This window comes from Pseudomonas anguilliseptica, assembly GCF_021375795.1.
Taxonomy (GTDB): Bacteria; Pseudomonadota; Gammaproteobacteria; order Pseudomonadales; family Pseudomonadaceae; genus Aquipseudomonas; species Aquipseudomonas anguilliseptica_A.
Genome location: NZ_JAEIOI010000001.1, coordinates 1,295,067 through 1,522,625 on the forward strand (window position 1 = coordinate 1,295,067; position 227,559 = coordinate 1,522,625).

The following is a 227,559-nucleotide window of genomic DNA, read 5'->3' on the forward strand; positions in this document are numbered from 1 at the left end:
GTGCGCAGGTGGAGCAGGCCGTTGGGCAATCACTCAATGGCGTATTGCTCAACTATTACCGTGATGGGCAGGACTCCATGGGCTGGCACAGTGATGACGAGGCGGAGCTGGGCGCCAACCCGCTGATCGCCTCACTGAATCTGGGCGGCACGCGGCGCTTTGATTTGCGCCGCAAAGGGCAGAGCCGCATTGAGCATTCATTGCCGCTGTCGCATGGTTCGCTGCTGGTCATGCGCGGGCCAACCCAGCATCATTGGCAGCATCAAGTGGCGAAGACGCGCAGCCCCTGTGCGCCACGTCTGAATCTGACCTTTCGTTTGATCAAGTCGAGACCATGAGCAGAGACGACAAGCTGATTGATTTCGCCGCCGAGCGCGACAAGCGCATCCATGACCTGCGCGACAAGAAACTCAATGAAATGCGCGATGCGTTCGAGCAGGCCCTGCCGCTGCCCAAGGGTAAGAAAAAGCCCAAGGGCAAACCGAAGAAGCCTTGAGACCGTTCTGACATAGGCTGATTTGTTGATCTGGATCAGCTAATCAAAGCCTCTTCCTGCCAGCGCCCGCCGCTTGTTGATCTGGATCAATGGCGCCTCTGCAGCCCCTGTTAACTTGAAGCCATACCCACACAGGCTTCACAGCAGGAGGCAACCATGTTTATCGATGTCGTAGTTCTCGCCGGTATCGGCACCGTCGGTCTGATGGTCGCCTTCTTCGCCGGTGTTGGTTATTTCATCTGGCAGGATTCGCACAAGCGCAAGCAGAGCTGATTCTGTCGGGAAGGATCGATTCAAGGCCCACGCAGCAGGCTTTGAATTGGTTCGAAAGGGGCACGCAAGGCAATTTGGGCGACTTAGGTCGCCCTTTTTTATGCCTGCCATCCATGGTGGTCACGCTACGGGCCGTCGTTATTTAGAGCGCTGATTTATCTGCGCGGATGCTCAGGCAGCGTGTGCATCGCCTGGGCTGTGCGGTGACTCGAGGCGCAGGTAGCTGTCCAGCCGCGCCTGCTGCGATGCGTTGGTGAACAGGCCGAGCTTGCTGCGCCGCCAGAGAATGTCATCCGCCTGCATGGCCCATTCTTCCTGGCACAGGTAGTCGACCTCACGCGCATACAGCCCGCCGCCCAGGTGTTCGCCCAGGTCGCTGAGGTTGCTCACGCCTTTGAGCATGACCCAACTGCGGCTGCCGTAGCTGCTGGCCCAGCGCCGCGCCAGTGAGGTGGGCAGCCATCCGAAACGTTCGCATAGGGCTTCGACCAGCGCGCTCTGGCTGTCTAGTTGTTCGGCACCGGGCAACAGGCTGCTGGCCGTCCAGCTTGGGCCCATTTTTGGGAAAAACGGTGCCAGTTGTGCCAGCGCCGATTCGGCGAGCTTGCGGTAGGTGGTGAGCTTGCCGCCGAACACCGAGAGCAGCGGTGCTTCGCCGGGATGGGCAGACAGCGACAAGGTGTAGTCGCGGGTGACTGCCGATGGATCGTCCGATTCGTCGTCGCACAGCGGCCGCACACCGGCATAGGTGTGCAGGATATCGCTGCGCTGAACCTGCTTCTTGAAGTGGGCGTTGACCACATTCAGCAGGTAGTCGGTTTCTTCATCGGTGATCGCTACTTTGGCCGGGTCACCCTGGTACTCGCGGTCCGTGGTACCGATCAGGGTGAAGCGCTCCTGATAGGGGATGGCAAAGACGATGCGGCGGTCTTCGTTTTGCAGGATGTAGGCCTGCTCACCGTCGAACAGGCGCGGCACGACGATATGGCTGCCCTGGATCAGGCGAATGCCATAGGGTGATTCCTGTTTCAGGTCTTCGCGGATAAATTTTGCGACCCAGGGGCCGGCAGCATTCACCAGAGCGCGGGCGCGAATCGAGAACAGGCTGCCGTCGCTGCGTTCCAGATGGATATGCCACAAGCCTTTGCTGCGCCGGGCGCTGACGCAACGGGTGCGAGTATGAATGTGCGCGCCTTGCTCGCGGGCTGCCATGGCATTGAGAACCACCAGACGGGCGTCATCGACCCAGCAATCGGAATATTCGAAACCGCGACTGATCTCGGCCTGCAGCGGGCTACCGGCGCCGAAACGCAGGCTGCGTGAACCGGCAAGCTTCTCGCGCTTGCCCAGGTGGTCATAGAGAAACAGCCCGGCACGGATCATCCAGGCCGGCCGCAGGTGCGGGCGGTGCGGCAGGATAAAGCGCAGTGGCTTGACGATATGCGGGGCCATGTTCAGCAGCACTTCACGCTCGGCTAATGCCTCGCGCACCAGGCGGAACTCGTAGTGCTCCAGGTAGCGCAGGCCGCCATGGATCAGTTTGCTGCTGGCCGACGAGGTGTGTTGCGCCAGGTCGTCCTTTTCACAAAGGAACACGGACAGGCCGCGCCCAGCAGCATCGGCGGCAATCCCGACACCATTGATACCGCCGCCGATCACGGCAAGGTCATAGACTTCAGCGAGTGGGGTAAGGCTGGCAGAACGAGTCGGCATGGCGGCACCAGAAAGTCAGTATTGAACCTTAAATGTTCACTTTCGAAAATATGCTAGTCGAATATGCACGGCTTCGCCACCCCGAAGTGCGTTTTCGCGCCCGGCGGTTGTCAGGTGTCGGTAATGGGGTATTTGGTTAGGCAGGTGCCTGGCCGGTGCTGTCGGGCTTACACCAGGTCGAGGTGCACCTTGTGCTCGCTGAGCAGGCGGTTGATTGCCGCGGACGGCGCCGCGTCGGTAAACACGCGGTCAACCAGGGCGACCGAGCCCAGGCGCACCACGGCGTTGCGGCCGAACTTACTGGAGTCGACGGCGAGAAACACCTGGCGCGCATTGCTGATGATGGCTTGGGAAACCCGTACTTCTTGGTAATCGAAGTCGAGCAGGCTGCCGTCTTCATCGATGCCACTGATGCCGACCAGGGCGAAATCGACCTTGAACTGCTGGATAAAATCCACCGCCGCCTGGCCGACGATCCCGCCGTCGCTGCGCACTGTGCCGCCGGCCAACAGCACTTCGAAATCAGCCTTGGCGCTGAGCTGGGCGGCCACATGCAGGTTGTTGGTGATGATCTTCAGGCCTTTGTGGCCGAGCAACTCACGGGCAATGGCTTCGGTGGTGGTGCCAATGTTGATGAAGAGCGAGGCGTGGTCGGGAATTTGCGCAGCAATCGCGACCGCAATGCGTTGTTTTTCATCGCGCATCTGCCCGGCGCGCATGCTGTAGGCGGTGTTCTGCGTGCTGGAGCTTTCACTGGCTGCGCCACCGTGGGTGCGGCGCAGCAGACCTTGCTCGGCGAGCTGATTGATGTCGCGGCGGATGGTTTGCGGGGTAACGGCAAACGCCTGGGCCAATTCGTCGATGCTGACATAGCCGCGTTCGCGGGCGAGTTCGAGAATGTCGTGCTGGCGGGGCGGCAGGGTCATGAAAACTCCTCGGAAGTGCGCGGCATTATAGGCTGTCGTCGCGGCCAAATTGGGCTAAGGTACGCCAACTTTGTCAGATTGTTTTCACATTCGAACATGACGCCTGCCATCGATCTGCTGAAAAAAGCCAAGGCTGCGCACCAGGTGCACAGTTATCACCACGACCCCAAGGCGGCTTCCTATGGCCTGGAAGCGGCGGAAAAGCTCAACCTTGAGCCTGCTCAGGTGTTCAAGACGCTACTGGCCGCCAGTGAGAAAGGCGAGTTGCTGGTCGCGGTAGTGCCGGTCGCCGGTACGCTTGATCTGAAAGCCCTGGCGCAGGCCGCCGGGGTAAAGAAAGCCGATATGGCTGACCCCAATGCAGCGCAGCGCGCGACCGGTTACCTGCTCGGTGGCATCAGCCCGCTGGGGCAAAAGAAGCGTTTGCGTACTTTTATCGATGAATCGGCACAGCAGTTCCCCAGCATTTATGTCAGCGCCGGGCGGCGTGGACTGGAGGTGCAACTGGACGCTGCTGTGCTGGCACAACTGACCCAGGCCGTGTTCGCACCCATTGGCCGCCTCTGAACACGTCGCTCGACGCCCATAACAATAAGGAAACCTTGTATGTCTCATTACCTGCTTGCCATCGACCAGGGCACCACCAGCAGCCGGGCGATTGTCTTCAGTGCCCAGGGCCTGCCCGTTGCGCGTGCTCAGCAGGAATTCAAGCAGTACTTCCCGCAGGATGGCTGGGTTGAGCATGACGGCGAAGAACTGTGGTTGAGCACCCTCAAGGTCTGCCGCGAAGCGCTTAAACAGAGCGGCCTGAGCGCCAGTGATGTGGCGGCCATCGGCATTACTAACCAGCGTGAAACCACCCTGGTGTGGGATGCGCAGACCGGTACACCGATCCATCCGGCGATTGTCTGGCAGGACCGGCGTACCGCCGACTATTGCGCCGAGCTCAAAGAGGCCGGGCATGAGGCGACTGTGGCGGCCAAAACCGGGCTGTTGATCGATCCGTATTTCTCGGCCACCAAGCTGCGCTGGATTCTGCAGAAGGTCCCCGGTGCCCGCGAGCGTGCTGAACGCGGCGAACTGCGTTTCGGCACCGTGGATTCCTTCCTGCTGTGGCGCCTGACTGGCGGCAAATCGCACAAGACTGACGCCAGCAATGCCTCGCGCACTTTGCTGTTTAACATCCACACCCAGCAGTGGGATGAGGAACTGCTCAAGCTGTTCGAGATTCCCGCCAGCCTTTTGCCCGAAGTGCTCGATTGCGCCGCTGATTTCGGCGTCACCGAAGCCAATCTGCTCGGCGCGGCGATTCCGGTGCTGGGCATGGCCGGTGATCAGCAGGCGGCCTTGATCGGCCAGGCCTGTTTCGAGCCGGGGATGGTCAAGAGCACCTATGGCACCGGCTGTTTCATGATTCAGAACACCGGCAGCACACCGGTTACCTCGAAAAACCGCCTGCTCACCACCGTGGGCTATCGCCTGAATGGCCAGGTCACTTATGCGGTGGAAGGCAGCATCTTCGTCGCTGGCGCTGCGGTGCAATGGCTGCGCGACGGCATCAAGTTGATCAGCCATGCCCGCGATACCGAGGCGATGGCCGAGCAGACCGGTGATGCCTGCGGTGTGTACCTGGTGCCGGCGTTTACCGGCCTGGGTGCGCCGTACTGGGACCCGAAGGCCCGTGGTGCGATATTCGGCCTGACCCGCGACACTGGGATCAAGGAAATCGTCACCGCCGGTCTGCAGTCGGTGTGCTACCAAACCCGTGACCTGCTTGAAGCCATGCGCCAGGACGGCGCGGCCGAACCGAGTGCGCTGCGGGTGGATGGCGGTATGGTGGAGAACAACTGGGTTATGCAGTTTCTCGCCGATATTCTCGGCGTACCGGTAGAGCGTCCGGAAGTAACCGAAACCACGGCGCTGGGCGTGGCCTACCTGGCCGGCTTGCAGGCCGGACTGTATCAGGACCTGGCCAGCATCGCCCGGCATTGGCACCGCCAGCAACGGTTCGAGCCGCGTATGGCCGACAGTCACCGCAGCAAACTCTATGACGGTTGGCTGGATGCGGTGAAAAGAGTGCGCAGCGAAGGCTGAGGGTGGTAAAACTGCCAGCAACCCTATTGCTCGTGGAGCCCTGCATGTCGAGATGGCGCTGGCTGGTTGCGCGTGGATGCATGCTGGTGCTGCTTGCTTGTGCCGGCTTGGCGCGGGCCGAGACGCTGGTGATCGCCGGAGACATCTGGTGCCCCGTGAATTGCCAGCCTGGTTCTGAGCGGCCGGGCATCTTCGTGGAGCTGGCTCGGAAAATCTTTGCCGAGGCGGGTATCGAGGTGCAGTACAAGGCCCTCAACTGGGCGCGTGCCCTGCAGATGGTTCGCCGTGGCGAGTTGAATGCGGCTGTCGGTGCTGGCGTTGAGGATGCCCCGGACTTTCTCTTTGGTGCCACGCCCGTGGCGTCGTCACGTAGTTGCTTTTTTACCTTGCTGGATTCCACCTGGCGCTTCACTGGCGCCGCCTCGCTGGCGCAGCGGCGCCTTGGGGTGATCAATGACTACAGCTATGGCGATGAGCTGAACACCTATATCGCCTTGCACCGCAACGACTCGGAGCGCGTGCAGATTGCTTCCGGGGACAAGGCGCTGGTGTTGAACATCGGCAAGCTGATGCACGGGCGGGTCGATGTGGTGCTGGAAAACGCCTGGGTCATGCAGGCCATGCTGGCCAGTCAGGGGCGTGTTGGCGAGCTGCGCGAGGCCGGTTGTCGGGCGCCGGACGTGCCGATCTACCTGGCGTTCTCACCGGCGCTGGAGTCCAGCCCGCGCTATGTCGCACTCTTCGAGCAAGGCTTGCAGCGTTATCGCGCCAATGGTCGTTTGCAGGCCTTGTTGGCCGCTTATGGTGTCCAGACACCCTGACAGTCCGCACGCTGTGTTGTCTGTGGCTGGGGCATTACGGCGATCTGTATGGTTGTAATTGGCTGCCTCTGTAGTGGGCATGTCGAGTGTGCTTTCGGCATGCTGCAGTCCACGATGACTCCGGAGTGCGACCCATGCAGCTTGAATTTCACCAGGTCGATGCCTTTGCCTCACAACCATTTACCGGCAACCCAGCGATGGTTTATCGCTTGGACAGCTGGCTTGAAGATGGCCTGATGCAGCAGATCGCTGCTGAGCACAACCTGGCGGAAACCGCCTTTGTAGTGAAGAAAGGCGCTGCCTGGCACATCCGCTGGTTTACCCCGAGTGCTGAAGTGCCGCTGTGTGGTCATGCCACTCTGGCCAGCGCGCATGTGCTGTTCGAGGTCTATGGCGAGCCGGGTGAGGTGCTCGATTTCACCTGTTTGTCTGGTGCGTTGCGCGTGACTCGGCAGGGCACGCAGCTGCTGCTGGATTTCCCTGTACGCCGGGCGCAGTCAGGCGCGCTGCGTGCCGAGGTTGAGCAGGCGCTGGGCCAGCCGGTTGAGGAAGTGCTGGCGCTGCATGAGGGGCAGGGGATACAGGAGCTGCTGGCGATTGTGGCGAATGAGGCGGCAGTTCGCGCCTGTCAGCCCGATCTGGCCGCAGTGGCCCGCTTGCCAGGTTTGGGTCTGCTGATCAGTGCGCCGGGTGAGCAGCATGACTTCGTCTCGCGCTATTTCGCGCCGGCCATTGGTATCGATGAAGACCCGGTGACCGGCTCGACCCACTGCATTCTCACGCCCTATTGGGCGCAGCGCTTGGATAAATCTCGGCTGAGCGCCTTCCAGTGTTCGGCTCGCGGTGGTGAGTTGCACTGTGAGCTGGAAGGCGAGCGGGTGAAAATCGCCGGTGAGGCGTTGCTGGTTGCCAGTGGCCGGCTATTGCTGCCCGCCACGTGGGCTGGGGCTTAACTGGCGCTGCTGTAGCGGCGCACGCCCGATTCCCCCAGGTTGACCTGGGCAGCGATGCTGCCGGGAGCGGCAAACACCACCAGATGGTCGGCGGCGACACGAATGCCGACCTGCTGGCCGGGCAGGTGGTCGGCGTGGCTGGGGAAGATCGACTCCAGCTGGCTGCCGGTTGGCAGTTGCAGGCGGTACAGGGTTGCCGCACCGAGGAAGGTCTTGCCGACTATCAGGGCTTTCAGGCTGCTGTCCGGGTCATACACGATATCGTCTGGGCGCAGCAGCACGTCCACCGCACTGCCGGTTGGCCAGGTGTAGGCGCGGTTGCCGCGGATCAGGCCTAGTTCGGTTTGCACGGCATCCGGGCTGAGCAACTGACCGCGAATAAAATAGCCCTGGCCGATAAAGCTGGCGACGAACGGCGTCAGTGGTTCGTGGTAGAGGTTGAAGGGGGTGTCCCACTGCTGCAGCTTGCCCTCATGAAAGACCCCGACATGATCGCTGACGGCGAAGGCTTCTTCTTGGTCATGGGTGACCAGAATCGCGCTGGTGCCGCGTGCCTTGAGGATATCCCGCACCTCGTGGCTGAGACGCCTGCGCAGTTCACCATCCAGGTTGGAAAAGGGCTCGTCGAGCAGCAGCAGTTGCGGCTCTGGCGCCAGGGCGCGAGCCAGGGCCACACGTTGTTGCTGACCACCAGACAGTTCGTGCGGGTAACGCTTGCCCAGGTGGCCGAGCTTGACCAGCTCCAGCAACTCATGGGTGATGCGTTCGCAGTTCGGCTGTTTGCGAATGCCGAAGGCAATGTTCTCTGCCACGCTCAGGTGCGGGAACAGTGCGTAATCCTGAAACACCATGCCGATTCGACGTTTCTCGGGGGCCAGGGTAAAGCCGGCTTTGGAGATGACCTGATCGGCCAGCTGGATTTCGCCTTCCAGCACTGGCTCGAAGCCGGCAATGGCGCGCAGGGTAGTGGTCTTGCCGCAGCCCGAAGGGCCGAGCAGGCAGCCGATATCGCCGGCATTCAGATGCAGATTAAGGTTCTGCACCACCTTGTGTCCGGGGTAACCGCAGCTTAGTTCGCGCAGGTTCAGCAGAGGCTGGCTCATGCGTGGTGGTACGCCGGTTCAACCAGGAATTCGAGCAGTGCCTTCTGTACATGCAGGCGGTTTTCAGCTTGATCCCAGGCTGCTGAGCGCGGGTCGTCGAGCAGGTCTTCGCTGATTTCCTCGCCGCGGTGCGCCGGCAGACAGTGCAGGAACAGCACATCATCGGCGGCCGCATCGAGCAGGGCGCGGTTGACCTGGTAGGGCTGGAACAGCTTGATGCGCTGTGCGGCTTCGTCTTCCTGGCCCATGGAGGCCCATACATCGGTGCTCACCAGGTGGGCGCCGGCCACTGCCGCGCGTGGATCGCGAACGACCTGCACGCGTTCGCCGGCAGCAGCGAGGAATGTGGCGTTCGGCTCATAGCCCTCGGGGCAGGCAACGCGCAGCTGGAAGTCGAACTGCATGGCCGCTTCTATATAAGAGTTGCACATGTTATTGCCGTCGCCGACCCAGGCCACGGTCTTGCCTTTGATGCTGCCGCGATGCTCCTGATAGGTCTGCATGTCGGCCAGCAACTGGCAGGGATGCAGGTCATCGGACAGGCCGTTGATCACCGGCACGCGCGAGTTGGCGGCAAATTCGGTCAGGGTGCTGTGGGCGAAGGTGCGAATCATCACCGCATCAAGCATGCGCGACATGACGATGGCCGCATCGCCAATCGGCTCGCCACGGCCCAGCTGGGTGTCACGCGGGGACAGGAAGATGGCCTGGCCGCCGAGCTGGATCATGCCGGCTTCGAACGACAGGCGGGTACGAGTCGAGGCTTTCTCGAAGATCATGCCCAGTACGCGATTCTTCAGCGGCTCGAACAGTACACCGCGGTTACGCAAGTCCTTCAGCTCCATGCCGCGGCGGATCAGCCCCACCAGTTCATCCGGTGTGCAATCCATCAGCGAGAGAAAGTGTCTTGCGCTCATCATCAACTACCTTTTGACAGCAGGGCGCAGGTTCAATGGCCTGGTGAAATGAAAGAAACGGCAGAACCTGCGGCTGGGGGGCCGCACAATGCGACGAAACGGGGAAGTCGCGATCTTATAAGCAAACGCCGATCAGGCGCAAATTGCCGGCGGTTTATGGGGCTGTGGGGCGTGGGGCTAGACGCATCTATCGGCTGACCTGATGCTGCGCAATTCACGCCGCGAACCCTGCTGGTGCAGGTTCTGATCTGCCGACATAGTTCATGCTTTACGGTGCTTTGTGCGCCGAACCAAAACAAGAGGCCCGGCCATGACCAAGACCCTCCACCACCGTGCATGCCATCTGTGCGAAGCCATTTGCGGCCTGAGCATTGAAACCGAAGTGCAGGACGACGGTTCCACGCAGATCCGTTCGATCAAGGGCGATGCCCAGGACAGTTTCAGTCGCGGCCATATCTGTCCCAAAGCCGTGGCATTGCAGGATATTCAGAATGATCCCGATCGCCTGCGTCAGCCGATGCGCCGGGTGGGCAATGAGTGGCAAGCCATCGACTGGAATGAAGCCTTTGAGCTGGTTGCCGAGCGCCTGAGTGCGATTCAGGCCGCGCATGGGCAGAACGCCGTGGCGGTGTATCAGGGCAACCCGAGCGTGCACAACTACGGCCTGATGACCCACAGCAACTACTTTCTCGGCCAGTTGAAAACCCGCAACCGCTATTCCGCGACCTCGGTCGACCAGTTGCCGCATCACCTGACCAGTCACCTGATGTACGGCCATGGCTTGCTGATCCCGATTCCGGATATTGATCACACCGACTTTATGCTGATTCTCGGTGGCAACCCTCTGGCCTCCAACGGCAGCATCATGACTGTGCCAGATGTGGAGAAGCGCCTGAAGGCCATCCAGAAGCGCGGTGGCAAGCTGGTGGTGGTTGACCCGCGCCGTAGTGAAACCGCCGCAATTGCTGATCAGCATGTGTTTGTCCGTCCGGGGCAGGATGCCGCGCTGCTGTTCGGCCTGCTCAATACTCTGTTCGAAGAAAACCTGGGCCGCGCCAGTCATCTGGCCGTCGATGGGCTGGATGAGGTGCGCCAGGCGATTGCCGGCTTTACTGCCGAAGCTATGAGTGCCCGCTGTGGCGTGCCGGCGCCAACGATTCGCCAGTTGGCACGCGACTTTGCCGCGGCCGAGTCGGCGGTGTGCTACGGCCGCATGGGCGTTTCCACCCAGGCATTTGGCACGCTGTGTCAGTGGCTGGTGCAACTGATCAACCTGGTCACCGGCAATCTGGATCGAGTGGGCGGTGTGCTGTGCACCGAGCCTGCCGTGGATCTGGTGGCCTCGACTTCCGGGGGGCATTTCAATCGTTGGCAGAGCCGGGTATCCAGTTTGCCGGAGTACGGCGGTGAATTGCCGGTGTCGGCTCTGGCCGAGGAGATGCTCACGGCCGGCGAAGGGCAGATACGGGCACTGGTGACGGTGGCGGGCAATCCGGTGCTGTCCACGCCCAATGGCCGTCAGCTTGAGCAGGCGCTGGAGGGGCTGGAATTCATGCTCAGCATCGACTTTTACATCAATGAAACCACCCGTTATGCCGACCTGATCCTGCCGCCGACGGCGCCGCTGGAGCACGATCACTACGACACCACCTTCAATGTGTTTGCTGTACGTAACGTCACCCGCTTTAACGAGGCAGTATTGGCCAAGCCGGCGGGTGCGCTGCATGACTGGGAGATTTTCGTCGGTCTGGCCAAAGCCTTTGCCGCCAAGACCGGCGTGGAACTCAAGCCGACCATGGCCCCGGAGCAGATGATCGACATGGGCCTGCGTTTTGGTGCTTACGGCGACAAGTCGGAACATAAGTTGTCCCTGGCCGCGTTGCGTGAGCACCCCCATGGCCTCGATCTGGGCGCACTCAAACCCAACCTGGCCAGTCGTCTGAAAACCGCCAATAAGCAGGTAGTGGCGGCTCCAGCGGTGATCATGGCTGACCTACCGCGTTTTGCCGAACAGCCGACGGCCAAGGCTGACGAGTTGCTATTGATTGGCCGTCGTCACGTGCGCAGCAATAACTCCTGGATGCACAACTATCACCGCCTGGTAAAAGGCAAACCCCGTCATCAGTTGCTGATGCATCCGGCGGACCTAAGTCAGCGCGGGCTGAGCGATGGCCAGTTGGTGCGGGTGCGCTCGCGGGTGGGGGTGATCGAGGTGGAAGTGGCGGCGAGCGATGAAATGATGGCAGGGGTGGTCAGTCTGCCGCATGGTTGGGGGCATGCGCGGCCGGGCGTGCAGATGGCGATTGCCAGCGAGCAACCAGGTGCCAGTGCCAATGACCTGACCGATGAGCGGCAGCTTGATGCTCTGTCCGGCAATGCGGCATTGAATGGTGTGCCGGTACAGGTTGAGGCTGCTTGAGCAGGTCTTATCTGGCTTGAGGAAAGTGCCTGGGAAGGCCGAGCATTGCGCTCGGCTTTTCGCTACAATGCCGCCACCGTGCCGACCCGTGAGTCGGGAAGTTAAGTCCTGAGGTGCCCAATGGATATCATCGAAACCATCAAAGAGCAGATCGCCAACAACACCGTTCTGCTGTACATGAAAGGCTCGCCGAACGCTCCGCAGTGCGGCTTTTCCTCCAAGGCTGCGCAGGTTGTGATGGCTTGTGGTGAGAAATTCGCCTACGTCGACATTCTGCAAAACCCGGAAATCCGCGCCAATCTGCCCAAATATGCCAACTGGCCAACCTTCCCGCAGCTGTGGGTCGGTGGTGAGCTGGTCGGTGGCAGCGACATCCTGGTGGAAATGTTCGAAAAGGGTGAGCTGCAAACCCTGATCAAGGACGCAGCACAGAAGGCCGGTGCCTGACTCGTCAGCTGTCCTGAAAAACCCCGCGCTGGCGGGGTTTTTTGTGCCTGTTGAACCGAGTGAAATAAAAACGGGAGCCCATGGGCTCCCGTTTTCAGTTGTGCGCGTGGGCGGAGGTTATTCGTCCATCTGCGATTGCAGGTAGTTTTGCAGGCCCACTGCTTCGATCAGGCTGAGCTGGGTTTCCAGCCAGTCGATGTGGTCTTCTTCGGAGCAGAGGATTTCTTCAAGCAGTTCGCGGCTTGCGTAGTCGCCGATGCTTTCGCAGTAGGCAATCGCCGCTTTCAGATCAATATGCGCCTTATGTTCGATCTTCAGGTCGCATTCGAGCATTTCCTTGGTGTTTTCACCGATCAGGATCTTGCCGAGATCTTGCAGGTTCGGCAGGCCTTCGAGAAACAGGATGCGCTTGATCAGCTTGTCCGCGTGCTTCATCTCGTCGATGGATTCGTGATACTCGTGCTCGCCGAGTTTCTTCAGGCCCCAGTCCTCGTACATGCGTGCGTGCAGGAAGTACTGGTTGATCGCGACCAGCTCGTTACCGAGGATCTTGTTCAGATGCTGGATGACTTTCTTGTCGCCTTTCATGTCTGCGCCTGCCTTGCAAGGTGAGTTAGCTCCAAATTCTGGGCCGATGATTTTCGACTGTCAAACCTAAGTGGTTGAATCCAAAGCTAAAATTAATATGAATGCGAATGTTTAAGTTCTGCATCTTGGCGCTAAGGTATTGAATTAAAGGTATAAAAAATACCGGGCGGCATTTCTAACGTTGCCGCAGCGATGACTCGAAGGTTGGCTGCTTGTAGATGTCCGGCCATAAAAAAACCGGACGCGAGGTCCGGTTTCTAAATGCTGATGAAATCAGGCGGCGACGAAACTTGCCGGATAGGCGAGGACGGCCTGGCTGCTCTGCACTTCACTGAGGGTTTCACGTACGACCTGCTTGGCCAGGCAAGCGCATTTGCCGCACTGACTGGCGACGCCAAGGGTGGCCCGTACATCACGGTAGCTGCAGCAGCCTTCGTAGATGGCTTCGCGAATCTGACCGTCAGTTACACCTTCGCAGAGACAGACGTACATGATTGATGCTCGTGGCAGGCAGTTAAGATGCGAAAGATACTAATGTTAATGAGAATGCTTGTCAAAACTGAATGTGATTGTCTGATGAGTGGTGTGTTTGCGCCTGCGATATCTTCTTAAACAGTCAGTGCAGCATGTTGTTCATGGGAGGTGGCAACAACAGCGGGGCCGTTGCCGCTTTGCTTGCCAGTAGCGGAAAGCCTTTGCCGCTTTGCCGCTAAAATTGCTTCGATATTCAAATAAAACATTGAAATATAAATAAAAAATAAAATGGCACACGCCTTGCTTATGGTCTTGCACGGAAAACAGCAACGCCAACTGGCAAAGGTTTCTGACCATGAGCATCAGCTTCAATCGGGCACTCGGTATTCACGAACAGGCACTGGGCTTTCGCGCTCAGCGTGCCGAAGTGTTGGCCAACAACATCGCCAACGCAGACACGCCGCACTACAAGGCGCGTGACCTTGAATTCGCCAGCGTGCTGGCCGAGCAGAGTGCCAAGAGTCAGCGTGGCCAGGTCAGCCTGAACCGCACTAACAGCCAGCATATCCCGGCTGATGGTGTGGCAATGGGCGACGCCAGCCTGGCGTACCGCACGCCGTTGCATCCATCGATTGATCAGAACACCGTCGACCTGCAGATCGAGCAGTCCAACTACGCCGAGAACTCGGTGCAGTTCCAGGCCAGCTTCACCTTTCTCAACAGTAAGTTCAAAGGGCTGGTCAACGCCCTGCGCGGCGAATAACAGGAGCCTGATGCCATGTCACTTGCCAGTGTTTTCAATATCGCCGGAATGGGGATGAGCGCGCAGAGCACTCGCTTGAACACCATCTCCAGCAACATTGCCAACGCCGAGACGGTTTCCTCGAGCATTGATCAGACCTACCGCGCGCGCCATCCGGTGTTTGCCACGGTGTTCCAGTCGGCGCAGGGCGGTGACCGTGGTTCGTTGTTTGCCGATCAGGACAATGCCGGGGTTGGCGTTCAGGTACTTGGCGTGGTCGAGGACCAGAGCACCCTGATGCCGCGCTACGAGCCGAACCACCCATCCGCAGATGAAAACGGCTACGTCTACTACCCCAACGTCAATGTGGTGGAAGAGATGGCAGACATGATCTCTGCCAGCCGGGCCTTTCAGACCAATACCGAAATGATGAACACCGCCAAGCAGATGATGCAGCGCGTGCTGACCCTCGGTCAGTAAGCCAGCGGATAAGGAGCGCAGACCTATGAGCACTGTTGGCGATGTAGCCGGTTCGGTACTGGATAAATACCAGATCAAGAACGAGACCAAGACGAACAAGGACCTCGGCAAGAATGAGTTTCTCAACCTGCTGGTGGCCCAGTTGAATAACCAGAACCCCCTGGAGCCGCAAGGCAATGGCGAGTTTATCGCCCAGCTGGCGCAGTTCAGCCAGGTGGAGGGGATCGAGAAGTTGAACACCAGCATGGGCTCGCTGCTCACCGGTTATCAGTCTTCCCAGGCGTTGCAGGCTTCGTCTCTGGTCGGGCGCAAGGTCATTGTCCCGAGCGACAAGGCGGTGGTTGATACCAGTGAAAGCTTCAAGGCCAGCCTGGTGCTGCCGGTCAGTAGCAGCAACGTGTACGTGAATATCTACGACAAGGCCGGTTCAGTGGTCAGTCGGGTCAATCTGGGTGAGCAGGCTGCCGGCAATGTCAGCTTTATCTGGGATGGCAAAGATGCCAGCGGCAATGTGTTGCCGCCTGGCACCTACAAGTTCGAAGCACAGGCTACCTACGCCGATGGCACCAAGGGCCTCTACACCTTGCTGCCGGCCAACGTCGACAGTGTGACCCTGGGCGGCAAAGAGTTGATGTTGAACCTGGCAGGGCTCGGCAGTGTGCCGATGTCGCAAGTGCAGGTCATTGGTCAGTAACTAACAGGTTTTAACCGCCGGTTGCCCGGCAAAGGAGTCTTCCATGGCGTTCAATATCGGTCTTAGTGGTCTGCGTGCCGCGACCAGTGACCTCAACGTGACCGGCAACAACATCGCCAACGCCGGCACTGCAGGCTTCAAACAGTCGCGTGCCGAGTTTGCCGATGTGTATGCAGCCTCGGTACTGGGTACCGGGAAAAACCCTCAGGGCAGTGGGGTGCTGCTGGGCGATGTGTCGCAGCTGTTCAACCAGGGCAACATCAACTACACGCAGAACGCGCTGGATCTGGCGATCAACGGCAACGGCTTCTTCCAGACCAGCAACAACGGCGATATCAGTTATACCCGTGCGGGCTACTTCGGTACGGACCGTGACGGTTTTATGGTCAACAACTTTGGTTACCGCCTGCAAGGCTATGCCGTTGACGCTGCGGGCAACCTGCAAAATGGTGTGGTCAGTGACCTGCGCATTGAAACGGCCAGCCAGGCGCCGCTGCCAACCAGCAACCTGGACCAGACCTTCAACCTCAACTCGAACAACATCGTCCCGACCACGACGCCGTTCAACCCGGCGGACCCGACGACTTACAACTCGTCGACCTCGACCAACATTTATGACACCCAGGGTAACTCCCACGTATTCACCCAGTACTTCCTCAAGACCGGGCCGAACACCTGGCAGATGAATGTGCTGATTGATGGGCGCAACCCGGATGACCCGACGCTGACCACACCTTCTTCAGTTGATCTGCAGTTCACGGCGGCGGGGCAGCTGGATGTGGCGGCGTTGATTGCGTCGACTCCCACCGGCTTCACCGTTGGAGCCGATGGCACCATCGACCTGACCACCTGGGTGCCGGGTGCGCCGGATAACTCTGTGCCGCCGGTGTGGGGCCCCAACGGTGCTGATGCCAGTGCTACCGGGGTGAATATCGACCTGCGGCAGTCGACCCAGTTCGCCAGCAACTTTGCGGTCAACCGCGTCAGCCAGGACGGTTACACCACCGGCCAACTGGCTGGCCTGGAAATTGATGACACCGGGGTGATCTTCGCGCGCTACACCAACGGTCAGTCAAAGGTCCAGGGGCAGGTGATTCTGGCCAACTTTGCCAACGTGCAAGGTTTGACGCCAGTGGGCAAGACCGCCTGGGTGCAGTCCTTCGAGTCGGGTGAACCGGTACGTGGAACTCCACGCAGTGGCACCCTGGGAGCATTGCAGTCCGGCGCCCTGGAGGATTCCAACGTCGAGCTGTCGGACCAACTGGTCAACCTGATCGTCGCGCAGCGTAACTATCAGGCCAACGCCAAGACCATCGAAACCGAGAGTGCGGTCACCCAGACCATCATCAACCTGCGTTGATGCAGCGTCAGTAGGCAGGCGCAAGACCTGCCGCAGGCGGCAAAAGTACGCCGCCTGGCTGCCTAAAGGGCTCCTTGTGGAGTCCTTTTTATTTTTTAAATCCATATTTATCAGTGTCTTGCTTCAATTTTCCGAATGCTGGCATAGCCATTGCTTTATAGCTTGCATAGAGCAGCGGGCGGCAAGCCCAACTCGGAGAATAACCATGGACAAGATGCTGTACGTTTCCATGACTGGGGCCCACAACAACACCCTGGCCCAGCGTGCCCACGCCAACAACCTGGCGAACATTTCCACCAATGGTTTCCGTCGGGATTTTGAACAGGCCCGCTCGATGCCGATCTTTGGTGACAGTTATCCGGCGCGTGTCTATGCCATGAGTGAACGCCCTGGGACCGACTTCACCCCGGGGTCGCTGCAAGAGACCGGGCGTGACCTGGATGTGGCGGTGGGTGGCAAAGGCTGGCTGGCCGTGCAGGCCCCCGATGGCAGCGAGGCGTACGTGCGCACTGCCAGTCTGAATGTTGATGCGCTGGGTATGTTGCGTACCGGCAATGGCTTGCCGGTGATGGGCAATGCCGGGCCGATTGCGGTCCCCCCGGAGCAGAAAATTGAGATCGGCAAGGACGGCACCATCAGTATCCGCGCCCTCGGCGAGGCGCCCAGCGTGTTGGCTGAGGTGGACCGTCTGAAACTGGTCAATCCAGATCTCAAACAGATGGAAAAAGGCACTGACGGTCTGATCCGCTTCAAGGGCCAGGATCCGGTACAGGCGGATGCGACCATAGAAGTGACCTCGGGCTTCCTCGAGTCGAGCAACGTCAACGCCGTGGAAGAGATGACCGCGATTCTCTCCCTGTCCCGTCAATTCGAGTTGCAAGTGAAGATGATGCGCACCGCCGAAGACAATTCGTCGGCCATGGCGCGCGTCTTGCAGATGACCTAATTACCAGCACGCGGCGTCGTTAAAACGACACCCGAGGAGAATCGATATGCTTCCGGCACTGTGGGTCAGCAAAACCGGTCTGTCCGCTCAGGACATGAACCTGACCACCATTTCCAACAACTTGGCCAACGTCTCGACCACCGGCTTCAAGCGTGATCGTGCCGAGTTTGAAGACCTGCTGTATCAAATCCGTCGCCAGCCCGGCGGTCAGTCCAGCCAGGACAGCCAACTGCCATCCGGTCTGCAATTGGGTACGGGTGTGCGGGTGGTCGGTACGCAGAAGATCTTTACCCAGGGCAGCCTGCAAACCACTGAGCAGCCGCTGGACCTGGCGATCAACGGACGGGGTTTCTTCCAGGTGCTGCTGCCCGATGGCACGGTGTCCTACAGCCGTGACGGTAGCTTCCATCTCAACTCCGATGGACAGGTGGTGACCTCCAATGGTTACGCCCTGGAGCCGGCCATCGTGCTGCCCAACGAAGTGCGCACGTTTAACGTCGGTGAAGACGGCACTGTGTCGGTGACCACCGCCGGTAACCCGCAGCCGCAAATCGTCGGCAACCTGCAGACGGCAGACTTCATCAACCCGGCGGGGCTGGAAGCCATCGGCAACAACCTGTTCCTGGAGACCGCTTCCAGCGGTGCGCCGCAGGTCGGTACGCCGGGGCTCAATGGCCTGGGCGTCATGCTGCAGAACACCCTGGAAAACTCCAACGTCAGTGTGGTCGAGGAGTTGGTGAACATGATCACCACGCAGCGCGCCTATGAGATGAACTCCAAGGTCATCTCCACTGCCGACCAGATGCTCGGCTTTATTTCGCAGAATCTTTGATAGCTAAGGCCGGCTAGTCGCGCAGCGTCTGGCTGGCTTTGAATACGGCAAGGAATGGCTTGAACTGGCACGGGTGGCCGACAGCTGTATAGCCACCCCTGGCAACGCATGAGGTAGTAGAGATGAACCGGCTGATAATCATAAGTGCACTGCTTGGCCCCCTGGCTTTGAGCGGCTGCATGGCACCTGCGCCTAAACCGGATGATCCCTATTACGCGCCCGTGATGCCGCGTACACCACTACCTGCTGCGCAGAACAATGGTTCGATTTATCAGGCCGGCTTTGAGAATGGCTTGTTTGGTGACCGTAAGGCTTATCGGGTGGGTGACATCATCACCATCACCCTGAATGAGCGCACCCAGGCCAGCAAGAACACCAACAGCAAGCTCAGCAAGGACAGCTCGGCCGATCTGGGCGTGCCGAACCTGTTTGGCATGACTGTTTCTCCGCAAAACCCATTGACTGCAATTGGTGGTTTGGGACGTGTTGCGGAGGGTTTGGGGATGACGGCAGATAACCTGAGTTTGGGCTCAAGCTTCGACGCCACCCGCTCGGCCGATGGTTCCGGCCAGGCGGGGCAGAGCAACAGTCTGACTGGCTCGATCACTGTTTCAGTAGCTGAAGTCATGCCCAACGGTATTTTGCTGGTGCGCGGGGAAAAGTGGATGACCCTCAACACCGGTGACGAGTTGGTGCGCATTGCCGGCCTGGTACGGGCGGATGATATTGCCACCGACAACACCGTGTCCTCGACCCGGATTGCCGATGCGCGCATCACCTATTCGGGCACTGGCGCCTTCGCCGATGCTACCCAGCCAGGCTGGATGAGTCGTTTCTTTATTAGCCCAATGTGGCCGTTTTGAGGGTGGCCACTATGAAACTATCCACATACGTGCTGGCTCTCGCTGTCTCGCTGCTGGCTGCGACTGTTCAGGCCGAACGACTTAAGGACCTGGCCAGCATCCAGGGCGTGCGGACTAACCAGTTGATCGGCTACGGCCTGGTCGTAGGCCTCAATGGCAGCGGTGACCAGACTACCCAGACGCCCTTCACCGTGCAGACCTTCAACAACATGATGGCGCAGTTCGGCATCAAGGTGCCGCAGGGCGGCAACGTTCAGTTGAAGAACGTTGCGGCCGTGTCGGTGCATGCCGATCTGCCGGCTTTTGCCAAGCCTGGGCAGACCATCGATATCACCATTTCCTCGATTGGTAACGCCAAGAGCCTGCGGGGCGGCAGCCTGCTGATGACCCCGCTCAAGGGCATCGACGGTAACGTTTACGCGATTGCCCAGGGCAATCTGGTGGTCGGTGGCTTCGATGCCGGTGGCGCCGACGGTTCGCGGATCACCGTCAATGTGCCGTCAGCCGGACGTATACCCGGTGGTGCGACCGTGGAACGGCCGGTGCCGAGCGGTTTCGATCAAGGCAACAGCCTGACCCTCAACCTCAACCGGCCGGACTTCACCACTGCCAAGAACATTGTTGATCACATCAACGAGCTGCTTGGCCCGGGCGTGGCCCAGGCCATCGATGGTGGTTCGATCCGTGTCAGCGCGCCACTTGATCCCAACCAGCGCGTGGATTACCTGTCGATTCTGGAAAACCTCGAGGTCGATGTGGGGCAGGCCGTGGCCAAGGTCATCATCAATTCGCGCACCGGCACCATCGTGATTGGCCAGAACGTCAAGGTGCAGCCGGCGGCGGTGACCCATGGCAGCCTGACCGTGACCATTACCGAAGACCCGATTGTCAGTCAGCCGGATGCTTTGTCCGGTGGCCAGACGGCGGTGGTACCGCGCTCGAAGGTCAATGCCGAGGAAGAAGCCAAGCCGATGTTCAAGTTCGGCCCGGGGACCACGCTGGATGAAATCGTCCGCGCGGTGAATCAGGTAGGCGCATCGCCTTCCGACCTTATGGCCATCCTGGAGGCGCTGAAACAAGCTGGCGCGCTGCAGGCTGACTTGATCGTGATCTAAGGGAGCGTTTGGACGTGACTTCAGTTATTTCACCGATTGCGTTGTTGCCTGAGCGCGTGTCAGGCAAGGCGCAGCCCGCAGGCAATGGCCACTCCCTTGGCAAGGGCTGTAACGCGGCATGGCACGCGCTCAGGCACAACCCGAAGGGCCGGGCCAGCTTTTGCGCAGAGCTGCGTTCTTCGTCGCTCATTTGGAACAACCAAACTTCGCTCCTCACGCCTTGCCCTGCGCAAAAGCTGGCGCCGGCGCAACGGCGAAATAACTGAGGTCACGCCCATATGGACTCTCGTCTTTCAGCCGGTTTGCTCGGTGGCACTTCGACCGTCGACAGCGGCGCCTTCACGGATCTCAATCGCCTTAACCAGTTCAAGGTCGGTGGCGACAGCGACAAAAACATCAAGAAGGTGGCTCAGGAGTTTGAGTCGCTGTTTCTCAACGAAATGCTCAAGGCCATGCGCTCAGCTAACGAGGTGTTCTCAGAAGGCAACTTCTTGAACAGCAACGAGAGCAAGACCTATCAGGATATGCATGACCAGCAGTTGTCGGTGACGCTGGCCAACCACCAGAACGGCATTGGCCTGGCCGACGTGCTAGTGCGGCAGATGTCGAAACTCAAGGGTGGCGCGGACCGTCCGAATCCATTTGCCCAGGTCAACGAGCCGGTGCCGAGTGCGCCGAGCAAACCATTGGCCAAGGTCGACAGTGGCCGTGATGACACCTCTCTGATCAACCAGCGCCGCCTGGCCTTGCCTGGCAAGCTGACTGACCGTTTGCTGGCCGGCATCGTGCCCTCGGCCAGTGTTGCCGACGGTCAGCCGCTGGCGCAGAACGACTGGATCCCGGCCAAATCCTTTGCCGCGCCAGCCGATACGGCCCTGGGCCTCAATGGCACCGACGCCATTACCGGCCGGCGAATTGCCCAGCCACCATTGGCACCGGGCAAGGCCGCTTTTGGCTCCAAGGATGAATTTATTGCCGCCATGCTGCCGATGGCCGAGAAGGCCGCCGACAAGATTGGCGTCGATCCTCGTTATCTGGTGGCCCAGGCCGCACTGGAAACGGGATGGGGCAAGTCGATCATTCGTCAGCAGGATGGCAGCAGCAGCCATAACCTGTTCGGCATCAAGACCCACAACAGCTGGGATGGCGAATCGGCGCGAGTACTGACCACTGAATTCAAGGGTGGCAAGGCAGTCAAGGAAGCGGCGTCTTTCCGCGCCTACGAGTCCTATGCACACAGCTTTGAAGATTACGTAAGTTTCTTGCAGGGCAACGGTCGTTACGAAAAAGCCCTGGCTGTGACAGACAAGCCTGAGCAATTCGCCCGCGAACTGCAGAAAGCCGGTTATGCCACCGACCCCCAATACGCCCGCAAGATCGCTCAGATCGCACGGCAGATGCAGACCTATCAGACAGTAGCGGCAGTCAGTACGCCGTCCACCAACGGATGATGAATCATGGCTGACCTACTCAATATTGGCCTGTCCGGATTGGCCGCGAACAAGACCTCGCTGGCAGTCACCGGGCATAACATCACCAACGTCAATACTCCGGGTTTCACACGCCAGGAGACTATCCAGTCCACGCGTACCCCGCAGTTCAGCGGGGCCGGCTATATCGGCTCGGGCACCACGCTGGTTGATGTGCGGCGCATCTATAACGAGTTTCTCAACACCCAGGTGCGCAGTAGCACGGCGTTGAGCAGTGATGTGCAGTCCTATCTGGGGCAGATCAACCAGCTCGACTCCTTGCTGGCGGGCAGTACCACAGGGATCAACCCTGGCTTGCAAAAGGTCTTTGCGGCCCTGCAAACGGCCGCTGAGGACCCGGCTAATATTCCGGCCCGGCAGCTGGCGCTGTCCGAATCCGAAGGGTTGGCCAAGCGCTTCAACACCGTATACGACCGCCTGTACGAGCAGAACGCCTTTATCAACAAGCAGCTGTCTGCCGTCACTGATCAGGTCAACCAGTTGGCCACCTCTATTGCTGGCTATAACGATGCCATTGCCGTGGCCGCTTCCAATGGCAAGCAGCCCAATGACCTGCTGGATGCCCGTGAAGAGGCAGTGCGTAAACTGTCGACTTTTATCGGCGTCACCGTGGTGGCGCAGGACGACAGCAGCTACAACCTGTTTATCGGGTCCGGACAGCCGCTCGTGGTGGGTAACAAGGCTTCGCGTCTGGAGGTGGTGCCAGGCTTGTCCGACCCGCTGCGCAGCGAAGTGCAGTTTGTCAGCGGCAACTCGCGGCAGGGTATTACCTCGCTGATCACCGGTGGCGAGATGGGCGGTCTGATCCGCTACCGCGAAGACGTACTGGACACCACGCTCAACGCGGTCGGGCGTCTGGCGCTGTCGGTGACCGATCAGGTCAACCGCCAGCTGGGGCAGGGCCTGGACCTAAATGGCCAGTTTGGCAACGGCCTGTTCCGCGATCTGAACGATCCGCTGCTGATCGGTCAGCGCAGCCTGGCGCGGGTGGGTAACAGCGACACCACGGCCAACCTCAATGTGCTGATCGAAGACACCACCCAACTGACCACCAGTGATTATGAAGTGGAGTTCACCAACGCCACGGATTACACCGTGCGGCGGATCAGTGACGGCACCAGCTTCGGGCCGTTCGATATCACAGTCGTGCCGGCCGCCGAATTTGATGGCGTGTCGTTGAATGTGGCCAGCGGCACCTTTGCTGCGGGGGATCGCTTCCGCATCATGCCCACCCGCAATGCCGGTCAAGACATCCGCGCCGATATGAAACGGCCGGAGGAACTGGCATTTGCCGCGCCGCTGAAATCACAGACCAGTCCGGCAAATATTGGTACGGGGGTGATTACTCAGCCGACCCTGAAAACCGAAATCGACATCTACGATCCTGTGGCCCAGGCCGATCTGGAAACCAGCCTGCGTAATGCGCCGCCGCTGCGCATCGTGATGGGCGCCGGCGGTGGTGCGACTCAGGGTTATGATGTGGTCGATATCAACGGCAACGTCATCGACACCGGGGTGATCGTCCCCGGCCAGAACAACAAGCTGACCATCACCGTGCCCGCCACAGCGGGGCCACCTGCAGTGCCGGTGCCGTTCGACTATGAAGTGACCATCAGCGGTCGGCCGCAGGGTGGGGACAACTTCTCGGTGTCTTTCAACACCAACGGCGTCTCGGATAACCGCAACGCGCTGAAACTGATCGACCTGCAAAATCGCGCCACTATTGGCATCAACCCCTTGGCTCCGGCGACCACCGGTTCCAGCTTTACTGATGCTTATGGCGATCTGGTGGAGCGGGTTGGCACCTTGACCAGTCAGGCGCGGGTCGATGGTGAGGCCACTGGCGCTATTCTCAAGCAGGCGACCGATAACCGCGATTCGGTGTCGGCGGTCAACCTCGATGAGGAAGCGGCCAAGCTGATTCAGTTCGAGCAGTACTACCAGGCATCGGCGCAGATCATTCAAGTTGCCCGTAACCTGTTCGATACACTGATTAATACGTTCTGATGCACCCTATGCTGTGCTGAGAGAACCTTGAGGTTAGCTTTATGGTCATGCGCATCTCCTCGATCCAGGCGTTCAATAACGGTGTCAGTGGCCTCGGGCGCAACTATTCCAACTTGATCCGCACCCAGGAGCAGATCAGTAGCGGTAACCGCATCCTCACCCCGGCTGACGATCCGGTGGCCTCGGTACGCCTGCTGCAACTCGAGCAGCAGCAGGCCGTGCTGGGGCAGTACAAGGAAAACCTCACTGCCGCCAAGAACAGCCTGACCCAGGAAGAAACCACCATCACCTCCGTCGTCAATGTCCTGCAGCGTATTCGCGAGCTGGCAGTGCAGGCAGGCGGTGGCGCATTGTCGGCGGATGATCGCAAGTCGATTGCCAAGGAGCTGGCCGAGCGTGAAGACGAGTTGCTTAACCTGATGAACAGCCGCAACGCCCGCGGTGAATACCTGTTCAGCGGTTTTCTTGGCAAGACCGAGCCGTTTCTGCGTAATCCCGATGGCACCTATTCTTATCAGGGCGACGAAGGGCAGCGCAGCCTGCAGGTCGCAGGTTCCAGTAGTGTGGCAATCAACGACAACGGCAAACGTTTGTTTGAGGATGTCAGTAACGCCAACCGCATTCTGAATGCCCTGGGCGTCAATAACCCGGCATTGCCGACCCCGCCGCTGCCGGCGACTACCATTCCTGGTATACCGGCGGCAGATCAGCGGGTGTTTATTTCTCCGGGTTTGGTGCAGGACAACCAGGCCTTCAACAGCGATTTCCGTTCAGGTGAGCCGTATTCGCTGGCCTTTGTCAGCGGCAAAGAGTTTCGCATCTATGACAGCGCTGGTGCCGATGTGACCTCGGAAATTCCGGGTGGCGGCAAGATCGATCCACTGGTCAGCGGCGGCAATACCATCAACTTCCGCGGCATGCGCTTTCAGTTGGATGTGGTGTTACAGCCTGGCGATAACGAACTGGATCTCGACAACCTGCTGGCGGACACTGCCACTGCCGGTGCGCCGGGTATCAATACCCACAGCTTTACCCTGCGCTCGGCACCGACCGACTTTGCCGTCAATCGCTCCTCGACTAACACCTCAGCCGCGATCGTGGCACCAGCCGGTATCAGTAACCAGGCCACATTCGACAGCCAGTTTCCGACATCCGGGGTGGTGCTGCGCTTTACCGATGACACCAACTACGAGGTCTATTCCCAGCCGGTTGGCCCAGGCAGCCCTGTACTGGCCACCGGTACGGTAGCTGGGCCATATCCGGCGACCTTCAGTGTATTTGGTGCCGACTTCACCCTGTCAGCCCCGGCAGCGGTTGCTGGCGGCGACGAGTTCGGCCTGCAGCCACAGTTTCAAGAGCAGCGCAGCATTCTCAACACCATCAGCCGCTTGCGTCAGGCGCTGGAATCATCACCGACATCCCCAGCCGGTAACCTCGGTGTACGTAACGAAGTGGCGATTGCCTTGACCAACCTGGATAACGGTATGGGCAAGGTCTTGGAAGTGCAGACGGAAATTGGCGCGCGCCTGAACCTGATCGAAACCACCGAGATTGATAACGAGGACGTCACCCTGGTCAACAAGTCGGTGCAGGCCGACCTGCGCGAACTGGATTACGCCGAAGCGCTTTCGCGCCTTTCATTTCAGACCATCGTTCTTGAGGCTGCGCAGCAGAGCTATGTGAAGATTGCCGGGTTGAATCTGTTTAATCAGTTGCGCTGATCCCCCTCCGTAAGCGCACTATCCTTGTGCTTACTCTCGTACTGAGTTGGCTAGCATTTTGCAAATACCCTAATCAGTGCGGTCTTTGGCCGAATCATTGACGTTTTTTCTGGCGTCACCTGATAAGTTTTCGGGTGTCTTCGGCGTATGCCGAGTACGGGGCTTTTATGGCGAATGATCTGAAGGTAATCAAAGAGCAAGCCTACGAGGCTTTTGCCGCTGGTGACCTTACTGGCGCGCTGGTGCTTCTTGAACAGGTCCAGCAGTCCATTGGACTTTATGCCGAACTGGCCAATGATCTGGCCGTGATCCATTACAAATTGGGTGATACACCGAGCGCCCTGCAGTTTTTTCGCCAGGCCCTGGCACTGCAAGGTGAAGGCGAACATCTGGTTGCCAACAACCTACTTGGTATTCTCGAGCAGCATGGGCAGCAAACAGAATTACCACCCTTGAAACCTGCACAACGACAACCAGTAGCCGCGGCGGTTTCTCAGAACCGAGCCCCAGCGCCTTATCCCTGCCCTGTATGCAAGCAAGTGAATGTCACGTTTGCTGCGATTCCCGAGTTCTATCGAGAGAATGCCCGACGTCATGGTTTCGTGCATTACGGCCAGGGCGAAATGACAGCCCACGATAGCTATACCTGCACGCGTTGCGGTGCTACTGATCGTGAGCGCTTGTACGTCTATTGGATGGAACTGGAGGTGGCTGCCGGACGTTTGCGTCAAGGCGCCAAGGTCATGCACTTCGCGCCGGAACAGGCGATGTCGCGGTTGATCCGTGGCAGCCGTTTTTTCGACTATGCAACCGCAGATTTAGTCATGAAGGGAGTGGACTATCAGGTTGATCTGATGGACATTCCGTTTGCTGACGATGCGTATGATTTCTTTATTTGCAGCCATGTACTTGAACATGTAGCCGATGATGGCAGGGCTATTCGTGAGCTGCGCCGTATCACCCGTGGTGGTGGCTGCGGCATTCTAATGGCTCCAATCATCGTTGGTATCGAGCACACTATAGAAGACCCAGGCATTACCGATGACGCCGGACGTTGGCGTCTTTATGGGCAGAATGATCACGTGCGGTTATACGCCCACGATGATTACGTGCGCAAAATCGAGGACAACGGTTTCAGCGTCGACCAGTACGGTATCGACTACTTCGGTGCTGAAGCGTACACGGCAATGGGCCTGAAACCGAGCAGCATTCCCTATATTGCACGCGCATAACGGCATGGTGGGATCGCCTGGCGGATGACCTAAGCTTTTGGTGGCGGCTATCCGCAGGTGGTGGTCAATTTAATCGCAGCAGGTAGGGGTGAACTCCCGTGGAATCAGATTTCAAGGAATATCCGAAAACTCTAGCTCCCGATGACTTCTGGGGGCAGATCAAACGGTCGGTCAATGGCCAGCCTGTTTCGGAAGAACAGATTCAACTGATAATTGCGACCATCAAAAATGCGTTGGCCTTCCAGCCAGGCGATCGCCTGCTGGATCTGGCCTGCGGCAATGGCGCTCTATCGCGCTATTTCTTTGATGATTGCGCCGAAGTCTATGGTGTGGACTATTCAGAGGTGCTGATCGAGGTAGCCAAGCGTTATTTCGAACAGCTACCGCTACGACGTTTCGATCTGGCTGACGTCGGCGAGTACATAACTGCCGAGACTGATCCGGCGCGTTTTACCAAGGTGCTGTGCTATGGCAGCTTTCCATATTTCCCCGAGGCTACTGCTCGCCTGGTGTTGAACACGTTGTGCCGCGATTACAGCCAGGTCGAGCGGGTGTTTATCGGCAATCTTCCGGATCTCGCGCGTTATCAGGATTTCTACACCGATGGCCTTGACCATACTGCCGAACTCAAGCACTACGACTCGAAAATCGGCATCTGGCGCAGTGCCGAAGAGTTTTGCCAATTGGCCGCCGATTGTGGCTGGCAGGCGCATATCCAGCGTATGCCCAAGGGCTTCTACACGGCGCACTACCGCTATGATGCTCTGCTTGAGCGCGCGCGCTCATGATGCTCAAGTCCAGTTGTGATGAGCTGGCGCTGCTCGGCGGACAACCGCTGTTTGACTTGCCGCGCTCGACGTCGAGCTTGGTTCAGCCGGATTTTGAACGTTTCCTGGAGTATTCGCGCACCTTCTACGAGGCGCATCAGTTCACCAATAACGGGCCTCTGGTGCAGCAGTTGGAGCGGCGCTTAGCCGAGTTTCACCAAACTAACCACTGTGTGACTTTTTGCAGCGGCTTCTGGGCGCTGGTGTTGGCGATCAAATGCTTGGCGTTGCCGGGGCGTCGGGAAATCGTTATGCCTTCGCTAACCTATCGGCGTATGGCCGATGTGGCCGCCTGGGCCGGTCTGGTGCCGCGCTTCTGTGAAGTCGATCCGCATACCCTGGCTTTGAGTGCCGACACGGTGCGTCCGCACTTGAACGAGCAGACTGCGCTGATTCTCGGCGTGCATCCGATCATGAATTGCTGCGATGCAATTGGGCTGGAGGTGCTGGCCGAGGAAAGCGGCATTCCGCTGTTTATCGATGCCGTTGAGTCGGTCTATGAAACCTATGCCGGGCGCAAAGTGGGCAATTTTGCTCGAGCCGAGTGTTTCTCGCTGCATGCCAGCAAGCTGCTCAATGGTTTTGAGGGCGGATACATCACCACCAACGATGCCGAGTTGGCGGCCAAACTGGTGCGCATGCGTGGTTTCGGTTTTTACACTCCGGATAACGTTCAGGAACTGGGCATGAACGCCAAACTTAACGAAGTGCATGCGGCCATGGCCTTGGCCGGACTGGATGCTTTGGACGTGCAGGTGGCGCGTAATCATGAGCGTTACTTGGCTTACTGTCAGAAGCTGACGGGCTTACCGGGCTTGCGCCTTGTCGAGTTTGACGAAAGTCAGCGGAGTGGATTCAAGAACATCCTGATCGAGTTGCTCGACGATTGGCCACTGTCCAGGGCGCAAACCCTTAGCCTGCTCAACGCAGAGCGTATTCTCGCCCGCGCCTATTATTCCCCCGCGCTTCATCAGAAACCTACCGATTACCCAACCATCGGCGGCTCGCTGCCGGTGACCGAGTGGCTCGCCGAACGCTTTGTACTACTGCCTTGCGGCCATTTTGTCGACGAGCATGACATCAATGCCATCGTTGCCATGCTGGGCTTTCTCCATACCCATGCCGCTGAACTGCGTCAGAGGGTTGTCGTATGAGCGCCGTCGAACTCGCTATCCTCGGCGCCGCGCCTGCGTTCGAGCAGTCGCTGCCGGTCGGTCAGCTGTATTTTCCCGAATGGTCCGCTTATGAAGCAGCCATGCGCGGCATCTTCGAGCGTCAGTACTACACCAATCAGGGACCGTTGACCCAGCAACTGGAACAAGTGTTGCAGGAGCGTCTTGGTGTGCGTCATGCCATTTGCGTCACCAATGCCACCATTGGTCTGCTGATGGCCGCCGATGCTCTGGGCCTGCGCGGTAAGGTTATTACCCCAGCGTTCTCCTTTATAGCCACCTCGCAGTCGCTGACTTGGGCGGGTCTGGAACCGCTGTTCTGCGATGTCGATTCCTTGACCCATCAGCTCGATCCTGCTCGTGTGGAAGAGCTGCTGGAAGACAACGATGTCAGCGCGATATTGGCGGTCAACTTGTGGGGTGATGTCTGTGCCCATGACCGACTGCTTCAGCTCGCTGAGCGTCGCGGCGTGCCGCTCTACTACGATTCAGCTCATGCCTTTGGTTGCGCAGTGCAGGGCAGATCGGTCGGGAACTTTGGTGACCTTGAAGTATTCTCCTTCCACGCCACCAAAGTGTTGAGCGCCGCCGAAGGTGGTTGCGTGTGCACCAATGATGATGAACTGGCTGCGCGTCTGCGCAATATCCGAAGCAGTTACGGCGCCGGGCACCCGGTGCATGTCAGTCGTACCGCCAACGGCCGCATGTCTGAAGCGCAGGCGGCAATCGCTTTGCTCAGCCTGGATAATTTCGCTCAGACCCTCGAGCGCAACCGAGAAATTTTCTCGGCCTATCGCGATGCTTTGGCCGGTTTGCCGGGTTTGCGTCTGATCGAGCCGCAGGCGGTGAGCGTGACCAATTACCAATATGTGGTCTGCGAGATTGATGCCGAATGCTTCGGCCTCAGCCGTGATGAGCTGCAGGCGGTGTTGCGCGCGGAGAACGTGTTAGCGCGGCGTTATTTTTCCCCCGGCATCCACCGCTGTACGCCCTATGACGAGCGTTACCCGCAGGTGGCAGAACGTCTGCCAGTAACCGAGGCGTTGTGTACCAAGGTGCTGCAGTTACCGATCGGCCAACCGATAGACGTGACCGGTGCGCGGCTTATCGGTCAAATTGTCCGCACGGCTCAGGAACAAGCCGCCAGTATTCGCCGCAATATGGGAGGGCTGGGGTGAGATTGGGTATCATGCAGCCGTACTTCTTCCCGTACCTCGGTCACTTCGCGCTGATCGCCCATACCGAACGCTGGGTGGTTTTTGATGTCAGCCAGTACACTCCCAAGTCTTGGATGAGCCGTAACCGCGTGCTGCATCCCCAAGTTGGTTGGAACTACATCAACGTACCTCTGGCCAACTCATCTATTGCCATTGCGACGCATGAAGCTCGCGTGCAGGACTTGCAAAAGACCCGCGTCAGCGTGCTCGGCAAGCTGACCCACTACCGGCGCAAGGCACCGTTTTATGAGCAGGTGGTGCAGCTGGTGAATCATACTTTTGACGCGGTGGCGAGTGAGTCGCTGGTCGAACTTAACGTGCAGGGGCTGGTGGCGGTATGCGCCTATCTCGAGCTCCCGTTCGATTATTCGGTCTGTTCGGAGCTGGGCTTAGAACTGCAACATATCGACAGTCCTGGCGGTTGGGCTCCGGAGATCAGCCAGCAGCTGGGCGCTAGCTTCTATCTGAACCCTCCTGGCGGTCGTGATCTGTTCGATCCGCAGGCTTTCTCCCGTCATGGTATCCAGCTCGGCTTTATGCAATTCGACGAGTTCCGCTATGACACCGGGACTTATGCCTTCGAGTCGGGGCTGTCGGTGCTCGATGTATTGATGTGGAACAGCCCGCAGAAAGTGCGCGAAGTGCTGAGCAGTCACTCCCATATTCTCGATGCTTGAAATGAATCGCCGTGGCGCTTTAGCCACCCGCATTGATTCACTAAGGAAAACGCACGTGAGCAACCAACCCCTCGTTAGTATCGTGATTCCCTCCTTCAAGCCACGTCACTTCGAGGCGGCGCTGCTCAGTGCGTTAGCCCAGAGTTATCAACGACTGGAAATCTTGGTCAGCGACGACTGCCCGGACGAGGGTATCCAGCGCATTCTTGAGCGCCATCTCGGGCACAGTCGCCATCCGATCAGGGTAATTCGCAACCGGCCAGGTCTTGGTGGACTGATGAACTACACCCAGTGTGTGGTTGAGGCTCAAGGCGAGTTCGTCAAATTCCTTAATGATGATGACATTCTGCTGAATGACTGCGTTGCGCGCATGGTCGAGGTGTTTCTCAGCCATTCCGAAGTCAGTTTGGTGACCAGTAAGCGTTTGCTGATCGATGAATGCGGGCTACCCCTAGCGGACATTCCGGCCACTTGCAACCCCTTTGTCGAAGACAGTTTGATCCATGGTGAGGATCTCATCTCCTACCTGTCTGAAGGCCCCATGAATTTTATTGGTGAGCCCAGCACGGTGATGTTCCGCCGTGCGCACCTGGCAGACATCACACCAAACGTCTGTTGCCTTGGTGGTCAGACGGTGCGCGCCATCAACGACCTAGCCATGTATGTCAACGTGCTGCGTCATGGCGGTTTGGCCTATTTGTGTGAGCCGCTCTCCTGCTTCCGCAAACATGCCGAGCAGCGTCAACAGCAGGGCGATATGCTGCCGTTGTGGCGCAAGGGTGTGCAGGTCTTTGCTACGCAAATCCGCTCGATGGGGCTTTATCGTCCTCAGCCCGAAGGTCAGGTTCGTTGCCGTGCGCTCGGAGACCAGGCTGCTGACTGGCATTTATTTGCTTTACGTCAGCGGCTGGCCGATGAGGCGGCGCGTTTACCCCAAACACAGCCAGTGTTGACCCCTCCAGCGGTTGCCTTACCAGCCACCCTCTGCGACGCAGGCGGTGTTCCTCTTATCGTACCGGACAGGCCTGAATTGGTACGTTGGTTGGAAGCACGTCTGCCGACGCCTATACAGAATCAACTAATCAATGACTATCTCTGCCAGCATGCTGGCGGTCCGCGTTTAGGTATTTTGATTCTTGACCTGCTGGGTGATACGCAGCAGCTAATGAAGACGATTCGTAGCTTAGGTCTGGAACAAGGGCTATACGCCACACTGAAAATCATTGCGCTGACGACTGCTGATGCGCCACTGACTCAGCCAGAGGCCAAATTGCACTTCGTTTCCGTCAGGCCGGATGACTACGTAGATGCAATCAACGAGGTGGCGCGGACGGCTGACGTTGATTGGTTGATGTTGGTTGATGCTGGTGAAGAATTCACCCCTAGCGGCCTGATGATAGCGGCTCTGGAGTTGGTAGATTCAGACGGTTGCCGTGCCATTTATGGTGATGAGTTGCAGCGTATGGCAGATGGTGCGCTTGGTGCGGCCTTCCGTCCAGGTTTTAACCTGGACATGCTGCTCAGCTTTCCAACTGTTATGGCGCGGCACTGGTTATTTCGTCGTGAAATCTTCGTCGAGGCGGGTGGCTTTGATGCTCGATTTGCTAGCGCGCTGGAGTTCGAATTACTACTGCGCTTGATTGAGCAGGGGGGGATGGCTGGGTTTGGTCACGTCGATGAGCCGTTATTGATAACCACTGCTCCCACATTGATAGACAGCGCTGACGAACAGGCGGCCTTGCTGGCACACCTGCAACGGCGTGGTTATACCGAGTCACGGTTGTTGCCTAGTCTTCCGGGGCGTTATCGCATCCGCTACGGTCATCGCGAGCAGCCGTTGGTTTCGATCATCGTGCCGACCAAGGACCAGTTGCCAATCTTGCAACGCTGCGTCGAGAGCCTGCTGGAGAAAACCGCTTACGCAAATTACGAGTTGCTGATTGTCGACAATGCCAGCGAAACGGCTGAAGCGCGTGCCTGGCTTGCCGGTGTGGAACAGATGGGTGAAGAAAAGGTGCGGGTATTGCGTTATCCACACCCGTTTAACTACTCGGCTATCAACAATATGGCGGCCCGCGAAGCGCGTGGCGAGTATCTGGTACTGCTGAATAATGACACTGCAATTATCAGCGAGACTTGGCTTGACGAACTGCTCAACCATGCTTTGCGCCCTGAGGTGGGAATAACCGGCGCCAAGCTGCTTTATCCGGACGGTAAGATTCAACACGCCGGAGTTGTGCTAGGGCTGCGCGGGCCAGCCGATCATCCCTTTATTGGCGAGCCGATGAACGCCCCAGGCTATATGCAGCGGCTGGAAGTTGATCAGAATTACAGTGCAGTTACGGCGGCTTGTTTGATGATCCGTAAGTCTATCTATGAAGCGGTTGGTGGGCTCGATGAGCAGCGCTTTAAAGTGTCTTACAACGATGTTGATCTGTGCTTGAAGGTTCGTGAAGCCGGCCACTTGATTGTGTGGACGCCGCACTCGGTCGTTATGCACGAAGGTAGTGTGAGTCAAAAACGGATTGAACCGAAGGCTGCCGAAGCGAAGCGCAAACGCTTCGCTGATGAACAGGATGCAATGTATGAAAAGTGGTTGCCGGCTCTTGCTAGCGATCCTGCCTATAACCGCAATCTTTCGCTCAATGGTCGTGGCTTTGATCTTGAGCCGGATGTACAGCTGACCTGGCGTCCGCTTGTTTGGAAGCCGTTACCTGTTGTACTGGCGCATCCTGCTGATCCCTGGGGCTGCGGTAATTATCGGGTCATCCAACCATTCAAGGTTTTGCGTGAGCAGGGCAAGGTAGATGGAATGCTGTCATACGGTCTTTTGCACGCAGTTGACCTGCAGCGTTATGACCCGGACGTACTGATTCTGCAGCGCCAGATTGGCGATGATCGGTTGGAAGCCATGCGTCGGGCTAAGGCGTTTTCTCGCGCATTCACGGTCTATGAGCTGGACGATTATCTGCCTAATCTGCCAATGAAGAGCGTACATCGCGAACGTATGCCGAAGGATATTTTGCGTTCGTTGCGCCGGGGCTTGAGTTATGTCGACCGCTTTGTGGTTTCTACCGATGCTATGGCGGAGGCATTTTCGGGCCTGCATGACGATATCGTCGTGGCCAGGAATTGCTTGCCTGAAGAGTGGTGGCGGGGGTTGTCGAGCCAGCGTCGACGTGGTCAGAAGCCTCGCGTCGGTTGGGCTGGTGGGATCAGTCATAGCGGTGACTTGAGTTTGATTGCTGATGTGGTCAAAGAGCTGGCCAGTGAGGTTGATTGGGTCTTTCTTGGCATGTGTCCTAAAGAAATTCGTCCCTATGTCAAAGAAAGCTTGGATGGCGTCGATATAGAGCTTTATCCGCAGGCGCTTGCACGTTTGGATCTTGATCTTGCTCTGGCACCGGTCGAGCAAAACCTGTTCAACGAATGTAAAAGTAATTTGCGGCTTCTTGAATATGGTGCGTGTGGTTTCCCCGTTATCTGCAGTGATGTGCGTTGTTATCAGGGAGACCTGCCTGTAACCAGGGTCAAGAATCGCTTTAAGGATTGGGTGGATGCGATTCGCATGCACATCAATGATCTTGATGCAGCCGCTGCACAGGGGGATGCATTACGTGCGCGGGTTCTAAGCGAGTGGATGCTTGACGGACAAAATCTCGAACGCTGGCGTGCAGCTTGGTTGCCAAGTTAACTCGAGCTCGAAAGGGCAGAAATTGTGCGTAAAGGCTAGCGAAATTACGCCGGCAACCCGTCAGCAGGGCTGTCTGCCTCTGCTGTGTGAGCTAAGTGATTGCTGGGGATAGAGAAAAAATTATTGCAGAATTCTCTAAAGCTCCGGCATGGGGTGCCGATAGAAATACCGAATGCGAACATTTTGGGCGCCTGAGTATGCAGGCCCATGCGTCGCACACTCAGGCACACAAGTAAGCAAGGTCCTTCGGAGGAATACACCATGGCCCTGACAGTCAACACAAACGTTGCGTCCCTTAACACTCAACGTAACTTGAATAGCTCGTCCAAAGGTCTGGATACATCCCTCCAGCGCCTGTCTACTGGTTTCCGTATCAATAGCGCCAAAGACGACGCTGCTGGTCTACAGATTTCCAACCGTCTGACCAGCCAGATCAACGGTCTGAACGTTGCTACCCGAAACGCCAACGATGGTATTTCCTTGGCGCAGACTGCCGAAGGTGCGTTGCAGCAGTCGACCGGTATCCTGCAGCGTATGCGCGACCTAGCGCTGCAAGCCGCCAACGGCTCTAACGGCGCGCAAGAGCGTGCAGCCCTGCAAGGTGAAGTGGCGCAGTTGCAGCAAGAGTTGAACCGTATTGCTGATACCACCAGCTTTGGTGGGCGTAAGATTCTTGATGGCACCTTCGGCTCGCAGAGCTTCCAGGTGGGGGCTAATGCCTACGAAACTATCAACGTATCGATTGGTTCTTCGGATGCTAGCCGTATCGGCATCAACCGCTTTGATTCCAGCGGTATCGCGGCAACCAGCTCCAGTGGTGGCTTTGCTGCTCTGAGCTCAGGTACTCAGGGCTACCAGGGCACCAGCGGTACAATCGTCGGTAAACTGGGCACGGCTAACTTCACTTACAACACCGCCAGTGGTGGTGCGATCTCCGCACGTGATATCGCCAGCTCAATCAACAAGGTTTCGGACAGTACAGGTGTAACGGCCAACGCCCGTAACCTGACTCAAATGTCCGGTGTTTCCTCGGGTACCGTATCGTTCACTCTGTACGGCGCTAATGATAAGGCCGGTACTGGTGTAGCCATTTCGGCAAACGTTACTGATGCTTCTGATCTTTCCAGCCTGGCAGATGCAATCAACAAGGAAACGGGCACTACCGGTATTGCTGCCAAGACCAGCAGCGGTGGAACTCTTGAACTCATCAGTGACCGCGGTGAAAGCATTATCATTGAAAACTACACTGACAGTGCCGGCTCTGGCGGTTCTGCAGCCTTGTTCGCCTTTGGCTTTGATTACGATGACGGCGGTGAAATTGCGACTAGCGGCTCCTTGTCTGCCGGTGGCGCGCGTACTGATGGCGGTGTGCAGATTGAGGCGGCGGATGCCTTCTCTGTTACCGGTATCGACGCGACCTTTGGTACTGCAGGCTTCAGCCAACTGAACTCGGTCGCCAGCATCGATATCAGTACAACGGCGGGGGCGCAGAGTGCTCTTGGGATCGTCAATGGTGCGATATCCAATATTGACAGTCAGCGAGCTCAGTTAGGTGCGGTGCAGAATCGCTTCGAGAACACCATCTCGAACCTGCAGAACATCTCTGAGAACGCCTCGGCTGCCCGTAGCCGGATTCGTGACACTGACTTTGCCGCCGAAACATCGGAACTGACCAAGAACCAGATCCTGCAACAGGCTGGTACTGCGATCTTGGCCCAGGCTAACCAGTTGCCACAGGCTGTGCTCAGCCTGCTCGGTTAAGGGTAAAAGCGCTAGACTGCGGGGAGAAGGGCTTAGCTCTTCTCCCCGTTCCCTCATTCTGAGGAGAGAATTATGGACATTGGTTTTATTCAAAGTTCGCCTGCATCCACCGTTGGTGCTTCTAAAGCAGAGCGTGCGCCAAATGCTTCTGCCAAGGTTGTGGCCGATGCTGTTGAGGGTAAGCCTTCTGAGGATGCTGCAACCGGTAGTGCCGTAAAGGTTGAAAGTGGTACTGCGGCCTCTCGCGAAGAAGTCGAGGCAGCAGTTGCGACGATTCAGGACTTTGTCCAATCGGTTCGTCGTAGCCTGAACTTCTCCCTCGAAGAGGGCAGTGGGCGTGTCGTGGTCAAGGTTACTGATGCAGGATCGGGCGATGTGATCCGGCAAATCCCTTCTGAAGAAGCGCTGCAACTGGCAGAGAATCTTTCGGAGGTCCGTAGCTTGTTATTCAAAGCCGAAGCCTGATCTGCGGGTTGGCACGGCTTTTGACTATTAACACCTCTATGGTGTTTTTAGTCATTATTTTGGCGAGGTGAAACATGGTCGGGATTACTGGGATTGGCTCAGGGATCAAAATCGACGAAATCGTCACAGCGTTGGTCAATGCCGAAAGGGCACCCAAGACTAACCAACTGGACCGTCTCGAGAAGACCACTGTTGCACGTATATCGGCAATGGGCTCACTAACCAGTGCGCTGAATACCTTCAAAACTGCCGTCGATTCGTTGAACAAGACATCTTTGTATGAGTCGCGAACGGCAAGTTCTTCCAGCAGCAGTGTCCTTAAGGTTACTGCCGCAACCACTGCTCCTGCGGGTAATTACAACGTTCAGGTCAAACAGTTAGCGACCAGCAGCAAGGTGGCATTGCAATCGGTCACTGGCGGTAATACCGCGACGTTCAATAGTGGATCGTTGACTATTTCTACCGGCAGCTCGAGCTTCGACGTTGACATTACTGCAGCTAATAACACCTTGGCCGGTATGCGCGATGCAATCAATGAGGCCGGAAAAGCATCGGGTGTTAGCGCCACCATCATCACGGATGACTCTGGTTCACGCTTGGTCTTGAACTCCACCAAGAGCGGTGGCGGCAATGATATTAATGTCGTGGCCAGTGAAGATAATGTGACGACTGGGGCTAATGCGCTGACGACTCAGTCGTTTTCACCGACTGTCGATCCCGGCAATGCCGATGCCTTTCTGAAGCCTAATTCCACTACGGGCGCTGGCGGTGTTATCACCAAAGCGCAGTCAGCCAAGATATCCATTGATGGTCTTGAGTTGGTGCGCAACACCAACCGCATTGAAGACGCTCTCGAAGGCGTAACGCTTGATCTCACAGCGGCGCAAAGTGCTACAGATCTGGCGGATGGAAAAACCATCAGCGTCACTGTTGGCGTCGATAAAGGCAGTGTGAAAACCAACCTGCAGAAGTTTGTCGATGCCTACAACGCATTGATTAACACGACATCCCAGCTGACCGCTGTTGTCCCTGTCGATGGCGGTAAGCCGGTAACCGGGCCTTTGCTCGGCGATTCATCCATACGCAATGTCTTGTCCAGCCTGCGTAATGAAATGGTCGATATGACCGGCAAGGGTGGTGTTAAGGCGCTTGCAGACTTAGGTATTACGTCTGACTGGAAAACAGGGCAGCTTAAGCTTGATGACAGCCAATTGACCAAGGCGCTGGAAGGCAACTTTGATCAGGTTGCCGGTTACCTGGCGGGCGATAATGGCCTGATGGGGCGCTTGTCCAAATCTGTTGGCGCTTATGTGGGGACTGGCGGTGTGCTCAAGCAGCGCACAGACGCCTTGCAGGTCACCAAGCTTAGTGTCGATGAGCAGCGCAAGGCATTGGCTGTTCGCGTTGAAAGCTTGCAGACACGACTGTATGCCCAGTACAACGCCATGGACTCCCTGGTCGGGCGTTTGCAAAAAACCAGTGAGAGCCTGGCTAACCAGCTTGCCAGCCTGCCAGGCTTCGTGAAAAAGGATTAGTAATGAGCAAGAAGCCGATTGATACCTACAAGCAGGTCAACACCAGTCACGAGGTTTCCCCATACCGTACCGTGCAGTTGTTGCTGGAAGGTGCCGTGCAGCGGGTGATGCTGGCCAAGCACGCGCAAAATGAAGGCGATGCCGAGGTCCGCGGTCTGGCGGTCGGCAGCACTATTACCATCCTCGGTGTGCTACAGGCGAGTCTCGACAAGAACCTGGGTGGCGAGATTGCCGAGAATCTGGATTCGCTCTACGACTACATGACACGCCGCCTGGCGGGCGTTGCGCTCGACTCAACTCCGCGCACTTTGGATGAAGTTCAGGCCCTGCTTGAACAAATCAAAAGTGCTTGGGATGCCATCGGGCCAGAGGTCGAACCTGCTGCAGTTAGCTGATTTGATTGTTAAAGCTTTGCGCGGTGACGCCGATACCTGAGGTATCCGGTTAGCAAAAAGCGAGAACAACGATGAACGCGATGGCGGCTCTCAGGCAGTATCAAACCGTCAACACCCAGGCGCAGGCGATTGAAGCCAGCCCGCATCGGTTGATTCAAATGTTGATGGAAGGTGGCCTCACTCGTTTGGCGCAGGCGCGCGGTGCGATGGAGCGTGATCAGGTTGCTCTAAAGGGTGAGTTGATCAGCAAGGCCATTGGTATTATTGGCGGCTTGCGTGAAGGTCTGAATCTGGAACAGGGTGGCGAAGTGGCTGCCAATCTGGATAGCCTTTACGAGTACATGGCGAGCCGCCTTGTTGAGGCCAATTTGCAGAATGAAATAGCGCCATTGGATGAAGTGGCTGGGCTGTTGCGTAATGTCAAAGCTGGCTGGGATGCCATTGCTGAGTAAGGCTGTTTCCCGCCTGAGGAAGTGTTTATGAGTTCATCCGTGCAGCGTCTAGAAGAAACAGGCAGTGCCTTGCGCGTGGCGTTGGCCAGTCAGGATTGGGCTGCAATCGGTGAGCTGGATCTGCAGTGCCGTCAGGCGGTTGACGAAGCCATGGTGGAATCTGCCAATGATGAAGAGACCTTGCGTGCCCGCATGCAAGAACTGTTGGATCTTTATCGTGAGCTGGTCAATGTTTGTCAGGCTGAGCAACAGCGACTGGCTCACGAGTTGGTACAGCTGAATCAGTCGCAACAGGGTGCCAAGGTCTACCAACTGTTTGGTTGATTGGTGTTTCCCGGTCGATGCCGTTCGGTATCGACCTTCTGGTCTTTTCCCTCCTTTTTCAAACAGCTGCTTAGTCTGCTTGTCGGGCAAAATAAAAAAGCACGCCATAAAATTGACTGCGAACAAAAAATTGACTTAACTAGTGGCCAATTGCCGTCGCTGGCGCAGGTTATTTTTGTCAGCTGACACGTTCTTCACTCCAGGATCAGCAAATAAAACTATGTGGCGTGAAACCAAAATCCTCCTGATTGACGATAACAGCGAACGCCGTCGTGACTTGACGGTAATCCTGAACTTTCTGGGTGAAGAGCATCTGGCCTGTGACAGCCAGAATTGGCGGCAATGTGTAGCTGAGCTGTCGTCGAACCGTGAAGTGCTCAGCGTTTTGCTGGGTGAGGTGAAGGCCAAGGGTGGCGTGCTGGAAATGCTCAAGCAGTTGGCTGCCTGGGATGAGTTCTTGCCAACTTTGCTGATCAACGAGCAGGTTGCGATCGAATGGCCGGAGGAGCAGCGCCGCAGTGTGCTGGCCAGCCTGGAAATGCCGCTGAGCTACAACAAGCTGCTCGACTCGCTGCACCGCGCCCAGGTTTACCGCGAGATGTACGACCAGGCCCGTGAGCGTGGACGGCAACGCGAAACCAACCTGTTCCGTAGCCTTGTGGGCACCAGTCGGGCCATTCAGCAAGTGCGGCAGATGATGCAGCAGGTGGCCGATACCGAAGCCAGCGTGCTGATCCTCGGCGAGTCCGGCACTGGCAAAGAGGTGGTTGCGCGCAACCTGCATTACCACTCCAAGCGCCGTGAAGCGCCTTTTGTGCCGGTCAACTGCGGCGCGATTCCTGCCGAGTTGCTGGAAAGTGAACTGTTCGGCCATGAGAAGGGCGCGTTTACTGGCGCGATCACCAGCCGTGCCGGACGTTTCGAGCTGGCCAATGGCGGCACGCTGTTTCTTGATGAGATCGGTGACATGCCGCTACCCATGCAGGTCAAGCTGCTGCGCGTATTGCAGGAGCGCACCTTTGAGCGGGTTGGCAGCAACAAGACGCAGAGTGCCGATGTGCGGATCATTGCCGCCACCCACAAGAATCTGGAAAAAATGATCGAGGACGGCAGCTTTCGTGAGGATCTGTATTACCGCCTCAACGTTTTCCCCATCGAAATGGCTCCGCTGCGTGAGCGTATCGAAGACATTCCGTTGCTGATGAACGAGCTGATCTCTCGCATGGAGTTCGAGAAGCGCGGCTCCATCCGTTTCAACTCGGCAGCCATCATGTCGCTGTGTCGGCATGATTGGGCGGGTAACGTGCGTGAGCTGGCCAACCTGGTCGAGCGCATGGCGATCATGCATCCCTATGGGGTCATCGGTGTGGGCGAGTTGCCGAAGAAGTTTCGCCATGTCGATGATGAAGACGAGAGCATGGTGGCGACGCTGCGTGATGAGCTGGATGAGCGCGCGACCATCATGGCGGGTTTGCCGGGTGTCGACTCGATGGCCATGCTGCCGCCGGAAGGCTTGGACCTGAAGGACTATCTGGGCAACCTCGAGCAAGGTCTGATCCAGCAGGCGCTGGACGATGCCAGCGGTGTGGTGGCGCGAGCGGCCGAACGGTTGCGTATCCGCCGCACCACCCTGGTTGAGAAAATGCGCAAGTACGGCATGAGCCGACGTGATGACGAGGGTCTGGACGACTGAGTCGCACACGCTGCACTCGTCAGTGACTTGGCGTTTGCCCACCTAATAAAGCCGAAGGTTTGACGCAGCCTTCGGCTTTGTTTTTTATGGTGTTGATTTATAAGGGTATTTTTTCAGGCACGGGTATTGCTATCTCTCTTGCAACTGACTGTCTTATGACGGCTCGCTGCGCGAGAGAGAACCATGAACGCTAACGCCCAACGCCCTGAAGAATCCGATGTACCTGCTCCTGTGGAGCAGGCCAGCCGTGCCGGGCTCGAACAGGCTTTTGCCTTGTTCAATCAGATGTCGACTCAACTGAGCACCTCCTACAGCATGCTCGAAGCTCGGGTGACTGAGCTCAAGGGCCAGTTGGCGCTGGTCAGCGCCCAGCGCATGCAGGAGCTGGCTGAGAAAGAGCGCCTGGCCCACCGCCTGCAGAGCCTGCTGGATCTGTTGCCTGGCGGGGTGATCGTGATCGACGGTCAAGGCGTGGTGCGTGAAGCCAATCCCGTGGCGCGTAACCTGTTGGGCCAGCCGCTGGTGGGCATGCTCTGGCGCCAGGTGATCGCCCGCAACTTCGCCCCGCGCGAGGATGATGGTCACGAAATCTCCCTGAAGGATGGCCGGCGCCTGTCGATTGCCACCCGTTCTTTGCACGCAGAACCTGGCCAGTTGGTGCTGCTGACCGATCTGACAGAAACCCGGCGCTTGCAGGACCAGTTGTCCCGTCATGAGCGCCTGTCCGCCCTCGGTCGTATGGTGGCGTCGCTCGCGCATCAGATTCGTACGCCCCTGTCCGCTGCCTTGCTGTATGCCAGCCATCTGACTGAACAGGTCTTGCCGGTCGAGCAGCAGCAGCGCTTTGCCGGACGCCTGAAAGAGCGCCTGCATGAGCTGGAGCATCAGGTGCGTGACATGCTGATCTTCGCCCGTGGTGAGCTGCCGTTGCCGGATCGTCTGGCCCCTGCGGCGCTGTTCGATGCGCTGCGCCGCGCCGCCGAACCGCATGTATTAGGGATGCAGGTGCGTTGGCAGTGCGACAGCCGCATGGGTGAGTTGCTGTGCAACCGCGACACCCTGGTGGGGTCGGTGCTTAACCTGATCGAAAACGCGATTCAGGCCGGTGGCCGTGAGGCGCGTTTGAAGATTCATCTCTATGAGCGCGGCGAGACCCTGCGCCTGTGCATCAGCGACAACGGCCCAGGCATCGACAGCGTGACGCTGGCACGGCTTGGCGAACCCTTCTTTACCACCAAAACCACCGGTACCGGGCTTGGCCTGGCGGTGGTCAAGGCCGTTGCGCGCGCTCATCAGGGCGATGTGCAACTGCGTTCGCGGCCAGGGCGTGGCACCTGCGCGATTCTTACCTTGCCGCTGTTGGGTGCTAAGCACCCTTTGATTCGGGAGTAACCACCCTATGGCGAACAAAATTCTGTTGGTCGAAGATGACCGCGCCCTGCGCGAGGCGCTGGCCGATACCTTGGCACTGGGTGGGCATGATTACCGCGCGGTGGATTGCGCAGAAGCGGCGCTGCTGGCGATTGCCGAAGAGTCTTTTGGCCTGGTGGTCAGTGACGTCAACATGCCCGGCATGGATGGTCACCAGTTGCTTGCGCAGATTCGTCAGCGCCAGCCGCAGCTGCCGGTACTGCTGATGACGGCGTTCGGCGCAGTGGAGCGGGCGGTGGATGCCATGCGCCAAGGCGCGGCGGATTACCTAGTCAAACCATTCGAGCCGAAAGCGCTACTCAGTCTGGTAGATCGGCATGCCTTGGGTCGGGTTTCTGCCAGCGAGCAGGACGGCCCTGTCGCCGAGGAGCCGGCCAGCGTACAACTGCTGGCCCTGGCCACGCGGGTGGCACAGAGCGATTCCACGGTGCTGATCACGGGTGAATCAGGTACCGGTAAAGAGGTGCTGGCGCGGTTTATTCACCAGCAGTCACCACGTGGCAGCAAACCCTTTATTGCCATCAACTGTGCGGCGATTCCGGACAACATGCTGGAAGCTACGCTCTTCGGGCATGAAAAGGGCGCATTTACCGGGGCGATTGCCAGTGCGCCGGGCAAGTTTGAGTTGGCCGAGGGTGGCACCATTCTGCTCGATGAAATTTCCGAGATGCCGCTGGGCTTGCAGGCCAAGTTGCTGCGGGTATTGCAGGAGCGTGAAGTAGAGCGAGTCGGCGCGCGTAAGCCGATTACCCTGGATATCCGCGTGCTGGCCACCAGTAACCGTGATCTGGCCAGTGAAGTGGCGGCGGGTCGCTTCCGTGAGGATCTCTATTACCGCCTATCCGTATTCCCGTTGGCCTGGCGGCCATTGCGTGAACGTCCGGCGGATATCGTGCCGCTGGCCGAGCGCTTGCTGGCCAAATACGTGAAGAAAATGAACCACGCGCCGATTCGGCTTTCTCCGCAAGCGCAGATGAGCCTGGTGAGCCACAGCTGGCCGGGTAATGTGCGTGAGTTGGATAACGCCATTCAGCGCGCGCTGATCCTGCAACAGGGCGGTTTGATCCAGCCGCAGGACCTCTGCCTGCAGGCCCCGATTGGCGCGGCAACGCAGCCTTTTGTACCGCCGCAATTGGCAGTGGTGGCGAATAATCTGCCGCCGGTGGCGCTGGATGCGCCAGCCGCCGAGGCCGGGGCACTGGGTGATGACCTGCGTAGGCATGAGTTTCAGATGATCATCGACACCCTGCGCGCCGAGCGCGGTCGGCGCAAGGAAGCCGCAGAACGCCTGGGAATCAGCCCGCGCACCCTGCGCTACAAGCTGGCGCAGATGCGTGATGCCGGGATGGATGTGGAAGGCTATCTATTTGCCAGCTGAAAGCCGCAGGCTGACGTGCCGGAGCACTAAGGTGGCCTCGGGGTAGGCCGTAGAGCGGGCTACCCCGTTTGCGTTGGCGGATCAGCCTTTCCAGGGTTCTGGCGCACCGAGCAGGCGACCCATGGCGCCATAGAGCCCCAGCTCCTTGAGCACCGCCAACTCACCCTCGGTTTCCACCATCTCGGCAATCAGCGGCAGGTCGATGCTGTTGGTGGCGCGGAATACGGCCTCGATAAACATGCGTTTGTCGCTTTCCAGATCGATGGCGCGGATATAGGTGCCGTCGAGTTTCAGGTAGGCCAGGCCCAGGTGGGTCAGGTTACCAATCAGGCTGAAGCGCCCACCGAAGTGTTGTAGGCCCAAGCTGAAGCCGCTGTCGCGGATGCCTTGGCTAAGCGCTTCCAGTTCGGCTGCCGGTGGCAGGTGGCGTTCGTCCACCTCCAGTGTCAGCAGGCTGGCTTGTTGCGGGTGTTGCCGGAGAATTTCGAACATGCGCTTGAGGGTTTCGTTATCGCGCAGGGTAGCGGCCGACAGGCTCAAGGCCAGTGGCGCGGCATGTTCGTTCAAGTGCGCGAGGCTGTGTTCGAGCATGGCCAGGTCGAATCGAGCGGTCCAGCCCAGGCGCTCGATCCAGGGCAGGAAGCGCCCGGCAGCAATCGCCTCGCCCTGCGGGTCAAGCAGACGCGCCAGCACCTTGTGATGCAGCAGTTGGCCGCGATCGGCACATTGGGTGACCGGCTGGAAATACAGTTGCAGCTTGCGTTTGTTCAGTGCGTCGTCGATCCAGGTCCGCCAATCGTGCAGGCCCTGAGCTGGTTGTGCGTGGTAATCGTCCAGGCGTACCCAGTCACGGCTCGGATCGTTCTGTGCCTGCGCCAGAGCCTGGTCGACGCGGCTGATGACCTGGCCGGGGTCTTCACCCGGACGGAAGGCGGCAATGCCCATGTGGGCCACCGGTGTGCAGTCGCTGGCACCGGTCTGGCGCAGGCTTTCCAGGCCGCTGTGCAACTCACCGGCGAGCAGGTCGGCTTCTTCACTGCCAATGCCGGGGGCCAGCAGGCTGAATTCTCCGCCCCGGCTGCGTGAGGCCAGCCAGTCGGCGCGCTGGGTTTGATTGAGCAGGCGCTTGAGCAGTTCGCCGATGGCGGCAATCAGTGCATCGGTCTGCTGGCCGCCGAGGCGCTGGTTGAGGCCGCCCAGATCGTTGACCCGCAGCAGGATCAGGTAGCCTTCGGCGTTCTGCTCACTGACCACCAGTTGATGAGCCAGGCGAATGTCGAACAGGCGGCGGTTGGCCAGGCCGGTGATGCTGTCCTGATAGGCTTCTTCACGCAGTTTCTCGCTGCGCGCGGCTTCTTCGGCGAACAGGGTTTTTAGCTTCTCCACCATCTGGTTCATCGCAGTGACCACGCGCTTGAGTTCCGGCGTGCGCGGCACTTTGGGCAGGGTGAGAAACTCGCGACGGGTGATGGCCTGGGCCTGTTGCACCATGTTGTCCAGTGGCCGCAGCTGGGTGCGCAGCAGCCAGCCACCGAGGATCGCACTGACCAGACCGCATAGCAGCAGCCAGAGCAGGCTGCCGATGGCACTGTCCCAGAGTTTGGCTAGGGCGAACTGCGGATGACTGAGCACCTCGACCCGCGCGGCCTGTTCCCAGCCACGCATGATCAATGCATCGCCGCCCTGGGCTTGCAGGTTCACCAGCTCACTGAACCAGAGCGGTACGCTTTCCGCCGTGGAGTCGTCGCTGCGACGTTCGACGATCACCTCGTCATCCGGAATGCGCACCACGCGGATGCTGGTGAAGTAACCGCTGTCGAAGATCGAGCTGACCATCAGCTCAATCATCGCCGGGTCATCCACGTGAGGGGTCATCGACAGGCCCAGGGCTGTGGCGGCGTCCTGGGCGTGGGAACGCAGCTGGCTGAGCAGCTGTTCGCGTGAGCTTTCCACGCCGGCGATAAAACTGCCGGTAAAGGCCACGATCAGGAACAGGCAAATGGCGAGAAATAGCTGTTTGAGCAGAGACATGGGTTCCTCCTAGCCTTCGCCGATGGCGAAGCCCTCAGCGCGCATCTTTTTCAGCAGGTCCTGCCAGCGCGAAAGCTTTTTGGTGTCGCTCTTCTTACTGTTGGAGCCGGGCAGGTACAGCCCTTCGGCGTTGAATGCATAGACGGGCAGCAGGTCGCGGCGCTGTGACGCGGGCTTGATCTCGTTGATCAGGTTGTCCAGCACCAGGGGCTCGGCGCTGGGGCTGGCATAGTAGGTCAGCACCATGTGGGCCTGGTTGTAGTTGAGGGCCTTGACGTAGGTGATGCGCAGCTTGTCGCTGGGGATACCAAGGCGGCGCAGGGTGAAGTACTTGGCGATGGAGTAGTCCTCGCAATCCCCTTCACCCTTGACCAGCATCTCGATGGGGGTCGCCCAGTAGTCGTTTTGTCTCCACACTTTGATGTCATCGGAGAAGCGGATCTGCCGATTGAAGAAGCGGTTGACCTCGGTGAGCTTGTCTCTTTCGCTGCTGTTTGCGCTGGCCTTGATCTGCGCTTCCCAGGCCAGGATGCGCTGCTTGGCAGGGCCGAGGGTGCCGTAGCGGCTTTCGGCTTTTTGCAGGATTACCCCGAAGTCCCAGTTGGCCAGGGCGCTGGCCAGACCAATCAGCAGGATGCAGCCGCCCAGCAACGCTCGGTTGAGGCGCTTGAACCATCCATGAATGAGCTGACGGGGTTGCATGTACCGCGCCTCGGCCGGGGATTGGGGAAGTCTAGGTGCTGGTGGTGTTTTTTGCCGTGCCGAATATACCGAATGTCGGCGCGCTGTAGGGCAGCTTGGGTTGCTTTACTGATTTTCCGCCAGCTCTCTAGGGCGGCGTTTCAGCGCGTTTGGCGGGAAAGCACTAACAGGTGAAGTGACAAGGCTAGGGTTTGACCAGGGTTTTCTGCTTGAGGATATACAGGCTGACCAGTACGGCGCTGGTCAACATAAACGCGCGGGCCCAGAACAGTGGCACCAGGTAGTACGACAGACCGATGCTCAGCCACATAAGGCTGATGGCGTAGACCTTGCCTTTGAGCGGGATACCCTGGCCTTCGAGGTAGTCGACGATCCAGGGCCCTAGCTGACGGTGATTGACCAGCCACAGGTAGAAGCGCCTTGAGCTGCGCATAAAGCAGGCGGCAGCCAGCAGTAGAAAGGGGGTGGTGGGCAGAACCGGGAGAAAGATACCGATGACGCCCAGCGCCACGCTCAGCCAGCCGATGGCCAGCAGAGCGTAACGGATGGCGGGGTTGCGCTGTTCCTGAACTCGCGGTTCCTGAATGTGGCGCACCATGGCGCGGTCTTAGTGGTGGCGCGGCTTCAAAAGGGCCGGTTTTTCTTCCGGCGCATTGCACAGCAGGAACAGGGCGGTCAGCAGCTCGGGGATCTGATCGACCATGCTGTCGACCAGGTCGCGGTCACGGGCGATTTCGGCGAATTCGGGTTGCTCGTCAAACAGGCCGGAGCCGACCATGATCGGCAGCAGCAATTCACTGACTTCATCTTCGGCATCGTCGAACCACACCGCTTCACGCAGGAACACGCCTTCCATAAAGCCGATGCACCAGCCGCGCAGGTCGGAGTCGTCGGGCTCATCGCCGAGGTCGAGTTCGCACGGCACTTCCGGCTCATCATCGCTGGCCAGTTGGCGGGCGATATGGCTTTGCAGCTGAATCAGGGTGGCTTCGATCTCTTCGCGTTCGGCATCACTGCGGTAATGCGGCGGCTCGGAGAACAGCGCGTCGATCCACTCACGCTCTGGCACCTTTTCCGGGCAGATCGACAGGGCGGTCAGGTAGCCATGGGCGGCGATGTAGTCCAGTGCCTCTTCATGCAGCTCATCGGCATCAAGGAAGGCTTGCAGGCGGGAGAGTTGCTCGGCGAAGGACATCGGGGGCTACCTTGAGGGAGTAAACGAGGCTGAATTCTAGTCTAGAGCGGCCATAGCGGCCATAGCCGCAGGCCATGGCCGGTGAAATTCGGATCAAACTCCAGCATGCCCGCGCTTGCCCAAGCGGCACTTGCGTATAATGCGCGGCTTGTTTCGGAGACCTTTCATGCTCGAACACGCGCAACGCATCCTCAAAGACGTATTCGGTTACGACAGCTTCCGTGGCCGTCAGGGTGCGATTATCGAGCGTGTGGCCAGTGGCGGTGATGCCCTGGTGTTGATGCCCACCGGTGGCGGTAAGTCGCTGTGCTTTCAGGTGCCTGCGCTGCTGCGTGATGGCCTGGCCGTGGTGGTGTCGCCGCTGATTGCGCTGATGGATGATCAGGTCGCCACCCTCGACGAGCTGGGTGTGGCGGCGGTGGCGTTGAACTCAACCTTGAGCGCCGATGAGCAGCGCGAGATTGCTGAGCGTATTCGCCGTGGCGAAATCAAGATGCTCTACCTCGCCCCCGAGCGGCTGGTGCAGCCGCGCATGCTGGCGTTTCTGCAGAACCTGCAGATTGCCCTGTTCGCCATTGACGAGGCGCATTGCGTATCGCAGTGGGGGCATGATTTCCGCCCGGAATACCTGCAGTTGGGCCAACTCGCCGAACTGTTCCCCCAGGTGCCGCGCATTGCCCTGACCGCCACGGCGGACATGCGTACCCGTGAGGAGATTGTCCAGCGCCTGCACCTGCAGAATGCCGAGCGCTTTCTGTCGAGTTTCGATCGGCCGAATATTTTCTATCGCATCGTGCCCAAGGAGCAGCCACGCAAGCAGTTGCTGAGCTTCCTCGCGGCGCGCAAGGGCGATGCCGGCATCGTCTATTGCCTGTCGCGCAAGAAGGTCGAGGAAGTGGCGTCGTTTCTGTCCGAGCAGGGTTTTCCGGCGTTGCCATACCACGCCGGCCTGAGCAACGAGCTGCGCGCCTACCACCAGAAGCGCTTTCTCAACGAGGAAGGGCTGATCATGGTGGCGACCATCGCCTTCGGCATGGGCATCGACAAGCCCAACGTGCGCTTTGTCGCTCACCTTGATCTGCCGAAATCCCTGGAAGCCTATTACCAGGAGACCGGGCGCGCTGGCCGTGATGGCCTGCCGGCGGATGCCTGGATGGCCTACGGCCTGCAGGATGTGATTTTCCTCAAGCAGATGCTCAACAACTCCGAGGGCGACGAGCGCCACAAGCGCGTCGAGCAGCACAAGCTCGACGCCATGCTGGCGCTGTGCGAGGAGACGCGTTGCCGGCGTCAGGCGTTACTTGCCTACTTTGATGAAGACATGCCACAACCCTGCGGGCATTGCGACAACTGCATCGACGGTGTGCAGACCTGGGATGCCACCGAGCCGGCGCGTCAGGCGCTGTCGGCGATCTACCGTACCGGCCAGCGCTATGGCGTGGGCCATCTGGTCGATGTTTTGCTCGGGCGCGATAACGAGAAAATCCGCGCCGTGGGTCATCAGCACCTGGCTGTGTTCGGCATTGGCAAGGCGCTGGTCGAAGGGGAGTGGCGTTCGCTGTTCCGTCAGCTGGTTGCGCGTGGCCTGGCGGATGTCGATCTGGAAGGCTTTGGTGGCCTGCGTCTTTCCGACAGTTGCCGGCCACTGCTCAAGGGCGAGATCAGCCTGCAACTGCGCCGTGATCTGAAGCCACAACAGAGCGCCAAGGCCTCCAGCAGCGCGGCCAGCCAACTGGTGCGCGGCGAAGAACGCGGCCAGTGGGAAGCACTGCGTGCGTTGCGGCGCAAACTGGCGGAAGAGCATGGCGTGCCGCCCTATGTGATCTTCCCGGATGCCACCTTGCTGGAAATGCTGCGCAGCAAGCCCAGCACCCTGGCCGAGATGGCGCGGGTCAGCGGTGTCGGGGCGCGCAAGCTGGAGCGTTATGGCGAGGCCTTTCTCGATGTGCTCGGTGCAGCCGATGAGGCTCCGCGCGCAGTCGTCGATCTGCGTCACGAACTGGTCAGCCTGGCCCGTGCCGGCATGACCCCGGCGCAGATTGCCGGGCAACTCAACTGCAGTGAAAAGAATGTCTACGGCCTGCTGGCCGAAGCCATTGCGCGGCAGCAGCTGTCGCTGGAGCAGGCCCTGGATGTACCCGAAGCGCTGCTGGGCGAAATTCAGGATGCGTTCCTGGATGGCGAGGGCGAATTGCCGGCTGTGGCGGCGATCAGCGAGCAGTTTGCCGGACGCGTTGAGCTGGGCATCCTGCACTGTGTGCGTGCCGCCTTGCAGGCAGAATTCGAAGCCTGAGGGTCTGGTCTGTCCGTACAGTCGATGCTTGTGGCTCTGGATGGGAGCGGCTAAGGTGGTTTCAGCCATCCAGCTGTTGAGGTCCCGGTGCCGCATCCCCATGCCTGGCTCGATGATGTTCGCCCCAGTCCCTATGCCGACCAGCTCGCCTTAGGGTTTCGTCTGTTGCGTTTCTCCCGGCCGCTGGAACGGGAATACCGCAACTATGTGCGTGACGACACCTTCGATCTCAAACGCATTGCCCTTGTCGTGGGCATACTGGTTTGGCTGGCCTTTGCCGCGTTTGATTTCGTCCTGATCAAGGCCCCTGAGGTGTGGTGGATGTTAGCCATCCGCCTCGCCGTTCTAGTGTTGCTCTGCCTGTTCGGCGGGTTGCTGATTCAGCGCAAGCACGCCTACCTGCTACAACCGCTGAGTCTGGTGAGCCTGCTGGCGTTGGGTGCGGCGGCGTCTTTTGTGGTCGGCATTGCCCATCGGGTTGATCCCAGCTACCCCTATGAAGGCTTGTTGCTGGTTTGTATGGCGGCCTACTTTCTCGCTGGATTACGTCTGATCGAAGCCCTGTGCTGCTCCTTGTTGGTATTGCTGGTCTACGTTTGCGTTGAATTGCTGGTGGCTGGTTTACCGCTGCCTCGGTTAATCAATAACACCCTGTTTCTGCTGTTCGGCAATCTGATGGGAGCGGTGGGGTGCTACCTGCTGGAGTTCAAGTCACGCGAGCATTTTCTGATCAGCCGGTTGATGCGTGTGCTGGCGGATCACGACAGCCTCACCGGCTTGAACAACCGCCGTAGCTTCAACCGTCAGTTCGAGCGCCTGTGGCGCCAGGCTCAACGTGAGCAGCGGTGCTTGGCTCTGCTGCTGTGTGACGTCGACCATTTCAAGGCATACAACGACCGCTATGGCCACCAGGCCGGTGACAACGTGCTGCAGCGCATTGGCAGCCTGTTACAGGATGCGGCGCGACGCCCCCTGGATATGGCCGTGCGCCTGGGCGGTGAGGAGTTTGCCGTGCTGTTGTATGACATCAGCGAAGCCGAAGCGCGCAACCACGCCGAGGCGCTGCGCCAGACCTTGCAGACCTTGAACATCGAACACGCCGCTTCCGACACGGCGAGCATGCTGACCATGTCGATTGGTATCGCCTGCATCCAGCCGGGCGAGGGCGGCGCGTTGGCGCAGCTTTACGAACATGCCGATCGCGCGCTGTATGAGGCCAAGGCGTTTGGCCGCAATCAGGTGGTGGCCTGAAGCGCTTAGGAAGTGGCCGATTTTGCCGCTGCGCTTGGCGCGTGTGGTGAATGCCTGCTGATGAACCCCGGTGCTAGCATCCCCGGCAGTTTCCTTGAGTGAATTGCCCCATGGACCGACTGATTCAGGCCAACGGCCAGCCGCATTACGGCATCTTTCCCGCCGCGCCGGGGCTGATCAATTACCGCGATTTTGATTTCCGCTCGCCCATGGGTCGCAAGCTCGGTGCGCTGGCCAAATGGCGGCGCTTTCATCAGTTTCAGTATTTCGGCCTGATCAGTGACGAGCTGATTGGTGGCTGCGCGCTGGCTAACCTCAGCCTGTTGGGCGTGGGCTTTGTCTATTTGTTCCACCCGGCCAGCGGACGCATGATCGAGCGTCAGTTCAAGCTGCCGCTGGGCTTTGGCAGCCAGTTCTCGCAAACCCCGGATCAGGGCGTCTGCGAGCTGCGCTTTGGCCGTAACCTGCTGCGTTTGGAGAACACTGATACGCCGCGGGAAAAGCGCCTGCTGGTGGAGTTGGATGACGGTACGCGCATCGATGCCTGTTTCTCCGAGGCAGAGCCTGCTTTTCAGCCGATGTGCATCAATACGCCGACGGCCGTCAACGGTTGGGTCTATGCGCAGAAAGTCGCGGGAGTGCGTTGCACGGGCCAGGTACGCAGCGTCTTGGGTGATTTCGACTTGGCGCAGATCGGTGCCTTTGCCCATCACGATTGGTCGGCTGGCTATATGCGCCCTGAAACACACTGGAACTGGGCCTGTCTGTCCGGCCAGGCCGGCGAGCAGCGGGTCGGGCTGAACCTGTCCTGCGGAGTCAATGAAACCAGCTTTACCGAGAACTGCTTCTGGCTGGATGGCGAGTTGCTCAAGGTTGATACCGTGCGCTTTGTCTTCGATCGTGATCAGCCGCTGCAGCCCTGGACGATCACTTCCCATGATGGCCAGGTGGAACTGCGCTTCGAGGGGCGTGGCCTGCACAAGGAACGCCTGAACATGGGGCTGCTGGCGAGCAACTTCAAACAGATCTTCGGTCAATTCAACGGCGTGCTGCGCCCCATTGGCCGACCCGAAGTACGCATCGACAACCTCTGGGGCTTTGTTGAAGATCAGTATGTAAAGTGGTGAAACCTTTTGCGGGCTTGCCTCGTTAAAAGGGTTATGGTTAGCTGGCTAATAATTAGTTTTTTATAGTTAAGAGCCGTTGTCCATGTCGCACACCGATCAACACCGTTTCGCCATGCAAGTCGCTCAACTGTCACGCGCCTGGCGCGCCGAACTGGACCGTCGCCTGGTCGGCCTGGGCCTGTCCCAGGCGCGCTGGCTGGTGCTGCTGCACCTGGGGCGCTTTGCCGAACTGCCAACTCAGCGTGAACTGGCGCAGAGCGTTGGCGTTGAAGGGCCGACCCTGGCGCGTTTGCTCGACAGCCTGGAGGCCCAGGGGCTGGTCAGCCGCCAGGCTGTACCGGAAGACCGCCGCGCCAAGAAGATCGCCCTCAGCCCACAGGCGCGGCCGCTGATCGAGAAGATCGAAGCCATCTCCGCACAGCTGCGCAAGGAAGTCTTCGCGGGTATCGACGAGGACGAACTACGGCGCTGCCAGAAGGTCCACGCCCAGGTGTTGAGTAACCTGGAAAAACGCTGATGGGGGATGACCTGCAGACGCTGCAGCAGCGTTTCGGTCCGCGTTATCCGCAGTGGCTGCTGGCGCTGTTGATGGTCGGTAGCATGGCCATGGTCCTGGCCTCTACCAGCATCAATGTCGCCTTGCCGGCGATCATGGCGGACTTTGCCATTGGGCGGCCGCTGGCGCAGTGGTTGTCCACCGGTTTTCTCGCAGCCATGACCGCAGGCCTGCTGTTGGCCGCCTGGGCCCAGGCGCGTTTTGGCGCGCGGCGTACGGCGCAGTTCGGCCTTCTGCTGTTTATCCTCACTTCACTGCTGGCGCTGGTGGCCCAGGCGGCCTGGCAACTGATCACGCTGCGCATCGTTCAGGGCCTGTGTGCCGGGATTGTTCAGCCACTGGCCATGGTGCTGATCTTCCGTGTCTTTGCTGAAGGCGGCCGTGGCATGGCGCTGGGGCTGTATGGCCTGGGTGTGATGCTGGCACCGTCGCTGGGGCCGGCCATCGGCGGCTATCTGGTCGATCACTTCGGCTGGGCCGCAATATTCTGGATGCCTTTGCCGATGTGCCTGCTGGCTTTGCTGGCCGGGCAATGGCTGTTGCCGAGTGCGCGAGCGAGCAGTGCCCCGCGCCTCGATTTGCTGGCGTTTATCTGTTTGTGCGTATCCATCTTTGCGGCCTTGGGCTTTCTGGCCGAAGCCCAGCGCTTTGCCTGGGGGGCACCGCGGGTCTGGCTGCCGGGCGTGGTGGCGTTGGTGGCCGCGCTGCTGTTTGTGCGGCGTAGCCGGCGTGTAGAACAGCCACTGTTGCCCTTGGCGTTGTGGCGGCATGCCGGGTTTCGCAGTGCCAGCTGGGTGGCCCTGACCCTGGGCTTGGGCCTGTATGGCTCGACCTACCTGATTCCGCTGTACCTGCAGACCATAGACGGTTTCAGCGCTGGGCGCGCTGGCATGCTGCTGTTGCCGGCCGGTTTGCTGATGGGCATGGCGTCCTTTCTCGGTGGCTGGCTCAGTGATCGGTTATCGGCGGCTGTGCTGCTCAGCACCGGGCTGCTGATCTTTGCGCTGTCAGCGGCCGGCTTGGCCTGGGTCGAGCAGGGCGCGTCCTTTGTCCTGTTGTGCTTCTGGGCCTGTGTCGGGCGCATCGGTCTGGGCATCCTGTTGCCGGCCTTGAGCACGGGGTCGCTGGATATTCTCAGTGCCGAGGAACTGGCTCAGGGGGCCGGGGCCATTACCTTCGTGCGCCAGTTGGGTGGGGCGTTCGGGGTCAATCTGCTGACCTTCTTTCTGGAGTGGCGGCACAGCGCCGAGGGCGGTGATCAGTGGGCCGAACTGCTGGCGTTCAAGCAGAGTTTCTGGCTGGTGGCCGGAGTATTCGCGATCACGGTTTTGGCGGCCTGGGGCGTTAAGTCGACAAAGCGCTGACAGCCAAACGGTAGTGTGACGGACTTGTCATTTTATTGACTGCGGGCCTATGCTTGATCCTGTGATGGCTTTTTGCCAAACGGCTGTTGGCATTTCTGTATTCAGTTCGCCTTATTCACTGCCATGCACACGCCGGGTTCGACATGGAACGTACTTCCCAAGGCACTATTTGCCGTCTCCTCTGACTTTCTCAAGCGCTGGAAGCGCACGTCCTGGACGTGTAGTGGCGAGGGTCAAGGAGCGGATTCACCGGGAGCGTTTTTTATGGCAAAGGTTCGTCAACTGTTGATCGGCCTGGCATCCAGCTCGGCCCTGTATTCCGGGCTGGTTCCTGCCCTTGGCCTGGGCGAAATCACCCTGCATTCGGCGCTCAGTCAGCCGCTGGATGCCGAAATCGAACTGTTTGATGTGGGCGACCTGACCGCTGAGGACATGCGTGTGCGCCTGGCACCGGCCGATGTTTTTGCACGCTCCGGGGTAGACCGGCTGTATTTCTTTAACGACCTACGCTTCACCCCCTTGTTGCGCGATGGCAAGAGCGTGATTCGCGTGGTGTCGACCCAGCCGGTGCGTGAGCCCTACCTAAACTTTATTGTCGAAGTGGTGCGGCCCAGTGGTCAGCTCTACCGCGAATACACCGTGCTGTTGGACCCGCCCAGTTCGGCGGCCTATCGCAGCCTGGCGGCACCTGCTGCTGCGCCGGTTGTCGCCAGCGCTCCGCGCGCGGCAGCCGTGGAACGCGCCCGTCCTGCGGTGTTGCCGGCCGCACAACAGGGCAACAGCTACACAGTGGTCAGTGGTGACAGCCTATGGAAAATTGCCAATCGGCTGATCGTTGAGAGCAGCGGGCAGTCCTCTGTGGCGGCGCTGATGGACGATCTGTATGCGCTCAATCCGCAGGCCTTTATCAATGGCGACAGCAATCGCCTGCGTGCTGGGGCGCGTCTGTTGTTGCCGGACAGCCTGGCCAGTCCCGCGTTAGCGCCTCCTGCGCAGGCCGTTGCCGAGGTGGCCAGCCCGGCACCCGTGCAAGCGCAGACGCCGCCGGCCGGCAGCGTTGCACAGCCACTCGACCCGGCTGCCGAGCTGCTGACACAGGAGCAGACCCGGGTTGAGCAGGAGTTGGCCAGCCAGATCGCCGAGACCTTGCAACTGCAGCAGAGTCTGGCCGAGTTGGGCGTGCAGGTGCAGCAGTTGCAAAGCCAGATGGAGGCGCGTGATCAACAGATTGCGGGCTTGCAGGCCGAGCTGGCTGCCCGCCGTGCAAGTGCCGCAGCCAGCACCGCCGTTGCGCCACCCGCCGCGCAGCCAGCGCCGCAGGTTGCCCAGTCCGGCAATCATTGGCTGGCGATCATTGCCGGCTTACTGACGCTATTGCTGGCGGGTGTTGCCGGGCTGCTCTGGCGCAGCCGGAAAACTACTCCTGCCGCGCCTGTGCCTGCTGAACCGGTGCGCGCTGCGGTCATGCCAGCTGTGCCAGTGGCAACTGCTGTGGTCGTGCCCGCAGCCGCCGTGGCGCTCAATGTACGTGACGTACCGCGCGCTGGGCCGGTGTGGCCGGCAGCCGGTGAAGATGCGCTGCAGAGTGCCAATGTGTACATCGCCTACGGCCGCCTGAACGAGGCCGCCAGCACCCTGCGCAAAGCCTGGGAGGCACAGCCGCAGCGCAGCGACATCGGGTTTCGCTTGCTCGAAGTGCTGGCCTTGTTGGGTGATGCTCAGGGCTTTGTCGCCGAAGAAGCGCGGGTGCGGGCGTCCGGCTTTACCCCGGCGCGTATCGATGAACTGAAAGCGCGTCACACCGAACTGTTCAGCGCGCCGCCGGCCAGCCTGCTGGATGACGTGGTGCTGGAGCTCGATGAGGTCGAAGTGCCGGTGCTGGAACAAGCGGCCAATGATGGCCAGCTCAACCTGGATGATCTGTCACTGGATGCCGACTGGGATCTGGTCAGCCCCTTTGCTTCGGGCAAGGGTGCTGATAAGGCCGAGAGCAGCGAGGCTCCGGCCAAGCGCAAGACCTCGGACATCTTCGAGCTGTCAGGCAGCCGTGATGCGCGCAGCCCGTTTGCCGAAACCATGCTGGTGGAGGAGACCTCCAACGACGACTGGAATGTTGATGAGTTCAGCGCGGCTTTTCTGGAAGACCTCGATCCTTTGGCAACCAGCCGCAATACCCTGTCCAAGCTGAACATGGCGCTGGCCTACATCGAGCAGGGCAGCCTGGACAGCGCCTGCCAAATCCTCAACGAGGTGATCGACGAGGGGGATGAAGAGCAGAAGCAGGAGGCGCGTCAGTTGCTGGCCAAGATCGCCTGATTGCACAGCCCCTCAAACAACGCCCGCGAGCCCAGGCTGCGCGGGCATTTTTGTCTGCGCGCCATGGGGTATGATCGCCGCCAGTTTGCCCTGAGGAGCGCCCATGTCCAGTCCCAAAGCCGAGGTAGTCATCACCTATTGCACCCAGTGCCAGTGGCTGCTGCGCGCCGCCTGGCTGGCGCAGGAGCTGCTGTCGACGTTCAGTGATGACCTGGGCCGGGTCAGCCTGGAGCCTGGTACCGGTGGGGTGTTTCGCATCACCTGCGATGGCGTGCAGATCTGGGAGCGCAAGGCCGATGGCGGCTTTCCCGAGGCCAAGGTGCTCAAGCAGCGGGTACGTGATCAGATCGATCCGGCTCGCGACCTGGGCCATAACGACCGCAGCAATTGACTACCTGGCCATTCGTGCCGAGATAAAGATCGCGCTGACAATCAGCAGCCCGCCAGCCAGCATGCGCAGGGTTGGCACCTCGCTGAACAGCAGCCAGGCGAAGGCGATTCCGTAGATCGGCTCCAGGGCAAAAATCACTGCTGTGGTACGTGCCTTGAGCACCCGCAGGCTGGCCACGAACAGGCTGTGCGCCAGGCCCGTGCAGAAGATCCCGAGCATGGCCATCCACAACCAGTCCTGAGCCTGCACGCTGGGCAGCGTCGGCCAGGCCAGCGGCAGGAATACCAGCAGCACCGTCAGGTTCTGGTACAGCGCCGCCTGTACCGGCTCGATGCCACGGGTGCTGGCGCGGTTAAGCAGCGACAGCAGGGCGAACAGCAGGCCGGACAGCACCGCCCAGAGCAGGCCGCTGGTGGCCTGGCTGCTCAGGTCGAAATGCGGGGTGACCAGCACCAGGCCCAGGCACACCAGCGCCACCATGGTGTATTCGACCGGTCGCGTGCGCTCCTTGAACAGCAGCCCCTCGAGCAGCACGGTAAAGGCCGGAAAACTGGCAAAACCGAGAGTGGCGATGGCCACGCCAGAGATATGCACCGACTCGAAAAAACTCCACCAGTGAGCGCCCAGCAGTAAGCCTCCGAGGGCCAGCAGGGCGGTCTGGCGCGGGCCGAGGCGCACCAGGCGCGCGTTGCTGATCAGTTTGGCGAACAGCAGCAAGGCGGCCACGGCGAACACCGCGCGGCCAGCGGAAATCATCTGTGGGGTGGTGTTGGCCAGCTTGCCGAAGATGCCGGACAGGCCAAATAGCAGGGCGCCCAGATGGATTGCCCACAGTGCAGTACGTTGCTTCATGCCAGGCGCGCACCGTTGGGGACGGGATGTTCAAAGCTCGCCAGCACCACCTTGTTGTCGGCGTCGTACACGCCGGTTACCAGTACTTCTGAACGCACGCCGGCAATGCGTTTGACGGCAAAATTGCACACGCAGAGCACCTGGCGGCCGATCAGCTGGGCGCATTGGTAATGAGCAGTAAGCTGCGCGCTGGATTGCTTGATGCCCAGTTCACCCAGGTCGACCTGCAGTACGTAGGCTGGCTTGTTGGCTTTCTCATTGACCTCGGCCGACAGCACGGTGCCGACGCGCAGCTCGACCCGTTGAAAGTCTTCCCATTCGATCTGTTGCATCGCAGCGCTCCTCGGACTGATGGCTGCAGTCTAGGGCGCGACCGGGCAGAAGTCTGTCGCAGGACTTGCGGGGTTTGTCGCGTTACTCGCGGCGCAGGCGCAAGGTGCGGGCAGAGCGGCCGAACTGCCGGGTCAGCGCGGCAGTAAAGGCGCTCTGCGAGCTGTAGCCTACCCGTGCGGCGATTTCGCCAATCGCCAGGTTGCTGTTTTGCAGCAGTTGGTGCGCCAGCTGCAGGCGACGGCGGCGCACATAATCCATGGGGGTTTGTCCGGTTTCGCTGAGGAAGCGCACATGAAAACGCGCTGCTGACAGCCCGGCCAGGCGCGCCAGATCATCGACCTGCAGTGGATACGCCGCGTGCTGGTCGATATGCGCATCCAGTGCCGCCAGCGGCAGCGTGCTGCCGGTATGCGCCGGGCTATCGCCGTTGGCCAGGCTGGCCAGGAGCAGCGCTGCGCCTTGCTGAGCGATCACCGGGTCATTGATTGGGCTGGCGGCCAGCCAACTGACCAGCTGGCTTTGCGCCGGGCTAAGGCTGACGGCCGCCGGTTTTTCCAGCAGGCGGCGGGTGGCGTCCAGGTGCCGGCCCAGTTGTTGTTGCAACCAGCATTCGTCCGGTACGTCGAGCACCAGGCAGTGGCTGCCGCTCTTGCTGCCGCAGGCGTGTTGCGCCTCGCTGGGCACCACGGCCAGGGTCTGGCGAGTGACCTGGCTGCCTTGGCCGGCCACTTCGAACTCCAGCAAGCCGCTCAGGCCGAAGACCAGTTGCGCGTGGTCATGGCTGTGGCTGAGCAGTTCATGGCTGTAGTGACGCAGCGAAAGCAGCGAGTGCATGGCGGACTCCTTGTTCAAGGGGCCAAGTCTATACCGGTTATGGCGTGTCACCGAATTGCCATGAATGTGTCATGGGTGCTTCACCGCTGCTGCGCAGACTCGAGCAAACCCAGCCGGAGGTCGTCCATGACCAGCGCTCAGCTCGCCAAGCCCAGCCGCAAGCAACGTGTCCGTACCTTGTGGATTTCCGATGTGCACCTGGGCACCCGGGATTGTCAGGCCGAACACCTGGCCGCCTTTCTCAAGCGCTACCAGACTGACAAAATTTACCTGGTCGGCGACATCATTGATGGCTGGAAGCTGCGCAGCGGGGTGTACTGGCCGCAGTCGCACAGCAACGTGATCCGCCGTCTGCTGACCATGAGCAAGCGCGGCACCGAGGTGATCTACGTCACCGGCAACCATGATGAGTTCCTGCGCCGCTATTCCAGCCTGATGCTCGGCAATATCCAGCTGGTCGACGAGGCCGAGCACTTCACTGCCGATGGTCGTCGGCTGCTGGTGATTCACGGCGATCAGTTTGATGTGATCACCCGTTATCACCGTTGGCTGGCCTTTCTCGGCGACTCGGCCTACGAGTTCACCCTGACCCTCAATCGTTGGCTGAATTACTGGCGTAGCCGCTATGGCTATGGTTACTGGTCGCTGTCGGCCTACCTCAAGCACAAGGTCAAGACGGCGGTGAACTTTATCAGCGACTTTGAGGAGGCCATCGTCCACGAGTGTGCCAAGCGCGGTTTCAATGGCGTGGTCTGCGGGCATATCCATCACGCCGAGATTCGCCCGATGGGCGAGGTCGAGTACATGAACTGTGGTGATTGGGTGGAGTCCTGCACGGCGCTGATCGAGCACCTGGATGGCAGCATTGAGTTGTATCGCCTGGCCGATGAGCAGGCGCGATTGCTGCAATCTCAGCCAGTTGCTGCCGCTGAGCCTGCTCTATGAGAATTCTGATCGTCTCCGACGCCTGGTCACCTCAGGTCAATGGCGTAGTCACCAGCTTGCAGGCGCTGATCAGCGAGCTGCGCGGCTTGGGGCATCAGGTCAAGTTGTTGTCGCCGGCTGACTTTCGCGCGTTGCCGTGCCCCAGCTACCCGGAAATTCCCCTAGTGTGGAACCTCTGGCAGGTGGGTGCAGCGATTCGCGGGTTTCGCCCGGACTGCGTACACCTGGCCACCGAAGGCCCGCTGGGCTGGGCCGCGCGGCGCTGGCTAAGCAAGCGTGGCCTGGCGTTTTCCAGCGCGATTCATACGCGTTTTCCCGAATATGTACACACCCGCTGGCCCTGGATTCCACTGCGCTGGGGTTATGCCTTTCTGCGCGCCTTTCACCGACCGAGTCAGGCGGTGCTGGTGACCACCGAACGCATGCGCGAGGAGTTTGCCGGCTGGGGCTTCAAGCGTCTGGTGTTGTGGCGCAAGGGCGTTGATACACGGCTGTTTCGTCCAGCCGAAACGCGGCCAAGCCCAGCCAATCCAGTGTTTCTGTATGTCGGGCGGATTGCGCCGGAGAAAAATATCGAGGCCTTTCTCGCCCTCGATCTGCCGGGCCAGAAGCAGGTGGTCGGCGATGGCCCGCAGCGCGAGGCACTAGAGGCGGCTTATCCGCAGGTGCGCTTTCTCGGCTACCAGCATGGCCAGGCACTGGCCGAGGCGTTTCAGAATGCCAGTGTGCTGGTCTTTCCCTCGCGTACCGACACCTATGGTCTGGTGATGCTTGAGGCTCTGGCCTGCGGTACGCCGGTGGCGGCGTTTCCGGTAGCGGGGCCGTTGGATGTGTTGCAAGTAGGCGTTAGCGGGGTCATGCATGATGACCTGCGCACAGCCTGCCTTGATGCTGTGAAACTGAACCGCGCGCGTTGCGCCGAGCTGGCGGCGCGGCAGTCCTGGCGGGCTTCGGCGCTGGAGTTTCTGGCGCAGCAGCCGCTGCTCGACGGTGAATTGTGCATGCCGGTTGCGCCACCGTTGGCCAGCGTCGAGCCTGCCCAACTGCTTACATGATGATCTTGTCGCGCAGCTTGTCAGCGGCCTGATTAAGCGCCTGGATCACCTTTTCCTTGTCGAAGTTCTGGATGCCGTTGGTGTCCAGGTACATGGAAAAGCCCGGCAGTTCGTGTTCGACATAGCTCGACGTGGCGCCCAGGTCGCGGCGGAAATCTACCACCTGGTAGATCTGCACCGGGCGGGTAAAGCCTTTGACGGTGATCTGGCCTTTGTCGCGGCACATGATCACGTCCTTGATCAGCGAATAGGTCTCGTGGGAAATCAGGATTTCCCCAGACTCGGCGGCGCTTTCCAGGCGGCTGGCAAGGTTTACGTCGCGACCGATGATGGTGTAGTCCATGCGCGTGTCAGCACCGAAGTTGCCCACGGTACAGTAGCCGGTGTTCAGCCCCATGCGGATTTCCAGTGGCTTGGTGATGCCCTGGGCGCGCCACTGCTGGCGTAGTACTTTCATGTGCTTGCGCATGGCGATGGCCATGGAGACTGCCGCCACGGCGTCCTTTTTCGCGCCTTTGCTACTCGGGTCGCCGAAAAATACCATCACGCAGTCGCCGACGAACTTGTCGATGGTGCCGCCGTATTTCAGACAGATTTTCGACATTTCGTTGAGGTAGGTGTTGAGCAGGTCGGTCAGGGCCTCGGCTTCCAGTTCCTCGGACAGCTCGGTAAAGCCCTTGATATCGGAGAAGAACACTGTGAGCTTCTTGCGCTGGGTTTCCAGGCGTACGCTCTTCTTGCCAGTGAAGATTGACTCCCACACCTGCGGCGACAGGTACTTGGCCAGGTTACGCGCCAGGCGTGCGGCCTTCTCCTGTTCGCGGCTGATTTCAACGCGCACCTGCGCCAGGCGCAGACCCTGTTGGTGCACGAAATAGGCGGTGATGCAGATGTAGAGGGTGGTAAAGGCGATGCTGACCAGTGCGACCAGCGCGGGAGTATGTACGTTGGGCGTGGTACCGATAAGCGCGAGGATAAAGACTGCACTGCTCAGGGCGATCAGGGCTGCCAGGCCGAGGTAACGCAGGCCGCCGATGACCAAAGCGCTGAAGGTCATGATCAGCAACGCCATGAGGCTGGGGACCACCGAGAACCCCAGCAGGGCAATGGCACCGCCACAGTGCAGGGCGTCGATAAACAACAGGCTGAGAGTGGTGCGCTGCGGGTGTTCACGCTTGAAACGCAGGCTCAGATGATGCGCCAGGTGCGGGTAGAGCAGCGCGTAGGGCACCATCCAGAGGATGTCGTAACTGAAATGCTGGGTATAGGTGCCGGCGGCAATGCTGGCCGCGATGGCTATATAGGCCAGCACGCGGGAGTAGTACTCACGCAGCGGCGGTGCCGGCAATGCAGAAAGTCGAGGAGCGCTTTTGACATTCATCCGATGGGGCTATCCCTACTACGTTCTCATGCACCTCTACCGGGTGCCTGGATTGCACGCCATGGCTGGCGTGCAAAATAGCCAGGGATCATAACCAAGCCCACCCCGCCCGCCAAGCGCGGCAGCCGAACGGCGCTGCGGCCTGAGCGGGCTGCAGTAATGGGCTCTAGAACTTGATGCGGCCAGTGAAGGCATCCTTGAGCATTACCCAGTCGCCCATCAGTGAGTAAAGCGGATAGTCGAAGGTGGCCGGGCGGTTCTTTTCGAACACAAAGTGGCCAATCCAGGCAAAGCCATAGCCAATCAGCGGAATGCTCAGCAGCCACAGCCACTGCTGTGTACCCAGGGCGTAGGCCAGCACACACAGTACCAGCAGGCTGCCGACATAGTGCAGGCGGCGGCAGGTGGCGTTGCTGTGTTCCTGCAGGTAGTAGGGGTAAAACTCGGCAAAGCTGCTGAAGCGCTCGCGGGTTTCAGTGCTCATCTGGGGCCTCCTCTTATTGTTTTGCGCGCCATCAAGGTTGCAGCGGTGGCGGCTTACTTGCAGTCTAGGTCGACTGACGCGCTGGGCCACTGACATTCAGTGCCAGTTTAGTATCCTTCCGTCGCCCTTCGACTCACTAATAAGAACTGAACAAGTCATGAGTGAACGTACCACTTCCTCCAGCTGGGCCTCCGGTATTGTCGCGGCACTGGAACTGGGCGGTGTTGATTGCCGCAGTCTGTTTGGCCAGTTGGGCCTCGACTATGCAGCGCTGAACAATCCCGATGCGCGGTTTGCCCAGGATGCCATGACCCGTCTCTGGCACCTGGCGGTTGAGGCCTCTGGCAACCCGGCTATCGGTTTGAACATGGCAAAAGCCCTGCGACCATCCTCGTTCAATGTGGTGGGTTATGCGGTGATGAGCAGCCGTAACCTGCAGGAGGGTTTTGCGCGTCTGGTGCGGTACCAGCGGATTATCGGTGAGGGCGCCGACCTGTGTTTCCACCCGACAGCCGAAGGCTATGAAATGCTCTTGGCGATTCATGGTGATCGCCTGCCTTCCGCCCGGCAAAGTGCCGAAGCCTCGTTGGCCTATTCGCTGGCATTCTGCCGCTGGCTGACGGGCAAGCCGCTGCGCCCGCGCCTGGTCAGCCTGATGGGCCCGGCGCCTGAGGACCTGCTGCCGTATCAGGAGGTATTTCAGTGCCCCTTGAAGTTCAACGCCGAGCGTTATGCGCTGTTGTTCGAGCGTGCCGATCTGGATGAGCCGTTGCCGTCGGCCAATGAGGCATTGGCGCAGCTGCATGATCGCTTTGCCGGCGATTACCTGGCGCGCTTTTCCGGCTCACGGGTGACTCACCAGGTGCGTCAGGTGCTGTGTCGTCTACTGCCTCAGGGCGAGCCCAAGCGCGAGGCCGTGGCCCAGGCGTTACTGTTGTCCGAGCGCACCTTGCAGCGGCGCTTGCAGGATGAGGGCACCAGTTATCAGCAGCTGCTCGATGACACCCGCCGCGAGCTGGCAGGTCAGTACTTGGGCCAGGCCAATCTGACCCTGCTGGAAATTTCCTACCTGCTGGGGTTTTCCGACCCGAGCAACTTCTTCCGCGCCTTCCGCCGCTGGTTTGACACAACCCCGGGTGAGTACCGCGCGCGTTTGTAATTACGTTCGTAAAGAGATTTTTAGTGCCGCCAGAACGCCGGCAACATCAGCACCAATACCGTCAGGATCTCCAGGCGCCCCAGCAGCATGCCGAAGGTCAGTAGCCATTTGGCGGTATCCGGCAGGCTGGCGAAGTTGCCCGCCGGACCGATAATCGGGCCCATGCCGGGGCCGACGCCGGAGACGGTGCTGGCCGCGCCGCTAAGCGCGGTGATCCAGTCCAGACCGCAGAGGGTCAGGGCCAGGGCCAATACGGCAATGGTGATGGTGAAGAAGAATGAGAAGGTCAGAATCGAGCGGACGATGTCTTCATCCAGGTTGTGCCGGTTGTACTGCTGCTTGATCACCGCGCGCGGGTGTACCAGCTGCATCAGGTTGGCCTTGAGCAGGGTGTAGGCAACCTGGAAGCGGAAGATCTTCAAACCGCCCGCAGTCGAGCCCGAGCAACCGCCGATAAACCCCAGGTAGAAGAACAGCATGCCGGCAAAGCCGCCCCACAGGCTGTAATCGCCAAGGGCAAAACCGGTGGTGGTCATGATCGACGTGGTGTTGAAAGCGACGTGACGGATGGCTTCCAGCCAGTGCAGGTCAGTACTCAGGTAGTACCAGGCCCCGAGTGCCAGCCAGGTGCTCAGCAGAATGGTCAGGAAACCGCGCACCTGCTGGTCTCTTATCAGTGCCTTGTAATTGCCGCGCAGCATTGAGGCAAACAGCACGAAGGGTACGCTGCCAAGAATCATCAGGACGATGATGACCCAGTGCACGGCAGGTTCGCTCCACTTGCCCAGTGACTGGTCTGAGGTGGAGAAACCGCCCGTGGAGATGGCCGACATGGTGTGGTTGATCGCATCGAAGATGTTCATGCCCGCCAGCCAGAGTGCCAGACAGCCAATCAGGCTGATACCCAGGTAAGCGGCAACCATGTATTTGGCCACCATATGCGAGCGCGGCATGATCTTTTCAGAGCGATCCGATGACTCGGTCTGGAACAGGCGCATGCCACCGATACGCAGCATCGGCAAAATGGCCACGGCCATGGCGATAAAACCGATGCCGCCGAGCCAGTGCAGCACTGAGCGCCAGATCAGAATGCCCGGCGACATGCTGTCCAGCCCAACCAGTACGGTAGCGCCGGTGGCCGTGATGCCCGACATACTTTCGAACACCGCATCGGTCAGCCCCAGGTGCTGCGAGAACATAAAGGGCAGGGCGGCGAACAGCCCCACCAACACCCAGCTGGACACCGTCAGCAGGTACATGTCGCGTGGGCGCAGTTGCACATCCTTGGGTCGGCCCTGAACGATCATCGTCATGCCGGCAATGAAGGTGATCAGGCTGGACCAGAGAAAGGCATTGAGCTCATGCGGTCGGCCAAACAGCACCAGGGTCAGCATCGGGATGGTCATGCTGATGGCCAGTGTCAGCAGAAAGATGCCGTTGATAAACGAGATGATCCGTAAGGTCGGCCAAGCCATCTACGCGGTTTCCATTTCTGTAGACCAGGGGTCTAGGTGCAAGTCAGGGCATGCCGTTTGACGCGGCGTTCAGTGTGCATCAATGCCGCCAGAATGCGCGGGTAACCAGTACCAGTACGGTGAGAATCTCCAAGCGCCCGAGCAGCATGCCGACGGTCAGCAGCCATTTGGCGGAGTCAGGCAGTGTCGAGAAATTACCCGCTGGGCCAATGATCGGCCCCAGCCCCGGGCCCACGTTGCATACTGCAGTGGCCGCGCCAGTAAGGGCGGTGACCCAATCCAGGCCGATCAGCGCCAACCCCAGGGCGATCACGCCGATGGTGATGGCGAAGAAAAACGAGAAGGTGATCAGCGAACGGACGATCTCTTCATCGAGGTTGTGGTTGTTGTACTGCTGCTTGATCACGGCACGCGGGTGAATCAGTTGCTGCAGGTTGGCCTTGAGCAGCACATAAGCCACCTGAAAGCGGAAGATTTTCAGCCCGCCGGCGGTGGAACCCGAGCAGCCGCCGACGAAGGTCAGGTAGAAGAACAGCAGCACGGCGAAGCTGCCCCAGGTGGTGTAATCGCCTAGAGCAAAACCAGTGGTGGTAACCACCGAGGTGACATTCACCGCGACGATGCGAAAGGCGTCCAGCCAGCTGTTGTCCGAGTGCAGCCACAGCCAGGTGCCAAACACCAGCCAGGTCACCAGCAGAAAACCGAGAAAACCGCGTACCTGATGGTCTCTTATCAGCGCTCTGCGATTGCCGCGCAGGGTGGCCACATACAGGGTAAAGGGCAGGCCGCCGAAGATCATCAACACCACGGCTACCCAGTGCACGGCAGGTTGCGTCCAGTTGGCCAGCGATGAGTCTGAAGTTGAAAAGCCACCGGTAGAGATCGAGGCCATGGAATGGTTGATGGCGTCGAAGGGCGTCATGCCGGCAGCCCAGAAGGCCAGAAAGCCCAGCAGCGTCAGACCCAGGTAGACAAACAGGATGTACTTGGCCGCCATGTGCGAGCGCGGCATGACCTTCTCGCCCCAGTCGGAAGATTCCGTCTGGAACAGGCGCATGCCACCAACCCGCAGCAGTGGCAGGATCGCCACGGCCATGCCGATAAAGCCGATGCCGCCCAGCCAGTGCAGCATTGAACGCCAGATCAGCAGGCCCGGTGATGCCTTGTCCAGCCCGACCAGAATGGTGGAGCCAGTGGTGGTGACCCCGGACATGGTTTCGAAAAAGGCGTCGGTGTAGCTGATGTGGTGAATCAGCACCATTGGCAGGGCGGCAAAGACACACACCACCAGCCAGCTGCCGGTGGTCAGCAGGTACATGTCCCGAGGGCGCAGCTGCGCGTCTTTGGGGCGCCCTGGAATGATCATGGCGATGCCGGCGACGGCGGTTACCAGGCTCGACCAGAGAAAGGCACTGAGGTCATCCGTGCGCGAATAGAGCAGCAGCGTCAGCATGGGGATCAACATGCTCACGGCCAGGGTGATCAGGAAAATGCCGAGAATGAAAGCAATGATGCGCAGTGTCGGCAATGACATGGAGGCTGGCTCGGGCTCTGGGGCAAAGGGGCGTCATTCTACGCGCGCTGTAGCCGCTGTACAGCCGCCACATTGGGCGCTTTACAAGTGCTTGGCGCTGCATAGAATAGCCGCCAGGTGCCGGCCCTTGCCGGTTTCTGAGCCTTCCATCATGTCCGAAAGCAATCCTTGTCTGAGTTGTGGCGCCTGCTGCGCGTATTTTCGTGTGTCATTTTTCTGGGGTGAGTGCCAGTCGGCCGGCGGTTTGATGCCGGACGATCAGGTGGTGCTGATCACCCCGCACCGTGTGGCCATGCGTGGCACGGAAAGCAAGCCGGCGCGTTGTAACGCATTGCTCGGCGAAGTCGGCCAGGGGGTGCGTTGCACCCTGTATGAGCAGCGTTCCAGCACCTGCCGTGAATTCGAGGCGTCCTGGGCCAATGGCGAGCACAACCCGCATTGTGACGCCGCGCGTCAGGCGCACGGCCTGCCACCTCTGACGCCGCCGATCATGCCCAGCGTGTCGCCTGATCGGGTGGCCTGAGCCGGCGGATACCCGTCAGCCTTGCGCAAGCACTAGAATGGCCACCTGAATGAATACTTGAGGTGGCTGATGGACGCTCTTGATGCGCTGCTTAACCGTGTTTCCGCGCCGCGCCTGATTGCGCCGGCACCCGATGCCGCACAGCGTGAGCTGCTGTTCCGTGCAGCTTTGCGCGCTCCTGACCATGGACAGCTGCGCCCCTGGCGCTTTCTCACCGTGGAAGGCGAGGCACTGACGCAACTGGGCGAACTGTTTGCCAGCGCCTTACCCGCCGATGCCAGCCCTGAAGCCCTGGCCAAGGCGCGCGCCATGCCGCTACGGGCACCGTTGCTGGTGCTGGTGATTGCGCGGGTGCAAGCCAGTGCGAAAGTGCCGGCGCAGGAGCAGGTGCTGGCGGCAGGCTGTGCGGCGCACGCAATCCTGCTGGCGGCCCATGCCCAGGGCATCGGCGCGGTCTGGCGTACCGGGGATATGGCGTATAACCCACAGGTAGCGGCTGGTCTGGGCCTGGCGGCCGATGAGCAGCTGATTGCCTACCTCTACCTGGGTACTCCGGAGCGCGAATTGCGCGCGGTGCCCCAGGTGCAGGTCAGTGAGTTTGTCAGGGCCTGGCCAGCGGCTGAATAAGCGGTAAACGCAAGGTGGCGACAAAGCCGCCTTGCGCATGGTTGCTTAGCTCAAGCTGGCCGCCATGCCGCTCGGCAGCGCGGCGAGCGATGGCCAGTCCCAGGCCATGGCCGCTGCTGGTCTGTCCGGGCGCGCGGAAGAACGGCTCGCCCAGGCGACTCAGGTGTTCAAGCGCAGCGCCATGCCCATGATCGCGCACGCTCAGACACAGCTGCTCGCCTTCACGGCGGGCGCTGATTTCGATCGCGTGCCCCGCTGGGTTGAAGCGCAGGGCGTTGCGCAGCAGGTTATCCAGCGCGCGTTGCAGCATGTCCGGCCAGCCGTTGAGCTGCAGGCCGCTTTCCAGCTGAATCTCGATCTGTTGCTCCGGCGCGTCCAGGCGCGCGTCCTCCTGCAATTTGTGCAGCAGTTCGTCGAGGTTGATCGGCTGCGCTGCGCCTGGCTCGGCGTCGAGGCGGGCGAGGGCGAGGATTTCACTGATCAGCGCTTCCAGGCGATCACATTCCTGACTCAGGCGTGGCCAGTAGCTTTCCCGTGTGGCGGCATCGGCGCGTTCGGTCAGGGCCAGGGCAATGCGTAGCCGAGCCAGTGGCGAGCGCAGCTCATGGGACACGTCTCGCAGCAGTTGCCGCTGGCTGCTGATCAGGCCCTGCACACGCTCACCCATGCGGTTGAAGTCAGCCGCCAGCACGCCCAGTTCATCACGCCGTTCGGCCAGTTGGGCCAGGCTGTTCTGTTGATAGGCGGTTTGCCCCAAGTCATGTACGGCACCGCGCAGACGGTTCAGCGGGCGGGTAATCGACAGTGTCAGCCAGAGGCTGAACAGGGTCAGTACCAGCATGGCGATACCCAGAGCGCTGAGCGGCCACAGCAGACTGTCGCGCTGCCAGGCGGCAATTTCTGGCAGTGGGATGCGGTAGATCAGCAGGTAGGTTTCGCCGCTTTGCGGGCTGGTGTACTCGGCGCTCAGGCGGCGCCAGGGCAGGCGTTTTTCATTGCGGTGACGCGCTTCGAACGCCGCCGCTCGGGGTGGAAAGGTGCCCTCGACCAGCGGCTGGCCACTGTCATCGAGTACCTGCACGTCGATGCGGAACTTGCGTTTGCGTTGTTCCAGCAGGGCCTGTGCGGCACGTGGTCCCTCGCTCTCATAACGTTGCGTCCACTTTTCGGCAAAACGTTCCAGCGCCGGGTGCTGGCTGAGCAGCCAGGCGTCCTGATTGAGCATGCGCCCAAGCAGCATGGACAGTCCGGCAACCAGGGCGATCGCCAGCCAGAAACTGGCAAAGATGCGCCAGAACAGTGAACGCACGGCTATTCCTCATGCAAAAAACCGCCGAGCCTGTTGGCTCGGCGGCGGTGGGGTGGGCTTCAGGCTTAGTTGGCCTGCTTGTCCTTCTCGGCTTTCCAGGCTTTGAACTCGGCCAGTTCTGCACGACGCTCGTTCATTTTCTGCTGGTGTTCGTCGAAGGCTTTCTGTTGTTCGGGTTTGAGCAATGCGCGGATTGCCGCGTGCTGTTTGTCCTTGGCTGCCTTCAGTTCATCCTGCATGGCTTTCTGTTCAGCCGCTGGCAGCTTGCTCAGGTAGCGCTGGGTGATTTCATGGCGACCTTTCATCTGCTCGCCCATTAGTTTACGGATTTCGCGGTGTTGCTCTTTGCTCAGGTCGAGTTCTTTGAACATGCGGGCGCCATGTTCGCCATGGTGGCCGCCGCCGTGCCGTGGGCCACCCTCAGGCATGGCCATGGCCAGAGTTGGCAGCGTCAGGGCGAGCAGTGCAGCAGTCAGGGTCTTGCGCATGGTGTGTCTCCTTGTCTGAAACCGGTAAACACCGGATGAACCCAGTCTAGGGCGGTCAAGGTCAAGGGCAGTCAGGGCAAGGTAAAGCTTAGGTAAAGAGCGCGGTGCCGCGGATTTACTTAAAACTCTGTAAAACCTCGCGAGCTAGAGTCATGCAAGGCGCTACGTAGTAACAGCCTTCGGCTGTTCAAAACGGAGAGGAAGCGGAGTTTACTGGTGTAAATGAGCATTCCGAGCTGGTTTTTAACGCTGCAGGGCCGACGCGCAGCAGGTTTTAGACACTGTAGTAATAGCCGCGGCTACGCAGCGCCAGAATGCGCTGGCGCCCGTCGGCATGTGGGCCGAGTTTCTTGCGCAGGTTGCTGACGTGCATGTCCAGGCTGCGGTCATATAGGGTCAGCTTGCGGCCCAGAGCCAGCTGCGCCAGTTGTTGTTTGTCCACCGGCTCACCGGGATGTTGCAGCAGCGCTTCGAGGATGCGGCTTTCCGAGAGGGTAAGCAGTACTTCCTGCTCGCCCAGGGTAACGGTACCGCGGGCCTGGCTGTAGTGCAGGTCGCCGAGATCCAGCGGGCTGCTTGGACTGGCCGGCAGGCTGCGGCGTAACACCGCGCGCAGGCGGGCAGTGAGTTCGCGAGGATCACAGGGTTTGGCCAGGTAATCGTCGGCGCCCAGTTCCAGACCGAGAATCCGGTCCAGCGGTTCACCGCGGGCCGAGAGCATCAGTACCGGCAATTCCGGGTGGTTACTGCGCAGTTGTTTGAGCAGTTCCAGGCCGCTGCCATCGGGCAGCATGACATCCAGCACCACCGCATCCGGGCTGGATGTACTCAAGGTTTGGCGGGCACTGCTGCCATCATGGCAGGCGCTGACCTGAAAGCCTTCCTGGGTCAGCCAACTGGTCAGCAATTCGCAGAGTTCGACATCGTCGTCGATTAACAGCAGGTTACTCATGGGGTCAATTGAGCCACTCGCTACGGGAGCGCCGACCACGCCGCAGCACCGCGCCGATAATCACCCCCAGCAGGCCGGCTCCGGCGCCGATGGCAAACCACATCTGCTGCTCGCTGACCAGTGGTTGTGGTGCGCTGGCCTGGACTTTCTTCAGCTGGAGTTTGAGGCGCTGGTTTTCCTGGCGCAGACGCTGCAGTTGTACGGTTTCACGTTCACCGGAACTGCTTTGCAACTCCGCACTGAGGGCTTCGCGCTGCTCTTCGCTGAGTGCCAGGCGCTGTTCCAGATCATCGATTTGCGCCTGTACCGAGGTGGCTTCTGCCAGCGGTTGAGGCGGGCTTTCTTCGGCTAGGGCGATAGCCGGTAAGCACAGGGTCAAGAGCAGAAACAGCGGGCCTGGACGCATCGGAACTCCTATTTTTTAGTTGTTATCGGGTTGTTCAGCGAAGGAATGGCTCAAGGCAGAACCAGCTTGAAGGGTTTCACCACGACGCTGGCATACACCCCAGCGGCGCGATAGGGATCGGCATCGGCCCATTGCTGTGCGGCCAGCAGTGATTCGAATTCGGCGACGATCAGGCTACCGGAAAACCCGGCCGGACCTGGGTCATTGCTGTCGACGGCCGGGTGCGGCCCGGCAAGGATCAGACGGCCTTCGGCTTTCAGTTGCTCCAGGCGTGCCAGGTGAGCTGGGCGGGCATTCAGGCGGTTTTCCAGGGAGTTCGGCACATCGGTGGCAATAATCGCGTAGAGCATTTCTATCCTTAAATAAGGTATTTGGCACAGGCCACTGCCAGGGAGAAAAGCAGCCTGTCCGGGCAAAGTCGAGGAAATATTGGCGCAAGCCAGCAAGAATCTACATCTGCCGGCATAATAACAAACATAAATGACTCGGAAAGTGCCCTCTATGGACGTTGATTTGCATTGCCACAGCACCGCTTCGGATGGCGCCCTGGCGCCCGCTGTGGTGGTGGCGCGGGCGTTCGAACGGGGTGTGCGTCTGCTGGCGTTGACCGATCACGACACCCTCGACGGCCTGGACGAGGCCGCCCAGGCGGCGCAAGCGCTGGGCATGCAGTTGGTTAATGGCATCGAACTGTCCTGCACCTGGGGTGGTGCAACCATTCACGTGCTGGGTTATGCCTTTAACCGTGATGCGCCGGCCCTGCAGCAGGCCATTGCCGAACTGCATGAAGGGCGCTGGTTGCGCGCTGCGGAAATCGCCAAACGCCTGGAAGTCAAGGGCATGCCGGGAGCGCTGGAGGGTGCGCGGGCTTTGCAGCAAGAGTTGGGTGACAGCGGCAATGCGCCGGCGCGGCCGCATTTTGCTGATTTTCTGGTGCACAACGGTTACGTCAAGGATCGCGCCGAAGCGTTCCGTAAGTGGCTCGGTTCGGGCAAGCTGGGTGATGTCAAACAGCACTGGCCGGAACTGGCGCAGGCTGTTGATACCCTGCGTCGCGCTGGGGCCTGGGTCAGCCTGGCGCATCCCTGGCAGTACGACTTTACTCGCAGTAAGCGGCGCAAACTTATTGCTGATTTTGTTGGCGCGGGCGGCCACTCGCTTGAAGTGGTCAATGGCATGCAGCCGGCCGAGCAAGTCGGCAGCCTGGCGATTCTGGCCCGTGAATTTGGCCTGTTCGTCACCGCCGGCAGTGATTTCCATGCGCCGGGTCAGTGGTCTGAGCTGGGTGTTTATCGCCCGGTGCCCGAGGATCTACCGCCCTTGTGGGCACGGTTTCAACATGTCCAGCAGCCTGCTGCAATTTGACCAGGGCCTTAGCGTGAGCCAATTCTTCCAGATTCATCCGGAAAACCCGCAAGCGCGCCTGATCAAACAGGCCGTGGAGATCATCCGCAACGGTGGGGTGGTGGTCTACCCGACCGATTCCTCCTACGCGGTTGGTTGCCATATTGGCGACAAGAACGCGGTGGAGCGTATTCGCCGCCTGCGTCAGCTGGACGATAAGCACAACTTCACCCTGGTGTGCCGCGACCTGTCACAGCTCAGCACCTTTGCCAAGGTCGACACGGCAGCCTTCCGTCTGCTCAAGAGTCATACCCCAGGGCCTTACACCTTTATTCTCAATGCCACTCGCGAAGTGCCGCGCATGCTGCTGCATGCCAAGCGCCGCACCATTGGCCTGCGCGTGCCCAGCCACCCGATTGCCATGGCCCTGCTGGCGGAGCTGGATGAGCCGCTGATGAGTGTCAGCCTGATCCTGCCGGGGGAATCCCTGCCCATGAGCGACCCGTATGAGATGCGCCAGATCCTTGAGCATCAGGTCGATCTGATCATCGATGGCGGCTTTGGAGGGCTGGAGGCGTCCACCGTGGTGAGCCTTCTCGACGACGAACCGGAGGTATTCCGGGTCGGTTGCGGGGATCCATCGCCTTTTACGGATGACCTGTGAGCCTGTCTCGCTATAATCCGGCTCTTTCGAGTTTTCAGGTAACCGGTTTTGAGTCTCGTAGACGCTGAACGTCGCGTATTGTCTGGCATGCGCCCAAGTGGTCAGCTGCACCTGGGGCACTATCAGGGTGTGCTGAAAAACTGGGTGAAGCTGCAGCACAGCTATGAGTGCTTCTTCTGCATCGTTGATCTACACGCGCTGACCACCGATTATGACGATGTCGGCCCACTGTCGCAGCGGGTTATGGACATGGCGGTGGACTGGCTGGCGGCTGGCGTCAGCCCCAGTTCGGCGACCTTGTTTATCCAGTCACAAGTCCCTGAGCACGCCGAGTTGCACCTGCTGCTGTCGATGATCTGCCCGCTCAGCTGGCTGGAACGCGTGCCGTCTTATAAAGAACAGCAGGAACAGCTGCACAGCAAGGACCTGAGCACCTTCGGCTTTCTCGGTTACCCCCTGCTGCAGGCCGCTGACATCCTACTGTACCGCGCCGGTGTGGTGCCGGTGGGCGGTGATCAGCTGGCGCATATCGAGTTTGCTCGTGATGTGGCGCGGCGCTTCAACCATCTGTACGGACGTGAGCCAGGCTTTGAGGAAAAGGCCGAGGCGGCGATCATCAAGCTGGGCAAGAAAACTGCGACGCTCTACAACAACCTGCGCAGGGCCTATCAGGAGCAGGGCGACGCTGAGGCGCTGGAAACCGCAAGGGCGTTGCTCAAGGATCAGCAGAGCATCACCCTGGGCGACCGCGAGCGCCTGTATGGCTACCTGGAAGGTGGCGGCAAGATTCTCCTGATCGAGCCGCAAGCCATGCTCGGTGAGGCACCCAAGTTGCTGGGGCTGGATGGCGGCAAGATGTCCAAATCCAACAACAATGCGATTTTTCTGCGTGACAGTGGTGCGGTGATCGAGGAGAAGATTCGCCGCATGCCGACTGATCCGGCGCGGGTGCACCGCGATGATCCCGGTAATCCGCAACACTGCCCGGTGTGGCCGCTGCACCAACTGTACTCGACCGATGCCACTTGCGAGTGGGCCCAGCAAGGTTGCCGCAGTGCCGCAATTGGCTGCCTGGAATGCAAGGCGCCTCTGGCCGAGGCCTTGCAGCGTGAGTTGCAGCCTTTGCAGGCGCGTGCTGCGGATTATCAGGACAGTCCTGATCTGGTGCGGCAGATTCTTGCCGATGGCGCCGAGCGTGCGCGTGCCGAGGCGCGTGAAACCTTGAGTGAAGTGCGCCTGGCCCTCGGCCTGAATTACCGCTGAAGTCAGCCCCGAATCCAATGTCGAGAGTCCCCATGTCCAGCGTGCCAGTCCCGGAACACCCCGACAGCCATCCCCAGGATCAGGCTCATGCGCAGCAGGAACTGCCGTTTGCCCTGGTGTATGGCCAGGCGGTCACCGAAATGCCGCTGGACCTGTACATCCCACCGGATGCCCTGGAGGTATTTCTCGAAGCCTTCGAAGGCCCGCTGGACCTGCTGCTGTACCTGATTCGCAAGCAGAACATCGATGTGCTGGACATCCCGGTGGCGGAAATCACCAAGCAGTACATGGGCTATGTCGAGTTGATGCAGTCGGTGCGTCTGGAGTTGGCCGCTGAGTATCTGGTGATGGCGGCCATGCTCGCCGAGATCAAGTCACGCATGCTGCTGCCGCGCTCCAGTGAGGCCGAGGCCGAAGAAGACGATCCGCGCGCCGAGCTGATCCGCCGCCTGCAGGAGTACGAACGCTACAAGGCTGCTGCAGAAGGGATCGACGGCCTTAGCCGAGTGGGTCGTGACCTCACTGTGCCGCAACTGGACGCCCCGCAGGCGCGGGCACGCAAGCTGCTGCCGGATGTCAGCCTGGAAGAACTGCTGCTGTCGATGGCCGAAGTGCTGCGCCGCGCCGATATGTTCGAGAGCCACCAGGTCACCCGTGAAGCGCTGTCGACCCGCGAGCGCATGAGTGAAGTGCTGGAGCGCCTCAAGGGCGGCGCCTTTGTGCCCTTTGTCAGCCTGTTTAGTGCCGATGAAGGCAAGCTCGGTGTGGTGGTGACCTTTATGGCGGTGCTGGAGTTGATCAAGGAATCCCTGGTCGAACTGGTGCAAAATGAGGCCTTTGGGCCAATCCATGTGCGTGCGCGGGCTGAATAAGCATGAACCTTAACGAACCTCGTGAGCTGGCCAGCCTGCTCGAAGCCTTTCTGCTGGCCTCCGGCAAGCCGCAATCGCTGGAGCGTCTGTTTGAGCTGTTTGAAGAGGCCGAGCGGCCGGAGGCGGCGGTATTCAAGAAGGCGCTGACGCACCTGGGCAAGTCCTGCGAAGGGCGCGCTTTCGAGCTGGTGGAAGTGGCATCCGGCTACCGTCTGCAGGTACGCGAGAAATTTGCGCCATGGGTGGGTCGCCTGTGGGAAGAGCGCCCGCAGCGCTATTCGCGGGCCATGCTGGAAACCCTGGCGCTGATCGCCTATCGCCAGCCGATCACTCGCGGTGAGATCGAGGATGTGCGCGGCGTGGCGGTCAACAGCCACATCGTCAAAACCCTGCTGGAGCGTGAGTGGATTCGCGTGGTCGGTTACCGCGATGTGCCGGGCAAACCGGCGATGTTTGCCACCACCAAGGGCTTTCTTGATCACTTCAACCTGAAAAGCCTCGACGAATTACCGCCGCTGGCCGCGCTGCGTGAGCTGGAGCCGGAACCGGTGTTGGCCTTTGAGGATGATCCGCAGGTGCCAGAAGGCTTGCAGGCACGCGCCGATCTGGCCTTGGCCGATGAAACCGCAGCTGAGGCGAGTGAGGAAACCAGCTTTAGCAGCCTGCTGGCCGAGCTGGACTCGATGGAGCAGGGGCTGAAGACTGACTTCGATGACCTGACGGTGCTGGATGATTCTGCCGATGCCGATGCCGATGCCGATGCCGATGTCGAGCAGTCGAGCGAAGCCGCGTTACCGCCGCAGTCCTGAGCACCGTTGGTCGGGGCAGAGGCTGATGGTTGTTCGTCTGCCCGCTAGCCTCAATCCGTGCGTGAGCGCTGCGTTTCGCGTATGCTCCGCGCCCCTTCGACAAACAGGCACTGCCTGAATTGTCCTTATCACCAGAGAAAACACCGGGAGGTGCACAGATGAGTGAATCCGAAGAATACAGCCCCGCAGGCGAGAAACTGCAGAAAGTCATGGCGCGTATGGGCCTGGCTTCACGCCGCGAAATCGAAGCCTGGATCAGTGCCGGCCGCGTCAAGGTCAATGGTGCAGTCGCCAGCCTCGGCATGCGCGTTGACCTGCACGACGCCATTGCCGTCGATGGCAAGGTGATCCGCCGCGAAGAAAGCGCCGAGAGCGTGCGCCGCGTGATCATTTACAACAAACCCGAAGGCGAGATCTGCACCCGCGACGACCCGGAAGGCCGTCCGACCGTGTTCGACCGTCTGCCACGGCCGAAAGATGGCCGCTGGATAAATATCGGCCGCCTCGACATCAACACCACCGGCTTGCTGATGTTCACCACTGACGGTGAGTTGGCCAACCGTCTGATGCACCCGTCCTACCAGATGGACCGTGAGTACGCGGTGCGCGTGCGTGGTGAAGTCGACGAGGAGATGATTGAGCGCCTGAAAACCGGCGTGATGCTCGAAGACGGCCCGGCCAAGTTCACCGACATCAAGGAAGCGCCTGGCGGTGAAGGCTTCAACCACTGGTACCACTGCGTGGTGATGGAAGGTCGCAACCGCGAGGTGCGTCGCCTGTGGGAGTCCCAGGGTCTGGTGGTCAGCCGCCTGAAGCGCGTGCGTTTTGGTCCGGTATTTATCACTTCGGACCTGACCATGGGCCGCTGGCGTGAAATGAGCCAGCGTGAAGTCGATATCCTCAGCGAGGAAGTCGGCCTCAAGCCGGTCGCTCTGCCGGAGATGAAAGAAAAGACCCGTGACAAGCTCGACCGTTTGCAGCGCAAATCGGCCAAGCCGGTGGGCCGTGCCGCGCGTCCGGAGCGCACTTTGCGTCCGGCGCATGGTGGCCCGGCCACAGCGGGTGATCAGGGTCGTTCGCGTCCAGCCCGTGGTGACGGTAGTGAGCGTCCAGCGCGCAGCCCGCGTGGTGATCAGAGCAAAGGTACGCCGGTCGCCGAACGCCCGAGTGAGGTCAGCAAGAAGCGTCCGGCCAAGCCGGGTGCGCAGCGTCCTGGCGTTGAGCTGACGGATCGGCCGTCGCGCAAGCCGGCCGGTGCACCGGTCAAGCGTCGCAGCCAGCCGGGCCGTGAAGGTCAGCGGCCGGGCTTTGGCCGTGATCGCAAGCCGGAATAAGGCGTTCTAAGTGGTAATAAAAAGGCGACCCTAGGGTCGCCTTTTTGCTGGTTGCGCTGGCGTTAGCCGGCCATCGACAGGCGGTTACGACCTTCACGTTTGGATACATACAGCGCGTTATCGGCGCGGCGCAGCAGGCTGTCCATGGATTCACCTGGCAACAGGCTGGCACAGCCAAGGCTGACCGACAGTTCAATGGCGCGGTTTTCCACCAGGTACTGAATGCCCAGCACGGCCAGGCGCAGGCGCTCGCCAACCATAGAGGCGGCTTCGCGGCTGGTGTTGGAGAGCAGCACCATGAATTCTTCGCCGCCGTAGCGGAACACCATGTCGACATTGCGCAGGCTGTCTTTCAGGGCGCTGGCTACAGCCTTGAGTGCCTGGTCGCCGACGATGTGACCGTGGCTGTCGTTGATCCGTTTGAAGTGGTCGATGTCGACCATCAGCACCGAAAGCGGCTGCAGATTGCGCCGGGCAATGTCCACCTCGCGCTTGAGGGTCTGTTCCATGGCAATGCGGTTGCCGGTTTCGGTCAACGGGTCGCGCAGGGCTGTCTGCAGGGCGGCGCGGTAGAGCAGGGCGTTGCGCAGCGGGAACAGCAGGCTGGCGAGCAGGGATTCGAGCTGGCCGAGCTCGTCCTCACTGAAGCGCTGGTTGCGCCGGAAGGTCAGCTCGCCGAGGAATTCGCCATCGTGGTTCAGGCGGTAGCCAGCGGAATGGCTGGCACGCTCGCCCAGCTCTAGGCGCAGATCACAGGAGGCCAGCTGATAGCTGAGGGCGCTGAGCGGCACCAGGCGCTGCACTTCGTTGTAGAACAGCTCCAGAATGCGTTCGGCCTCCAGCGAGGTCTGCAAGCGCAGGCTCAATTGCTGGCGCAGTTGCGCAAGGCTGACTGGCTTCAGGTTTTTCTGTAGGCGACTGGCATAGCCAAGACGTTGCAGTTTGGCTGCGTCGAAATCAATGGTGTTGGACTGGTTGTGCGGGGCCATGAAGCTTTACCTCTAGCGCTATACGCGGCGATAGCGAGGCTTCAGCGAAATCCATGCCAGTTTTTGAAGTGACTTAAAAGTGCTTTTATTTCAGATGTTTGGAGTTGTCGCGGGGTGCGGGGTGGAAAGCTTTTGCCGGTTAACTGGCGGTGCTGCTGGCAATCTGATGCCAGCTGATTCTGCCGCCGCCGGAAAACCGGCAGCGGCGATTCAGGCTTATTGGGCGTCAAATGCCTGACCATTGACCCCGGTGCTGTCCGGCCCCATGAGGTACAGGTACACCGGCATGATGGCTTCCGGCAGTGGGTTGTTGGCCGGGTTTTCCCCTGGGTAGGCCTGGGCGCGCATGTCGGTGCGGGTTGCGCCCGGGTTGACGCTGTTGGCGCGCACGTTGCTGATGCCGTCGATTTCATCAGCCAGGACCTGCATGAGGCCTTCGGTGGCGAACTTCGAGACGGCATAGGCACCCCAGTAGGCGCGGCCTTTGCGGCCGACGCTGCTGGAGGTGAACACCACCGAGGCATCCGTCGAGAGCTTGAGCAGCGGCAGTAGGGTGCTGGTGAGCATAAACATGGCGTTGACGTTGACCTGCATGACGCGCATGAAATTGTCGCCAGACAGCTGTTCCAGTGGTGTGCGTGGGCCAATGATCGAGGCGTTATGCAGCAGGCCGTCGAGTTTGCCGAATTCAGCCTCAATCATTGCCGCCAGTTCGTCGTACTGGTGCGGCAGGGCGGTTTCCAGGTTGAACGGAATGACTGCAGCTTGTGGGTGGCCAGCGGCTTCGATAGCGTCGTAAACGCGGCTGAGGTTGTCTTCGGTCTTGCCCAGCAGCAGCACGGTTGCACCGTGAGCGGCGAAGGTCTTGGCGGCGGTTGCGCCAATGCCACGGCCGGCACCGGTTACCAGAATCACGCGGCCCTTGAGCAGGTCAGGGCGGGCGGAATAGTTATGCATGGGTACAACCTCATTCATTCAAAAGCGTATGGCGTTGGCGCGCGGCAGGCGATTTTCAGCAGCTGCACAGGGCTCGTTCGAGTAGGGCGCGCAGTTCCAGTGGGTGATCCACCACGGCATCAGCGCCCCAGTTGCGTGGGTTGTCCTGCGGGTGGATATAGCCGTATGTGACGGCGGCGGTCTTGCAGCCGGCGGCGCGGCCCGCGGCGATGTCACGTTCGTCATCGCCGACGAACAGGGTTGCGGCGGGTTCCACACCCATCTTCGTGCAGGCCAGCAGGATCATCTCCGGGTCGGGCTTGCTGCGGCTGACGTGATCCGGGCAGACCAGTACGGCCGAGCGCTGCGCCAGACCGAGTTGCTGCATGATCGGTTCGGCGTAGCGCACTGGCTTGTTGGTGGCCACGCCCCAGATCAGCTTGGCTTGTTCGATGTCGCTCAGCAGCTCTTGCATGCCGTCAAACGGCCGGGTCAGCACCGCGCAGTGGTCCTGATAGCGTTCAAGAAACTCCAGGCGCAGCGCCTCGAATCCTTCAGTCTCGGGGTCTATGGCGAAGTTGGCAGCAACCATGGCGCGTGCGCCACCGGAGACCTGATCACGGATCAGCTTGTCGGCAATCGGCGGCAGGCCGCGCTCGGCGCGCATGGCCTGGCTGATGGCGATAAAGTCCGGCGCACTGTCGAGCAGGGTACCGTCCATATCGAAAAGAACTGCGCGTAGGCGCATTGGGCGTGTCATTGGTTATTTCCCTTGCAGCGCCGGAGTATGTTTTGGCGCGAGGCCAGGCACGAGCCGTGAAGTTTGGTTATTCCAAATGAGCGGCGAGAAACGCAGCATCGCGTCAAAACAGACCCGGCCCGACGGGTTGCGCCAGAAAATCGGCCATGCGTTGTTGCTGTCCTTGGCAATGGAGCAACCACTGCCTGCGGCCAACGCCTAGTCTGGCCGGTTTTCTGGTAGCAACGCTGCAGGGAAATAACGGATGGCACGCCCTACGCCTCCTTGAGGGTCTGAATCATGTAATTGACGTCCACGTCGGCTTCCAGCTTGTAGCGTTTGCTCAGCGGGTTGTAGGTCAGGCCGATGATGTCCTTGACCTGCAGGCCGGCGTCACGGCTCCAGGCGCCCAGCTCTGAGGGGCGAATGAATTTCTTGAAATCATGGGTACCGCGCGGCAGCAGGCGCATCAGGTACTCGGCGCCGATGATGGCGAACAGGTAAGCCTTGGGGTTGCGGTTGATGGTCGAGAAAAACACCTGGCCGCCGGGTTTGACCATCTTGTAGCAGGCGCGGATGACCGAGGATGGGTCGGGTACGTGTTCGAGCATTTCCAGGCAGGTGACCACATCGAACTGGCCGGGCATTTCCTCGGCAAGGGCTTCGGCGGTGATCTGCCGGTACTCGACGCTGACACCCGACTCAAGCTGGTGCAGTTGGGCGACCGCCAGCGGCGCTTCACCCATGTCGATGCCGGTAACGCTGGCGCCGCGCTGGGCCATGGATTCGCTGAGGATGCCGCCGCCGCAGCCGACGTCCAGCACCTTTTTGCCGGCCAGACCGACACGCTCGTCGATCCAGTTGACGCGCAACGGGTTAATGTCATGCAGCGGCTTGAATTCGCTTTCGCGGTCCCACCAGCGATGGGCGAGGGCTTCGAATTTGGCGATTTCGGCGTGGTCGACGTTGCTCATATAAATCCCTGAATCAGGCTGCGGCGAGAATGGGAGCGCAAGGTGCTCATGTTGCCAGTTTCGCCGGGTGGATTGGACGCCTGTTGTGCGGCCAATGTATGTCAGTTTGTCGCAGTGCTCACATTTCTGGGTTTACCGCTATTTACCGGCAATTTTTGCCCCCCAGGCCTGGGCATTGGCGATGATCCGTTGCTCGTCCAGGCGGGTCAGCTGGCCGCCGTCGAGCAGCTGTTTGCCGCCCACCCAGAGGTGCTCAACGCAGGCGCGGCCGCCGGCATAGATCAGCTGTGAAACCGGGTCATAGACCGGTTGCTGGGCCAAGCCGGAGAGGTTGAATACGGCGATATCCGCCGCCTTGCCCAACTCCAGTGAACCGATCTGCTCATCCAGGCCCAGGGCGCGGGCGCCGTTGAGGGTGGCCATGCGCAGTGCGCGGTGAGCATCCAGGGCAGTGGCCGAGCCGGCGACGGCCTTGGCCAGCAGGGCGGCGGTGCGAGTTTCGCCAAGCAGATCGAGATCGTTGTTGCTGGCGGCACCATCGGTGCCAACGGCCACGTTGACACCAGCCTGCCAGAGCTTTTCCACCGGGCAGAAGCCGCTGGCCAGCTTGAGGTTGGATTCCGGGCAGTGGATCACGCTGCTGTTGCTGGCGACCAGCAGGGCCAGGTCATCGTCATCGATCTGGGTCATGTGCACGGCCTGAAAGCGCGGGCCGAGCAGGTCGAGGCGCGCCAGGCGGGCTAGCGGCCGCTCGCCGCGTTGTTCCAGGCTCTGCTGCACTTCGAAGGCGGTTTCGTGCACGTGCATATGAATACCGGCGTCCAGCTCCTCGGCGAGCACGCGGATGTTCTCCAGCTTGTCGTCGCTCACGGTGTAGGGCGCATGCGGGCCAAACGCCACGCTCAGGCGCGGGTGGTGTTTGAGGTCGTCGAACAGCGCCAGACCCTTGCGCAGGGCTTCGTCGGCGTCGCGGGCGCCAGGAATCGGGAAATCCAGCACCGGAATTGTGATCTGTGCGCGGATGCCGCTGCTGTGCACCAGCCGGCTGGCGGTTTCCGGGAAGAAGTACATGTCGGAGAAGCAGGTGATGCCGCCCTTGAGCTGCTCGGCGATGGCCAGTTCGGTGCCGTCCTCAACGAACTGCTCGTTTACCCACTTGGCCTCGGCCGGCCAGATGTGCTTTTCCAGCCAGGTCATCAGGGGCAGGTCATCGGCCAGGCCACGGAACAGGGTCATTGCGGCATGTCCGTGGGCATTCACCAGGCCTGGTGTAAGCAGTCGGCCGGGTAACTCAATAACCTGCAAGGCGCTGTGTTTGAGGGCTTCGGCGCGTGGGGCGATCAGGGCGATACGTCCGTCACGGATACCCAGGCCATGTTCCAGCAGGACCACGCCAGCAGGTTCGACCGGAACCAGCCAGGTGGGCAGGAGCAGCAGGTCGAGAGGGGCTTGGGGCATGGTGGCGCTTCCGGCAGACATAAAGTGGCGAGTTTATAGGGGAACGCCCTAGGCTTGAAGCTGCATGGCCTGATCTAACCCGATAGCTGGCGCGCTGTGCGTATAATGGTCGGCTTTTTCCGGCGGAGGTGTGTGATGCGCGAGCAATTGCTAGCGGCAGAGAGGGTGAAGGCCATTGACTGGCGTGATGGCGCTCTGCACCTGCTCGACCAGCGCGCGCTGCCCTTTGCGCAAACCTGGCTCAGCTACCACTCGGTCGCTGATGTCGCCGAGGCTATCCGCAGCATGGTCGTGCGTGGCGCGCCGGCCATTGGTATCGCTGCCGCCTATGCCGTGGTGCTGGGCTTGCGCGCCCGGTTGCAGGCCGGGGGCGACTGGCGCACTGCCTTGCAGGCGGACTTTGACCTGCTGGCAGCGTCGCGGCCGACGGCGGTCAATCTGTTCTGGGCGCTCAATCGCATGCGTGAGCGGTTGGATCGGATCAAGGATGGTGATGACCTGCTTGCTCAGCTCGAAGCCGAAGCCATCGGCATTCACCAGAGTGATCGCGAGGCCAACCTGACCATGGCCCAGCTTGGCGCCGAGCTGATTCGCAAGCACCAGGGCAATGCACAGAACCTGCTGACCCACTGCAATGCCGGGGCGCTTGCCACCGGTGGCTTCGGCACCGCCCTCGGGGTAATTCGCGCAGTTTTCCATGACGGCTTGCTGGAGCGGGTGTATGCCGATGAAACCCGGCCCTGGTTGCAGGGCTCGCGCTTGACTGCCTGGGAGCTGGCAGAAGATGGCATCCCGGTGACGGTGAATGCCGACTCGGCTGCCGCGCACCTGATGAAAACCCGTGGAATCACCTGGGTCATTGTTGGTGCTGACCGGATTGCGGCCAACGGTGACGTAGCCAACAAGATTGGCACCTACCAGTTGGCCGTGAATGCCATGCATCACGGTGTGCGCTTTATGGTGGTGGCCCCGAGTTCGACCATCGACATGGGCATGGAGCATGGTGATGACATCATCCTCGAAGAGCGTGCCGCCAGTGAGTTACTGGAGTTGGGTGGAGCGCCGATTGCTCGCGGCGTAGAAGCGCTCAATCCGGTATTCGATGTAACCCCGGCTGACCTGATCGACTTTATCGTCACTGAAAAGGGCGTAGTCGACCGTCCGGATGCGGAAAAGATGGCGCAATTGATGTGCCGCAAGCGCTTGCATTGAGTTTTTCTGTCTGCTGGCGCACCTAGTCGGGCCGCTGGCGCTGGGGATAGGTGCGTCGCAGTGATTGTGGTAAGCTCCGTCGGTTTTCAGGAGTGCCCGTTATGGGCCTCTTACCTGCGCAGATACATGGCATAACTTATTGATTTGTCGTGAGTCGCTGTAAGCCTTGAGGCACAGCGACAGGCTCCACCCCGTTCAGGACGAATGGCGCGGAGTTTCACCAGAAAAAGGAACCAGGCTACTCATGGGCGAACTGGCCAAAGAAATCCTCCCGGTCAATATTGAAGACGAACTCAAGCAGTCCTACCTCGATTACGCGATGAGCGTAATTGTCGGTCGCGCGCTGCCGGATGCGCGTGATGGCTTGAAGCCCGTGCACCGCCGCGTGCTGTTCGCCATGAGCGAGCTGGGCAACGACTGGAACAAGGCATACAAGAAGTCCGCCCGTGTGGTCGGTGACGTCATCGGTAAGTACCACCCGCACGGTGATACGGCGGTGTACGACACCATCGTACGGATGGCACAGCCATTCTCCCTGCGTTACCTGTTGGTCGACGGCCAGGGCAACTTCGGTTCGGTGGACGGCGATAACGCCGCCGCCATGCGTTACACCGAAGTGCGCATGACCAAGCTGGCCCATGAGCTGCTGGCTGATCTGCACAAAGAAACCGTGGATTGGGTGCCGAACTACGACGGCACCGAGATGATCCCGGCGGTCATGCCGACCAAGATCCCCAACCTGCTGGTCAACGGTTCCAGCGGTATCGCCGTGGGTATGGCCACCAACATCCCGCCGCACAACCTCACGGAAGTGATCAACGGCTGCCTGGCGTTGATCGATAACGGCGACCTGACGGTCGATGAACTGATGCAGTTCATCCCGGGCCCGGACTTCCCGACGGCAGGCATCATCAATGGCCGCGCCGGCATCATCGAGGCTTACCGCACTGGCCGTGGCCGCATTTACATGCGTGCCCGTGCTGAGATTGAAGACATCGACAAGGCCGGCGGTCGCCAGCAGATCGTTGTCACCGAGCTGCCGTACCAGCTGAACAAGGCACGATTGATCGAGAAGATCGCCGAGCTGGTTAAAGAGAAGAAGCTCGAAGGCATCACCGAGCTGCGCGATGAGTCCGACAAGGACGGTATGCGCGTGGTGATCGAGCTGCGCCGTGGTGAAGTGCCGGAAGTGGTGCTCAACAACCTCTACGCCCAGACCCAGATGCAGAGCGTGTTCGGCATCAACGTGGTGGCGCTGATCGACGGCCAGCCGAAAGTCCTTAACCTCAAGGACATGCTCGAAGCCTTTATCCTGCACCGCCGTGAAGTGGTTACCCGCCGCACGGTGTTCGAGCTGCGCAAAGCCCGCGAGCGCGGTCATATCCTTGAAGGCCAGGCCGTTGCCCTGTCCAATATCGACCCGGTAATCGCCCTGATCAAGGCCTCGCCGACCCCGGCCGAAGCCAAGCAGGCGCTGATCTCGACTGCCTGGGAATCCACGGCCGTCGAGGCGATGGTGGAGCGCGCCGGTGCCGATTCCTGCCGCCCGGAAGATCTGGAGCCGCAATATGGCCTGCGTGACGGTAAATACTACCTGTCGCCGGATCAGGCCCAGGCCATCCTTGAGCTGCGTCTGCACCGCCTGACCGGTCTTGAGCATGAAAAACTGCTGGCCGAGTATCAGGAAATCCTCACCCAGATCGGCGAGCTGATCCGCATCCTCACCAGCGCCGTGCGCCTGATGGAAGTGATCCGCGAAGAGCTGGAAGCGGTCAAGGCCGAGTTCGGCGATGCCCGCCGTACCGAGATCGTCGCTTCGCGCATGGACCTGACCATGGCCGACCTGATCACCGAAGAGGAGCGGGTCGTGACCATCTCCCACGGTGGTTATGCCAAGAGCCAGCCGCTGCACGCCTACCAGGCGCAGCGTCGTGGTGGTCGCGGCAAGTCTGCTACTGGGGTCAAGGACGAGGACTACATCGAACACCTGCTGGTGGCTAACAGCCACGCCACCCTGTTGCTGTTCTCCAGCAAGGGCAAGGTGTACTGGCTGAAGACTTACGAAATTCCCGAAGCCTCGCGCGCGGCCCGTGGTCGTCCGCTGGTCAACCTGTTGCCGCTTGACGAAGGCGAGCGCATCACCGCGATGCTCCAGGTCGACCTAGAAGCTCTGCAGCAGAACGCTGGCGACGAAGAGCTGGATGACGGCGAAGGCGTAGTGCTGGAAGGCGAAGTGATCGAGGCCGAAGTGGCCGACGACAGCGACGCTGATGTGGCCGATGACGAGCAGGACGAGCCGACTGGTGCCTACATCTTTATGGCGACCGCCTTCGGTACCGTGAAGAAGACCCCGCTGGTGCAGTTCAGCCGTCCGCGTAGCAGCGGCCTGATCGCCCTGAAGCTGGAGGAGGGCGACACCCTGATCGCGGCGGCTATCACCGATGGTGCCCGTGAAGTGATGATGTTCTCCGATGGCGGCAAGGTCATCCGCTTCAAGGAAAAACACGTGCGTACCATGGGGCGTACCGCTCGCGGTGTGCGCGGCATGCGTCTGCCGGAAGGGCAGAGCATCATCTCCATGCTGATTCCGGAGCGTGATGCGCAGATTCTCACCGCGTCCGAGCGCGGCTATGGCAAACGCACGGCGATGGCCGAGTTCCCGCGTCGCGGGCGTGGCGGCCAGGGCGTAATCGCCATGGTCAGCAACGAGCGCAACGGCAAACTGGTCGGTGCGGTGCAGGTGCTGGATGGTGAGGAAATCATGCTGATTTCCGACCAGGGCACCCTGGTGCGTACCCGCGTCAGCGAAGTCTCCAGTCTGGGCCGTAACACCCAGGGCGTGACCCTGATCAAGTTGGCCAAGGATGAAACCCTGGTCGGCCTTGAGCGTGTGCAGGAGCCTTCGGCGGAAGACGACGATGAGCTGCTGGAAGGCGAAGAGGGTGTTGAAGGCGCAGTTGAGGATGCAGGCGATGCACCCGAGGCTGCTGCTGACGAAAGCCCGATCAGCGAAGAGTGATTGTCGGGGCGAGTGCGCTCGCCCCTGACGGCGTAGGATTTGGCGGCTGGTGGCAATGCCAGCCGCCCAGCATTTTTGAGCGAGAGTGGATGTGAGCAAGCGAGCCTTTAACTTCTGCGCCGGCCCGGCCGCGCTTCCTGAAGCTGTTCTGCAACGCGCCCAGGCGGAGCTTCTTGATTGGCAAGGCAAAGGCCTGTCGGTCATGGAAATGAGCCATCGCAGCGATGAGTACACCGCCATCGCGGAAAAGGCCGAGCAGGATCTGCGTGATCTGATGGACATTCCATCGGACTACAAGGTGCTGTTCCTGCAAGGCGGTGCCAGCCAACAGTTCGCCGAAATCCCGCTCAACCTGCTGCCCGAAGACGGCGTTGCCGACTACATCGACACCGGTATCTGGTCGAAGAAAAGCATCGAAGAAGCCAGTCGCTATGGCCGTATCAATGTTGCCGCCAGTGCCAAGGCCTATGACTACTTCGCCATTCCTGGGCAGAACGAGTGGCAGCTGTCGAAAGACGCCGCTTACCTGCACTACGCCAGCAACGAAACCATCGGCGGCCTGCAGTTTGACTGGATTCCTGAAGTCGGTGATGTGCCGCTGGTGGCGGACATGTCTTCCGACATCCTCTCGCGCCCCATCGATGTGTCGAAGTTCGGCCTGATCTACGCCGGCGCGCAGAAGAACATCGGCCCTAGCGGCCTGGTGGTGACCATCGTGCGTGAAGACCTGCTCGGTCGTGCCCGGAGCGTCTGCCCGACCATGCTCAATTACAAGATCGCCGCCGATAACGGCTCGATGTACAACACTCCGGCGACCTTCTCCTGGTACCTCTCCGGCCTGGTGTTCGAGTGGCTGAAAGAGCAGGGCGGGGTGGCCGCCATGGAGCGTCAGAACCGCGCCAAGAAAGACCTGCTGTACAAGGCCATCGACACCAGCGACTTCTACAGCAACCCGATTGCTCATAACGCCCGTTCGTGGATGAACGTGCCGTTCCGTCTGGCCGACGAGAAACTGGATAAAGCCTTCCTGGCCGGTGCTGACGCCCGTGGCCTGCTCAACCTCAAGGGCCATCGTTCGGTTGGCGGCATGCGTGCCTCGATCTATAACGCTGTGGGCCTGGATGCGGTCGAAGCGCTGGTGGCCTATATGGCCGAGTTCGAGAAGGAGCACGGCTGATATGTCGGAACAGGAACTGCAGGCCCTGCGCCTGCGCATCGACAACCTCGATGAACGCATCCTTGAGCTGATCAGCGACCGTGCCCGCTGCGCTGAGGAAGTGGCGCGGGTGAAGATGAAGGAACTCAAGGAAGGCGAGTCCCCGGTGTTCTACCGCCCTGAACGTGAAGCCCAGGTGCTCAAACGCATCATGGAGCGCAACCAGGGGCCGCTGGGCAATGAGGAAATGGCGCGGCTGTTCCGCGAGATCATGTCTTCCTGCCTGGCTCTGGAAAATCCGCTCAAGGTCGCTTACCTAGGCCCTGAGGGCACCTTTACCCAGGCTGCGGCGATGAAGCATTTCGGTCACGCAGTGATCAGTCAGCCGATGGCGGCCATCGACGAAGTGTTCCGTGAAGTGGCTGCCGGTGCGGTGAACTTTGGCGTGGTGCCGGTGGAAAATTCCACCGAGGGCGCGGTCAACCACACCCTCGACAGCTTCCTTGAGCACGACATGGTCATCTGTGGCGAAGTCGAGCTGCGCATTCACCACCACCTGCTGGTGGGTGAAACTACCAAGACCGACAAGATCACCCGTATCTACTCCCACGCTCAGTCCCTGGCGCAGTGCCGCAAGTGGCTGGACGCGCATTACCCGAATGTCGAGCGCGTGGCGGTGTCGAGCAATGCCGATGCGGCCAAACGCGTGAAGAGCGAGTGGAACAGTGCGGCCATCGCTGGCGATATGGCGGCTAATCTGTACGGCCTGACCAAGTTGGCGGAAAAGATCGAGGATCGTCCGGACAACTCCACGCGCTTTTTGATCATCGGCAACCAGGAAGTGCCGCCCACCGGCGATGACAAGACCTCGGTGATCATCTCCGTGAGCAACAAGCCGGGTGCGCTGCACGAGCTGCTGGTGCCGTTCCACAACAACGGCATCGACCTGACCCGTATCGAAACCCGCCCGTCGCGCAGCGGCAAGTGGACCTACGTGTTCTTTATCGACTTCGTCGGCCACCACCGCGATCCGCTGATCAAGGACGTGCTGGAAAAAATCAATCAGGAAGCCGTGGCGCTCAAGGTGCTGGGCTCCTACCCCAAAGCGGTACTTTAAAACTGCTGCGGCACGCCTCAGGTCTCAAGCTACACGCGCATCGACGCCGGGCTGTACTTGGGGCTTGCGGCTTTAAGCGTGAGGCATTGCTATGACCGATTTCCTCGCCCTGGCCCAGCCAGGCGTACAGCAGCTGTCGCCCTATGTACCGGGCAAGCCGGTGGACGAGCTGGCCCGGGAGCTGGATCTGGACCCGGCCAGCATCGTCAAGCTGGCCAGCAACGAGAACCCGCTGGGCCCCAGCCCTCGGGCGCTGGAAGCGATTCGCAGCGAGCTGGCCGAGCTGACCCGTTATCCCGATGGCAATGGCTTCGAGCTGAAAAGCCGTCTGGCTGCGCGCTGTGGTGTGCAGATCAATCAAGTCACCCTGGGTAACGGTTCCAACGACATTCTCGATCTGGTGGCGCGCGCCTATCTGGCCCCTGGCCTGAATGCGGTGTTTAGCCAGTACGCCTTTGCCGTTTACCCCATCTCGACCCAGGCCGTAGGTGCCCAAGGCAAGGTGGTGCCTGCCAAAGACTATGGTCATGACCTGGAGGCCATGCTCGCGGCCATCGATGAATACACCCGTGTGGTGTTTATCGCCAACCCGAACAACCCGACTGGCACCTGGTTTGGCCCCGACGCGCTGGAGCGCTTCCTCGCGCGCGTGCCGCAGAGCGTGCTGGTGGTGCTGGATGAGGCTTATATCGAATTCGCCGAAGGTGATGAGCTGCCGGACGGCCTCAAGTACCTGGCGCGTTACGACAACCTGCTGGTTTCGCGCACCTTCTCCAAGGCCTATGGCCTGGCGGCGCTGCGCGTCGGTTATGCGCTCAGCTCGGCGCAGATCGCCGATGTGCTGAATCGCGTGCGTCAGCCGTTCAACGTCAACAGCCTGGCCCTGAGCGCTGCCTGTGCGGCGCTGGATGATGCTGATTACCTGGCGCAAAGCCGTCAGTTCAATGATGCCGGCATGGCGCAGCTGGAAACTGGCTTGCGTGAGCTGGGTCTGAGCTGGATTCCATCGAAGGGTAATTTTATCTGCGTCGATTTTGCTCGTGATACCGCGGCGATCAATCAGGCGCTGCTGCGTGCTGGGGTGATCGTGCGCCCGGTGGCCGGTTATGGCATGCCGAACTTCCTGCGCGTATCGATTGGTCTGCCGGCTGAAAATGCGCGCTTCCTCGAGGCTCTGGCCAAGGTGCTGAGCGCGTGAGTGAGGTCAAGTCTGCTGTCACTCAGGTGCAATCTGCTGCCCCTAAGCTCGGCCGCCTGGTGGTTATCGGTCTGGGGTTGATTGGCGGCTCCTTCGCCAAAGGCTTGCGTGAGCGCGGCCTGTTTCACGAAGTAATTGGTGTCGATCTGGACCCGGAGTCGCGCCGCTTGGCGGTTGAATTGGGGGTGGTCGACCGCTGCGAGGTTGATCTGCTTGCCGCCTGTCAGGGTGCTGACGTGATCCAGCTGGCGGTGCCTATCCTGGCCATGGAGAAGCTGCTGGCTGAACTGGCCAAGCTTGATCTGGGTGCTGCGGTGCTCACTGATGTGGGTAGCGCCAAAGGCAATGTAGTGCGCGTCGCTCGCCTGGCTTTTACCGGCAAAGCGGTGCGCTTCGTGCCTGGGCACCCGATTGCCGGTTCCGAGCAGAGCGGGGTGGAGGCCTCCAATGCGCAGCTGTTCCGGCGCCACAAGGTCATTCTCACGCCCTGCGAGCAAAGCGACGAGCCGGCTCTGGAACTGGTCGATGCGCTGTGGCGCGAGCTGGGTGCGGATGTCGAGCATATGGAGGTCGAGCATCACGACCAGGTACTGGCCGCGACCAGCCATCTGCCGCATTTGCTGGCGTTCACCTTGGTTGACTCACTGGCCAAACGCAGTGAGAACCTGGAGATCTTTCGTTACGCCGCTGGTGGTTTCCGTGACTTCACGCGGATCGCCGGCAGTGATCCGGTCATGTGGCATGACATCTTCCTCGCCAACCGCGAGGCGGTGCTGCGCACGCTGGACGTATTTCGCGACGACCTCGACGCCTTGCGCGACGCGGTTGACGCAGGGGATGGGCATCAATTGCTGGGCGTTTTCACCCGCGCCCGCGTGGCCCGTGAGCATTTCGGCAAAATTCTGGCCCGCAGGGCCTATGTGGACGCTATGCACTCGAACGATCTGGTTTTTCTGGCTAACCCTGGCGGCAAACTCTCCGGGCGTATTCGCGTTCCGGGCGACAAGTCCATCTCCCACCGCTCGATTATGCTCGGCTCGCTGGCCGAAGGCACCACGCATGTTGAAGGCTTTCTGGAAGGTGAAGATGCCCTGGCGACCATTCAGGCGTTTCGCGATATGGGTGTGGTCATCGAAGGCCCGCATCACGGCCGTGTTACCGTGCATGGGGTCGGCCTGCATGGTCTGAAGGCGCCCGTGGGGCCCCTGTATATGGGCAACTCCGGTACGTCGATGCGCCTGCTTTCTGGCCTGTTGGCAGCGCAGCCATTCGACACCACGCTGACCGGTGATCCCTCGCTGTCCAAGCGGCCGATGAATCGTGTGGCCAAGCCGCTGCGCGAAATGGGCGCAGTGATCGAAACCGGCCCGGAAGGTCGTCCGCCATTGATGATCAAGGGTGGCCAGCGACTGACCGGCATGGACTACGAGATGCCCATGGCCAGCGCTCAGGTGAAATCCTGCCTGCTGTTGGCGGGTCTTTACGCCGCAGGTCGTACGTCGGTGACTGAGCCGGCACCGACCCGCGACCACACCGAGCGTATGCTGCGTGGCTTTGGTTACCCCGTGACGGTGGATGGCAGCACGGCCAGCGTCGAGTCGGGCCACAAACTGACCGCCACGCATATTGAAGTGCCGGCCGATATTTCCTCGGCGGCATTCTTCCTGGTCGCCGGCAGCATTGCCGAAGATTCGGAGCTGGTGCTGGAACATGTCGGCATCAACCCGACCCGCACCGGCGTCATCGACATCCTCAAGCTGATGGGCGGCGACATCACCCTGGAAAACCAGCGTGAAGTGGGCGGTGAAATAGTGGCCGATATCCGCGTGCGCAGTGCCAAGCTGAAAGGCATCGATATTCCGGAAGACCTGGTGCCGCTGGCTATCGACGAATTCCCTGTGCTGTTTGTCGCGGCTTCCGTGGCTGAAGGGCGCACCGTGTTGCGTGGTGCCGAAGAGCTGCGGGTCAAGGAGTCCGATCGGATTCAGGTAATGGCCGATGGTCTGATCGCGCTGGGCGTCAAGGCTGAGCCAACGCCGGATGGCATCATTATCGAAGGCGGCAGCATCGGTGGTGGCGAAGTCTGGGCCCATGGCGATCACCGTATTGCCATGTCCTTTAGCGTGGCCTCGCTGCGCGCCTCCGCGCCGATCCGTATCCATGATTGCGCCAACGTCGCCACCTCGTTCCCTAATTTTCTCGCCTTGTCAGCTCAGGTCGGTATCCGCGTGGCCGAGGAGGGCAAGGCATGATCGTCGCTCCGGTTATCACCATCGACGGGCCGAGTGGCTCGGGCAAGGGCACTATTGCCGGCTTGCTGGCCAAGCAGCTGGGCTGGAATCTGCTGGATTCGGGGGCGCTGTATCGTCTGCTGGCCTTTGCTGCCGGCAATCACGGTGTCGATCTGACCAACGAAGAAGCGATGAAGCTGCTCGCCGCCCATCTGGATGTGCAATTCATTGCTGCGGGTGATGGCCATGGTCAGCGCATCATTCTTGAAGGCGAAGAAGTCACTGATCTGATCCGCAATGAGCAGGTTGGCGCTGGTGCTTCGCAGGTAGCCTCGCTGTCTGCCGTGCGTGAAGCACTGCTGCAGCGTCAGCAGGCGTTTCAGGAGATGCCGGGCCTGGTCGCCGATGGTCGCGATATGGGTACCGTGGTATTTCCCGATGCACCGCTGAAGATTTTTCTCACCGCCAGCGCCGAGGAGCGCGCCCGCCGCCGCTACTTGCAGTTGAAGGCCAAGGGCGATGATGTTAATCTCGCGAGTCTTCTTGATGAGATTCAGGCGCGCGATGAGCGCGATACCCAGCGTGCAGTGGCGCCGCTCAAGCCTGCAGCCGATGCGATCCAGCTGGATTCCACTGAACTCTCCATCGAACAAGTGCTTGAACGAATTCTGAGTGAGGTCGCCAATCGCGATCTTGCCGGATGATAAGAGCCACAGCTGCTTAAGTTGACTGGCTCGCAAGGAGGCGTACGGGAGTCCAGTCTCAATCCCGGTTGCCTCTTTTTATATGAACGTACCCACATTGTCTGGAGTGTGGTTTGGGCGGATTCCCTGCCCTGAATCAACAGGAATTAAAATGAGCGAAAGCTTTGCTGAACTGTTTGAAGAAAGCCTAAAAACCCTGAACCTTCAGGCTGGCTCGATCATCACCGCTATCATCGTCGACATCGATTACCAAGCTGGTTGGGTAACCGTTCACGCTGGTTTGAAGTCTGAAGGCCTCATCCCGCTTGAGCAGTTCCACAACGACGCTGGCGAGCTGACCATCAAGGTCGGTGACGAAGTTCACGTTGCCCTGGACGCGGTTGAAGATGGCTTTGGTGAAACAAAGCTGTCCCGCGAAAAAGCCAAACGTGCCGAGTGCTGGATCGTTCTGGAAGCAGCTTTCGCCGCTGAGGAAGTGGTTACGGGCGTTATCAACGGTAAGGTTAAGGGCGGCTTCACTGTCGACGTTAACGGCATCCGTGCGTTCCTCCCAGGTTCCTTGGTCGATGTCCGTCCGGTGCGTGATACCACCCACCTGGAAGGCAAAGAGCTCGAATTCAAAGTCATCAAGCTGGACCAGAAGCGCAACAACGTTGTTGTTTCCCGCCGCAGCGTTCTGGAAGCCGAGAACAGCGCCGAGCGCGAAGCTCTGCTGGAATCCCTGCAGGAAGGTCAGCAAGTCAAAGGTATCGTCAAAAACCTCACCGACTACGGCGCGTTCGTGGATCTGGGTGGCGTCGATGGCCTGCTGCACATCACCGACATGGCTTGGAAGCGCATCAAGCATCCGTCGGAAATCGTCAACGTTGGCGATGAAATCGACGTCAAGATCCTCAAGTACGATCGCGAGCGCAACCGTGTTTCCCTCGGCCTCAAGCAGCTGGGCGAAGATCCATGGGTTGCCATCAAGGCGCGTTACCCGCAGGACACCCGTGTTACTGCGCGCGTAACCAATCTGACCGACTACGGCTGCTTCGCAGAGCTGGAAGAAGGCGTGGAAGGCCTGGTGCACGTATCCGAAATGGATTGGACCAACAAAAACATCCATCCTTCGAAGGTCGTTAACGTCGGCGACGAAGTGGAAGTTATGGTTCTGGATATCGACGAAGAGCGTCGTCGTATCTCCCTGGGTATCAAGCAGTGCAAAACCAACCCGTGGGAAGATTTCTCCGGTCAGTTCAACAAGGGCGACAAGATCTCCGGCACCATCAAGTCGATCACCGATTTCGGTATCTTCATTGGTCTGGATGGCGGCATCGACGGCCTCGTTCACCTGTCCGACATCTCCTGGAACGAAGTAGGTGAAGAAGCTGTACGCCGCTTCAAGAAGGGCGACGAGCTGGAAACCGTTATCCTCTCCGTTGATCCGGAGCGTGAGCGCATTTCCCTCGGCATCAAGCAGCTAGAAGAAGATCCGTTCTCCGACTACGTTGCTGTCAACGACAAAGGCACTATCGTTCGCGGTACTGTGAAAGAAGTTGACGCCAAGGGTGCAATCATCACTCTGGCTGATGGTATTGAAGCGACGCTGAAAGCCTCCGAAATCAGCCGTGATCGCGTTGAAGACGCGCGCAACGTGCTGAAAGAAGGCGAAGAAGTAGAAGCCAAGATCATCAGCGTTGACCGTAAGAGCCGCGTAATCAGCTTGTCGGTCAAGTCGAAAGACGTTGAAGACGAAAAAGAAGCAATCAAAGAAATGCGTAAGCAGGAAGTAGAAACTGCTGGTCCGACCACCATCGGTGATCTGATCCGTGCGCAAATGGAGAACCAGGGCTAATCCCTGACTCACCTGAAAAGGGCGACTTCGGTCGCCCTTTTTTGTGTCTGCCATGCATGGTAGACACCCCTTCTTGGTCGTCGCTACGCGACGTCATAAGTTGCTCCAGGCAATTTCTTGTGCCCTGAAAAGCGCTAAGGTGTTGTTTTATAGGCTGTTCAAAATCTGCAAGGCATGCTAAAACCTTCCTATCTAGTGATCTAGCCGCTTGAAAAAGAAGGGAAAACCATGACCAAGTCGGAGTTGATCGAGCGCATCGTTACCCATCAAGGGCAGCTCTCATCCAAGGATGTCGAGTTGGCGATCAAGACTATGCTTGAGCAAATGTCGCAGGCGTTATCGACCGGGGATCGGATCGAGATTCGCGGCTTTGGCAGCTTCTCATTGCACTATCGTGCGCCACGCGTTGGGCGTAACCCGAAGACCGGTGACTCGGTTCGGCTAGATGGCAAGTTTGTGCCGCACTTCAAGCCTGGCAAGGAGTTGCGTGATCGGGTGAATGAGGACGAGTAGTCCTTGGTGTGTTTCTTGGCTGTCTTTTAGGTTTTCTGTTTTTCTGCATCCTTGCTTTGCCTTTTCAGGCGGCGAGTCCCCTTCGTGTCGTGTAAAATATCTGGTCTTCAATCGGCGAGTGGCGCCGGTTGCGTCTGTGTGCGCTTATGTGGGTAGGCTGATGCCATCAGTTTCTGATATTTCAGCTTGTTCGTATTCGTTGTGAGGGTTTGATGTTCCAAGTTTTTAATAAGTTAAAGGGCCTGCTTAGCATAAGCGAAAGAAAGCGCGCTCTTCTCGTATTCTTGTTGATGCTAGGCACTGCATTCCTAGAAATGGTAGGTGTCGCCTCCATTATGCCGTTTGTGGCGGTTTTGTCTGATCCTCAAGCAGTTCAGAAGTATGATTATTTGAAGTATGCTTATGAGTTTATAGGATTTTCTAGCATCAAAAGCTTTTTGATTCTTTTAGGTTTTTTTGTTCTTTTCCTATTTGTTTTCAGTCTTGGGCTAAAAGCGTTTACTACTTATGCGGTGTTGCGTTTTTCAAATATGCGAGCGCACACGTTCTCATATCGGCTTTTGCAAGGTTATTTGTTTAAGCCCTACAGTTTTTTTCTGGGGCGAAATACTGCTGAGCTGAGCAAAAGAATATTTTCAGAGGTTGGTGAGGTCATAAACGGCGCCTTGATTCCTGCAATGAAAGTTGTTTCGGGTGGTTTGGTTGCAATTATGATTAGTCTGCTCTTGCTCGTTGTCGAGCCTGTGTTGACAGTTGTGGTTGGTGTGGTTCTGGGTGGGGCGTTTGTCGCTGTTTATGTTTCTACCCGCGGGCTTTTAAGACGTTTGGGCGAACGGCGTGTTTACACTAACGAGCGACGGTTCGTGTTGGCGGCAGAGGCTTTGAATGGTATCAAGGAGTTAAAGTTAATGGGGCGTGAGGGGAGCTACCTTGAGCGCTTTTCTCTTGTATCTAAGTCCTTTGCTAAAGATGTAACAATCAGCAAGGCTATAGGTGATTTACCACACTTTGCAATTCAGGCAATTGCTTTTGGTGGTGTTCTGGTTTTAGTCCTTTATCTTATGGGCGTGCATGGAGGGTTACAGGGCGCATTACCTGTCATTGCTCTATATGCTTTTGCGGGTTATCGGTTGCTGCCTGCATTTCAAGAAATATTTAAAAATATTACTCAGCTACGTTTTTATGATGCTGCGCTCGATAGCTTGGCCGAAGATCTAGAAACCTTGCCTGAAGAAGGGGGCTTGCAGGGTACGTCAGCGTCTTCCAATAAACTTGGCGGTGATATTTGCTTGGATAGCATCAGGTTTAGCTACTCAGGCTCAGGAAAGGAGTCTCTTTCAGATATCTCTATCTCCATACCAAAAGGTTCTAGTGCTGCCTTTGTTGGCAGTACAGGAGCAGGGAAAAGCACTCTGGTTGATGTGATTCTTGGTTTGATCAAGCCTTCGTCTGGGGCGCTTTCTGTTGGTGGTCATGTTGTACACGGTGCGCGGCTTCGAGATTGGCAATCCAATATAGGTTATGTGCCTCAAAATATTTTTCTTGCTGATACATCTGTTGCTGAAAATATTGCTTTTGGTGTTCCTGTTGATGCCATTGATATGGCAGCTGTCGAGAGAGCTGCCAAGGCAGCACACATTCATGATTTTATAGTGGAAGACCTGCCTCAAGGCTATCAGAGCTCTGTTGGAGAACGAGGGATTCGGTTGTCGGGTGGACAGCGTCAGCGCATAGGTATCGCGAGGGCTTTGTACCATGATCCAGATGTCGTGGTTTTTGACGAAGCTACAAGTGCTCTTGATAACGCGACCGAGTCCTCTGTGATGGAGGCGATAAATGAGTTGCGTGGTCAGAAGACTATTATTTTGATTGCTCATCGGCTTAGTACGGTTGAGCGATGCGATACCATTTTCATGCTTGAGCAAGGGAAAGTGTGCGCAAGTGGAAACTACAGTGAATTGATGTCAGGTAGTCAGCAGTTTGCTCGCCTGGCAAGCGGAAACTATTGATTGGGAGTTTGTCAGGTGTTTAATAATAAAACGGTGTTGATTACTGGTGGTACTGGTTCCTTTGGTAAAAAATACGTTAAGACGATTTTGGATCGTTACTCACCAAAAAAAATCATCATTTATTCTCGCGACGAATTGAAACAGTACGAAATGCAGCAAGAGTTTAATGCTGACTGCATGCGTTATTTTATAGGTGATGTGCGAGATAAAGAACGCATGATGCAGGCGATGCGGGGGGTGGATTTTGTCATCCACGCTGCTGCACTTAAGCAAGTGCCTGCTGCTGAATATAATCCGATGGAATGTATTAAAACCAATATTCACGGCGCAGAAAATGTTATTTATGCTGCTTTGGCCAATGATGTGGAACGGGTGATTGCTTTATCTACGGACAAGGCCGCGAACCCGATCAATTTGTATGGTGCAACAAAGCTTGCCTCTGACAAGCTTTTTGTTGCGGCAAATAACATGGCAGGTGGTCATAAAACTCAATTTGCAGTGGTTCGCTATGGCAATGTTGTTGGGTCTCGCGGCTCAGTTGTCCCATTTTTCAACAAGCTGATTGCTGAAGGTGCATCTAGCCTACCTATTACCGACGAACGCATGACGCGCTTCTGGATTACCTTGCAGGATGGTGTCGATTTCGTTCTGAAAAACTTTGAGCGTATGTACGGTGGTGAGATTTTTGTACCGAAGATTCCTTCTGTGCGAATTACTGATCTCGCTACTGCTATGGCCCCTGGCCTTGGACAAACGGTTATTGGTATTCGCCCGGGTGAAAAACTCCACGAAATAATGTGTCCTGCAGATGACTCACATTTGACACTGGAATTTTCTGACCATTACGTATTGCGACCAACCATTACATTTGCCAGTCGTACAAATGATTTCACTGTTAATAAACTTGGTGAGACCGGTGTTGCGGTTGCTCAAGGTTTTGAATATAACTCTGGTACAAATGCCGACTTTCTGTCGGTCGAGCAGATTGTTGAAATGAATAAGTTGGCTGAGGCCTGATCATGATTCCCTATGGTCGCCAGGATATCAATCAGGCAGATATTGACGCTGTTTTGTCGGTATTGCAGTCGGATTTTCTGACGCAGGGGCCACAGGTCCCTAATTTTGAAGGGGCGGTGGCTAACTATTGCAAGGCTGCTCATGCAGTTGCTGTCAATAGCGCAACTTCGGCTTTACACATTGCCTGTCTAGCTCTTGGACTTGGGCCGGGTGATCGTCTATGGACGAGCCCTGTGACGTTCGTCGCCTCTGCGAACTGCGGTTTGTACTGTGGGGCGGAAGTAGATTTTGTTGATATTGATCCTCAAACCTACAATCTTTGTCCAATCGCGCTTGAGCGTAAGTTAATTGAGGCGGAGCGGGTAGGTGCGTTGCCGAAGGTTCTAGTTGCTGTTCACCTCTGCGGACAGCCGTGCAATATGCAACAGGTTCATCGGCTTTCACAGCGGTATGGTTTCAGCGTCATTGAAGACGCTTCCCATGCCATTGGTGGTCGTTATAAAGGACTGCCTATTGGGAATTGCCAATTTAGCGATATAACCATATTCAGTTTTCATCCGGTCAAAATCATTACCACTGCTGAGGGTGGTATGGCTTTAACCAATAATGCGGTACTTGCTGAGCGTATGATGCTGTTGCGTAGTCATGGTATTACGCGTGATCCAGAGCAGATGACTCGTGCTGCTGACGGCCCCTGGTATTATCAGCAGATTGATCTTGGTTTTAATTATCGTATGACCGAGTTACAAGCTGCTCTAGGTGTTAGCCAAATGCAGCGCCTGGATCAGTACGTTGAGCGCCGTCACCAGTTAGCCAAACGTTATGATGAATTGTTGGTTGATTTACCTGTTTGTTGTCCCTGGCAGCATCCGGACAGCTATTCCGGTTTGCACCTTTATGTTATTCGCCTGCAACTTGGTAAAATTGCCAAGTCACACTGTCAGGTATTTGAAGCGTTGCGGGAGCAGGGCATTGGCGTCAATGTCCATTATATTCCAGTGCATACCCAGCCGTATTATCAGCGTCTAGGTTTCTCTGTGGGGGACTTTCCCGAGTCAGAGCTTTATTACTCGGAAGCAATCAGTCTACCGATGTATGCAACCATGACTGATACACAGCAGGATGAAGTAATAAATGTGCTAAAGCGTGTTCTATCTTCATGAGGCTTGCACTGGGTACTGTTCAGTTTGGTATGGCTTATGGCGTAGCTAATCAGCAAGGCCAAGTTGATCATGCTCGTGCGCAGGCAATTATCGAAACTGCGCGTCATGAAGGTATCGATACGCTTGATACGGCTATCGCCTATGGCGAAAGTGAGTCAGTATTAGGTCGGCTTAATCTGGACGGCTTTAAGCTAATTACCAAGCTGCCTGAACTTCCCGGCGATTGTTCTGATGTTATTGGTTGGGTCGAGGGACAATTGGCAGGCTCATTTGCTCGCTTGAATTGTACTGCGGTGCATGGTTTGTTATTGCATCGCCCAGCGCAATTGCTTGAAACGCAAGGTTCCAAACTTTATCGCGCGCTTGCAGAAATGAAAGCTCAAGGTCTTGTAGAGAAAGTCGGTATCTCGATTTATGAGCCGCAAGAGCTGGATAAAATTTTTGCGAGTATGGACTTTGACGTGGTGCAGGCGCCTTTCAATATCCTCGATACACGTCTCATAGATTCTGGCTGGTTGCAGCGTCTGCCTGAGCGAGGTACCGAGCTTCATGTACGTTCGGTGTTTATGCAGGGGCTGCTGTTGATGGCTGCTGCCGAGCGCCCCAGCAAATTTGCGCGCTGGGACTCACTCTGGCAGGAGTGGCATCACTGGCTTAATAGTGAAGGTTTGTCGCCTGTGCAAGCCTGCTTGCGTCATGCGTTGTCATTCAACGAAATTTCCCGGATTGTGGTTGGGGTTGATACTGCGGCTCAGTTACAGGAAATAGCGTCAGCGGCTAACGGTCTGTTACCCGCTATGCCCAGTACACTTTGCAGTAGTGATCCTGACCTGTTGAATCCCTCTCGCTGGAATCAGCTATGAAAGTTGTTGCTGTCGTTCAGGCCCGTATGGGCTCGACTCGCTTACCGAACAAGGTGATGAAGCCAATCGGCGGCATTCCCATGATCGAGTTGTTGTTGGCAAGGCTTGCGCGTGCCGCACGTCTTGATGAAATCGTTTTGGCTACTTCTGTAGAGGCATGCAATCTGCCATTGGCTGAGCATGTTCGTGGGTTAGGGTATCGCTGCATACAGGGTAGCGAGGATGATGTGCTTGCCCGCTATCTGCTGGCTGGCGAAGAAAGCGCAGCAGATGTAGTGGTGCGAATTACCGGGGACTGCCCCTTGGTCGATCCCGCTCTTGTCGACCACGCTGTCAGCCAGTTTCTAGCATCTGATGTTGACTACCTGAGCAATGTTAAGCCGGCGACATTCCCGGATGGTCTCGATATCGAGGTTTTCAGGTTTGCCGCTCTCAAGCAGGCTGCTAGAGAAAGCGATCAAGCATTTGACCATGAGCATGTAACGCCTTATTTGCGTGAGTCGGGGCGTTTTACTCAGGCCTCGATGGAATATGAAGAAGACTTGTCCGGTTTGCGCTGGACCGTTGATGAGCCGGCTGACTTTGTAGTGATTGAGCGTGTCTTTACACACTTTTCCCCCGATCAACACTTTACTTGGCAGCAAGTGCTTGAGCTGCAACGTACGCAGCCGCATCTGTTTGCAGATAACCATCAATTGAAACGAAATGAAGGAGCGGTGATGGGCACCGGTCAGAAATTGTGGAAACGTGCCAAACAGGTTATTCCTGGCGGCAATATGCTTCTTTCCAAGCGTGCGGAAATGTTCCTGCCGGAGCAGTGGCCAGCCTATTTCAGCAAAGCCAAGGGCTGTAAGGTCTGGGATCTGGACGGCAACGAATACACCGATATGTTCATTATGGGCATCGGTACAAATACTCTCGGTTATGGTGATCCCGAAGTTGATGATGCTGTTCGTCGGACTATCGACAGCGGCAATATGTCGACCTTCAACTGTCCGGAAGAAGTCTACCTGGCTGAAAAGCTGGTTGAGTTGCACCCTTGGGCTGACATGGTGCGTTTTGCCCGCTCTGGCGGTGAGGCCAATGCCATTGCCATTCGTATTGCTCGCGCAGCTTCGGGGCGCGATAAGGTTGCAATCTGCGGCTATCACGGTTGGCACGACTGGTATCTATCGGCCAATTTGGGTGATGACAAGAACCTGGCGGGTCACCTGTTGCCAGGTCTTGAGCCAAAAGGTGTACCTGCGAACCTACGCGGCACGGTTTTTCCGTTCAACTACAACAACTTTGCCGAGTTGCAAGCGCTGGTCGATGCCCATGATATTGGCGTGATCAAGATGGAAGTGTCGCGTAACCGTGGGCCGGAAGATAACTTCCTGCACAAGGTGCGTCAGTTGGCGACCGAGCGTGGCATCGTATTGATTTTTGATGAATGCACTTCTGGTTTCCGTCAGACCTTTGGTGGCCTGCATAAAATTTATGGCGTTGAGCCCGATATGGCAATGTTCGGCAAGGCATTGGGTAATGGTTATGCCATTACTGCCACTATCGGTAAGCGTGAGGTCATGGAAGCTGCACAAGGGACATTTATCAGCAGTACGTTCTGGACTGAGCGCATCGGGCCGACCGCTGCTCTGAAAACGCTTGAGGTCATGGAGCGTGTTAAGTCCTGGGAAAGCATTACTCAGACAGGGCTCGACATCACCGCTAAATGGCAGGAACTGGCGCGTAAACACGAGCTATCCATCACCACTAACGGCTTGCCCGCGTTGACTGGTTTTGCCTTCAACAGCCCAGACAATCTGGCCTATAAAACCCTGATTACTCAGGAAATGCTGAGTAAGGGTTATCTGGCAGGCACCAGTGTGTATGTCTGTACTCAGCATACGCCTGAGGTGGTGGATGGCTACTTTGCTGCCCTTGACCCTATCTTTGGCTTGATCAAGGAGTGTGAAGAAGGCCGTGCAGTGCAGGGCTTGCTCAAAGGGCCAGTGTGCCATGGCGGCTTCAAGCGCTTGAACTGACCTTGATGAAGGTTGCCTTTCGAGTGGATGCCTCGCTGCAAATGGGCAGCGGGCATGTCATGCGTTGCTTGACCTTGGCCAAGGCTTTGCGTGCTATGGGCGCTGAGTGTCATTTTCTCTGTCGTGAACACCAGGGAAATATGCTTGGGCAGATTCGGGCCGCAGGTCACCATATCCATCCGCTTGCGCTAGTCGAGGACTCTGCTGTTGTTCAGGCGCAGCAGGGAACTCTGGCCCATGCAGCCTGGCTGGGTACTTCGCAGCAAGAGGATGCCCAGCAAAGTATTGATGTCCTGCAAAGCTTGCAGCTCGATTGGTTGGTGGTTGATCACTATGCGCTGGATGCTTGCTGGCATCGACAATTGCGAGCACTTTGCAGGAACCTGATGGTGATTGATGATCTGGCAGATCGCGAACATGACTGCGATCTGCTGCTTGATCAAACCTTTGGGCGTCATGTGGCTGATTACCAAAGGTTGGTGCCTGAGAACTGCAAGCTGCTCTGTGGTTCTCGCTTTGCCTTGCTTAGGCCTGAATTTGCCGCGCTGCGCCTTGATAGCCTTGCTCGTCGCGCCAAACAGAGCGTGATTAAGCACATACTCATTACCATGGGCGGAGTTGATCAGGCTAATGCGACAGCCGCAGTGCTGGACGCGCTAGCTGAGGTAGCGCATGTGGCAGCGTTACGGGTCACCGTGGTGATGGGGGCTAAGGCTCCCTGGCTGGAAGCTGTGCGTCAGCAAGTTCTGCAATTGCCATTTGCGGTTGACGTGTTAGTTGACCGGCATGATATGGCCGACCTTATGGCAATGGCCGACTTTGCAATTGGTGCGGCAGGTTCGACGGCCTGGGAGCGTTGCTGCCTTGGTCTGCCTTGCATCATGGTGATATTGGCGGACAACCAACGGACAGTCGCAGCCGGGTTGCAAGCTGCAGGTGCGGCGCAAGTGATTGCGGGTACCGACGCTATTCGAGACCAGCTACCAGGTTTGTTTGCTGCGTTCCTTGAGAAGCCACAACGTATTCAGGAAATGTCCATGGCTGCTAGTCAGATCACCGATGGTGCGGGCGTGCAGGCGGTTGTCCAGGCTCTAGGTGTGTGAGGTCGACTCTGTGAGTGATTTGTTGCCGCTGCTGCGTACCATGCAGGAAGGGGATCTGTCTCTCGTGCTGGCATGGCGTAACCATCCTGACGTGCGCCAGTTTATGTATAGCCAGCACGAGATCAGTCCGCTTGAACATGCACGTTGGTTTGCCAGTGCCTCACAGGACCCGCAACGTGCCCTGCTGATCTATCAGATTGATGGTACGCCTCAAGGGTTTGTCAGTTTTCATCGCGTGCGTGCTTCAGCTATCGCTGAATGGGGCTTCTACTTAGCTCCGGATGCTCAGCGCGGGACGGGACATGCGCTAGGGCGTGCAGCTTTGGATTACGCCTTCACTACGCTGAATCTGCACAAGGTGTGTGCCGAGGCGTTGGGCTTTAATGAGCGCTCGCGTCGCTTTCATGAGCGCCTGGGGTTTCAGCAGGAGGGCATACTGCGTGATCACTATTTTGACGGCAGCCGGTATCATGCCGTTCATTGTTTCGGGCTCCTGGCCAATGAGTGGTGCAGGGGCGCTTCGGAGAGTTGAGTATGTCAGTGCATCCCTCTATCAGTATTGCCGGGCGACGTATTGGTCTGGATGAGCCGCCTTATGTGATTGCCGAACTGTCGGCGAACCACAACGGCAGCTTGGATACTGCCAAGCGCATCATGACCGCTGCCAAAGCGGCGGGTGCCGATGCGATCAAATTGCAAACCTATCGCCCGGATACCATTACCCTGAATTGTGACTCCAGTGATTTTCAGATTCATGGTGGGTTGTGGGACGGCAAGACGCTTTACAAACTCTATGAAGAAGCCCATATGCCCTGGGAATGGCATGCGGTGTTGTTTGAGCATGCTCGGCAACTGGGCATCACCACCTTCAGCTCCCCGTTTGATACAACCGCAGTGGATCTGCTTGAGGATCTCAACGCGCCAGCCTACAAAATTGCCTCATTCGAAGCTGTGGATCTGCCACTGATCAAATACGCTGCCGCCACCGGTAAGCCGATGATCATTTCCACAGGCATGGCCGACTCCGAGGAAATCAGTGAAGCCATTGATGCAGCGCGTGCCGGTGGTTGTAAAGAACTCGCTATCCTGCACTGCGTTAGCGGTTACCCGGCCCCCGCCGAAGATTACAACCTGCGCACGCTGCCGGACATGATTGAGCGTTTTGGTCTGGTTACCGGCTTGTCTGACCATACCCTGGACAACACCACGGCTATCGCCAGCGTTGTGCTGGGCGCGTCAATTATTGAAAAACACTTCACGCTGGATCGCAGTGGCGGTGGCCCGGATGACAGCTTCTCTCTGGAACCTTCAGAGTTGGCTGCGCTGTGCCGCGATAGCCGTACGGCCTGGCAAGCGCTCGGACGAGTGGACTATGGCCGCAAGTCCAGCGAACAGGGTAATGCCCAGTTCCGCCGTTCGCTGTACTTCGTTGCAACCGGCAAGGCTGGAGATCTGATTACCGCTGATATGGTGCGCAGTGTGCGGCCTGGTTTTGGGCTACCACCGAAGATGCTGGATCAGGTTGTTGGCAAGCGTTTAAGCCGCGATGTGCATTATGGCATGCCGGTAACCCATGAGGCGCTACTGTGACGGCGGAGCAGGTTAGTACACGAGCTCAGAGCAAGCCTGAGGAGATACTGCTGCAGTTGGCAAGCGAGCACGGGCTGCATGTCAGTTTAAGAGCGGCAAGTGTTCCTGAATGGAATCAGGTGCTTGAACAGGCGGCCTATGTTCCGGTGTTTTATTCCCATGCCATGCTCGATTACCAGGGGGCCTATTACAGCGGGCAGGGTAGTGCATGGCAGGATTGTTCACTGGTTTTGTTCAATGACCGTAAGGCATGCGCTGTTTGGCCTTTGAGCCTGGCTTTCGATAGACAGCAGTGGCGTCTCAGCAGTGCCGGCGACGCTATTCTCGGCCCGTTGTTCAGTCAGCGGTTATCAAACAAGAGCGTCAAGTCGTTAGTAACTGCATGCCACGCTCTGTTGAACGCATTTGCCGCGCAGATGGAGTGTGACGCGCTGTACCAGGAGTCATTTCGAGATAGCCTCGGGCTCAGTGAATGGTATTCGCGAGTTGTGCAGGACGCGCGTCCCAAAGCGGTTCGGCATGATCTCTATATTGATCTGCGCCCCGATCTGAATGAGATTCGCGGGCATTTCCGCAAGAGCTACAAACCGCTGATTTCCTCGGGGGAAAAACTCTGGAAGGTTACCGTCTGCCGGGATTACGAGCCGGCAGTTTGGGAAGAGTTTCGCTTGTTACACCTGGCTGTTGCTGGGCGGGCCACTCGCTCCTTACAAAGTTGGGATGCGCAATTGCAGGCAATAGCAACGCGTGCAGCATTTCTGGTTTATCTGCGTGATCCAGAAGGGCGCATGGTTGGCGCTGGGCTCTTTCATGTTACGCGTGATGAGGGGTTATATGCCGTAGCAGCTTATGACCGAGCGTTATTCGATAAGCCTCTGGGGCATGTGGTGCAATACCACGCCATCCTGGAAATGAAAAACCGTCACTTGCGTTGGTACAGGCTCGGAAGTCGGGTATTTCCCGGGGATGAGCCTCAACCATCGGCCAAGGAACTCTCCATCGCGGATTTCAAACAGGGCTTTGCCAGCCATATGTTTCCGCGTATTGAATTGCACAAAGCCTGTAATCAGGCCTGAGCCTTCGCGCACAACAGCAGCCAGAGTAGTTAATGCATGAGAACGATTTCCCCGCTGGTGAGTGCCTGGGTTGGCCGCGGTAATTTTGGTGATGAGCTGCTTTCCTACGGGCTGCGTTTGGAACTCTATCAGGCGTCTGCCGTGGCCTCGGTGAGCTACTACGAGCAAGGCGCATCTTCAATTTACCGCGCCCCTGATGATGCTCCCATTCAGGTCTGCAACGTTGCCGGGCAGTCGCGCTGGGTAAGGCTTTACAAGCGCTATACGCAATCCTGTTCTGCCTATGACAGTCTGTTTTTCGGTGGCGGATCGGTCTTGCACTCAGCTAATAGCATTGCCTGGAAACACGATCTTTTACGACGTTTTAGAGCCGGGCGTTCAAGCGCTGCGTTGCTTTCGGCGGCGGTTGGCATATCGCTTGGCCCCTTCCCTGACGTTCAGGCTGAGCGGCAAGCAAAAGCCTTTCTGGCAGAGCTGGATGTGGTGCATTGCCGAGATGCGCTATCTGCTGACTTTGCACGACAGATTCACAATGGACCTGAGGTGATTGAAGGGCGTGATCTGGCCTTCTCGGTTCGAGCGCTGCGCCCTGATATGTTCGCAGTGACAAAACAACGAGAGCGCATCGGTGCTTCTTTTATCCTGAGCCCGAAGCTGGGCGAGGAGCAGCAGCGCGAGCAGTTCAGCAAGATGTTGGCGTTGATAAATTACCTTACTGCTGCTGGGCATCAGGTGCTCTTGGCATCTCTTTATTCCGGCGAAAAATATGCGGACAACCGCTTGCATCAGCGTTTGCGTGAGGCCGCCACGCAGCCGGAACTGGTTGAATTGCATGATTATGTTGGTGATGTTCGGGCCACGGCTGAAAAAATTGCTTCCTGCAGTTTTTATCTGTCCATGCGCCTGCATGGTGTGATTACCGCCTATCTGTCCGGAACCCCTTTCTTTGCGCTTAACCGTCATCCCAAAGTGCGCGAGTTTTGCTCGGCTGTGCTGGGGCAGCAGGCAGAGATTTGCCAGGGTGACTTGAGCCTCGCGACTCCGGAGTTACTTGAGCGCTTGGAAATGGCCTTACAATCTGTGCCGGCTCAGCCTCGTTATGAATCCCAGAGTGATAGTCGTTATGCCGACTCCAGTATGGCTTTGATGGCTCGACTGAGGGCAATGGTGTGAGTGACGTGAAACAAGCCAAGCCGACGATTTACTTGCCGGTAGAAATCAAGGCTCGAGAGTTCAAGGCCAAGGTGCTGTTGGCAATGATTGCCGCTCGCCAGGGGTTTCGAGTGTATCTCGGCAGCAAGGTGTCAATTGACCGGCTTGTTCGAGAGAAATCAGGCAACGGCGGGATTTATTTTTACAAAGGTGGCAAAGCTGCAAAAGACTTGCAGGCAATCAAGCAGCGCACTGAGCGATTTGTGGTGCTGGATGAGGAGCTAGGACCTGCGGTGCAGGATCTAGGGTATTTCTATAAACGTAGGATTTATCCGGGAACCGAGGACTATGTAGACAGGCTTTATGTGATTGGAGAAGTGCACCGTGAGGTGATTGCTCAGGTGCGGCCACAGTTGCTGGACAAGGTAGAAGTAACCGGTTGGCCCAGAGTGGATCTGTGGCGCGCAGATTTCAAAATCCCTTACGCCTCAGACATTCAAAACTTGCAAGCTCGTTTCGGTCAGTTTCTGCTGTTCTCTTCGGATTTTGGCATTCTTTCAGAGCAGACCATCAACCAGGAAATTGCACGTTTACGTCAGGTGAAGTCTTCACAGGAAGAATACGATCACTATGAGCGCTCAATGCGTGCGGCCTATGCTGATTTCCTTGATTTTGTTGAGTTAGTCAAACGCATGGACGCTGATCCGGAGTTTCCCCCCCTGATCATTCGTCCTCATCCGTCTGAGGATATTCGTCTTTGGCACAAGCACCTCTCCGGGTTGCAGCGAGTAAAAATCATTTTTGAAGGGGAAATCAGCCCCTGGCTCTATGCTTCGTGTGGTCTGTTGCATCGCGGTTGCACCACTGCCGTGCAAGCCTATGTTGGTAAAACGCCGGTGTTGTACTGGGTAGGTGGGCAGGCGGCTATTAAGCATGAGACGCTGTCCTATCAAGTATCGCAGCCAGTGGCTGACTATTTGGCGCTCAAGCAGGCCTGTCAGGCCATAATCTCGGGCGATTTCGAATTAGCGGCGTCAGTTGAAGTGGACAGCAAACTGTGTGTCGGTGAGCAACTGGCCTGCGACAGGATAGTCGCTTCGCTGAAAGATCTAGCTGTTGCAAGTGAGGTGCCCTTTTGCTTGCCAAACTGGAAGCAAAAATTGCGTTTTATTTGGGGGCGTGCAAACGAGTACCGTGAAACGCGTGGTTGGGGTTATGCCAGGCAAAAATTGGCTAAGGCTCAGCGCAAAATGGCAGGTGGTATTCATCAGCAGGAAGTTTCTGAAGTTGCCTATAAATTGATGCCTGGGTTCTCGGGATCAATAGTCGAACGTGATTTCAATTTGATCGAGGTGGAGGCCTAAAGGCCTTTGATTTGAACTACGAATGTGGGTGTTAGATGGATATTGAAAAGGTTCAAGGATTTTATGAGGCCAGTTATTCGAGTCTGGGATTTTCTGCGCAGCGTAAATACCCTAACGAAGAATTGTGTCGTTTTGTCGGGCGTAATTTTTCGCAACTATCCTCTGATCAAAAGCAGGCTGTGCGCGTGCTTGAAGTGGGCTGCGGTAGTGGTGCGAATCTATGGATGCTTGCCCGTGAAGGCTTCGATACCTTTGGTGTCGACCTGTCATCGGAGTCCTTGGCGCTGGCTGGGCAGATGCTTGAGAACTATGAGGCTAAAGCTTCTTTGAGCGCTGGTGATATGACTCAACTGGAGTTTCCCGATGGGTTTTTCCATACAGTAGTGGATGTCTTCTCCTCTAATTGTCTGGACGCTCAGAATGGGCAAGCGTTTATTAATAGTGTCAGCCGTGTCCTAGCAAAGGATGGGTTGTTCTTTTCCTATTTCCCGGCCAAGAGTTCAGAGGCTTTTATCAACCACAAGCCTGCCAGCATGCTTGATGATGACACTTTGTCCGGTATTTATCGAACTGACTCGCCCTTTGCTGGCAATCATTACCCCTTCCGTTTTCTCCACCCGTTGGAGTATGAGCAGATGTTGGTCGAGGCGGGTTTTGAAGTGCAATACAGTGAAGTGGTCAGTCGGACTTATGGTCGGCGTAAAGAGCAGTTTTCCTTTATTACCATTGAGGCTAGGAAAGTAAGCTGAAATGACCTCTCCTCAGTTCACTGGTCTTACTATTACGGTCGTTATCCCCACCGCCGATCGTGGCACCTTGTTGCAGCGCTCGCTTGACTGCGTGCTGGCACAGACCGTTGCGGCCGCAGAAGTGATTCTGGTCGACAATGGGCGTGAGGATGCGCATACCCAGAATTTGCATGAGCGAGTTCGGGTGATTCGCACCGCGCCGCGTATTGGCCCTGGGCGCGCTCGCAATATCGGTGCGCAGGCCGCTTCGAGTGAGCTGGTGGCTTTTCTCGATGATGATGACCTGTGGCAACCTGATTATCTTGAGCGTGTTATCGAGCGTTTTCAGGAAACAGCAGCCGATGCTGTGCTGGGTCAGTTGATGCGTCAGCCCGTGGGGCAGGAGGCTCAACCCTATAAGGTGCTCCCCGATGCGGCTGAGCAGCAGCGTCGGGTGTTTTACTCCAATCCGGGGTTTGGCGGGCAGAACCTGACGATTCGACGTGAGGTCTTTCTTGCCTTTGGCGGCTTTGATGAAAGCATGCCGGCTTCGGAAGATCGTGATCTTGCCGCGCGTATGCTGCTTGCGGGTAAGCGTCTGGCTTCACAGCCGCGCGCGGTTGCGATTCTGTGTGATCATGCCGGTGGTCGTGCTCGCCATAGCCTGGCGATGGGAAATTGGGTTTTTTTCAAGAAGCACTGGCGTAATATGCGCGCCGCCGAGTTGTACCGAGCACTCAAGGTGTTGATAAAGCGCCGCTTGCTGGTATTGCTAGGGCGTTAGATAAGCAAATCAGAGCGTGCACGTGGCAGATCTTCTTGCAACAGTATTGAGCAAACTCGGCGGCCGCTTGCAGTCGCTCGGACGTCGGCGTGCCTTGTCTGCCTTCCCGGGTACGATCCGTGTGGCAGGCTGTCAGGTTACTGAACTAAAACCCTTGGGTGGGTATCGTCAGCCAGGTGTCACCAAAGCCGGGCGTTTGTCTTTTGCAGGCATGTGTGAAGGACGCAAGGTCAAGGTTTACAGCGCGTTCTCCACGGCTCAGGTTGCGTTACGCTTGGCTGTGCAGAAGCATTCTTTTCCCGGTTGTGCATTTCCGCAAATCATCGCAACCGATGGGCTTTTGATTGTTGAAGCCTGGGTTGAAGGGGAGGCTGTTGCGTCGTTAGCAGATGCTCAGCGCCTCGAAGCAGCCGATGCGGTGTCCTCATTCCTAATCAGTGTTCAGACTGATCCTGCGCTATTGGCGCTGGCGCGAGAATACGCCGGCTCTTTTTGCTATCTAAATGATTATCTGCTGAAGCGTTTGGGTGTTTGGCGTTACTGGGATGAGGTAGGCACTTTTATTCAGCAATGGAGTGGTGAGTACCAGGCTTTACAGTCGGCAGAGGCCATCCCGCATTTTTTAAGTCATCCGGACCTTTCCGCGGCGAACCTGATCCGCGAACGTGAAACGGGGCGTTGGGTGATTATTGACAATGAGCTACTGGGGGTTGGTCCTGGCTGGATTCTCGATGCACAAAACTCGTTGTTGAAAAGTGAGATTCCCTTATCTCTCGGCGAGATCAGTGTTCCATGCAGTTTTGTTGAGCGTACATGGCGTTTACGTCAGTTAGGCTCGGCTCTGGATGCCGATAATTTCAGCCGTGCAGCGTCGCTGTGCCGTCCAGATTAAATGTTGTGCTTTGGCCATGAGGTGTAGGGGGCAGTGGGAAATATAAGAAATTGGCTCGCTGTTCTAGGGCGCGATCCACTCCGTGAAACGCTGGCTGATGCATTGCAGATTCAGGTTGATCCTGCCTCTGTGCGTGATTATGCGTTGCCTGGGTATGTCCGTTACAAGCACGTCCGTGCGCCTTGGTTACGCCGGTGGATGAAGAAAAACCCGGTGTACCCATTGATCAAGGGCCGTGCTCCGCTTGTACTGTCGGGTAATTGGGATCAGGGCTGTGTGCCTTTTGCCAGCACGCCGGTCTATACATTTCTTGCCGATCTACAGGCGTGCGAGTTCGATTACCAACGCACGCATTTTTACCGTGCTCTGCTGTCTGACCTACAGGCAGGCAAGCAGCGCTCATATAAGTCTCTACTCTTGGACTCTGAACAGGCTATTGAACAGTTGTTCGAGGGCTACGTACGGGTGTTCAAAAGCATGGCGGCTGACGGGTACAAGGCCGATAAGGCTCTCGATCCTATTTGTGTGATGGTCGGGCGCGATGGTCGCTTGATCAAGGAAGAGAAAGGTCGTCATCGTCTGGCTATTGCGCAATTGGTGGGTGTTGAACGTGTGCCTGTGCTGGTTCGGCATATTCACCCTGGCTGGCTGGCGACTGTAGGAGTAGGGGCTGGTTCATGCCAGGGCCCTGACAATGTTCTGCGCGCTTTGCAGCAGCTGTCGGTTTGAGAGTGGGGCTGTACATGTTGCTAAAAAAGATAGTGCGCCGCTGGCGTGTACTTCGTTTGGTTGGTGCAAATACGATCGAACAACTATTGGCTGGCCGTCAGGATATTTCCGCAATCAGGGTTCCTAACCTGTTACTGGCTCCGGTCATCTACATCGACCCGAACAAAATTCTTTATGCCACCAGCGTGGCGATCAAGCCGGCAAAAGGGAACGCATTGTTCTTGTCTGGTGACTGGGATTTGCAGCGTCAGTCATTGCAGGAGGTTGAAACCAATAATCCCAAGTACGTGTCATGTCGGCAGTTACTTGATGGTGATGTCGGCCTTGAGGACACGCTTGAGTACGCTTTGATTATGGCTGCCATCCGCGAGCAAGGTAGCTATCGAGGCTGCCGCAATGCAGCTGACGCGTTGCATCATATTAAGGCCCGACAGGATTTTTATAGGGCGATGCAGCGCGATGGTTACAAGAGTCAGGCTGTGTTGGGCGGCAGCCGATACCAGGGCGAGATTGAGTGTGCCTTGGATCGTGAGGGTAATCTGCTCAAAATCAATGCAGGCAATCATCGTTTTGCCGCGGCACGTTATTTGGGGCTGAAAGCGGTTCCCGTGCACCTTGCGGTTATCCATTCTGACCATCTTCAACGCGTTCCCAATAACCTGTCTGCTCTTCGTGATTTGATTGCAGGGGTTGAGGCACGCTATGCCTGAGCCGAGCACATCTTGAGTGCGCGAGGAGCAGGTTCTGAGACTCGATCTTGTGGGTAAAGCTGAATCTTTAGTTTGTGGGGTGTATGGGTGAAGCTGCTTTATCTCGCACAGTCTGATATTCCATCTCAGGCCGCCAATAGTGTCCATGTGATGAAAATGTGCGATGCCTTTTCCGCACAAGGTTGCGAGGTAAGCCTCTGGTTGCCTGCAAGAAAAGCACCAGTGGATGCTGTGGATGTATGCCATTACTACGGCGTTTCCCCCAGTTTTGAGATCTGCTGGCTTTCTCGCATTGCCTGGCTAAAACCGTCCTATGCCTACGCATGGCAGATTTGGGCGCGGTTGCTAAAGGCACGGCAATTACCTGACTTGGTATTTTCTCGTTCTTTGCTCGGCGCTGTTAGCGCGTTGCTGGCTGGCGCCAATGTGGTGCTGGAAGTCCATCAGCCTATGCGTGACTCAGGCTTTTTGCAGGGGCTGATCTTCAAGTGGATTGTTCGACACAAGCGTTTCCAGCGTCTTGTCGTGATTACTAAGGCCCTCAAGGATTGGCACGTGCAGCAGGGCTTGCTTGCTGCCGATCTGATTCATGTAGCTCCCGATGGTGCTGAGCTTCCAGTATCTGGTACGACGGGTGCAGTTCATGGGTTCGCAAAGACTGCGCGTTTCAACGTTGGTTATGTGGGTAGCCTGCATCAAGGCAAGGGTATGGAAATCGTACTGCCCCTGGCTCGGTTACTTGCAGATGTCGATTTTCATGTCGTAGGGGGATCGGATGCGCAGTTGCGCGATTGGCGAGGTAAGGCCGCAGGACTCGAAAATTTGAGGTTCCATGGCTTTATGCCGCCAGCCGATGTGCACAGGTTCATGCTGGATATGGATGTGCTGTTGGCTCCGAACCAGCGCGTGGTTAAAGGTGTGGGTGGCAGTGATATAGGGCGCTGGACTTCACCCTTAAAAATTTTCGAATACATGGCCGCACGAAAGCCGATTCTGGCTTCGGATTTGCCGGTATTACGTGAGGTCTTGCTGCATGAGGTGAACTGCTTATTGTGTACAGCCGATTCTCCAGAGTATTGGGCGCAGGCGGTAGGCCGCTTGCGTGATGATCACGCTTTGGCGCAGCGCTTGGCTGAGCGAGCACATGCCGATTTGCTGGAAATGTACAGCTGGAGTTGCCGGGCCTCAATTTTGTTGGCCACGCTTGCTGGGGATGAAGGTTGAAGGCGCTACTGAAGAACCGCTTGGCCTGTTTGGACGCGTTCGCCAATGCATGGATGTTCCGGGTTATTCACGGCGATCAGCTTGCTAAACTTGAATACCTTCGTGTACCCAACGCGAAGTTATTGCCTTGTATATATATCGACCCGCTTAAAGTCGAATTCAAATGTAATCTGCGCGGTGCAGTTCAGGCTCAGCGAACGCTCGTGCGCGGTGGTGATTGGGATTTGCGGCGTAAGACCTTTGCAGAGGTTGAGGCAACAGATCCCCGCTATATCAGTTGTCGTGAATTGCTTGATGGCACTACACCGATAGAGCAATTGTTGGAATTTCGCCAGTTGCTCTCCCGCCTAGAGCAGCGTGGTGAAGCGCGTGGGATGAAAAGTTATGCGCAGCTCTACGAATACATGCAGAGCTTGCAGAGTCTCTATCGTCGCATTGCAGATACCGGGCGACTCATGACCCAACCTGAGTTGGGTCGTTGTGCTTTCGGTGGGGAAATTAATTGTGCCGTTTCTCGTGACGGTCTTTTGATGAAAACGGATGATGGCAATCACAGATTTGCCATTGCACGGGCACTTGGTTTGCGGGAAGTGCCAGTGCAAATATCGGTAATACATGCTAATCGGATTGCTGGTTTTTCAGGTGACTCAGCGTGCTTGGCAGTGAATAAATTTTTTTTAGATATACAGCGCGCAAATTCTTAACTTCTAAGGTGCATGATGTCCGGCAATGTACATGCTAATTATCGTGGCGATGTTGATGGTCTAAGAGCTATTGCTGTCGTCGCGGTAATATTGAACCACTTTTATGCTGGTTTTATGCCGTCAGGGTTCTTGGGGGTTGATGTTTTTTTTGTGATCTCTGGTTATGTAATCACGCAGAGCTTGGTCTCCATGAGAAGTGGAGGGTGGGTTGATTATTTAGCAGATTTTTATGCTAAGCGAGTTCGGCGTTTGTTGCCTGCTTTAATTTTTTGTGTGGTGGTTACAGCATTTTTATTTGTTTTTCTTACGCTTGATCCGCAGCGTGAAATTTTTGTAACGGGTGGGCTTTCACTTTTAGGGTTGTCCAATCTCTATTTGTTAAAGATTGCAAGTAATTATTTCTCTATTGATGCTCACCTTAATCCATTTACCCATACGTGGTCACTTGGTGTTGAGGAGCAGTTTTATTTTATATATCCAGCGTTAATTGCCTTCTGTGGTCTTACCTTGGTCAAAGCTGATCGTGCATGGTCGAGAACATTTAAGGTGCTTGCGTTATTCTCAATAATTTCATTTGTACTGTATTGTTTTTTGTTTTTTAGTCGTCCGGTGTTTTCGTTTTATTCTATGCCGGCAAGATTTTGGGAGTTCTGCTTTGGGGCATTTGTATTTCTCTTTATAAGCAAACGGCAGTCTATTGGATTGAGTGAGCAGTGGCAGAATACTCTGCTGTCACTATTTCTTGTTGGGTTGCTGGGGTTGTTTTTTGTTCCTGTTGAGTATCAGCTATATACTACGATCTCTGCCGTACTTTTGTCGGCAGGGTTGATTGCACTTTCGAGCTCTGGGAAATTTGTTTTCCGAATGCTGTGTTCAAAACCGTTCCTGTATTTGGGAGGGCTTTCATATTCGTTGTATTTATGGCATTGGAGTATTTTGGTTTTAGGGCGTTACACGCTGGGTGACTCATGGTTGGCGTCTTTAATACTGCTTTTAATTGTTATTGTCTTTGCGTTGTTTTCTTACTATTTAATTGAACGACCATTGCGCTATTCAGCGCTCTTGGCTGGAAGGGTTCGGCCACTGCTGCTAGTTGTTTTTTTGGTTTTACCTGGTGCCTATTTTATCGTTCGTGAGGCTCCTGAGATGCGTGTCGATGGATTAAATCTGACATCGCTTATGGGCGTTGAAGCAGTGCCTTCTTGGGCTGGGACAATCCCATGCCATGGCGATAATCAAGATGGGAATGATGAGGCTTTTCTCAGTACTTGTTTGAAACCTGAACGAACAGTTGAGCGGCCGCATGTGTTTTTTCTTTTGGGTGACTCTCACGCTGCGCAGTTGACTTTCATGCTCAATAAGGTTGTTGAGCATATGCCTTACTCTGTGCGTTTTGCTCACAATGCAAGTGATGATGATTTTCCACGAAGTTTTTTGTCTGGCCAAGCCAGTGCCCCAACTTTGGATTATGTATTAAAAGTGCTGCGCCCAGGCGATGTTGTTGCTATTGCGGTGCACCGCGGGCGTTTGAATCATGATCGGGACAGACATATTGATTTATCTGAAACTGTTGAGTTAGATGAGCGAGCGAAATTTTTTGAAGAGCATACCGCTCTGTATATTAAAGAAATACTCGCAAAGGGAGGCAGGGTTTTATTAATTCGGGATACGCCGCTTATGTCGGTCGTTGCAAAAAGTGAGGCGTGTAAGTTGCAGGTTCGCTTCTTGGGTGAAAGTGTATGTCGGGTTTCTAAAGAGCAGGATTTGCATACAAGGCAGCGGCTGGACTTTGTGTATGATCGTTTGCTCTCTGGTTCTGCTGGAGTTTACGATTGGGACCCATTCGATTTGATCTATCCTGCAACAGGGTACGTAGATGTTGTTGATGAATCAGGGCGTTATGTGATGATGGATAGCCATCATATTACCCGTTATCAGTCAGAGAAAATGGCGGCTGGTTTTTCTGCATTTATCCGTTCGCAGATGTTGAAGTGATTTGAGGCGTTTTGATGAATTTTCGCTATGACATAAATGGCTTGCGAGCAGTTGCTGTTCTGATTGTGGTGTTGTTTCACTTTTCTGTGCCTGGGTTTTCGGGCGGTTTTGTTGGTGTCGATGTTTTTTTTGTGATATCTGGCTATTTGATGGCGCAGATTATTTGTGAGCGCTGTGCGCAAGAGCGATTTTCGTTTTACGATTTTTATATGGCGCGAGTGCGGAGGATTTTTCCGGCGCTGATTGCTATGGTTGTGGTGGTACTGATTTTTACAGGATTTATTCTGCTTCCGGTTGAGTATGATGATTTAGGGTTGCATGCGTTTTCTTCTATTTTGGTATTTTCTAATATTTTGTATTGGCGCGAATCTGGATATTTTGATGAGGGCGCGCTCGATAAATGGTTATTGCACACCTGGTCTTTATCAGTAGAGTGGCAGTTCTACCTTGTTATCCCGTTGCTGCTTGTTCTAGTAATACGTTGGCGCTCTGGCAGTTATCTTGTTCCTCTGTTGTGGGTGGCTCTTGCAGGCTCGTTGGGTTTGTGCGTAGTGGCCTCGCAATATTTTGAGGCAGCATCTTTTTATTTGTTGCCGACAAGGATCTGGGAGTTTTTAGTGGGCGCTTTGCTTCATGTGCATGCTGCACGTTTACGTTGGCTCGCTCGCACGCTGTTTTTGTATGTAGGTTTATTGCTGATTTTAAGTTGTACCTTGCTCTACTCCAAAACATTGAACTACCCCTCTTTTTGGCCTTTGCTTCCTGTGTTGGGTGCGGCTTTGGTGATTGGCTCGGCTGCGCGTTCACCGTTATTGGAAAATTGGCCGATGCAATTGCTGGGTAAAATGTCTTACTCATTATATTTGTGGCACTGGCCAGTATTGGTCGCTGCTGTTTATTTGGGCATTGAGTTGCAGGCAGGCTCCCAGGCGATACTGTTTTTTTGTTCATTGGTACTAGCTTCGTTATCTTTCTATCTGCTGGAAGAGCGAGTTCGTCGAGCTTCCGGAGTTGCTTCTGTCTTCAAATTTCCGCTACTGAGCCGTGATTGGGCGATTCTCGCTATAGGGGGAGCGGTCGCGTTGTGTGCTGGCTTGATTTACTGGACTAATGGTTTACCTATTCGCTTATCAAACCAGATTGTTGCGATTGCTGAAGAAGCTGAAAGCAAGAACCCGAGACGTGATGAGTGTTTTCGACCTGGTAAACGACTGGAGTTCCCTGAATGTAGCATGGGCACATCAAGCGATGAGCCACAGTTGGTTTTCTGGGGCGACTCACACTCTGATGCGACGTTTACTGGTTTTGCTGATGCGGTGAATCGAGCAGGTAAAAGTGCTATTTACTATGGTCGATCAGGTTGTGGTCCCGCATTGTTTCAACAGGTTGTTGAAGGTGATGATGAAGATGACTTGAGTGAGTGCCTGGAATATAACCAGAGAGCTTATGAACGTATCGTGAAAAATGCCTCAGTCACCGACGTTTATCTAGCTGCGCGTTGGGCTGCCGAGAAGTATCAGAGGGGGCAAGCGGATTTTTCCGGCTTGATGTGTAAACTGGCTGCTGCTGGCAAGCGCGTGCATGTCATGGCACCTGTTCCGGTTTATGACAAAGAAATTCCTGACTATTTAGCACGTGAGCTCATGAAAGGTGGCGTTTTAACAGAGTTGGAACGCAGCTTGGCGCAATCTTTTACGCAGTATCGGGAGCAGCAGGCATTTGCTTTTGAGCAGTTTGCAAAGGCTGAACAATGCGCTGTTGAAGTCCTTGATCCTCTTCCGCACCTGTGCCCGCAAGGCTATTGCGTACCAGTACGCGACGGTATGCCGATCTATTTTGATGGTGGTCACTTGAGTGAACGTGGTTCGAAGTTACTAACCCCCATGTTTTACCAATCAATCATGGCTGCTGGAGACGCGAGTTGATTATTTTATATGTTGTTTCAACCCTGAAGCGTTGTGGCCCTACGAATCAGCTGTTTGGATTAATAAAGAATCTTGATCGCTCACGTTTCACGCCTGTCGTATTGACTCTTTCGCCTGAGCCGAGTGAGTCGCGCTGGGACGATTTTGTTGCGCTCGGAATTGACGTGCAATCACTCCGTTTGGGGCGTGTGGCGGGTGTGTTGATGGGGGGGCGAGCACTACGCGCTCGCTTGGCTGTAATTAAGCCTGTATTGATCCATAGTCAGGGCATTCGTGCGGACAGCCTATGTGTTTGGGCGGTACCGCCCTCTGTGGTGCATGTCGCGACGCTGCGTAATTATCCGTTCAAGGATTATGTGATGTCTTTTGGGCGGGTGCAGGGCGGGCTAATGGCGCGCTGGCATCTGTTTAATTTACGTCGGGTACATGCAGTTGCTTTGGTATCCAACGCCATCTATGGAATGCTCGATGGGCGCTTAGAACAAGCGCGAGTGATACAAAATGGGGTAGATGTAGACCGCTACTACAAAGTTGATAGTGCTGAGCGTGATGCCCTGCGAAACCGTCTTGGGTTACCGTTACACGCTCGATTATTTGTTTCGACAGGACACCTCGATCCTCGGAAGGATCCTGTTACTGCTATTGACGGCTTCTTGGCTGCAGCGCGCCAGAGTGATCAGTTTTTGGTGCTGGGCGATGGCACCATGCGTGAGGAATTGAAAAGCCGATATCGCCAATCTGGACAGGTAAGGTTTTTGGGGCGGGTTGCCAATGTGCAGGAGTACCTGCAGGCCAGTGATTATTTTATTTCTGCTTCGTTGGCCGAAGGGTTGCCGAATGCTGTGTTGGAGGCGCTTGCCTGTGGCTTACCCTGTTTGTTGAGCGATATCGCCGAGCATCGTGAAATCCTCGCAGGCTCCAGTTTGCAACATATGCTTTTCGCAACGGGCCAGGCTGCGGCGTTGGCCGAATGTCTGGCGGGCTTAAACGATGAGGCTTATGAGCAAGCAAGGGGTGTTGCGAGCGCCATAGTGGCAAATAGTTTCAGTGCTGCGCATATGTCGGCTCAATACCAGGAACTTTATGCGGAGCTGCAATCTTGAGTGTGGCTTTTTCCGTTTTGATGTCTGTTTATGCTCGTGAGCAGCCTGCTTTTCTAGATGCAGCCCTGCACAGCCTTGCTGCTCAGCTTGAACCAGCGCAGCAGGTGGTGTTGGTAAAGGATGGGCCGCTTACTCCAGAGCTAGAAGCGGTTATTGAATCTTTTGCCGGGCGTCTGCCTTTACATATTTGTGCGCTGCCCACTAACCAGGGATTGGCCGCTGCCTTGAATGAAGGCCTGAAGTTCTGTCGCCATGACTGGGTAGCACGGATGGACAGTGATGACGTCGCCTTGCCTGAGCGTTTTGCTACGCAGGCCGCGTTCCTTGCCAAGCATCATGATATTGATGTGTTAGGAGCATGTATTGAAGAGCGGGATGTCAGTATGGTCCGGGTTTTGTCACGGCGTGAAGTGCCGTGTGCGCATGCTGAGATCAAGCGGTTTGCCAAGCGCCGCAGTCCAATGAGCCATCCCGTTGTTGTGTTCCGTAAGGCAGCGGTGCTTGCGGTCGGCGGTTATCCGTTGTTCCAGCGTGCTCAAGATTACGCATTGTGGTCATTGCTGCTTGTGCGCGGTTACCGCTTTGCCAACCAACCTGAGTGCCTACTCTGGATGCGTACAGGGGAAGGCTTGATGGCCCGTCGAGGCTATCAGTACTTTCTCAATGAGCTGCGCTTGTTGCGCTTTCAGCGTGAGATCGGTTTGCTGAATAGGTTTGATTATGCGCTTAACGTGTTGGCGCGCTTTGCCCTGCGTATTGCGCCAAACCGCTTGAAGCAACAGATTTATAACCTCGCTAGATAGCATCTAGGCAACCTTAGCTGCCGCCTGAAAGTAGTGCTGTGGTATCGTTGCCGCATTTTTTCAGGTAAGGCGGATCTCTCATGAATATCACTGTCTTCGGCACAGGCTATGTCGGCTTGGTCACCGGTGCGTGTCTGGCTGATGTCGGCCATCAGGTCATGTGCGTTGATGTGGACAATGCCAAAATAGAAGGTCTCAAAAAGGGCGTTCTGCCAATTTATGAGCCTGGCCTTGATTCGATGGTTACGCGTAACCATGCCGAAGGTCGTTTGCATTTCACGACTGACGCTGCGCAGGGCGTTGCATTTGGTGAGGTGCAGTTCATTGCTGTGGGCACTCCGCCAGATGAAGATGGATCCGCTGATCTTAAGTACGTTTTGGCTGTGGCCACTACGATTGCGACTCACATGGTCGGTTACAAGGTCATCGTGGATAAATCCACTGTGCCCGTCGGCACCGCGGACAAGGTCAAGAGCACTGTTAGTCAGGTGCTTCAGCAGCGTGGTATGAGCCTGCCATTTGATGTGTGCTCTAACCCGGAGTTTCTCAAGGAAGGGGCGGCGATTGAGGACTTTACCAAAGGTGCTCGGATCGTTATTGGTACCGATTCTGAGGCTGTACGAGTTCGCATGCGCGAGTGCTACGCGCCATATAGCCGCAACCATGACAAGCTGATTTTTATGGATGTGCGTTCTGCCGAACTGACCAAGTACGCGGCCAATGCCATGTTGGCAACCAAAATCAGTTTCATGAACGAAATGGCCCAGCTGGCAGAACGACTGGGGGCTGATATTGAGCAGGTTCGATTAGGGATTGGCTCTGATCCTCGAATTGGCTTCCACTTTATTTACCCCGGATGCGGCTACGGGGGATCCTGCTTCCCTAAGGATGTACAAGCACTTGCGCGGACAGCTCAGCAAATTGGCTATGAAGCAGAGTTGCTCAATGCGGTTGAAGCCGTAAATGATCGGCAGAAAACAGTGTTGTTCAGCAAGCTGAGTGCTGCATTCGATGGCCAGTTAGCTGGAAAGACGATTGCTCTGTGGGGATTGGCCTTTAAGCCTAATACCGATGACATGCGTGAAGCACCGAGTCGCGAGTTGATTGAGTCACTTTGGGACGCAGGCGCTCAAGTGCAGGCCTTTGACCCTGAGGCAATGAAAGAGACTGCGCGTATCTATGGGCAACGGTCCGACTTGCGTTTGGTGGGGAGCCGAGAAGAAGCACTTGTCGGTGCGGATGCGTTGGTGATTTGTACTGAATGGAAGCAGTTCCGTACAGTCGACTTCGGGTGGCTCAAGGCTCAACTTGCAAGCCCTGTGCTAGTCGATGGACGGAACCTTTTTGATCCGCAGATCGTTAAAGCCGCCGGGCTAATGTACTACGCAATTGGTCGTGCCGATTCGCTGGCACCCGTACTCTAGTTGCAGGTTGATACTATGAAAGTTTTAGTAACTGGAGCCGCCGGTTTTATTGGTTTTCACGTATGTCGCTATTTGCTTGCGCGCGGTGATCAGGTTGTTGGGATTGATAATCTCAATGACTACTACGAGGTGGAGCTAAAACATGCCAGGCTGGATGAACTGAAGCCAAGCCGTGAGTTTCGCTTTGTTCGTATGGATATTGCAGATCGTGCTGCCATGGCCTCTCTCTTTGCCGCGGAAGGCTTTGAACGAGTCGTTCACTTGGCTGCTCAAGCGGGTGTGCGTTATTCATTGGAGAATCCACATGCTTATGCTGATAGTAATTTATTGGGTTTTCTGAACGTCCTAGAAGGCTGCCGACAAGAGAAGATTGAACACTTGGTTTATGCATCATCCAGCTCTGTTTATGGTGCGAATGAAACCATGCCATTTGGCGTGCATGACAATGTTGATCACCCTGTATCACTTTATGCCGCCACCAAGAAAGCCAACGAGTTGATGGCTCATTCGTATAGTCATTTATATGGGTTGCCAACGACAGGACTGCGATTCTTTACAGTCTATGGTCCTTGGGGGCGTCCTGATATGTCCCCGTTCTTGTTCACTCGTGCGATTCTTGCTGGGCAACCGCTTAAGGTTTTCAACCATGGGAAGCACCGTCGGGATTTCACTTATATCGATGATATTGTTGAAGGTGTCGTGCACTGTTTGGATCGTGTAGCGCAACCTAATGCTGATTGGTCTGGATTGCAGCCTGATCCATCAAGTAGTAAAGCGCCATGGCGCGTATACAATATTGGTAATAGTGAACCGGTGGAATTGCTTCGCTACATAGAATTGATTGAAGCGGCTTTGGGTAAAACTACTGTCAAGGAATTGCTTCCCCTACAGCCGGGAGATGTTGAGCATACTTACGCAGATGTTGCTGATTTGGTACGTGATACCGGTTATAAGCCTAAAGTATCTGTGGAAGAAGGTATCAAACGGTTTGTTTCTTGGTATTGTTCGTTCTATAAAATCTGACGAGATTTATAGGGCGTCTTAGTGCGCTGATAGCTGGGTGACAGAGTGATTACTTCCTGCGGTGGTTCTATTGCTTCGCGTTGCTTGATTACGGGGGCGAGCGGATTTATTGGTAGCGCTTTGTACGAGTTTCTGCAACGGCGCGATATGGCTGTCAGGGGGGCTGTGCGTCAGTTACCAAACCGATCTGGGGACTGGGTTGAAATCAAGGGGCTTGATCGTGACACGGATTGGCGCCCCGCACTCTTGGGGTGCGATGTGGTTGTGCATACTGCTGGACGTGCACATGTGCTAGGGCGGCAATCTGTTGATGAATTAGCTCAGTTTCGTGAAGTGAATCTCCATGGAACGCTGACGCTGGCCAGACAGGCCTTGGAGATGGGCGTTCGCCGTTTTGTGTTTATCAGTTCAATTGGCGTAAATGGTTCGAGCACTGTGGGAACGCCTTTTACTGAGCAAGACTTACCTGCCCCTCAGGCGCCTTATGCACAATCTAAATATGAAGCGGAACTGGCATTGCAAGACCTTGTCAGCGGCCAGGGTATGGACTTGGTTATAGTTCGTCCGCCACTTGTTTATGCTGCGCACGCACCAGGGAATTTTGCGAAGTTACTGAGGCTTGTAAAACGTGGCATCCCTTTGCCGTTAGCGTATGTCAATAATAATCGAAGTGTTATTGCTTTAGAAAATTTGCTGGATTTTCTATATTTTTGTGTCAGTCATCCGGCCGCTGCAAATCAACTGTTTTTAGTGGCGGATGGGGAAGATGTGAGTACTAAAGAAATCATTGGCTATATTTCTGAAGGTATGGGTAAAAAATCGCAGATTTTTCCTGCTCCACCTATGTTGATGGCGTTCGCTGCGAAATGTATTGGTGCTGCCTCACGTTATGAGCAGTTGTGTGGAAACTTGCAGGTGGATATTGGCAAGGCTCAAATATTATTAGGTTGGCGAGCCCCGTTGCGAACGGCTGATGCCCTCAGGTTAAGTGGTAGTCGCTATCTGGATTTTGAAAGATGATTATTGCTGGGTTGTGCATAATAACATTGATTGCCGTGTTTCTGGTAACAGGGCTTTTAAGACGTTATGCGTTGTCGCGTAGCCTGATAGATATTCCTAACTCGCGCAGTTCACATTCAGTGCCAACTCCTCGGGGTGGTGGTGTTGCTATTGTTGTATGTTTTCTGAGTGTGCTTGTTCTATTGTTTTATCTTGAATATTTAGACTTAGGGTTGTTTGTCGCGCTGTTGGGCGCTGGTCTAGGTGTCGCAATATTAGGTTTTCTTGATGATCACGGGCATATTGCTGCTCGATGGCGTTTGTTAGGCCACTTTATTTCAGCGGGTTGGATTCTTTGCTTTATTAAAGGTTTGCCGCCTGTGCTGATATTGGGCTCAAGTTACGATCTTATGTGGTTTGGCTATGTGGTTGCTGCGTTTTATATCGTATGGATGCTCAATCTCTATAATTTCATGGATGGAATTGATGGTATTGCGAGTGTTGAGGCCATCAGTGTCTGTGTTGGAATTGCGTTTATTTATTACTGTTCTGGCCATCCGGAGCATGTTGTAGTGCCACTGGTTTTGGCTGCTGCTGTTGGTGGCTTTCTTATTTGGAATTTCCCGCCTGCAAAAATTTTTATGGGGGATGCGGGCAGTGGGTTTCTTGGGGTAACGCTGGCGTGCCTTTCTTTGTATTCTGGTTGGCTTTCTGCAGCGTTTATGTGGAGTTGGTTGATTCTGCTCGGTGTTTTTGTAGTAGATGCGACATGGACCTTGTTCTGTCGCTTGTTTCGCGGTGAGGCTTTATACGAGGCGCATAGAAGTCATGCCTATCAAATAGCCTCGCGTCGTTATGGTCGACATTTGCCAGTAACAATAGCGGTTTTTTTGATTAACGTGCTCTGGCTGACGCCTTGGGCTCTGGCGGTGGCAACTGGTCGTGTGGATGGCATGTTGGCCTTGTTGTTGGCTTATTTTCCATTACTAATGCTGGCCATACATTTTGGTGCAGGGCAACGAGAGCGACTGGTATGAAACCTCAGAGTAAGTTTTTCAATGCAAGGAGGCTTTATGCTACGTAAACGTTTGTTGAAGTTGCCACGACGTATAAAGCGTAGTATTCAGTTATTTGCAGACTTGCTACTGATTTGGCTTGCGCTTTGGCTTGCATTTGTTGTGCGATTAGGTCTTGAGCCACGCATTGACCCTTTGGGTGAGTATTTGTGGTTATTTGTCTTTGCGCCATTGATTGCTATTCCAATATTTATTCGGCTTGGCATGTATCGTGCGGTAATGCGCTATTTTGGCAATGATGCATTGGTTACTATTGCCAAGGCTGTTTCATTATCCGCCTTGTTCTTGGCGTTGGCTATTTACTGGTACCAACCTACAGTGTTGGTTCCTCGCTCTCTTGTGCTAAATTATTGGTGGCTTAGCCTGATTTTAATCGGTGGGCTGCGCTTGCTCATGCGCCAGTATTTTATGGGTGATTGGTTGTCTGTTAAGCAGCAGTTGCCTTTTATGTCGCGTAGTGACGGTTTGTTAAAAGTTGCTGTTTACGGCGCTGGGGCAGCGGGTAACCAACTTGCAACAGCATTGCGCGCCGGTCGAGTCATGCAGCCTGTTGCATTCGTTGATGATGATGATGGGATCGCTACGCGCATTATCGCTGGCTTGCAGGTTTACAAGCCCAAGCATATCCAACAAATGATCGAGGAAACGGGGGCGCAGGAAATATTGCTGGCAATTCCATCTGCCAGTCGCGCCCGGCGTCGAGAGATATTAGAATTTCTTGAAACATTCCCCCTGCATGTCCGTTCTGTTCCAGGCTATATGGACTTAGCCACTGGTCGTGTGAAAGTCGAAGATATTCAAGAGGTTGATATCGCTGATTTGCTGGGGCGCGATGCCGTACCTCCGCGCAGGGATCTTTTTGAGCGTTGTATCAGTGGTCAGTCGGTTATGGTTACTGGTGCAGGTGGTTCCATTGGCTCTGAATTGTGCCGGCAGATCCTTGGTAATAGTCCTGCGCTGCTGATACTTTTAGATCATAGTGAGTTCAATCTTTATAGTATTCATGCGGAATTATCAGCGCGTGTAAAAAGAGAGTCTCTGGTTGTGAGGCTTGTCCCTGTACTTGGTTCTATACGCAACTCTGCCCGGATGGCCGATTTGATACGAATTTGGGCGGTCGATACTGTTTATCATGCGGCTGCCTATAAGCATGTGCCTATGGTTGAACATAATGTTGCAGAGGGCTTACTAAATAATGTCTTGGGTACGTTGAATACCGCCCAGGCGTCTATTCGAAGTGGGGTTAAAAACTTTGTTCTTATTTCAACCGATAAAGCTGTGCGGCCAACGAATGTTATGGGCAGTACTAAGCGTTTAGCTGAGATGGTTCTGCAAGCTTTGAGCTGTGAGGCTGCTCCACTTCTGTTTAGCGATGATAGCGTTGCACAAATCCGAAAAACGCGTTTTACCATGGTCCGCTTCGGCAATGTTTTAGGGTCTTCTGGTTCGGTTATTCCGTTGTTCCATGAGCAGATCCGTCGCGGTGGTCCGGTTACAGTGACGCACCCCAATATTACTCGTTATTTCATGACGATCCCTGAAGCTGCTCAGTTGGTCATTCAGGCAGGTGCTATGGGGCAGGGCGGTGATGTGTTTGTGCTGGATATGGGGCAGCCAGTAAAAATTGCCGAGCTGGCTGAAAAGATGATTCATCTGAGCGGATTGAGTGTCCGCTCAGAAAGCAATCCGCACGGCGATATCGCCATCGAGTTCACCGGCCTGCGGCCAGGCGAGAAACTCTATGAAGAGCTGCTGATTGGCGATAACGTCAGCCCAACCGAACATCCGATGATCATGCGGGCCAATGAAGAGCATTTGCCTTGGGAGCAGTTCAAGGAGCGCCTAGGCGAGTTATTGGCTGCAGTTGAGAGCGATGATTATGAGCGCGTGCGGCAGTTGCTGAGGGAAACCGTCAACGGTTACAAGCCCGAAGGTGAGATTGTTGACTGGATCCATGTTAAGCGCAGTGTTGAGCCCTAGTCCGCTCTGTGAGGTGATGAAAATTCCAGTGATTTGACAACTGGATGACAGCAGCTAGTTTTCAAGAGCGTGGAGAGGGAAGTCCCACGCCTTGAGAAAAAACTAACGTAAGGATACGTATATGCTGAAAGTCAAACTGTCGTCACTGTTGTTCGCTCTACTTGCCACTTTCTCTGTTGCAAGCATTGCTGCTGAAACTTCCACGCAACAAGCCCCTTCTGCTGCAGTAACCGAAGTCGCTCCAATCAGTAAGGTCAATCTCAATACGGCTGATGCCGCTACCTTGCAGCGTGAGCTGAAAGGTATTGGTGAGGTCAAGGCGCAGGCGATTGTGGCTTATCGTGATGAACACGGTGACTTTGCTTCAGTGGATGAGTTGCTGGAGGTCAAGGGTATTGGCGAGGCTACGCTGGAGAAGAACCGCGACAAGTTGAGTATCAACTGATGCATTGATCTGTTGTGCTGAACAAGGCCGGTTATCAACCGGCCTTTTTGTTTTCTGGCTGAAGTGTGCCGCGTATTAACAGTGAGGATTTATGTTGTGGTCTGCAGTCGCGGCAGATGCGGTGGTGGTCTTTCATCTGCTGTTTATTCTGTTTGCCTTGCTGGGCGGTTTGCTGGTGTGGCGGTGGCGCGTCTTGGTCTGGTTGCATGTGCCGGCGGCCGTGTGGGGTGTGCTGGTGGAGTCGATGCACTGGCCCTGTCCATTGACTCCGCTGGAGCAGAGTTTGCGGCAGGCCGCCGGGCAGGCGGGGTACCGCGGTGGTTTTGTTGAGCACTACCTGCTGCCGATCATCTACCCGGCTGGTTTGACCCAGCAGATTCAGGTGGTCTTAGGGCTGATTGTGCTGCTGCTCAATGGCCTTATCTATGCCGCAATTCTCAGGCAACGCTGGCGGCGGTTGTGAGTGGGGCTTAGGCCGCCTTATTCAGATGGATGATGGTGTGCGGGCAAGATAATTTCCCCAGCTACACTGGCCCCATCAATCACAGCAGCAAAGGCAGCTTTCTATGCAAAATCGCATGATGATCACCGGCGCGGGTTCAGGTTTGGGGCGTGAGATTGCCTTGCGTTGGGCGCGTGAGGGCTGGCAGTTGGCGCTGTCGGATGTCAATGAGCCAGGCTTGGTGGAAACCCTGCAACTGGTGCGTGAGGCGGGTGGTGATGGTTTCACCCAGCGCTGCGATGTGCGCGACTACAGCCAGCTGACGGCGTTTGCGCAGGCCTGTGAAGAGAAGCTGGGTGGCATTGATGTGATCGTCAACAACGCCGGCGTGGCGTCTGGTGGGTTCTTCAGTGAGCTGTCGCTGGAGGACTGGGATTGGCAGATCGCGATCAACCTGATGGGCGTGGTCAAGGGCTGCAAGGCCTTCCTGCCGCTGCTGGAAAAGAGCAAAGGCAAGATCGTCAATATCGCCTCCATGGCGGCTTTGATGCAGGGGCCGGCGATGAGCAACTACAACGTGGCCAAGGCCGGTGTAGTGGCCCTGTCGGAAAGCCTGCTGATCGAATTGAAGCTCCATGAAGTCAGTGTGCATGTGGTGTGCCCATCGTTCTTCCAGACCAACCTGCTGGATTCCTTCCGTGGCCCAACGCCAGCGATGAAGGCGCAGGTCGGCAAGCTGCTGGAAAGCTCACCGATCAGTGCGGCGGATATTGCCGACTACATCTATCAGGAAATTGCCAAGGGCGAGTTTATGATCCTGCCCCACGAGCAGGGCCGCATGGCCTGGGCCGTTAAGCAGAAGAACCCGCAGTTGCTGTACAACGAAATGACCGCCATGGCCGACAAGATGCGTGCTCCACGCAGCAAGTGATGCCAGTGTGAGGGTGATCTTGTTGATCATCCGGTCAGCTTAATCGGTGCTTGGGCTTGCCTGCTGCGGGCTCGGGCGTTAGGGTTTGCGGTCATGTCGGCATGGCCGCGAAACTGATGGTATTTCTGTGAAACCTTTCCCGCGGGCCTTGTTGTTGCTGGCCCTGGTTCTGGCTGCAATCAACTTGCGGCCCGGCATCACCTCCCTGGCACCGCTGATCGAGCGGATTGCCGAAGAACTGGCCTTGAGCCGCAGCCTGATCAGCCTGACGACTGCCTTACCGGTACTGTGCATGGGCCTGCTGGCACCCTTCGCGCCACGCCTGGCTGTGCGTTTTGGGCTCGAGCGCACCATCGCCCTGTGTATGGCATTGATTGCCGCTGCGCTGCTGCTACGTCTGGTCGGACATGCCAGCGCCATTCTGATTGGCAGTGCGGTGTTGCTGGGGGCGGCCATCGCGGTTGCGGGGCCGCTGCTCTCGGGGTTTATCAAACGTCATTTCGCCGGGCGTATGGGCAGCGTGGTGGGTTGGTATTCGCTGAGCATGGCAATTGGCGGCGCTGGCGGCGCGGTGCTGACCGTGCCGGCCACCCAATGGCTAAGTGATGACTGGACCCATGGGCTGGCCGTATGGGCATTGCCTGCGTTGTTGGGCTTGCTGCTCTGGCTGTGCCTGCCCAATCGCGCCGAAGCGGATGCTGACGCTGCGGGTACCGGCCTGCCCTGGGGCAGCCCGCGAGCCTGGCTGATCAGTGCATTCTTTGCTATTCAGGCGGGGCTGTTCTATGCCCTGGCCACCTGGGCGGTGGCGCGGTATCACGAGGCTGGGTTGAGCTTGTTGCACAGTAACAGCTTGTTCAGTGTGTCGATGCTGATGGGCTTGCCCAGTTCATTCCTGCTGCCTTGGTTGGCGCAACGGTTCCACAATCGCTATCTGTTGCTGATGGGATGTGGTCTGTTGTCATCGGTCAGTCTGATCATGATCACCTTCCAGCCGACGGTACTGCCCGAGCTCTGGGCGGTGACCATCGGCTTTGGCCTGGGCGGCTCATTTGCTCTGTCCCTGGTATTGCCGTTGTATGAAGCGGGCTCGCCACTGGCGGTCAGCCGCTGGACGGCGATGATGCTGTGCATGGGTTACAGCCTGGCGTGCCTGACTCCGGTGCTGACCGGTCTGGCCCGCGATCTGGCGGGTAGTTATCAGCTGCCCTTTATGGTGCTCACAGTGCTGGCGTTACTGATGACGCTGCTGGCCTGGCTGATGCGCCATGGCCCGTCGCGCAGTTCTGGCTGAGGCGGGTTTTGCCGCTGATAACGCTTATTTGGCAGCAGTTCCTTCCTTGGCCTCCGGGGCTGTGATAGAAGGCAGCCTTGATTTGCTGGAGTGCCTGCGTGGAGTCGGAATCCATCGTTTATGGTTGCATCCGTGACTGGCCGTCGGATAGCCCGGCGGAAAGCCGTTTGCGCCGTGAGATCAATCGCCAGGTGCTCGATGAGCTGCCGGCGGGCGATGTCTGGAGTTTTCTCGGTAGGGAAATGTTTGCCTGTTGCGAGCAACCGGGTGACGGCCTGTACCAGACTCAGGTGATCCACTTCGGCGCCAGCTATCGCACGGTGGAGTATGAGTGGAGCCTGTGGATCAAGCAGTTCGAGGCGTTGCTCAAACGCCTGTACTGGGCCAGCGCGGTGGTGCATCTGGAAACCGAGCTGAACGGCACCCACACCTTTCGCTGGGAGTCGGATAACGGCTTTCACAGCCCGCAGGAAGGTGAGTTGCGCGTGCGTTGCGCGTGGGAGCGCGAGGGTGGGTTACGCGGTTAAGCGCCTTTAATCGTCCAGCCCTTCAAGTGCATCCAGCCATTCTTTCGGTACATCACGCTTCAACGCCAGCTGGCATTGCTGGCTGTCCGCATCGAACACAATCACTGCCTGGCCTTTGCTCAATGCGTGACGTACCCGTTCGATACGCGTATCCAGCGGGGTTTCGTCGCCGTTATCGGTGCCGTCACGGGTGACGAAGTCTTCGATCAGGCGGGTCAGGGTGTCAGCTTCAAGCAGGTGATAGGGGATCAGCACGGTAGGGTCTCCAAAAGGCAGCGCGATCCTAACGTGCGCCGTCCAGCCTGGCCATGTTTGCCGTGCAGTTACTGGACGGAGGGTTCAGTAGGCAGCAGGTAGGTTTCCAGGGTGCTGTACAGCTTGGCGCTGTCTAGCGGTTTGCCGAGGAAGTCATTCATTCCTGAGTCGACTCCGTGCTGGCGGTGCTCATCGAGGATATGTGCGGTCAGCGCGATGATCGGCACCGCTGGCAGGTTGTTCTGGCGCTCCAGGCGGCGGATCTGCCGGGTGGCTTCGAAGCCATCCATTTCCGGCATTTCACAGTCCATCAGGATCAGTTGCGTGGCGCTCGGGTCGCGCTGGTATTCGTTGAGTGCCGCCAGGCCGTTGGTCACCAGGCGCACGTTGTAGCCGCGCTTTTTCAGAAAGCCTTGGACGACCAGCTGATTTACCGGGTTGTCTTCAGCCACCAGGATGCAGGGCGCACTGCCGGTGTCGGTGTGGGTTTTCGGTAGCGGTTTGATCTCTGCAGCACGCGGTTCTTCATAGAGTTCCAGCAGTGCACTGCGCAGGGCATTGATCGCCAGCGGCTGCGGCAGACCGAGCAAGCGCAGGCCGCCAGAGTTGGGCAATTGCTGACATTGCTCCGGGGCGCAGAGCAGCAGCACGCGTTGACCTGGCTGCAGCAGCGGACGCAGCGAATCCAGCCAGTGCTGGATGCTGCCCGGCCACGGCGCCATCAGTACCAGCAGCGGCGGTGCGGCGAAGTCTTCCAGGTAGCCGTGCAGGGTTTCCGGGTTCTGGCAGCGCTCGGTGCGCATGCCCCAGCGCCCGAGCAGGCGGCTCAAGGCATCCAGTCCCAGGCCGTCGAGTGAGGTGAGCAGCGCGGTGCGGCCCTTGAGCAACTCATGCAGCGGGTCGGTGGGCAGCGGTTCGTCTGCCTGCGGAATATCGAAGGCAAAGCGTGTGCCCTGGCCCGGGGTGCTTTGCACCTCGATACGGCCGCCCATCATCTCCACCAGTTCCTTGCTGATCGCCAGGCCCAGGCCGCTGCCGCCATAGCGGCGGGTGGTGCTGGAGTCGCCCTGGGCGAAGGATTCGAACAACTGGGTCAGGGCCTGGTCGCTGATGCCGATACCGCTGTCGCTGATGGCGAACACCAGGTGCGGATTGCCCTGGGAGTCATTGCGCCGGCAGACATTCAGCGCCACATGACCTTCGGCGGTGAATTTCAGGGCGTTGCTGAGCAGGTTCATCAGCACCTGCTTGAGTCGCGTCGGATCACCCTGGGCGCGACGCGGTACGCCACTTTCCAGGCTGACGTAGAGGCGCAGGCGCTTGTCCAGGGCTTGTCCGGTGAACAGGCTGAGGGTGTCGGAAATCAGCTCCTCCAGATCGAACTCGATATGTTCCAGGCTGAGCTTGCCGGATTCGATACGCGCGTAATCGAGGATGTCGTTGATCACCGCCATCAGCGAGCTGCCGGAGCTGGAAATGGTGTCGACATAGAAGCGCTGGCTGCGATCCAGCGGTGTTTCCTTGAGCAGCTGCAGCATGCCCAGCACGCCATTGAGCGGGGTGCGGATTTCGTGGCTCATCTTGGCCAGGAAGCGGCTCTTGGCCAGGTTCTCGATTTCCGCCTGCTCGGCGGCGCGGCGAGACTGGAAGCCTTCCTCCTTGAGCAGGTTGATGCGATCGGCCAGGCCGATGGACAGGGTGATCAGTTCGATGGTCACACCAATCTTCACCGCCGTAGCACCGAACACGCCCAACACTTCCAAGCCGAGCGAGCCGGTGGTGGCCTGAATAAAGGCGAACAGCAGGATGGCCCAGGCCAGGGTGTAGTAGGAGCCGTAGCGTACGCCGCGGCGCCAGATATACAGGCCGGTGAGCAACAGGGTCAGCGAGACCAGTGAAACCGTGACGCTGGCGAGGATATTCCAGGCGCTGAAGCCGATCAGCGGCACTGACAACAGACAGCCGGCACACACCAGCATCAGCAGGCGCAGGCCAGTATCCAGGCGTGGGAAGTACTGCGGCGCATGCAGGAAATGCCGGCTGAACTGAATCGCCGTCAGGCAGTGCAGGTACATCAGGATGTAGATGCTTACTGACTGGAAGGCCACATGCTCAGGCAGCAGTTTGAACAGCATGCCGTCAAAGCAGGCCGCCAGCACACCGACGTTGAGGTTGTAGGCCAGGTACCAGAAGTAGGCGGATTCGCGCAGTGAAATAAACAGGAACAGGTTGTAGCAGAACATCGCAAACAGCACGCCATAGAACGCGCCGTTGAAGCCCATAAGGTTTTCCTGGGCGGCAGCGCTGGCCTGGTAGGTGCTGAAGAACACCGGCATGAAGATCGTGCTGCTGGTCTTCACCCGAATCAGTAGCGTGCTCTCGCCGGTGGGCAGTTCAAGTGGGAACCAGAAGTTGCGCACCTGCACCAGGCGCTGGGAGAAGGCATAACGGTCGCCGCTTTCCTGCATCTGCCACTGGCCATCGGTATGGCTCAGAAACACCTGCAGGTGATCGAGTAGTGGGTAGTTGATTTCCAGGTAGCCGGCCAGGTTCTGCGCCAGCACGTTGTTCAGGCGGATCTTGAACCACCAGGTGGAGTCATTCTTGCCGAGGTTGGCGTGCGGGCCTTGCACTGGGGTGAAGCGTTCATCCGCCAGGGCCGCGACCTGTTCGATGCTCATGTCACCCTGGGGGTCTTCCAGGTAGGCCATGGCGGGGCCCAGTGACAGGCGCAGATCACTGTTATCCAGCGTTGCAGGCTGCAGCGCCCACGCCGATCCGCACAGCCAGAAGAGCACTACCGCCAGCCAAATCCGAGGCATTCAGCGACCTCAATATTATTTTCTGAGGCCTGATCCGGCCCCGCGTCATGCCATCACTTTGCCCTGATGCGCGCGACCCTTCAAGCGTCCTGATCACGTGGGCGCAACAGGCTGTCAACGCTGGGCACGCGGGTGTCGCTGGCCATCTGTGCATCATGTTCCAGTTGATGGCTGAAACGCTCCAGCGAGCCCTGTGCTGGCTGAGCATCGCTGGCAAATACCGGTGGGCTGAGCAGGTATGCTGTGAGCAGGCGACTGAGGGCGTTGAGGCTGTCGATATGCGTGCGTTCGTAGCCATGGGTGGCATCGCAGCCGAAGGCCAGCAGTGCGGTGCGGATGTCGTGGCCGGCAGTGACGGCCGATTGCGCATCGCTGTGGTAGTAGCGAAACAGGTCGCGGCGTACCGGAATTTCATATTCGCTGGCCAGACGCAGCAGCTGGCGTGATAGGTGATAGTCGTAAGGCCCGCCGGAGTCCTGCATGGCCACGCTGATGGTGTGCTCGCTGGACTGCTGGCCTGGCGCGACCGGTGCGATATCGATGCCAACAAACTCGCTGACATCCCAGGGCAGGGCGGCTGCCGCACCAGAACCGACTTCTTCGGTGATGGTAAACAGCGGGTGGCAGTCGATCTCTGGTTCCAGGCCGCTTTCCTGGATGGCCTTGAGCGCGGTGAGCAGCGCCGCAACGCCGGCCTTGTCATCCAGGTGGCGCGCGCTGATATGACCGCTCTCGGTGAATTCGGGTAGCGGGTCGAAAGCGACGAAGTCGCCCACTGAGATGCCCAGTGATTCGCAGTCAGCGCGGGTGCTGCAGTAAGCATCCAGGCGCAGTTCGACGTGGTCCCAACTGATCGGCAATTGGTCCACGGCGGTATTGAAGGCGTGTCCCGAGGCCATCAGTGGCAGCACGCTACCGCGAATCACGCCCTGGTCGGTAAATACGCTGACGCGGCTGCCCTCGGCAAAACGGCTTGACCAGCAGCCGACGGCGGCCAGGCCCAGGCGACCGTTGTCCTGCAACTCGCGGACGATCGCGCCAATGGTGTCCAGGTGCGCCGAAACCGCGCGGTCCGGGCTGCTCTGTTTGCCTTTGAGGGTGCCACGAATGGTGCCGCGGCGGGTCATCTCGAAGGGGATACCGATTTCCTCCAGGCGTTCGGCGACGTAGCGCACGATGGTGTCGGTAAAACCGGTAGGGCTGGGAATGGCGAGCATTTCTAGCAGTACTTTCTGCAGATAGGCGAGGTCGGGTTCGGGGAGTTTTTGCATACAGGTGCTCCTTGCGAAAAATGTTCTAGAGGCCTGCGATCTCGTGGGGTGGATAACGCTGGGCCACGGATCTGCTGATGCTTCAATCCACCTGGCTAAGCGGGAACAGCAGGTCGATAAAGCGCTCGGCGGTGGGTTGCGGCTGGTGGTTGGCCAGACCGGCGCGTTCGTTGGCTTCGATAAACACGTACTCGGGTTGATCGGCTGCAGGCACCAGCAAGTCGAGGCCGACCACCGGGATATCCAGGGCGCGGGCGGCCTTTACCGCTGCATCGGCCAGTGCTGGGTGAAGGATGTCGGTGACGTCCTCCAGGCTGCCGCCGGTGTGCAGGTTGGCAGTTTTGCGCACGGCCAGGCGCTGGCCGGCCGGCAGCACGCTGTCGTAATCCACTCCGGCGGCATGCAGGGTGCGCAGGGTCTCAGCGTCTTTGGGGATGCGGCTTTCACCTTCGGTGGCGGCTTGTCGGCGGCGGCTCTGCGCGTCGATCAGCTCACCGATGCTGTGCTGACCATCGCCGATCACTTCCGCCGGGCGGCGAATAGCGGCGGCGACCACGGCAAAGCCGATCACCAGAATGCGCAGATCAAAACCAGGGTGAAAGCTTTCCAGCAAGACGCGGCTGTCGAAGGTGCTGGCGCGTTCTATGGCGTCCTGCACATCCAGTGGCGTGCGCAGATCCACCGCCACGCCCTGGCCTTGCTCGCCATCCACTGGCTTGACCACCAGGCTGCCGTGCTCGGCGAGAAACGCGGCGTTGTCCTCAGCGCTGCCGGCCAGACGTTGGGCTGGCAGGTGCAAGCCTGCGCGGGCCAGGGCGCGGTGGGTCAGGCGCTTGTCCTGGCACAGGGTCATGCTCACCGCGCTGGTCAGGTCGCTCAGCGATTCCCGACAGCGGATGCGTCGGCCGCCGTGACTCAAGGTGAACAGTCCGGCGTCGGCGTCGTCGACCTGCACCTCAATGCCGCGTCGCAGCGCTTCATCGACGATGATTCGTGCGTAAGGGTTCATCGGCGTGTGCGGGCCGGGGCCGAGGAACAGGGCTTCGTTGATACCGTTCTTGCGCTTGATGCTGAAGGTCTGCAGCTCGCGAAAGCCCAGTTTGGCGTACAGGCTTTTGGCCTGCTGGTTGTCGTGCAGCACGGACAGATCCAGGTGGCTCAGGCCGCGGCTCATAAAGTGTTCGATCAGGTGGCGTACCAGCACCTCGCCGACCCCAGGCCGGCTGCAGCGCGGGTCGACTGCCAGGCACCACAGGCTGCTGCCATGGTCTGGGTCCTGATAGGCCTTGTGGTGGTTGAGGCCCATCACGCTGCCGATCACCGCGCCGCTGTCCTCATCCTCGGCCAGCCAGTACACCGGTCCGCCGAGGTGGCGCGGGGTGAGTTTGTCGGGCTCGATTGGCAGCATGCCGCGCAGCTGATACAGGGCGTTGATCGCCTGCCAATCCTCGGCATTCTGCGCACGGCGTACGCGGTAACCGCGAAAGCTGCGGCGTGCGGGGCGGTAGTCGGTAAACCACAGGCGCAGCGTATCGGAAGGGTCGAGAAACAGCTGCTGCGGCGCTTGCGCCAGCACCTGGTGCGGCGCGGCTACGTAAAGCGCGATATCGCGCTCGCCGGGTTGCTCAGCCAGCAATTCACTGGCCAGGGCAGCGGCATCCGGATAAGTGTGGCCGATCAGCAGACGGCCCCAGCCGCAATGCACGGCGTGCGGTTGGCTGGGCGGGGCGCTGTGATCCTCAGCCAGGCGCGCGGTCAGGCGCTCGTAGGAGGGCGCCTGACCGCGCAGCAGGCGTTGGTTAAAGGCAGTGGCACGCATTGGAAAGGTCCTTGGCGATGAGCAGGAGGCGGATGCAGCGGTGGCGGGTGTGTGCCCAGCCACCGCAGCGCTCTACAAACCGTGTTCGTTGAGCCAGAGATTGAGCGCCGCCAACTGCCACAGCTTGGAGCCGCGCAAAGGCGTCAGTTGACTGTGCGGGTCACTCAGCAAGCGATCGAGCATGGCCGGGTTGAACAGGCCGCGATCCTGGCTGGGGTCGAGCAGCAGGTCGCGCACCCAGCCCAGAGTGGCGCCTTCCAAGTGCTTGAGGCCGGGCACCGGGAAATACCCTTTGGGCCGGTCGATGACGGCGCTGGGGATCACCTTACGTGCTGCTTCCTTGAGCACATGCTTGCCGCCATCGGGCAGCTTGAAGCGCCCAGGAATACGCGCGGAAAGCTCGGCCAGGCGATAGTCGAGGAACGGCGTGCGCGCCTCCAGGCCCCAGGCCATGGTCATGTTGTCGACCCGTTTGACCGGGTCATCGACCAGCATCACCGTGCTGTCCAGACGCAGCGCCTTGTCCACGGCGGCCACGGCGCCGGGCTGGGCGAAATGCTCACGGACGAAGTCGCCGGCCATGTCGCCAGTCAGCCATGCAGGCTGCACGCAGGCGGCGTACTCGTCGTAATCCCGGTCGAAGAACGCCGCGCGGTACGCGGCGAAGGCATCTTCGGCGGCGTCCACTTGCGGGTACCAGTGGTAGCCGGCGAACAGCTCATCGGCGCCCTGGCCGCTCTGCACCACTTTGCAGTGTTTAGCCACCTCGCGTGACAGCAGGTAGAAGGCGATGCAGTCGTGGCTGACCATCGGCTCGCTCATGGCACGGAAGGCGGCGGGCAGTTGTTCGAGAATCTCGTGTTCGCCAATGCGCAGCTGATGGTGACGGGTGGCAAAGTGCTCGGCGATCAGGTCGGAATACTGGAACTCGTCGCCGCGCTCGCCGCCGGCATCCTGAAAGCCGATGGAGAAGGTCGACAGGTTGTCCACCCCGGCCTCACGCAGCAGCCCGACCAGCATGCTTGAATCGACGCCGCCGGAGAGCAGCACGCCGACATCCACGGCAGCGCGCTGGCGGATCGACACGGCTTCGCGCATGCCGTCGAGAACGCGCTCTTGCCATTCTTCCAGGCCGAAAGCGATTTCCTCGCGCTGCGGGCCGAATGCCAGGTTCCACCAGGTCTGCTGTTCACAGTTGCCTTGGGCGTCGATACGCATCCAGCTGGCCGGTGCCAGTTTCTCCACCCCGGCCAGCAGGGTGCGCGGTGCCGGCACCACAGCGTGGAAGTTCAGGTAGTGGTTGAGGGCGACGGGGTCGAGGGTTTTGCCGATGTCACCGCCAGCCAGCAGTGCAGGCAGGCTGGAGGCAAAGCGCAGGCGTTCGCCGGTACACGACAGGTAAAGCGGCTTGACCCCGAGGCGGTCGCGGGCGATGAACAGCTGCTGGCGGTCACGCTCCCAGATGGCGAAGGCGAACATGCCATTGAGCTTGGGCAGCAGGTCGGTGCCCCAGGCGTGGTAGCCCTTGAGCAGCACTTCAGTGTCGCCATCGGAGAAGAAGCGGTAGCCGAGGGCTTTCAGTTCTTCGCGCAGTTCCGGGTAGTTGTAGATGGCGCCGTTGAACACCATCGTCAGGCCCAGCTCGCTGTCGATCATCGGCTGGCCGGAGGCTTCAGCCAGGTCCATGATCTTCAGGCGGCGGTGGCCGAGGGCGAGTGGGCCCTGGCTGTGAAAGCCGTGGGCATCTGGGCCGCGAGCGGCCATGTGGTGGGTGATTCGCTCGACTGCAGCCAGGTCGGCCGGTCGTTGATCAAAACGTAATTCTCCAGCGATTGCGCACATAATTCCTTACCGGTATTGCCGTTGGGGAGTGGTTCGGGGCTGCCGAACCTTTTACACCAAAACAAAATAATGCTTTCATGTCAAAGTTTTATATCGAATTAAAAGGCGTTTATGGCTGGTAAAAAGGTTTCTACTGAAATATATTTGTCATCTGTCGTGGCCTTTGAGCTACCGCTGTTTCAGGCCTTGCGGCGTTTGCAGCAGGCCGGTGAAGTGCATGCTAAACGCCTCGGCCGCTTTGGTGGGCTGACGCCGATGCAGTTGATGATTTTGCAGGTGCTGGCGGGGGAAACACGGCTGACGGCCAGTGACCTCAGCGGTCGAGTCAGTCTCACGGCGGCGACCCTGTCGGGCATGCTCGACCGTTTGGAGGAAAAGGGCCTGCTGCAACGCCAGCGTGACGATCAGGACCGACGCCGGCAGTGGTTGCTGCTCAGCGAGCCGGGGCGCACGCTGCTGCAACAGGCACCGAGCCTGCTGCCGCCGGAGTTTGTCGAACGCTTTGCCGGATTGCAGGAGTGGGAGCGGCACAGCCTGACCGCCGCGCTGTTACGCGCGGCGCAGCTGTGTGGGGAGATGGAGTAGAACCCCGCACCTGAATCGGTGCGGGGTTGGTCGAGCGACTAACGCTGAGCGCTGAGCTTGGGCTGCTTGTATAGATCCAGCAGTACCTGATCAAGAATCGACGAGGCGCCCCAGGGGCGTGGGTCGTTGAGGATGGCCACCACGGCCCAGCTGTTACCGTTGCTGTCGCGGCTGAAGCCGGCGATGGCGCGCACGTTGTTCAGCGTACCGGTCTTGATTCGCGCTTCGCCTACCAGCGGGGTGCGGTGCAGACGTTTGCGCATGGTGCCGTCCATGGCTACCAATGGCAGCGAGGCCATGAATTCGGCGGCGTAGGGGCTTTTCCAGGCCGCTTGCAGCAGGGTGGCCATTTCCCGTGCGCTGACTCGCTCGGCACGTGACAGCCCTGAGCCGTTTTCCATTACCAGATGCGGCGCAGTGATGCCCTTGCGCGCCAGCCAGCTGCGGATCACCCGTTGCGCGGCCTTGCTGTCGTCCTGGTCGGCGGAGGTGCGGAACTGTGCGCCGAGGCTGAGGAATAGCTGCCGGGCCATGGTGTTGTTACTGTATTTGTTGATGTCGCGGATGATTTCGGTCAGGTCCGGCGAGTAGGCGCGGGCCAGCAGTCGAGCCTTCTCCGGGACCGGGCCGAGGCGGTTCTTGCCCATGATGCTGCCACCCAGTTCCTGCCAGATGGCGCGGACGGCACCGGCAGCGTAGCCAGGGTGATCGAGCAGTGAGAGATAAGTCTGCGAACTGCAGCCTTCGGCCAGCTTGCCGGTGACGATGACCGTGGTGCCGTCGAATTCGGTGACCGGGTTGTAGCGTACATCTGGCCAGCCTGGGCATTTGGCAGCCGGCAGGGCTTTGACGCGGTTGTCGATGCGAATATCGGCAATCGGCGGCTCAGCGGCGATATGCACTTTGCCGCCTTCGGTGCGGGCGATAAAACGCAGCGCCTTGAGGTTGACCAGCAGGGAGTCCGGGGTAACCAGGAATGGCTTGTTAGAGTCGCCGCCATCGTCATTAAAACTCGGTAACTGTGGCTGCACAAAGTGGCTGCGGTCGAGCACCAGGTCGCCCGTCACCTGCAGTACGCCGTTGGCACGCAGGTCGCGCATCATCAGCCAGAGCTTTTCCATGTTCAGCTTGGGGTCGCCGCCACCCTTGAGGTACAGGTTGCCGTTGAGCACGCCATTCTTCAGTTGGCCGTCGGTGAAGAACTCGGTTTTCCACTGGTGGGTCGGGCCGAGCAACTCAAGCGCTGCGTAGGTGGTGACCAGTTTCATGGTGGAGGCGGGGTTAACCGAGATGTCGGCATTGAAGAAATTGCTGCTGCCGGGGCCGTTGAGCGGCACGGTGGCCACCGACAGCGACTGGCTGCTGATCTTGTTGGCTTTCAGCGACTGCTGAACCTTGTTCGACAAACCGCCATTGGCGGCAGCCAGCGGCAGGCATACAGGCAACAGCAGGCTGGCAATGGCCAGGCGACGCAGGGATTTGATCATGGGTGGCAACCCTCCAGATGAGGGACAACAACGATGAGGCGAGGCATGTAATGGGGGCTCGTCGCGGCTTGGGATGATGCCCGCGATTATGCCCCATTCCAGTGTTGGCGGCGTGGTTGCCAATGCTGTTGGCGGTGCTTTCTGCGTTTATCGACTGACCTGTCGTCTTCGAAGCGGGCACGCAAGCCGCGAAACTGCTAGAGTGCCGCGCGTTATCACTCTTGAGGATTGTTCCATGGCTACTAACCGTTCCCGCCGTCTGCGCAAAAAACTCTGCGTGGATGAATTCCAGGAGCTGGGTTTTGAGCTGAACCTGAACTTCAAGGAAGATCTGAGCGATGCTGCCATCGACACCTTCCTGGAAGACTTTCTGCGTGACGCCATGACCGCCAATGGCCTGGGTTATGTCGGCGGCGATGACTTCGGTCTGGTGTGCCTGGGCAAGCGTGGCTCGGTCAGCGAAGAGCAGCGCGCTGCCGTTGAGGCCTGGCTGAAAGGCCGTAACGAGCTGGTGGACTTCACTGCCAGCCCGCTGATCGACGTCTGGTACCCGGACAACGCGATCAATCAGGCTTAAAACCTGTGAACAGGGCATGCCGCGCGCATGCCCTGTTGCTTTTCCCGTTTCAACTCTCTCACCTCAGCCGCCCAGGCCCGCCTTGGCCAGCACGCTCGCTGCATCGACCTGATCAATCTGTTCAGGGCGTAAAAAGCGCTCGGCGTATTGCAGGTAGATCTTCTCTCGCACGAACAGCCCGAACAGCTCTGGATCGATATGCGCGCCTTTGCACATACCGGCCATGATGCCGAGTGATTCGGACAGCAGTTTGCCTTTCTTGTAGGGCCGATCCACGGCGGTCAGCGCTTCGAAGATATCGGCTATCGCCATCATCCTGGCCGGCAGGCTCATGTCTTCACGCTTGAGGCGTTTTGGATAACCCGTGCCGTCCATTTTTTCATGATGACCGCCGGCGATTTCGGCAACGTTGGCCAGGTGCGGCGGGAAGGGCAGGTGGCTGAGCATGCGGATGGTTTGCACCATATGGCCGTTGATGATGAAGCGTTCTTCATTGGTCAGGGTGCCGCGGGTGATTCCCAGGTTGTACAGCTCGCCGCGGTTGTGTTTGTAGGCTGGCACATCGAGTTTGAAGCCCCAGGGGTTGTCGGCGGCAATCAGCTCGCTGTCGGGACGTTCGATCAAGTGTTCGGGCTTGTCGCTGAGCAGGGTTTCCTGCACCGGCAAGGGCTGCGCAGGCATGCGTGACTGGCGCAGGTTCTCCTCCCAGGACACCCCTAGGCGATCATCCAGTGTGCGTGTCCAAGTTCGTGCGGCGATGCTGCGCAGGCGCTCTAGATCGGCTTCGGCCATGACTTCGCCGCCCAGGTTGCAGCGGGCAATAAAGGCAAATTCATCATCCAGTGCGGCGAGCAGTTCGTCGCGTACCTGGGCCAGGCTGGCCGCTTCACCGCCCTGACTCACACCCTGCCAGTAAGCAATCCAGGCATCGCGCTTGAGTACTTCGAAGCGCATACGCACCTCATGGATACGGTCGCAGATGGTTTCCAGCTTGGTGGCCTTGTCCACCACGTATTCGGGCACGGTGACCTTGCCACAGTCATGCAGCCAGGCGGCGATATGCAGGGCTTCCCACTCTTCATCGCTGGGCTGGTAGGTGTCGAATGCCGGGTCTTGGCTGTCGGCCGCAGCGCGGGCCAGCATCAGGGTCAGCTCCGGCACGCGTTGGCAGTGGCCGCCGGTGTAGGGGCTCTTGGCGTCGATAGCGCCGGCGATCAGCTGGATAAAAGAGTCCAGCAGCTTCTTCTGCTGATCGAGCAGGCGCTGGCTCTCGATGCACAGCGCCGCCACGCCAGATACTGCCTCGACATAGGCGATGCGTTCCGGGCGCAGCATGGCCAGTTCAGCTTCATCGCCGGTGTCGCGATGCAGCAACAGTAGAACGCCCAGGGTCTGCCCCTGACGATTGTGCAGGCCGGTGCAGACCAGATGCGCACGTGGGCTGTCGAGGGTATGCAGCAGGCTCTGGAACCCCTGTGCCTGTTCGAAGCCCAACGCCACGATGGCACTGGGGCCGCCCATGACGGTTTGTGCCAGCCAGTTGGGTGTGGCGGGATCGCCTTGGTCAAAGCTGGGGATGCGGTGTTCTTCCAGGTTGTGCTGCTGCTCGTTGATAAACAGGCCATGGGGTTCCAGGCGACCGCTGCTGACATCACGCAGATAGAGCAGGCCACCACTGGCTTCGCTGAGGTCGACGGTTTCCCGCAGGACCCGGCGCAGCAGGGCGTCGAAACGGGTTTCTGCCGACAGGCTGGCGGCAATGTCGAGGAAACTGGAGATCGTTTCCTTCATCCTTCCCATCGACACTGCCAGTTGGTCGATCTCCTTGACGAAGGAGCGGCCGCTGGCCGGGTAGTCGAAGTTGAAACTACGAATGGCCTCGGCTTCCCCGACCAGCATGCGCAGCGGTTTGACCAGGATATTGGAGAGCAGCCAGCCGATCGGGATGCACAGCAGCAGGATGCCCAGAGTCAGCATCGCGCCTTGCCAGCGGATGCGGTAGGCATCGGCCAGCAGTTCGTGCTCCGGTGCCAGCAGGGCCAGGCGCAGCCCCTCGGGGCCACCCTCGTTGAGCTGGGTGTAGGAGATCTGCCAGCGTTGCTGGTTCAGTTGCACGGCGCCTTGGCGATCTTCGCTCAGGCCCAGATCGAGAAAGCTGGCCAGCAGTGGGCTGAGTGTTTTGACCTGGGCCAGCTGCAGGGTTTCTCCAGGGATGACCAGGCGTGCGCTGTCCGGGTAGGCCACGGCGCTGCCGTCCGGGCTGTACAGCACCACTTCAGTGGAGGGTGTCAGGCGATGCTCGGCCAGGGTGGCAGAAAGGTCATCGAGGGTCAGGTCGGCGGCCACCACAGTGCTGTCGGCGCTTTTGCGGGCGATGGTGGTACCGATTTCCCCGGTGGAAAAGAAGGCGTAGGGGGCAGTGGTGAAATGCTCCGCGCTCTGCTGTGCGCCCTGATACCAGGGACGTTGGCGCGGGTCGTAGGTTTCCTTGAGGTTCTGCCGGCGGCTGATGGGCTGCAATTGGGCATCGAAGAACTGGTATTCGGAATCCAGGCGCTGTTCGCTGATGCGGTCAATGCTCCACACCTGATAGGCCGCATCTTTGGGGGCGAAGAAAATCTGTCGCAGTTTCTGGCTGCGTAGCGGGCGCACCATGAAGAAGCCGCCATCGCCATAACCGACGTAGATCGACGCCAGTTTGGGATTGTCGCGCAGGGCCTGGGCGAAGATAGGTAGCATGATCATGCGCTCATGGCGATCACGGCCATTGATCTGCTCGTTACGCGCCAGCAGGTTGATCATGTAGCGGATGGGTTGGTAGGTGTTGCGCAGGTCTGCCTGCACTTCCTTGCGCATCTGGCTGAACAGTTGGTCGCTGCTGCTGAGGATGATATTGCTGGTCTGTTGGTAGTTGAAGAAACCCAGCACCACCCCAGAACCCAGTAGCAGCAAGGTAAACAGCACGCTGATATGGATGTGGAGAGGAAAACGCCGTTCCCTTGACCCTGGCTTCTGTTGCATTGCACCCATCCTTAAGAGCCATAACCCAGCGCCAAGCATAGTGAAGCCTGGGTGGCTTTGCCTGGCTGGGTTAAAGGTTTTTCAGGTGGGCAGGAGGGGCTGCGCAGGGCTTGCGCGCTGCACTTTTACGGTGCATTACGGTGAAGTGCCGGGATTGCTGCTGGAGCGGGTATGTGGCTGGTTTCGCCGTTGCAGCCAGCGCTCAAGGCCATACACCAGCAGTGCCACCAGCAAGGCCAGGGCTACGCCGATCAAACTGTTGAACAGGCGCACCTGCGGCAGTTGCCAGTCATGCGCCAGGCTTTCGGCCAGCAGTACGAAGCACACCGTGGTCTGCAGTACGAACAGCCCGTAATGATTGGCTTGCAGGGCGCGGCTGAGAGCGATCAGCGGCAGCAGGGTGGCGACCATCAGGGCCGGGTTCTGCAGGCTGTGGCCGAGCAGGATCAGCAGCGCTGCCGCGCCCAGGCTGGCGAGGATCGATTGCACGGCGCGCACCAGGCTGCCCTGGAAATCCAGTTGCAGGGTGGTCACCACCGTCAGAGTCAGCCAATAGCCACGGTGCAGTTCGGCCAGGTTGACGATCAGCCCGGAAAGGGCAAACGCCAGGGTGCAGCCCAGTGCATGCAGGCGCCACTTCTGCTGCGGCAGACGTTTGGCATGGCGCCTGAGCACCTTGAAGATGCTGATGAAGCGCGGCATGTACGGCCACATGCGCAGGCCATGCATGCCGCGCAAGCCGAAGGCCAGGAGCATCACCCAGAGACCTCCAAGGATAAACAGCATGGCGATGGCGTAAGGGTTGTTCAGCGAACCCAGGCCTTGTTGGCCCTGACCCAGACACAGGCAGATGGCCAGGCCGATGCCCAGCTTGCCGGCTTCACTGCCAAAGCGTTGTAACCAGGCCAAGAGAAAACCGAACAGGGCGAATATCAGCAGGCTGGAATAAGGGTGGCTGGCGGACCAGAAACCCAGACCAGCGCTGCAGGCTCCCAGGCCGCAGAGCATCAGCATGCGCAGCATGCCCAGGCGATGCAGCGGGTTGGCCTGCGCCGCCTGGAAGGCCCCGGCCGAGGCCCAGAGAAAGCCGGGATGCGCGCTGAACAAGCCGAGCAGCAAGGGTAGGGCGCAACCCAGGCCGGCGACCATGGCCGGGCCCCAGGCGGGAGGCCCGGCATGCCAGCTGAAGGTTTGTCGCAGTACGCTGCTCATGGTTTATACCGGGCTTGAACGGCCCGTCATCTCACGGGCCATTTCAGTAGCGTAGCTGTCAGTCATGCCGGCGATAAAGTCGATCACCCGCATGAAGGAGCGATACAGCGGCCAACCGGGTTCTGGTGCGTAGTAGCTGAGCAGGTCGAGAATGCGCCGGTGCTTGAACGACAGCGCACGCCCGCTGTGTTGCTCCAGTGCCGCACCGCAGAAGGCATTGAGGAGAATCTCCAGCGTGGTATAGGCGCCGATCTCATGCAGCGTTTTGCGCTTGTCGTGGAAAATCTTCTCACGTGCCAGGGACTTCGCGCTCTGTACGCAGTGCTTGGCCGCGCCGTGCATGTGCTCGACCAGATCGCCCTGCAAGGTGCCGGCGAGCAGTGCATTCTGCTGTTCAACAAAGGCATGGGCGGCGGCATTGGTCAGGTGCTCGATGGCCTTGCCGCGCAGAATCGCTAGCTTGCGTCGGCGTGAGTCTTTCGGGCCGAGCTGGCGATAGGTTTCCGGCAGGTCATCGCCCACCAGGTCGAGTAGCAATGCCTCCACTTCGGTGTAGTCGAGCAGTTCCATCTCCACGCCGTCTTCCAGGTCGATCAGGCCGTAGCAGATGTCGTCTGCGGCCTCCATCAGGTAGACCAGCGGGTGGCGTGCCCAGCGTTGTTCTTCCAACTGCGGCAGGCCGAGTTTGGCGGCGATCTGTTCGATCAATGGCAGCTCGCTCTGGTAGCAGCCGAACTTGTGCTTCTTGTAGCCCAGGGCGTCGGCGTGGCGTGCGGTCCAGGGGTACTTGAGGTAGGTGCCGAGGGTGGCGTAGGTCAGCCGTGTGCCGCCGTCGAACTGGTGGTACTCCAGCTGGGTGAGCACGCGAAAGCCCTGGGCATTGCCTTCGAAATTGAGAAAGTCGCCGCGTTCGGCGTCGCTCATTGCATCTAGCCAGCCGCGCCCGGCGGCTTGTTGGAACCAGTGGCGAATGGCGTCTTCGCCGGAGTGGCCGAACGGCGGGTTGCCGATATCGTGGGCCAGGCAGGCGGATTGTACGACCATGCCCAGGTCGCTCGGTGTGCACCAGCTTGGCAACTCGTCACGCAGCATCTCGCCGACACGCATGGCCAGCGAGCGGCCGACGCAGCTGACTTCCAGCGAGTGGGTCAGGCGCGTGTGGATATGGTCGTTGCTCGACACAGGGTGTACCTGGGTCTTACGCCCCAGGCGGCGGAAGGCGCCGGAGAAGATGATGCGGTCATGGTCTTTGTGAAACGGCGTACGCCCCAGTTCGGCGACGCTGTGTGTTGGTTTACCGAGTCGTTCACGGTTGAGCAGGGTTTGCCAATCCAAGGGTTGTCCTCGCCGTTATCTGGCTTTTGCCAGCTAGCTTCGGGGTTCTAGGCTGATGATGCAAGGCGAGGTGTTGCTAAAACCCGGCGGCGTCGATATCGATCAGCAGCAGGCGTTTGCCGTTGTCGATAAATTGCCCGGCGGTCAGGCAGTACTGGTTGGTGGTGGCATCGCGATAAGTGCTGGAGAGAATCAGCCGTCGTTCTTCCCAGCCTTCGGCCAGTAGCTGATAGAAGTAGGGGCGCCATGACCAGTTGTGGCCGATGTAGCGGCTGTCGCTGTGCCAGGTATGGTCGTGCCATTCCAGGTTGGCGGTCAGTTGGGTGCCGTGACGGTCGCACTGGAAGATCCGCAGCAGCCAGGGGGTGGCATGTGGCTGCGGCAACTGGTCGGCCTGCGCGCCGGCTTCGATCCAGGCCTTGAAGCTGTTCATCAGTTCGCCGAGTTGCTGGCGCAGGGTCATCAGGCGGGCGCGTTCGGCAAGCTTCTGCTGCACATAGCGGTCGCGCAATTGGGCAAAGCGTTTGACGAAGGCATTGCTGTTGAAAAAGGCCTGCTCGGGTTTGGCAAACAGGTAGCCCTGCAGGTAACGCGCGCCGCACTCCAGGGCGAAATCCAGTTCGGCTTCGGTTTCCACACCTTCGGCAATGATCCAGCAGCCGGTCTTTTCCGCCATCTGCGCCAGGGCCTTGACCACCTCGCTGCTGGGGCCGCCACGGGCGGCCTGCTGGAACAGGCGCATGTCCAGTTTGAGGATGTCCGGTTGCAGGGCCAGCACCCGGTCGAGTTGCGAATAGCCGGCGCCGAAGTCGTCGATGGCAATCCGTGCGCCTGCCTGTCGATAGCGCTCCACCACGCCGGGCAGGCGGGCGCTGGCCCCCCCCAGTTCGGTGATTTCAAAGACGATGCGCGCTGGGTCGATGCCGCTGTGTTGGAGCTGCTTGAGACTGGGCAGGGGCTGCTCGGGACGCAGGCGGCTGATCCAGCGGGGGGAAATGTTCAGGCTGAGGAACCAGTCCTCGGGCGCTCGATGAAAGCCTGCCAATGCGTGTTCGCGCACTTGCCGGTCAAGGCGGCGCAGGGCTGCTGGCGGCGTTTTGGGGTCACTGAACAGCGGGCCTGCCGAATGCAGTTGTCCATCATCGCTGCGTAAACGCGCCAGCGCTTCGACGCCGGCAATACGACCGGTGGCGGTGTCGATAAAGGGTTGGAAAACAGCAAGCGGTTGACCATTGAACACTGCACGGTTCCTTAGGCAGGCAAATGCCCCGGTGGGCGGCTAAGCCAAGTCACTAAGCAAGATCGTGGCCAGATTAATCCCCTGCTTCAGTATCTTTATGTGGGGCTGCTGTAGCGTCCGGCTGACGTGGCGGATGGCGCCGTAACAGCGGGAAAGCGATCAGTGCAATGCGCAGCCAGCGGCGCCAATGACCCTTGCGAATACCCAGGGTGGCCAGTAACAGGGCGCCGCCAGCGACCCAAAGTGGTGCGTTGCTGCCATGCAGTTCGGTGCGCCAGTGTTTGCGCAACTGCTGTGCCTGGCGCAGTGGTTGCAGCATCACCAGGGCTTCGTGGCGCAGCTCCTGACGGTGCATTTCCAGGCGCATGCGCAGCAGGGTTTTGCGCAGCTCACGGCGCGAGGCGTTGGCCGGTAGTTCGGGCAGATTCATGGCAGCAGTTGCTCACGGTCACGGGCCAGTTCTTCCAGGCTGGCGCTGAAGGGCGCTGGGGCATTGCGTACGCGCAGCAAGAGCGTGATCAGTGAACTGAGCATGGCCAGTGCATAGAACACGCAGAGCGCACTGATGACCAGCAGGCGGTGGCTGTCCCAGAAGGCAATCAGCAGCGCGGCGGACAAGCCGATCAGCAACAACAAGCCGAACAGCAGGCTCAGGCTGGTCAGTACCAGCAGGCTCAGTGTATGGCTCTGCTGCTCTTTGAGTTCTTCCGCGAACAGCGCGATATGGCCTTGTAGCAGGCCCAGCAAGGCACCGGCGAAGCGCCGTGGCGAACTGCCACGGCTCGGTGGGTTAGGGGGTGTTGCATCCATTGCGTTTCTCTTTAGCGCCGGGAAATCAGCATGCCCAGCAACAGGCCGATGGCGGCAGCAATGCCGAGGGTTTGCCACGGGTGAGTCTGCACATAGCCTTCGGTGGCTTCAATAGCCGCCTTGCCTCGTTCGTGCAGGGCTGCTTCAGCGTTGTGCAGGGTGCCACGGGCGCGGCCGAGACTGCTGCGTATCTGCTCGCGCAGCTCCTCGGCCTGATCACCGGCCAGGCTGGCGGAGTGCTGCAGCAGGCGTTCGGTGTCGCTGACCAGCGCCTGGAATTCTTCGAGCAGTTGGTCCTTGCTGGCGGGAGTCGTGGTTTTACGGGCCATGGTGTTTCTCCTTCGGAAGGCAACAGTGTAGGGGTTCGAGTGCCCCCAGGGAGCAGTGGTTCCTTTTTTCTGCCGATTGCCATGCTGCCAGCGCGGCAAGGGCTGGTACAGCGCTTGCATTGTGCTGGTGCGCGCCCTTGATGATGCGCTCCGTTATGGGGCTGCTGGAAGTCTGGCCAGGAAGCTGTGGTGCAGCAATAACTCATTAATAACTATGGATTAAGTACTTCGATAACAGGTTTGAACGGCACCGTCTTGGTGCTGTGAGGGGCTGGGGTCGGTTAAGCGGGATACGGTAATTGCTGCCATATGGTGCGTAATTTCCGCAGCGTGATCCGCTTTGGTGCTTTTTCCCGCGACGGAGTTTTCTTCGCAGATGGATAACATCAACAGTGCTGTGGAAACCCTGATTCACGGCTCCAATACCCTGTTTATTCTGCTTGGCGCGGTCATGGTGCTGGCCATGCACGCCGGTTTTGCCTTCCTCGAAGTGGGCACCGTACGGCAGAAAAACCAGGTCAACGCCTTGTCAAAAATCATCTCCGACTTTGCCGTGTCGGCCCTGGCCTATTTCTTTGTCGGCTACTGGATCGCCTACGGCGTGACCTTCCTTGAACCAGCCAATGTGCTGACCGAAGGCAATGGTTATGCCTTGGTGAAGTTCTTCTTCCTGCTGACCTTTGCTGCGGCCATTCCAGCGATCATTTCCGGTGGTATCGCCGAGCGTGCCAAGTTCGGCCCGCAGCTGTGTGCCACGGTGCTGATCGTGGCCTTCATCTACCCCTTCTTCGAGGGCATGATCTGGAACGGTAACTACGGTGTGCAGGCCTGGCTGGAGGCGCAGTTCGGTGCCACCTTCCATGACTTTGCTGGTTCCGTGGTGGTGCACGCGATGGGTGGCTGGCTGGCCTTCGGCGCCGTGATTCTGCTGGGGCGTCGGGATGGGCGTTACCGTGACGACCGTCTGGTGGCTTTTGCACCGTCGAATATTCCGTTTCTGGCGCTGGGGTCGTGGATCCTGATCATCGGCTGGTTCGGCTTCAACGTGATGAGTGCCCAGACCCTGGGCAGCGTCAGTGGTCTGGTGGCGGTCAACACCCTGATGGCGATGGTCGGCGGTACAGTAGCGGCCTTGCTTGTCGGTCGTAATGACCCAGGCTTTCTGCACAACGGCCCGCTGGCTGGCCTGGTGGCGGTGTGCGCCGGTTCCGATCTGATGCACCCGGTTGGCGCGCTGATTACCGGTGCGATTGCCGGTGCGCTGTTCGTCTGGGCGTTCACTGCAACCCAGGTGAAATGGAAGATCGACGACGTGCTGGGTGTATGGCCGTTGCACGGTCTGTGCGGTGTGTGGGGCGGGATTGCCTGCGGCATCTTCGGCCAGGAAATGCTCGGCGGTCTGGGCGGTGTCAGCCTGGCCAGCCAGTTTATCGGCACTGCGCTCGGCGTGGTGGTGGCCTTGATTGGCGGCGTGCTGGTGTACGGTGTGCTGAAAGCGACCGTCGGCATCCGCCTGAGCCAGGAGCAGGAGTACTACGGTGCTGACCTCTCGGTGCACAAGATTGGCGCCATCAGCCAGGATTGATCAATAAGCATCAAGCAAAAGGCCCGGAGCGTATCCGGGCCTTTTTTATTGCTACCGCTTAAACCGTGAGGCTTAGAACAGCGGCAGGGTGTAGCTGACGATCAGGCGGTTTTCGTCGATGTCGTTGGCGAAGTTCGAACGCACTGTTGCATTACGCCAGCGCACGCCCAGGTTTTTCAGAGCACCTTCCTGGAACACGTACATCAGCTCGGTGTTGCGCTCCCACTCTTTGCCCTCGGAGCGGTTGGCGCCCAGTTCGACGTTGTCACCGGTCAGGTAACGGGTCATAAACGTCAGGCCCGGAATACCGACGCTGGCGAAGTTGAAGTCATAACGCGCCTGCCAGGACTTTTCATCCTTGTTGGCAAAATCGCTGATTTGTACGTAGTTGAGCAGGAACGGATCGGTGCCGTTGATATAGGCAAAACCGGTGTCACCGCTCATCTTCTGGTAACCCAAGCCGAAGCTATGACCTTCAATGCCGTAGGTGACCATCGCGCCAAGCGCTTTGTTATCAATATTGCTGCGGCTTTCATCGGTTGAGCGGGCATAGCGCAGGTCGGTTTTCAGGGTTTGTTTGTCGCCCAGTGGCAGAACATGCACCAGGTTGAAGGAGTTCTGCTTGTACATGTCCTCCAGCCTGGAGTGGTAGTAACCCGCGGTGAGATCCGGGGTGAGTTTGTAGCTGCCGCCGAAGAAGCTGAACGAGTCAGTGGTAGCGCCGCCGGTAACAGCAATGCCGCGAGTACCAATAGCACCGGTTCGACTGTTGATACTTGTCGTTAGAGCGATGTCTTCATAGTCATTGGAGTTGCGGTTGTTCACTTCACGGACATGGCCCATGTCCAGGGTCAGGCCGTCTATTTCCTGGGACAGCAAATGGCCGCCTTGGAATATCTGTGGCAGCAGGCGGGCGTCGCTGGAGGCAATGGCCTGGTTCTTGAACTGCATACCGCCGACACGCAGGGTGCTTTTGGAAATTTTGGCTTTGGCTGCGACAGCCAGGCCGGAATAGTTGTCCTGCGAGCCACCGGACGAACGATCCGGAACCAGCAGGCCGCTGCCAGCAGTGCCGTCACCGGAATCCAGCTTGAAGCCGAACATACCGATGGCGTCTAGACCAAAGCCTACGGTGCCTTCGGTGTAGCCCGAATCTGCGCGCAGGATAAAGCCCTGCGCCCACTCTTCTTGCTTGTGTTGGGCCGCGCCAGTCTGGCGGAAATCACGGTTGAAGTAGAAGTTACGTGCTTCGACAGTGGCTTTGCTGTCCTTGATAAATTCGGCTTGTGCCAGCGACGGCAGGGTGAGGCAGGTGCCCAGTGTGGCGAAGGCCACAGCACGGGCGAGGGGAGATTGAGTCATTATTGTTAGCTCCTCGTGTGTGCGGGTCGGCTTGTGGCCGATCTGTTACAGCGAGGCGCAATAAAACATGGGGTGACAGCCTGTGGCCCTTAGACTTTGGTCTGCCCACCCGCTAATAGCTCAGCACGAGCAGCGCAGGCGCATCTAAGCAAACGCTCTAGCAGGCGAGCTGTGCCGTTGATCGGTTAGCTTGGTGCGGGCGCTAAAGTTTCCCCTTGGATGGCCGTCAACCAGTCAGATACACCGCCCAGGTACTTTGCCATGAACCCGCTGGCCTCACTTCTATCCTCCCCATCCCGTTCAGCTGCGGCTACTGCCCAGCCGACCGTCCGCAATCCGGCTGCCGATGCACAGGCCACCTTGGCCAATCGTCTGGCTGAGCGCCTTGGCCTTGAGCCCGGCGCCCTGGCGGGTAAAGCCAATGACTACACCCCGGAGAAGGTCGCCGGACGGATTCTGGGCTTTATCGAGCAGCGCCTGCAGAGTGAGCAAGCGGCGGGCGCGGACCCGAGCAAGCTGCAAGGCTTGCTGGAGCAGGCGCGCAGTGGTGTGGAAAAGGGCTTTGCCGAAGCCCGCAAGATTCTAGACGGCATGGGTGTGCTGCAAGGCAAAGTGGCGAGCGATATCGATGACACTTACCAGAAAATCCAGGACGGCTTCAGTGCTCTGGATAAACGCTTCAACCCGAGCAGCCCAGCTGGTACCGGTAATGTCGCCGTAGCGGCCTACAGCGAGCGCTTCGCCGCCAAGGCGGAAACCTTCGAGATGCAAGTGACCACCCGTGATGGTGATCGCCTGCGCATCTTCATTGCCCAGGCTTCGGCCAACTGGTCGCAGAGTGCAGTGGCCGCCAGCAGTGACGGCAAGACCAGCTCGCTGGTAGCCAGCAGTCAGTCCGGCAGTCTGCAGATCGGTGCCTGGCAGGTCAGTGTTGAAGGTGAACTGGATGATGAGGAGCGTGGTGCGCTAGAGAAACTCTTCAGTCAGGTGCAGGACCTCTCCAACAAGTTCTATGCCGGCGATCTGTCCGGTGCCTTCGACCGCGCCATGGCCCTGGAAATGGATGGCGAACAACTGGCGTCGATGTCTCTACGCCTGACCCAGACCACCGTACGCCAGGCCACCGATGCCTACAGCGCTGTTGCCCAAGATGGCGGTCAGGCGGCCAGTGCGGTGAACAGCTCGCTGATCGACTATGCCCAAGGCCTGCTTGATGCTTTGCGTAGCGCCAATCAGGTGGCCGAAGAGGGCAGCGCCAAGGGCAACCTGCTGGATCTGCTCAAGGGCGGCTTCTCGCTGGATGAGCGTTTCGACAGTGCGCGCCTGGATAAGGCCGAGCAGCTCAATAACCGTTTGCTCGATGGCCTGCAAAGCCTGCTCAACCCCGCGCTAGACAGCAGTAAGTCAGCAGACGTGTAAGCCAGGGGCAATGCTAAACTGCACCTTCAGTCGTCAGTGGAGGTGCGCAGATGCTCCCGGAATGTCAGTTATTCGGTACGCTCGGCTGCCACCTGTGTGAGGTGGCAGAAGCGTTGCTGATGCCCTTTGTCGAGCACGGCCTGCTGGTTGAGCTGATCGATATCGCCGAACAGGAACACTGGGTTGAAGACTACGGCCTGCGCATCCCGGTGTTGCGCCGTGTCGACACCGGCGCTGAGTTGAACTGGCCGTTCGAGGCTGAACATATCGTCGAATTCTTGCGTGATACCCATGCCTGACGCGTGGGCGGGGATGCTACTTTTACAGGGAACATACGCATGAGCATGGTGCTGGGTGACGCCTTGTCACTGCTGCTGTTTCGTCTGCACAGCGGCCGCCTGTTGGGCATCAACCTGCTGAAAGTGCAGGAAATCATTCCTTGTCCGACGCTAACCAAACTGCCTAGCCGGCATCCCCATGTACGCGGTGTGGCTACCTTGCGCGGCTCTGCATTGACGGTCATTGACCTAGGCAAGGCGATTGGCGAGCAGGGCGTACCCGGCAACCACGACGGTTGCCTGATTGTTACCGAACTCAGCCGCTCGCGTCAGGGCCTGCATGTGCAGAGCGTCGAGCGTATTGTGCAGTGCTACACCCGTGACGTTCGCCCGCCACCGGCCGGTTCTGGTCGCACGGCCTTTATCACTGGGGTGACACAGATCGACGGCAAGATCGTGCAGATTCTCGATATCGAGAAAGTGCTGCACGAGTTGGCTCCAGCACTGGTTGAAGACATCGACGAACAATTGCTCTCCGATCGCGAGCGCGCATTGCTCAGCGGGCGTCGGGTACTGGTGGTGGATGATTCCCAGGTTGCGTTGCAACAGACCATGATTACCCTGCGCAAACTTGAGCTGGACTGCCAGATGGTGCGCAGTGCGGCGGCTGCGCTGGAGTTGTTGCAGGCACAATATGCGGCGGGCCAACCAATCGAGGTTCTGGTGTCGGATATCGAGATGCCAGAAATGGATGGCTACGACCTGGTTCGCACGTTGCGCAAAAAGCCCGATATCGGTGATATCTATGTGCTTTTGCACACCTCGCTCGACAGCACCATGAACACCGAAAAAGCCAATGCGGTGGGCGCGAACGACGTGCTGACCAAGTTCTCCACTGTCGACCTCAGCAAAGCCTTGGTGTGTGCATTCGAAAGCTTGCAGTAGGCTTTTCTTTTGCCCACAAAAAAGCCCGCTATCAAGCGGGCTTTTTTGTGGGATCTGGTCGGAGAGACAGGATTCGAACCTGCGACCTTCTCGTCCCGAACGAGACGCGCTACCAAGCTGCGCTACACTCCGAATGGGTCGAGATTGTACTGAAAAAGTTTTACTGCACAAGGGGTTAGCTTTTAATTTTTTCTATCGCCCAAGCGCTGCAGATGCGTTGGCTGAACCCCGGCGGCGGAGCAAAAGCTGCCATGTACCGCCAGGGATATCGACTTACAACTCCTTGAGGGTACGCACCTGATCCTTGTTGACCTTGGCGCGTTTGCCATCGAGTTGTTCGAATTCGTAGAAGCCCGAATCCTCATCGAAATGTGGCTCGTCGATGGTCTGGATTTCGCGGCCATCATTGAGGGTGATCACCGTTGGCGATGCGCAGCCTGTCAGCGCGACCAGGCCCAAGGTAAGCAGCAATGCCGGAATAATCCGCTGAGTCATGGGGTTCTCCTTGATTGATAGGGTATTTACCCAGCGTGTGACGAATTTTTGTCAGCCAAGTTCCCTGAAGGCAGCTGCTGCGCCGCTGCGAGCAGCTCTGGGGTGTTCAGATTGGCCAGGCGCGGATCACCGGGTGGGCAGTTGATGGTCAGCGGTGCCAGGCCGCGCAACCAGCGTTGGGGGCTGCGTTCTCCGGCCTGCCAGGCGCGCTCCAGATCAGCCTGCAGGGTACAGGGGATGATGCTGAACAGCGGCTCGAGAAATTCGCCCTGACGGAGCACCACCGCGCGTTCGCCGGCCTGGCTCAGCAGGGCCTGTAGCAGCGCGTTGTCTAGCTGCGGCGCATCGCACGGCAGGATCAACAGGTTGGCATGCCGGGCCACACGCAGACCAGCGCGAATGCCTGCCAGTGGGCCTTGATAGTCCGCTGCCTCATCACTGACCAGACGATCAGCAAAGGGTGCATAGCGCTCGGCGTTACGGTTGCAGGAGATGATCAGATCGTCGGTCAAGGGGCGTACCCGCTCATGCAGCCAGGCAATCAGCGGGCGGCCCTGCCAGTCAAGCAGGCCCTTGTCGGCACCGCCCATGCGTTGGCCACGACCACCGGCCAGCAGCAACACGGAGCAGTCGGGCAGGGCATCGGGAACGGGCATGGCGAAGCCTCCAGCGGCGGGCCTGTGATATAACGGCGGGCATTATCGCCCATAACTGGAAGCCTGCCATGAACCACAAGGCCGAGGCACATTTCGTGCCCTTGAATATCGCGGTGTTGACCGTCAGCGACACCCGCAGCCTGGAAACTGACACCTCCGGCCAACTGTTTGTCGACCGCCTGCAGGCCGCCGGCCATCAGCTCGCCGCCCGGGTTTTGCTCAAAGACGATCTGTACAAGATTCGCGCCCAGGTCGCCACCTGGATTGCCGAGGATCAGGTGCAGGTGGTGCTGATTACCGGCGGTACCGGCTTCACCGGCCGCGACAGCACTCCGGAAGCGGTGAGCTGTTTGCTGGATAAACAGGTCGATGGTTTTGGTGAGCTGTTCCGGCAGATTTCTGTGCCTGATATCGGCACCTCCACCATTCAGTCCCGCGCTCTGGCAGGCCTGGCCAATGGCACCCTGGTCTGCTGCCTGCCGGGCTCGACCAACGCCTGCCGCACCGCCTGGGATGGCATTCTCGGTGAGCAGCTGGACAACCGCCACCGCCCGTGCAATTTCGTTCCGCACCTCAAGTCGGTGGCCGCCTGCGAGAGCCGTGGATGAGCTGCTGTGACAAGCCGGGATTGATGCCCGTTGAGGCAGCGCTGGCGCGGTTGCTGGCGCAGGCCGAGGCCAGCGCGATTGTTGAATGCGAGCGGGTCAAGCTGAGCGATGCCGCAGGCCGGGTATTGGCCGAGCCATTGCTGGCCGAGTTAGATCTGCCGCCCTGGGACAACAGCGCCATGGACGGGTACGCCCTGCGCTTGGCCGATTGGAATGGCGAGCCGCTGGTCGTCAGCCAACGCATTCAGGCCGGCAGTGCGCCGCAGCCGTTGCAGCCCGGCACCTGTGCGCGGATTTTCACCGGCGCGCCGCTGCCAGCCGGCGCTGATACTGTGGAAATGCAGGAAAACGCCGTGCTCGGCGAGGATGGTCGCGTTGCCTTTAGCGAGCCGCTCAAGCGCGGGCAGAACGTGCGCGCCCGGGGGCAGGAAACCCGTGTTGGCGATAGCGTTCTACCCGCCGGCACGCGTCTAGGTCCGATTGAGCTGGGTTTGGCGGCGTCCTTGGGTTGCGCTGAATTGAATGTGCGCCGCCGACCTCGGGTGGCGGTGCTGTCCACGGGGGATGAGCTGGTCGAACCGGGCCAGCCGCTCGGGCCCGGGCAGATCTACAACAGCAATCGCCGCGTGCTGATCGCTTGGCTACAGCGTCTTGGCTGCGAGGTGGTGGATGGCGGCATTCTGCTCGATGACCTGGAGCAGACCCGCGCAGCGCTAGCTGCGTTGAGTGATGTTGACCTGATTCTTTCCACCGGCGGTGTGTCGGTGGGCGAGGCGGATTTCCTTGGCATGGCCCTGCGCGAAGAGGGCGATCTGGCGCTGTGGAAGTTGGCAATTAAACCGGGAAAACCGCTGACCTGCGGGCAGTTTCGCGGCGTACCGGTGATCGGCCTGCCGGGTAATCCGGCTTCGACCCTGGTGACTTTCGGCCTGCTCGCGCGGCCTTATCTGCTGCGCCGTTTAGGTGTGCAGCGGGTCGAGCCCTTGGGCTTTTCGATGCCGGCGGGCTTCACCTGGAGCAAACCGGGCAATCGCCGCGAATACCTGCGTGCGCGTATCGAAAATGGCCGGGTGGTGCCTTACCCGAACCAGAGCTCCGGGGTGCTGCGCAGCGCGGCTTGGGCTGAGGGTTTTGCTGAAGTGTTGGAAAACACCACGCTGGCCGAGGGCGATAGCCTGCGGTTTATTCCCCTAAGCGAAGTTCTCGGGTAGGTCAGCCTAGCGGTGGATGGCGCTTCACCCATCCACCAAGGTTGTCAGCTACTGCGCCTGCTCTCGCGAAATTCGCCTGGGGTCTGCCCGGTCCAGGTCTTGAAGCTGCGGTGGAATGAACGGGATTCGGTAAAGCCCAGGTAGCTGGCGATATCCTGAATCGCCAAGTCGCTGCGCAGCAGGTAGTGCTCGGCCAACTCCTGGCGCAATTCATCGAGAATCTGCTGGTAGCTGGTGCCGGCCAGTTGCAGGTGACGCTGCAGGGTGCGCACCGTCATGTTGAATTTCTCCGCCACCCGCTCCTTGCGCGGCAAACCATCCTTGAGCAGCAGGCGCAGGGCGTTCTTTACCCGTTGTGGCAGCGGCTCGTTGTCGTCCAGTCCGGCCATCAGGGTCAGGGCGTGTTCTTCCAGGGTGCGCAGCAGGTTGGCATCGGCCTGACGCAGCGGCACCGCGAGGTATTCCAGCGGTACGATCAGCGCATTGCAGCTTTGTTCGAAGCGGATCGGGCAGCCGAAAATCGTCTGGTACTCGGCAATATCGACGCCTTCAGGCAGGGCGTGTTCGAACCACACCTCCCGCGGCGAACTGTCGGAGTCGGAGATCCAGCGCGCATACAGCAACCACGAAGCCAGTACGTTTTCCACCATGTGCCGGCGGATCGGCTCAGCCTGATGGCGACAGGTCCAGATCAGGCGAACGTGATCTGCGCCGGCCTCGACCCGGCTGACACCCATATCCCCCACCAGCTTCTCGTAAGGCACGATGCGGCTCATGGCCTCACCGAGGGTGGCGCAGTTCATGGTGATATAGCCCAGCACGCTCCACGAACCCGGCTGTACAAAGCGCGCGCAGTGCAGGCCAAACAGCGGGTCATCGGACACCGCCAGCAAGTGGCCGAGCAGGCGTTCATGGGTTTCACTGGGCATGCGCTTGCTGTTGTCGGTCAGCTCCTCGGCCTTGATGCCGGCTGCCGCCAAGGCCTGGTCGATATCCAGACCCAGCTGTTCGGCATGGCGCAGGTACTTGAGCAGGGCAGGGACAGAGGTGTAGCCGAGGTTTTCCATGGATTGTTCTTATTCTGAATGTCTTGATTGGCGATAAGGCCTGGCTCGATTCGACAGTGACGCCTGGACGCGGCTCGCTAGTATAGGCAGCCATCGAGGGTGACTGAAATATCCGGGAGAAGCAGATGCGACGTTGGAACGGCTGGGGTGATGACGCAACAGTGGTGGAGCTGCCGGCCCATGGCGAGGCTTTTCTGGCTGAGCTGGTTGGCTCTGGCCAGGTGCTGGCCGATGCCAGCCTGGAGCAGGTGCTGGCGCAGGTGCCGGCCTCGCGTCTGCAGGCTCATCCGCTGATCTGTCTGAATGCCGAAGACCGTGTGCGTCACGCCCGTGGCCAGAGCCTGCCGGACTGGCTGGCGATGCGCTCGGGCGATTTTGGCGTATTCCCTGATGGTGTGGCCTACCCGGAAAGTGCCGCGCAGATACGCGAGCTGCTGGCCTGGGCCAGCCAGCAGGATCTGATCGTGATTCCATACGGCGGCGGCACCTCGGTGGCTGGCCATATCAACCCGCAGGCCAGCAACAAACCGGTGCTGACCCTGTCGCTGGCGCGCATGAGCAAACTGATCGAAATCGACCACGACAGCCTGATTGCCACCTTCGGCCCGGGTGCCAATGGCCCGCAGGTGGAAAGCCAGTTGCGTGCGCAGGGCTACACCCTCGGCCATTTCCCGCAGTCCTGGGAGCTGTCGACTCTCGGTGGTTGGGTCGCCAGCCGTTCCAGTGGCCAGCAGTCGCTGCGCTACGGCCGCATCGAGCAGCTGTTTGCTGGCGGCAAGGTCGAGACCTTTGCCGGCACCCTGGAAATTCCGACCTTTCCGGCCTCGGCCGCAGGCCCGGACCTGCGCGAAGTGCTGATGGGCTCGGAAGGGCGCTTCGGCATCATTTCCGAGGTCAAGGTGCGCATCACCCGCCTGGCCGAGCAGGAAAATTTCTATGCAGTGTTCCTGCCCAACTGGCAGCAGGCACTGAGCGCCATTCGCAGCCTGGCCCAGGCGCGCGTACCGTTGTCGATGCTGCGCCTGTCAAACGCCATCGAAACCAAAACCCAACTGGCCCTGGCCGGTCATCCACAGCAGATCGCCTGGCTGGAGAAATACCTGGCCCTGCGCGGCGCGCGTGACGGCAAGTGCATGCTGACCTTTGGCGTCACCGGCAGCCGCACGCAGAACGCCGCGTCGCTGAAGCAGGCGAAGAAGCTGCTGAAAAGCTTTGGCGGGGTGTTTACCGGCACCTTGCTGGGTAAAAAGTGGGCAGAAAACCGCTTCCGTTTCCCCTACCTGCGCCATGGCCTGTGGGCCGCGGGTTATGCGGTGGACACCCTGGAAACCGCCACCGACTGGAGCAATGTCGACAGCTTGCTGAACAAGGTCGAGAGCAGCCTGCGCAACGGCCTGAGCGAGGAGGGCGAGCAGGTGCATGTGTTTACCCACCTGTCCCACGTCTACAACGAAGGCTCGAGCATCTACACCACCTACGTGTTCCGTCCGGGTGCGAACTACGCCGAGGCCATGGCGCGCTGGCAGAAGCTCAAACATGCCGCCAGCCTGACCATCGCCGAGAACCGCGGCACCATCAGCCACCAACATGGTGTTGGTCGTGATCACGCGCCTTACCTGCCGGTGGAGAAGGGCGAACTGGGCATGGCCACGCTCAAGGCGCTTGCCGGGCATTTCGACCCTGAGCAGCGCCTGGCACCAGGCGTGCTGATTCAGGATTGATGATGAGCAACTGGAACGCCGCCTGGCGCGAACAGGCGCTGCCCGAACTGGCCGCACGCGATTGGGATCTGATCGTCGTCGGCGGTGGCATCAGCGGTGCCGGGATTCTGCGTGAAGCGGCGCGGCGCGGCTGGAAATGCCTGTTGCTGGAGCAGCGCGACTTTGCCTGGGGTACGTCCAGCCGTTCCTCGAAGATGGTGCATGGCGGATTGCGCTATATCGCCAAGGGCCAGTTTGGCCTGACTCGTGATTCGGTGCGCGAGCGCCAGCGTCTGCTGCAGGAGGCGCCGGGCTTGGTCGATCCCTTGAGTTTTATCATAGCCCACTACCAGGGCGGCTTTCCCGGCCCTCGGGTTTTCGGTGGGCTGCTGGCGGTGTACGACGCCCTGGCCGGCAAGCGCAATCATCTGTACTACCCGCTGCAGCAACTGCGATATCTGGCGCCGGGTATCAAAGAAGATGGCCTGCTCGGCGGCACACGGTTTTTCGATGCGGTAACCGACGACGCACGGCTGGTGCAGCGTGTACTGGGCGAGGCGCGCACCGACGGGGGCGAAGCGCTTAACGGCATGCGCGTGGTCGAGTTGCTGCGTGAAAACGGGCAGGTCACTGGCCTGCTTGCCGAAGACAGTGAAAGCGGCTTGCGTTATGGCTTCAAAACCCGCGCCGTGGCGCAGGCCACGGGGGCCTGGGCCGATCAGCTGCGGCAGAAGACTGGTCTGGAACATATCCGCCCGCTGCGTGGCAGCCACCTGCTGCTGCCGGCCTGGCGCTTGCCGGTGGCGCATGCGTTCAGCTTTATGCATGCGGCGGACAAGCGCCCGGTGTTTGTCTTCCCCTGGGAAGGCGCGACGGTAATTGGCACCACCGATCTCGATCACCCGGCACCGCTAGCCGAGGAGGCGCGGATCAGCTCGGATGAGGTTACGTATTTACTGGATGCCTGCGCTCAGCAGTTTCCTGCGGCGCAGATCAAGGCAGTGGATGTGCTGTCGACCTGGGCTGGCGTGCGTCCGGTGGTCAGCGATGGCGCACCGGGGCGCAAACCTTCGGATGAGAAACGCGAGCATGCGCTGTGGATCGAGCCCGGCTGCGTGACCCTGGCCGGCGGCAAGCTGACCACCTTCCGCCTGCTGGCGCTGGAAGTGTTGCAGGCCTGCGCACCGATGGTCGGGCGCAGTGTGGATGATCAGGGCGCGGCGACCTTTGCCGCCGTGGCGCGTCAGCCGATGTCGCAGTTAAGCCCGGCTCAGCAGAAACGCCTGATTGGTCGTTACGGCCGGGCGCTGCCGCAGGTGCTGGCGTTGGTCGATGAACTGGGTGTCGAGCAGGTGGCCGGCACGGACACGCTGTGGGCCGAGCTGGCCTGGGCGGCCGAGCAGGAGCTGGTGCTGCACCTGGATGACCTGCTGCTGCGCCGCACACGTTTGGGCCTGCTGCTGGCGTGCGGCGCGGCGGCCGAACTGCCGCTTATCCGTGCGCTGTGTCAGGCCCGCCTGGGGTGGGATGACGCGCGCTGGCAAGAGGAAGAACAGGCGTATCTGCAACTCTGGCAGCGTTGCTACAGCCTGCCGGTGGAACATGGATCACGAGGAAGGACGGCGTCTTGAGCGAGAAAAGTTATCTGCTGGCCATCGACAATGGCACCCAGAGCATTCGGGCGCTGTTGTTCGATCTTCAGGGCAATCTGCTCGCCAAGGGTAAGGTGGAGCTTGAGGCCTATTACTCCAAGCAGCCCGGCTGGGCCGAGCAGGACCCGGAATACTACTGGGCCAGCCTCGGCGAGGCCTGTGCGCAGCTGTGGCAGCAGGTGGATATCGACCGCAGTCGAATCAAGGGCGTATCGCTGACTACCCAGCGCGGCAGCCTGATCAATGTCGACGCGCAAGGCCAACCACTGCGTCCTGCCATGCTCTGGCTCGATCAGCGTCAGGCCGAGGTGCGTGGGCCGATCAAGGGCCCCTGGGGCTGGCTGTTCAAGATCGCCGGGGTGCAGGCCACGGTGGATCATTTTCGCGCCCAGGCCGAGGTCAACTGGATCGCGCAAAACCAGCCGGACATCTGGGCCAAGACCCACAAGGTGCTGTTGCTCTCAGGCTTTCTCACCCATCGGCTGTGCGACCAGTTTGTCGACTCGTTGACCAGTTGCGTGGCTTACCTGCCATTCGACTACAAACGCCTGCAGTGGGCCAAACCCGGCGACTGGAAATGGCAGGCCATGCCGGTGCGCCGCGAGCAGTTGTCGGAATTACGCAAGCCGGGCGAGATGCTTGGTCATATCACGGCGGCGGCCAGCCGGCATACCGGGATTCCCGAAGGCTTGCCGCTGATTGCTGCTGGTGCTGACAAGGCCTGTGAGGTGCTTGGTGCAGGCGGCGTGGAGCCGACAACGGCCTGTCTGTCCTATGGCACCACGGCGACCATCAACACCACACGCAGCAAGTACCTGGAAACCATCCCGCTGATCCCGCCATACCCGTCGGCGATTCCTGATCACTTCAACACCGAGGTGATGATCTATCGCGGTTTCTGGATGGTCAGTTGGTTCAAAAAAGAATTTGGTCTGCGCGAAATGCAGCGGGCCAAGGAGCTGGGCGTCGAGCCTGAGGCGCTGTTTGATGAGCTGGTCAACAGCGTACCGGCTGGCTCCATGGGCCTGATGCTGCAGCCGTACTGGTCTCCGGGCATTCGTGAACCAGGGTTGGAGGCCAAGGGTTCGATCATCGGCTTTGGCGACGTGCACACCCGCGCGCACATCTACCGGGCGATTCTGGAAGGGCTGGCCTATGCCCTGCGTCAGGGCAAGGAAAAGATCGAGAAGCGCTCGGGCACGCGCATCACCCGCCTGCGCGTCTCCGGCGGCGGCTCGCAGAGCGATGCGGCCATGCAGCTGACCGCCGATATTTTCGGCCTGCCGGCCGAGCGTCCGCATCTGTATGAAACCAGTGGTCTGGGGGCGGCGATCAACTGCGCGGTGGGCTTGGGTTTACATCCGGATTACCCGACTGCGATCAAAGCCATGACCCGCGTAGGTGACGTATTCACGCCCAATCCTGAGGCGCAGCGCACCTATCAGCAGCTGTACACCCAGGTTTATCAGCGCATGTATAAGCAGCTTAAACCGCTGTATCAGACCATTCGCAAAATTACCGGCTATCCAGCGTAAAAAGCTGCTGCGCGTCGGCCCTGCTGCGTTAAAAACAGGCTCGGAATGCTCATGTACAAAAGTACACTCCGCGTCCTCGCCTGTTTTGACCAGCCGGAGGCTGTTACTAACGTAGCGCCTTGCAGGACTCTAGCTCGCGAGCCTTTGGACAGGTTCTGCTATGGCGGGTCAGGCCACATCCACCAAGATGATTTCGCTATCTTCGATGGCCGTCACGCGGATCACGTCCACATCGCTGACTGCCACGCCATCACGAGCCTGGGCGCTGACGCCGTTGACTTCGATGCTGCCGCTGGCCGCTACCAGATAGGCTTTGCGCGCCGCACCAGTCGGGTACTCGGTGCTTTGTCCCGCTTTCAGAGTGGCGGCAGCCATCCGCGCGTTGCTACGGATCGACAGAGCGTCGCTATCCTCTGCATAGCCGCTGGCCAGAGTGACAAACGCGCCGGCACGTTCACCTTTGGGGAACGGTTTGGCGCCCCACGACGGAGGTAGGCCTGACTGGTTGGGCTGAATCCAGATCTGGAAAATCTTGGTGGTGGTGTCTTCGAGGTTGTATTCGCTATGGGCAATCCCGGTACCGGCGCTCATTACCTGCACATCACCGGCTTCGGTACGGCCATGGTTACCCAGGTTGTCCTTGTGGGTGATGGCCCCTTGGCGTACATAGGTGATGATTTCCATGTCGCGATGCGGATGAGTCGGAAAGCCCGTGTGCGGAGCAATTTCATCATCGTTCCACACCCGCAGCGGCCCCCAGCCCATACGCGCCGGGTCATAGTATTCGGCAAAGGAAAAGTGATGACGGGCATTCAGCCAGCCATGATTGGCACCGCCGAGCTCGGCGAAGGGGCGTACTTCGATCATCTGCATATCCTCATAGATAAACACCGGCTTTTGGCTGCAGTGTTGGTTGGCGATGAACAGATCATCCAATAAATCAATGTGATTAAAAATGCGTAATTTTTGGATTTAATTATCGATTAAATCGATATTTAGACCGGGTACTGCACTGTGTGTCGACTAAAGCGTGATGAGGATATCGGGAATGCAAGAACGTAAAGCGCTGCTGATCCTGCACGGCAAACAGGCCCTCAATGCCGAAGTGCGTACTGCTGTAGAGGTGCGTCGTGCGCAGGGTTGGCAGCTGGATGTGCGAGTCACCTGGGAAGCTGGTGATGCCCAGCGCCTGGTCAATGAAGCCCTGGCAGCGGGCTATCCAACGCTGATTGCCGGTGGCGGCGACGGCACCCTGCGTGATGTGGCCGAAGCCATGGCGCTGGCCAAAACCCAGGCTAGTCTGGCGCTGTTGCCACTGGGCACCGCCAATGATTTTGCCCGCGCCGCCGGTGTTGCGCTTGAACCGCAGGCGGCGTTGGCCTTGCTGGATGAGCCGGCACAACCGATTGATCTGGGCGAAGTCGACGGCCAGGTGTTCCTCAATATGGCCACCGGCGGTTTTGGCTCCAATGTCACCGCAAATACCTCGGAAGAGCTCAAGCGGGTGCTCGGCGGTGCGGCGTATTTCCTCACGGGGCTGACCCGCTTTGCCGAGGTGCGTTCATCCTTTGGCCGCTTTGCGGGGCCGGATTTCCAATGGGAGGGTGAGTTTCTTGCCCTCGGCATTGGCAACGGACGTCAGGCCGGTGGCGGGCATGTGCTTTGTCCGCAGGCTCAGGTCAATGATGGTTTGCTGGATGTCTGCATCGTGCCGGCGGCCACTGATGTGGTGGGCACTCTGGGCACACTACTATCCGGCGGTATCAATGGTCTGCAGAGTGTCGCGATGAGTGCGCGTGTGCCTTGGCTGGAGGTGGAAGCCCCGGAAGGTCTGGACCTTAACCTCGATGGTGAGCCCATGGAAAGCCGTCAGCTGCGCTTTGTGGCCTTACCGGCTGCCTTGCGTGTGCATTTGCCAGTCCAGTCGCCGTTATTGCAGGAATAACCCGGTTAATACGCCATCTGGCTGGTCTACGTCGTGCGCTTATCGCATGATGGCGCTGCGCCATCCACCTTCAGATGCGCGGCATATGGCCGATACATCAGGTCATGGCTATTTGAGCTAGGCTAGATCGATAAGTAAACAGGAGCGCATGATGGCCGGCATTCTCGACTCAGTGAACCAACGCACCCAGCTGGTGGGCGAGAACCGCCTGGAAATTCTGATGTTCCGCCTGACAGGCCGGCAGTTGTTTGCGATCAACGTGTTCAAGGTGCAGGAAGTCCTGCAGATGCCCAAGCTGACCCTGATGCCGCAGCGCCATCGCTTTGTCTGTGGGGTGGTCAACCTGCGCGGGCAGACCTTGCCGGTGATCGACCTGTCCCAGGCCATCGGCATGCGCCCGATTGTGCCGGATGAACGCAGTACCATCATCGTCACCGAATACAACCGCTCGGTGCAGGCCTTCCTGGTCGGTGGGGTCGAGCGCATCCTCAACCTCAATTGGGAGTCCATCCTGCCACCGCCGGGCGGGGCAGGGCGGCAGCATTACCTGACTGCGATCACCAAGGTCGAGGATCAGATTGTCGAAGTCATCGATGTGGAGAAGGTGCTGGCAGAAATCAGCCCGATGAGCACCAAGGTATCTCCGGAAAAACTCGCCGACCCGCTGCTTGAGTACGCACGCGGGCGTGAAGTGCTGCTGGTGGATGACTCCAACGTAGCCATGAGCCAGCTCAAGGGCACCATGGCGCAACTGGACGTGCGTTGCCATTCGGCTAGTGACGGCTTGCGGGCGTTGAACTTACTGAAGAGCTGGGCCGATTCCGGCGTGGATGTGCACGAAAAACTGCTGATGGTGATTACCGATGCGGAAATGCCGGAGATGGACGGCTACCGCCTGACCACGGAAATTCGCAATGACTCGCGTCTCAAGGATTTGTACGTAGTCCTGCACACCTCGCTGTCCGGCAGCTTCAACGAGGCCATGGTGAAGAAGGTGGGTTGCGACAGTTTCCTGTCCAAGTTTCAGCCGGACAAACTGGTGGATGTGGTACGCGAGCGTCTAGCCCTGCTGCATCCTGACGAATAAGCGCGGATACGACGCCGGCGCCCCTTGCAGCTATTCGCTCAGGCGCTGGCGAAGGTGTTCGATGCGTTCACGGTTGACCTCGAAATCCTTATAGCCCAGGCGTGACGCCGAACGTACGTCGACGGCGGTTGCGCCGATCTTGAACTCCACATCGTCGACAAAGCGCATCAGCCGGCTGCTGAACTCCGCACGCAGATAACCCGGCGTTTCCTCCACCAGACGCACGCGTGGCTCGCTGCCCAGCACGGCCTTGAGCTGCGCCTGAGTCTGTTCGGGCGAGCCCTTCAAGGGCAATGGGGCAATGGCATGGCGTGGGTCGCTGGCCTGGCTGTTGACGCAGTTCGGTGAGTCCGGGCAGGCACTCAGGCGGCCGTCGTGCAGCCCCAGGTTATCCGGTGGCGTGCCGCTACAGGCGCTCAGCACGACCAACAGCGGCACGCTCAACACAGGCTTGTGAGCGCGGTGGGTTGCTCGTATAAGTGCTTTTTGCCAAAGGGAAACTGGGCTCATGTTGCATCTCTCCGAGTTATACCGTTATCCACTGAAATCCGCTGCGGGTGAGGCCCTGCATGAAACGACGCTGGACGCCTTGGGCGTGCAGGGTGACCGTCGCTGGATGGTAGTCGATGCAGAAACAGGGCGCTTTCTCACTCAGCGCCTGCTGGCACAAATGACCCAGTTACAAGCGCACTGGCTTGATAGTACCCATCTGCAGTTGAGTGCACCCGGCATGGCCGATTTACCGGTAGCGGTGCCGGACACTCAAGCACCACTGCGTGGGGTGACCATCTGGCGTGACAGCCTGCAGGTGCCCGATGCCGGCGATCAGGCAGCGAAGTGGCTGAGTCAGTTCCTCGGTCGCGCCTGCCGCCTGGTGCAGGTTTCGGAGCCGCGCGCGCGGCAGGTCGATATGGCCTATGCCGAAGTAGGCGACAAGGTGGCGTTCGCCGATGGCTTTCCGCTGCTGCTGATTGGTCAGGCCTCACTGGATGACCTGTCGGCGCGAGTAGGGCGACCTTTGCCGATGCTGCGTTTCCGTCCGAACCTGGTGGTCAGTGGTAGTGAGCCCTATGCCGAAGACAGCTGGACGCGCATCCGTATTGGTGAGTTGGAGTTTCGCGTGGTCAAGGGGTGTTCGCGCTGCATTATGACCACCCTTGATCCTTCGAGCGGTGAGCGCAGTGCTGATCGTGAACCGCTGACCACTCTGAAAACCTACCGTGAGCGTGAAGGCGAGGTGTATTTCGGGCAGAACCTGATCGCCTGTGGCGAGGGATCGCTGACGTTGGGCATGCCGGTAGAAGTACTGGCGTAGGAAGTACGGCTCAACCTCAGCGGTTGAGCCGGTTTGGCTTACTGGTCGAAGTAACGTTCGTGCCAGGCCACCAGAGGCTGCGGCGCGTTGAGCTTCTCGCCGTAGATCACGGAGTACGACAGCACGTTCTGTACGTACTGGCGGGTCTCGTCAAACGGAATATTCTCGATCCACACGTCATACGACAGGTGATCCGCGCCACGTAGCCACTGGCGCACACGGCCTGGCCCGGCGTTGTAGGCAGCGGAGGCGAGCACGCGGTTGCCGTTGAACTGGCCATAGATCTGGCTCAGATAAGCGGCGCCCAGCTGGATATTGATTTCCGGGCGGTACGCCAGTTGTGGCGATGACAGTGGAATACCGAAACGCTTGGCGGTTTCCTTGGCGGTGGCCGGCATCAGCTGCATCAAACCCATGGCACCGACATGGGATTTGGCGTCGGCCATAAAGGCGCTTTCCTGGCGGGTAATGGCAAAGACCCAGCTGGAGTGAATGTCGCGGTTGCGCGCCTCGCGCACCAGTTGGTCTCGGTGGGCCATGGGGAAGCGCACGTCCAGATCGTCCCAGTACTGCGCCTGGCTGATGGTGCGGATAGCTGGGAAGTACCAGCCCATCTCATAGGCCAGGCGTGCCTGAGCGACCATCTCGTCACGGCTGAACAGGCGGCTGACGTTGTACCACTCGCGACGACCATCGGCGACTTGGCCGCGGGCGTGAAATTCCAGTGCTCGGCGAATGGCGGCCGAATTGCGCACTTTCTGGATGGTCTGCGGGCTCAGGGCCAGCGGTTTGTTGTTCAGTTGATAGGGCGACTGCACCTGGTCGGCGGCCATAAAACCGTAGAAGTCGCGTTCCTTGGCCAGCGCCTGATACAGGGTCTTGGGTTCCTGGCTGTTGGGTTGTGCCAGTTGCAGGCTGCGTGCCTGCCAGTAGCGCCAGCGGTTGGTGTTGCCCAGTTCGGCTGGCATCTTGCGGGTCAGTTGATTGGCTTCTTCCCAGCGCCCCAGGCGCAGCAGCAGGCGCGCGCGCCATTCGCTGACGGTGTTGTCGCGCAGCTCGGGGTCGTACTTGGCCATGACCTGCAGGGCGCGGGCATCGAAGCGCTTGGCCAGGGTCAGGCCGATTTCGCGGGCAATCGCGACCTGCTCCTCGCTGGAAAATTTCATGCGCTGAGCGTAGCCATCCAGCAGCTTCAACGCGCTTTCCGGGTCCTGGCGAGCCAGGCGACGCAAGCCGAGGCCTACGACGTCGGCCATGGCCGGGTCGGTCTGGGTAAAGCGTGCGGTCTGTTTCAGTAACTCAGGCTTTTGCGCCACTTCCAGCAGGCTTTTGCCGTGGTTACCCAGGGTGGGCATGGTCTTGATCAGGTGGGTGACCAGGCCATAGTTGCGGGCCTCGGCCGCCAGTTTGGCGCGTTGCCAGCGCTTCTGCTCGGTGAGCTGGCCGGTTGCCGCCCAGCGCGCGAAGAGCGGGTCGCAGGCATTGGGCTGGGATTTGCCCACCAGCCAGAGTTTCTCTGCGGTCGCGCTGCCTTCTTTGTGCATGCCGTGGGCGAGCTGGTATTGGCCATACAGGCAATCAAGTTCAGTGAAGTTCAGGGCCGGGTCGTAATAATTGATAAAGGTCTGCCATTCGCCACGTTCGGCCAGCCAGCGCAACCAGCGCAATTTCATCCAGCTGATCTGCGGCAGATCGCCGTGTTCAGCGAGGAATTTCTCGATTTCGTCATTGCTCGCCCACTTCAGACGCGCTGTCAGCTCGTCATAGGCCAGGTAGGGCTCTAGTGGGTAGTCACGCAGGGCATTGGCATAGCGCTGATAAGGCCCCTTGTCGCCTTTGGCCAGCGCGGCTTTGGCCTGATCGTAATACTGACGTTGTTGCGCCAGGGTCGCGGCATGCGCGGCAGAGAAGCTCAGGGAGGAAACCAGCAGACAGGACAACAGGCTGAACAAAGGACCGCGCATGACACATCCAGGCAAATAGTGCGTATGGCCCTAGCTTAGTCGTTTGCCTGTAGGCGGTGAAGGCTCAATACGCCTTGCGTGTTGGTGGCTAATGGCCATATTGTGCGCGGGGTTGTTCGCTGGGCTAATGCGTCGTGCCACGTAAAGTGGCAGAAACAAGCGAATTTATTGGGCTTGAGGCCGAAATTGCCTGCGATGATGCTGTGCTTCTCGGTTAGAATGCGCGCCCTGTTTTGCCGGTGCCATGGCATCTGCAAATGATTTTCGGGGTGTTTCAGCTGTTGCCGGCCTGATACGACGCACCACTGCCCGGCTGTAGCTGCTGACCCTGTTGTTTTGTTGAGGCGCATCATGACCCTGCTCAAATTCACCGAAATTTCCCTGGCCTATGGCGCGATGCCCCTGCTGGACAAGGTGTCGTGGCAGATCGCCCGGGGCGAGCGGGTGTGCATCATCGGCCGCAATGGCACGGGCAAGTCGAGCATGATGAAGCTGGTCAAGGGTGACCAGAAGGCCGACGACGGCACCGTTTGGCGCGCGCCTGGGCTGAAAATCGGTGAGCTGCCGCAGGAACTGCCGCTGGCTGATGAGCGCACCGTATTTGATGTGGTCGCCCAAGGCCTGGACGGTGTGGGTGAATTGCTCGCGCAGTACCACCACTTGGCGCAGAACTGTGTCACCGACGCCGACCTGGAAAAATTGATGCATGTGCAGCAAGACCTTGAAGCCCGTGATGGCTGGCGCTTGCAGCAGTTGGTTGAAAGCACCCTGAGTCGTCTGCAGTTGCCGGCCGATAAGACCCTGGCTGAGTTGTCTGGTGGCTGGCGTCGTCGAGTGCTATTGGCCCAGGCGCTGGTTTCCGAGCCGGATCTGCTGCTGCTCGACGAGCCCACCAACCACCTGGACATCGGCGCCATCGCCTGGCTGGAAGAGGCCTTGGCGGACTTCCAGGGGGCTGTGCTGTTTATTACCCACGACCGTTCCTTTTTGCAGAACCTGGCCACGCGCATCCTCGAACTGGATCGCGGCGGCTTGATCGACTGGAACGGCGACTACGCCAGCTTCCTGGTGCACAAGGAAGCCATGCTGGCGGCGGAAGAAACCGCCAACGCCCTGTTCGACAAGAAACTGGCCCAGGAAGAAGTTTGGATTCGCCAGGGCATCAAGGCTCGCCGGACCCGCAACGAGGGCCGGGTACGTGCCCTGAAGGCTCTGCGCGTGGAGCGCAGCGAGCGCCGTGAGCGTACCGGCAAGGCCAATATTCAGCTGGATACCGCTGAGAAATCCGGCAAGCAGGTCATGGTGCTGGAGAACGTCAGTTTTGCCCATCCCGGCGGGCCGTTTCTGGTCAAGGACTTCTCCATGGTTCTGCAGCGCGGTGACCGTATTGGCCTGTTGGGGGCCAACGGCACCGGCAAGACTACGCTGCTCAAGCTCATGCTGGGTGGTCTGCAGCCCAGCAGTGGCTCGGTAACCGAAGGCACACGTATTGAAGTGGCGTATTTTGACCAATTGCGTCACCAGCTCGATCTGGAAAAAACCGTGATCGACAACGTTGCCGAAGGCCGTGATTTCATCGAGATCGATGGGCAGAACCGTCATGTGCTGAGCTACCTGGGTGACTTCCTGTTCAGTCCGCAGCGTGCGCGTACGCCGGTCAAGGCGCTCTCTGGTGGTGAGCGGGCACGCCTCTTGCTGGCCAAGCTGTTCAGCAAACCGGCCAACCTGCTGGTGCTGGATGAGCCAACCAACGATCTGGATGTGGAAACGCTGGAGCTGCTGGAAGAAGTGTTATTGACCTTCCCGGGTACCGTGCTGATGGTCAGCCATGACCGGGCTTTCCTCGACAACGTGGTGACCAGCACCCTGGTGTTTGAGGGTGAAGGGCGTGTGCGTGAATACGTGGGTGGTTATCAGGACTGGCTGCGTCAGGGCGGTTCGCCGCGCTTGCTGGGTGTGGGGGAGAGCAAAGCTGGCAAGCCTGAACTGGCTTCGGCTGTGGTACCGGCACCGGTTGTTGCCGAGCCCGTGGTAGTCGCTACCGCAAACAAGAAAAAACTCAGCTACAAACTACAGCGCGAACTGGAAGCCATTCCGGGGCAGATTGATGCTCTGGAACTACGGGTCGCTGAGCTGCAGGAACAAACTGCTGCACCAACTTTTTATCAGCAACCTGCGGAGAAAACGGCTGAGGTGCTGGCCACCTTGCAGTCGGTTCAGCAAGAGCTGGATCAGTTGGTTGAACGCTGGGCGGAGCTGGAAGGCTAAGCCTTAGCAATACCCTCAAACAGGATTTTGAGATTTCTGCCGGAGACCGTTATGGCCATCGAGTACCGCATCACTCTCGACGACAATCATCAGTTCAGCTACAGGATCGAGCTGGACCGCGTCTATGAAGCCGAGGTGGCGCAAAGCGCGCCGGCCTGGACCCGGCTGGAGTATCAGCAGTGCAGTAATTGCCCGTTGAGCAAGGACAACTTCAGCCATTGTCCGGCGGCGGTCGACCTGCACCGGGTGATCGAGGACTTCCAGGGTTTGCCGGCGTTCAAGAAGGTCTCCGTTTGGGTGCGTACGCCAGAGCGCGAGTACACCAAACTGCTGGGTTTGGAGGAAGGCCTGCGTGCGCTGCTCGGGGTAATCATGGCCACCAGTGCCTGCCCGGTACTGGGTAAGCTCAAACCGATGGCGCAGCATCACTTGCCGTTTGCCAACAGCCAGGAGTTCACGCTGCGCACGGTGTCGCTGTACCTGACACAGCAGTATTTCAATCTGCGCGAAGGGCGTCCGGCAGATTGGGAACTCAAAGGCCTGGTGCGCATGTTCCAGCAGCTGCAGTTGGTCAACCAGGCGTTCTGGCAGCGCATTCACGCCACCTGTGAGGGCGACTCTAACCTCAAGGCGTTTCTGAGCTTCTTCTCGATGGCCTCGAGCATGACCTATTCGCTGGAAACCCAGCTGCAAAAGATTCGTCCGCTGGTCATGAGTGCAGGTGACGCCGGCGATTGAGCCTTGGGCTGTTCGCCGGCAGTGGCTTTAATCTGCTTTTTTCAGGCGTACCGCAAGCACGTCGCAGGGTGCGCCGTGCAGTACGTCGTTGGCGGTAGAGCCCAGCAATAACGCCAATCCATGACGGCCATGGCTGCCGACGATGATCAGGTCGCACTGTTGTTCAGTGGCCAGGCGATGGATTTCCTGGCGGGGTTGGCCGTAGGCCAGATGGCGTTGATCGCTGCTCAGGGCTGGATACTTACCGGCGAACTTGTCCAGACGCTCGCGGGCCTGATCAAACTGTTGCTGTTGCAGCATCGACAGGTCCATCGGCACGTCGCCGCCAAAGGCCATGGCCATCGGTTCGACAATATGCACCACAGACAGCTTGGCACCACTGCTGGCGGCCAGTTTCTGTGCGCGGTGCATAACCGGGTCGCATTCTTCGGTAAGGTCGACAGCGACCAGAATGTGCTGGTAGGGCATGGGGTAACTCTCCGTGCAAGTGGATCAATGGCTTTAGTATGGCCGTCTTGAGCGCTGATGACAGGCTTTTGCCTGCGAGATAACGATATGAGTCCCTGGTTTCTGCTGTTGCTCCTGGCCTTTTTGCTTAGTCCGCTGGCCTGGTTGGTGCCGTCGCGTCATCAGCGTGGGCAGATGGATGTGCGTCTGCAGGCCCGACAAATGGGGGTGGCAATGCAGTTGTCGCGCCAGGAGTGGCCGCATTGGTTGCCGCGTCAACCGCCAGGTTCGTGCCCGCAATACCATCGGGCGCGCCGGCGTGGGCAGGTCGATAGCTGGTGCTATTGGCAGCTGGAGCCGGGGCAGTGGGTCAACAAGTGGCGCGAGCCCTGCCCAGATCAGGCCTTGCTGGAGCAGTTGCAGGGCTTGCCAGCGGATGCCTACAAGGCCGAAGCGACTGCGCAGATGCTCTCGGTGTGCTGGGGTGAGCGTGGGGCGCGGGAGGCGTTGGAGAAGATTGTCGGTTTTCTCAAGGCCAACGCCTGAGCTTTTGGCTGCTGTCGCAGTCATGAGGTTTGAGTGCCTATAAAAGAAAGCCCAGTGCGAGCACTGGGCTGGAGTACGGCCAGGCAGGCCGGTGAAGCGGGGTGGGCTGCTCAGAGATTGGCGGCAGCGTATTGGCCGGCAATCTGTTCAATGCCCTGAATAATGGTGTTGGAGTACTTGTTGACCAGAAACGGCACGCTGTTCTCGTTGTAGTTGATCAGCGACTTCTCAATATATCGCCACTTGGTGCTCACTCCCTCCCAGGCCTGTTTGAGCTGTGGAGTGTTTTTCGGGTCTTTTTCCAGTGCAGCCATTTTGCTAGCGAAGTCGCTGACCAGTTCTTCCATCGGTCGTGCATCACCGCCGCCCATAAACGTGGCGCCGACCGAAGCGCTGCGCGAGGCGTAATCCACTGCAATACCTTGCATCAGCAGGCTCTGTTCACGGCTGAGCTGGGTCAGTGCGGGCACGCTGTAGCTGCTCTCCTGCTGAATCTTGATGTACAGCTCCTGGCTCAAGCTCATCAGCTGCTGATTGCGTGTGGCCAGGTCGGCTACTGGCTGCAGGTCAGTGTAGCCTTGGTTCTTCAGGGCATTGGTCAGGTTGTTCAGATCAATCTGGTAACCCTTCCATTGTTGATCCAGCTGCGAGCGCAGGGCCTTTGAGCCTTCTCCTGGCATGTCGGTCAGGGCACTCAGGTGGTTGTTGGCCTCGCTCAGCGACTCATTGATCATGCGCGCGTAACGCTGGTCGCCTTCCATGCCGTTGAACATATAGAAGTCGCCCAGGGTTTTTTGTGCTGCCAGGCGTAACTGGTGCAATTTCAGCAGGCTGGTGGCGGAGTCTGCAGCCTGGGTGGCGGCGCTGAACAGTGGGAGAGTAGCGGCGAGCAGGGTGCTCAAGGCGATGGCAAGCATGCGGCTCGACATGGGGAAACTCCGTGCGCCCTTGATTGGGCTCTAATTGTTTTTGTTTTTGGCTACGGCCGGTCTAAAACGGCTGTATTGAGACGACTGTACCTGTAGCCAACTCATTTTGCTAGGTAGGCAAGGCGTCACATTTTATGGGGTTGACTGCGGCAAAGACGCGTATATCGCTGCGGATGCGCACCTGTTCGCCGCAGACTTATTTGGCGGCTGGCTGTCAGCTAGAACGTAATTTTTTGTACAGCAAGAGAGTCACTACAGGCCAATTGACAAGTTGGGGCTTTTCCTTGAAGGTGTGCACACCCAAATCAAACGGGCGTATGAATTGAGCGTTTGCCTCTTAAGACAGCGCCTTTACAGTCCGATTATCGCGTCGGTGGGTGTGCCAGGCTGATTGGGGCTACTCTAGACGGCTGTGCCGTGGAGTAGCTTGCTGGTTGGCTCCGATGTGTACTGTTCAGCTTCCATACCGTGGAGATCAGTTGATGATTTACGAAGGTAAAGCCATCACGGTTAAGGCTCTTGAGAGCGGCATCGTCGAATTGAAATTCGACCTCAAGGGTGAATCCGTCAACAAATTCAACCGTCTTACCCTCAATGAGCTGCGTCAATCCGTTGATGCAATCAAGGCTGATGGTTCGATCAAGGGCGTGATTGTCACCAGTGGCAAAGACGTGTTTATCGTCGGCGCCGACATCACCGAGTTCGTCGACAACTTCAAGTTGCCGGACGCAGAATTGGTGGCTGGCAACCTCGAAGCCAACAAGATCTTCAGTGATTTTGAAGACCTCAATGTTCCGACTGTTGTCGCGATCAATGGCATCGCCCTAGGCGGTGGTTTTGAAATGTGCCTGGCTGCGGATTACCGCGTCATGGCTGACAGCGCCAAGGTTGGTCTGCCGGAAGTCAAACTGGGCATCTACCCAGGCTTCGGCGGTACTGTGCGTCTGCCACGTGTTATCGGTACCGATAACGCTGTCGAGTGGATTGCCGGTGGTAAGGAAAACAAAGCAGCTGACGCCCTGAAAGCCGGCGCTGTTGATGCAGTAGTGACTGCTGACAAACTGCAAGCTGCAGCCCTGGACCTGATCAAGCGCGCCATCTCCGGCGAGCTGGACTACAAGGCCAAGCGTCAGCCGAAGCTGGAAAAACTCAAGCTCAACGCCATTGAGCAGATGATGTGCTTTGAAACCGCCAAAGGTTTCGTCGCAGGTCAGGCCGGTCCGAACTATCCGGCTCCGGTTGAAGCGATCAAGACTATCCAGAAAGCCGCCAACATGGCGCGCGACAAAGCTCTGGAAGTTGAAGCTGCAGGTTTCGTCAAACTGGCCAAGACGCCGGTTGCTGCCAGCCTGATCGGCCTGTTCCTGAACGACCAGGAGCTGAAGAAAAAAGCCAAGCAGCACGACGAAATCGCCAAAGACGTGAAACTGGCTGCCGTACTCGGTGCTGGCATCATGGGCGGCGGTATCGCTTACCAGTCGGCCTCCAAGGGCACCCCGATCCTGATGAAGGATATCCGTGAAGAGGGTATCCAGATGGGTCTGAACGAGGCGAGCAAGCTGCTCGGCAACCGTGTCGCCAAAGGTCGCATGACCCCGGCGAAGATGGCTGAAGCCCTCAATGGCATCCGTCCGACCATGTCCTACGGTGATTTCGGCAACGTCGACATCGTCGTTGAAGCCGTCGTCGAGAACCCGAAGGTCAAGCAGATCGTGCTGGCTGAAGTGGAAGGCGTGGTTAAAGAAGACGCCATCCTCGCGTCCAACACCTCGACCATTTCCATCAACTTGCTGGCCAAGGCCCTCAAGCGTCCGGAAAACTTCGTCGGTATGCACTTCTTCAACCCGGTGCACATGATGCCGCTGGTTGAAGTGATTCGTGGCGAGAAGTCCAGCGACGTAGCCGTGGCTACCACCGTTGCTTACGCCAAGAAAATGGGCAAGACCCCGGTTGTGGTCAACGACTGCCCAGGCTTCCTGGTCAACCGCGTGCTGTTCCCGTACTTCGGCGGCTTCTCCAAGCTGCTGGGCTTCGGTGTGGACTTCGTGCGTATCGACAAGGTCATGGAGAAGTTCGGCTGGCCGATGGGCCCGGCGTACCTGTCCGACGTGGTTGGTATCGACACTGGTCACCACGGCCGTGACGTAATGGCTGAAGGCTTCCCGGATCGTATGGCGGTTGAAGGCCGTACTGCGGTTGACGTGATGTACGAAGCGGATCGTCTGGGTCAGAAGAACGGCAAGGGTTTCTACGCCTACGAGACTGACAAGCGCGGCAAGCCGAAGAAAGTCTCCGACCCGGCTGCCTATGAGCTGCTGAAGTCGATCGTCACTGAGCAGCGCGAGCTGACCGACGAAGACATCATCAACTTCATGATGATCCCGCTGTGCATGGAAACCGTGCGTTGTCTGGAAGACGGCATCGTTGATACCGCAGCTGAGGCCGATATGGGCCTGATCTACGGCATCGGCTTCCCTCCGTTCCGCGGTGGTGCACTGCGTTACATCGATACTGTCGGTGTAGCCGAGTTCGTTGCCCTGGCCGACAAATACGCCGAGCTGGGCGCGCTGTACACCCCGACTGCCAAGCTTCGCGAAATGGCCGCTAAGGGCCAGAAGTTTTTCGGTTAATCGCGCAACGACTAGAGCGAGAGTGAATTTATGAGCCTGAATCCTAGAGATGCAGTCATCGTCGACTTCGGTCGTACCCCGATGGGTCGTTCCAAGGGCGGCATGCATCGCAACACCCGTGCCGAAACCATGTCGGCCAACCTGATCAGCGGCGTGCTGGCACGTAACACCAAGCTGGATCCAGCTGAAGTTGAAGACGTGATCTGGGGCTGCGTTAACCAGACTCTGGAGCAGGGCTGGAACATCGCGCGCATGGCGTCGCTGATGACCCAGATCCCGCACACCAGTGCTGGCCAGACTGTGAGCCGCCTGTGCGGTTCGTCCATGAGCGCCCTGCACACTGCTGTGCAGGCGATCCAGACCGGCAACGGTGACGTGTTCGTCATCGGTGGTGTGGAGCACATGGGCCACGTTGGCATGATGCACGGCGTCGATCCAAACCCGCACCTGTCGCTGTACGCAGCCAAGGCCTCGGGCATGATGGGTCTGACCGCTGAAATGCTCGGCAAGATGCACGGTATCAGCCGTGAGCAGCAGGACGCCTTTGGTGAGCGTTCGCACCGTCTGGCTCACAAAGCCACCGTCGAAGGCAAGTTCAAGGATGAAATCATCCCGATGCAAGGCTACGACGAGAACGGTTTCCTGAAAGTCTTCGACTACGACGAAACCATTCGTCCGGAGACTACTCTGGAAAGCCTGGCTGCCCTGAAGCCTGCGTTCAACCCGAAAGGCGGTACCGTGACTGCGGGTACTTCTTCGCAGATCACCGACGGCGCTTCCTGCATGATCGTCATGAGCGCCCAGCGCGCCCAGGACCTCGGCATTCAGCCAATGGCCGTAGTTCGCGCCATGGCCGTGGCCGGTGTTGATCCAGCGATCATGGGCTACGGTCCAGTACCGTCGACTCAGAAAGCACTGAAACGTGCTGGCCTGACCATCAACGACATCGACTTCTTCGAGCTCAACGAAGCCTTCGCTGCCCAGGCTCTGCCTGTGTTGAAGGACCTGAAAGTGCTCGACAAGATGGAAGAGAAGGTCAACCTGCATGGCGGCGCTATCGCTCTGGGTCATCCGTTCGGTTGTTCCGGTGCGCGTATCTCCGGTACCCTGCTGAACGTAATGAAGCAGAATGGTGGCACCTTCGGTGTGTCGACCATGTGCGTCGGTCTCGGCCAAGGCATCACCACCGTCTTCGAACGCCTGTAAGCTTCACGCAGCGTTAGAGATGGAAAAACCGGGGCCTGGTGCCCCGGTTTTTGTTTTTGGTCTGTTTGTTGTAGCGATCACCTTTGGCTTGTTGCTAGGGGCGCACTTCCGGTTTTTCTCGGCAGAAAATCTTCAAGGAATTATCCATGCAGTTACAGCCTGGCCTCTATCGTCATTACAAAGGCCCTGAGTACCGCGTGTTTGGCGTGGCTCAGCACTCCGAGACAGAGCAGTCGATGGTGGTCTACCAGGCGCTGTACGGCGAATTCGGCCTATGGGTCAGGCCGCTGGAGATGTTCTGTGAAAGTGTCGAAGTGGACGGCGAGATGGTTCCACGCTTTGCTTTGATTCAGGCTGAAAACGCACTGATCACTCGGCCTTGAGCTGATACCGGGCCATTGCTGCGCTTGACCTCGGCCGGACCACCACTATATATAGCGGTGCCGCGCTAGCAGGCAGTACAGCGCCTCCCGCATTTATTTACCGAATTTCAGGAATTTTCCAATCCATGGGCAAATCGCTGGTCATCGTGGAATCCCCGGCCAAGGCCAAGACCATCAACAAGTACTTGGGCAACGAGTACGTGGTGAAGTCGAGCATCGGCCACATCCGTGACCTACCCACCAGTGGCTCGGCGAGCACCGCCAAGGAGCCCGCCAAGCGTGGCAAAGCCGCCGCAGGTGAAGCCCCGGCGCTGTCGCCCAAGGAAAAAGCCAAGCGTCAGCTGTTCGCCCGCATGGGTGTTGATCCCGAGCATGGCTGGAAAGCCAAATACGAAATCCTGCCTGGCAAGGAGAAGGTGGTCGAGGAATTGCGCCGCTTGGCCAAGGATGCTGACACCATCTACCTCGCAACCGACTTGGACCGCGAGGGGGAAGCCATTGCCTGGCACCTGCGCGAATCCATTGGCGGCGACGACAGCCGCTACAAGCGCGTGGTGTTTAACGAAATCACCAAAAAAGCCATTCAGGAAGCGTTCGCCAAGCCGGGTGAGCTGGATATCAACCGAGTCAATGCTCAGCAGGCGCGGCGCTTCCTTGATCGCGTTGTGGGCTATATGGTCTCGCCGCTGCTGTGGGCCAAGATTGCCCGTGGTCTGTCTGCCGGCCGTGTGCAGTCGGTAGCGGTGAAGCTGGTGGTGGAGCGCGAGAAAGAGATCCGCGCCTTCGTCCCCGAAGAATACTGGGAAGTGCATGCCGACCTCGGCACCGCCAAAGGCGCTAACGTGCGTTTTGAAGTGGCGCGGGAAAATGGCAATGCCTTTAAGCCGCTGAATGAAGCGCAGGCCATGGCCGCCTTGGCTGCTCTAAAGGCCTCCAGCTACAGCGTCAGCAAGCGCGAGGACAAACCGACCAGCAGCAAGCCGTCGGCGCCGTTCATTACCTCCACCCTGCAGCAGGCCGCCAGTAACCGCCTGGGCTTTGGGGTGAAGAAGACCATGATGATGGCCCAGCGTCTGTATGAGGCGGGTTACATCACTTATATGCGTACCGACTCGACCAACCTCTCGGTCGATGCTGTGAGCATGGTGCGTGGCTTTATTGAAAACGAGTACGGCAAAAAGTACCTGCCGGCTAACCCGATTGCCTACAGCAGCAAGGAAGGGGCCCAGGAAGCGCACGAAGCGATCCGTCCTTCCGACGTCAACCTCAAACCGACTCAACTGTCAGGCATGGAGCGTGACGCCGAGCGCCTGTATGAGCTGATCTGGCGTCAGTTTGTGGCCTGCCAGATGCCGCCGGCCGAATACCTGTCTACCACCGTTACGGTGACCGCCGCGCAGTTCGAGTTGCGCGCCAAGGGCCGTATCCTCAAGTTTGACGGCTACACGCGTGTGCTGCCGCAACTGAGCAAGCCGGGTGACGATGATGTGTTGCCGGAAATGGCTCAGGGCGAAGCGCTCAAACTGGTTAAACTCGACCCCAGCCAGCACTTCACCAAGCCGCCAGCCCGCTATTCGGAAGCGAGCCTGGTCAAGGAAATGGAGAAGCGCGGTATCGGTCGTCCGTCGACCTATGCAGCGATCATCGGCACCATCCAGGATCGTGGCTACGTGGCGCTGCACAACCGCCGGTTCTACTCGGAGAAGATGGGCGACATCGTCACCGAGCGTCTGGCTGAAAGCTTCTCCAACCTGATGGACTACGGCTTTACCGCTGGCATGGAAGAGCACCTGGACGATGTGGCCCAGGGCGAGCGTGAGTGGAAGCACCTGCTCGACGAGTTCTACGGTGACTTCAAGAAGAAACTTGAAGTGGCCGAAGCGGGCGAGGGTGGCATGCGTGCCAACCAGCCGACGCTGACCGATATCGCCTGCCGTGACTGTGGTCGTCCAATGACCATTCGTACTGCCTCCACTGGCGTATTTCTCGGTTGCTCCGGCTATGCCTTGCCGCCTAAAGAGCGTTGCAAAGCCACCGTTAATCTGGTGCCTGGCGATGAAATCGCTGCTGATGATGAGGGTGAGTCGGAGTCGCGCGTGCTGCTCGGCAAGCACCGCTGCCCGATCTGCTCGACCGCGATGGACGCCTACCTGCTCGATGAAACCCGCAAGCTGCACATCTGCGGCAATAACCCGGATTGCAGTGGTTATGAAGTGGAGCAGGGCCAGTACCGCATCAAGGGCTATGAAGGCCCAAGCCTGGATTGCGACAAGTGCGGCAGCCAGATGCAATTGAAGACCGGGCGTTTTGGCAAGTTCTTTGGCTGCACCAACAGCGAATGCAAGAACACCCGTAAACTGCTGAAGAGCGGTGAAGCTGCGCCGCCGAAAATGGACCCGGTGAAGATGCCGGAGCTCAAGTGCGAGAAGGTCAACGATACCTACATTCTGCGCGACGGCGCTTCGGGTCTGTTCCTGGCTGCCAGCCAGTTCCCGAAAAACCGTGAGACGCGTGCACCGCTGGTGATCGAACTGATTCCGCACCGCGATGAGATCGACCCCAAGTACCACTTCCTGCTTGATGCGCCGAAGAAAGACCCGCAAGGTCGTGCGGCAGTGATCCGTTACAGCCGCAAGACCAAGGAGCAGTACGTGCAGACCGAGGTCGACGGCAAGCCGACCGGCTGGCGTGCGTTCTTTGATGGCGGCAAGTGGAAAGTCGAAGATAAAAGCTGATCCAGCGGAACGCGTGCCGGCCATTGTCCGGCGCGCGTATGCTTATTCAATCCGCAGTGGAGGGCGCAGCAATGGCCAATGAACTCTATACCCGCACCAATCAGAAAATCTTCTACGCCGGCCTGGCGCTGGAGTCCTGGCGCAAGGCCGAACAGGCTCAGAGCATGAATGCCCTGGCCTTGATTCAGGCCGAGCGTGAAGCCGCTCTGTTTCATCTCTACGGCGCCTTGTTGGGCTTGTGCCATGAGATTGCTGGTTACTACCGCTTGCCGGATAGCGCCGCGCCGCAGGCTGAACGCTTCCTTACTGAGGACGTGTTGCAGGCGGCGCCAAGCCAGGAGTTGGGTGAGCTAGTCGAATTGGCACAGTCTTCCGGTAGTTGGGTGGCTCATCTGCTCAAGGCCTATGCCGAGCTGTTTCAGCCGCCACAAGCTGGCAAAAAGACCAAGGTCGATCCAGCTACGCCATTGATCACGGCGGTCAGTCTGGACGAAGAAGCTGCGCCCTTGGCGCACGAGACGCTTGAGGCCTGGCGTCAGCAGTTGAAAGCTTTGGCGCAGCGTTTTCGGCAAACCCTGAGCGAGTGGTAAGCCGCTGATTGGACCGGCGGACTAGGGTGAGTTCGGGTCAGCTGTTACACTGTCGACCTTTCGTGGAGAGTTAAGCCAATGCCTACATCATTCCTGGAAATTGTCGAGCTGCCCGACGGGCGCATTGCCCTGCGTCGTGCCGAGGATGAAGAGTCGTTGGTGGTGCTGGATTTTTCTGCCGATGCCAAGGCATTCCTCCAGGGCCAGCACGTTGAAGTAGCCAAGGCCATGCTCAATGTTGGCGTACAGATGGCTGGGCGTTTGGCTGAGAACAATTTTCAGCAGGAAGAAGGGCCGCGCGTTCTGCATTGATCGCAGAGTGCTTTCTGGCCCTGAGCTGGTTCGTTCTGCTTGCCTGAGCTGTTCCCTGCATCAGGTTTCTACTGTCTGGCCCGTACATTCCTTGTGCGTGACCTCAGGCTAATTATCCCAGGCTGATATTCAGGCTTTGCGCCTTGCCTTGACGAGCTGCTTGCTCAAGCTTCTGCCGTGCTTCACGTTCCAGTGGGTGCAACCAACTGACTACGGTATGACTGCGTCCCAGCGTCAGGGCTTGCTGTGCCTGCTCCAGTGCACTTTGTTCGCCGCGTGGGTGCAATAGCAGGATGCGTTCGCGGTTTAGGCCTGCTTCGCGCAGCCAAGCCTGGGTAAGGCTTGAGGGTGGCGCGATCAGGGTTAGCCAGCGTTTGTCGTGGTTGTCGCTAAGTTCACGCAGAATCGGAGCGAGAAGGTTAAGGCAGTGTCCGGCCGGACCGCGTAGCGATATTTCACTGAAAGCTTCTGTCTCGTCCTGCCAAGGTAATTCCGCGGCTTCGGCAAGCAACGGGTTACTTGCCGAAGCCAGGAAGGCGTCGAACAAGGGCAGTTGTGTACGGTTCAGCGAATGCGGGAACTGCATAACTCCTCCACTAGCGGCGGATAACGCCGACGCTCAAGCCTTCAATGATCAAATCCTGCTCTTCCAGATTTACTTCGATCGGCGCGAACTCTGGGTTTTCCGCAATCAGCCAGACCTTGTTGCCTTCGCGTTTGAAGCGTTTGACGGTGACTTCGTCGTCGATGCGCGCCACCACGACCTGGCCGTTGCGGGCTTCACGGGTGGTGTGTACGGCGAGCAGATCACCGTCGAAAATACCGATGTCTTTCATGCTCATGCCGCGTACACGCAGCAGGTAGTCGGCTCTGGGATGGAAGAACTCCGGGTTGATCCGGCATGATTCCTCGACATGTTGCTGCGCCAGAATTGGCGCGCCGGCGGCGACTCTGCCGATAACCGGCAAGCCTTCCTCTTCTTCTGCACTGGGCTCGAAGCCGGGGATGCGAATGCCACGCGAAGCGCCCGGGGTCATTTCAATTGCACCCTTGCGGGCGAGGGCTTTGAGATGTTCCTCGGCGGCATTGGGCGACTTGAAACCCAGAGCCAAAGCGATTTCAGCCCGGGTAGGCGGATAGCCATTGTCTTCAAGGCATTGCTTGATGAAGGCGAGAATTTCAGCTTGGCGCGGCGTCAGTTTTAGCATGGTCGGCTCTGTTTTTTTGTACAGTGACTGGAATTATATACAGTGATCAGCGATTGGCAATCCTTGTGTTCTGATCTCTACTCAATGAGCTTCCCGTCAGTCTGGCGTGCTGCACTGTTACTCGGGCCGCATGCGGGTCGTCTAGCTTGAGTTGATGCGGCTGTTTGCAGGATGCGTGTGACCACCCGGCCACAAGATGGTTTGCCCGGCTTGACAAGGCGGGCGGCTGAAACGTATGTTTCAAACAAGTGTTTGTTCAGATGAAAAGAGTCATGGCCCAGTCGGAAACCGTTGAACGCATTCTCGATGCGGCAGAACAGCTTTTTGCGGAGAAGGGTTTCGCAGAAACGTCTCTGCGCTTGATCACCAGCAAGGCCGGCGTCAATCTGGCTGCGGTGAACTATCACTTCGGTTCAAAGAAGGCTCTGATTCAAGCGGTGTTCTCGCGCTTTCTCGGGCCATTCTGCGTCAGTCTGGAGCGTGAACTGGATCGGCGTCAGGCCAAGCCTGAGGTCAAAGTCAGTCTGGAGGAGTTGCTCGAGCTGCTGGTCGAGCAGGCGCTGGCGGTGAAGCCGCGTAGTGGTAACGATCTTTCCATCTTCATGCGTCTGCTCGGTCTGGCCTTCAGCCAGAGTCAGGGCCACCTGCGTAAATACCTGGAAGAAGTCTACGGCAAGGTGTTCCGCCGCTACATGCAGCTTGTTCATGAGGCTGCTCCGCGTATTCCGCCACTGGAGCTGTTCTGGCGTGTGCACTTCATGCTCGGTGCGGCAGCGTTCAGCATGTCCGGGATCAAGGCTCTGCGTGCGATGTCGGAAACCGATTTCGGTGTGAACACCTCGATTGAACAAGTCATGCGCTTGATGGTGCCGTTCCTGGCCGCCGGTATGCGTTCGGAAACCGGCTTGACCGATGAAGCCCTGGCCAGTGCGCAGCTCAAGCCGCGTACCAAGACCAGCATCACACCCAGCAAAGTTTGACTGTCACAGGTGGGCTTGGTGGATGCGATCCGCTAAGCTAGCCGCCCATGCGCACCCTCGATTTCTTGCATATCTCCCTCGCAGATCAGCGCCTGTATGGCTTTGCCAACGGTCAGCTGCAGTTGCGTCTGGATGTCTCCACGGCCCTCAAGGGTGCGGGTGAGCAAAATGGCTCCGGCTGTACGCCGCGCGGTTTGCACGTGGTGCGGGCGAAGATCGGTGATGGTTTGCCGAGCGGGGCCGTATTGCGTGGCCGGCGCTGGACGGGCGAGGTCTGGACGCCGGAATTACATGCGCAATTTCCCGGACGTGACTGGATTCTCACGCGCATTCTCTGGTTGAGCGGTTGTGAACCTGGGCGTAATCGTCTGGGCGCTGTCGACACCTTTCGTCGTTATATCTATCTGCACGGTACGCCGGACTGCGAGCCCATGGGCGTTGCGCTGTCGCATGGCTGCGTGCGTCTGCGCAACAGCGATCTGCTGGAACTATTTGCGCGTGTCCCGGTTCAATGTTCGGTACAGATTACTGAGGCGGCCTGCCCCGAGTGGGCCGCCGCGTCTCTATTTTAAGGATTGCTTGTGAGTGTACCCATGCAAGGTTCGTTGATGCTGGATATCGCCGGCACCTGGCTGACGGCCGAAGATCGGCAGATTCTGCGCCAGCCGCAGGTGGCCGGGTTGATTCTGTTTGCCCGCAATATTGAAGACCCGCGCCAGGTGCGCGAGTTGTCGGCGGCAATCCGCGCGGTGCGTCCGGATCTTTTGCTGGCGGTGGATCAGGAAGGTGGGCGCGTGCAGCGTTTGCGTCAGGGGTTCGTGCGTTTACCGGCGATGCGTGCGCTGGCCGATAATGCCAATGCCGAGCAGTTGGCTGAAGATTGTGGCTGGGTAATGGCCAGCGAAGTGCTGGCAGCCGGCCTGGACTTGAGTTTTGCCCCGGTGCTGGATCTCGATCACCAACGCAGTGCGGTGGTTGGTAGTCGCAGCTTCGAGGGTGACCCCGAGCTGGCGACTCGCCTGGCTGGTGCCTTTATCTGCGGGATGAATGCGGCCGGTATGGCCGCCACTGGCAAGCACTTCCCCGGTCATGGTTGGGCTGAGGCGGATTCCCATGTGGCGATTCCAGTGGATGAACGCAGCCTGGAGCAGATCCGTACTGTCGACCTGCAGCCTTTTGCGCAACTCAGTAAGCAGCTGGCTGCTGTGATGCCGGCGCATGTCATCTATCCGCAAGTGGACAGCCAGCCGGCCGGTTTTTCTCGGCGTTGGTTGCAGGACATTCTGCGTGGCGAGCTGGGTTTTACTGGGGTGATTTTCAGTGATGACCTGAGCATGGCCGGCGCTCACGTGGTGGGTGATGCGGCGTGCCGTATCGAGGCCGCACTAGCTGCCGGCTGTGACATGGGCCTGGTGTGCAATGACCGGGCGGCGGCCGAGCTGGCCCTGAGTGCTCTACAGCGGCTCAAAGTACAGGCGCCCCATGGGCTGGCACGTATGCGTCGACAAGCATTCCCCGGGATTGAATACCGTCAGCATCCGCGCTGGCTGGCAGCGTTGAGCAACCTGCGTGCAGCCCAACTGATCGACTGAGGATGGCCCAATGACGGTTCACGCAATTATCGGTGGTACAGGCCTGACCAAACTGGATGGTCTGACCATCAAGGCGGCGTTGCATATTGATACACCGTATGGCGCGCCGTCAGCTGCCGTACTCAAGGGCGATTACGCCGGGCGGGAAGTGCTGTTTCTTGCCCGGCATGGCCATCCACACCGTATTCCCCCACACCAGGTCAATTACCGCGCCAACCTGTGGGCGCTGCGTGAGGCTGGGGCCGAGGCGATTATCGCGGTCAACGCTGTCGGTGGTATCCACGCAGCTATGGGTACTGGGCATTTCTGCCTGCCGCATCAGATCATCGATTACACCTATGGCCGTGAGCACAGCTTCTTCGAAGGCGAACTGGAGCACGTGACCCATGTGGATTTCAGCCATCCCTATGATGCCGGGCTGCGGGCTAAGCTGGCTCAGGCATTGATGGCCGAGCACGCTGCATTCAGCAGCCATGGCGTTTATGGCTGTACCCAGGGGCCGCGGCTGGAGACCGTGGCCGAGATTGCCCGTATGGAGCGCGATGGTTGTGACATTGTCGGGATGACTGGCATGCCGGAGGCAGCCCTGGCCCGCGAGCTGGTCTTGCCTTATGCCTGCCTGGCGCTGGTGGTGAACCCGGCAGCGGGCAAGTCACGTGCCCTGATCAGTATGGCGGAGATCGAGCGCGCGCTGGAGGAGGGCATGGGTACGGTCAAGGCTGTATTGGCGCGTGTGTTGGCCGGCTGAGAAAAGTACGCTGCAATAAAAAGGGCCGCATGATGCGGCCCTTTTTATTATTTGCGCGTTACAGCGGGCTAACGCGAATCAGCAGACCCAGGCTGCCGTTGTCGACAAAGGTCAATTCGCCGCTTTTCAGACGGGTGCTCTGCTTGATGCGTTCGCTGTCGCTGAGGATGCCGCTGGCGTCGAACTGGTTGACCCAGATGTCGCTCTCCAGCTCGATCAGGCGGCCTTCCTTGAGGCTGATGCGACCTTCTACAGGGTAGTGGCCGAACTGTTCATTGCCGGTGCTGATGGCCACGCTGCTGCTTGCGCCGCCAAGGCTCTGCGACCAGGCTTGGTGCAAGAGCACTTGATAGCCGCTGGATGGGTTGAGTTTGCCCGCTTCGGCATTCAGCGCTGGGCTGCGGCTGTTGCTGCCATCAACTGGCAAGGCATTCTGCGCCCAGTTATCCGGTGGCAGCTGGCCGGCAGAAATTGGCGTGGCGGCCTGGCGGAAGACGATGACTTCAACCTGGTACAGGCTGTCAGCCAGGGCGGCAGTGCTGCTGAGCAGGCCCAGCAGGAGAAGCGGCAGCAGGGTCAGGGTGTGAAGTGCGCGCATGGGTCAGTCCTTTACAGATTGCGAAAGTAAGCGCTCGAGCAGGGCTTCGAGGGTGTTGAAACGTTCTTCTGGGCGCTCCATGGGCACCAGGAAGCGGAACAGCGTAGCGCCTTCGAACTTGTAGCGGGTCGGTTGGCTCTGGATCAGCTTGATCAGGGTGAGCGGGTCGACACAGGTGTCGGCGGCAAATTCGAGGCGTCCGCCCTGTGGGCCTGCGTCGATCTTCTTGATCCCAAGCTTTTCGGCCTGTAGCTTGAGCAGGGTGATGCGCACCAGATTCTTGGTCGGCTCGGGCAGCAGGCCAAACCGGTCGATCATTTCCACCTGCAGCTCTTTCAGGCCGTCCTCGTCGACGGCGTTGGCGATGCGCTTGTAGAGGATCAGTCGCGCATGCACATCCGGCAGGTAGTCTTCGGGGATCAGCGCTGGCACGCGCAGGTTGATCTCCGGTCCGCCGCCCAGTGGCTGGTCGAGGTTAGGTTGCTCGCCCTTGCGGATCGATTTCACCGCGCGCTCGAGCATTTCCATGTAGAGGGTGAAGCCGACGGCCTGAATCTGGCCGCTCTGGCCGTCACCGAGCAACTCACCAGCACCGCGGATTTCCAGGTCATGGGTGGCCAGCACGAAGCCGGCGCCGAGGTCCTGGGCGTTGCTGATGGCTTCCAGGCGTTTCTGTGCGTCGTCGGTCATCTGCTTGCGCGGCGGTGTCAGCAGGTAGGCGTAGGCCTGGTGATGGCTACGGCCGACGCGGCCACGCAGCTGGTGCAGCTGGGCCAGGCCAAACTTGTCGGCGCGCTCGATGATGATGGTGTTGGCGCTCGGCACGTCGATACCGGTTTCGATGATGGTCGAGGCGATCAGCACGTTGAAGCGCTTGTGGTAGAAGTCGCTCATCACCTGTTCCAGCTCGCGTTCGCGCATCTGCCCGTGGCCGATGCCGATACGCGCTTCCGGCACCAGCTCGGCCAGGTCGGCGGCACACTTCTCGATGGTCTTCACGTCGTTGTGCAGGTAATACACCTGTCCGCCGCGCAGCAGTTCGCGCAGCAGGGCTTCCTTGATCGTCGGATTGTTCTGTTCCATGACGAAGGTGCGCACCGACAGGCGGCGCGCTGGCGGGGTGGCGATGATCGACAGGTCGCGCATGCCCGACACCGCCATGTTCAGTGTGCGCGGGATCGGCGTGGCGGTCAGTGTGAGGATGTCCACCTCGCTGCGCAGGGCCTTGAGCTGTTCCTTCTGGCGCACGCCGAAGCGATGCTCTTCGTCGATGATGCACAGGCCCAGATCCTTGAAGCGTACATCGTCCTGCAGCAGCTTGTGGGTACCGATAACGATGTCGATCTTGCCTTCGGCCAGCTTGACTACCGCTTCGTTGACCTCTTTGGCCGATTTGAAGCGGCTCATCACTTCAACCGTTACCGGCCAGTCGGCGAAGCGGTCGCGGAAACTGTTGTAGTGCTGTTGAGCGAGCAGAGTGGTGGGCACGAGCACCGCGACCTGACGGCCGCTGTGCACGGCAATAAAGGCCGCACGCATGGCCACTTCGGTTTTTCCGAAACCAACGTCGCCGCAGACCAGGCGATCCATCGGCTTGGGCGCGAGCATATCGGCCAGCACCGCTTCGATGGCGCTCTGCTGGTCCGGGGTTTCCTCAAAGGGGAACCCGGCGCTAAAGGTGGCGTAGTCCGCCAGTGGGTCCTTGAAGGCATAGCCTTCACGGGCGGCGCGGCGGGCATAGATGTCCAGCAGCTCGGCCGCCACATCGCGTACCTGCTCGGCGGCTTTGCGCTTGGCCTTTTGCCAGGTTTCCGAGCCAAGACGGTGCAGTGGAGCCAGGGCGTCATCGCTGCCGGTGTAGCGGGCGATCAGGTGCAGGCTGGCGACCGGTACGTAGAGCTTGGCTTCCTCGGCGTACATTAGGGCGAGGAATTCGGCGGCCTGGCCATCGAACTCCATGGTCACCAAGCCCAGGTAGCGGCCGACGCCGTGGTCAATATGCACCACTGGCGCGCCTTCGCGCAGCTCGGTGAGGTTCTTGATCACGTTGTCGCCGCCATCGCGCGACTTTTCGCGGCGACGGCGTTGCATGACGCGCTGGCCAAACAGTGGGCTTTCGGCGATCAGTGCCAGCTCATCGAGTTGCAGGCCTTCATCCAGTGGGGCGATGCAAATACCCAGGCGCTCTTTGCTGGCGGTGAACTCGGGCCAGTCGGCGACTTCGCGCGGCTTGAGTTTGAGGCGGGCGAGCAGCTCCAGCAGCACTTCACGGCGGCCAGCCGATTCGGCGCAGAACAATACCCGTCCTGGGTACTCCTCGATAAACCGACGCAGGGCGGCCAGAGGCTCACCGGCCTTGGCCTGGATGGCCAGGTCGGGCAGGGCGCGAGCGTTGAAGCGGGTGCGGCCGACACCTTCTTCGATGTCATCCTGGCTGGCCACTACCCGTGGCCAGTTTTTCAGGCGGGCAAAGCAGTCTTCCACCGGCAGGAAGATATCCGCCGGCGGCAATAGCGGCCGCTCAGGATCGACGCGGCGGTCTTCGTAACGGCTGCGCGCATCCACCCAGAACTGTTCGGCGGCCTTCTCGATTCCCGGCAGGGAGAACACCTGGGTATCAGCGGGCAGGTAATCGAACAGGGTGGCGGTTTCTTCGAAGAACAGCGGCAGGTAGTACTCGATGCCGGCCGGAGTGATGCCGGTGCTGAGGTCCTGGTAGATCGGGCAGCGACGGAAATCCACGTCGAAGCGTTCACGGAAGCGTCCGCGAAAGTCGGTGACGGCCTTTTTCTCCAGCGGAAACTCGCGTGCCGGTAGCAGCTTGATCGAGTCGACCTTGTCGATGGAACGCTGGCTTTCCGGGTCGAAGGTGCGCAGGGTTTCGATCTCGTCATCGAACAGGTCGATGCGGTACGGCTGGCTGCTGCCCATGGGGAACAGGTCGATTAGCGCGCCCCGCACGGCAAACTCGCCATGTTCATAGACCGTATCGACGCAGCGGTAACCGGCGGCTTCCAGATTGCCGCGCATCTGGTTGACGTCCAGCTGCTGGCCGACCTGCAGCACCAGGCTGCTACCGAGCAGAAAACGCTTGGGTGCCAGGCGATGTAGGGCCGTGGTGATCGGGACTACCAGTACGCCGTGTTTCAGCTCGGGCAGGCGATAAAGTGCGGCAATACGCTGAGAAATGATGTCCTGGTGCGGCGAAAACAGGTCGTAGGGCAGGGTTTCCCAGTCGGGGAAATGCAACACCGGCAAATCCGGAGCGAAAAAGCTCAGCTCCTCTTGCAGGCGCTCGGCACTCTGGCTGTCGGCGGTCAGCAGCAGGGTAAAGCGCTTGGCATGGCTGGCAGCTTCGGCAATTGCCAGGCTCAGCGCAGCACCAGGGAGGTTGCCCCAGTGTTGTTTTCCGGCGGTGGCGGGCAGGGACGGTAGGCGCAGTACGGATGCGGTCGGCACAGACACAGGCGGCTCACGGTCAAGACACAAGGTCGGCGATTGTAGCGGGCGAATATATGCGGTGTCAGTTACGACAGTCGTGCATTGCTCATGCTTGCGTGCGCCGTCATAATGTAGCCCCTTTTTTCAGCCCCTACATGTGGAAGGTACTGCCCGTGACTCAGAAGCCCGACCAGTGTCTCGGTGAGTGGATCGATCGAGAAGCCCTTGCGGAAGCGATGATTCCGATGATTGGCCAACTCTACCGTAACAACAACGTGGTCACCTCGATCTACGGCCGCGGTCTGATCAACCGTTCGGTGATCGATATTCTCAAGGCCCACCGCTTCGCCCGTCACCGCCTGGTTGGTGACAGCGAATTGTCGGTGCACGATACCTTCCCGGTCCTCAAGGCGATGACCGAACTCAAGCTGGGCGCCGCCTCCGTGGACCTCGGCAAGATGGTCAGCAAGTTCAAGACCGATGGCCAGAACCGCAGCATCGAGCAGTTCGTCAAGGATGAACTGGTTGAAGTGGTGGGCAAGCAGAATGGCGAAGCCCGCGAAGGCACCGATGTGGTGCTGTACGGCTTCGGTCGTATCGGCCGTCTGCTGGCGCGCATCCTGATCGAGAAAACCGGTGGTGGCGACGGCCTGCGCCTGCGTGCCATCGTTGTGCGCAAAGGTGCGAGCAATGACCTGGTCAAGCGCGCCAGCCTGCTGCGTCGCGACTCGGTGCATGGCAAGTTCGATGGCACTATCACCATCGATGAAGAGAACAACACCCTGACGGCCAACGGCAACCTGATCCAGGTGATCTATGCCAAGTCCCCGACCGAAGTCGACTACACCCAGTACGGCATCAAGAACGCGCTGCTGGTCGACAACACCGGTGTATGGCGTGATGCCGACGGTCTGGGCCAACACCTGGCTTGCCCGGGCGTTGATCGCGTGGTGCTGACCGCACCTGGCAAGGGCGCGCTGAAGAACATCGTGCACGGTATCAACCACAGCGAAATCACCGCAGATGACAAGATCATTTCGGCGGCTTCCTGCACCACTAACGCCATTGTGCCGGTGCTGAAAGCGGTGAATGACCAGTACGGCATCGTCAACGGTCATGTCGAAACCGTTCACTCGTACACCAACGACCAGAACCTGATCGACAACTTCCACAAGGGCGATCGCCGTGGTCGTAGCGCGCCGCTGAACATGGTAATCACCGAAACTGGTGCCGCCACTGCAGCCGCCAAGGCCCTGCCAGTGCTGAAAGGCAAGCTGACCGGCAACGCCATTCGCGTACCGACGCCGAACGTGTCGATGGCCATTCTCAACCTCAACCTTGAGAAAGCCACCACCCGTGAAGAGATCAACGAGTACCTGCGTCAGATGGCCATGCACTCGGACCTGCAGAAGCAGATCGATTTCGTCCAGTCGCAGGAAGTGGTTTCCACTGACTTCGTTGGTTCGCGTCACGCTGGTGTGGTCGATGCCGAAGCCACCATCTGCAACGACAACCGTGTCGTACTGTACGTATGGTACGACAACGAGTTTGGTTACAGCTGCCAGGTGGTTCGCGTGATGGAAGACATGGCCGGGGTCAACCCGCCAGCTTTCCCGCGCTAAGCGCAGGGTGCATAGAAAACGGGAGCTTCGGCTCCCGTTTTTTTATGCGCGCTATTTAGCGCTCTAGTCAGCCAGCAGGCTGGTGCGCAGACTGTCGGACAGGCCGTTGGGCGACAGCCAAATGCCCAGGTAGGCCTTGGCCAGTTCCTGGTCTTGGCTGGTGAAGACGGGCTTGCCGTTCACTTCCAGAGTAAGGCCGCTGTCGGTGTTGAAGTTCAGAGCGTAACGGTCGCCTGGGCGAATGTCGCGGAAGGTGGCATGCAGGGCATTGAGGCCTGGGCGCAGGCGCTCGAGTGTCTTGGTGTCGTGTTGGCGCTCGAGCGTGACCCAGGCAGCTTTGATCACGTCTTGGCTGTCTATATTGCGGAAGTAGTACAGCTCCAGGCGCTGGTTCAGTGGTTGGGTAAACGCCTGCCGGGCGCTGGCCTGGGCGGGTGCGTAGAAAGCTGCCGCGTAGACATCGGCCCACAGGTAGGTGAGCACACTCTGGTTCTTGCGTTCCAGGCTGTTCTGCGCGAATTCGCGGGTGGTGGCGAAGTTGGCTTCCTGCAGGCGTTCGCGGGTATTGGCGAGCAGGTCGCCGCTGAGCAGCAGTAGGGTGGTGAGCACCAGTAACAGGCGCATGGCAGAGCTCCAGTGGGAAATGGATGTTATTTCACCTGTTGATCAGTTTCAGTCAATCTGCGATCTGTTGCCTTCTGTTACGTAAAAAAGGTTAAAAGCCAGCGCTTGGGTGGCCAGTGGCGGAAGGTGGACTCTATAATCGGGCAGATTTTTCCCGCGACTGACATCTTGCTCAGCACCTGATCATGCATCGGTGTTGCGTTGCAGCTTTGCTGTACTCATGTCTTCCGTATTCTAAAAAAGCTTATAAATCAGTGGTTAGGCAAACCTATGATCAAAATAAAACATGGGCTTGATTTGCCCATAACCGGCGCGCCGGTGCAGCGTATAGAAGCCGCAAGGCCCGTGCGCAGCGTCGCCGTCATAGGCTTCGATTATCACGGCATGAAGCCGACCATGGAGGTCCAGGTCGGTGATCGCGTCAAGCTTGGTCAGGTGCTGTTCTCCGACAAGAAAGCGCCTGGCGTCCAGTACACCGCTCCAGCGGCCGGCGTGGTCAGCGCCATCCATCGAGGTGAAAAGCGCGTACTGCAATCGGTGGTGATTGATGTCGAAGGTGATGAGCAAATCACTTTTGAAGCCTTTGCTGCCACGCAGCTGGCGAACGTCGGCGCGGCGAAAGTGCGCGAGGTTCTGCAGCAGTCCGGCTTATGGACGGCTCTGCGAGCACGCCCGTTCAGCAAGGTACCGGCGGCTGATGCCCAGCCTAGCTCGATTTTCGTCACCGCCATGGATACTCATCCGCTGGCCGCCGATCCGGCGGTGGTGATTGCCGAGTATGCCGCTGATTTTGAACATGGCTTGCAGGTGCTAGGCAATCTGGCGAAGGTCTTTCTGTGCAAGGCTGCTGGTAGCAACCTGCCAGGCGAGCAACTGAGCCAGGTGCAGACACATGCTTTTGCTGGTCCGCACCCAGCCGGTCTAGCCGGTACGCATATTCACTTCCTGGACCCTGTGAGTGCCAACAAGAGCGTGTGGTCACTGAACTATCAGGACGTGATCGCCATTGGCAAACTCTTTACTACCGGGCAGTTATGGACCGAGCGCGTGGTTGCGCTGGCCGGTCCCGTAGTTGAGACGCCGCGCCTGTTGCGCACCCGCCTGGGCGCCAACCTGAGTGAGCTGACGGCCGGTGAGCTGCACTCCGGGACTAGCCGGGTTATTTCCGGTTCGGTGCTGGGTGGCCGTACGGCCCAAGGCGCATTTGCCTTCCTCGGTCGTTATCACCTGCAGGTGTCCTGCCTGGCTGAAGGCAATGACCGCGAGATGCTGCACTACCTGCGTGCCGGGGTGAACAAGCATTCGGTGATGAACATCTTCGTTTCGAAACTGCTGGCGGCGAAGAAGTTTGCCTTCTCCACCACCACCAACGGCAGCCCGCGCGCGATGGTTCCGGTTGGCAATTACGAAGCGGTGATGCCGCTGGATATTCTGCCGACGCAATTGCTGCGCTACCTGATCGTCGGCGACACCGAGATGGCCCAGAAACTCGGCTGCCTGGAACTCGACGAAGAAGATCTGGCGCTGTGCACCTACGTGTGTGCCGGTAAGTATGAATACGGCCCGATTCTGCGCGACAACCTCGCCCGTATCGAGAAGGAAGGTTAAGTCATGGGTATCCGTGCATTTCTCGACAAGATCGAGCACAACTTCGAAAAAGGCGGCAAATACGAGAAGTGGTATGCCTTGTATGAGGCTGTTGACACCTTCTTCTATCGCCCCGGCAGTGTCACCAAGACCACGGCGCACGTGCGTGACGGCATCGACCTCAAGCGCATGATGATCACCGTGTGGCTGTGCACCTTCCCGGCCATGTTCTTTGGCATGTGGAATACCGGTTATCAGGCCAACCTGATTTTCGCCAACAGCCCGGAGTTGCTGGCTGCCCAGGAAGGCTGGCGCTTTGCGCTGATCGGTTCACTGGCCGGGTTTGACCCCAATAGCCTGTGGGACAACTTTATTCAGGGCGCGGCCTACTTCCTGCCGGTCTACGCGGTGACCTTCATCGTCGGCGGTTTCTGGGAGGTGCTGTTTGCCTCGATCCGCAAGCATGAAGTCAACGAAGGCTTCTTCGTCACCTCCGTGTTGTTTGCCCTGATCCTGCCGCCGAGCATTCCGCTGTGGCAGGTTGCCCTGGGTATCAGCTTCGGCGTGGTAATCGGTAAAGAAGTCTTCGGCGGTACTGGCAAGAACTTCCTCAACCCAGCCCTGACCGGTCGCGCCTTCTTGTTCTTCGCCTACCCGGCGCAGATGTCCGGTGATGCGGTATGGACTGCGGTGGACGGCTTTGCCGGCGCCACTTCGTTGAGCCTGGCCGCAGCTGGTGGCATCGAGAACGTGGTGAACAATGGCATCACCTGGATGGATGCCTTTGTTGGCACCATTCACGGTTCCATGGGCGAAACCAGCACCCTGGCGATCCTCATCGGTGGCGGTGTGTTGCTGATCACCAAGATTGCCTCCTGGCGGATTGTCGGCGGGGTGATGCTGGGCATGATTGGCTTCAGCCTGCTGCTCAATGTGCTGGGTTCCAACACCAACCCCATGTTCGCCATGCCCTGGTATTGGCACCTGGTGGTCGGTGGTTTCGCCTTTGGCATGCTGTTCATGGCCACCGACCCTGTGTCGTCATCCATGACCAATACCGGCAAGTGGATCTTTGGTGCCCTGATCGGGGTGATGGTGGTGATGATCCGCGTGATCAACCCGGCCTTCCCGGAGGGCATGATGCTGGCGATCCTGTTCGCCAACCTGTTCGCACCGCTGATCGACCACTTCGTCGTTCAAGCCAATATCAAGCGGAGGCTGGCACGCAATGTCTAGTCAAAAAGAATCCACCGTCCGTACCTTGGTGGTGGCCCTGTTGGTCTGCCTGGTGTGTTCGATTTTCGTCGCCGGCGCCGCCGTGGCACTGAAACCGACGCAGGTGGAAAACCGTCAGCTGGATAAACAGCGCAGCATTCTGGCCATTGCCGGGCTGGGTGAGGCGGGCATGAGTGCTGCGCAGGTCAAGGCATTGTTTGCCGAGCGGATCAGTGCCCGTGTGGTCGATCTGGACACTGGCACCTTCAGCGATGCTCAGGATCCATTGACCTTCGATCCGTTGAAAGCCTCCAAAGACCCGAAGCTTTCCGAGGCCCTGGGCAGTGCTGAGGATATTGCTTCGATCAAGCGGCGTGAGCGTTTCACCACCGTCTATCTGGTAGAGCAGGACGGCCAGTTGCAGACCGTGATTCTGCCCGTACGTGGTTACGGCCTGTGGTCGACCCTGCATGGCTTTATGGCGCTGCAAGGGGACCTGAACACCGTGGCAGGCTTCGGCTTCTACCAGCATGCCGAGACCCCGGGTCTGGGTGGTGAGGTGGATAATCCGAAGTGGAAGAGCCTGTGGCTGGGCAAGACCCTGTTTGACGACAAGGGCGAGCTGGCCATCCAGATCATCAAGGGTAACGTCGATGCGCAGAGCGCACAGGCGACTCACCAGGTCGATGGTCTGGCGGGCGCAACCCTGACCAGCAATGGTGTGAATAACTTGCTGCACTTCTGGCTAGGGGAGAACGGCTTCGCCCAGTTCCTCGCCAATCTGCAAAAAGGGGAGGCTTGATCATGTCGCAGCCGACTATCAAAGACGTTCTGCTCAACCCGATTTTCAACAACAACCCCATCGGTCTGCAGATTCTCGGTATCTGCTCCGCTCTGGCGGTGACCTCGAACCTGAAAACCGCGCTGGTTATGTCGATTGCCCTGACTCTGGTAACCGGCTTCTCCAACCTGTTCATTTCGATGATTCGCAGCCAGATCCCCAGCTCGATCCGTATGATCGTGCAGATGGTGATCATCGCGTCGCTGGTGATCGTGGTCGATCAGGTGCTCAAGGCCTTTGCCTTTAGCCTGTCCAAGCAGCTCTCGGTGTTTGTTGGCCTGATCATCACCAACTGCATCGTGATGGGCCGTGCCGAGGCCTTTGCCATGCAGAACCCGCCTGTGCTGTCGTTCTTCGATGGCATTGGTAACGGCCTAGGCTACAGCGCCATGCTGATCGTGCTGGGTATCGTGCGCGAGCTGTTCGGTGCGGGCAAATTGATGGGCTACGAGATCATTCCAGTGATCAACGACGGTGGCTGGTATCAGCCTAACGGCTTGTTGCTGCTGCCCCCTTCGGCGTTCTTCCTGATCGGGCTGTTCATCTGGGCCTTGCGGGCCTGGAAGAAAGACCAAGTGGAGAAGCCGAGCTTCAAAATGGCGCCTCAGGTATCGAATAAGGAGGCCTACTAATGGAGCATTACCTCAGCTTGCTGGCCAAGGCGGTGTTCGTTGAGAACATGGCCCTGGCGTTCTTCCTCGGCATGTGCACCTTTATTGCCATCTCGAAGAAGGTTGAAACGGCGATTGGCCTGGGTATCGCTGTCATTGTGGTGCAAGTCATCACCGTGCCTGCGAATAACCTGATCTACACCTACCTGTTGAAAGATGGTGCGCTGGCCTGGGCGGGTTTGCCGGAAGTGGACCTGAGCTTCCTTGGACTGCTCAGCTACATCGGGGTGATCGCAGCGATCGTGCAGATCCTCGAGATGCTCTTGGATAAATACGTTCCCAGTCTGTACAACGCTCTGGGCGTGTTTCTGCCGCTGATCACCGTGAACTGCGCCATCATGGGTGGCACCCTGTTCATGGTCGAACGTGACTACAACCTGGCGGAAAGTACCGTGTACGGCTTCGGTTCCGGTCTGTCCTGGGCGCTGGCGATTGCTGCTTTGGCGGGGATTCGCGAAAAGCTCAAGTACAGCGATGTGCCGGAAGGCCTGCAGGGGCTGGGCATCACCTTTATCACCATCGGTCTGATGTCTCTGGGCTTTATGTCCTTCTCTGGCGTGCAGTTGTAAGGAAGGGTGCCTAGATGATCACTAACGAGATTTTTATCGCAATCGGCATGTTCACCGGCATTGTGCTGGCGTTGGTGCTGATCATTCTTGCTGCGCGCGCCAAGCTGGTTTCCAGTGGTGACGTGAGCATCGAGATCAATGGTGAGAAGACCATTGTGGTACCGGCTGGCGGCAAATTGCTGCAGACCCTGGCCGCCAACAACATCTTCCTGTCGTCGGCCTGTGGCGGCGGTGGTACCTGCGCGCAGTGCCGTTGTGTGGTGGAAAGCGGCGGTGGCGAAATGCTGCCGACCGAAGAAGCCGCATTCACCCGTCGCGAGGCCAAGGCTGGCTGGCGCCTGTCCTGCCAGACCCCGGTCAAGCAGGATATGAAGATCGAAGTGCCGGAAGAAGTGTTCGGCGTGAAGAAGTGGGAATGCACGGTTGAGTCCAACCCCAACGTGGCCACCTTCATCAAGGAGCTGACGCTGAAACTGCCGCAAGGCGAGAATGTCGACTTCCGTGCCGGTGGCTATGTGCAGTTGGAGTGCCCACCGCACGAGGTGCACTACAAGGACTTCGACATTCAGCCGGAATACCGTGGCGACTGGGACAAGTTCAACCAGTGGAAGTACGTATCCAAGGTCGAGGAGACCGTGATTCGGGCCTACTCCATGGCCAACTACCCGGAAGAAGTCGGTCTGGTGAAGTTCAATATCCGTATTGCTTCGCCACCTCCGGGCAAGGATGACTTGCCGCCGGGCAAGATGTCTTCCTGGGTGTTCAGCCTCAAGCCGGGTGACAAGGTCACCGTGTACGGGCCGTTTGGTGAGTTCTTCGCCAAGGACACCGATGCCGAGATGATCTTTATCGGTGGTGGTGCGGGTATGGCGCCGATGCGTTCGCACATCTTCGACCAGCTCAAGCGCCTCAAGTCCAAGCGCAAGATCAGTTTCTGGTACGGCGCACGCTCCATGCGCGAGGCGTTCTACGTCGAAGAGTACGATCAGCTGCAGGCGGAGAATCCGAACTTCCAGTGGCACCTGGCACTGTCCGACCCGCAACCGGAAGATAACTGGAGCGGCCTCAAGGGGTTTATCCACAACGTGCTGTACGAGAATTACCTCAAGGACCACCCGGCTCCTGAAGAGTGTGAGTTCTACATGTGCGGCCCGCCCATGATGAACGCCGCTGTGATCAAGATGCTGGTCGACCTGGGTGTGGAGGAGGAGAACATCCTGCTCGACGACTTCGGCGGCTAATCATGAACAATGCGGTACTACGGCCCGTTATCGCTGCCAGCTTGCTGGCAGCCCTAACGGGCTGCTGGTTTTCAGAGCGTGTAGAAGAGTTCGGCGGCCCGACCATGGGCAGCACCTACTCGATCAAATACGTGCGTAGTGAAGGCTCCCCAAGCCTTGACCAGCTCAAACATGAAACCGATGCGATTCTCAGTGAAGTCGATCAGCAGATGTCGACCTACCGCGATGATTCGCTGATCGAGCAGTTCAACCAGGCACCTGCAGGTACCTGTAAGGTCATGCCGGAGCCGGTACTGGAGTTGGTCGAGGCGGGGCGCCTGCTCAATCAACAGAGTCAGGGTGCGTTTGATCTGACCCTGGAACCCTTGCTCAACCTCTGGGGCTTTGGCCCCAAGGGGCGTGCAGAGAAAGTACCGACTGCCGAGCAACTGGCTGCTGCGCGTTCCCGTACGGGGATGCAGCATCTACGGCGTGACGGGCAGCAGCTGTGTAAGGAGGTCGATCTGCAGGTCGACTTCAACAGCATCGCTGCCGGCTATACCGTGGATCGGATCGCGCAGCGTCTGACTGAGCTGGGGGTCAACAGCTACCTGGTTGAGGTGACCGGTGAACTCAAGGCTGCCGGGCGCAAACCGGATGGCCAGCCTTGGCGCATCGGCCTGGAGGCTCCGCAGGAAGGTGAGCGGGTGGCTCAGCGGATTCTGGCACTGGATGGCTACGGCATTTCCACGTCTGGCGATTACCGCAACTACTTCGAGGAGAATGGCCGGCGCTATTCGCACACCCTTGATCCGTTGACGGCAGCGCCGATCACCCACACCCTGGCGGCCGTCACTGTGGCCGATAAATCGACCCTGCGTGCTGACGGCTTGTCTACATTACTTATGGTGATGGGCACTGAGCGTGGCCTGGCATTTGCAGAGCGCATGGGGATCGCCGCGTTTTTCGTGACTCGCGAAGGCGACGCTTTCGTCACACAGGGCACTCAGGCTTTCGAGCAACTGTTTGCCGCAGGAGAAGAGCAATGACATTCGTGGTGGTTTTTCTGGTCATGGTGCTGGTCGTTGGCATGATGGCGGTGGGTGTGATCATGGGGCGCAAGCCGATTGCCGGCTCCTGCGGTGGCATCGCCAACCTGGGCATCGAGAAGGAATGCTCAATCTGTGGCGGTAGCCGCGAGAAATGCGAAGAAATCAACAGCGATCCGCAGGCCAAGACAGAGTCCCTGGCGTACGACGCGACCAAACGCTAATCGCTCCGCCGTTGCCTAAGAGCTAGGCTGTATATAACGCATTGATTGTCAGGTTGCAGGTGCAGCCTGGCCCTGCCGAGAGCACGGTACAAGTGCTCCGGTGTGATCTGAAGGAGTAAACATGGCGGTCTACAACTACGACGTGGTGGTGCTGGGTTCCGGCCCCGCGGGTGAAGGCGCGGCGATGAACGCCGCCAAGGCCGGGCGCAAGGTGGCCGTGGTCGACAGCCGTCGTGAAGTCGGCGGCAACTGCACCCACCTGGGCACCATTCCGTCCAAGGCGCTGCGCCATTCGGTGCGGCAGATCATGCAGTTCAACACCAACCCGATGTTCCGCCAGATCGGCGAGCCGCGCTGGTTCTCCTTTCCCGATGTGCTGAAAAGTGCCGAGCGGGTGATTGCCAAGCAGGTGAGTTCGCGCACCGGCTACTACGCGCGTAACCGAATCGATGTGTTTTTCGGTACGGGCAGTTTCGCCGACGAGCGTACTGTTGAAGTGGTGTGCGCCAATGGTGTGGTGGAAAAGCTGGTGGCCAAGCAGATCGTTATTGCCACCGGTTCGCGCCCGTATCGCCCGGCCGATGTGGATTTTCGCCATCCGCGGATCTATGACAGTGACACCATTCTCAGCCTGACCCATACGCCGCGCCGCATCATCATCTACGGTGCCGGGGTTATCGGCTCCGAGTACGCCTCGATCTTCAGCGGTCTGGGTGTGCTGGTTGACCTGATCGACAACCGTGATCAGTTGCTGAGCTTCCTGGATGCGGAAATCTCCGATGCGTTGAGCTATCACCTGCGCAACAACAACGTGCTGATTCGTCATAACGAAGAGTATGAAAGCGTTGAAGGGGTGGAGAACGGGGTGATCCTGCACCTCAAATCCGGCAAGAAGATCAAGGCTGACGCCTTCCTCTGGTGCAACGGCCGTACTGGTAATACCGACCAGCTGGGGCTGGAGAACATCGGCATCAAGGTCAACAGCCGTGGCCAGATTGAAGTCGACCAGAGCTACCGCACCCCGGTGTCGAACATCTATGCCGCAGGCGATGTGATTGGCTGGCCGAGCCTGGCCAGTGCTGCAGCTGACCAGGGCCGTTCGGCGGCGGGCAGCATTGTCGATAATGGCAGCTGGCGTTTCGTTGATGACGTACCGACCGGTATCTACACCATCCCCGAGATCAGCTCGATCGGCAAAACCGAGCGCGAGCTGACCCAGGCCAAGATTCCCTACGAAGTGGGCAAGGCCTTCTTCAAGGGTATGGCCCGCGCGCAGATTTCCCATGAGCCAGTGGGCATGCTCAAGCTGCTCTTCCATCGTGAAACGCTGGAAGTGCTGGGTGTGCACTGCTTTGGTTACCAGGCCTCGGAGATCGTGCATATCGGCCAGGCGATCATGAACCAGAAGGGCGAGGCCAATAGCATCAAGTACTTCGTCAACACCACCTTCAACTACCCGACCATGGCGGAAGCCTATCGGGTGGCGGCGTTCGACGGCCTCAACCGGCTTTTTTGAGCGGCTCCGGCCGGTGGCCTGAGCCGGCCGGGGAGAACCCGTTCAGCGACTCCTGCGACTGGCGTTGGCCTAATCGCGAAAGTTTCTGATCAGGCTTAACGAAAAAACCGGCCCTCGTGGCCGGTTTTTTGTTGGCTGGGCTGTGCCGGAGGTTACGCGAGGGTTGCCACTGCCAAGCCGGGAAAGTCAGTGATGATGCTATCCACGCCGAAGTCCGCCAGGCGACGCATCAGTGCCGGCTCATTGACCGTCCACACCGAGACATGCAAGCCGGCTTTCTGCGCTTTGAGCAGGCGTTCGGGAGTGCATAACGTCCAGTTCAGCGCCAGCAGGTGGCAGCCATAGTGTTTGGCTACTTTGAGCGGGTCGAGCCAGGCGTATTCGGCGACCAGCCCCCGTTGCAGATGCGGTGTCAGGCGTTGCAGGGCGCTGAGCACTTCGCGTGAGCTGGAGGTTACCGTGACCTTGTCAGTCAGGTTGTAACGTTCGGCCAGTTCGGCAATCGCCTTGACCATACGCGCCGAGCGCACCTTCGAGGCGCTTTTGACTTCCAGCTGCCAGTGCTCGAAATCGCAGTGCTGGAACAGCTCCTCCAGGCGCGGAATCGGGCAGGGTGTAACGGCGCCTGGGCCACCTTTGCGTGCGTCATAGGTGATCAGTTCGGCGGCATCGTGTTCGACCACTTTGCCACGGTGGCCGGTGGTGCGCTTGAGCGTCGGGTCGTGAATCACCATCAGCTCGCCATCGCGCGACAGGTGCAGGTCCAGCTCGCAGCGGCGTACGCCATGTTTCATGCATTGCTGAAAGCTGGCCAGGGTGTTTTCCGGTGCTTCGCCTTTGGCACCGCGGTGTCCATAGATGACAGTCACTGTTGCTCCTTGTCTGGCAGGGCGGCGCCGGGCTGATGGTGGCGCACGCTGTTGATCACGTGTTTGTGCTCGAAATAGACGCTGAACTCGCGGTAGTCCCAACGGGTGATCGGTGGGTTACCAACGCTGGGGTGCTCCTCGTCGGCCAGGCCGAAGCGTTCCAGCACGGCGCGCTGAGATTCACCAAGCTGAGGCAGTTGCAGGCCGCCAGCACCTTGCTGGCCGATGGGGATTTGCAGGGTCTCGGCATAGACGCTGACGGGCAGGATCAGGGCAAGGAGCGGAAGCAGGCGTGACATTGGTGGCTCGCTATCAGGGTTGCAGAGGTTGCTCGCGGGCCTGGCGACGCTCCAGAGCTTGGCGCTGCAGGATATGCCGGGCGAGCAGCTGACGTTGGGCATCGCTCAGGACTTCGAATTCCGCACCGATTTCAAATTGTTGCGACGGTAGTGGGCGGCAGTGCACCACCTTGGCCCGCAGCAGCAGGCCTAGTGCTTGCGGCATCAGCACCATCTTTACCGCCAGGTGCGCGCCGGCGGCCACCGGCTGGCTGTTGTTGAAACTGACGCCGCCCTCGGACAGGCTGACCTTGCGTGGCGCACCGATGTCGCGCAGCAGGCTCTGCGCTACGGCCTGGCCGAGCAGGTCGATGCGTTTGTTGATCACCTTGAGGTAGTTGGCCAGGGTGCGATCGCGTTCGCTGATGTGCCGCAGCAAATGCTGCGACTCAAAGTCCATCAGGTGCAGATCGCTGAGCAGGTTGAACAGCGGCGAGCTGTCGTGAAGCGCATCACTGGCCAGGGCTTCAGCCCCGGATAGCTGGGTGAATTCCAGTGCGATCGTATCGTCGATACGATAATATTCGCGGCGGTCATCTTCATCTTGAGTCGGCATGGCGAACCCATGGCAGCAGTAGTGGTCAGAGTGTAAGGCTGCTCGCCAAGCCCCCACAAGGACGTTTCTTTTTCCCTCGAATCAGCCCCGACATGTTCAGACCTCTGTTCGTATTTATTGGTACGCGCTACACGCGGGCCAAACGTCGCAACCACTTTGTATCCTTTATCTCCCTGACATCGATGATCGGGCTGGCACTGGGTGTGCTGGTGATGATCCTGGTGCTCTCTGTGATGAATGGCTTCGACCATGAGATGCGCACCCGCGTGCTCGGCATGGTGCCGCACGCCACGGTGGAAAGCGCCACGCCGATCAAGGACTGGCGCAGCCTGGCCGAACGGGCGCAAAGCAATCCGCAGGTGCTGGCTGTTGCGCCGTTCAGCCAGATGCAGGGCCTGCTGACCAACGATGGTAAAGTGCAGAAAGTGCTGATCAATGCGGTCGATCCGCTGGAAGAGTCCAAGGTTTCGATCATCGGCAATTTCTTCGAGCAGGGCCGTCTGGAAGACCTGCAATCCGGCGAGTTCGGCATGGTGCTGGGCGATAAGGCCGCCACTAAGCTCGGCGTCGGTCTGGGGGATAAGGTCACCTTCGTCGCCCCGGAAGTCACTGTTACTCCAGCCGGCATGTTCCCACGGCTCAAGCGCTTTACCGTGGTGGGCATATTCCATGTCGGCGCGGGCGAGATCGACGGCCATCTGGCTCTGACCCATGTGCAGGACCTGGCACGCTTGCAGCGCTGGCAGGCTGATCAGGTCCAGGGCATTCGCCTGAAATTTGCTGATCTGTTTGAAGCTCCTCGCACTGCCTGGGCGCTGGCGCAGACGTTGGGTGAGGGCGACTACTACGCCCGCGACTGGACCCGCACCCATGGCAACCTCTACCAAGCGATTCGCATGGAGAAGGCGATGATTGGCTTGCTGTTGCTGCTGATCGTTGCAGTCGCTGCGTTCAACATCATCTCCACCTTGGTCATGGTGGTTACTGACAAGAAGGGTGATATCGCCATTCTGCGCACCTTGGGGGCGACGCCGCGGCAGATCATGGCGATCTTTATGGTACAGGGCACGGTGATTGGCGTGTTTGGCACGGCGATTGGTGCTGTGCTGGGTTGTCTGGCCGCCTTGAATATCAGCAGCGCGATTGCCGCGTTGGAAGGGCTGTTGGGGATCAAGTTTCTCAATGCCGATGTGTACTTCATTGATTACCTGCCCTCGCAGCTGATGCTGGCAGACGTGCTGCTGGTCTGCGGTGCGGCATTGATCCTAAGTTTCTTCGCCACCCTGTATCCGGCCTGGCGCGCAGCGCGTACCCAGCCTGCGGAGGCTCTGCGTTATGAATGATCAGGTTATGAGTGATTCGGTTATGCAAGATCGTGCAGTGTTGAGTTGTCGCAACCTCGGTAAAAGCTATGACGAAGGCCCGCAATCGGTAGTGGTGCTGCAGGATCTGCAGCTGGAGCTGCACCCTGGTGAGCGCGTGGCGATTGTCGGCAGCTCCGGCTCGGGCAAGAGCACCTTGCTGAATATGCTCGGCGGTCTGGATACACCGAGCACCGGCAGCGTCTGGCTGGCGGGTGAGGAGTTGTCGGCGCTGAATGAAAAGCAACGCGGCCTGCTGCGTAACCGCGCCCTGGGTTTCGTTTACCAGTTCCACCACCTGCTTCCGGAATTTACCGCGCTGGAAAACGTGTGCATGCCGCTGCTGATTGGCCGCACGCCGATCAGCGAAGCGCGCCAGCGTGCCACCGCACTGTTGGAGCGAGTCGGCCTTGGTCATCGTCTGGCGCACAAACCGGCCGAACTCTCCGGTGGTGAGCGCCAGCGGGTGGCGATTGCCCGTGCGCTGGTCAATCAGCCGGGCCTGGTGCTGCTCGATGAACCCACCGGCAACCTCGATCATCACACCGCGCAGGGCATTCAAGACCTGATGAAGGAGCTGAGCAGCTCGTCGCAAACCGCCTTTCTGGTGGTGACCCACGACATGGCCCTGGCCCAGCAGATGGACCGCATCCTGCGCCTGGAAGACGGCAAGCTGGTGGCTGCCTGATGTTTCGCCCGCTGAGTATCTTTATCGGTATCCGCTACACCGGGGCCAAGCGGCGCAACCACTTCATCTCGTTTATTTCGATGACCTCGATGATCGGCCTGGCGCTCGGTGTGCTGGTGATGATCGTGGTGTTGTCGGTGATGAACGGCTTCCAGAAGGAAATGAGCACGCGCATTCTCGGTATGGTGCCGCACGCCAGCATTGCTGGCAGTCAGCCGCTGGATGATTGGCAGCAGGTCGCGGCCGCCGCGAAGAAGCATCCGCAGGTGCTTGCAGCGGTGCCGTTTGCCGAACTGGAAGGCATGCTTTCGATGCGTGGGGCGATGCAGCCGGTGCAGTTGCATGGCATCGACCCGGCGCTGGAGCCGCAGGTGTCGATTATCGACAAGCATATGCAGCAAGGCCGACTGAGCGATTTGCGTGAGGGCGAGTTTGGCGTGGTGCTGGGCGAGATCACCGCGCGGCGCTTTCAGCTTCGAGTGGGCGATAAGCTGGCGTTGATCGTGCCGGAGCTGAGCAGTGTGCCGGGTGGTATCAGCCCTCGTATGCAGCGCCTTAATGTGGTCGGCATCTTCAAGGTTGGCGCCGAGCTGGACAGTTCGCTGGCGCTGATTCACGTCGCCGATGCCGCGCATATCCAGCGCATGCAGCCCGGTCAGGTGCAGAGCGTGCGTCTGAAGCTGAAAGACCTTTACCAGGCCCCGCAAGTGGCTGCGCAGATCGTCAGCGAGTTGGGCGCCGGTTACAACGCCAGTGACTGGACCCTGACCCAGGGCAGCCTGTTCAGCGCGATGAAAATGGAAAAGACCATGATTGGTTTGTTGCTGCTGCTGATCGTAGCGGTGGCTGCGTTCAATATCATTGCCACGTTGATCATGGTGGTGGCGGACAAAGGCGCAGATATCGCCATCTTGCGTACCCTGGGGGCTACGCCAGGGCAGATCATGGGCATCTTTATGGTGCAGGGCACCGTGATCGGCGCCATTGGTACGTTGATTGGTGCGGTGCTGGGTATTCTGGCGGCGCTCAACGTCAGCCAGTTGGTAGGCTGGATCGAGCGTCTGAGTGGGCAGCAGGTGATGAGTTCGGACGTCTACTTCATCAGTAACCTGCCATCGGAGTTGCTGTTATCCGATGTACTGCTGATTTGTGGTGCGGCCTTTACCCTGAGCTTTCTGGCTACCGTTTATCCATCCTGGCGAGCATCACGCATTCAACCTGCTGAGGCGCTGCGTTACGAATAAGCTACGTTGGCAGAAACAAAAAGCCGTTACTCAGTAACGGCTTTTTGTTTCAGTGTTGTATGTCTTGCTGCCGACGTTTTTCCTGGCGTTTGCGCCAGTTATGCCGCACCCACCAGCGCCAGTAGGCGTTGGTGCCCAAATAGCCGATCAGGGCGAGCAGTAAGCCCAACACCAGAGAGCCTAGATAGAGGGGTTGCCAATGGGTTTGCAGAACATGGCCGACCCAGCTGAGGGTGATCTGATCGGGCATTTGCAGGGTGGGCGTGCCCATCAACCAGGCGCCAAACTTGTAACTGCAATAGAACACCGGCGGCATGGTGATCGGGTTGGTTAGCCAGACCAAGCCAATGGAAATCGGCAGGTTACCGCGTGCGGGGATGGCCACAGCAGCTGCGGCGGCCATTTGCATGGGCATCGGGATCATTGCCCAGAACAGACCAATTGCCATGGCGCGTGACACCGAGTGGCGGTTGAGGTGCCAGAGATTGGGGTCGTGAATCAGGTTGCCAAGAAAGCGCAGGGATTTATTCGCTTTGATGCTATCCGGGTGAGGCATATAGCGCTTGAATAGACGACGCGGCATGAATTTTCTCTGGCAGGAAACGCCAAAATAGTATGCACGCTTTGCCTGTCGGCTGCCCCGGCTGGTTGTGTCAGGACATTATGTAGGGGCGAGGTGGCAGCTCGCTGGTACATGACTCATGGAGCGAGTCTATGCGCGTAGGACTTCTGGCGTTGCTGGCGGGGTTGCTGGCGTTGCGCTTTCTTCCGCAGCTGCCGCCGACCTGGTTGCTGACCCTGTTGCCGGTCGTCGGCCTGATGCTACTGCCGTTTCGCAGTTATCCACTTGCCCTGTTTCTGTTCGGCTTTACCTGGGCCTGCGTAAGCGCGCAGGGGGCACTGGATGATCGCCTGGCGCGGCAACTGGATGGGCGAACCCTGTGGCTGCAAGGGCAGGTGGTGGGTTTGCCAGAGGTCGCCGATGGCGTGGTGCGTTTTCAATTGCACCAGCCCAGTTCGCGGCGCGCCAAGTTACCTGCGCGTTTGCGGCTGTCTTGGTATGGCGGCCCCGAGATACGTGCCGGTGAAACCTGGCGGCTGGCAGTGCGGCTCAAGCGTCCCCATGGTCTGGTCAACCCGCAAGCCTTCGACTACGAAGCCTGGCTGCTGACGCAGCGTATCGGTGCCACAGGTGCGGTGAAGAGTGGTGAGCGCTTATCGCCGGCTCATGGTGCCGGCGCATGGCGTGATCAGCTGCGTCAGCATCTGTTGGCCACCCCGGCAAAAGGACGTGAGGGTGCGCTGGCGGCCCTGGTGCTCGGCGATGATTCGGGCCTGTCGAGTGCCGATTGGCAGATGTTGCAGAACACCGGCACGGTGCATCTGATGGTGATTTCCGGCCAGCATATTGGTTTGCTGGCGACGCTGCTTTATGGCCTGGTGGCGGGCTTGGCACGCCTGGGGTGGTGGCCGCGCCGCTGGCCTTGGCTGCCTTGTGCATGCGCTCTGGCGTTCATCGGTGCGCTGGCCTACGGCGTGCTGGCCGGGTTTGCCGTGCCGGTGCAGCGTGCCTGTGTGATGGTCGGGTTGGTGCTGCTCTGGCGTTGGCGCTTTCGCCACCTGGGGGTGTGGCTACCGGTATTGCTGGCCTTGCTGGCGGTGCTTGTGTGGGAACCACTGGCCAGCCTGCAGGCAGGGTTCTGGCTGTCGTTTGGCGCGGTGATGCTGCTGATCCTGATCTTCAGCGCACGCCTGGGCGCCTGGTCCTGGTGGCAGACGTTATGGCGCGCGCAGTGGGCGATGGCGATTGGTTTGCTGCCATTGTTGCTGGCCCTTGGTCTGCCGGTCAGCGCCAGTGGCCCGTTGGCCAATTTGCTGGCTGTACCTGTGGTGGGTCTGTTGGTGGTGCCGCTGGCACTACTCGGTACCCTGTTGCTGGGTGTACCCGGAGTGGGCGCGACGCTGCTCTGGTTTGCTGGCTGGCTGCTGGATCTGCTGTTTGCATGGTTGATACATCTGGCCCAGTGGCTGCCTGCCTGGTTGCCCAGTGATCTGCCATTCTGGGCCTGGCTGCTGGTGGCGCTGGGTGCGCTGTTACTGCTGATGCCTGCTGCTCTACCGCTGCGTAGCCTGGGTGGATTGCTGTTGTTGCCGCTGTTATTCAGCCCGCAGCAACGACCTCCTGAGGGGATGGCCGACGTGTGGATGCTGGATGTCGGTCAGGGCCTGGCAGTGCTGGTGCGCACTCAGGAACATGAGCTGTTGTATGACGCCGGACCGCGCTTTGGTGAGTTCGATACCGGCGAACGGGTGGTACTGCCATCGCTGCGCGCGCTGGATGTGCGTGGTCTTGATCTGCTGTTGATTAGCCATGCCGATAACGATCATGCCGGTGGCGCTGTCGCTATCCAGCGTGGCTTGCCGGTCAGCCAGGTGCGCAGTGGTGAGCCCGATAAACTGGCGGCTGTACTGCAGGCTCAAGCCTGTATCAGCGGGCAGCGCTGGCAGTGGGATGGTGTGCAATTCAGTACCTGGCGCTGGGATGGCGCGAGCGATGGCAACCAAGCCTCCTGCGTACTGCGCATCGAGGCCAATGGGGAGCGCCTGTGGCTGACCGGTGACATCGATAGCCAGGCCGAGCGCGCATTGCTCAGCAGTGGTCTGGTTTTACCAGCAGAGTGGTTGCTGGCACCGCACCATGGCAGTCGCAGTTCATCCTCGGCAGCGTTCCTGGCAAAGGTTGGCCCCACAGCTGCGCTGGTTTCCCGGGGTGCGCACAATGCCTTTGGCCATCCGCATGTCGAGGTTGTCGAGCGTTACCGGGCGCTGGATGCGCAGTTGTATGACAGCGTTGTGCATGGTGCCGTGCGGATTCGCCTGGGCGCGTTCGAGCCCGCGCAGGGTTTGCGTGATCACGCACGCTTTTGGCGGGAAAAATGAGAACGGCAGCGGTCGGCGAGGCCGCGACCCTATGCTAGAGTGGCGCCACTTTTGTGAAGGGGATCTGCCACCGTGTGGGAACTGGTCAAAGCTGGCGGCTGGATGATGCTGCCAATCATTCTGTGTTCTATCGCGGCTGCCGGCATTATTGCCGAGCGCCTGTGGACGTTGCGGCCGAGCCGTATCACCCCACCCAACCTGCTGGGGCAGGTGTGGAAGTGGATAAAAGAGAAAAAGCTCAATAATCAAAAGCTCAAGGAACTACGCGCCAACTCGCCGCTCGGACAAATCCTTGCAGCTGGTCTGGCAAACTCCAAGCATGGTCGCGAGATCATGAAGGAGTGCATCCAGGAAGCCGCAGCGCGAGTCATTCATGACCTGGAGCGCTACCTGAATGCTCTGGGCACCATTGCCGGTATCGCGCCGCTGCTGGGTTTGCTCGGCACCGTACTTGGCATGATCGAAATTTTTAGCTCGTTCATGGGCTCGGGCATGGCCAATGCATCCTTGCTCGCTGGCGGCATTTCCAAAGCGCTGATCACTACGGCGGCGGGCTTGATGGTGGCTATTCCGGCACTGTTCTTCCACCGCTATCTGCAACGCCGCGTCGATGAACTGGTGGTAGGCATGGAGCAGGAGGCGATTCGCCTGGTGGAAGTGGTGCAGGGTGATCGTGATGTCGACCTGGGTGAGGACAAGGCGTGAAATTCCGGCGCAAACCGCGGGAGAACGTCGAGATCAACCTGGCCTCGTTGATCGACGTGGTGTTTATCCTGCTGCTGTTCTTCGTGGTTACCACCACCTTCACCCGCGAAACCCAGCTCAAGGTTGATCTGCCGGAGGCGACCACTGGCACGCCGCCCGAGCAGACTGAACTGAAGCAGCTGGAAATCCTGATTGCCGCTGACGGCAGCTACTCGCTGAATGCCAAACAGTTGCTGAAAAGCGATCTGGAAAGCCTGATGGCTGCGCTGCAGAAAGAGTCGAAAGGCGATAACAGCCTGCCGCTGATCATCAGCGCCGATGCCAAGGCCCAGCATCAGGCGGTGATTACCGCAATGGATGCGGCCGGCAAGCTGGGTTTTGCTCATCTGCGTATGACCACCATTGAGGCGCAGGCCGCGCCTTGAGGTTTGTGCACTGATGAGTCTGGCTGAGCGCATCACCGCTGCCTGGTACGCCGGGCATCCGGCATTGAGCCTGTTGCGTCCGCTGGAGTGGCTGTACCGCGCCGTGGTACAGCGCAAACGCGCGCGGTTCCTAGCGGGTGAAGGCGTGATCTACCGTGCTCCCGTGCCAGTCGTGGTGGTCGGCAATATCACCGTTGGTGGTACCGGCAAGACCCCGATGATTCTCTGGTTGATCGAGCATTGTCGCCGCCAAGGGCTGCGCGTCGGTGTGGTCAGCCGTGGTTATGGCGCGCAGCCGCCGCAGCTGCCCTGGCGCGTGCAGGCTGATCAGGCCGCCAGCGTGGCCGGTGATGAGCCGCTGCTGATTGTGCAGCGCAGCGGTGTGCCGCTGATGATTGATCCTGATCGTGGGCGAGCCGTAGCGGCTTTGCTGGCGGCCGAGCCGCTGGATCTGATCCTCAGTGACGACGGCCTGCAGCATTACCGCCTGGCCCGCGATCTCGAGCTGGTACTGATCGATGCTGCGCGCGGCCTGGGTAATCGCCATTGCCTACCGGCCGGCCCGTTGCGTGAGCCGGCCGAGCGCCTGCTGAGCGTGGATGCGCTGTTGTATAACGGGGCATCCAGCGATTTGCAGGATGGCTACGGCTTTACCCTGCAGCCACGTTGTTTGGTCAACTTGCGCAGTGGCGAGCAGCAACCGCTCAGCCACTTCCCGGCCGGCCAGGCCCTGCATGCGGTTGCCGGTATTGGCAACCCGCAGCGTTTCTTCAACACCCTCGAAGGGCTACACTGGCGGTCTGTCGCGCATGCCTTTGCCGACCATGCGCCGTACAGCGCCGAGTTGCTGAATTTCAGCCCGGCGCTACCGGTGCTGATGACGGAAAAGGATGCGGTCAAGTGCCGTGCCTTTGCGGCTGATGATTGGTGGTACCTGGCGGTGGATGCCGAGCCTTCGGCTGCGTTTGTCGTCTGGTTTGATCAGCAATTGCAGCGCCTTGTGCCGCGCGCCTGACTGTTCTGATTATTCGGCGGCCTTGTCCGCCCCAGTTGCTGCTTCCTATCAAGGATTTCCCATGGACCCGAAACTGCTCGACATTCTCGCTTGCCCATTGTGCAAGGGGCCGCTGAAGCTCGCCGCTGACAAGAGCGAGCTGGTCTGCAAGGCCGACGCACTGGCTTTCCTGGTGCGCGATGGCATCCCGGTGATGCTGGAAAGCGAAGCCCGAACCCTCAACGTCGACGAGCGCCTGGACAAGTAAATGAGCACTGCCTTTACCGTTGTGATTCCGGCGCGCTTTGCCTCCAGCCGCCTGCCGGGTAAGCCGCTGCAGGATATTGCCGGCAAACCGATGATTCAGCACGTCTGGGAGCAGGCGTGCAAAAGCAGCGCCCAACAGGTGGTCGTCGCTACCGACGATGCGCGCATCGTTGAGGCGTGTCAGGGCTTTGGTGCGCAGGTTGTGTTGACCCGCGTCGATCACAACTCAGGTACCGACCGCCTGGCCGAAGTGGCCACGGCTCTGGGCCTGGCGGCTGATGCCATCGTGGTCAACGTGCAGGGCGATGAGCCGCTGATTCCGCCGGTAATCATTGATCAGGTCGCTGCCAATCTGGCGGCCAATCCACAGGCGGCCATCGCCACCCTGGCCGAACCGATTGAGGATGTGCAGGCGCTGTTCAACCCCAATGTGGTCAAGGTGGTCAGCGACAAGACCGGCCTGGCTTTGACCTTCAGCCGCGCGCCGCTGGCCTGGGCGCGCGATGCCTTTGCCAAGAGTCGTGATGAGCTGCCCGCCGGCGTGCCGTATCGCCGTCACATTGGCATTTACGCCTACCGTGCGCAGTTTCTGCATGACTTCGTTGCCTGGGGCCCGTGCTGGCTGGAAGACACCGAGTGCCTGGAGCAGCTGCGTGCGCTCTGGCATGGCGTGCGTATCCACGTTGCCGATGCCCTGCAAGCGCCACCTGCGGGGGTCGACACACCGGAAGACCTGGAGCGGGTTCGTCGCCTGCTGGGGGCCTGATGCGCGTTCTGTTCGTCTGCCTGGGCAATATCTGCCGCTCGCCCACGGCCGAGGGCGTGTTGCGCCACAAACTGCGTGAAGCGGGGCTGGACGGGCGCGTTGAGGTCGATTCGGCCGGCACCGGTGATTGGCATGTGGGCAAGGCAGCAGATCTGCGTACTCGCCAGGCGGCGCAGCAGCGCGGCTATGACCTCTCTGCGTTGCGCGGCCGGCAGGTCAAGGCGGCGGACTTTCACGCCTTTGACCTGATCCTGGCCATGGACAACAGCAACCTGCGCGATTTGCAGCAACTGCGCCCGGCTAATGCGGCAGCCGAGCTGGACCTGTTTCTGCGCCGTTATCAGCTGGCGCTGGATGAAGTGCCGGACCCTTATTACGGCGGCGCAGCAGGTTTCGAACAGGTGCTGGACCTGATTGAGCAGGCCTGTGATGACCTGGTGCGTGAGCTCAAGGGGCGCCTATGAGTCTGCAGGTGCGTACTCAGGTTTCACTGAAGCCGTACAACAGCTTTGCCGTCGAGGCCCGAGCCAGTCATTTTGCCGAGGCCGAGAGTGATCAGCAGGTGCGCGAGGCCTTGGCTTATGCCGACGTGCAGCAATTGTCGCTGCTGGTGCTGGGCGGTGGCAGCAACCTGCTGCTCACTGCGGATGTGCAGGCGCTGGTGCTGCGCATGGGCAGTCGTGGTATTCGCCTGTTGGGCGATGACGGCGAGCGGGTGTTGGTCGAAGCCGAAGCCGGTGAGCCTTGGCATCCATTTGTTCAATGGACCTTGGCGCAAGGCTTGGTGGGGCTGGAAAACCTCAGCCTGATTCCCGGCACGGTGGGCGCGGCCCCGGTGCAGAACATCGGTGCCTATGGTGTTGAACTCAAAGACCTGTTTGCGGGCTTGACCGCTCTGGATCGGCATACGGGTGAGCTGCGTGAGTTCTCTCTGGAGGAATGTGGCTTTGCTTATCGCGACAGCCTGTTCAAGCGTGAGAGCGGTCGCTGGCTGATTTTGCGGGTGCGCTTTGTCCTCAGTCGTTCGGCGGCGCTGCATCTGGATTACGGTCCAGTTCGTCAGCGTTTGGCAGAGCAGGGCATCGATGCTCCAACGGCGCTGGATGTCAGTCAGGCCATTTGCGCCATTCGCAGCGAAAAACTGCCGGATCCGGCCGTGCTGGGTAACGCCGGGAGCTTCTTCAAGAATCCTGTGGTGCCTGCAGCGCTTGCGCAACGTTTACGTGCTGAACATGCCGACCTGGTGGGCTATCCCCAGGCGGACGGGCAGGTCAAGCTGGCTGCTGGCTGGCTTATCGAGCGGGCAGGGTGGAAGGGCTTTCGTGAAGGCGATGCGGGGGTACACCGTTTGCAAGCGTTGGTGCTGGTCAATTACGGCGCCGCTAGCGGTGCGCAGTTGTTGGCACTGGCGCAGCGTATCCAGGCAGATATTGTCCAGCGTTTTGCGGTGGAGTTGGAGATCGAACCAAACGTGCTGTAAGGCGTTTGGCAGTAGGCCGCACTAGAGTGTTGACCGCGCTGGAATAAACCCCAGAACGCAAAAGGGGATGCCGAAGCATCCCCTTTTTTGTAGCCGCTATCCCTGGCGGCTATCCTGCGGATCAGACTTACGGTTTGACCGCTTCTTTGTCCTGCTCGTCAGCTTCTACTGCAGTAAACAGCGAGCTTTGCGGCTCCTGGCTTACTTCTGCTTGCACTTCGGCTTCTGCCTTGGACTCGGCTGCCTCGATGCTAGTAGGGGCTTCTACTGCAGTTTCAACTACGGCTTCAGCAACCACTTCAGCAGCAGGTTTTTCAACTGCCGGTGCGGCTGCTTCAGCCTGTGCGGTAGCAGCAGGTGCTTCGGCGGCTTCGCGGGCCAGGCGCTCGGCTTCACGCTGACGGCGGCGCACTTCGCGTGGATCGTTAGGTGCGCGACCGGTACTGCTGACTGCGACTGCAGGTGCAGCAGGTGCAGCTTCAGCCACTGTAACTTCGGCAACCGGCTCGGGAGCGGCAACTACAGCTGGTGCTTCGACAACTTCGGCGACTGGGGTAGGTGTTTCTACAGCGGCAGGTGCTGCTGCAGTTTCGCTGGCTTCGGCGGTCTGTACAGGTGCTGCGCTGGCCTCGACAACCGGAGTGCTTGCTGCTTTGGCAACAACGGTTTCAACAACGGCTTGAGGTGCTTCAGCTGCAGCGACTTCACGTGGCTGCTCCTGTTCGACGGCTACCGGTGCGGCTTCGGCTGTTGCCTGGGTCGCTTCGACCGCGTCAGTGACAACAGCGGCGGTGACAGCAGCTGCAACTACTGCGTTGTCGGTATCGACTGGTGCTTCTGCGCCTTCTTCGCTGCCTTCAATCGGATTGCCATTGGCATCGTTCTGGCGCTCGCGACGATTGCTACGGCGACGCTGGCCGCGGGAGCGGCGACGTGGGCGTTCACCGCCTTCACTGCCTTCCTGGGTTTCGTCCTGCTGCGCGTCTTCGCCATTCAGCAGTTCTTCTTCGCTCGCTGCTGCGGCTTGTTCAGTGCGCGGCTGGCGCTCTTCACGCGGTGGGCGCGGCTGACGTGGTTCGCGCTGCGGGCGTTCGCCACGGGCTTCGTCGCTAGCGTTGTCGGCGGAGGCGGCGTCCAGCGGCTCGCGCAGTTCACGCGGTTGGCGTTCTTCGCGGGGTTTGCGATCGCGCGGTTGACGCTCTTCACGCGGCGGGCGTGATTGACGCACTTCCTGCGGCTCGCGCACTTCTACGGAATCACGTGGGCTGCGCTCTTCGCGCGGTGCACGTTCCTCACGTGGGGCGCGCTCTTCACGGGCTGCACGTGGCTGGCGTTCTTCACGCGGAGCACGCTCTTCACGCGGGCCGCGATCTTCGCGTGGCTTGCGCTCTTCGTTATTGCGACCGCCACGGTTGCGGTTCTGTTGGCGACCGTTGCGACGCTCGTCGCCGCGTTGCGGGCGTTCGCTGGTTTTCTTCTCGATAACGGCAGGTTTTTCTTCTTCTTTGCCGGCGAACAGGCTGACCAGCGACTTGACCAGGCCTTTGAACAGGCTTGGCTCAGCGGCAGCAACAGGCTGCGCGGCTACTGCTTCAACCGGAGTAGGCGCCGTGCGCTGTGGTGCGGTTTTGATTGCGGCTTCCTGGCGCACCAGGGTACGGGTGGCCGACGCCTGCTTTTCTTCTTCCGCTTCAGTCACGGCCATTTCATAGCTGGACTGGCCAGACTGGGCTTCCGGGCTGTCGTCACGAATACGCTGCACTTCGAAGTGCGGTGTTTCCAGGTGATCGTTCGGAATGATCACGATGCGGGCGCGGGTACGCAGTTCGGTCTTGGTGATCGAGTTGCGTTTTTCGTTGAGCAGGAAGGCGGCAACCGGAATTGGCACTTGTGCGCGAACTTCGGCGGTGCGGTCTTTCAGGGCTTCTTCTTCGATCAGGCGCAGAATTGCCAGCGACAGGGACTCGACGTCACGGATGATGCCTTGACCGTTGCAGCGCGGGCAGACGATGCCGCTGGTTTCACCCAGAGACGGACGCAGGCGCTGACGCGACATTTCCAGCAGGCCGAAGCGCGAGATGCGACCCACTTGTACACGGGCGCGGTCGGCTTCCAGGCTTTCACGGACTTTTTCTTCCACGGCGCGTTGGTTTTTCGCCGGAGTCATGTCGATGAAGTCGATAACGATCAGGCCGCCGATGTCACGCAGACGCAGTTGGCGGGCGATTTCTTCAGCCGCTTCCAGGTTGGTCTGCAGGGCGGTTTCTTCGATATCGCTGCCTTTGGTGGCGCGCGCCGAGTTGATGTCGATGGACACCAGGGCTTCGGTCGGATCGATAACGATGGAGCCACCCGACGGCAGTTTCACTTCGCGCTGGAAGGCGGTTTCGATCTGGCTTTCGATCTGGAAACGGTTGAACAGCGGCACGCTGTCTTCATACAGCTTGATCTTGCTGGCGTACTGCGGCATCACCTGGTTGATAAAGCTCAGGGCTTCTTGTTGCGCTTCGATGCTGTCGACTAGCACTTCGCCGATGTCCTGGCGCAGGTAGTCGCGGATGGCGCGGATGATTACGTTGCTTTCCTGGTAGATCAGGAATGGCGCGGCGCGATCTTGCGAAGCTTCTTTGATCGCGGTCCAGAGTTGCAGCAGGTAGTCGAGGTCCCACTGCATTTCTTCGCTGGAGCGGCCCAGGCCGGCGGTGCGCACGATCAGGCCCATGTCGCTTGGAGCAACCAGGCCGTTCAGGGCTTCACGCAGTTCGTTGCGCTCTTCACCTTCGATACGGCGCGAGATGCCGCCGGCACGCGGGTTGTTCGGCATCAGCACCAGATAGCGACCGGCGAGGCTGATAAAGGTGGTCAGGGCGGCGCCCTTGTTGCCACGCTCTTCTTTCTCGACCTGAACGATGACTTCCTGGCCTTCCTTGAGCACGTCTTTGATATTGACGCGGCCTTCTGGTGCCTTGCTGAAGTATTCGCGGGAGATTTCTTTGAGCGGGAGGAAGCCGTGACGCTCAGAACCGAAGTCGACGAAAGCGGCTTCGAGGCTAGGCTCTACGCGGGTAATTTTACCCTTGTAGATATTGGATTTTTTCTGCTCACGGGCGCCGGACTCGATGTCCAGGTCGTAGAGTTTCTGCCCATCTACCAGGGCAACACGCAACTCTTCGGGCTGAGTTGCGTTAATCAGCATTCTTTTCATGTAGTACCGTCGGTTTCCGGTGCTGGCGGAAGCGGCGTTCGGCACACACGACTTCAGGGGTCGGTGTCAGGTGCGTCAGGAACGGTCGTAAAGCGTTCCAGTGTCTAGCGGCGGTCAGCCAATTGTGCTGGGCCGCGACGGACGTCTCCTGCTCGCTGTGATCACAGAAAGCACTAAGTCAGGAGGAGGAATCAGCTGTTGGTAGCGGACGAGATGAGGCGTCTTGGTAAAGCGAGCTGCTACGCGGACCAACAGTTGTACATCTCCACCCTACACGTATCGCTGAAACTCGGGTGCCGCTCGCGAAAATCCGCAGCGGGTTAACTATTACCGCAACCGTCCAGAGGGGCAGGTTGCGCATCATGGCTTAAAGGCTTTATTTCCGAGTTATTCACAGCCTTGGAGGCTTTTCTTTCGTTGAATAACCCGTCGGACGGCCTCACGTCCCAAATGGGTTGCGTTGGTTGGGGATGGCAGTTTTGGCGATCATCCGCAAACCAGGCCGCTTTTGGCGGCGTTCCCGACTATAGCAGCAATGATTAAGTGCTTCAATTCCATAAAAAATTGTTATGATTGCGCGATGACAAATCCTTCCCCTCCAACCTCCGGCGTCCAGCTGCTCGAGGTTGCGCCGGAACTTGCCGGCCAACGCATTGATAACTTCCTTCGCACCCAGCTCAAAGGCGTGCCCAAGACCTTGATTTACCGGATTTTGCGTAAAGGCGAAGTGCGGGTGAACAAGGGGCGGATCAAGCCTGAATACAAGCTGCAGGCCGGTGACATTGTTCGCGTGCCGCCTCTTCGTCTGGCTGAACGTGATGAGCCGGAGCCGCTGGCGCAAGGGCTTTTGCAGCGCCTCGAAGCGGCGATTGTTTATGAAGACAAGGCGCTGATCGTGCTGAATAAGCCGGCTGGCATCGCGGTTCATGGCGGCAGTGGACTGAATTACGGGGTGATTGAAGCCTTTCGTCAGTTGCGTCCGGATGCCAAAGATCTTGAGCTGGTGCATCGCCTTGATCGCGATACGTCGGGCCTGTTGATGATTGCCAAGAAGCGCAGCATGTTGCGTCACTTGCATGAAGCCTTGCGTGGCGATGGCGTGGACAAGCGCTATATGGCGCTGGTGCGTGGGCATTGGGCGACGGCCAAGAAACAGGTCAGTGCGCCATTGCTGAAAAGCAATCTGCGTTCCGGTGAGCGCATGGTTGAGGTCAATCCTGAAGGCAAGGAGGCTCTGACTGTCTTCCGTGTCCTGCGCCGCTTTGGTGAGTTCGCCACCTTGGTTGAGGCTAAGCCGGTGACGGGGCGTACCCATCAGATTCGCGTGCATACGCAGTATGCCGGTCACTCGATCGCTGGTGACAGCAAGTACGGCGATGACGATTTCACCAAGGAGATTCGCGAGTTGGGCGGTAAGCGCCTGTTCCTGCATGCCTATGAGTTGATCGTGCCGTTACCCGAAGGTGGGCAGCTCAAGCTGGAGGCGCCGGTCGACGAAATGTGGGCGCGAACCCTGGAGCGTCTCGGTGCCTGATTCTCAAGTGTGTGGCTGTCAGGGGTCTGGTTACCAGCTGCTGATCTTTGATTGGGATGGCACGCTGGTTGACTCCATTGGTCGGATTGTCACGGCCATGCACCTGGCTGCGGATTCCAGTGAGTTGCCGCGCTGCACGGATGAACAAGTGCGCGGGATTATCGGTTTGGGTTTGCCGGAGGCTATTCGCAGCCTGTATCCCTGGCTGGATGATGCGGGCCGTGCTCAGCGCTTGCGGCACAGCTACAGCGAGCATTACCTGGCTTTGGAGGCTGAGCCTTCTGCCCTGTTTCATGGCGTGGCCGAGGGGTTGGAGGCGTTTCGTGCGCAGGGCTATCGTTTGGCTGTGGCTACGGGTAAGGGGCGGCATGGTCTGCAGCGTGTACTGGCTGGTCGTGGTTGGCTGGATTATTTCGATTACACCCGCTGTGCAGATGAAACAGCCAGCAAGCCCGACCCTTTGATGCTGCGCGAGATTCTTGAGCAAAGTGGTGTGGCGGCTAGTCAGGCCTTGATGGTGGGTGACTCATCCTTTGATCTGTTGATGGCGCAGCGCGCCGGCATGGATTGTGTAGCGGTAGGCTATGGCGCGCAGCCCTTGCAGGCGCTGCGCGAGTGTCAGCCTACGTTGGCGATAGAGTGTTTTACCGAGTTGCATGCCTGGCTGAGCCAGCGTGCGTCTGATCAGTCAGTTGAGGTGGTTGCGCATGGCAGATGAATGGAACGCGTCGGCAGCGGCTGATGGCGAGGGTAAAAGCTGGAAATTGTTAGAGAAGACCCTGCTTGCCGGCGTGCAGGAGCAGCGCCGGGCGCGGCGCTGGGGAATTTTCTTCAAGCTGCTGACCTTTATTTACATCTTTGGCGCGTTGGCGCTGTTCTCGCCGTTGATGGCGGTGAAGAAGGGAGCGACCACTGGCAGTCATACCGCGGTGATCGAAGTGCGCGGCATGATTGCTGATCAGGAGTCTGCCAGTGCCGACAATATTATCAGCAGCCTGCGCGCGGCCTTTGAGGATGCCAATACCAAAGGGGTGGTCCTGCGCATCAATAGTCCGGGTGGTAGCCCAGTGCAGTCGGGCTATATCTATGACGAGATTCGTCGCCTGCGTGCCGAATATCCGGCGATCAAGCTGTATGCGGTAATCACTGATCTAGGTGCATCGGGGGCTTATTACATCGCCAGCGCGGCCGATGAGATTTATGCCGATAAGGCCAGCCTGGTGGGCTCGATTGGCGTGACGGCAGCTACTTTCGGCTTTGTCGGGGTGATGGAGAAGCTGGGTGTGGATCGTCGGGTGTATACCTCGGGTGAGCACAAGGCGTTTCTTGATCCGTTCCAGCCGCAAAAGGCTGAAGAGACCAAGTTCTGGCAAGGTGTGCTGGAAACCACTCATCGTCAGTTTATTGCCAGCGTCAAACAGGGGCGCGGTGAGCGCTTGAAGGATGCCGAGCATCCCGAGTTGTTTTCCGGTCTGGTCTGGTCGGGTGAGCAGGCGCTGCAGCTTGGGCTGATTGATGCGCTGGGTAATACCAGCTACGTGGCGCGCGAGGTGATTGGCGAGAAGGAAATTGTCGACTTTACAGTCAAAGAATCGCCTTTCGATCGTTTCGCCAAAACCCTAGGCGCCAGCATGGCTGAGCGCATTGCTCTGTGGATGGGGTTCCAGGGGCCGGCGTTGCGCTAAGGTTTGGAGCTGTTCAAACAAGCCCGGTCATTGATCGGGCTTGTTGCTTTTAGGGGAGGTCGATACCGCTGGTCAGTAGCATGTCCACCAGGCGAATCAGTGGCAGGCCGATCAGGCTGTTGCTGTCGCTGCCTTCGGTGCTGCGGAACAGGCTGATGCCCAGGCCTTCTGCCTTGAAACTGCCGGCGCAGTCGAAGGGTTGTTCAGCGGTTAGGTAGCGCATGATTTGCGCTTCGCTAAGCGGGCGGAAATGTACGGTGAATGGCACGCAGTCGGTTTGTTGTTGGCTGGTGGCGCTATTGAGCAGGGTGAGTCCGGTCAGAAAGGTGACGCTATTGCCGCTGGCGGCCAGTAACTGCTCGCGGGCGCGCTCCAGAGTATGCGGTTTGCCGAGTATCTGTGAGTCGAGTACCGCCACTTGGTCCGAGCCGATGATCAGGTGCTGCGGGTGTGTGCTGCTCAGGGCTTGGGCTTTTTCCTGTGAGAGGCGACGTACCAGGGCTTCGGCGTCTTCATTTGCCTGCCGTGTTTCGTCGATTTGCGGAGCGCTCCAAGTAAAAGGCAGTCGCAGGCGGTTGAGCAATTCACGGCGATAAGGGGAGCTGGACGCTAGCACCAGAGGTAGCACGGCGTTTTCCTTCTTCATATATAGGTTTGCGGGCAGTGGGCGATTCTAGCCGTCGCTCCAGATGCTGGACAGGCCGAATTTCCTTTGACAGCGGCGGGTTGCATCCCTAAAATGCGCCGCCTATGTCAAATGGCCCGATTCCACCTCACGTTGATCCGCGCAAATTAGCTGATCGCAGTGCCACCCTTGAAGGTGACCTGCAGCTTGCCGATTTGCAGCGTCTCTGCGGCCCGCTTGCCGATAACCAAGGCATGGTGCGTACGAAGTTTTCCTTCGAGCGCGACGAGCGTAACGCTGTGGTTTTTCACAGCGAGCTTGAGGTTGAAGTCAAGATGGTTTGCCAGCGTTGTCTGGAGCTGGTCACTTTGCCGATCTACAGCGCATGCGATTACGCTGTGGTGAAAGAGGGTGCGAATACCCAGTCCGTGCCGCAAGGCTATGACGTGATTGAGTTGGGTGAAGACCCATTGGATCTGCTGGCGCTGGTTGAGGAAGAGCTTTTGCTTGCCTTGCCCATTGTCCCGGCTCATGACCCTAAAGATTGCCAGCAGCCGGCCGGCCTCGAAGAGCCCGAGTCGAGCGAGGACGAGGTAACGCGGTCCAACCCGTTCAGTGTATTGGCGCAGTTAAAGCGTGACCCAAACGTTTAGGAGTTAATTAGTTATGGCTGTTCAGCAGAACAAAAAATCCCGTTCCGCCCGTGACATGCGCCGTTCGCACGACGCTCTCGAGGCCAGCACTCTGTCGGTCGAGAAAAGCACTGGTGAAGTTCACCTGCGTCACCACGTATCGCCAGAAGGCGTTTACCGTGGTCGTAAAGTGATCGACAAGGGCGCTGACGAGTAAATCTTGTCCGCTCCGATCATCGCGATTGATGCAATGGGTGGGGACTTCGGTCCCCACTGCATTGTTCCGGCCAGCATCGCTTGCCTGGCTGAATACCCTTCGTTGCACCTGGTCCTAGTCGGCCAATCTTCCCTTCTTGAATCTCTGATTGCTCGCCACCCCGGTGTCGATCGTGCGCGCCTGCGTGTTGCCCATGCGGGAGAAGTCGTGGGTATGGACGAGCGCCCGGCCCAGGCCTTGCGTGGCAAACCGGATTCGTCGATGCGTATCAGCCTTGAATTGCTGCGCAGTGGTGCGGCGCAAGCCTGTGTCAGTGCCGGGAACACCGGGGCGTTGATGGCGCTGTCGCGCTATGTGCTGAAAACCCTGCCGGGAATTGACCGTCCAGCCATGGTTACGGCGATTCCGACACAGACGGGTTTCTGCCATCTGCTGGACCTGGGGGCGAACGTTGATTGCAGTGCCGAGCATCTGCACCAGTTCGCCGTGATGGGGTCGGTAACCGCTGAGGTTCTGGGGATGCAGCGTCCGCGTGTAGCGCTGCTGAACGTCGGGACGGAGGACATCAAAGGCAATCAGCAGGTCAAGCTGGCAGCCAGTCTGTTGCAGCAAGCCGAAGGGCTTAACTACATCGGTTTTATCGAGGGTGATGGGCTCTACCGTGGTGAAGCTGACGTAGTGGTGTGCGATGGTTTTGTCGGCAACATCCTGCTCAAGTCCAGTGAAGGCCTGGCGGCGATGATTGCCGGGCGTATCAATGCCCTGTTCAAGTCCAGTCTTGCTGCGCGTGCAGTGGGTGCGTTGGCCTTGCCGCTATTACGGCGTTTGCAGGGTGAGTTGGCGCCTGCTCAACACAACGGCGCGAGTTTCGTGGGCCTACAGGGGATTGTGGTGAAAAGCCATGGCGCGGCCGGGCCTGAGGGCTTCAAGAGTGCGATTCGCCGAGCGTTGCGGGAGATTGAAGAAAATCTGCCACAACGTTTGCATGGTCGTCTTGGCGAACACCTGCTTTAGAATGTGACTGCGGCGGGCAGCCCGTCATCCAACTGTCAGTTTCTTGCGTCTGGGCTAAGCCTGGCGCGTATTACCGACGATCCCGACCATTAGGAACAGGTTTCCATGTCTGCATCTCTCGCATTCGTCTTTCCGGGCCAGGGCTCCCAGTCTCTGGCGATGCTCGCCGAGCACGGTGCACAACGGCCGCTGATTATTGACACCTTTGCCGAGGCTTCCGAGGCGCTCGGTTATGACCTCTGGGCGCTGACCCAGCAGGGCCCTGAAGAACAACTGAACCAGACCGACAAGACGCAGCCGGCAATTCTCACTGCATCTGTCGCGCTGTGGCGTGCCTGGTTGGCCGAGAGTGCCGCGCGCCCGGCTTTTGTTGCCGGCCACAGCCTGGGTGAATATTCGGCGCTGGTCGCGGCGGGCAGCTTGTCGCTGGCTGCAGCGGCTAAGTTGGTGGAGCATCGTGGTCAGCTGATGCAGCAGGCCGTGCCCGCTGGGCAGGGTGGCATGGCAGCGATTCTCGGGCTGGAAGATGCTGATGTACTGGCGGCTTGCGCCGAAGCAGCGCAGGGTGAAGTGGTCAGTGCGGTGAATTTCAATGCCCCGGGCCAGGTGGTAATCGCCGGTGGCGCTGCTGCTGTTGAGCGCGCCATTGAAGCGTGCAAGGCGCGTGGTGCCAAGCGTGCCATGCCGTTGCCGGTCAGCGTGCCGTCGCATTGTGCGTTGATGCGCCCGGCGGCTGAACGCTTTGCCGAAGCCGTGGCGGCAATTGATTGGCAGGCTCCGCAAATCGCTCTGGTGCAGAACGTCAGCGCTGCTGCAGTGACTGATCTGGAAGGGCTTAAGCGTGACCTGCTGGCGCAGCTCTACAGCCCGGTGCGTTGGGTGGAGTCAATCGTCTGCCTGTCGGCGCAGGGCGTGACCGATCTGGTTGAGTGTGGTCCAGGCAGGGTGCTGTCGGGTCTGAACAAACGCTGCGTCAAAGGCATCAATACCCATAACCTGGACACCCCGGACGCCTTTGCTGCTGCGAATGCGGCCCTGGTCTGATTAAGGAGAAATGCTATGAGCCTGCAAGGTAAGGTTGCACTGGTCACTGGCGCGAGCCGCGGTATTGGCCAGGCTATCGCTTTGGAGTTGGGTCGCCAGGGAGCTGTGGTCATCGGTACGGCCACTTCGGCCTCGGGTGCCGAACGTATTGCGGAAACTCTGAAGGTCAATGGCATCGAGGGCGCCGGCCTGGTGCTTGACGTCAGCAATGACGAGTCGGTTGCCAGCACCCTGGAACATATCCAGCAACATCTTGGTCAGCCGTTGATTCTGGTCAATAACGCCGGTATCACCCGCGATAACCTGATGCTGCGGATGAAAGATGACGAGTGGTTTGATGTCATCAACACCAACCTGAGCAGCCTGTATCGCCTGACCAAGGCCGTATTGCGTGGCATGACCAAGGCACGTTACGGGCGCATCATCAATATCGGTTCGGTGGTGGGGGCCATGGGTAACGGCGGGCAGGTCAACTATGCCGCTGCCAAGGCCGGGCTTGAAGGTTTTGGCCGCGCATTGGCGCGTGAAGTGGGCTCGCGGGCGATTACCGTGAACGCTGTGGCGCCGGGCTTTATCGACACCGATATGACCCGCGAATTGCCGGATGCGCAGCGTGACGCGCTGCTGACCCAGATTCCGTTGGGTCGTCTGGGGCAGGCCGAAGAGATCGCGAAAGTGGTCGCTTTCCTCGCTTCTGATGGCGCAGCTTACGTCACAGGCGCTACTATCCCTGTGAACGGCGGGATGTACATGAGCTGAATGTGACGTGGGCTTTCAGAAAACTGTCATAGATGCTGTCTAAAATCCGTTATAAAGCTGCAACAGGTTTATAGACAGATCGTTGAAGTGTTCCTGGGGCACCCCGGCATTCAGCTTGAAATGCTAAAAACCCTTTCTATACACTTGGCCGCAGACCAGCTGCCTGGATTTGTCCAATAGGAGTGAAAACAAGGTATGAGCACCATCGAAGAACGCGTCAAGAAAATCGTTGCTGAGCAACTTGGCGTCAAAGAAGAGGAAGTAACCAACAGCGCTTCCTTCGTCGAAGACCTGGGTGCCGACTCTCTTGACACCGTTGAGCTGGTGATGGCTCTCGAGGAAGAATTCGAGACCGAAATTCCGGACGAACAAGCTGAGAAGATCACCACCGTTCAGGAAGCGATCGACTACGTTACCGCTCACGCGTAAGACGTATTCGTCGGTTCCCGACTCGGAAAAGCCGCACTCCCTAATCAGGCGTGCGGCTTTTCTTTAAGCGCATTCCAAGCGTTGAAAACTAGAAAAGGAGATTGCTGTGTCGCGTAGACGCGTCGTGGTTACCGGTATGGGCATGCTGTCGCCATTGGGTAACGATGTGCCGAGTAGCTGGCAGGGCATTTTGGCTGGGCGTAGTGGCATCGGCCTGCTTGAGCACATAGACCTTTCCGCTTTTTCCACACGCTTTGGCGGTGCGGTCAAAGGCTTCAACGTCGAGGAATACCTGTCGGCCAAAGAGGCCCGCAAGCTCGATCTGTTTATTCAGTACGGCCTGGCTGCGAGTTTTCAGGCTGTGCGCAGTTCCGGTCTGGAAGTCACCGATGCCAACCGCGAGCGCATCGGTGTTGCCATGGGTTCCGGTATCGGCGGCCTGACCAATATCGAAAACAACTGCAAGTCGCTGCATGAGCAAGGGCCGCGGCGGATTTCGCCGTTCTTCGTACCTGGCTCGATCATCAATATGATTTCCGGTTTTCTGTCGATCCATCTCGGTCTGCAGGGACCCAACTACGCCATCGCCACAGCCTGTACCACGGGTACTCACTGCATTGGCATGGCGGCACGCAACATTGCCTACGGCGAAGCGGACGTGATGGTTGCCGGCGGCGCCGAAATGGCGGCCTGCGGCCTGGGCATGGGCGGCTTCGGTGCCGCGCGGGCGCTGTCGACGCGTAACGACGAACCGACCAAAGCCAGTCGTCCCTGGGACAAAGATCGTGACGGCTTTGTGCTGTCCGATGGTGCTGGTGCGCTGGTGCTGGAAGAGTTGGAGCACGCCAAGGCGCGTGGTGCGACCATCTATGCCGAGCTGATCGGCTTTGGCATGAGCGGTGATGCTTACCACATGACTTCACCACCGGAAGATGGTGCCGGTGCGGCCCGCTGCATGGCCAACGCACTGCGTGATGCCGGCCTGAATGCCGATCAGGTGCAGTACATCAACGCTCATGGCACCTCGACTTCGGCGGGTGACAAGGCCGAAGTGGCGGCAGTGAAATCGGTGTTTGGTGAACATGC

General features: G+C 58.7%; 211 protein-coding genes, 1 tRNA gene and 1 pseudogene (2 of these 213 running past the window's edge). 152 read left to right on the top strand and 61 right to left on the bottom strand.

The window, feature by feature from the left end; translation table 11 throughout:
- The 3 genes from IOD17_RS05985 to ccoM all read left to right on the top strand — a co-directional run.
- Nucleotides 1–338: the 3' portion of an alpha-ketoglutarate-dependent dioxygenase AlkB family protein gene (locus IOD17_RS05985; RefSeq protein ID WP_233684155.1), read on the top strand. 265 nt of this gene lie to the left of the window's left edge; the window shows 338 of its 603 coding nt (coding positions 266–603); its start codon lies off the left edge, out of view; its stop codon occupies nt 336–338.
- Nucleotides 335–496 carry a hypothetical protein gene (locus tag IOD17_RS05990; RefSeq protein WP_233684156.1) on the top strand — a complete coding sequence of 54 codons (162 nt, stop codon included), beginning with the start codon at nt 335–337 and terminating at the stop codon, nt 494–496. The genes IOD17_RS05985 and IOD17_RS05990 overlap by 4 nt, the downstream gene beginning before the upstream one ends.
- Before the next feature lie 156 nt (nt 497–652).
- Nucleotides 653–769: a cytochrome c oxidase subunit CcoM gene (gene ccoM / locus IOD17_RS19365; RefSeq protein WP_325175658.1), complete on the top strand. Its 117-nt coding sequence runs from the start codon at nt 653–655 to the stop codon at nt 767–769.
- 171 nt (nt 770–940) lie between these two features.
- Here ccoM and glpD read toward each other — a convergent pair whose 3' ends face one another.
- Both glpD and IOD17_RS06000 read right to left on the bottom strand, forming a co-directional pair.
- Entirely contained in the window at nt 941–2,482 is a 1,542-nt protein-coding gene (gene glpD / locus IOD17_RS05995) for a glycerol-3-phosphate dehydrogenase (protein WP_233684157.1), read from the bottom strand.
- Nucleotides 2,483–2,649: 167 nt separating this feature from the next.
- A complete protein-coding gene (locus tag IOD17_RS06000) occupies nt 2,650–3,408 on the bottom strand; it encodes a DeoR/GlpR family DNA-binding transcription regulator (RefSeq protein ID WP_233684158.1) in 759 nt (252 codons plus the stop codon).
- A 96-nt stretch (nt 3,409–3,504) separates the two neighbouring features.
- Between IOD17_RS06000 and ybaK the strand changes: the two genes are divergently transcribed.
- The 4 genes from ybaK to IOD17_RS06020 all read left to right on the top strand — a co-directional run bounded on the left by ybaK (nt 3,505) and on the right by IOD17_RS06020 (nt 7,276).
- Complete coding sequence (gene ybaK, locus IOD17_RS06005) at nt 3,505–3,975, top strand: Cys-tRNA(Pro) deacylase (protein WP_233684159.1); 471 nt, start codon at nt 3,505–3,507, stop codon at nt 3,973–3,975.
- Nucleotides 3,976–4,014: 39 nt separating this feature from the next.
- Complete coding sequence (gene glpK / locus IOD17_RS06010) at nt 4,015–5,502, top strand: glycerol kinase GlpK (protein WP_233684160.1); 1,488 nt, start codon at nt 4,015–4,017, stop codon at nt 5,500–5,502.
- Between the two features lie 44 nt (nt 5,503–5,546).
- Nucleotides 5,547–6,323, top strand: a complete 777-nt coding sequence (locus IOD17_RS06015) for a substrate-binding periplasmic protein (RefSeq protein WP_233684161.1) — start codon at nt 5,547–5,549, stop codon at nt 6,321–6,323.
- A gap of 134 nt (nt 6,324–6,457) precedes the next feature.
- Nucleotides 6,458–7,276, top strand: coding sequence for a PhzF family phenazine biosynthesis protein (locus IOD17_RS06020; protein WP_233684162.1), 819 nt, complete (start codon nt 6,458–6,460; stop codon nt 7,274–7,276).
- On the opposite strand, the gene IOD17_RS06025 is transcribed toward IOD17_RS06020, so the two are convergent.
- On the bottom strand, nt 7,273–8,379 hold the full coding sequence (locus IOD17_RS06025; protein WP_233684163.1) for an ABC transporter ATP-binding protein: 1,107 nt from the start codon (nt 8,377–8,379) through the stop codon (nt 7,273–7,275). The genes IOD17_RS06020 and IOD17_RS06025 overlap by 4 nt on opposite strands.
- Entirely contained in the window at nt 8,376–9,296 is a 921-nt protein-coding gene (argF, locus tag IOD17_RS06030) for an ornithine carbamoyltransferase (RefSeq protein WP_233684164.1), read from the bottom strand. Before argF ends, IOD17_RS06025 begins: the two co-directional genes overlap by 4 nt.
- Nucleotides 9,297–9,606: 310 nt before the next feature.
- Here argF and IOD17_RS06035 point away from each other — a divergent pair, with 310 nt between their 5' ends.
- Nucleotides 9,607–11,715, top strand: coding sequence for a molybdopterin oxidoreductase family protein (locus tag IOD17_RS06035; protein WP_233684165.1), 2,109 nt, complete (start codon nt 9,607–9,609; stop codon nt 11,713–11,715).
- A gap of 120 nt (nt 11,716–11,835) precedes the next feature.
- Nucleotides 11,836–12,162 carry a Grx4 family monothiol glutaredoxin gene (grxD, locus tag IOD17_RS06040; protein WP_233684166.1) on the top strand — a complete coding sequence of 109 codons (327 nt, stop codon included), beginning with the start codon at nt 11,836–11,838 and terminating at the stop codon, nt 12,160–12,162.
- Nucleotides 12,163–12,279: 117 nt separating this feature from the next.
- On the opposite strand, the gene bfr is transcribed toward grxD, so the two are convergent.
- Together bfr and IOD17_RS06050 are read right to left on the bottom strand one after the other, a co-directional pair.
- A complete protein-coding gene (gene bfr / locus IOD17_RS06045; RefSeq protein WP_090248283.1) occupies nt 12,280–12,750 on the bottom strand; it encodes a bacterioferritin in 471 nt (156 codons plus the stop codon).
- A 273-nt stretch (nt 12,751–13,023) separates the two neighbouring features.
- A complete protein-coding gene (locus tag IOD17_RS06050) occupies nt 13,024–13,242 on the bottom strand; it encodes a bacterioferritin-associated ferredoxin (RefSeq protein WP_233684167.1) in 219 nt (72 codons plus the stop codon).
- Nucleotides 13,243–13,579: 337 nt separating this feature from the next.
- Between IOD17_RS06050 and flgB the strand changes: the two genes are divergently transcribed.
- From flgB to IOD17_RS06185, 26 genes are all read left to right on the top strand, one after another.
- Nucleotides 13,580–13,987: a flagellar basal body rod protein FlgB gene (gene flgB, locus IOD17_RS06055; protein WP_233684168.1), complete on the top strand. Its 408-nt coding sequence runs from the start codon at nt 13,580–13,582 to the stop codon at nt 13,985–13,987.
- Nucleotides 13,988–14,002: 15 nt separating this feature from the next.
- A complete protein-coding gene (gene flgC, locus IOD17_RS06060) occupies nt 14,003–14,446 on the top strand; it encodes a flagellar basal body rod protein FlgC (protein ID WP_233684169.1) in 444 nt (147 codons plus the stop codon).
- 25 nt (nt 14,447–14,471) lie between these two features.
- Nucleotides 14,472–15,140: a flagellar hook assembly protein FlgD gene (gene flgD, locus IOD17_RS06065; RefSeq protein ID WP_233684170.1), complete on the top strand. Its 669-nt coding sequence runs from the start codon at nt 14,472–14,474 to the stop codon at nt 15,138–15,140.
- A 43-nt stretch (nt 15,141–15,183) separates the two neighbouring features.
- Nucleotides 15,184–16,500, top strand: coding sequence for a flagellar hook protein FlgE (flgE, locus tag IOD17_RS06070; RefSeq protein ID WP_233684171.1), 1,317 nt, complete (start codon nt 15,184–15,186; stop codon nt 16,498–16,500).
- Nucleotides 16,501–16,705: 205 nt separating this feature from the next.
- Nucleotides 16,706–17,446 carry a flagellar basal body rod protein FlgF gene (locus tag IOD17_RS06075; protein WP_233684172.1) on the top strand — a complete coding sequence of 247 codons (741 nt, stop codon included), beginning with the start codon at nt 16,706–16,708 and terminating at the stop codon, nt 17,444–17,446.
- Between the two features lie 46 nt (nt 17,447–17,492).
- Nucleotides 17,493–18,278 carry a flagellar basal-body rod protein FlgG gene (gene flgG / locus IOD17_RS06080; protein ID WP_233684173.1) on the top strand — a complete coding sequence of 262 codons (786 nt, stop codon included), beginning with the start codon at nt 17,493–17,495 and terminating at the stop codon, nt 18,276–18,278.
- A gap of 122 nt (nt 18,279–18,400) precedes the next feature.
- On the top strand, nt 18,401–19,141 hold the full coding sequence (gene flgH / locus IOD17_RS06085) for a flagellar basal body L-ring protein FlgH (RefSeq protein ID WP_233684174.1): 741 nt from the start codon (nt 18,401–18,403) through the stop codon (nt 19,139–19,141).
- Nucleotides 19,142–19,152: 11 nt separating this feature from the next.
- Nucleotides 19,153–20,256, top strand: a complete 1,104-nt coding sequence (locus tag IOD17_RS06090) for a flagellar basal body P-ring protein FlgI (RefSeq protein WP_233684175.1) — start codon at nt 19,153–19,155, stop codon at nt 20,254–20,256.
- A gap of 278 nt (nt 20,257–20,534) precedes the next feature.
- Nucleotides 20,535–21,707, top strand: a complete 1,173-nt coding sequence (flgJ, locus tag IOD17_RS06095) for a flagellar assembly peptidoglycan hydrolase FlgJ (RefSeq protein WP_233684176.1) — start codon at nt 20,535–20,537, stop codon at nt 21,705–21,707.
- Between the two features lie 6 nt (nt 21,708–21,713).
- Complete coding sequence (gene flgK, locus IOD17_RS06100; protein WP_233684177.1) at nt 21,714–23,753, top strand: flagellar hook-associated protein FlgK; 2,040 nt, start codon at nt 21,714–21,716, stop codon at nt 23,751–23,753.
- Nucleotides 23,754–23,794: 41 nt separating this feature from the next.
- Entirely contained in the window at nt 23,795–25,474 is a 1,680-nt protein-coding gene (locus tag IOD17_RS06105) for a flagellar hook-associated protein 3 (RefSeq protein ID WP_233684178.1), read from the top strand.
- Nucleotides 25,475–25,641: 167 nt separating this feature from the next.
- Complete coding sequence (locus tag IOD17_RS06110; protein WP_233684179.1) at nt 25,642–26,706, top strand: class I SAM-dependent methyltransferase; 1,065 nt, start codon at nt 25,642–25,644, stop codon at nt 26,704–26,706.
- Nucleotides 26,707–26,804: 98 nt separating this feature from the next.
- The gene (locus IOD17_RS06115; RefSeq protein WP_233684180.1) at nt 26,805–27,494 is read left to right on the top strand and encodes a class I SAM-dependent methyltransferase; all 690 of its coding nucleotides are present in this window, start codon (nt 26,805–26,807) and stop codon (nt 27,492–27,494) included.
- Nucleotides 27,494–28,687: a DegT/DnrJ/EryC1/StrS family aminotransferase gene (locus tag IOD17_RS06120; protein ID WP_233684181.1), complete on the top strand. Its 1,194-nt coding sequence runs from the start codon at nt 27,494–27,496 to the stop codon at nt 28,685–28,687. Before IOD17_RS06115 ends, IOD17_RS06120 begins: the two co-directional genes overlap by 1 nt.
- On the top strand, nt 28,684–29,883 hold the full coding sequence (locus tag IOD17_RS06125; protein WP_233684182.1) for a DegT/DnrJ/EryC1/StrS family aminotransferase: 1,200 nt from the start codon (nt 28,684–28,686) through the stop codon (nt 29,881–29,883). The genes IOD17_RS06120 and IOD17_RS06125 overlap by 4 nt, the downstream gene beginning before the upstream one ends.
- Before the next feature lie 11 nt (nt 29,884–29,894).
- A complete protein-coding gene (locus tag IOD17_RS06130) occupies nt 29,895–30,599 on the top strand; it encodes a WbqC family protein (RefSeq protein ID WP_233684183.1) in 705 nt (234 codons plus the stop codon).
- Between the two features lie 55 nt (nt 30,600–30,654).
- A complete protein-coding gene (locus IOD17_RS06135; protein ID WP_233684184.1) occupies nt 30,655–34,293 on the top strand; it encodes a glycosyltransferase in 3,639 nt (1,212 codons plus the stop codon).
- Between the two features lie 261 nt (nt 34,294–34,554).
- The gene (locus IOD17_RS19370; RefSeq protein ID WP_325175659.1) at nt 34,555–36,054 is read left to right on the top strand and encodes a flagellin; all 1,500 of its coding nucleotides are present in this window, start codon (nt 34,555–34,557) and stop codon (nt 36,052–36,054) included.
- 72 nt (nt 36,055–36,126) lie between these two features.
- Entirely contained in the window at nt 36,127–36,519 is a 393-nt protein-coding gene (locus IOD17_RS06150) for a flagellar protein FlaG (protein WP_233684185.1), read from the top strand.
- A gap of 74 nt (nt 36,520–36,593) precedes the next feature.
- Nucleotides 36,594–38,054 carry a flagellar filament capping protein FliD gene (fliD, locus tag IOD17_RS06155; protein WP_233684186.1) on the top strand — a complete coding sequence of 487 codons (1,461 nt, stop codon included), beginning with the start codon at nt 36,594–36,596 and terminating at the stop codon, nt 38,052–38,054.
- A 2-nt stretch (nt 38,055–38,056) separates the two neighbouring features.
- Nucleotides 38,057–38,449, top strand: a complete 393-nt coding sequence (gene fliS, locus IOD17_RS06160; RefSeq protein WP_233684187.1) for a flagellar export chaperone FliS — start codon at nt 38,057–38,059, stop codon at nt 38,447–38,449.
- A 71-nt stretch (nt 38,450–38,520) separates the two neighbouring features.
- Complete coding sequence (gene fliS, locus IOD17_RS06165) at nt 38,521–38,901, top strand: flagellar export chaperone FliS (RefSeq protein ID WP_233684188.1); 381 nt, start codon at nt 38,521–38,523, stop codon at nt 38,899–38,901.
- Between the two features lie 27 nt (nt 38,902–38,928).
- Nucleotides 38,929–39,225 (top strand): flagellar protein FliT, encoded by a 297-nt coding sequence (locus tag IOD17_RS06170; RefSeq protein WP_233684189.1) that lies wholly within the window; start codon nt 38,929–38,931, stop codon nt 39,223–39,225.
- Nucleotides 39,226–39,445: 220 nt separating this feature from the next.
- A complete protein-coding gene (locus tag IOD17_RS06175; RefSeq protein WP_233684190.1) occupies nt 39,446–40,918 on the top strand; it encodes a sigma-54 dependent transcriptional regulator in 1,473 nt (490 codons plus the stop codon).
- 183 nt (nt 40,919–41,101) lie between these two features.
- Complete coding sequence (locus IOD17_RS06180) at nt 41,102–42,310, top strand: sensor histidine kinase (protein ID WP_233684191.1); 1,209 nt, start codon at nt 41,102–41,104, stop codon at nt 42,308–42,310.
- Nucleotides 42,311–42,317: 7 nt separating this feature from the next.
- The gene (locus tag IOD17_RS06185) at nt 42,318–43,727 is read left to right on the top strand and encodes a sigma-54-dependent transcriptional regulator (protein ID WP_233684192.1); all 1,410 of its coding nucleotides are present in this window, start codon (nt 42,318–42,320) and stop codon (nt 43,725–43,727) included.
- An 81-nt stretch (nt 43,728–43,808) separates the two neighbouring features.
- On the opposite strand, the gene lapD is transcribed toward IOD17_RS06185, so the two are convergent.
- The 4 genes from lapD to IOD17_RS06205 all read right to left on the bottom strand — a co-directional run bounded on the left by lapD (nt 43,809) and on the right by IOD17_RS06205 (nt 47,655).
- Entirely contained in the window at nt 43,809–45,758 is a 1,950-nt protein-coding gene (lapD, locus tag IOD17_RS06190; RefSeq protein WP_233684193.1) for a cyclic di-GMP receptor LapD, read from the bottom strand.
- A 9-nt stretch (nt 45,759–45,767) separates the two neighbouring features.
- Entirely contained in the window at nt 45,768–46,460 is a 693-nt protein-coding gene (gene lapG / locus IOD17_RS06195; RefSeq protein ID WP_233684194.1) for a cysteine protease LapG, read from the bottom strand.
- Nucleotides 46,461–46,644: 184 nt separating this feature from the next.
- Nucleotides 46,645–47,058 carry a YbaN family protein gene (locus tag IOD17_RS06200; RefSeq protein WP_233684195.1) on the bottom strand — a complete coding sequence of 138 codons (414 nt, stop codon included), beginning with the start codon at nt 47,056–47,058 and terminating at the stop codon, nt 46,645–46,647.
- A 9-nt stretch (nt 47,059–47,067) separates the two neighbouring features.
- Nucleotides 47,068–47,655: a YecA family protein gene (locus IOD17_RS06205; RefSeq protein ID WP_233684196.1), complete on the bottom strand. Its 588-nt coding sequence runs from the start codon at nt 47,653–47,655 to the stop codon at nt 47,068–47,070.
- A 166-nt stretch (nt 47,656–47,821) separates the two neighbouring features.
- Here IOD17_RS06205 and recQ point away from each other — a divergent pair, with 166 nt between their 5' ends.
- From recQ to IOD17_RS06240, 7 genes are all read left to right on the top strand, one after another.
- Entirely contained in the window at nt 47,822–49,948 is a 2,127-nt protein-coding gene (recQ, locus tag IOD17_RS06210; protein ID WP_233684197.1) for a DNA helicase RecQ, read from the top strand.
- Nucleotides 49,949–50,035: 87 nt separating this feature from the next.
- Nucleotides 50,036–51,199, top strand: coding sequence for a diguanylate cyclase (locus IOD17_RS06215; RefSeq protein WP_233684198.1), 1,164 nt, complete (start codon nt 50,036–50,038; stop codon nt 51,197–51,199).
- Between the two features lie 110 nt (nt 51,200–51,309).
- Nucleotides 51,310–52,326, top strand: coding sequence for a DUF2804 domain-containing protein (locus tag IOD17_RS06220; protein WP_233684199.1), 1,017 nt, complete (start codon nt 51,310–51,312; stop codon nt 52,324–52,326).
- Between the two features lie 82 nt (nt 52,327–52,408).
- Nucleotides 52,409–52,843 carry a MarR family transcriptional regulator gene (locus IOD17_RS06225; RefSeq protein WP_233684200.1) on the top strand — a complete coding sequence of 145 codons (435 nt, stop codon included), beginning with the start codon at nt 52,409–52,411 and terminating at the stop codon, nt 52,841–52,843.
- Nucleotides 52,843–54,246, top strand: a complete 1,404-nt coding sequence (locus tag IOD17_RS06230) for a DHA2 family efflux MFS transporter permease subunit (RefSeq protein WP_233684201.1) — start codon at nt 52,843–52,845, stop codon at nt 54,244–54,246. The genes IOD17_RS06225 and IOD17_RS06230 overlap by 1 nt, the downstream gene beginning before the upstream one ends.
- 264 nt (nt 54,247–54,510) lie before the next feature.
- Nucleotides 54,511–56,562: a FimV/HubP family polar landmark protein gene (locus IOD17_RS06235; protein WP_233684202.1), complete on the top strand. Its 2,052-nt coding sequence runs from the start codon at nt 54,511–54,513 to the stop codon at nt 56,560–56,562.
- Nucleotides 56,563–56,665: 103 nt separating this feature from the next.
- Nucleotides 56,666–56,953: a SelT/SelW/SelH family protein gene (locus IOD17_RS06240; RefSeq protein ID WP_233684203.1), complete on the top strand. Its 288-nt coding sequence runs from the start codon at nt 56,666–56,668 to the stop codon at nt 56,951–56,953.
- On the opposite strand, the gene IOD17_RS06245 is transcribed toward IOD17_RS06240, so the two are convergent.
- The 3 genes from IOD17_RS06245 to IOD17_RS06255 all read right to left on the bottom strand — a co-directional run bounded on the left by IOD17_RS06245 (nt 56,954) and on the right by IOD17_RS06255 (nt 58,972).
- Nucleotides 56,954–57,805 (bottom strand): DMT family transporter, encoded by an 852-nt coding sequence (locus IOD17_RS06245; protein ID WP_233684204.1) that lies wholly within the window; start codon nt 57,803–57,805, stop codon nt 56,954–56,956.
- Nucleotides 57,802–58,137 (bottom strand): tRNA-binding protein, encoded by a 336-nt coding sequence (locus IOD17_RS06250; RefSeq protein ID WP_233684205.1) that lies wholly within the window; start codon nt 58,135–58,137, stop codon nt 57,802–57,804. The genes IOD17_RS06245 and IOD17_RS06250 overlap by 4 nt, the downstream gene beginning before the upstream one ends.
- A gap of 82 nt (nt 58,138–58,219) precedes the next feature.
- On the bottom strand, nt 58,220–58,972 hold the full coding sequence (locus IOD17_RS06255; RefSeq protein WP_233684206.1) for an AraC family transcriptional regulator: 753 nt from the start codon (nt 58,970–58,972) through the stop codon (nt 58,220–58,222).
- 126 nt (nt 58,973–59,098) lie between these two features.
- On the opposite strand from IOD17_RS06255, the gene IOD17_RS06260 reads away from it, so the two are divergent.
- A complete protein-coding gene (locus IOD17_RS06260; RefSeq protein WP_233684207.1) occupies nt 59,099–59,917 on the top strand; it encodes a UDP-2,3-diacylglucosamine diphosphatase in 819 nt (272 codons plus the stop codon).
- On the top strand, nt 59,914–60,972 hold the full coding sequence (locus IOD17_RS06265; RefSeq protein ID WP_233684208.1) for a glycosyltransferase family 4 protein: 1,059 nt from the start codon (nt 59,914–59,916) through the stop codon (nt 60,970–60,972). Before IOD17_RS06260 ends, IOD17_RS06265 begins: the two co-directional genes overlap by 4 nt.
- Here IOD17_RS06265 and IOD17_RS06270 read toward each other — a convergent pair.
- Together IOD17_RS06270 and IOD17_RS06275 are read right to left on the bottom strand one after the other, a co-directional pair.
- Complete coding sequence (locus tag IOD17_RS06270; RefSeq protein ID WP_233684209.1) at nt 60,965–62,353, bottom strand: adenylate/guanylate cyclase domain-containing protein; 1,389 nt, start codon at nt 62,351–62,353, stop codon at nt 60,965–60,967. The genes IOD17_RS06265 and IOD17_RS06270 overlap by 8 nt on opposite strands.
- Nucleotides 62,354–62,519: 166 nt before the next feature.
- A complete protein-coding gene (locus tag IOD17_RS06275; protein WP_233684210.1) occupies nt 62,520–62,837 on the bottom strand; it encodes an Mpo1-like protein in 318 nt (105 codons plus the stop codon).
- Between the two features lie 157 nt (nt 62,838–62,994).
- On the opposite strand from IOD17_RS06275, the gene IOD17_RS06280 reads away from it, so the two are divergent.
- Nucleotides 62,995–63,996: an AraC family transcriptional regulator gene (locus IOD17_RS06280; RefSeq protein ID WP_233684211.1), complete on the top strand. Its 1,002-nt coding sequence runs from the start codon at nt 62,995–62,997 to the stop codon at nt 63,994–63,996.
- 20 nt (nt 63,997–64,016) lie between these two features.
- Here IOD17_RS06280 and IOD17_RS06285 read toward each other — a convergent pair whose 3' ends face one another.
- Together IOD17_RS06285 and IOD17_RS06290 are read right to left on the bottom strand one after the other, a co-directional pair.
- Nucleotides 64,017–65,471, bottom strand: a complete 1,455-nt coding sequence (locus IOD17_RS06285) for a TrkH family potassium uptake protein (RefSeq protein WP_233684212.1) — start codon at nt 65,469–65,471, stop codon at nt 64,017–64,019.
- 79 nt (nt 65,472–65,550) lie between these two features.
- Nucleotides 65,551–67,005, bottom strand: coding sequence for a TrkH family potassium uptake protein (locus IOD17_RS06290; protein ID WP_233684213.1), 1,455 nt, complete (start codon nt 67,003–67,005; stop codon nt 65,551–65,553).
- Between the two features lie 151 nt (nt 67,006–67,156).
- On the opposite strand from IOD17_RS06290, the gene IOD17_RS06295 reads away from it, so the two are divergent.
- The gene (locus IOD17_RS06295) at nt 67,157–67,528 is read left to right on the top strand and encodes a YkgJ family cysteine cluster protein (protein ID WP_233684214.1); all 372 of its coding nucleotides are present in this window, start codon (nt 67,157–67,159) and stop codon (nt 67,526–67,528) included.
- A gap of 69 nt (nt 67,529–67,597) precedes the next feature.
- Nucleotides 67,598–68,155 (top strand): nitroreductase family protein, encoded by a 558-nt coding sequence (locus IOD17_RS06300; RefSeq protein WP_233684215.1) that lies wholly within the window; start codon nt 67,598–67,600, stop codon nt 68,153–68,155.
- On the opposite strand, the gene IOD17_RS06305 is transcribed toward IOD17_RS06300, so the two are convergent.
- The 5 genes from IOD17_RS06305 to IOD17_RS06325 form a co-directional block, all read right to left on the bottom strand.
- Nucleotides 68,130–69,464 (bottom strand): sensor histidine kinase, encoded by a 1,335-nt coding sequence (locus IOD17_RS06305; protein ID WP_233684216.1) that lies wholly within the window; start codon nt 69,462–69,464, stop codon nt 68,130–68,132. The genes IOD17_RS06300 and IOD17_RS06305 overlap by 26 nt on opposite strands.
- A gap of 65 nt (nt 69,465–69,529) precedes the next feature.
- Entirely contained in the window at nt 69,530–69,952 is a 423-nt protein-coding gene (locus IOD17_RS06310) for a Spy/CpxP family protein refolding chaperone (protein WP_233684217.1), read from the bottom strand.
- A gap of 274 nt (nt 69,953–70,226) precedes the next feature.
- Nucleotides 70,227–70,904, bottom strand: coding sequence for a response regulator transcription factor (locus IOD17_RS06315; RefSeq protein ID WP_233684218.1), 678 nt, complete (start codon nt 70,902–70,904; stop codon nt 70,227–70,229).
- Between the two features lie 4 nt (nt 70,905–70,908).
- Nucleotides 70,909–71,310 carry a translation initiation factor 2 gene (locus IOD17_RS06320; RefSeq protein ID WP_233684219.1) on the bottom strand — a complete coding sequence of 134 codons (402 nt, stop codon included), beginning with the start codon at nt 71,308–71,310 and terminating at the stop codon, nt 70,909–70,911.
- A gap of 50 nt (nt 71,311–71,360) precedes the next feature.
- The gene (locus IOD17_RS06325) at nt 71,361–71,660 is read right to left on the bottom strand and encodes a YciI family protein (RefSeq protein WP_233684220.1); all 300 of its coding nucleotides are present in this window, start codon (nt 71,658–71,660) and stop codon (nt 71,361–71,363) included.
- 151 nt (nt 71,661–71,811) lie between these two features.
- Here IOD17_RS06325 and IOD17_RS06330 point away from each other — a divergent pair, with 151 nt between their 5' ends.
- From IOD17_RS06330 to rluB, 6 genes and pseudogenes are all read left to right on the top strand, one after another.
- Nucleotides 71,812–72,675: a PHP domain-containing protein gene (locus IOD17_RS06330; RefSeq protein WP_233684221.1), complete on the top strand. Its 864-nt coding sequence runs from the start codon at nt 71,812–71,814 to the stop codon at nt 72,673–72,675.
- Nucleotides 72,676–72,688: 13 nt separating this feature from the next.
- The gene (locus tag IOD17_RS06335; protein WP_233684532.1) at nt 72,689–73,318 is read left to right on the top strand and encodes an L-threonylcarbamoyladenylate synthase; all 630 of its coding nucleotides are present in this window, start codon (nt 72,689–72,691) and stop codon (nt 73,316–73,318) included.
- 48 nt (nt 73,319–73,366) lie between these two features.
- Entirely contained in the window at nt 73,367–74,581 is a 1,215-nt protein-coding gene (locus IOD17_RS06340) for a tryptophan--tRNA ligase (RefSeq protein ID WP_267925330.1), read from the top strand.
- A 173-nt stretch (nt 74,582–74,754) separates the two neighbouring features.
- Complete coding sequence (locus IOD17_RS06345) at nt 74,755–75,453, top strand: segregation and condensation protein A (protein ID WP_233684534.1); 699 nt, start codon at nt 74,755–74,757, stop codon at nt 75,451–75,453.
- 2 nt (nt 75,454–75,455) lie between these two features.
- Nucleotides 75,456–76,250: pseudogene (gene scpB, locus IOD17_RS06350) on the top strand (SMC-Scp complex subunit ScpB); the annotation flags it as partial.
- 170 nt (nt 76,251–76,420) lie between these two features.
- Nucleotides 76,421–77,596: a 23S rRNA pseudouridine(2605) synthase RluB gene (gene rluB / locus IOD17_RS06355; RefSeq protein ID WP_233684223.1), complete on the top strand. Its 1,176-nt coding sequence runs from the start codon at nt 76,421–76,423 to the stop codon at nt 77,594–77,596.
- Nucleotides 77,597–77,658: 62 nt separating this feature from the next.
- On the opposite strand, the gene IOD17_RS06360 is transcribed toward rluB, so the two are convergent.
- The 5 genes from IOD17_RS06360 to IOD17_RS06380 form a co-directional block, all read right to left on the bottom strand.
- Entirely contained in the window at nt 77,659–78,585 is a 927-nt protein-coding gene (locus IOD17_RS06360; RefSeq protein WP_233684224.1) for a GGDEF domain-containing protein, read from the bottom strand.
- 216 nt (nt 78,586–78,801) lie between these two features.
- A complete protein-coding gene (locus IOD17_RS06365) occupies nt 78,802–79,542 on the bottom strand; it encodes a YciK family oxidoreductase (protein ID WP_233684225.1) in 741 nt (246 codons plus the stop codon).
- A gap of 55 nt (nt 79,543–79,597) precedes the next feature.
- The gene (gene mupP / locus IOD17_RS06370) at nt 79,598–80,269 is read right to left on the bottom strand and encodes an N-acetylmuramic acid 6-phosphate phosphatase MupP (RefSeq protein ID WP_233684535.1); all 672 of its coding nucleotides are present in this window, start codon (nt 80,267–80,269) and stop codon (nt 79,598–79,600) included.
- Between the two features lie 266 nt (nt 80,270–80,535).
- Complete coding sequence (gene ubiG / locus IOD17_RS06375; protein WP_233684226.1) at nt 80,536–81,234, bottom strand: bifunctional 2-polyprenyl-6-hydroxyphenol methylase/3-demethylubiquinol 3-O-methyltransferase UbiG; 699 nt, start codon at nt 81,232–81,234, stop codon at nt 80,536–80,538.
- A gap of 138 nt (nt 81,235–81,372) precedes the next feature.
- A complete protein-coding gene (locus IOD17_RS06380; RefSeq protein WP_233684227.1) occupies nt 81,373–82,692 on the bottom strand; it encodes a TRZ/ATZ family hydrolase in 1,320 nt (439 codons plus the stop codon).
- 135 nt (nt 82,693–82,827) lie between these two features.
- On the opposite strand from IOD17_RS06380, the gene mtnA reads away from it, so the two are divergent.
- The 41 genes from mtnA to IOD17_RS06585 all read left to right on the top strand — a co-directional run bounded on the left by mtnA (nt 82,828) and on the right by IOD17_RS06585 (nt 130,778).
- A complete protein-coding gene (gene mtnA, locus IOD17_RS06385) occupies nt 82,828–83,904 on the top strand; it encodes an S-methyl-5-thioribose-1-phosphate isomerase (protein WP_233684228.1) in 1,077 nt (358 codons plus the stop codon).
- A 244-nt stretch (nt 83,905–84,148) separates the two neighbouring features.
- Nucleotides 84,149–86,923, top strand: a complete 2,775-nt coding sequence (gene gyrA, locus IOD17_RS06390; protein WP_233684229.1) for a DNA gyrase subunit A — start codon at nt 84,149–84,151, stop codon at nt 86,921–86,923.
- 91 nt (nt 86,924–87,014) lie between these two features.
- Nucleotides 87,015–88,100: a 3-phosphoserine/phosphohydroxythreonine transaminase gene (serC, locus tag IOD17_RS06395; protein WP_233684230.1), complete on the top strand. Its 1,086-nt coding sequence runs from the start codon at nt 87,015–87,017 to the stop codon at nt 88,098–88,100.
- 1 nt (nt 88,101) lies between these two features.
- Nucleotides 88,102–89,196, top strand: coding sequence for a prephenate dehydratase (pheA, locus tag IOD17_RS06400; RefSeq protein ID WP_233684231.1), 1,095 nt, complete (start codon nt 88,102–88,104; stop codon nt 89,194–89,196).
- Between the two features lie 91 nt (nt 89,197–89,287).
- Nucleotides 89,288–90,394 (top strand): histidinol-phosphate transaminase, encoded by a 1,107-nt coding sequence (gene hisC / locus IOD17_RS06405; protein ID WP_233684232.1) that lies wholly within the window; start codon nt 89,288–89,290, stop codon nt 90,392–90,394.
- Entirely contained in the window at nt 90,391–92,646 is a 2,256-nt protein-coding gene (locus IOD17_RS06410) for a bifunctional prephenate dehydrogenase/3-phosphoshikimate 1-carboxyvinyltransferase (RefSeq protein WP_233684233.1), read from the top strand. Before hisC ends, IOD17_RS06410 begins: the two co-directional genes overlap by 4 nt.
- On the top strand, nt 92,643–93,329 hold the full coding sequence (gene cmk, locus IOD17_RS06415) for a (d)CMP kinase (protein ID WP_090248169.1): 687 nt from the start codon (nt 92,643–92,645) through the stop codon (nt 93,327–93,329). The genes IOD17_RS06410 and cmk overlap by 4 nt, the downstream gene beginning before the upstream one ends.
- Nucleotides 93,330–93,480: 151 nt before the next feature.
- Entirely contained in the window at nt 93,481–95,166 is a 1,686-nt protein-coding gene (rpsA, locus tag IOD17_RS06420; protein WP_233684234.1) for a 30S ribosomal protein S1, read from the top strand.
- Between the two features lie 228 nt (nt 95,167–95,394).
- On the top strand, nt 95,395–95,679 hold the full coding sequence (gene ihfB / locus IOD17_RS06425; protein WP_090387490.1) for an integration host factor subunit beta: 285 nt from the start codon (nt 95,395–95,397) through the stop codon (nt 95,677–95,679).
- Nucleotides 95,680–95,891: 212 nt separating this feature from the next.
- Complete coding sequence (locus IOD17_RS06430) at nt 95,892–97,688, top strand: ABC transporter ATP-binding protein (protein ID WP_233684235.1); 1,797 nt, start codon at nt 95,892–95,894, stop codon at nt 97,686–97,688.
- A 15-nt stretch (nt 97,689–97,703) separates the two neighbouring features.
- Complete coding sequence (pseB, locus tag IOD17_RS06435) at nt 97,704–98,705, top strand: UDP-N-acetylglucosamine 4,6-dehydratase (inverting) (RefSeq protein WP_233684236.1); 1,002 nt, start codon at nt 97,704–97,706, stop codon at nt 98,703–98,705.
- 2 nt (nt 98,706–98,707) lie between these two features.
- On the top strand, nt 98,708–99,868 hold the full coding sequence (gene pseC / locus IOD17_RS06440; RefSeq protein ID WP_233684237.1) for a UDP-4-amino-4,6-dideoxy-N-acetyl-beta-L-altrosamine transaminase: 1,161 nt from the start codon (nt 98,708–98,710) through the stop codon (nt 99,866–99,868).
- Nucleotides 99,865–100,731 (top strand): aldo/keto reductase, encoded by an 867-nt coding sequence (locus tag IOD17_RS06445; protein WP_233684238.1) that lies wholly within the window; start codon nt 99,865–99,867, stop codon nt 100,729–100,731. The genes pseC and IOD17_RS06445 overlap by 4 nt, the downstream gene beginning before the upstream one ends.
- A complete protein-coding gene (locus IOD17_RS06450) occupies nt 100,728–102,755 on the top strand; it encodes an aminotransferase class III-fold pyridoxal phosphate-dependent enzyme (protein ID WP_233684239.1) in 2,028 nt (675 codons plus the stop codon). The genes IOD17_RS06445 and IOD17_RS06450 overlap by 4 nt, the downstream gene beginning before the upstream one ends.
- 5 nt (nt 102,756–102,760) lie before the next feature.
- Complete coding sequence (gene pseG / locus IOD17_RS06455) at nt 102,761–103,858, top strand: UDP-2,4-diacetamido-2,4,6-trideoxy-beta-L-altropyranose hydrolase (protein ID WP_233684240.1); 1,098 nt, start codon at nt 102,761–102,763, stop codon at nt 103,856–103,858.
- A 10-nt stretch (nt 103,859–103,868) separates the two neighbouring features.
- Nucleotides 103,869–104,390, top strand: a complete 522-nt coding sequence (gene pseH, locus IOD17_RS06460; RefSeq protein ID WP_325175660.1) for a UDP-4-amino-4,6-dideoxy-N-acetyl-beta-L-altrosamine N-acetyltransferase — start codon at nt 103,869–103,871, stop codon at nt 104,388–104,390.
- Nucleotides 104,391–104,392: 2 nt separating this feature from the next.
- Nucleotides 104,393–105,448 carry a pseudaminic acid synthase gene (pseI, locus tag IOD17_RS06465; protein WP_233684241.1) on the top strand — a complete coding sequence of 352 codons (1,056 nt, stop codon included), beginning with the start codon at nt 104,393–104,395 and terminating at the stop codon, nt 105,446–105,448.
- A complete protein-coding gene (locus IOD17_RS06470) occupies nt 105,445–106,524 on the top strand; it encodes a FemAB family protein (protein WP_233684242.1) in 1,080 nt (359 codons plus the stop codon). The genes pseI and IOD17_RS06470 overlap by 4 nt, the downstream gene beginning before the upstream one ends.
- Before the next feature lie 36 nt (nt 106,525–106,560).
- The gene (locus IOD17_RS06475; protein ID WP_233684243.1) at nt 106,561–107,697 is read left to right on the top strand and encodes a polysaccharide pyruvyl transferase family protein; all 1,137 of its coding nucleotides are present in this window, start codon (nt 106,561–106,563) and stop codon (nt 107,695–107,697) included.
- Nucleotides 107,698–107,702: 5 nt separating this feature from the next.
- Nucleotides 107,703–109,040: a surface carbohydrate biosynthesis protein gene (locus tag IOD17_RS06480; protein ID WP_233684244.1), complete on the top strand. Its 1,338-nt coding sequence runs from the start codon at nt 107,703–107,705 to the stop codon at nt 109,038–109,040.
- Between the two features lie 35 nt (nt 109,041–109,075).
- Nucleotides 109,076–109,789 (top strand): class I SAM-dependent methyltransferase, encoded by a 714-nt coding sequence (locus IOD17_RS06485; RefSeq protein WP_233684245.1) that lies wholly within the window; start codon nt 109,076–109,078, stop codon nt 109,787–109,789.
- A gap of 1 nt (nt 109,790) precedes the next feature.
- Nucleotides 109,791–110,552 carry a glycosyltransferase family 2 protein gene (locus IOD17_RS06490; RefSeq protein ID WP_233684246.1) on the top strand — a complete coding sequence of 254 codons (762 nt, stop codon included), beginning with the start codon at nt 109,791–109,793 and terminating at the stop codon, nt 110,550–110,552.
- 22 nt (nt 110,553–110,574) lie between these two features.
- On the top strand, nt 110,575–111,444 hold the full coding sequence (locus IOD17_RS06495; protein ID WP_233684247.1) for a hypothetical protein: 870 nt from the start codon (nt 110,575–110,577) through the stop codon (nt 111,442–111,444).
- A gap of 102 nt (nt 111,445–111,546) precedes the next feature.
- Nucleotides 111,547–112,173, top strand: a complete 627-nt coding sequence (locus IOD17_RS06500) for a hypothetical protein (protein ID WP_233684248.1) — start codon at nt 111,547–111,549, stop codon at nt 112,171–112,173.
- Nucleotides 112,174–112,187: 14 nt separating this feature from the next.
- Complete coding sequence (locus tag IOD17_RS06505) at nt 112,188–112,883, top strand: hypothetical protein (RefSeq protein ID WP_233684249.1); 696 nt, start codon at nt 112,188–112,190, stop codon at nt 112,881–112,883.
- Between the two features lie 87 nt (nt 112,884–112,970).
- A complete protein-coding gene (locus IOD17_RS06510) occupies nt 112,971–114,107 on the top strand; it encodes a glycosyltransferase (protein WP_233684250.1) in 1,137 nt (378 codons plus the stop codon).
- Complete coding sequence (locus tag IOD17_RS06515) at nt 114,104–114,811, top strand: hypothetical protein (protein WP_233684251.1); 708 nt, start codon at nt 114,104–114,106, stop codon at nt 114,809–114,811. The genes IOD17_RS06510 and IOD17_RS06515 overlap by 4 nt, the downstream gene beginning before the upstream one ends.
- A gap of 15 nt (nt 114,812–114,826) precedes the next feature.
- Complete coding sequence (locus IOD17_RS06520) at nt 114,827–116,806, top strand: acyltransferase family protein (protein WP_233684252.1); 1,980 nt, start codon at nt 114,827–114,829, stop codon at nt 116,804–116,806.
- Between the two features lie 14 nt (nt 116,807–116,820).
- Nucleotides 116,821–118,731, top strand: coding sequence for an acyltransferase family protein (locus IOD17_RS06525; protein WP_233684253.1), 1,911 nt, complete (start codon nt 116,821–116,823; stop codon nt 118,729–118,731).
- Entirely contained in the window at nt 118,728–119,834 is a 1,107-nt protein-coding gene (locus tag IOD17_RS06530) for a glycosyltransferase (protein ID WP_233684254.1), read from the top strand. The genes IOD17_RS06525 and IOD17_RS06530 overlap by 4 nt, the downstream gene beginning before the upstream one ends.
- A 2-nt stretch (nt 119,835–119,836) precedes the next feature.
- Nucleotides 119,837–120,637 carry a glycosyltransferase gene (locus IOD17_RS06535; RefSeq protein WP_233684537.1) on the top strand — a complete coding sequence of 267 codons (801 nt, stop codon included), beginning with the start codon at nt 119,837–119,839 and terminating at the stop codon, nt 120,635–120,637.
- Nucleotides 120,638–120,717: 80 nt separating this feature from the next.
- Entirely contained in the window at nt 120,718–122,061 is a 1,344-nt protein-coding gene (locus IOD17_RS06540; RefSeq protein ID WP_233684255.1) for a UDP-glucose dehydrogenase family protein, read from the top strand.
- Between the two features lie 15 nt (nt 122,062–122,076).
- Nucleotides 122,077–123,084 (top strand): NAD-dependent epimerase, encoded by a 1,008-nt coding sequence (locus tag IOD17_RS06545; protein ID WP_233684256.1) that lies wholly within the window; start codon nt 122,077–122,079, stop codon nt 123,082–123,084.
- Between the two features lie 45 nt (nt 123,085–123,129).
- A complete protein-coding gene (locus tag IOD17_RS06550; RefSeq protein WP_233684257.1) occupies nt 123,130–124,104 on the top strand; it encodes an NAD-dependent epimerase/dehydratase family protein in 975 nt (324 codons plus the stop codon).
- Nucleotides 124,101–125,120: an MraY family glycosyltransferase gene (locus IOD17_RS06555; protein ID WP_233684258.1), complete on the top strand. Its 1,020-nt coding sequence runs from the start codon at nt 124,101–124,103 to the stop codon at nt 125,118–125,120. Before IOD17_RS06550 ends, IOD17_RS06555 begins: the two co-directional genes overlap by 4 nt.
- 36 nt (nt 125,121–125,156) lie before the next feature.
- Complete coding sequence (locus IOD17_RS06560) at nt 125,157–127,139, top strand: polysaccharide biosynthesis protein (protein ID WP_233684259.1); 1,983 nt, start codon at nt 125,157–125,159, stop codon at nt 127,137–127,139.
- A 121-nt stretch (nt 127,140–127,260) separates the two neighbouring features.
- Nucleotides 127,261–127,584 carry a ComEA family DNA-binding protein gene (locus IOD17_RS06565; protein WP_233684260.1) on the top strand — a complete coding sequence of 108 codons (324 nt, stop codon included), beginning with the start codon at nt 127,261–127,263 and terminating at the stop codon, nt 127,582–127,584.
- Nucleotides 127,585–127,675: 91 nt separating this feature from the next.
- Complete coding sequence (locus IOD17_RS06570) at nt 127,676–128,047, top strand: DUF2784 domain-containing protein (protein ID WP_233684261.1); 372 nt, start codon at nt 127,676–127,678, stop codon at nt 128,045–128,047.
- 103 nt (nt 128,048–128,150) lie between these two features.
- Nucleotides 128,151–128,957: an SDR family oxidoreductase gene (locus IOD17_RS06575; protein WP_233684262.1), complete on the top strand. Its 807-nt coding sequence runs from the start codon at nt 128,151–128,153 to the stop codon at nt 128,955–128,957.
- A gap of 127 nt (nt 128,958–129,084) precedes the next feature.
- On the top strand, nt 129,085–130,251 hold the full coding sequence (locus IOD17_RS06580) for a CynX/NimT family MFS transporter (RefSeq protein ID WP_233684263.1): 1,167 nt from the start codon (nt 129,085–129,087) through the stop codon (nt 130,249–130,251).
- A gap of 98 nt (nt 130,252–130,349) precedes the next feature.
- Nucleotides 130,350–130,778, top strand: coding sequence for a hypothetical protein (locus IOD17_RS06585; RefSeq protein ID WP_233684264.1), 429 nt, complete (start codon nt 130,350–130,352; stop codon nt 130,776–130,778).
- Between the two features lie 6 nt (nt 130,779–130,784).
- Here IOD17_RS06585 and IOD17_RS06590 read toward each other — a convergent pair whose 3' ends face one another.
- The 5 genes from IOD17_RS06590 to IOD17_RS06610 all read right to left on the bottom strand — a co-directional run bounded on the left by IOD17_RS06590 (nt 130,785) and on the right by IOD17_RS06610 (nt 138,787).
- Nucleotides 130,785–131,033, bottom strand: a complete 249-nt coding sequence (locus tag IOD17_RS06590) for a YheU family protein (RefSeq protein ID WP_233684265.1) — start codon at nt 131,031–131,033, stop codon at nt 130,785–130,787.
- A 68-nt stretch (nt 131,034–131,101) separates the two neighbouring features.
- Nucleotides 131,102–133,855 (bottom strand): hybrid sensor histidine kinase/response regulator, encoded by a 2,754-nt coding sequence (locus IOD17_RS06595; RefSeq protein WP_233684266.1) that lies wholly within the window; start codon nt 133,853–133,855, stop codon nt 131,102–131,104.
- A gap of 80 nt (nt 133,856–133,935) precedes the next feature.
- Nucleotides 133,936–135,126, bottom strand: coding sequence for an osmoprotectant NAGGN system M42 family peptidase (locus IOD17_RS06600; protein ID WP_233684267.1), 1,191 nt, complete (start codon nt 135,124–135,126; stop codon nt 133,936–133,938).
- Nucleotides 135,127–135,208: 82 nt separating this feature from the next.
- Nucleotides 135,209–136,945: an N-acetylglutaminylglutamine synthetase gene (gene ngg / locus IOD17_RS06605; RefSeq protein WP_233684268.1), complete on the bottom strand. Its 1,737-nt coding sequence runs from the start codon at nt 136,943–136,945 to the stop codon at nt 135,209–135,211.
- Nucleotides 136,946–137,017: 72 nt separating this feature from the next.
- Nucleotides 137,018–138,787 (bottom strand): N-acetylglutaminylglutamine amidotransferase, encoded by a 1,770-nt coding sequence (locus IOD17_RS06610; protein ID WP_233684269.1) that lies wholly within the window; start codon nt 138,785–138,787, stop codon nt 137,018–137,020.
- 111 nt (nt 138,788–138,898) lie between these two features.
- On the opposite strand from IOD17_RS06610, the gene IOD17_RS06615 reads away from it, so the two are divergent.
- Nucleotides 138,899–139,372 (top strand): MarR family winged helix-turn-helix transcriptional regulator, encoded by a 474-nt coding sequence (locus tag IOD17_RS06615; RefSeq protein WP_233684270.1) that lies wholly within the window; start codon nt 138,899–138,901, stop codon nt 139,370–139,372.
- 38 nt (nt 139,373–139,410) lie between these two features.
- Here the strand turns inward: IOD17_RS06615 and dacB are convergent, their stop codons facing one another.
- The gene (gene dacB, locus IOD17_RS06620) at nt 139,411–140,859 is read right to left on the bottom strand and encodes a D-alanyl-D-alanine carboxypeptidase/D-alanyl-D-alanine-endopeptidase (RefSeq protein WP_233684271.1); all 1,449 of its coding nucleotides are present in this window, start codon (nt 140,857–140,859) and stop codon (nt 139,411–139,413) included.
- 235 nt (nt 140,860–141,094) lie between these two features.
- Between dacB and IOD17_RS06625 the strand changes: the two genes are divergently transcribed.
- The gene (locus IOD17_RS06625; protein ID WP_233684272.1) at nt 141,095–141,436 is read left to right on the top strand and encodes a YggL family protein; all 342 of its coding nucleotides are present in this window, start codon (nt 141,095–141,097) and stop codon (nt 141,434–141,436) included.
- A gap of 63 nt (nt 141,437–141,499) precedes the next feature.
- Here IOD17_RS06625 and IOD17_RS06630 read toward each other — a convergent pair whose 3' ends face one another.
- The 7 genes from IOD17_RS06630 to IOD17_RS06660 all read right to left on the bottom strand — a co-directional run bounded on the left by IOD17_RS06630 (nt 141,500) and on the right by IOD17_RS06660 (nt 149,383).
- Nucleotides 141,500–144,457: an HD domain-containing phosphohydrolase gene (locus IOD17_RS06630; RefSeq protein ID WP_233684273.1), complete on the bottom strand. Its 2,958-nt coding sequence runs from the start codon at nt 144,455–144,457 to the stop codon at nt 141,500–141,502.
- Between the two features lie 135 nt (nt 144,458–144,592).
- A complete protein-coding gene (locus IOD17_RS06635) occupies nt 144,593–145,669 on the bottom strand; it encodes an FUSC family protein (protein ID WP_233684274.1) in 1,077 nt (358 codons plus the stop codon).
- A gap of 3 nt (nt 145,670–145,672) precedes the next feature.
- The gene (locus IOD17_RS06640; protein WP_233684275.1) at nt 145,673–147,004 is read right to left on the bottom strand and encodes a deoxyguanosinetriphosphate triphosphohydrolase; all 1,332 of its coding nucleotides are present in this window, start codon (nt 147,002–147,004) and stop codon (nt 145,673–145,675) included.
- A 76-nt stretch (nt 147,005–147,080) separates the two neighbouring features.
- Nucleotides 147,081–148,244 carry an EAL domain-containing protein gene (locus IOD17_RS06645; protein ID WP_233684276.1) on the bottom strand — a complete coding sequence of 388 codons (1,164 nt, stop codon included), beginning with the start codon at nt 148,242–148,244 and terminating at the stop codon, nt 147,081–147,083.
- A 73-nt stretch (nt 148,245–148,317) separates the two neighbouring features.
- Nucleotides 148,318–148,674 carry a hypothetical protein gene (locus tag IOD17_RS06650; RefSeq protein ID WP_233684277.1) on the bottom strand — a complete coding sequence of 119 codons (357 nt, stop codon included), beginning with the start codon at nt 148,672–148,674 and terminating at the stop codon, nt 148,318–148,320.
- Nucleotides 148,671–149,054 (bottom strand): phage holin family protein, encoded by a 384-nt coding sequence (locus IOD17_RS06655; protein WP_233684278.1) that lies wholly within the window; start codon nt 149,052–149,054, stop codon nt 148,671–148,673. The genes IOD17_RS06650 and IOD17_RS06655 overlap by 4 nt, the downstream gene beginning before the upstream one ends.
- Before the next feature lie 11 nt (nt 149,055–149,065).
- A complete protein-coding gene (locus tag IOD17_RS06660) occupies nt 149,066–149,383 on the bottom strand; it encodes a DUF883 family protein (RefSeq protein ID WP_233684279.1) in 318 nt (105 codons plus the stop codon).
- A gap of 376 nt (nt 149,384–149,759) precedes the next feature.
- Between IOD17_RS06660 and IOD17_RS06665 the strand changes: the two genes are divergently transcribed.
- A complete protein-coding gene (locus tag IOD17_RS06665; RefSeq protein WP_233684280.1) occupies nt 149,760–150,968 on the top strand; it encodes an ammonium transporter in 1,209 nt (402 codons plus the stop codon).
- Nucleotides 150,969–151,040: 72 nt separating this feature from the next.
- Here IOD17_RS06665 and IOD17_RS06670 read toward each other — a convergent pair whose 3' ends face one another.
- The gene (locus IOD17_RS06670; protein ID WP_233684281.1) at nt 151,041–152,330 is read right to left on the bottom strand and encodes an OprD family porin; all 1,290 of its coding nucleotides are present in this window, start codon (nt 152,328–152,330) and stop codon (nt 151,041–151,043) included.
- A 261-nt stretch (nt 152,331–152,591) separates the two neighbouring features.
- On the opposite strand from IOD17_RS06670, the gene IOD17_RS06675 reads away from it, so the two are divergent.
- The 3 genes from IOD17_RS06675 to IOD17_RS06685 are packed head-to-tail and all read left to right on the top strand — an operon-like array spanning nt 152,592 to nt 154,972.
- Nucleotides 152,592–153,749 carry a DUF5610 domain-containing protein gene (locus IOD17_RS06675; RefSeq protein WP_233684282.1) on the top strand — a complete coding sequence of 386 codons (1,158 nt, stop codon included), beginning with the start codon at nt 152,592–152,594 and terminating at the stop codon, nt 153,747–153,749.
- 50 nt (nt 153,750–153,799) lie between these two features.
- Nucleotides 153,800–154,048 (top strand): glutaredoxin family protein, encoded by a 249-nt coding sequence (locus IOD17_RS06680; protein WP_233684283.1) that lies wholly within the window; start codon nt 153,800–153,802, stop codon nt 154,046–154,048.
- Nucleotides 154,049–154,087: 39 nt separating this feature from the next.
- Nucleotides 154,088–154,972, top strand: a complete 885-nt coding sequence (locus tag IOD17_RS06685; protein ID WP_233684284.1) for a chemotaxis protein CheV — start codon at nt 154,088–154,090, stop codon at nt 154,970–154,972.
- A gap of 55 nt (nt 154,973–155,027) precedes the next feature.
- Here IOD17_RS06685 and IOD17_RS06690 read toward each other — a convergent pair.
- The 3 genes from IOD17_RS06690 to mobA all read right to left on the bottom strand — a co-directional run bounded on the left by IOD17_RS06690 (nt 155,028) and on the right by mobA (nt 156,123).
- Nucleotides 155,028–155,104, bottom strand: a tRNA-Pro gene (locus tag IOD17_RS06690).
- A 141-nt stretch (nt 155,105–155,245) separates the two neighbouring features.
- Nucleotides 155,246–155,467, bottom strand: coding sequence for a YgdI/YgdR family lipoprotein (locus IOD17_RS06695; protein ID WP_233684285.1), 222 nt, complete (start codon nt 155,465–155,467; stop codon nt 155,246–155,248).
- Between the two features lie 26 nt (nt 155,468–155,493).
- Nucleotides 155,494–156,123, bottom strand: coding sequence for a molybdenum cofactor guanylyltransferase MobA (mobA, locus tag IOD17_RS06700; protein ID WP_233684286.1), 630 nt, complete (start codon nt 156,121–156,123; stop codon nt 155,494–155,496).
- Between the two features lie 68 nt (nt 156,124–156,191).
- On the opposite strand from mobA, the gene moaB reads away from it, so the two are divergent.
- On the top strand, nt 156,192–156,731 hold the full coding sequence (moaB, locus tag IOD17_RS06705; RefSeq protein ID WP_090248092.1) for a molybdenum cofactor biosynthesis protein B: 540 nt from the start codon (nt 156,192–156,194) through the stop codon (nt 156,729–156,731).
- Complete coding sequence (gene glp, locus IOD17_RS06710) at nt 156,728–157,942, top strand: gephyrin-like molybdotransferase Glp (RefSeq protein WP_233684287.1); 1,215 nt, start codon at nt 156,728–156,730, stop codon at nt 157,940–157,942. Before moaB ends, glp begins: the two co-directional genes overlap by 4 nt.
- Before the next feature lie 44 nt (nt 157,943–157,986).
- Here glp and IOD17_RS06715 read toward each other — a convergent pair whose 3' ends face one another.
- The gene (locus IOD17_RS06715; RefSeq protein WP_233684288.1) at nt 157,987–159,009 is read right to left on the bottom strand and encodes an AraC family transcriptional regulator; all 1,023 of its coding nucleotides are present in this window, start codon (nt 159,007–159,009) and stop codon (nt 157,987–157,989) included.
- Nucleotides 159,010–159,134: 125 nt separating this feature from the next.
- Here IOD17_RS06715 and IOD17_RS06720 point away from each other — a divergent pair, with 125 nt between their 5' ends.
- The 3 genes from IOD17_RS06720 to IOD17_RS06730 are packed head-to-tail and all read left to right on the top strand — an operon-like array spanning nt 159,135 to nt 163,896.
- On the top strand, nt 159,135–160,730 hold the full coding sequence (locus tag IOD17_RS06720; RefSeq protein ID WP_233684289.1) for an FAD-binding oxidoreductase: 1,596 nt from the start codon (nt 159,135–159,137) through the stop codon (nt 160,728–160,730).
- Nucleotides 160,730–162,340: an FAD-dependent oxidoreductase gene (locus IOD17_RS06725; RefSeq protein WP_418904250.1), complete on the top strand. Its 1,611-nt coding sequence runs from the start codon at nt 160,730–160,732 to the stop codon at nt 162,338–162,340. The genes IOD17_RS06720 and IOD17_RS06725 overlap by 1 nt, the downstream gene beginning before the upstream one ends.
- On the top strand, nt 162,337–163,896 hold the full coding sequence (locus IOD17_RS06730; RefSeq protein WP_233684291.1) for an FGGY-family carbohydrate kinase: 1,560 nt from the start codon (nt 162,337–162,339) through the stop codon (nt 163,894–163,896). The genes IOD17_RS06725 and IOD17_RS06730 overlap by 4 nt, the downstream gene beginning before the upstream one ends.
- Before the next feature lie 168 nt (nt 163,897–164,064).
- On the opposite strand, the gene IOD17_RS06735 is transcribed toward IOD17_RS06730, so the two are convergent.
- A complete protein-coding gene (locus IOD17_RS06735) occupies nt 164,065–164,763 on the bottom strand; it encodes a pirin family protein (RefSeq protein WP_233684292.1) in 699 nt (232 codons plus the stop codon).
- Between the two features lie 181 nt (nt 164,764–164,944).
- Between IOD17_RS06735 and yegS the strand changes: the two genes are divergently transcribed.
- Together yegS and IOD17_RS06745 are read left to right on the top strand one after the other, a co-directional pair.
- Nucleotides 164,945–165,841 carry a lipid kinase YegS gene (gene yegS / locus IOD17_RS06740; protein ID WP_233684293.1) on the top strand — a complete coding sequence of 299 codons (897 nt, stop codon included), beginning with the start codon at nt 164,945–164,947 and terminating at the stop codon, nt 165,839–165,841.
- A gap of 151 nt (nt 165,842–165,992) precedes the next feature.
- Nucleotides 165,993–166,928: a chemotaxis protein CheV gene (locus IOD17_RS06745; protein ID WP_233684294.1), complete on the top strand. Its 936-nt coding sequence runs from the start codon at nt 165,993–165,995 to the stop codon at nt 166,926–166,928.
- 30 nt (nt 166,929–166,958) lie between these two features.
- Here the strand turns inward: IOD17_RS06745 and IOD17_RS06750 are convergent, their stop codons facing one another.
- Nucleotides 166,959–167,366: a DUF1499 domain-containing protein gene (locus IOD17_RS06750; RefSeq protein WP_233684295.1), complete on the bottom strand. Its 408-nt coding sequence runs from the start codon at nt 167,364–167,366 to the stop codon at nt 166,959–166,961.
- 70 nt (nt 167,367–167,436) lie between these two features.
- On the opposite strand from IOD17_RS06750, the gene IOD17_RS06755 reads away from it, so the two are divergent.
- On the top strand, nt 167,437–168,243 hold the full coding sequence (locus IOD17_RS06755; protein WP_233684296.1) for an MOSC domain-containing protein: 807 nt from the start codon (nt 167,437–167,439) through the stop codon (nt 168,241–168,243).
- Nucleotides 168,244–168,281: 38 nt separating this feature from the next.
- Here IOD17_RS06755 and IOD17_RS06760 read toward each other — a convergent pair whose 3' ends face one another.
- The gene (locus tag IOD17_RS06760; protein WP_233684297.1) at nt 168,282–170,207 is read right to left on the bottom strand and encodes a transglycosylase SLT domain-containing protein; all 1,926 of its coding nucleotides are present in this window, start codon (nt 170,205–170,207) and stop codon (nt 168,282–168,284) included.
- 351 nt (nt 170,208–170,558) lie between these two features.
- Between IOD17_RS06760 and IOD17_RS06765 the strand changes: the two genes are divergently transcribed.
- Together IOD17_RS06765 and IOD17_RS06770 are read left to right on the top strand one after the other, a co-directional pair.
- On the top strand, nt 170,559–172,475 hold the full coding sequence (locus IOD17_RS06765; RefSeq protein WP_233684298.1) for an ATP-binding cassette domain-containing protein: 1,917 nt from the start codon (nt 170,559–170,561) through the stop codon (nt 172,473–172,475).
- Between the two features lie 51 nt (nt 172,476–172,526).
- A complete protein-coding gene (locus IOD17_RS06770; RefSeq protein ID WP_233684299.1) occupies nt 172,527–173,213 on the top strand; it encodes a DUF6901 family protein in 687 nt (228 codons plus the stop codon).
- A gap of 27 nt (nt 173,214–173,240) precedes the next feature.
- Here IOD17_RS06770 and IOD17_RS06775 read toward each other — a convergent pair whose 3' ends face one another.
- On the bottom strand, nt 173,241–173,681 hold the full coding sequence (locus IOD17_RS06775; protein WP_233684300.1) for a universal stress protein: 441 nt from the start codon (nt 173,679–173,681) through the stop codon (nt 173,241–173,243).
- An 87-nt stretch (nt 173,682–173,768) separates the two neighbouring features.
- On the opposite strand from IOD17_RS06775, the gene IOD17_RS06780 reads away from it, so the two are divergent.
- Nucleotides 173,769–174,206, top strand: coding sequence for a hypothetical protein (locus IOD17_RS06780; protein WP_233684301.1), 438 nt, complete (start codon nt 173,769–173,771; stop codon nt 174,204–174,206).
- Nucleotides 174,207–174,316: 110 nt separating this feature from the next.
- On the opposite strand, the gene IOD17_RS06785 is transcribed toward IOD17_RS06780, so the two are convergent.
- Nucleotides 174,317–175,135 carry a hypothetical protein gene (locus tag IOD17_RS06785; RefSeq protein ID WP_233684302.1) on the bottom strand — a complete coding sequence of 273 codons (819 nt, stop codon included), beginning with the start codon at nt 175,133–175,135 and terminating at the stop codon, nt 174,317–174,319.
- Nucleotides 175,136–175,617: 482 nt separating this feature from the next.
- On the opposite strand from IOD17_RS06785, the gene fadB reads away from it, so the two are divergent.
- The 6 genes from fadB (at nt 175,618) to IOD17_RS06815 (ending at nt 182,991) form a co-directional block, all read left to right on the top strand.
- The gene (fadB, locus tag IOD17_RS06790) at nt 175,618–177,765 is read left to right on the top strand and encodes a fatty acid oxidation complex subunit alpha FadB (RefSeq protein ID WP_233684303.1); all 2,148 of its coding nucleotides are present in this window, start codon (nt 175,618–175,620) and stop codon (nt 177,763–177,765) included.
- Nucleotides 177,766–177,795: 30 nt separating this feature from the next.
- Nucleotides 177,796–178,971, top strand: coding sequence for an acetyl-CoA C-acyltransferase FadA (gene fadA / locus IOD17_RS06795; protein ID WP_233684304.1), 1,176 nt, complete (start codon nt 177,796–177,798; stop codon nt 178,969–178,971).
- 146 nt (nt 178,972–179,117) lie between these two features.
- The gene (locus IOD17_RS06800; protein ID WP_233684305.1) at nt 179,118–179,354 is read left to right on the top strand and encodes a DUF1653 domain-containing protein; all 237 of its coding nucleotides are present in this window, start codon (nt 179,118–179,120) and stop codon (nt 179,352–179,354) included.
- Nucleotides 179,355–179,479: 125 nt separating this feature from the next.
- A complete protein-coding gene (gene topA, locus IOD17_RS06805; protein ID WP_233684306.1) occupies nt 179,480–182,089 on the top strand; it encodes a type I DNA topoisomerase in 2,610 nt (869 codons plus the stop codon).
- Between the two features lie 71 nt (nt 182,090–182,160).
- A complete protein-coding gene (locus IOD17_RS06810) occupies nt 182,161–182,679 on the top strand; it encodes a DUF6586 family protein (RefSeq protein ID WP_233684307.1) in 519 nt (172 codons plus the stop codon).
- A 78-nt stretch (nt 182,680–182,757) separates the two neighbouring features.
- Nucleotides 182,758–182,991 (top strand): hypothetical protein, encoded by a 234-nt coding sequence (locus IOD17_RS06815; RefSeq protein WP_090248059.1) that lies wholly within the window; start codon nt 182,758–182,760, stop codon nt 182,989–182,991.
- 112 nt (nt 182,992–183,103) lie between these two features.
- Here the strand turns inward: IOD17_RS06815 and sulA are convergent, their stop codons facing one another.
- A complete protein-coding gene (gene sulA / locus IOD17_RS06820) occupies nt 183,104–183,577 on the bottom strand; it encodes an SOS-induced cell division inhibitor SulA (protein WP_233684308.1) in 474 nt (157 codons plus the stop codon).
- A 10-nt stretch (nt 183,578–183,587) separates the two neighbouring features.
- Nucleotides 183,588–184,199, bottom strand: a complete 612-nt coding sequence (gene lexA, locus IOD17_RS06825; protein WP_233684309.1) for a transcriptional repressor LexA — start codon at nt 184,197–184,199, stop codon at nt 183,588–183,590.
- A gap of 272 nt (nt 184,200–184,471) precedes the next feature.
- On the opposite strand from lexA, the gene IOD17_RS06830 reads away from it, so the two are divergent.
- Genes IOD17_RS06830 through IOD17_RS06845 form a run of 4 tightly spaced genes read left to right on the top strand, consistent with a single transcriptional unit; the run spans nt 184,472 to nt 187,519 of the window.
- On the top strand, nt 184,472–185,179 hold the full coding sequence (locus IOD17_RS06830) for a TetR/AcrR family transcriptional regulator (protein ID WP_233684310.1): 708 nt from the start codon (nt 184,472–184,474) through the stop codon (nt 185,177–185,179).
- 47 nt (nt 185,180–185,226) lie between these two features.
- Entirely contained in the window at nt 185,227–185,751 is a 525-nt protein-coding gene (locus IOD17_RS06835) for a L,D-transpeptidase (RefSeq protein ID WP_233684311.1), read from the top strand.
- A 21-nt stretch (nt 185,752–185,772) separates the two neighbouring features.
- Nucleotides 185,773–186,771: a beta-N-acetylhexosaminidase gene (nagZ, locus tag IOD17_RS06840; RefSeq protein WP_233684538.1), complete on the top strand. Its 999-nt coding sequence runs from the start codon at nt 185,773–185,775 to the stop codon at nt 186,769–186,771.
- A gap of 10 nt (nt 186,772–186,781) precedes the next feature.
- A complete protein-coding gene (locus IOD17_RS06845; RefSeq protein ID WP_233684312.1) occupies nt 186,782–187,519 on the top strand; it encodes an S-methyl-5'-thioinosine phosphorylase in 738 nt (245 codons plus the stop codon).
- 58 nt (nt 187,520–187,577) lie between these two features.
- Here the strand turns inward: IOD17_RS06845 and IOD17_RS06850 are convergent, their stop codons facing one another.
- Together IOD17_RS06850 and mfd are read right to left on the bottom strand one after the other, a co-directional pair.
- Nucleotides 187,578–188,117, bottom strand: a complete 540-nt coding sequence (locus IOD17_RS06850) for a CsiV family protein (RefSeq protein WP_233684313.1) — start codon at nt 188,115–188,117, stop codon at nt 187,578–187,580.
- Between the two features lie 3 nt (nt 188,118–188,120).
- A complete protein-coding gene (gene mfd / locus IOD17_RS06855) occupies nt 188,121–191,576 on the bottom strand; it encodes a transcription-repair coupling factor (RefSeq protein WP_233684539.1) in 3,456 nt (1,151 codons plus the stop codon).
- A 137-nt stretch (nt 191,577–191,713) separates the two neighbouring features.
- On the opposite strand from mfd, the gene IOD17_RS06860 reads away from it, so the two are divergent.
- Complete coding sequence (locus IOD17_RS06860; RefSeq protein WP_233684314.1) at nt 191,714–193,180, top strand: glyceraldehyde-3-phosphate dehydrogenase; 1,467 nt, start codon at nt 191,714–191,716, stop codon at nt 193,178–193,180.
- 63 nt (nt 193,181–193,243) lie between these two features.
- On the opposite strand, the gene IOD17_RS06865 is transcribed toward IOD17_RS06860, so the two are convergent.
- Complete coding sequence (locus IOD17_RS06865) at nt 193,244–193,804, bottom strand: chalcone isomerase family protein (RefSeq protein ID WP_233684315.1); 561 nt, start codon at nt 193,802–193,804, stop codon at nt 193,244–193,246.
- A gap of 270 nt (nt 193,805–194,074) precedes the next feature.
- On the opposite strand from IOD17_RS06865, the gene IOD17_RS06870 reads away from it, so the two are divergent.
- The 9 genes from IOD17_RS06870 (at nt 194,075) to sthA (ending at nt 202,696) form a co-directional block, all read left to right on the top strand.
- Nucleotides 194,075–195,412, top strand: a complete 1,338-nt coding sequence (locus tag IOD17_RS06870; protein ID WP_233684316.1) for a Na(+)-translocating NADH-quinone reductase subunit A — start codon at nt 194,075–194,077, stop codon at nt 195,410–195,412.
- Between the two features lie 3 nt (nt 195,413–195,415).
- Entirely contained in the window at nt 195,416–196,627 is a 1,212-nt protein-coding gene (locus IOD17_RS06875) for an NADH:ubiquinone reductase (Na(+)-transporting) subunit B (RefSeq protein WP_233684317.1), read from the top strand.
- A complete protein-coding gene (locus IOD17_RS06880; protein ID WP_233684318.1) occupies nt 196,620–197,408 on the top strand; it encodes a Na(+)-translocating NADH-quinone reductase subunit C in 789 nt (262 codons plus the stop codon). Before IOD17_RS06875 ends, IOD17_RS06880 begins: the two co-directional genes overlap by 8 nt.
- Nucleotides 197,405–198,079, top strand: a complete 675-nt coding sequence (locus IOD17_RS06885; RefSeq protein ID WP_233684319.1) for an NADH:ubiquinone reductase (Na(+)-transporting) subunit D — start codon at nt 197,405–197,407, stop codon at nt 198,077–198,079. The genes IOD17_RS06880 and IOD17_RS06885 overlap by 4 nt, the downstream gene beginning before the upstream one ends.
- Entirely contained in the window at nt 198,079–198,687 is a 609-nt protein-coding gene (gene nqrE, locus IOD17_RS06890) for an NADH:ubiquinone reductase (Na(+)-transporting) subunit E (RefSeq protein WP_233684320.1), read from the top strand. Before IOD17_RS06885 ends, nqrE begins: the two co-directional genes overlap by 1 nt.
- A gap of 14 nt (nt 198,688–198,701) precedes the next feature.
- On the top strand, nt 198,702–199,928 hold the full coding sequence (nqrF, locus tag IOD17_RS06895; protein ID WP_233684321.1) for an NADH:ubiquinone reductase (Na(+)-transporting) subunit F: 1,227 nt from the start codon (nt 198,702–198,704) through the stop codon (nt 199,926–199,928).
- Between the two features lie 2 nt (nt 199,929–199,930).
- Entirely contained in the window at nt 199,931–200,956 is a 1,026-nt protein-coding gene (locus tag IOD17_RS06900; RefSeq protein WP_233684322.1) for an FAD:protein FMN transferase, read from the top strand.
- Nucleotides 200,953–201,180, top strand: a complete 228-nt coding sequence (gene nqrM / locus IOD17_RS06905) for a (Na+)-NQR maturation NqrM (protein ID WP_233684323.1) — start codon at nt 200,953–200,955, stop codon at nt 201,178–201,180. The genes IOD17_RS06900 and nqrM overlap by 4 nt, the downstream gene beginning before the upstream one ends.
- 121 nt (nt 201,181–201,301) lie before the next feature.
- Nucleotides 201,302–202,696, top strand: coding sequence for a Si-specific NAD(P)(+) transhydrogenase (sthA, locus tag IOD17_RS06910; RefSeq protein WP_233684324.1), 1,395 nt, complete (start codon nt 201,302–201,304; stop codon nt 202,694–202,696).
- A 152-nt stretch (nt 202,697–202,848) separates the two neighbouring features.
- Here sthA and IOD17_RS06915 read toward each other — a convergent pair whose 3' ends face one another.
- Genes IOD17_RS06915 through IOD17_RS06925 form a run of 3 tightly spaced genes read right to left on the bottom strand, consistent with a single transcriptional unit; the run spans nt 202,849 to nt 204,459 of the window.
- Complete coding sequence (locus IOD17_RS06915) at nt 202,849–203,565, bottom strand: glycerophosphodiester phosphodiesterase (RefSeq protein ID WP_233684325.1); 717 nt, start codon at nt 203,563–203,565, stop codon at nt 202,849–202,851.
- Nucleotides 203,562–203,864, bottom strand: coding sequence for a phosphodiesterase (locus IOD17_RS06920; RefSeq protein WP_233684326.1), 303 nt, complete (start codon nt 203,862–203,864; stop codon nt 203,562–203,564). Before IOD17_RS06920 ends, IOD17_RS06915 begins: the two co-directional genes overlap by 4 nt.
- Before the next feature lie 13 nt (nt 203,865–203,877).
- Nucleotides 203,878–204,459 carry a PilZ domain-containing protein gene (locus IOD17_RS06925; protein WP_233684327.1) on the bottom strand — a complete coding sequence of 194 codons (582 nt, stop codon included), beginning with the start codon at nt 204,457–204,459 and terminating at the stop codon, nt 203,878–203,880.
- Between the two features lie 92 nt (nt 204,460–204,551).
- On the opposite strand from IOD17_RS06925, the gene IOD17_RS06930 reads away from it, so the two are divergent.
- From IOD17_RS06930 to IOD17_RS06940, 3 genes are read left to right on the top strand one after another with little or no spacing between them, the layout of a single operon-like run.
- Nucleotides 204,552–205,802, top strand: a complete 1,251-nt coding sequence (locus IOD17_RS06930; RefSeq protein WP_233684328.1) for a lipoprotein-releasing ABC transporter permease subunit — start codon at nt 204,552–204,554, stop codon at nt 205,800–205,802.
- Nucleotides 205,803–205,824: 22 nt separating this feature from the next.
- Nucleotides 205,825–206,508 (top strand): lipoprotein-releasing ABC transporter ATP-binding protein LolD, encoded by a 684-nt coding sequence (gene lolD / locus IOD17_RS06935; RefSeq protein ID WP_178124367.1) that lies wholly within the window; start codon nt 205,825–205,827, stop codon nt 206,506–206,508.
- Nucleotides 206,508–207,752 carry a lipoprotein-releasing ABC transporter permease subunit gene (locus IOD17_RS06940; RefSeq protein ID WP_233684329.1) on the top strand — a complete coding sequence of 415 codons (1,245 nt, stop codon included), beginning with the start codon at nt 206,508–206,510 and terminating at the stop codon, nt 207,750–207,752. Before lolD ends, IOD17_RS06940 begins: the two co-directional genes overlap by 1 nt.
- A gap of 49 nt (nt 207,753–207,801) precedes the next feature.
- On the opposite strand, the gene IOD17_RS06945 is transcribed toward IOD17_RS06940, so the two are convergent.
- A complete protein-coding gene (locus IOD17_RS06945; RefSeq protein ID WP_233684330.1) occupies nt 207,802–208,335 on the bottom strand; it encodes a DUF2062 domain-containing protein in 534 nt (177 codons plus the stop codon).
- 131 nt (nt 208,336–208,466) lie between these two features.
- On the opposite strand from IOD17_RS06945, the gene IOD17_RS06950 reads away from it, so the two are divergent.
- The 8 genes from IOD17_RS06950 (at nt 208,467) to murB (ending at nt 215,329) form a co-directional block, all read left to right on the top strand.
- Nucleotides 208,467–210,692 carry a DNA internalization-related competence protein ComEC/Rec2 gene (locus tag IOD17_RS06950; protein ID WP_233684331.1) on the top strand — a complete coding sequence of 742 codons (2,226 nt, stop codon included), beginning with the start codon at nt 208,467–208,469 and terminating at the stop codon, nt 210,690–210,692.
- A 72-nt stretch (nt 210,693–210,764) separates the two neighbouring features.
- Entirely contained in the window at nt 210,765–211,397 is a 633-nt protein-coding gene (locus IOD17_RS06955) for a MotA/TolQ/ExbB proton channel family protein (protein ID WP_233684332.1), read from the top strand.
- Nucleotides 211,394–211,822, top strand: a complete 429-nt coding sequence (locus tag IOD17_RS06960; RefSeq protein WP_233684333.1) for an ExbD/TolR family protein — start codon at nt 211,394–211,396, stop codon at nt 211,820–211,822. The genes IOD17_RS06955 and IOD17_RS06960 overlap by 4 nt, the downstream gene beginning before the upstream one ends.
- Nucleotides 211,823–211,835: 13 nt before the next feature.
- Complete coding sequence (gene lpxK, locus IOD17_RS06965; protein ID WP_233684334.1) at nt 211,836–212,837, top strand: tetraacyldisaccharide 4'-kinase; 1,002 nt, start codon at nt 211,836–211,838, stop codon at nt 212,835–212,837.
- Nucleotides 212,838–212,898: 61 nt separating this feature from the next.
- A complete protein-coding gene (locus tag IOD17_RS06970; protein WP_233684335.1) occupies nt 212,899–213,084 on the top strand; it encodes a Trm112 family protein in 186 nt (61 codons plus the stop codon).
- The gene (gene kdsB, locus IOD17_RS06975; protein ID WP_233684336.1) at nt 213,085–213,849 is read left to right on the top strand and encodes a 3-deoxy-manno-octulosonate cytidylyltransferase; all 765 of its coding nucleotides are present in this window, start codon (nt 213,085–213,087) and stop codon (nt 213,847–213,849) included. It abuts the gene before it with no gap.
- Nucleotides 213,849–214,313, top strand: a complete 465-nt coding sequence (locus IOD17_RS06980) for a low molecular weight protein-tyrosine-phosphatase (RefSeq protein ID WP_233684337.1) — start codon at nt 213,849–213,851, stop codon at nt 214,311–214,313. Before kdsB ends, IOD17_RS06980 begins: the two co-directional genes overlap by 1 nt.
- Nucleotides 214,310–215,329 carry a UDP-N-acetylmuramate dehydrogenase gene (murB, locus tag IOD17_RS06985; protein WP_233684338.1) on the top strand — a complete coding sequence of 340 codons (1,020 nt, stop codon included), beginning with the start codon at nt 214,310–214,312 and terminating at the stop codon, nt 215,327–215,329. Before IOD17_RS06980 ends, murB begins: the two co-directional genes overlap by 4 nt.
- Before the next feature lie 127 nt (nt 215,330–215,456).
- Here the strand turns inward: murB and rne are convergent, their stop codons facing one another.
- Nucleotides 215,457–218,534, bottom strand: a complete 3,078-nt coding sequence (gene rne / locus IOD17_RS06990; protein ID WP_233684339.1) for a ribonuclease E — start codon at nt 218,532–218,534, stop codon at nt 215,457–215,459.
- 580 nt (nt 218,535–219,114) lie between these two features.
- Between rne and rluC the strand changes: the two genes are divergently transcribed.
- From rluC to sppA, 3 genes are read left to right on the top strand one after another with little or no spacing between them, the layout of a single operon-like run.
- The gene (rluC, locus tag IOD17_RS06995) at nt 219,115–220,068 is read left to right on the top strand and encodes a 23S rRNA pseudouridine(955/2504/2580) synthase RluC (protein WP_233684340.1); all 954 of its coding nucleotides are present in this window, start codon (nt 219,115–219,117) and stop codon (nt 220,066–220,068) included.
- Nucleotides 220,061–220,786, top strand: coding sequence for an HAD-IA family hydrolase (locus IOD17_RS07000; protein WP_233684341.1), 726 nt, complete (start codon nt 220,061–220,063; stop codon nt 220,784–220,786). Before rluC ends, IOD17_RS07000 begins: the two co-directional genes overlap by 8 nt.
- Nucleotides 220,776–221,753 carry a signal peptide peptidase SppA gene (sppA, locus tag IOD17_RS07005; protein ID WP_233684342.1) on the top strand — a complete coding sequence of 326 codons (978 nt, stop codon included), beginning with the start codon at nt 220,776–220,778 and terminating at the stop codon, nt 221,751–221,753. The genes IOD17_RS07000 and sppA overlap by 11 nt, the downstream gene beginning before the upstream one ends.
- Nucleotides 221,754–221,802: 49 nt before the next feature.
- Here the strand turns inward: sppA and IOD17_RS07010 are convergent, their stop codons facing one another.
- Nucleotides 221,803–222,381 carry a Maf family protein gene (locus tag IOD17_RS07010; RefSeq protein ID WP_325175663.1) on the bottom strand — a complete coding sequence of 193 codons (579 nt, stop codon included), beginning with the start codon at nt 222,379–222,381 and terminating at the stop codon, nt 221,803–221,805.
- 122 nt (nt 222,382–222,503) lie between these two features.
- Here IOD17_RS07010 and IOD17_RS07015 point away from each other — a divergent pair, with 122 nt between their 5' ends.
- From IOD17_RS07015 to fabF, 7 genes are all read left to right on the top strand, one after another.
- Nucleotides 222,504–223,031: a YceD family protein gene (locus IOD17_RS07015; RefSeq protein ID WP_108486330.1), complete on the top strand. Its 528-nt coding sequence runs from the start codon at nt 222,504–222,506 to the stop codon at nt 223,029–223,031.
- A gap of 13 nt (nt 223,032–223,044) precedes the next feature.
- The gene (gene rpmF / locus IOD17_RS07020; protein WP_003245185.1) at nt 223,045–223,227 is read left to right on the top strand and encodes a 50S ribosomal protein L32; all 183 of its coding nucleotides are present in this window, start codon (nt 223,045–223,047) and stop codon (nt 223,225–223,227) included.
- A gap of 3 nt (nt 223,228–223,230) precedes the next feature.
- A complete protein-coding gene (gene plsX, locus IOD17_RS07025; protein ID WP_267925346.1) occupies nt 223,231–224,241 on the top strand; it encodes a phosphate acyltransferase PlsX in 1,011 nt (336 codons plus the stop codon).
- 105 nt (nt 224,242–224,346) lie between these two features.
- Nucleotides 224,347–225,285: an ACP S-malonyltransferase gene (gene fabD / locus IOD17_RS07030; protein ID WP_233684344.1), complete on the top strand. Its 939-nt coding sequence runs from the start codon at nt 224,347–224,349 to the stop codon at nt 225,283–225,285.
- Nucleotides 225,286–225,300: 15 nt separating this feature from the next.
- Entirely contained in the window at nt 225,301–226,044 is a 744-nt protein-coding gene (fabG, locus tag IOD17_RS07035; RefSeq protein ID WP_233684345.1) for a 3-oxoacyl-ACP reductase FabG, read from the top strand.
- Nucleotides 226,045–226,239: 195 nt separating this feature from the next.
- The gene (gene acpP, locus IOD17_RS07040) at nt 226,240–226,473 is read left to right on the top strand and encodes an acyl carrier protein (protein ID WP_058066290.1); all 234 of its coding nucleotides are present in this window, start codon (nt 226,240–226,242) and stop codon (nt 226,471–226,473) included.
- Between the two features lie 106 nt (nt 226,474–226,579).
- Nucleotides 226,580–227,559, top strand: the 5' portion of a protein-coding gene (gene fabF / locus IOD17_RS07045; RefSeq protein WP_233684346.1) for a beta-ketoacyl-ACP synthase II. Its footprint extends 265 nt past the window's final position; 980 of the gene's 1,245 nt are visible here — the first part of the coding sequence; the start codon lies at nt 226,580–226,582; its stop codon lies beyond the right edge, outside the window.

Excerpts from the sequence above, each read along its gene's own strand:
- IOD17_RS05990 (WP_233684156.1), top strand. The coding sequence starts at position 335 with ATGAGCAGAGACGACAAGCTGATTGATTTCGCCGCCGAGCGCGACAAG.
- ccoM (WP_325175658.1), top strand. The coding sequence starts at position 653 with ATGTTTATCGATGTCGTAGTTCTCGCCGGTATCGGCACCGTCGGTCTG.
- glpD (WP_233684157.1), bottom strand. The coding sequence starts at position 2,482 with ATGCCGACTCGTTCTGCCAGCCTTACCCCACTCGCTGAAGTCTATGAC.
- IOD17_RS06000 (WP_233684158.1), bottom strand. The coding sequence starts at position 3,408 with ATGACCCTGCCGCCCCGCCAGCACGACATTCTCGAACTCGCCCGCGAA.
- ybaK (WP_233684159.1), top strand. The coding sequence starts at position 3,505 with ATGACGCCTGCCATCGATCTGCTGAAAAAAGCCAAGGCTGCGCACCAG.
- glpK (WP_233684160.1), top strand. The coding sequence starts at position 4,015 with ATGTCTCATTACCTGCTTGCCATCGACCAGGGCACCACCAGCAGCCGG.
- IOD17_RS06015 (WP_233684161.1), top strand. The coding sequence starts at position 5,547 with ATGTCGAGATGGCGCTGGCTGGTTGCGCGTGGATGCATGCTGGTGCTG.
- IOD17_RS06020 (WP_233684162.1), top strand. The coding sequence starts at position 6,458 with ATGCAGCTTGAATTTCACCAGGTCGATGCCTTTGCCTCACAACCATTT.
- IOD17_RS06025 (WP_233684163.1), bottom strand. The coding sequence starts at position 8,379 with ATGAGCCAGCCTCTGCTGAACCTGCGCGAACTAAGCTGCGGTTACCCC.
- argF (WP_233684164.1), bottom strand. The coding sequence starts at position 9,296 with ATGAGCGCAAGACACTTTCTCTCGCTGATGGATTGCACACCGGATGAA.
- IOD17_RS06035 (WP_233684165.1), top strand. The coding sequence starts at position 9,607 with ATGACCAAGACCCTCCACCACCGTGCATGCCATCTGTGCGAAGCCATT.
- grxD (WP_233684166.1), top strand. The coding sequence starts at position 11,836 with ATGGATATCATCGAAACCATCAAAGAGCAGATCGCCAACAACACCGTT.
- bfr (WP_090248283.1), bottom strand. The coding sequence starts at position 12,750 with ATGAAAGGCGACAAGAAAGTCATCCAGCATCTGAACAAGATCCTCGGT.
- IOD17_RS06050 (WP_233684167.1), bottom strand. The coding sequence starts at position 13,242 with ATGTACGTCTGTCTCTGCGAAGGTGTAACTGACGGTCAGATTCGCGAA.
- flgB (WP_233684168.1), top strand. The coding sequence starts at position 13,580 with ATGAGCATCAGCTTCAATCGGGCACTCGGTATTCACGAACAGGCACTG.
- flgC (WP_233684169.1), top strand. The coding sequence starts at position 14,003 with ATGTCACTTGCCAGTGTTTTCAATATCGCCGGAATGGGGATGAGCGCG.
- flgD (WP_233684170.1), top strand. The coding sequence starts at position 14,472 with ATGAGCACTGTTGGCGATGTAGCCGGTTCGGTACTGGATAAATACCAG.
- flgE (WP_233684171.1), top strand. The coding sequence starts at position 15,184 with ATGGCGTTCAATATCGGTCTTAGTGGTCTGCGTGCCGCGACCAGTGAC.
- IOD17_RS06075 (WP_233684172.1), top strand. The coding sequence starts at position 16,706 with ATGGACAAGATGCTGTACGTTTCCATGACTGGGGCCCACAACAACACC.
- flgG (WP_233684173.1), top strand. The coding sequence starts at position 17,493 with ATGCTTCCGGCACTGTGGGTCAGCAAAACCGGTCTGTCCGCTCAGGAC.
- flgH (WP_233684174.1), top strand. The coding sequence starts at position 18,401 with ATGAACCGGCTGATAATCATAAGTGCACTGCTTGGCCCCCTGGCTTTG.
- IOD17_RS06090 (WP_233684175.1), top strand. The coding sequence starts at position 19,153 with ATGAAACTATCCACATACGTGCTGGCTCTCGCTGTCTCGCTGCTGGCT.
- flgJ (WP_233684176.1), top strand. The coding sequence starts at position 20,535 with ATGGACTCTCGTCTTTCAGCCGGTTTGCTCGGTGGCACTTCGACCGTC.
- flgK (WP_233684177.1), top strand. The coding sequence starts at position 21,714 with ATGGCTGACCTACTCAATATTGGCCTGTCCGGATTGGCCGCGAACAAG.
- IOD17_RS06105 (WP_233684178.1), top strand. The coding sequence starts at position 23,795 with ATGGTCATGCGCATCTCCTCGATCCAGGCGTTCAATAACGGTGTCAGT.
- IOD17_RS06110 (WP_233684179.1), top strand. The coding sequence starts at position 25,642 with ATGGCGAATGATCTGAAGGTAATCAAAGAGCAAGCCTACGAGGCTTTT.
- IOD17_RS06120 (WP_233684181.1), top strand. The coding sequence starts at position 27,494 with ATGCTCAAGTCCAGTTGTGATGAGCTGGCGCTGCTCGGCGGACAACCG.
- IOD17_RS06125 (WP_233684182.1), top strand. The coding sequence starts at position 28,684 with ATGAGCGCCGTCGAACTCGCTATCCTCGGCGCCGCGCCTGCGTTCGAG.
- IOD17_RS06130 (WP_233684183.1), top strand. The coding sequence starts at position 29,895 with ATGCAGCCGTACTTCTTCCCGTACCTCGGTCACTTCGCGCTGATCGCC.
- IOD17_RS19370 (WP_325175659.1), top strand. The coding sequence starts at position 34,555 with ATGGCCCTGACAGTCAACACAAACGTTGCGTCCCTTAACACTCAACGT.
- IOD17_RS06150 (WP_233684185.1), top strand. The coding sequence starts at position 36,127 with ATGGACATTGGTTTTATTCAAAGTTCGCCTGCATCCACCGTTGGTGCT.
- fliD (WP_233684186.1), top strand. The coding sequence starts at position 36,594 with ATGGTCGGGATTACTGGGATTGGCTCAGGGATCAAAATCGACGAAATC.
- fliS (WP_233684187.1), top strand. The coding sequence starts at position 38,057 with ATGAGCAAGAAGCCGATTGATACCTACAAGCAGGTCAACACCAGTCAC.
- fliS (WP_233684188.1), top strand. The coding sequence starts at position 38,521 with ATGAACGCGATGGCGGCTCTCAGGCAGTATCAAACCGTCAACACCCAG.
- IOD17_RS06170 (WP_233684189.1), top strand. The coding sequence starts at position 38,929 with ATGAGTTCATCCGTGCAGCGTCTAGAAGAAACAGGCAGTGCCTTGCGC.
- IOD17_RS06175 (WP_233684190.1), top strand. The coding sequence starts at position 39,446 with ATGTGGCGTGAAACCAAAATCCTCCTGATTGACGATAACAGCGAACGC.
- IOD17_RS06180 (WP_233684191.1), top strand. The coding sequence starts at position 41,102 with ATGAACGCTAACGCCCAACGCCCTGAAGAATCCGATGTACCTGCTCCT.
- IOD17_RS06185 (WP_233684192.1), top strand. The coding sequence starts at position 42,318 with ATGGCGAACAAAATTCTGTTGGTCGAAGATGACCGCGCCCTGCGCGAG.
- lapD (WP_233684193.1), bottom strand. The coding sequence starts at position 45,758 with ATGTCTCTGCTCAAACAGCTATTTCTCGCCATTTGCCTGTTCCTGATC.
- lapG (WP_233684194.1), bottom strand. The coding sequence starts at position 46,460 with ATGCAACCCCGTCAGCTCATTCATGGATGGTTCAAGCGCCTCAACCGA.
- IOD17_RS06200 (WP_233684195.1), bottom strand. The coding sequence starts at position 47,058 with ATGGTGCGCCACATTCAGGAACCGCGAGTTCAGGAACAGCGCAACCCC.
- IOD17_RS06205 (WP_233684196.1), bottom strand. The coding sequence starts at position 47,655 with ATGTCCTTCGCCGAGCAACTCTCCCGCCTGCAAGCCTTCCTTGATGCC.
- recQ (WP_233684197.1), top strand. The coding sequence starts at position 47,822 with ATGCTCGAACACGCGCAACGCATCCTCAAAGACGTATTCGGTTACGAC.
- IOD17_RS06220 (WP_233684199.1), top strand. The coding sequence starts at position 51,310 with ATGGACCGACTGATTCAGGCCAACGGCCAGCCGCATTACGGCATCTTT.
- IOD17_RS06225 (WP_233684200.1), top strand. The coding sequence starts at position 52,409 with ATGTCGCACACCGATCAACACCGTTTCGCCATGCAAGTCGCTCAACTG.
- IOD17_RS06230 (WP_233684201.1), top strand. The coding sequence starts at position 52,843 with ATGGGGGATGACCTGCAGACGCTGCAGCAGCGTTTCGGTCCGCGTTAT.
- IOD17_RS06235 (WP_233684202.1), top strand. The coding sequence starts at position 54,511 with ATGGCAAAGGTTCGTCAACTGTTGATCGGCCTGGCATCCAGCTCGGCC.
- IOD17_RS06240 (WP_233684203.1), top strand. The coding sequence starts at position 56,666 with ATGTCCAGTCCCAAAGCCGAGGTAGTCATCACCTATTGCACCCAGTGC.
- IOD17_RS06245 (WP_233684204.1), bottom strand. The coding sequence starts at position 57,805 with ATGAAGCAACGTACTGCACTGTGGGCAATCCATCTGGGCGCCCTGCTA.
- IOD17_RS06250 (WP_233684205.1), bottom strand. The coding sequence starts at position 58,137 with ATGCAACAGATCGAATGGGAAGACTTTCAACGGGTCGAGCTGCGCGTC.
- IOD17_RS06255 (WP_233684206.1), bottom strand. The coding sequence starts at position 58,972 with ATGCACTCGCTGCTTTCGCTGCGTCACTACAGCCATGAACTGCTCAGC.
- IOD17_RS06260 (WP_233684207.1), top strand. The coding sequence starts at position 59,099 with ATGACCAGCGCTCAGCTCGCCAAGCCCAGCCGCAAGCAACGTGTCCGT.
- IOD17_RS06265 (WP_233684208.1), top strand. The coding sequence starts at position 59,914 with ATGAGAATTCTGATCGTCTCCGACGCCTGGTCACCTCAGGTCAATGGC.
- IOD17_RS06270 (WP_233684209.1), bottom strand. The coding sequence starts at position 62,353 with ATGAATGTCAAAAGCGCTCCTCGACTTTCTGCATTGCCGGCACCGCCG.
- IOD17_RS06275 (WP_233684210.1), bottom strand. The coding sequence starts at position 62,837 with ATGAGCACTGAAACCCGCGAGCGCTTCAGCAGCTTTGCCGAGTTTTAC.
- IOD17_RS06280 (WP_233684211.1), top strand. The coding sequence starts at position 62,995 with ATGAGTGAACGTACCACTTCCTCCAGCTGGGCCTCCGGTATTGTCGCG.
- IOD17_RS06285 (WP_233684212.1), bottom strand. The coding sequence starts at position 65,471 with ATGGCTTGGCCGACCTTACGGATCATCTCGTTTATCAACGGCATCTTT.
- IOD17_RS06290 (WP_233684213.1), bottom strand. The coding sequence starts at position 67,005 with ATGTCATTGCCGACACTGCGCATCATTGCTTTCATTCTCGGCATTTTC.
- IOD17_RS06295 (WP_233684214.1), top strand. The coding sequence starts at position 67,157 with ATGTCCGAAAGCAATCCTTGTCTGAGTTGTGGCGCCTGCTGCGCGTAT.
- IOD17_RS06300 (WP_233684215.1), top strand. The coding sequence starts at position 67,598 with ATGGACGCTCTTGATGCGCTGCTTAACCGTGTTTCCGCGCCGCGCCTG.
- IOD17_RS06310 (WP_233684217.1), bottom strand. The coding sequence starts at position 69,952 with ATGCGCAAGACCCTGACTGCTGCACTGCTCGCCCTGACGCTGCCAACT.
- IOD17_RS06315 (WP_233684218.1), bottom strand. The coding sequence starts at position 70,904 with ATGAGTAACCTGCTGTTAATCGACGACGATGTCGAACTCTGCGAATTG.
- IOD17_RS06320 (WP_233684219.1), bottom strand. The coding sequence starts at position 71,310 with ATGCGTCCAGGCCCGCTGTTTCTGCTCTTGACCCTGTGCTTACCGGCT.
- IOD17_RS06325 (WP_233684220.1), bottom strand. The coding sequence starts at position 71,660 with ATGCTCTACGCGATTATTGCCACCGATGTGCCGAACTCCCTGGAAAAC.
- IOD17_RS06330 (WP_233684221.1), top strand. The coding sequence starts at position 71,812 with ATGGACGTTGATTTGCATTGCCACAGCACCGCTTCGGATGGCGCCCTG.
- rluB (WP_233684223.1), top strand. The coding sequence starts at position 76,421 with ATGAGTGAATCCGAAGAATACAGCCCCGCAGGCGAGAAACTGCAGAAA.
- IOD17_RS06360 (WP_233684224.1), bottom strand. The coding sequence starts at position 78,585 with ATGGCCCCGCACAACCAGTCCAACACCATTGATTTCGACGCAGCCAAA.
- IOD17_RS06365 (WP_233684225.1), bottom strand. The coding sequence starts at position 79,542 with ATGCATAACTATTCCGCCCGCCCTGACCTGCTCAAGGGCCGCGTGATT.
- mupP (WP_233684535.1), bottom strand. The coding sequence starts at position 80,269 with ATGCGCCTACGCGCAGTTCTTTTCGATATGGACGGTACCCTGCTCGAC.
- ubiG (WP_233684226.1), bottom strand. The coding sequence starts at position 81,234 with ATGAGCAACGTCGACCACGCCGAAATCGCCAAATTCGAAGCCCTCGCC.
- IOD17_RS06380 (WP_233684227.1), bottom strand. The coding sequence starts at position 82,692 with ATGCCCCAAGCCCCTCTCGACCTGCTGCTCCTGCCCACCTGGCTGGTT.
- mtnA (WP_233684228.1), top strand. The coding sequence starts at position 82,828 with ATGCGCGAGCAATTGCTAGCGGCAGAGAGGGTGAAGGCCATTGACTGG.
- gyrA (WP_233684229.1), top strand. The coding sequence starts at position 84,149 with ATGGGCGAACTGGCCAAAGAAATCCTCCCGGTCAATATTGAAGACGAA.
- pheA (WP_233684231.1), top strand. The coding sequence starts at position 88,102 with ATGTCGGAACAGGAACTGCAGGCCCTGCGCCTGCGCATCGACAACCTC.
- hisC (WP_233684232.1), top strand. The coding sequence starts at position 89,288 with ATGACCGATTTCCTCGCCCTGGCCCAGCCAGGCGTACAGCAGCTGTCG.
- cmk (WP_090248169.1), top strand. The coding sequence starts at position 92,643 with ATGATCGTCGCTCCGGTTATCACCATCGACGGGCCGAGTGGCTCGGGC.
- rpsA (WP_233684234.1), top strand. The coding sequence starts at position 93,481 with ATGAGCGAAAGCTTTGCTGAACTGTTTGAAGAAAGCCTAAAAACCCTG.
- ihfB (WP_090387490.1), top strand. The coding sequence starts at position 95,395 with ATGACCAAGTCGGAGTTGATCGAGCGCATCGTTACCCATCAAGGGCAG.
- IOD17_RS06430 (WP_233684235.1), top strand. The coding sequence starts at position 95,892 with ATGTTCCAAGTTTTTAATAAGTTAAAGGGCCTGCTTAGCATAAGCGAA.
- pseC (WP_233684237.1), top strand. The coding sequence starts at position 98,708 with ATGATTCCCTATGGTCGCCAGGATATCAATCAGGCAGATATTGACGCT.
- IOD17_RS06445 (WP_233684238.1), top strand. The coding sequence starts at position 99,865 with ATGAGGCTTGCACTGGGTACTGTTCAGTTTGGTATGGCTTATGGCGTA.
- IOD17_RS06450 (WP_233684239.1), top strand. The coding sequence starts at position 100,728 with ATGAAAGTTGTTGCTGTCGTTCAGGCCCGTATGGGCTCGACTCGCTTA.
- pseG (WP_233684240.1), top strand. The coding sequence starts at position 102,761 with ATGAAGGTTGCCTTTCGAGTGGATGCCTCGCTGCAAATGGGCAGCGGG.
- pseI (WP_233684241.1), top strand. The coding sequence starts at position 104,393 with ATGTCAGTGCATCCCTCTATCAGTATTGCCGGGCGACGTATTGGTCTG.
- IOD17_RS06475 (WP_233684243.1), top strand. The coding sequence starts at position 106,561 with ATGAGAACGATTTCCCCGCTGGTGAGTGCCTGGGTTGGCCGCGGTAAT.
- IOD17_RS06485 (WP_233684245.1), top strand. The coding sequence starts at position 109,076 with ATGGATATTGAAAAGGTTCAAGGATTTTATGAGGCCAGTTATTCGAGT.
- IOD17_RS06490 (WP_233684246.1), top strand. The coding sequence starts at position 109,791 with ATGACCTCTCCTCAGTTCACTGGTCTTACTATTACGGTCGTTATCCCC.
- IOD17_RS06505 (WP_233684249.1), top strand. The coding sequence starts at position 112,188 with ATGTTGCTAAAAAAGATAGTGCGCCGCTGGCGTGTACTTCGTTTGGTT.
- IOD17_RS06520 (WP_233684252.1), top strand. The coding sequence starts at position 114,827 with ATGTCCGGCAATGTACATGCTAATTATCGTGGCGATGTTGATGGTCTA.
- IOD17_RS06525 (WP_233684253.1), top strand. The coding sequence starts at position 116,821 with ATGAATTTTCGCTATGACATAAATGGCTTGCGAGCAGTTGCTGTTCTG.
- IOD17_RS06540 (WP_233684255.1), top strand. The coding sequence starts at position 120,718 with ATGAATATCACTGTCTTCGGCACAGGCTATGTCGGCTTGGTCACCGGT.
- IOD17_RS06545 (WP_233684256.1), top strand. The coding sequence starts at position 122,077 with ATGAAAGTTTTAGTAACTGGAGCCGCCGGTTTTATTGGTTTTCACGTA.
- IOD17_RS06555 (WP_233684258.1), top strand. The coding sequence starts at position 124,101 with ATGATTATTGCTGGGTTGTGCATAATAACATTGATTGCCGTGTTTCTG.
- IOD17_RS06560 (WP_233684259.1), top strand. The coding sequence starts at position 125,157 with ATGCTACGTAAACGTTTGTTGAAGTTGCCACGACGTATAAAGCGTAGT.
- IOD17_RS06565 (WP_233684260.1), top strand. The coding sequence starts at position 127,261 with ATGCTGAAAGTCAAACTGTCGTCACTGTTGTTCGCTCTACTTGCCACT.
- IOD17_RS06570 (WP_233684261.1), top strand. The coding sequence starts at position 127,676 with ATGTTGTGGTCTGCAGTCGCGGCAGATGCGGTGGTGGTCTTTCATCTG.
- IOD17_RS06575 (WP_233684262.1), top strand. The coding sequence starts at position 128,151 with ATGCAAAATCGCATGATGATCACCGGCGCGGGTTCAGGTTTGGGGCGT.
- IOD17_RS06595 (WP_233684266.1), bottom strand. The coding sequence starts at position 133,855 with ATGCCTCGGATTTGGCTGGCGGTAGTGCTCTTCTGGCTGTGCGGATCG.
- IOD17_RS06600 (WP_233684267.1), bottom strand. The coding sequence starts at position 135,126 with ATGCAAAAACTCCCCGAACCCGACCTCGCCTATCTGCAGAAAGTACTG.
- ngg (WP_233684268.1), bottom strand. The coding sequence starts at position 136,945 with ATGCGTGCCACTGCCTTTAACCAACGCCTGCTGCGCGGTCAGGCGCCC.
- IOD17_RS06610 (WP_233684269.1), bottom strand. The coding sequence starts at position 138,787 with ATGTGCGCAATCGCTGGAGAATTACGTTTTGATCAACGACCGGCCGAC.
- IOD17_RS06615 (WP_233684270.1), top strand. The coding sequence starts at position 138,899 with ATGGCTGGTAAAAAGGTTTCTACTGAAATATATTTGTCATCTGTCGTG.
- dacB (WP_233684271.1), bottom strand. The coding sequence starts at position 140,859 with ATGATCAAATCCCTGCGTCGCCTGGCCATTGCCAGCCTGCTGTTGCCT.
- IOD17_RS06625 (WP_233684272.1), top strand. The coding sequence starts at position 141,095 with ATGGCTACTAACCGTTCCCGCCGTCTGCGCAAAAAACTCTGCGTGGAT.
- IOD17_RS06630 (WP_233684273.1), bottom strand. The coding sequence starts at position 144,457 with ATGCAACAGAAGCCAGGGTCAAGGGAACGGCGTTTTCCTCTCCACATC.
- IOD17_RS06635 (WP_233684274.1), bottom strand. The coding sequence starts at position 145,669 with ATGAGCAGCGTACTGCGACAAACCTTCAGCTGGCATGCCGGGCCTCCC.
- IOD17_RS06650 (WP_233684277.1), bottom strand. The coding sequence starts at position 148,674 with ATGAATCTGCCCGAACTACCGGCCAACGCCTCGCGCCGTGAGCTGCGC.
- IOD17_RS06655 (WP_233684278.1), bottom strand. The coding sequence starts at position 149,054 with ATGGATGCAACACCCCCTAACCCACCGAGCCGTGGCAGTTCGCCACGG.
- IOD17_RS06660 (WP_233684279.1), bottom strand. The coding sequence starts at position 149,383 with ATGGCCCGTAAAACCACGACTCCCGCCAGCAAGGACCAACTGCTCGAA.
- IOD17_RS06665 (WP_233684280.1), top strand. The coding sequence starts at position 149,760 with ATGGATAACATCAACAGTGCTGTGGAAACCCTGATTCACGGCTCCAAT.
- IOD17_RS06670 (WP_233684281.1), bottom strand. The coding sequence starts at position 152,330 with ATGACTCAATCTCCCCTCGCCCGTGCTGTGGCCTTCGCCACACTGGGC.
- IOD17_RS06675 (WP_233684282.1), top strand. The coding sequence starts at position 152,592 with ATGAACCCGCTGGCCTCACTTCTATCCTCCCCATCCCGTTCAGCTGCG.
- IOD17_RS06680 (WP_233684283.1), top strand. The coding sequence starts at position 153,800 with ATGCTCCCGGAATGTCAGTTATTCGGTACGCTCGGCTGCCACCTGTGT.
- IOD17_RS06685 (WP_233684284.1), top strand. The coding sequence starts at position 154,088 with ATGAGCATGGTGCTGGGTGACGCCTTGTCACTGCTGCTGTTTCGTCTG.
- IOD17_RS06695 (WP_233684285.1), bottom strand. The coding sequence starts at position 155,467 with ATGACTCAGCGGATTATTCCGGCATTGCTGCTTACCTTGGGCCTGGTC.
- mobA (WP_233684286.1), bottom strand. The coding sequence starts at position 156,123 with ATGCCCGTTCCCGATGCCCTGCCCGACTGCTCCGTGTTGCTGCTGGCC.
- moaB (WP_090248092.1), top strand. The coding sequence starts at position 156,192 with ATGAACCACAAGGCCGAGGCACATTTCGTGCCCTTGAATATCGCGGTG.
- glp (WP_233684287.1), top strand. The coding sequence starts at position 156,728 with ATGAGCTGCTGTGACAAGCCGGGATTGATGCCCGTTGAGGCAGCGCTG.
- IOD17_RS06715 (WP_233684288.1), bottom strand. The coding sequence starts at position 159,009 with ATGGAAAACCTCGGCTACACCTCTGTCCCTGCCCTGCTCAAGTACCTG.
- IOD17_RS06720 (WP_233684289.1), top strand. The coding sequence starts at position 159,135 with ATGCGACGTTGGAACGGCTGGGGTGATGACGCAACAGTGGTGGAGCTG.
- IOD17_RS06725 (WP_418904250.1), top strand. The coding sequence starts at position 160,730 with ATGATGAGCAACTGGAACGCCGCCTGGCGCGAACAGGCGCTGCCCGAA.
- IOD17_RS06735 (WP_233684292.1), bottom strand. The coding sequence starts at position 164,763 with ATGATCGAAGTACGCCCCTTCGCCGAGCTCGGCGGTGCCAATCATGGC.
- yegS (WP_233684293.1), top strand. The coding sequence starts at position 164,945 with ATGCAAGAACGTAAAGCGCTGCTGATCCTGCACGGCAAACAGGCCCTC.
- IOD17_RS06745 (WP_233684294.1), top strand. The coding sequence starts at position 165,993 with ATGGCCGGCATTCTCGACTCAGTGAACCAACGCACCCAGCTGGTGGGC.
- IOD17_RS06755 (WP_233684296.1), top strand. The coding sequence starts at position 167,437 with ATGTTGCATCTCTCCGAGTTATACCGTTATCCACTGAAATCCGCTGCG.
- IOD17_RS06760 (WP_233684297.1), bottom strand. The coding sequence starts at position 170,207 with ATGCGCGGTCCTTTGTTCAGCCTGTTGTCCTGTCTGCTGGTTTCCTCC.
- IOD17_RS06765 (WP_233684298.1), top strand. The coding sequence starts at position 170,559 with ATGACCCTGCTCAAATTCACCGAAATTTCCCTGGCCTATGGCGCGATG.
- IOD17_RS06770 (WP_233684299.1), top strand. The coding sequence starts at position 172,527 with ATGGCCATCGAGTACCGCATCACTCTCGACGACAATCATCAGTTCAGC.
- IOD17_RS06775 (WP_233684300.1), bottom strand. The coding sequence starts at position 173,681 with ATGCCCTACCAGCACATTCTGGTCGCTGTCGACCTTACCGAAGAATGC.
- IOD17_RS06780 (WP_233684301.1), top strand. The coding sequence starts at position 173,769 with ATGAGTCCCTGGTTTCTGCTGTTGCTCCTGGCCTTTTTGCTTAGTCCG.
- IOD17_RS06785 (WP_233684302.1), bottom strand. The coding sequence starts at position 175,135 with ATGTCGAGCCGCATGCTTGCCATCGCCTTGAGCACCCTGCTCGCCGCT.
- fadB (WP_233684303.1), top strand. The coding sequence starts at position 175,618 with ATGATTTACGAAGGTAAAGCCATCACGGTTAAGGCTCTTGAGAGCGGC.
- fadA (WP_233684304.1), top strand. The coding sequence starts at position 177,796 with ATGAGCCTGAATCCTAGAGATGCAGTCATCGTCGACTTCGGTCGTACC.
- IOD17_RS06800 (WP_233684305.1), top strand. The coding sequence starts at position 179,118 with ATGCAGTTACAGCCTGGCCTCTATCGTCATTACAAAGGCCCTGAGTAC.
- topA (WP_233684306.1), top strand. The coding sequence starts at position 179,480 with ATGGGCAAATCGCTGGTCATCGTGGAATCCCCGGCCAAGGCCAAGACC.
- IOD17_RS06810 (WP_233684307.1), top strand. The coding sequence starts at position 182,161 with ATGGCCAATGAACTCTATACCCGCACCAATCAGAAAATCTTCTACGCC.
- IOD17_RS06815 (WP_090248059.1), top strand. The coding sequence starts at position 182,758 with ATGCCTACATCATTCCTGGAAATTGTCGAGCTGCCCGACGGGCGCATT.
- sulA (WP_233684308.1), bottom strand. The coding sequence starts at position 183,577 with ATGCAGTTCCCGCATTCGCTGAACCGTACACAACTGCCCTTGTTCGAC.
- lexA (WP_233684309.1), bottom strand. The coding sequence starts at position 184,199 with ATGCTAAAACTGACGCCGCGCCAAGCTGAAATTCTCGCCTTCATCAAG.
- IOD17_RS06830 (WP_233684310.1), top strand. The coding sequence starts at position 184,472 with ATGGCCCAGTCGGAAACCGTTGAACGCATTCTCGATGCGGCAGAACAG.
- IOD17_RS06835 (WP_233684311.1), top strand. The coding sequence starts at position 185,227 with ATGCGCACCCTCGATTTCTTGCATATCTCCCTCGCAGATCAGCGCCTG.
- nagZ (WP_233684538.1), top strand. The coding sequence starts at position 185,773 with ATGCAAGGTTCGTTGATGCTGGATATCGCCGGCACCTGGCTGACGGCC.
- IOD17_RS06845 (WP_233684312.1), top strand. The coding sequence starts at position 186,782 with ATGACGGTTCACGCAATTATCGGTGGTACAGGCCTGACCAAACTGGAT.
- IOD17_RS06850 (WP_233684313.1), bottom strand. The coding sequence starts at position 188,117 with ATGCGCGCACTTCACACCCTGACCCTGCTGCCGCTTCTCCTGCTGGGC.
- IOD17_RS06860 (WP_233684314.1), top strand. The coding sequence starts at position 191,714 with ATGTGGAAGGTACTGCCCGTGACTCAGAAGCCCGACCAGTGTCTCGGT.
- IOD17_RS06865 (WP_233684315.1), bottom strand. The coding sequence starts at position 193,804 with ATGCGCCTGTTACTGGTGCTCACCACCCTACTGCTGCTCAGCGGCGAC.
- IOD17_RS06870 (WP_233684316.1), top strand. The coding sequence starts at position 194,075 with ATGATCAAAATAAAACATGGGCTTGATTTGCCCATAACCGGCGCGCCG.
- IOD17_RS06875 (WP_233684317.1), top strand. The coding sequence starts at position 195,416 with ATGGGTATCCGTGCATTTCTCGACAAGATCGAGCACAACTTCGAAAAA.
- IOD17_RS06880 (WP_233684318.1), top strand. The coding sequence starts at position 196,620 with ATGTCTAGTCAAAAAGAATCCACCGTCCGTACCTTGGTGGTGGCCCTG.
- nqrE (WP_233684320.1), top strand. The coding sequence starts at position 198,079 with ATGGAGCATTACCTCAGCTTGCTGGCCAAGGCGGTGTTCGTTGAGAAC.
- nqrF (WP_233684321.1), top strand. The coding sequence starts at position 198,702 with ATGATCACTAACGAGATTTTTATCGCAATCGGCATGTTCACCGGCATT.
- IOD17_RS06900 (WP_233684322.1), top strand. The coding sequence starts at position 199,931 with ATGAACAATGCGGTACTACGGCCCGTTATCGCTGCCAGCTTGCTGGCA.
- nqrM (WP_233684323.1), top strand. The coding sequence starts at position 200,953 with ATGACATTCGTGGTGGTTTTTCTGGTCATGGTGCTGGTCGTTGGCATG.
- sthA (WP_233684324.1), top strand. The coding sequence starts at position 201,302 with ATGGCGGTCTACAACTACGACGTGGTGGTGCTGGGTTCCGGCCCCGCG.
- IOD17_RS06920 (WP_233684326.1), bottom strand. The coding sequence starts at position 203,864 with ATGTCACGCCTGCTTCCGCTCCTTGCCCTGATCCTGCCCGTCAGCGTC.
- IOD17_RS06925 (WP_233684327.1), bottom strand. The coding sequence starts at position 204,459 with ATGCCGACTCAAGATGAAGATGACCGCCGCGAATATTATCGTATCGAC.
- IOD17_RS06930 (WP_233684328.1), top strand. The coding sequence starts at position 204,552 with ATGTTCAGACCTCTGTTCGTATTTATTGGTACGCGCTACACGCGGGCC.
- lolD (WP_178124367.1), top strand. The coding sequence starts at position 205,825 with ATGCAAGATCGTGCAGTGTTGAGTTGTCGCAACCTCGGTAAAAGCTAT.
- IOD17_RS06940 (WP_233684329.1), top strand. The coding sequence starts at position 206,508 with ATGTTTCGCCCGCTGAGTATCTTTATCGGTATCCGCTACACCGGGGCC.
- IOD17_RS06945 (WP_233684330.1), bottom strand. The coding sequence starts at position 208,335 with ATGCCGCGTCGTCTATTCAAGCGCTATATGCCTCACCCGGATAGCATC.
- IOD17_RS06950 (WP_233684331.1), top strand. The coding sequence starts at position 208,467 with ATGCGCGTAGGACTTCTGGCGTTGCTGGCGGGGTTGCTGGCGTTGCGC.
- lpxK (WP_233684334.1), top strand. The coding sequence starts at position 211,836 with ATGAGTCTGGCTGAGCGCATCACCGCTGCCTGGTACGCCGGGCATCCG.
- IOD17_RS06970 (WP_233684335.1), top strand. The coding sequence starts at position 212,899 with ATGGACCCGAAACTGCTCGACATTCTCGCTTGCCCATTGTGCAAGGGG.
- kdsB (WP_233684336.1), top strand. The coding sequence starts at position 213,085 with ATGAGCACTGCCTTTACCGTTGTGATTCCGGCGCGCTTTGCCTCCAGC.
- IOD17_RS06980 (WP_233684337.1), top strand. The coding sequence starts at position 213,849 with ATGCGCGTTCTGTTCGTCTGCCTGGGCAATATCTGCCGCTCGCCCACG.
- murB (WP_233684338.1), top strand. The coding sequence starts at position 214,310 with ATGAGTCTGCAGGTGCGTACTCAGGTTTCACTGAAGCCGTACAACAGC.
- rne (WP_233684339.1), bottom strand. The coding sequence starts at position 218,534 with ATGAAAAGAATGCTGATTAACGCAACTCAGCCCGAAGAGTTGCGTGTT.
- rluC (WP_233684340.1), top strand. The coding sequence starts at position 219,115 with ATGACAAATCCTTCCCCTCCAACCTCCGGCGTCCAGCTGCTCGAGGTT.
- sppA (WP_233684342.1), top strand. The coding sequence starts at position 220,776 with ATGGCAGATGAATGGAACGCGTCGGCAGCGGCTGATGGCGAGGGTAAA.
- IOD17_RS07015 (WP_108486330.1), top strand. The coding sequence starts at position 222,504 with ATGTCAAATGGCCCGATTCCACCTCACGTTGATCCGCGCAAATTAGCT.
- rpmF (WP_003245185.1), top strand. The coding sequence starts at position 223,045 with ATGGCTGTTCAGCAGAACAAAAAATCCCGTTCCGCCCGTGACATGCGC.
- fabD (WP_233684344.1), top strand. The coding sequence starts at position 224,347 with ATGTCTGCATCTCTCGCATTCGTCTTTCCGGGCCAGGGCTCCCAGTCT.
- fabG (WP_233684345.1), top strand. The coding sequence starts at position 225,301 with ATGAGCCTGCAAGGTAAGGTTGCACTGGTCACTGGCGCGAGCCGCGGT.
- acpP (WP_058066290.1), top strand. The coding sequence starts at position 226,240 with ATGAGCACCATCGAAGAACGCGTCAAGAAAATCGTTGCTGAGCAACTT.